The 226107-nt window shown below is 57.2% G+C and carries 222 protein-coding genes, 2 tRNA genes and 1 pseudogene (2 of these 225 cut by a window edge); 122 read left to right on the top strand and 103 right to left on the bottom strand.

All coding sequences use genetic code 11. From position 1 onward, the window contains the following. Together AC0V6M_RS11980 and radA are read right to left on the bottom strand one after the other, a co-directional pair. Positions 1 to 143, bottom strand: partial view of a CvpA family protein gene (locus tag AC0V6M_RS11980; protein ID WP_486139037.1) — the 5' portion only. The gene continues 397 nt to the left of window position 1, outside the view; only the first 143 of its 540 coding nucleotides appear in the window; the start codon lies at positions 141 to 143; its stop codon lies beyond the left edge, outside the window. A gap of 12 nt (positions 144 to 155) precedes the next feature. After that, positions 156 to 1523: a DNA repair protein RadA gene (gene radA / locus AC0V6M_RS11975; RefSeq protein WP_486139036.1), complete on the bottom strand. Its 1368-nt coding sequence runs from the start codon at positions 1521 to 1523 to the stop codon at positions 156 to 158. A gap of 71 nt (positions 1524 to 1594) precedes the next feature. Between radA and AC0V6M_RS11970 the strand changes: the two genes are divergently transcribed. After that, positions 1595 to 3913: a patatin-like protein gene (locus tag AC0V6M_RS11970; RefSeq protein WP_486139630.1), complete on the top strand. Its 2319-nt coding sequence runs from the start codon at positions 1595 to 1597 to the stop codon at positions 3911 to 3913. 14 nt (positions 3914 to 3927) lie between these two features. Here the strand turns inward: AC0V6M_RS11970 and AC0V6M_RS11965 are convergent, their stop codons facing one another. From AC0V6M_RS11965 to dnaK, 4 genes are all read right to left on the bottom strand, one after another. After that, positions 3928 to 4815, bottom strand: coding sequence for an MBL fold metallo-hydrolase (locus AC0V6M_RS11965; RefSeq protein ID WP_486139035.1), 888 nt, complete (start codon positions 4813 to 4815; stop codon positions 3928 to 3930). A 66-nt stretch (positions 4816 to 4881) separates the two neighbouring features. After that, positions 4882 to 6138, bottom strand: coding sequence for a putative 2OG-Fe(II) oxygenase (locus tag AC0V6M_RS11960; RefSeq protein WP_486139034.1), 1257 nt, complete (start codon positions 6136 to 6138; stop codon positions 4882 to 4884). A gap of 4 nt (positions 6139 to 6142) precedes the next feature. Then, positions 6143 to 7288 (bottom strand): molecular chaperone DnaJ, encoded by a 1146-nt coding sequence (dnaJ, locus tag AC0V6M_RS11955; protein WP_486139033.1) that lies wholly within the window; start codon positions 7286 to 7288, stop codon positions 6143 to 6145. 87 nt (positions 7289 to 7375) lie between these two features. Continuing rightward, positions 7376 to 9310: a molecular chaperone DnaK gene (gene dnaK / locus AC0V6M_RS11950; protein WP_486139032.1), complete on the bottom strand. Its 1935-nt coding sequence runs from the start codon at positions 9308 to 9310 to the stop codon at positions 7376 to 7378. Positions 9311 to 9480: 170 nt separating this feature from the next. Between dnaK and AC0V6M_RS11945 the strand changes: the two genes are divergently transcribed. Both AC0V6M_RS11945 and AC0V6M_RS11940 read left to right on the top strand, forming a co-directional pair. Continuing rightward, a complete protein-coding gene (locus tag AC0V6M_RS11945; protein WP_486139629.1) occupies positions 9481 to 9963 on the top strand; it encodes a copper chaperone PCu(A)C in 483 nt (160 codons plus the stop codon). Between the two features lie 71 nt (positions 9964 to 10034). Then, positions 10035 to 10490 (top strand): vgr related protein, encoded by a 456-nt coding sequence (locus AC0V6M_RS11940; RefSeq protein WP_486139031.1) that lies wholly within the window; start codon positions 10035 to 10037, stop codon positions 10488 to 10490. 88 nt (positions 10491 to 10578) lie between these two features. Here AC0V6M_RS11940 and grpE read toward each other — a convergent pair whose 3' ends face one another. Together grpE and hrcA are read right to left on the bottom strand one after the other, a co-directional pair. Beyond that, positions 10579 to 11169 carry a nucleotide exchange factor GrpE gene (gene grpE, locus AC0V6M_RS11935; RefSeq protein ID WP_486139030.1) on the bottom strand — a complete coding sequence of 197 codons (591 nt, stop codon included), beginning with the start codon at positions 11167 to 11169 and terminating at the stop codon, positions 10579 to 10581. A gap of 17 nt (positions 11170 to 11186) precedes the next feature. Beyond that, positions 11187 to 12230 carry a heat-inducible transcriptional repressor HrcA gene (gene hrcA / locus AC0V6M_RS11930; RefSeq protein ID WP_486139029.1) on the bottom strand — a complete coding sequence of 348 codons (1044 nt, stop codon included), beginning with the start codon at positions 12228 to 12230 and terminating at the stop codon, positions 11187 to 11189. Between the two features lie 110 nt (positions 12231 to 12340). Here hrcA and rph point away from each other — a divergent pair, with 110 nt between their 5' ends. From rph to rdgB, 3 genes are read left to right on the top strand one after another with little or no spacing between them, the layout of a single operon-like run. Beyond that, positions 12341 to 13057, top strand: coding sequence for a ribonuclease PH (rph, locus tag AC0V6M_RS11925; protein ID WP_486139028.1), 717 nt, complete (start codon positions 12341 to 12343; stop codon positions 13055 to 13057). Positions 13058 to 13061: 4 nt separating this feature from the next. Then, entirely contained in the window at positions 13062 to 13574 is a 513-nt protein-coding gene (locus AC0V6M_RS11920; protein WP_486139027.1) for a YcxB family protein, read from the top strand. After that, positions 13571 to 14197: an RdgB/HAM1 family non-canonical purine NTP pyrophosphatase gene (gene rdgB / locus AC0V6M_RS11915; protein ID WP_486139026.1), complete on the top strand. Its 627-nt coding sequence runs from the start codon at positions 13571 to 13573 to the stop codon at positions 14195 to 14197. Before AC0V6M_RS11920 ends, rdgB begins: the two co-directional genes overlap by 4 nt. Positions 14198 to 14206: 9 nt before the next feature. On the opposite strand, the gene AC0V6M_RS11910 is transcribed toward rdgB, so the two are convergent. The 3 genes from AC0V6M_RS11910 to AC0V6M_RS11900 all read right to left on the bottom strand — a co-directional run bounded on the left by AC0V6M_RS11910 (position 14207) and on the right by AC0V6M_RS11900 (position 15430). Then, positions 14207 to 14830 carry a CAP family protein gene (locus AC0V6M_RS11910; RefSeq protein WP_486139025.1) on the bottom strand — a complete coding sequence of 208 codons (624 nt, stop codon included), beginning with the start codon at positions 14828 to 14830 and terminating at the stop codon, positions 14207 to 14209. A 61-nt stretch (positions 14831 to 14891) separates the two neighbouring features. Further along, positions 14892 to 15194 carry a CAP domain-containing protein gene (locus AC0V6M_RS11905; RefSeq protein ID WP_486139024.1) on the bottom strand — a complete coding sequence of 101 codons (303 nt, stop codon included), beginning with the start codon at positions 15192 to 15194 and terminating at the stop codon, positions 14892 to 14894. Then, positions 15194 to 15430, bottom strand: a complete 237-nt coding sequence (locus AC0V6M_RS11900) for a CAP domain-containing protein (RefSeq protein WP_486139022.1) — start codon at positions 15428 to 15430, stop codon at positions 15194 to 15196. The genes AC0V6M_RS11905 and AC0V6M_RS11900 overlap by 1 nt, the downstream gene beginning before the upstream one ends. A 45-nt stretch (positions 15431 to 15475) precedes the next feature. Here AC0V6M_RS11900 and hemW point away from each other — a divergent pair, with 45 nt between their 5' ends. The 4 genes from hemW (at position 15476) to AC0V6M_RS11880 (ending at position 18937) form a co-directional block, all read left to right on the top strand. Next, positions 15476 to 16627: a radical SAM family heme chaperone HemW gene (gene hemW, locus AC0V6M_RS11895; RefSeq protein WP_486139021.1), complete on the top strand. Its 1152-nt coding sequence runs from the start codon at positions 15476 to 15478 to the stop codon at positions 16625 to 16627. Beyond that, positions 16624 to 17526, top strand: a complete 903-nt coding sequence (locus tag AC0V6M_RS11890) for a tyrosine recombinase XerC (RefSeq protein WP_486139020.1) — start codon at positions 16624 to 16626, stop codon at positions 17524 to 17526. Before hemW ends, AC0V6M_RS11890 begins: the two co-directional genes overlap by 4 nt. A 21-nt stretch (positions 17527 to 17547) precedes the next feature. Beyond that, the gene (locus AC0V6M_RS11885) at positions 17548 to 17958 is read left to right on the top strand and encodes a hypothetical protein (protein ID WP_486139019.1); all 411 of its coding nucleotides are present in this window, start codon (positions 17548 to 17550) and stop codon (positions 17956 to 17958) included. Between the two features lie 292 nt (positions 17959 to 18250). Then, entirely contained in the window at positions 18251 to 18937 is a 687-nt protein-coding gene (locus tag AC0V6M_RS11880) for a GNAT family N-acetyltransferase (RefSeq protein WP_486139018.1), read from the top strand. Between the two features lie 63 nt (positions 18938 to 19000). On the opposite strand, the gene gshB is transcribed toward AC0V6M_RS11880, so the two are convergent. The 3 genes from gshB to rsmI are packed head-to-tail and all read right to left on the bottom strand — an operon-like array spanning position 19001 to position 21190. Continuing rightward, entirely contained in the window at positions 19001 to 19957 is a 957-nt protein-coding gene (gshB, locus tag AC0V6M_RS11875) for a glutathione synthase (protein ID WP_486139017.1), read from the bottom strand. 28 nt (positions 19958 to 19985) lie between these two features. Continuing rightward, positions 19986 to 20336 (bottom strand): YraN family protein, encoded by a 351-nt coding sequence (locus AC0V6M_RS11870; protein WP_486139016.1) that lies wholly within the window; start codon positions 20334 to 20336, stop codon positions 19986 to 19988. After that, positions 20333 to 21190 (bottom strand): 16S rRNA (cytidine(1402)-2'-O)-methyltransferase, encoded by an 858-nt coding sequence (gene rsmI / locus AC0V6M_RS11865; protein WP_486139015.1) that lies wholly within the window; start codon positions 21188 to 21190, stop codon positions 20333 to 20335. The genes AC0V6M_RS11870 and rsmI overlap by 4 nt, the downstream gene beginning before the upstream one ends. A gap of 37 nt (positions 21191 to 21227) precedes the next feature. Here rsmI and AC0V6M_RS11860 point away from each other — a divergent pair, with 37 nt between their 5' ends. From AC0V6M_RS11860 to AC0V6M_RS11850, 3 genes are all read left to right on the top strand, one after another. After that, the gene (locus AC0V6M_RS11860; RefSeq protein ID WP_486139014.1) at positions 21228 to 22334 is read left to right on the top strand and encodes a penicillin-binding protein activator; all 1107 of its coding nucleotides are present in this window, start codon (positions 21228 to 21230) and stop codon (positions 22332 to 22334) included. 116 nt (positions 22335 to 22450) lie between these two features. Further along, positions 22451 to 24442 (top strand): DNA topoisomerase IV subunit B, encoded by a 1992-nt coding sequence (gene parE, locus AC0V6M_RS11855; RefSeq protein ID WP_486139013.1) that lies wholly within the window; start codon positions 22451 to 22453, stop codon positions 24440 to 24442. Next, the gene (locus AC0V6M_RS11850) at positions 24435 to 24830 is read left to right on the top strand and encodes a hypothetical protein (RefSeq protein ID WP_486139012.1); all 396 of its coding nucleotides are present in this window, start codon (positions 24435 to 24437) and stop codon (positions 24828 to 24830) included. Before parE ends, AC0V6M_RS11850 begins: the two co-directional genes overlap by 8 nt. Here AC0V6M_RS11850 and AC0V6M_RS11845 read toward each other — a convergent pair. Beyond that, positions 24827 to 26047, bottom strand: a complete 1221-nt coding sequence (locus tag AC0V6M_RS11845) for a bifunctional alpha/beta hydrolase/OsmC family protein (protein ID WP_486139011.1) — start codon at positions 26045 to 26047, stop codon at positions 24827 to 24829. The genes AC0V6M_RS11850 and AC0V6M_RS11845 overlap by 4 nt on opposite strands. Before the next feature lie 91 nt (positions 26048 to 26138). On the opposite strand from AC0V6M_RS11845, the gene AC0V6M_RS11840 reads away from it, so the two are divergent. Both AC0V6M_RS11840 and AC0V6M_RS11835 read left to right on the top strand, forming a co-directional pair. After that, positions 26139 to 27437 carry a serine hydrolase gene (locus AC0V6M_RS11840; RefSeq protein ID WP_486139010.1) on the top strand — a complete coding sequence of 433 codons (1299 nt, stop codon included), beginning with the start codon at positions 26139 to 26141 and terminating at the stop codon, positions 27435 to 27437. Between the two features lie 127 nt (positions 27438 to 27564). Beyond that, the gene (locus AC0V6M_RS11835; RefSeq protein ID WP_486139009.1) at positions 27565 to 28428 is read left to right on the top strand and encodes an AAA family ATPase; all 864 of its coding nucleotides are present in this window, start codon (positions 27565 to 27567) and stop codon (positions 28426 to 28428) included. On the opposite strand, the gene AC0V6M_RS11830 is transcribed toward AC0V6M_RS11835, so the two are convergent. Continuing rightward, the gene (locus tag AC0V6M_RS11830) at positions 28425 to 29825 is read right to left on the bottom strand and encodes a methyl-accepting chemotaxis protein (protein WP_486139008.1); all 1401 of its coding nucleotides are present in this window, start codon (positions 29823 to 29825) and stop codon (positions 28425 to 28427) included. The two genes, AC0V6M_RS11835 and AC0V6M_RS11830, sit on opposite strands and share 4 nt — an antisense overlap. A 159-nt stretch (positions 29826 to 29984) precedes the next feature. Here AC0V6M_RS11830 and AC0V6M_RS11825 point away from each other — a divergent pair, with 159 nt between their 5' ends. Then, complete coding sequence (locus tag AC0V6M_RS11825; RefSeq protein WP_486139007.1) at positions 29985 to 31169, top strand: vWA domain-containing protein; 1185 nt, start codon at positions 29985 to 29987, stop codon at positions 31167 to 31169. 485 nt (positions 31170 to 31654) lie between these two features. On the opposite strand, the gene AC0V6M_RS11820 is transcribed toward AC0V6M_RS11825, so the two are convergent. Next, positions 31655 to 32857 (bottom strand): exo-beta-N-acetylmuramidase NamZ family protein, encoded by a 1203-nt coding sequence (locus AC0V6M_RS11820; RefSeq protein ID WP_486139006.1) that lies wholly within the window; start codon positions 32855 to 32857, stop codon positions 31655 to 31657. Positions 32858 to 32951: 94 nt separating this feature from the next. Between AC0V6M_RS11820 and AC0V6M_RS11815 the strand changes: the two genes are divergently transcribed. After that, complete coding sequence (locus AC0V6M_RS11815; protein ID WP_486139005.1) at positions 32952 to 33446, top strand: TspO/MBR family protein; 495 nt, start codon at positions 32952 to 32954, stop codon at positions 33444 to 33446. On the opposite strand, the gene AC0V6M_RS11810 is transcribed toward AC0V6M_RS11815, so the two are convergent. Continuing rightward, positions 33443 to 34000 carry a DOMON domain-containing protein gene (locus AC0V6M_RS11810; protein WP_486139004.1) on the bottom strand — a complete coding sequence of 186 codons (558 nt, stop codon included), beginning with the start codon at positions 33998 to 34000 and terminating at the stop codon, positions 33443 to 33445. The two genes, AC0V6M_RS11815 and AC0V6M_RS11810, sit on opposite strands and share 4 nt — an antisense overlap. Before the next feature lie 45 nt (positions 34001 to 34045). Here AC0V6M_RS11810 and tyrS point away from each other — a divergent pair, with 45 nt between their 5' ends. The 5 genes from tyrS (at position 34046) to AC0V6M_RS11785 (ending at position 38320) form a co-directional block, all read left to right on the top strand. Then, positions 34046 to 35275, top strand: coding sequence for a tyrosine--tRNA ligase (gene tyrS / locus AC0V6M_RS11805; RefSeq protein WP_486139003.1), 1230 nt, complete (start codon positions 34046 to 34048; stop codon positions 35273 to 35275). Between the two features lie 114 nt (positions 35276 to 35389). Next, the gene (locus AC0V6M_RS11800) at positions 35390 to 35731 is read left to right on the top strand and encodes a PilZ domain-containing protein (protein ID WP_486139002.1); all 342 of its coding nucleotides are present in this window, start codon (positions 35390 to 35392) and stop codon (positions 35729 to 35731) included. A 91-nt stretch (positions 35732 to 35822) separates the two neighbouring features. Beyond that, entirely contained in the window at positions 35823 to 37136 is a 1314-nt protein-coding gene (locus AC0V6M_RS11795) for an MFS transporter (protein ID WP_486139001.1), read from the top strand. A gap of 1 nt (position 37137) precedes the next feature. Further along, positions 37138 to 38058, top strand: coding sequence for a cysteine synthase A (gene cysK / locus AC0V6M_RS11790; protein ID WP_486139000.1), 921 nt, complete (start codon positions 37138 to 37140; stop codon positions 38056 to 38058). Between the two features lie 76 nt (positions 38059 to 38134). Beyond that, positions 38135 to 38320 carry a hypothetical protein gene (locus AC0V6M_RS11785; protein ID WP_486138999.1) on the top strand — a complete coding sequence of 62 codons (186 nt, stop codon included), beginning with the start codon at positions 38135 to 38137 and terminating at the stop codon, positions 38318 to 38320. Positions 38321 to 38383: 63 nt separating this feature from the next. On the opposite strand, the pseudogene AC0V6M_RS11780 reads toward AC0V6M_RS11785, so the two are convergent. From AC0V6M_RS11780 to AC0V6M_RS11765, 4 genes and pseudogenes are all read right to left on the bottom strand, one after another. Next, positions 38384 to 40190: pseudogene (locus AC0V6M_RS11780) on the bottom strand (acyl-CoA dehydrogenase C-terminal domain-containing protein). Between the two features lie 46 nt (positions 40191 to 40236). Continuing rightward, complete coding sequence (locus AC0V6M_RS11775; RefSeq protein ID WP_486138998.1) at positions 40237 to 40707, bottom strand: MerR family transcriptional regulator; 471 nt, start codon at positions 40705 to 40707, stop codon at positions 40237 to 40239. 45 nt (positions 40708 to 40752) lie between these two features. Next, positions 40753 to 41151 carry a phosphoribosyl-AMP cyclohydrolase gene (hisI, locus tag AC0V6M_RS11770; protein ID WP_486138997.1) on the bottom strand — a complete coding sequence of 133 codons (399 nt, stop codon included), beginning with the start codon at positions 41149 to 41151 and terminating at the stop codon, positions 40753 to 40755. Positions 41152 to 41529: 378 nt separating this feature from the next. Further along, the gene (locus tag AC0V6M_RS11765; protein ID WP_486138996.1) at positions 41530 to 42321 is read right to left on the bottom strand and encodes a double zinc ribbon domain-containing protein; all 792 of its coding nucleotides are present in this window, start codon (positions 42319 to 42321) and stop codon (positions 41530 to 41532) included. A gap of 58 nt (positions 42322 to 42379) precedes the next feature. Between AC0V6M_RS11765 and AC0V6M_RS11760 the strand changes: the two genes are divergently transcribed. Then, complete coding sequence (locus AC0V6M_RS11760; RefSeq protein ID WP_486138995.1) at positions 42380 to 43129, top strand: class I SAM-dependent methyltransferase; 750 nt, start codon at positions 42380 to 42382, stop codon at positions 43127 to 43129. On the opposite strand, the gene ppdK is transcribed toward AC0V6M_RS11760, so the two are convergent. From ppdK to AC0V6M_RS11745, 3 genes are all read right to left on the bottom strand, one after another. Then, a complete protein-coding gene (ppdK, locus tag AC0V6M_RS11755) occupies positions 43126 to 45789 on the bottom strand; it encodes a pyruvate, phosphate dikinase (RefSeq protein ID WP_486138994.1) in 2664 nt (887 codons plus the stop codon). The genes AC0V6M_RS11760 and ppdK overlap by 4 nt on opposite strands. 61 nt (positions 45790 to 45850) lie before the next feature. Next, positions 45851 to 48148 (bottom strand): glycine--tRNA ligase subunit beta, encoded by a 2298-nt coding sequence (gene glyS / locus AC0V6M_RS11750; protein WP_486138993.1) that lies wholly within the window; start codon positions 48146 to 48148, stop codon positions 45851 to 45853. A gap of 141 nt (positions 48149 to 48289) precedes the next feature. Further along, positions 48290 to 49204 carry a glycine--tRNA ligase subunit alpha gene (locus AC0V6M_RS11745; RefSeq protein WP_486138992.1) on the bottom strand — a complete coding sequence of 305 codons (915 nt, stop codon included), beginning with the start codon at positions 49202 to 49204 and terminating at the stop codon, positions 48290 to 48292. A 180-nt stretch (positions 49205 to 49384) separates the two neighbouring features. Between AC0V6M_RS11745 and AC0V6M_RS11740 the strand changes: the two genes are divergently transcribed. The 15 genes from AC0V6M_RS11740 to AC0V6M_RS11670 all read left to right on the top strand — a co-directional run bounded on the left by AC0V6M_RS11740 (position 49385) and on the right by AC0V6M_RS11670 (position 59271). Then, positions 49385 to 49510 carry a hypothetical protein gene (locus AC0V6M_RS11740; protein ID WP_486138991.1) on the top strand — a complete coding sequence of 42 codons (126 nt, stop codon included), beginning with the start codon at positions 49385 to 49387 and terminating at the stop codon, positions 49508 to 49510. A gap of 47 nt (positions 49511 to 49557) precedes the next feature. Further along, complete coding sequence (locus tag AC0V6M_RS11735) at positions 49558 to 50007, top strand: hypothetical protein (protein WP_486138990.1); 450 nt, start codon at positions 49558 to 49560, stop codon at positions 50005 to 50007. Between the two features lie 96 nt (positions 50008 to 50103). After that, positions 50104 to 50478, top strand: a complete 375-nt coding sequence (locus AC0V6M_RS11730) for a hypothetical protein (protein ID WP_486138989.1) — start codon at positions 50104 to 50106, stop codon at positions 50476 to 50478. Then, positions 50478 to 50870 (top strand): hypothetical protein, encoded by a 393-nt coding sequence (locus AC0V6M_RS11725; protein ID WP_486138988.1) that lies wholly within the window; start codon positions 50478 to 50480, stop codon positions 50868 to 50870. The genes AC0V6M_RS11730 and AC0V6M_RS11725 overlap by 1 nt, the downstream gene beginning before the upstream one ends. A gap of 4 nt (positions 50871 to 50874) precedes the next feature. Beyond that, positions 50875 to 51069 (top strand): helix-turn-helix transcriptional regulator, encoded by a 195-nt coding sequence (locus tag AC0V6M_RS11720; protein ID WP_486138987.1) that lies wholly within the window; start codon positions 50875 to 50877, stop codon positions 51067 to 51069. Beyond that, positions 51056 to 51691, top strand: a complete 636-nt coding sequence (locus AC0V6M_RS11715; RefSeq protein WP_486138986.1) for a hypothetical protein — start codon at positions 51056 to 51058, stop codon at positions 51689 to 51691. The genes AC0V6M_RS11720 and AC0V6M_RS11715 overlap by 14 nt, the downstream gene beginning before the upstream one ends. A gap of 65 nt (positions 51692 to 51756) precedes the next feature. Then, positions 51757 to 52716 carry a TraB/GumN family protein gene (locus AC0V6M_RS11710; protein ID WP_486138985.1) on the top strand — a complete coding sequence of 320 codons (960 nt, stop codon included), beginning with the start codon at positions 51757 to 51759 and terminating at the stop codon, positions 52714 to 52716. Next, entirely contained in the window at positions 52716 to 53609 is an 894-nt protein-coding gene (locus AC0V6M_RS11705) for a TraB/GumN family protein (RefSeq protein ID WP_486138984.1), read from the top strand. Before AC0V6M_RS11710 ends, AC0V6M_RS11705 begins: the two co-directional genes overlap by 1 nt. Before the next feature lie 162 nt (positions 53610 to 53771). After that, a complete protein-coding gene (locus AC0V6M_RS11700; protein ID WP_486138983.1) occupies positions 53772 to 54422 on the top strand; it encodes a 50S ribosomal protein L25/general stress protein Ctc in 651 nt (216 codons plus the stop codon). A gap of 440 nt (positions 54423 to 54862) precedes the next feature. Beyond that, a complete protein-coding gene (pth, locus tag AC0V6M_RS11695) occupies positions 54863 to 55429 on the top strand; it encodes an aminoacyl-tRNA hydrolase (protein ID WP_486138982.1) in 567 nt (188 codons plus the stop codon). Beyond that, positions 55426 to 56076: a CPBP family intramembrane glutamic endopeptidase gene (locus AC0V6M_RS11690; protein WP_486138981.1), complete on the top strand. Its 651-nt coding sequence runs from the start codon at positions 55426 to 55428 to the stop codon at positions 56074 to 56076. Before pth ends, AC0V6M_RS11690 begins: the two co-directional genes overlap by 4 nt. A 90-nt stretch (positions 56077 to 56166) precedes the next feature. Beyond that, positions 56167 to 57162 carry an SDR family oxidoreductase gene (locus AC0V6M_RS11685; RefSeq protein ID WP_486138980.1) on the top strand — a complete coding sequence of 332 codons (996 nt, stop codon included), beginning with the start codon at positions 56167 to 56169 and terminating at the stop codon, positions 57160 to 57162. Positions 57163 to 57242: 80 nt separating this feature from the next. Further along, positions 57243 to 58343 (top strand): redox-regulated ATPase YchF, encoded by a 1101-nt coding sequence (gene ychF, locus AC0V6M_RS11680; protein ID WP_486138979.1) that lies wholly within the window; start codon positions 57243 to 57245, stop codon positions 58341 to 58343. A gap of 231 nt (positions 58344 to 58574) precedes the next feature. Continuing rightward, positions 58575 to 58949 (top strand): Panacea domain-containing protein, encoded by a 375-nt coding sequence (locus tag AC0V6M_RS11675; RefSeq protein WP_486138978.1) that lies wholly within the window; start codon positions 58575 to 58577, stop codon positions 58947 to 58949. After that, positions 58885 to 59271, top strand: coding sequence for a hypothetical protein (locus AC0V6M_RS11670; RefSeq protein WP_486138977.1), 387 nt, complete (start codon positions 58885 to 58887; stop codon positions 59269 to 59271). The genes AC0V6M_RS11675 and AC0V6M_RS11670 overlap by 65 nt, the downstream gene beginning before the upstream one ends. A gap of 41 nt (positions 59272 to 59312) precedes the next feature. Here AC0V6M_RS11670 and mutL read toward each other — a convergent pair whose 3' ends face one another. Beyond that, on the bottom strand, positions 59313 to 61187 hold the full coding sequence (gene mutL, locus AC0V6M_RS11665) for a DNA mismatch repair endonuclease MutL (protein ID WP_486138976.1): 1875 nt from the start codon (positions 61185 to 61187) through the stop codon (positions 59313 to 59315). A 188-nt stretch (positions 61188 to 61375) separates the two neighbouring features. Here mutL and AC0V6M_RS11660 point away from each other — a divergent pair, with 188 nt between their 5' ends. From AC0V6M_RS11660 to rodA, 5 genes are read left to right on the top strand one after another with little or no spacing between them, the layout of a single operon-like run. Beyond that, the gene (locus AC0V6M_RS11660; RefSeq protein ID WP_486138975.1) at positions 61376 to 62419 is read left to right on the top strand and encodes a rod shape-determining protein; all 1044 of its coding nucleotides are present in this window, start codon (positions 61376 to 61378) and stop codon (positions 62417 to 62419) included. 24 nt (positions 62420 to 62443) lie between these two features. Continuing rightward, a complete protein-coding gene (locus AC0V6M_RS11655) occupies positions 62444 to 63334 on the top strand; it encodes a rod shape-determining protein MreC (RefSeq protein ID WP_486138974.1) in 891 nt (296 codons plus the stop codon). Further along, positions 63334 to 63888: a rod shape-determining protein MreD gene (locus AC0V6M_RS11650; RefSeq protein WP_486138973.1), complete on the top strand. Its 555-nt coding sequence runs from the start codon at positions 63334 to 63336 to the stop codon at positions 63886 to 63888. Before AC0V6M_RS11655 ends, AC0V6M_RS11650 begins: the two co-directional genes overlap by 1 nt. Further along, complete coding sequence (gene mrdA / locus AC0V6M_RS11645; protein ID WP_486138972.1) at positions 63888 to 65996, top strand: penicillin-binding protein 2; 2109 nt, start codon at positions 63888 to 63890, stop codon at positions 65994 to 65996. Before AC0V6M_RS11650 ends, mrdA begins: the two co-directional genes overlap by 1 nt. Further along, entirely contained in the window at positions 65993 to 67120 is a 1128-nt protein-coding gene (gene rodA, locus AC0V6M_RS11640) for a rod shape-determining protein RodA (RefSeq protein WP_486138971.1), read from the top strand. The genes mrdA and rodA overlap by 4 nt, the downstream gene beginning before the upstream one ends. Before the next feature lie 7 nt (positions 67121 to 67127). Here the strand turns inward: rodA and AC0V6M_RS11635 are convergent, their stop codons facing one another. Continuing rightward, complete coding sequence (locus tag AC0V6M_RS11635; RefSeq protein WP_486139627.1) at positions 67128 to 67838, bottom strand: helix-turn-helix transcriptional regulator; 711 nt, start codon at positions 67836 to 67838, stop codon at positions 67128 to 67130. A gap of 232 nt (positions 67839 to 68070) precedes the next feature. Between AC0V6M_RS11635 and AC0V6M_RS11630 the strand changes: the two genes are divergently transcribed. From AC0V6M_RS11630 to AC0V6M_RS11615, 4 genes are all read left to right on the top strand, one after another. Continuing rightward, entirely contained in the window at positions 68071 to 68433 is a 363-nt protein-coding gene (locus AC0V6M_RS11630; protein WP_486138970.1) for a hypothetical protein, read from the top strand. 100 nt (positions 68434 to 68533) lie between these two features. Beyond that, a tRNA-Lys gene (locus AC0V6M_RS11625) sits at positions 68534 to 68609 on the top strand. A 97-nt stretch (positions 68610 to 68706) separates the two neighbouring features. Further along, on the top strand, positions 68707 to 68838 hold the full coding sequence (locus AC0V6M_RS11620; RefSeq protein ID WP_486138969.1) for a DUF6471 domain-containing protein: 132 nt from the start codon (positions 68707 to 68709) through the stop codon (positions 68836 to 68838). Next, on the top strand, positions 68793 to 69671 hold the full coding sequence (locus AC0V6M_RS11615; protein ID WP_486138968.1) for a hypothetical protein: 879 nt from the start codon (positions 68793 to 68795) through the stop codon (positions 69669 to 69671). Before AC0V6M_RS11620 ends, AC0V6M_RS11615 begins: the two co-directional genes overlap by 46 nt. A gap of 92 nt (positions 69672 to 69763) precedes the next feature. Here AC0V6M_RS11615 and AC0V6M_RS11610 read toward each other — a convergent pair whose 3' ends face one another. From AC0V6M_RS11610 to AC0V6M_RS11580, 7 genes are all read right to left on the bottom strand, one after another. Beyond that, complete coding sequence (locus AC0V6M_RS11610) at positions 69764 to 69901, bottom strand: hypothetical protein (RefSeq protein WP_486138967.1); 138 nt, start codon at positions 69899 to 69901, stop codon at positions 69764 to 69766. Next, entirely contained in the window at positions 69901 to 70101 is a 201-nt protein-coding gene (locus AC0V6M_RS11605; protein ID WP_486138966.1) for a hypothetical protein, read from the bottom strand. Before AC0V6M_RS11605 ends, AC0V6M_RS11610 begins: the two co-directional genes overlap by 1 nt. Before the next feature lie 150 nt (positions 70102 to 70251). Beyond that, positions 70252 to 70452, bottom strand: a complete 201-nt coding sequence (locus tag AC0V6M_RS11600) for a hypothetical protein (protein WP_486138965.1) — start codon at positions 70450 to 70452, stop codon at positions 70252 to 70254. A gap of 8 nt (positions 70453 to 70460) precedes the next feature. Further along, entirely contained in the window at positions 70461 to 70898 is a 438-nt protein-coding gene (locus tag AC0V6M_RS11595) for a hypothetical protein (RefSeq protein WP_486138964.1), read from the bottom strand. Further along, complete coding sequence (locus AC0V6M_RS11590) at positions 70898 to 75688, bottom strand: thermonuclease family protein (protein ID WP_486138963.1); 4791 nt, start codon at positions 75686 to 75688, stop codon at positions 70898 to 70900. The genes AC0V6M_RS11595 and AC0V6M_RS11590 overlap by 1 nt, the downstream gene beginning before the upstream one ends. Continuing rightward, entirely contained in the window at positions 75688 to 76617 is a 930-nt protein-coding gene (locus AC0V6M_RS11585) for a hypothetical protein (RefSeq protein WP_486138962.1), read from the bottom strand. Before AC0V6M_RS11585 ends, AC0V6M_RS11590 begins: the two co-directional genes overlap by 1 nt. A 39-nt stretch (positions 76618 to 76656) precedes the next feature. Then, positions 76657 to 77220, bottom strand: coding sequence for a plasmid mobilization protein (locus AC0V6M_RS11580; protein ID WP_486138961.1), 564 nt, complete (start codon positions 77218 to 77220; stop codon positions 76657 to 76659). Between the two features lie 119 nt (positions 77221 to 77339). On the opposite strand from AC0V6M_RS11580, the gene AC0V6M_RS11575 reads away from it, so the two are divergent. Next, positions 77340 to 77639 carry a hypothetical protein gene (locus tag AC0V6M_RS11575; RefSeq protein WP_486138960.1) on the top strand — a complete coding sequence of 100 codons (300 nt, stop codon included), beginning with the start codon at positions 77340 to 77342 and terminating at the stop codon, positions 77637 to 77639. 57 nt (positions 77640 to 77696) lie between these two features. After that, positions 77697 to 78341: a DUF2441 domain-containing protein gene (locus AC0V6M_RS11570; RefSeq protein ID WP_486138959.1), complete on the top strand. Its 645-nt coding sequence runs from the start codon at positions 77697 to 77699 to the stop codon at positions 78339 to 78341. 515 nt (positions 78342 to 78856) lie between these two features. Here the strand turns inward: AC0V6M_RS11570 and AC0V6M_RS11565 are convergent. Then, positions 78857 to 79780, bottom strand: coding sequence for an LAPAL motif-containing putative phage structural protein (locus AC0V6M_RS11565; protein WP_486138958.1), 924 nt, complete (start codon positions 79778 to 79780; stop codon positions 78857 to 78859). Positions 79781 to 80037: 257 nt separating this feature from the next. Here AC0V6M_RS11565 and AC0V6M_RS11560 point away from each other — a divergent pair, with 257 nt between their 5' ends. The 3 genes from AC0V6M_RS11560 to AC0V6M_RS11550 all read left to right on the top strand — a co-directional run bounded on the left by AC0V6M_RS11560 (position 80038) and on the right by AC0V6M_RS11550 (position 82156). After that, entirely contained in the window at positions 80038 to 80871 is an 834-nt protein-coding gene (locus AC0V6M_RS11560) for a hypothetical protein (protein ID WP_486138957.1), read from the top strand. A 9-nt stretch (positions 80872 to 80880) separates the two neighbouring features. Next, positions 80881 to 81420 (top strand): hypothetical protein, encoded by a 540-nt coding sequence (locus AC0V6M_RS11555; protein ID WP_486138956.1) that lies wholly within the window; start codon positions 80881 to 80883, stop codon positions 81418 to 81420. 133 nt (positions 81421 to 81553) lie between these two features. Next, positions 81554 to 82156 (top strand): SOS response-associated peptidase, encoded by a 603-nt coding sequence (locus tag AC0V6M_RS11550; protein WP_486138955.1) that lies wholly within the window; start codon positions 81554 to 81556, stop codon positions 82154 to 82156. 21 nt (positions 82157 to 82177) lie between these two features. On the opposite strand, the gene AC0V6M_RS11545 is transcribed toward AC0V6M_RS11550, so the two are convergent. From AC0V6M_RS11545 to AC0V6M_RS11535, 3 genes are all read right to left on the bottom strand, one after another. Continuing rightward, positions 82178 to 82372, bottom strand: a complete 195-nt coding sequence (locus AC0V6M_RS11545; protein ID WP_486138953.1) for a DUF6961 family protein — start codon at positions 82370 to 82372, stop codon at positions 82178 to 82180. Between the two features lie 5 nt (positions 82373 to 82377). Then, the gene (locus tag AC0V6M_RS11540; RefSeq protein WP_486138952.1) at positions 82378 to 82611 is read right to left on the bottom strand and encodes a hypothetical protein; all 234 of its coding nucleotides are present in this window, start codon (positions 82609 to 82611) and stop codon (positions 82378 to 82380) included. 307 nt (positions 82612 to 82918) lie between these two features. Beyond that, a complete protein-coding gene (locus AC0V6M_RS11535; protein ID WP_486138951.1) occupies positions 82919 to 83179 on the bottom strand; it encodes an XRE family transcriptional regulator in 261 nt (86 codons plus the stop codon). A gap of 150 nt (positions 83180 to 83329) precedes the next feature. On the opposite strand from AC0V6M_RS11535, the gene AC0V6M_RS11530 reads away from it, so the two are divergent. The 3 genes from AC0V6M_RS11530 to AC0V6M_RS11520 all read left to right on the top strand — a co-directional run bounded on the left by AC0V6M_RS11530 (position 83330) and on the right by AC0V6M_RS11520 (position 85892). After that, entirely contained in the window at positions 83330 to 84229 is a 900-nt protein-coding gene (locus AC0V6M_RS11530) for a hypothetical protein (RefSeq protein WP_486138950.1), read from the top strand. Positions 84230 to 84363: 134 nt separating this feature from the next. Then, positions 84364 to 84888, top strand: a complete 525-nt coding sequence (locus AC0V6M_RS11525; protein WP_486138949.1) for a hypothetical protein — start codon at positions 84364 to 84366, stop codon at positions 84886 to 84888. Between the two features lie 170 nt (positions 84889 to 85058). Then, positions 85059 to 85892, top strand: coding sequence for a hypothetical protein (locus AC0V6M_RS11520; RefSeq protein ID WP_486138948.1), 834 nt, complete (start codon positions 85059 to 85061; stop codon positions 85890 to 85892). 300 nt (positions 85893 to 86192) lie between these two features. Here the strand turns inward: AC0V6M_RS11520 and AC0V6M_RS11515 are convergent, their stop codons facing one another. The 11 genes from AC0V6M_RS11515 to AC0V6M_RS11465 form a co-directional block, all read right to left on the bottom strand. Beyond that, complete coding sequence (locus tag AC0V6M_RS11515) at positions 86193 to 86513, bottom strand: hypothetical protein (RefSeq protein ID WP_486138947.1); 321 nt, start codon at positions 86511 to 86513, stop codon at positions 86193 to 86195. Positions 86514 to 86677: 164 nt separating this feature from the next. Then, complete coding sequence (locus tag AC0V6M_RS11510; RefSeq protein WP_486138946.1) at positions 86678 to 88216, bottom strand: YfjI family protein; 1539 nt, start codon at positions 88214 to 88216, stop codon at positions 86678 to 86680. Continuing rightward, positions 88213 to 89151, bottom strand: a complete 939-nt coding sequence (locus AC0V6M_RS11505; protein WP_486138945.1) for a DUF7146 domain-containing protein — start codon at positions 89149 to 89151, stop codon at positions 88213 to 88215. The genes AC0V6M_RS11510 and AC0V6M_RS11505 overlap by 4 nt, the downstream gene beginning before the upstream one ends. Beyond that, the gene (locus tag AC0V6M_RS11500) at positions 89148 to 89543 is read right to left on the bottom strand and encodes a hypothetical protein (RefSeq protein ID WP_486138944.1); all 396 of its coding nucleotides are present in this window, start codon (positions 89541 to 89543) and stop codon (positions 89148 to 89150) included. Before AC0V6M_RS11500 ends, AC0V6M_RS11505 begins: the two co-directional genes overlap by 4 nt. Next, positions 89540 to 89821 carry a hypothetical protein gene (locus AC0V6M_RS11495; protein WP_486138943.1) on the bottom strand — a complete coding sequence of 94 codons (282 nt, stop codon included), beginning with the start codon at positions 89819 to 89821 and terminating at the stop codon, positions 89540 to 89542. Before AC0V6M_RS11495 ends, AC0V6M_RS11500 begins: the two co-directional genes overlap by 4 nt. Before the next feature lie 3 nt (positions 89822 to 89824). Next, positions 89825 to 90031, bottom strand: coding sequence for a helix-turn-helix transcriptional regulator (locus AC0V6M_RS11490; protein WP_486138942.1), 207 nt, complete (start codon positions 90029 to 90031; stop codon positions 89825 to 89827). A 546-nt stretch (positions 90032 to 90577) separates the two neighbouring features. After that, positions 90578 to 91843, bottom strand: coding sequence for a tyrosine-type recombinase/integrase (locus tag AC0V6M_RS11485; protein ID WP_486138941.1), 1266 nt, complete (start codon positions 91841 to 91843; stop codon positions 90578 to 90580). 587 nt (positions 91844 to 92430) lie between these two features. Further along, the gene (locus AC0V6M_RS11480) at positions 92431 to 92622 is read right to left on the bottom strand and encodes a hypothetical protein (protein ID WP_486138940.1); all 192 of its coding nucleotides are present in this window, start codon (positions 92620 to 92622) and stop codon (positions 92431 to 92433) included. A gap of 848 nt (positions 92623 to 93470) precedes the next feature. Then, the gene (locus AC0V6M_RS11475) at positions 93471 to 94265 is read right to left on the bottom strand and encodes an SDR family NAD(P)-dependent oxidoreductase (protein ID WP_486138939.1); all 795 of its coding nucleotides are present in this window, start codon (positions 94263 to 94265) and stop codon (positions 93471 to 93473) included. 33 nt (positions 94266 to 94298) lie between these two features. After that, positions 94299 to 95447, bottom strand: a complete 1149-nt coding sequence (locus tag AC0V6M_RS11470) for a CaiB/BaiF CoA transferase family protein (protein ID WP_486138937.1) — start codon at positions 95445 to 95447, stop codon at positions 94299 to 94301. Beyond that, entirely contained in the window at positions 95444 to 96580 is a 1137-nt protein-coding gene (locus tag AC0V6M_RS11465) for an acyl-CoA dehydrogenase family protein (protein ID WP_486138936.1), read from the bottom strand. Before AC0V6M_RS11465 ends, AC0V6M_RS11470 begins: the two co-directional genes overlap by 4 nt. Before the next feature lie 159 nt (positions 96581 to 96739). Here AC0V6M_RS11465 and AC0V6M_RS11460 point away from each other — a divergent pair, with 159 nt between their 5' ends. The 9 genes from AC0V6M_RS11460 to AC0V6M_RS11420 all read left to right on the top strand — a co-directional run bounded on the left by AC0V6M_RS11460 (position 96740) and on the right by AC0V6M_RS11420 (position 109180). After that, the gene (locus AC0V6M_RS11460) at positions 96740 to 98299 is read left to right on the top strand and encodes a class I adenylate-forming enzyme family protein (protein WP_486138935.1); all 1560 of its coding nucleotides are present in this window, start codon (positions 96740 to 96742) and stop codon (positions 98297 to 98299) included. 20 nt (positions 98300 to 98319) lie between these two features. Further along, the gene (locus AC0V6M_RS11455; protein ID WP_486138934.1) at positions 98320 to 100110 is read left to right on the top strand and encodes a carboxylesterase/lipase family protein; all 1791 of its coding nucleotides are present in this window, start codon (positions 98320 to 98322) and stop codon (positions 100108 to 100110) included. A 233-nt stretch (positions 100111 to 100343) separates the two neighbouring features. Next, entirely contained in the window at positions 100344 to 102722 is a 2379-nt protein-coding gene (locus AC0V6M_RS11450) for a TonB-dependent receptor (RefSeq protein WP_486138933.1), read from the top strand. Positions 102723 to 102901: 179 nt separating this feature from the next. Further along, positions 102902 to 104485 (top strand): class I adenylate-forming enzyme family protein, encoded by a 1584-nt coding sequence (locus AC0V6M_RS11445; RefSeq protein WP_486138932.1) that lies wholly within the window; start codon positions 102902 to 102904, stop codon positions 104483 to 104485. A gap of 31 nt (positions 104486 to 104516) precedes the next feature. Then, entirely contained in the window at positions 104517 to 105284 is a 768-nt protein-coding gene (locus AC0V6M_RS11440; RefSeq protein WP_486138931.1) for a crotonase/enoyl-CoA hydratase family protein, read from the top strand. After that, positions 105281 to 106570 carry a spinster family MFS transporter gene (locus AC0V6M_RS11435; protein ID WP_486138930.1) on the top strand — a complete coding sequence of 430 codons (1290 nt, stop codon included), beginning with the start codon at positions 105281 to 105283 and terminating at the stop codon, positions 106568 to 106570. The genes AC0V6M_RS11440 and AC0V6M_RS11435 overlap by 4 nt, the downstream gene beginning before the upstream one ends. 96 nt (positions 106571 to 106666) lie before the next feature. After that, positions 106667 to 107080: a Zn-ribbon domain-containing OB-fold protein gene (locus AC0V6M_RS11430; RefSeq protein ID WP_486138929.1), complete on the top strand. Its 414-nt coding sequence runs from the start codon at positions 106667 to 106669 to the stop codon at positions 107078 to 107080. A gap of 2 nt (positions 107081 to 107082) precedes the next feature. Further along, the gene (locus AC0V6M_RS11425) at positions 107083 to 108225 is read left to right on the top strand and encodes a thiolase family protein (RefSeq protein WP_486138928.1); all 1143 of its coding nucleotides are present in this window, start codon (positions 107083 to 107085) and stop codon (positions 108223 to 108225) included. Next, the gene (locus AC0V6M_RS11420; protein ID WP_486138927.1) at positions 108155 to 109180 is read left to right on the top strand and encodes an SDR family NAD(P)-dependent oxidoreductase; all 1026 of its coding nucleotides are present in this window, start codon (positions 108155 to 108157) and stop codon (positions 109178 to 109180) included. Before AC0V6M_RS11425 ends, AC0V6M_RS11420 begins: the two co-directional genes overlap by 71 nt. A gap of 30 nt (positions 109181 to 109210) precedes the next feature. Here AC0V6M_RS11420 and AC0V6M_RS11415 read toward each other — a convergent pair whose 3' ends face one another. Further along, the gene (locus AC0V6M_RS11415; protein WP_486138926.1) at positions 109211 to 109753 is read right to left on the bottom strand and encodes a TetR/AcrR family transcriptional regulator; all 543 of its coding nucleotides are present in this window, start codon (positions 109751 to 109753) and stop codon (positions 109211 to 109213) included. A 395-nt stretch (positions 109754 to 110148) separates the two neighbouring features. Here AC0V6M_RS11415 and AC0V6M_RS11410 point away from each other — a divergent pair, with 395 nt between their 5' ends. From AC0V6M_RS11410 to AC0V6M_RS11385, 6 genes are all read left to right on the top strand, one after another. Then, positions 110149 to 111303 (top strand): alpha/beta hydrolase, encoded by a 1155-nt coding sequence (locus AC0V6M_RS11410; protein ID WP_486138925.1) that lies wholly within the window; start codon positions 110149 to 110151, stop codon positions 111301 to 111303. Between the two features lie 61 nt (positions 111304 to 111364). Beyond that, the gene (locus AC0V6M_RS11405; RefSeq protein WP_486138924.1) at positions 111365 to 112303 is read left to right on the top strand and encodes a hydroxymethylglutaryl-CoA lyase; all 939 of its coding nucleotides are present in this window, start codon (positions 111365 to 111367) and stop codon (positions 112301 to 112303) included. A 90-nt stretch (positions 112304 to 112393) separates the two neighbouring features. Beyond that, a complete protein-coding gene (locus AC0V6M_RS11400) occupies positions 112394 to 113128 on the top strand; it encodes a VOC family protein (protein ID WP_486138923.1) in 735 nt (244 codons plus the stop codon). 28 nt (positions 113129 to 113156) lie between these two features. Continuing rightward, the gene (locus AC0V6M_RS11395) at positions 113157 to 113726 is read left to right on the top strand and encodes a cytochrome b (protein WP_486138922.1); all 570 of its coding nucleotides are present in this window, start codon (positions 113157 to 113159) and stop codon (positions 113724 to 113726) included. Next, complete coding sequence (locus AC0V6M_RS11390) at positions 113726 to 115561, top strand: arylsulfatase (protein WP_486138921.1); 1836 nt, start codon at positions 113726 to 113728, stop codon at positions 115559 to 115561. Before AC0V6M_RS11395 ends, AC0V6M_RS11390 begins: the two co-directional genes overlap by 1 nt. A 2-nt stretch (positions 115562 to 115563) precedes the next feature. Continuing rightward, complete coding sequence (locus tag AC0V6M_RS11385) at positions 115564 to 117099, top strand: FAD-dependent monooxygenase (RefSeq protein ID WP_486138920.1); 1536 nt, start codon at positions 115564 to 115566, stop codon at positions 117097 to 117099. 5 nt (positions 117100 to 117104) lie between these two features. Here AC0V6M_RS11385 and AC0V6M_RS11380 read toward each other — a convergent pair whose 3' ends face one another. Both AC0V6M_RS11380 and AC0V6M_RS11375 read right to left on the bottom strand, forming a co-directional pair. Next, a complete protein-coding gene (locus tag AC0V6M_RS11380) occupies positions 117105 to 117755 on the bottom strand; it encodes an FMN-dependent NADH-azoreductase (RefSeq protein WP_486138919.1) in 651 nt (216 codons plus the stop codon). Between the two features lie 48 nt (positions 117756 to 117803). Then, on the bottom strand, positions 117804 to 118568 hold the full coding sequence (locus AC0V6M_RS11375; RefSeq protein WP_486138918.1) for an SDR family NAD(P)-dependent oxidoreductase: 765 nt from the start codon (positions 118566 to 118568) through the stop codon (positions 117804 to 117806). 410 nt (positions 118569 to 118978) lie between these two features. Here AC0V6M_RS11375 and AC0V6M_RS11370 point away from each other — a divergent pair, with 410 nt between their 5' ends. Next, on the top strand, positions 118979 to 119764 hold the full coding sequence (locus tag AC0V6M_RS11370) for an enoyl-CoA hydratase (RefSeq protein ID WP_486138917.1): 786 nt from the start codon (positions 118979 to 118981) through the stop codon (positions 119762 to 119764). A gap of 280 nt (positions 119765 to 120044) precedes the next feature. Here the strand turns inward: AC0V6M_RS11370 and AC0V6M_RS11365 are convergent, their stop codons facing one another. Together AC0V6M_RS11365 and AC0V6M_RS11360 are read right to left on the bottom strand one after the other, a co-directional pair. Continuing rightward, positions 120045 to 120611 (bottom strand): hypothetical protein, encoded by a 567-nt coding sequence (locus AC0V6M_RS11365; RefSeq protein ID WP_486138916.1) that lies wholly within the window; start codon positions 120609 to 120611, stop codon positions 120045 to 120047. Positions 120612 to 120713: 102 nt separating this feature from the next. Beyond that, positions 120714 to 123404 (bottom strand): protein kinase domain-containing protein, encoded by a 2691-nt coding sequence (locus AC0V6M_RS11360; RefSeq protein WP_486138915.1) that lies wholly within the window; start codon positions 123402 to 123404, stop codon positions 120714 to 120716. A gap of 208 nt (positions 123405 to 123612) precedes the next feature. On the opposite strand from AC0V6M_RS11360, the gene AC0V6M_RS11355 reads away from it, so the two are divergent. Genes AC0V6M_RS11355 through AC0V6M_RS11345 form a run of 3 tightly spaced genes read left to right on the top strand, consistent with a single transcriptional unit; the run spans position 123613 to position 125570 of the window. Then, positions 123613 to 124209 (top strand): hypothetical protein, encoded by a 597-nt coding sequence (locus AC0V6M_RS11355; RefSeq protein ID WP_486138914.1) that lies wholly within the window; start codon positions 123613 to 123615, stop codon positions 124207 to 124209. Then, positions 124187 to 125050, top strand: a complete 864-nt coding sequence (locus AC0V6M_RS11350; protein WP_486138913.1) for a hypothetical protein — start codon at positions 124187 to 124189, stop codon at positions 125048 to 125050. Before AC0V6M_RS11355 ends, AC0V6M_RS11350 begins: the two co-directional genes overlap by 23 nt. A 4-nt stretch (positions 125051 to 125054) precedes the next feature. Further along, positions 125055 to 125570 (top strand): hypothetical protein, encoded by a 516-nt coding sequence (locus AC0V6M_RS11345; protein WP_486138912.1) that lies wholly within the window; start codon positions 125055 to 125057, stop codon positions 125568 to 125570. A gap of 600 nt (positions 125571 to 126170) precedes the next feature. Here AC0V6M_RS11345 and AC0V6M_RS11340 read toward each other — a convergent pair. The 4 genes from AC0V6M_RS11340 to AC0V6M_RS11325 all read right to left on the bottom strand — a co-directional run bounded on the left by AC0V6M_RS11340 (position 126171) and on the right by AC0V6M_RS11325 (position 131254). Beyond that, complete coding sequence (locus AC0V6M_RS11340) at positions 126171 to 127193, bottom strand: DUF6607 family protein (protein WP_486138911.1); 1023 nt, start codon at positions 127191 to 127193, stop codon at positions 126171 to 126173. 18 nt (positions 127194 to 127211) lie between these two features. Beyond that, complete coding sequence (locus AC0V6M_RS11335; RefSeq protein WP_486138910.1) at positions 127212 to 129470, bottom strand: TonB-dependent hemoglobin/transferrin/lactoferrin family receptor; 2259 nt, start codon at positions 129468 to 129470, stop codon at positions 127212 to 127214. A gap of 381 nt (positions 129471 to 129851) precedes the next feature. Beyond that, positions 129852 to 130139 (bottom strand): YciI family protein, encoded by a 288-nt coding sequence (locus tag AC0V6M_RS11330; RefSeq protein WP_486138909.1) that lies wholly within the window; start codon positions 130137 to 130139, stop codon positions 129852 to 129854. After that, positions 130139 to 131254 carry a CaiB/BaiF CoA transferase family protein gene (locus AC0V6M_RS11325; protein ID WP_486138907.1) on the bottom strand — a complete coding sequence of 372 codons (1116 nt, stop codon included), beginning with the start codon at positions 131252 to 131254 and terminating at the stop codon, positions 130139 to 130141. Before AC0V6M_RS11325 ends, AC0V6M_RS11330 begins: the two co-directional genes overlap by 1 nt. Before the next feature lie 360 nt (positions 131255 to 131614). Between AC0V6M_RS11325 and ribB the strand changes: the two genes are divergently transcribed. From ribB to AC0V6M_RS11310, 3 genes are all read left to right on the top strand, one after another. After that, positions 131615 to 132865: a 3,4-dihydroxy-2-butanone-4-phosphate synthase gene (ribB, locus tag AC0V6M_RS11320; RefSeq protein ID WP_486138906.1), complete on the top strand. Its 1251-nt coding sequence runs from the start codon at positions 131615 to 131617 to the stop codon at positions 132863 to 132865. A gap of 5 nt (positions 132866 to 132870) precedes the next feature. Further along, positions 132871 to 133293, top strand: a complete 423-nt coding sequence (gene ribH, locus AC0V6M_RS11315; RefSeq protein WP_486138905.1) for a 6,7-dimethyl-8-ribityllumazine synthase — start codon at positions 132871 to 132873, stop codon at positions 133291 to 133293. Between the two features lie 569 nt (positions 133294 to 133862). Further along, positions 133863 to 134540: a MarR family transcriptional regulator gene (locus AC0V6M_RS11310; protein WP_486138904.1), complete on the top strand. Its 678-nt coding sequence runs from the start codon at positions 133863 to 133865 to the stop codon at positions 134538 to 134540. A 37-nt stretch (positions 134541 to 134577) separates the two neighbouring features. On the opposite strand, the gene eno is transcribed toward AC0V6M_RS11310, so the two are convergent. Continuing rightward, positions 134578 to 135864, bottom strand: a complete 1287-nt coding sequence (gene eno, locus AC0V6M_RS11305) for a phosphopyruvate hydratase (RefSeq protein ID WP_486138903.1) — start codon at positions 135862 to 135864, stop codon at positions 134578 to 134580. A gap of 170 nt (positions 135865 to 136034) precedes the next feature. Between eno and AC0V6M_RS11300 the strand changes: the two genes are divergently transcribed. The 6 genes from AC0V6M_RS11300 to AC0V6M_RS11275 all read left to right on the top strand — a co-directional run bounded on the left by AC0V6M_RS11300 (position 136035) and on the right by AC0V6M_RS11275 (position 139047). Further along, positions 136035 to 136682, top strand: coding sequence for a hypothetical protein (locus tag AC0V6M_RS11300; RefSeq protein ID WP_486138902.1), 648 nt, complete (start codon positions 136035 to 136037; stop codon positions 136680 to 136682). A 23-nt stretch (positions 136683 to 136705) separates the two neighbouring features. Continuing rightward, positions 136706 to 137191, top strand: coding sequence for a phage holin family protein (locus AC0V6M_RS11295; RefSeq protein WP_486138901.1), 486 nt, complete (start codon positions 136706 to 136708; stop codon positions 137189 to 137191). After that, entirely contained in the window at positions 137188 to 137640 is a 453-nt protein-coding gene (locus tag AC0V6M_RS11290) for a hypothetical protein (protein WP_486138900.1), read from the top strand. The genes AC0V6M_RS11295 and AC0V6M_RS11290 overlap by 4 nt, the downstream gene beginning before the upstream one ends. Then, positions 137633 to 138196 carry a hypothetical protein gene (locus AC0V6M_RS11285; protein ID WP_486138899.1) on the top strand — a complete coding sequence of 188 codons (564 nt, stop codon included), beginning with the start codon at positions 137633 to 137635 and terminating at the stop codon, positions 138194 to 138196. The genes AC0V6M_RS11290 and AC0V6M_RS11285 overlap by 8 nt, the downstream gene beginning before the upstream one ends. A gap of 102 nt (positions 138197 to 138298) precedes the next feature. Then, on the top strand, positions 138299 to 138529 hold the full coding sequence (locus AC0V6M_RS11280) for a DUF4170 domain-containing protein (protein WP_486138898.1): 231 nt from the start codon (positions 138299 to 138301) through the stop codon (positions 138527 to 138529). Between the two features lie 29 nt (positions 138530 to 138558). Then, positions 138559 to 139047, top strand: a complete 489-nt coding sequence (locus tag AC0V6M_RS11275) for a GNAT family N-acetyltransferase (protein ID WP_486138897.1) — start codon at positions 138559 to 138561, stop codon at positions 139045 to 139047. Positions 139048 to 139067: 20 nt separating this feature from the next. On the opposite strand, the gene greA is transcribed toward AC0V6M_RS11275, so the two are convergent. The 5 genes from greA to carA all read right to left on the bottom strand — a co-directional run bounded on the left by greA (position 139068) and on the right by carA (position 145174). Beyond that, positions 139068 to 139544, bottom strand: a complete 477-nt coding sequence (gene greA, locus AC0V6M_RS11270; RefSeq protein WP_486138896.1) for a transcription elongation factor GreA — start codon at positions 139542 to 139544, stop codon at positions 139068 to 139070. Positions 139545 to 139657: 113 nt separating this feature from the next. Next, complete coding sequence (carB, locus tag AC0V6M_RS11265) at positions 139658 to 143011, bottom strand: carbamoyl-phosphate synthase large subunit (protein WP_486138895.1); 3354 nt, start codon at positions 143009 to 143011, stop codon at positions 139658 to 139660. Between the two features lie 56 nt (positions 143012 to 143067). Continuing rightward, complete coding sequence (locus tag AC0V6M_RS11260) at positions 143068 to 143475, bottom strand: hypothetical protein (protein WP_486138894.1); 408 nt, start codon at positions 143473 to 143475, stop codon at positions 143068 to 143070. Positions 143476 to 143477: 2 nt separating this feature from the next. Next, a complete protein-coding gene (locus AC0V6M_RS11255) occupies positions 143478 to 143996 on the bottom strand; it encodes a hypothetical protein (protein WP_486138893.1) in 519 nt (172 codons plus the stop codon). After that, on the bottom strand, positions 143993 to 145174 hold the full coding sequence (gene carA / locus AC0V6M_RS11250; protein ID WP_486138892.1) for a glutamine-hydrolyzing carbamoyl-phosphate synthase small subunit: 1182 nt from the start codon (positions 145172 to 145174) through the stop codon (positions 143993 to 143995). The genes AC0V6M_RS11255 and carA overlap by 4 nt, the downstream gene beginning before the upstream one ends. Before the next feature lie 157 nt (positions 145175 to 145331). Here carA and AC0V6M_RS11245 point away from each other — a divergent pair, with 157 nt between their 5' ends. The 4 genes from AC0V6M_RS11245 to AC0V6M_RS11230 all read left to right on the top strand — a co-directional run bounded on the left by AC0V6M_RS11245 (position 145332) and on the right by AC0V6M_RS11230 (position 150246). After that, positions 145332 to 145796 carry a GatB/YqeY domain-containing protein gene (locus AC0V6M_RS11245; protein ID WP_486138891.1) on the top strand — a complete coding sequence of 155 codons (465 nt, stop codon included), beginning with the start codon at positions 145332 to 145334 and terminating at the stop codon, positions 145794 to 145796. A gap of 71 nt (positions 145797 to 145867) precedes the next feature. Next, positions 145868 to 147793, top strand: a complete 1926-nt coding sequence (dnaG, locus tag AC0V6M_RS11240; protein ID WP_486138890.1) for a DNA primase — start codon at positions 145868 to 145870, stop codon at positions 147791 to 147793. Positions 147794 to 147802: 9 nt separating this feature from the next. Then, positions 147803 to 149824 carry an RNA polymerase sigma factor RpoD gene (gene rpoD / locus AC0V6M_RS11235; protein ID WP_486138889.1) on the top strand — a complete coding sequence of 674 codons (2022 nt, stop codon included), beginning with the start codon at positions 147803 to 147805 and terminating at the stop codon, positions 149822 to 149824. A 44-nt stretch (positions 149825 to 149868) separates the two neighbouring features. Next, the gene (locus tag AC0V6M_RS11230) at positions 149869 to 150246 is read left to right on the top strand and encodes a DUF4870 family protein (RefSeq protein ID WP_486138888.1); all 378 of its coding nucleotides are present in this window, start codon (positions 149869 to 149871) and stop codon (positions 150244 to 150246) included. 12 nt (positions 150247 to 150258) lie between these two features. On the opposite strand, the gene AC0V6M_RS11225 is transcribed toward AC0V6M_RS11230, so the two are convergent. Together AC0V6M_RS11225 and AC0V6M_RS11220 are read right to left on the bottom strand one after the other, a co-directional pair. Beyond that, complete coding sequence (locus AC0V6M_RS11225; RefSeq protein WP_486138887.1) at positions 150259 to 151938, bottom strand: M20/M25/M40 family metallo-hydrolase; 1680 nt, start codon at positions 151936 to 151938, stop codon at positions 150259 to 150261. Between the two features lie 151 nt (positions 151939 to 152089). Next, positions 152090 to 152998 (bottom strand): DUF1521 domain-containing protein, encoded by a 909-nt coding sequence (locus AC0V6M_RS11220; protein ID WP_486138886.1) that lies wholly within the window; start codon positions 152996 to 152998, stop codon positions 152090 to 152092. A 165-nt stretch (positions 152999 to 153163) separates the two neighbouring features. Between AC0V6M_RS11220 and rpiB the strand changes: the two genes are divergently transcribed. The 6 genes from rpiB to rpsD all read left to right on the top strand — a co-directional run bounded on the left by rpiB (position 153164) and on the right by rpsD (position 157228). After that, the gene (rpiB, locus tag AC0V6M_RS11215; protein ID WP_486138885.1) at positions 153164 to 153643 is read left to right on the top strand and encodes a ribose 5-phosphate isomerase B; all 480 of its coding nucleotides are present in this window, start codon (positions 153164 to 153166) and stop codon (positions 153641 to 153643) included. After that, positions 153640 to 154950: a serine hydroxymethyltransferase gene (gene glyA, locus AC0V6M_RS11210; RefSeq protein ID WP_486138884.1), complete on the top strand. Its 1311-nt coding sequence runs from the start codon at positions 153640 to 153642 to the stop codon at positions 154948 to 154950. The genes rpiB and glyA overlap by 4 nt, the downstream gene beginning before the upstream one ends. A 12-nt stretch (positions 154951 to 154962) precedes the next feature. After that, on the top strand, positions 154963 to 155181 hold the full coding sequence (locus tag AC0V6M_RS11205) for a hypothetical protein (protein WP_472645489.1): 219 nt from the start codon (positions 154963 to 154965) through the stop codon (positions 155179 to 155181). Positions 155182 to 155190: 9 nt separating this feature from the next. Continuing rightward, positions 155191 to 155667, top strand: coding sequence for a transcriptional regulator NrdR (gene nrdR, locus AC0V6M_RS11200; protein ID WP_486138882.1), 477 nt, complete (start codon positions 155191 to 155193; stop codon positions 155665 to 155667). A gap of 9 nt (positions 155668 to 155676) precedes the next feature. Then, a complete protein-coding gene (locus AC0V6M_RS11195; RefSeq protein WP_486138881.1) occupies positions 155677 to 156414 on the top strand; it encodes an RNA methyltransferase in 738 nt (245 codons plus the stop codon). A gap of 199 nt (positions 156415 to 156613) precedes the next feature. After that, a complete protein-coding gene (gene rpsD, locus AC0V6M_RS11190; RefSeq protein WP_486138880.1) occupies positions 156614 to 157228 on the top strand; it encodes a 30S ribosomal protein S4 in 615 nt (204 codons plus the stop codon). 185 nt (positions 157229 to 157413) lie between these two features. Here the strand turns inward: rpsD and AC0V6M_RS11185 are convergent, their stop codons facing one another. Next, on the bottom strand, positions 157414 to 158628 hold the full coding sequence (locus AC0V6M_RS11185) for a WD40 repeat domain-containing protein (protein ID WP_486138879.1): 1215 nt from the start codon (positions 158626 to 158628) through the stop codon (positions 157414 to 157416). Between the two features lie 200 nt (positions 158629 to 158828). On the opposite strand from AC0V6M_RS11185, the gene AC0V6M_RS11180 reads away from it, so the two are divergent. After that, entirely contained in the window at positions 158829 to 159266 is a 438-nt protein-coding gene (locus AC0V6M_RS11180; RefSeq protein ID WP_486138878.1) for an SRPBCC family protein, read from the top strand. A gap of 313 nt (positions 159267 to 159579) precedes the next feature. On the opposite strand, the gene AC0V6M_RS11175 is transcribed toward AC0V6M_RS11180, so the two are convergent. The 9 genes from AC0V6M_RS11175 to AC0V6M_RS11135 form a co-directional block, all read right to left on the bottom strand. After that, on the bottom strand, positions 159580 to 159897 hold the full coding sequence (locus tag AC0V6M_RS11175) for a chorismate mutase (protein ID WP_486138877.1): 318 nt from the start codon (positions 159895 to 159897) through the stop codon (positions 159580 to 159582). Next, on the bottom strand, positions 159897 to 161030 hold the full coding sequence (gene tgt, locus AC0V6M_RS11170; RefSeq protein WP_486138876.1) for a tRNA guanosine(34) transglycosylase Tgt: 1134 nt from the start codon (positions 161028 to 161030) through the stop codon (positions 159897 to 159899). The genes AC0V6M_RS11175 and tgt overlap by 1 nt, the downstream gene beginning before the upstream one ends. A gap of 22 nt (positions 161031 to 161052) precedes the next feature. Further along, positions 161053 to 161820, bottom strand: a complete 768-nt coding sequence (locus tag AC0V6M_RS11165; protein ID WP_486139625.1) for an ABC transporter permease — start codon at positions 161818 to 161820, stop codon at positions 161053 to 161055. After that, positions 161820 to 162764 (bottom strand): ABC transporter ATP-binding protein, encoded by a 945-nt coding sequence (locus AC0V6M_RS11160; RefSeq protein ID WP_486138875.1) that lies wholly within the window; start codon positions 162762 to 162764, stop codon positions 161820 to 161822. Before AC0V6M_RS11160 ends, AC0V6M_RS11165 begins: the two co-directional genes overlap by 1 nt. Before the next feature lie 9 nt (positions 162765 to 162773). After that, positions 162774 to 163808 carry a tRNA preQ1(34) S-adenosylmethionine ribosyltransferase-isomerase QueA gene (queA, locus tag AC0V6M_RS11155; RefSeq protein WP_486138874.1) on the bottom strand — a complete coding sequence of 345 codons (1035 nt, stop codon included), beginning with the start codon at positions 163806 to 163808 and terminating at the stop codon, positions 162774 to 162776. Positions 163809 to 163850: 42 nt separating this feature from the next. Then, entirely contained in the window at positions 163851 to 164558 is a 708-nt protein-coding gene (locus AC0V6M_RS11150) for a peptidylprolyl isomerase (RefSeq protein ID WP_486138873.1), read from the bottom strand. 123 nt (positions 164559 to 164681) lie between these two features. Next, a complete protein-coding gene (gene coaD / locus AC0V6M_RS11145) occupies positions 164682 to 165194 on the bottom strand; it encodes a pantetheine-phosphate adenylyltransferase (RefSeq protein ID WP_486138872.1) in 513 nt (170 codons plus the stop codon). Between the two features lie 2 nt (positions 165195 to 165196). Further along, positions 165197 to 166102 (bottom strand): polyprenyl synthetase family protein, encoded by a 906-nt coding sequence (locus tag AC0V6M_RS11140; RefSeq protein ID WP_486138871.1) that lies wholly within the window; start codon positions 166100 to 166102, stop codon positions 165197 to 165199. Between the two features lie 12 nt (positions 166103 to 166114). After that, complete coding sequence (locus tag AC0V6M_RS11135; protein WP_472645500.1) at positions 166115 to 166435, bottom strand: exodeoxyribonuclease VII small subunit; 321 nt, start codon at positions 166433 to 166435, stop codon at positions 166115 to 166117. Positions 166436 to 166486: 51 nt separating this feature from the next. On the opposite strand from AC0V6M_RS11135, the gene AC0V6M_RS11130 reads away from it, so the two are divergent. The 4 genes from AC0V6M_RS11130 (at position 166487) to AC0V6M_RS11115 (ending at position 170384) form a co-directional block, all read left to right on the top strand. Continuing rightward, on the top strand, positions 166487 to 166900 hold the full coding sequence (locus AC0V6M_RS11130; RefSeq protein WP_486138870.1) for a DUF2177 family protein: 414 nt from the start codon (positions 166487 to 166489) through the stop codon (positions 166898 to 166900). 20 nt (positions 166901 to 166920) lie between these two features. Then, positions 166921 to 167595, top strand: a complete 675-nt coding sequence (locus tag AC0V6M_RS11125; protein ID WP_486138869.1) for a metal-dependent hydrolase — start codon at positions 166921 to 166923, stop codon at positions 167593 to 167595. 15 nt (positions 167596 to 167610) lie between these two features. Next, positions 167611 to 169824: a phosphoribosylformylglycinamidine synthase subunit PurL gene (gene purL / locus AC0V6M_RS11120; protein ID WP_486138868.1), complete on the top strand. Its 2214-nt coding sequence runs from the start codon at positions 167611 to 167613 to the stop codon at positions 169822 to 169824. Positions 169825 to 170048: 224 nt separating this feature from the next. Continuing rightward, on the top strand, positions 170049 to 170384 hold the full coding sequence (locus AC0V6M_RS11115) for a DUF6122 family protein (protein ID WP_486138867.1): 336 nt from the start codon (positions 170049 to 170051) through the stop codon (positions 170382 to 170384). Here AC0V6M_RS11115 and AC0V6M_RS11110 read toward each other — a convergent pair. After that, the gene (locus AC0V6M_RS11110) at positions 170381 to 171178 is read right to left on the bottom strand and encodes a Coq4 family protein (RefSeq protein WP_486138866.1); all 798 of its coding nucleotides are present in this window, start codon (positions 171176 to 171178) and stop codon (positions 170381 to 170383) included. The genes AC0V6M_RS11115 and AC0V6M_RS11110 overlap by 4 nt on opposite strands. Before the next feature lie 132 nt (positions 171179 to 171310). Between AC0V6M_RS11110 and AC0V6M_RS11105 the strand changes: the two genes are divergently transcribed. Next, positions 171311 to 171997 carry a nitroreductase family protein gene (locus AC0V6M_RS11105; protein ID WP_486138865.1) on the top strand — a complete coding sequence of 229 codons (687 nt, stop codon included), beginning with the start codon at positions 171311 to 171313 and terminating at the stop codon, positions 171995 to 171997. An 80-nt stretch (positions 171998 to 172077) separates the two neighbouring features. Here AC0V6M_RS11105 and AC0V6M_RS11100 read toward each other — a convergent pair whose 3' ends face one another. Together AC0V6M_RS11100 and serB are read right to left on the bottom strand one after the other, a co-directional pair. Beyond that, complete coding sequence (locus AC0V6M_RS11100) at positions 172078 to 172899, bottom strand: Coq4 family protein (RefSeq protein WP_486138864.1); 822 nt, start codon at positions 172897 to 172899, stop codon at positions 172078 to 172080. A gap of 161 nt (positions 172900 to 173060) precedes the next feature. Beyond that, complete coding sequence (gene serB / locus AC0V6M_RS11095; protein ID WP_486138863.1) at positions 173061 to 173939, bottom strand: phosphoserine phosphatase SerB; 879 nt, start codon at positions 173937 to 173939, stop codon at positions 173061 to 173063. Here serB and miaA point away from each other — a divergent pair. The 4 genes from miaA to ilvC all read left to right on the top strand — a co-directional run bounded on the left by miaA (position 173932) and on the right by ilvC (position 178446). After that, positions 173932 to 174879 carry a tRNA (adenosine(37)-N6)-dimethylallyltransferase MiaA gene (gene miaA, locus AC0V6M_RS11090; protein WP_486138862.1) on the top strand — a complete coding sequence of 316 codons (948 nt, stop codon included), beginning with the start codon at positions 173932 to 173934 and terminating at the stop codon, positions 174877 to 174879. The two genes, serB and miaA, sit on opposite strands and share 8 nt — an antisense overlap. 131 nt (positions 174880 to 175010) lie before the next feature. Continuing rightward, positions 175011 to 176843 (top strand): biosynthetic-type acetolactate synthase large subunit, encoded by a 1833-nt coding sequence (gene ilvB, locus AC0V6M_RS11085; RefSeq protein ID WP_486138861.1) that lies wholly within the window; start codon positions 175011 to 175013, stop codon positions 176841 to 176843. 24 nt (positions 176844 to 176867) lie between these two features. Beyond that, positions 176868 to 177383, top strand: a complete 516-nt coding sequence (gene ilvN, locus AC0V6M_RS11080) for an acetolactate synthase small subunit (RefSeq protein ID WP_486138860.1) — start codon at positions 176868 to 176870, stop codon at positions 177381 to 177383. A 28-nt stretch (positions 177384 to 177411) separates the two neighbouring features. Next, positions 177412 to 178446, top strand: a complete 1035-nt coding sequence (gene ilvC / locus AC0V6M_RS11075) for a ketol-acid reductoisomerase (protein WP_486138858.1) — start codon at positions 177412 to 177414, stop codon at positions 178444 to 178446. 42 nt (positions 178447 to 178488) lie between these two features. Here the strand turns inward: ilvC and AC0V6M_RS11070 are convergent, their stop codons facing one another. Next, a complete protein-coding gene (locus tag AC0V6M_RS11070; RefSeq protein ID WP_486138857.1) occupies positions 178489 to 179151 on the bottom strand; it encodes a DUF6969 family protein in 663 nt (220 codons plus the stop codon). A gap of 550 nt (positions 179152 to 179701) precedes the next feature. Further along, positions 179702 to 180178: a YHS domain-containing (seleno)protein gene (locus AC0V6M_RS11065; RefSeq protein WP_486138856.1), complete on the bottom strand. Its 477-nt coding sequence runs from the start codon at positions 180176 to 180178 to the stop codon at positions 179702 to 179704. A gap of 298 nt (positions 180179 to 180476) precedes the next feature. Between AC0V6M_RS11065 and AC0V6M_RS11060 the strand changes: the two genes are divergently transcribed. From AC0V6M_RS11060 to AC0V6M_RS11050, 3 genes are all read left to right on the top strand, one after another. Then, a complete protein-coding gene (locus tag AC0V6M_RS11060; RefSeq protein WP_486138855.1) occupies positions 180477 to 181076 on the top strand; it encodes a DUF4329 domain-containing protein in 600 nt (199 codons plus the stop codon). Then, entirely contained in the window at positions 181076 to 182224 is a 1149-nt protein-coding gene (locus AC0V6M_RS11055; protein WP_486138854.1) for an alpha-hydroxy acid oxidase, read from the top strand. The genes AC0V6M_RS11060 and AC0V6M_RS11055 overlap by 1 nt, the downstream gene beginning before the upstream one ends. 96 nt (positions 182225 to 182320) lie before the next feature. Beyond that, positions 182321 to 182833, top strand: a complete 513-nt coding sequence (locus AC0V6M_RS11050; RefSeq protein ID WP_486138853.1) for a hypothetical protein — start codon at positions 182321 to 182323, stop codon at positions 182831 to 182833. Between the two features lie 201 nt (positions 182834 to 183034). On the opposite strand, the gene AC0V6M_RS11045 is transcribed toward AC0V6M_RS11050, so the two are convergent. Further along, positions 183035 to 183406, bottom strand: coding sequence for a YHS domain-containing (seleno)protein (locus AC0V6M_RS11045; protein ID WP_486139623.1), 372 nt, complete (start codon positions 183404 to 183406; stop codon positions 183035 to 183037). Between the two features lie 478 nt (positions 183407 to 183884). Here AC0V6M_RS11045 and leuA point away from each other — a divergent pair, with 478 nt between their 5' ends. Continuing rightward, entirely contained in the window at positions 183885 to 185558 is a 1674-nt protein-coding gene (leuA, locus tag AC0V6M_RS11040) for a 2-isopropylmalate synthase (RefSeq protein ID WP_486138851.1), read from the top strand. 28 nt (positions 185559 to 185586) lie between these two features. Next, complete coding sequence (locus tag AC0V6M_RS11035) at positions 185587 to 186765, top strand: serine hydrolase domain-containing protein (RefSeq protein ID WP_486138850.1); 1179 nt, start codon at positions 185587 to 185589, stop codon at positions 186763 to 186765. Here AC0V6M_RS11035 and AC0V6M_RS11030 read toward each other — a convergent pair. Next, positions 186751 to 188151 (bottom strand): methyl-accepting chemotaxis protein, encoded by a 1401-nt coding sequence (locus AC0V6M_RS11030; RefSeq protein ID WP_486138849.1) that lies wholly within the window; start codon positions 188149 to 188151, stop codon positions 186751 to 186753. The genes AC0V6M_RS11035 and AC0V6M_RS11030 overlap by 15 nt on opposite strands. A gap of 298 nt (positions 188152 to 188449) precedes the next feature. Between AC0V6M_RS11030 and AC0V6M_RS11025 the strand changes: the two genes are divergently transcribed. Continuing rightward, complete coding sequence (locus AC0V6M_RS11025) at positions 188450 to 189508, top strand: amidohydrolase family protein (RefSeq protein WP_486138848.1); 1059 nt, start codon at positions 188450 to 188452, stop codon at positions 189506 to 189508. 145 nt (positions 189509 to 189653) lie between these two features. Beyond that, positions 189654 to 190640 (top strand): NAD(P)H-dependent flavin oxidoreductase, encoded by a 987-nt coding sequence (locus tag AC0V6M_RS11020; RefSeq protein ID WP_486138847.1) that lies wholly within the window; start codon positions 189654 to 189656, stop codon positions 190638 to 190640. A 12-nt stretch (positions 190641 to 190652) separates the two neighbouring features. On the opposite strand, the gene AC0V6M_RS11015 is transcribed toward AC0V6M_RS11020, so the two are convergent. The 3 genes from AC0V6M_RS11015 to AC0V6M_RS11005 all read right to left on the bottom strand — a co-directional run bounded on the left by AC0V6M_RS11015 (position 190653) and on the right by AC0V6M_RS11005 (position 192647). After that, positions 190653 to 191192, bottom strand: coding sequence for an AHH domain-containing protein (locus AC0V6M_RS11015; protein ID WP_486138845.1), 540 nt, complete (start codon positions 191190 to 191192; stop codon positions 190653 to 190655). Between the two features lie 21 nt (positions 191193 to 191213). Beyond that, entirely contained in the window at positions 191214 to 191957 is a 744-nt protein-coding gene (locus AC0V6M_RS11010) for a hypothetical protein (RefSeq protein WP_486138843.1), read from the bottom strand. Between the two features lie 201 nt (positions 191958 to 192158). Continuing rightward, a complete protein-coding gene (locus AC0V6M_RS11005; protein WP_486138841.1) occupies positions 192159 to 192647 on the bottom strand; it encodes an NAD(P)H-dependent oxidoreductase in 489 nt (162 codons plus the stop codon). Positions 192648 to 192729: 82 nt separating this feature from the next. On the opposite strand from AC0V6M_RS11005, the gene recJ reads away from it, so the two are divergent. From recJ to AC0V6M_RS10990, 3 genes are all read left to right on the top strand, one after another. Beyond that, the gene (gene recJ / locus AC0V6M_RS11000; protein WP_486138839.1) at positions 192730 to 194517 is read left to right on the top strand and encodes a single-stranded-DNA-specific exonuclease RecJ; all 1788 of its coding nucleotides are present in this window, start codon (positions 192730 to 192732) and stop codon (positions 194515 to 194517) included. Between the two features lie 95 nt (positions 194518 to 194612). After that, a tRNA-Glu gene (locus AC0V6M_RS10995) sits at positions 194613 to 194687 on the top strand. Between the two features lie 87 nt (positions 194688 to 194774). Then, positions 194775 to 195620 carry a hypothetical protein gene (locus AC0V6M_RS10990; RefSeq protein ID WP_486138837.1) on the top strand — a complete coding sequence of 282 codons (846 nt, stop codon included), beginning with the start codon at positions 194775 to 194777 and terminating at the stop codon, positions 195618 to 195620. 482 nt (positions 195621 to 196102) lie between these two features. Here the strand turns inward: AC0V6M_RS10990 and AC0V6M_RS10985 are convergent, their stop codons facing one another. Beyond that, on the bottom strand, positions 196103 to 197722 hold the full coding sequence (locus tag AC0V6M_RS10985; protein ID WP_486138835.1) for a DUF1963 domain-containing protein: 1620 nt from the start codon (positions 197720 to 197722) through the stop codon (positions 196103 to 196105). Between the two features lie 539 nt (positions 197723 to 198261). On the opposite strand from AC0V6M_RS10985, the gene AC0V6M_RS10980 reads away from it, so the two are divergent. Continuing rightward, positions 198262 to 198813, top strand: a complete 552-nt coding sequence (locus tag AC0V6M_RS10980) for a recombinase family protein (protein ID WP_486138833.1) — start codon at positions 198262 to 198264, stop codon at positions 198811 to 198813. A gap of 60 nt (positions 198814 to 198873) precedes the next feature. Here the strand turns inward: AC0V6M_RS10980 and AC0V6M_RS10975 are convergent, their stop codons facing one another. The 5 genes from AC0V6M_RS10975 to AC0V6M_RS10955 all read right to left on the bottom strand — a co-directional run bounded on the left by AC0V6M_RS10975 (position 198874) and on the right by AC0V6M_RS10955 (position 204982). Continuing rightward, a complete protein-coding gene (locus tag AC0V6M_RS10975; RefSeq protein WP_486138831.1) occupies positions 198874 to 199407 on the bottom strand; it encodes a hypothetical protein in 534 nt (177 codons plus the stop codon). A gap of 235 nt (positions 199408 to 199642) precedes the next feature. Then, on the bottom strand, positions 199643 to 200593 hold the full coding sequence (locus AC0V6M_RS10970; RefSeq protein WP_486138830.1) for an O-methyltransferase: 951 nt from the start codon (positions 200591 to 200593) through the stop codon (positions 199643 to 199645). A gap of 5 nt (positions 200594 to 200598) precedes the next feature. Further along, positions 200599 to 201951, bottom strand: coding sequence for an ATP-binding protein (locus AC0V6M_RS10965; RefSeq protein ID WP_486138829.1), 1353 nt, complete (start codon positions 201949 to 201951; stop codon positions 200599 to 200601). A gap of 10 nt (positions 201952 to 201961) precedes the next feature. Further along, a complete protein-coding gene (locus AC0V6M_RS10960; RefSeq protein ID WP_486139621.1) occupies positions 201962 to 203017 on the bottom strand; it encodes a DNA cytosine methyltransferase in 1056 nt (351 codons plus the stop codon). A 234-nt stretch (positions 203018 to 203251) separates the two neighbouring features. Next, complete coding sequence (locus AC0V6M_RS10955; RefSeq protein ID WP_486138828.1) at positions 203252 to 204982, bottom strand: DUF6538 domain-containing protein; 1731 nt, start codon at positions 204980 to 204982, stop codon at positions 203252 to 203254. A gap of 220 nt (positions 204983 to 205202) precedes the next feature. Here AC0V6M_RS10955 and AC0V6M_RS10950 point away from each other — a divergent pair, with 220 nt between their 5' ends. From AC0V6M_RS10950 to phoB, 6 genes are all read left to right on the top strand, one after another. Then, on the top strand, positions 205203 to 206462 hold the full coding sequence (locus AC0V6M_RS10950) for an ATP-binding protein (protein ID WP_486138827.1): 1260 nt from the start codon (positions 205203 to 205205) through the stop codon (positions 206460 to 206462). A 98-nt stretch (positions 206463 to 206560) separates the two neighbouring features. Continuing rightward, a complete protein-coding gene (gene pstC, locus AC0V6M_RS10945; protein ID WP_486138826.1) occupies positions 206561 to 207946 on the top strand; it encodes a phosphate ABC transporter permease subunit PstC in 1386 nt (461 codons plus the stop codon). Then, positions 207939 to 209204: a phosphate ABC transporter permease PstA gene (pstA, locus tag AC0V6M_RS10940; protein ID WP_486138825.1), complete on the top strand. Its 1266-nt coding sequence runs from the start codon at positions 207939 to 207941 to the stop codon at positions 209202 to 209204. Before pstC ends, pstA begins: the two co-directional genes overlap by 8 nt. A 38-nt stretch (positions 209205 to 209242) precedes the next feature. Continuing rightward, complete coding sequence (gene pstB, locus AC0V6M_RS10935; protein ID WP_486139619.1) at positions 209243 to 209989, top strand: phosphate ABC transporter ATP-binding protein PstB; 747 nt, start codon at positions 209243 to 209245, stop codon at positions 209987 to 209989. Continuing rightward, positions 209990 to 210658, top strand: a complete 669-nt coding sequence (gene phoU / locus AC0V6M_RS10930; protein ID WP_486138824.1) for a phosphate signaling complex protein PhoU — start codon at positions 209990 to 209992, stop codon at positions 210656 to 210658. A 99-nt stretch (positions 210659 to 210757) separates the two neighbouring features. Further along, entirely contained in the window at positions 210758 to 211447 is a 690-nt protein-coding gene (gene phoB, locus AC0V6M_RS10925; RefSeq protein WP_486138823.1) for a phosphate regulon transcriptional regulator PhoB, read from the top strand. Here the strand turns inward: phoB and AC0V6M_RS10920 are convergent. The 4 genes from AC0V6M_RS10920 to AC0V6M_RS10905 form a co-directional block, all read right to left on the bottom strand. Beyond that, positions 211444 to 211821 (bottom strand): extensin-like domain-containing protein, encoded by a 378-nt coding sequence (locus AC0V6M_RS10920; protein WP_486138822.1) that lies wholly within the window; start codon positions 211819 to 211821, stop codon positions 211444 to 211446. The genes phoB and AC0V6M_RS10920 overlap by 4 nt on opposite strands. A gap of 44 nt (positions 211822 to 211865) precedes the next feature. Then, entirely contained in the window at positions 211866 to 212183 is a 318-nt protein-coding gene (locus AC0V6M_RS10915; RefSeq protein ID WP_486138821.1) for a hypothetical protein, read from the bottom strand. Positions 212184 to 212271: 88 nt separating this feature from the next. Beyond that, the gene (locus tag AC0V6M_RS10910) at positions 212272 to 213693 is read right to left on the bottom strand and encodes a UdgX family uracil-DNA binding protein (protein WP_486138820.1); all 1422 of its coding nucleotides are present in this window, start codon (positions 213691 to 213693) and stop codon (positions 212272 to 212274) included. Between the two features lie 32 nt (positions 213694 to 213725). Then, positions 213726 to 214970, bottom strand: coding sequence for a putative DNA modification/repair radical SAM protein (locus tag AC0V6M_RS10905; protein WP_486138819.1), 1245 nt, complete (start codon positions 214968 to 214970; stop codon positions 213726 to 213728). Between the two features lie 293 nt (positions 214971 to 215263). Here AC0V6M_RS10905 and AC0V6M_RS10900 point away from each other — a divergent pair, with 293 nt between their 5' ends. Further along, positions 215264 to 215833 carry a phosphoribosyl-AMP cyclohydrolase gene (locus AC0V6M_RS10900; protein WP_486138818.1) on the top strand — a complete coding sequence of 190 codons (570 nt, stop codon included), beginning with the start codon at positions 215264 to 215266 and terminating at the stop codon, positions 215831 to 215833. A gap of 89 nt (positions 215834 to 215922) precedes the next feature. On the opposite strand, the gene AC0V6M_RS10895 is transcribed toward AC0V6M_RS10900, so the two are convergent. Both AC0V6M_RS10895 and AC0V6M_RS10890 read right to left on the bottom strand, forming a co-directional pair. After that, complete coding sequence (locus AC0V6M_RS10895) at positions 215923 to 216246, bottom strand: PilZ domain-containing protein (protein WP_486138817.1); 324 nt, start codon at positions 216244 to 216246, stop codon at positions 215923 to 215925. A 100-nt stretch (positions 216247 to 216346) separates the two neighbouring features. Then, positions 216347 to 217753 carry a sodium-dependent transporter gene (locus tag AC0V6M_RS10890; protein ID WP_486138816.1) on the bottom strand — a complete coding sequence of 469 codons (1407 nt, stop codon included), beginning with the start codon at positions 217751 to 217753 and terminating at the stop codon, positions 216347 to 216349. 145 nt (positions 217754 to 217898) lie between these two features. Here AC0V6M_RS10890 and panB point away from each other — a divergent pair, with 145 nt between their 5' ends. Then, a complete protein-coding gene (panB, locus tag AC0V6M_RS10885) occupies positions 217899 to 218771 on the top strand; it encodes a 3-methyl-2-oxobutanoate hydroxymethyltransferase (RefSeq protein ID WP_486138815.1) in 873 nt (290 codons plus the stop codon). Here panB and AC0V6M_RS10880 read toward each other — a convergent pair. The 5 genes in view from AC0V6M_RS10880 to AC0V6M_RS10860 are tightly spaced (at most 49 nt apart) and all read right to left on the bottom strand, a layout consistent with a single transcriptional unit that may run on beyond the window. Further along, positions 218768 to 219742, bottom strand: a complete 975-nt coding sequence (locus AC0V6M_RS10880; RefSeq protein ID WP_486138814.1) for a bile acid:sodium symporter family protein — start codon at positions 219740 to 219742, stop codon at positions 218768 to 218770. The two genes, panB and AC0V6M_RS10880, sit on opposite strands and share 4 nt — an antisense overlap. A 49-nt stretch (positions 219743 to 219791) precedes the next feature. Beyond that, the gene (locus AC0V6M_RS10875; RefSeq protein WP_486138813.1) at positions 219792 to 221321 is read right to left on the bottom strand and encodes a tetratricopeptide repeat protein; all 1530 of its coding nucleotides are present in this window, start codon (positions 221319 to 221321) and stop codon (positions 219792 to 219794) included. Continuing rightward, positions 221305 to 222669 (bottom strand): PEP-CTERM-box response regulator transcription factor, encoded by a 1365-nt coding sequence (gene prsR, locus AC0V6M_RS10870; RefSeq protein WP_486138812.1) that lies wholly within the window; start codon positions 222667 to 222669, stop codon positions 221305 to 221307. The genes AC0V6M_RS10875 and prsR overlap by 17 nt, the downstream gene beginning before the upstream one ends. Next, the gene (prsK, locus tag AC0V6M_RS10865) at positions 222669 to 224801 is read right to left on the bottom strand and encodes an XrtA/PEP-CTERM system histidine kinase PrsK (protein ID WP_486138811.1); all 2133 of its coding nucleotides are present in this window, start codon (positions 224799 to 224801) and stop codon (positions 222669 to 222671) included. The genes prsR and prsK overlap by 1 nt, the downstream gene beginning before the upstream one ends. Further along, positions 224801 to 226107: the 3' portion of a TIGR03013 family XrtA/PEP-CTERM system glycosyltransferase gene (locus tag AC0V6M_RS10860; protein ID WP_486138810.1), read on the bottom strand. It continues 79 nt past the right edge of the window; 1307 of the gene's 1386 nt are visible here — the last part of the coding sequence; its start codon lies beyond the right edge, outside the window — the gene reads right to left on this strand; its stop codon occupies positions 224801 to 224803. The genes prsK and AC0V6M_RS10860 overlap by 1 nt, the downstream gene beginning before the upstream one ends.

The following is a 226107-nucleotide window of genomic DNA, read 5'->3' as shown; positions in this document are numbered from 1 at the left end:
AGCGGCGCATGCAAATAATAGATCGCAAAGGCTGATAGCATCCACGCCGCCAGCGAGAGGACCTCTTGCACAAGGCCCCGCATGAAACCACCAATCGCGGCAACCCCCACGATTATGAGCACGATTATGTCAAATATAGCCATTACTGACTTGGGTTATTCCGTCCCAACCACTTGGTCAACGAGGTTAGAAAGTTGTCCCAAACCGTGATAATTGAGCTTGGATGAGCCGAGCTTTTTGTCAGATGGGCCATAGCCCCTGGCAAAGCCCAACTTCACCGCCTCTCTAAGGCGCAGATCCCCATGAGAAACCGGGCGAATTTCCCCGGCGAGCGACACCTCGCCAAACCACACAGCCTTATCTGGCAGCGGCTTATCAGCGAGCGCAGACATCAAAGCCGCCGCAACCGCCAGATCAGCGGCGGGATCAGCCAATCGGTATCCGCCTGCGATATTAAGATAGACTTCTGCTGAGGAAAAATTGAGGCCGCAGCGCGATTCGAGCACGGCTAGAAGCATCGCCAGTCTACCGCTGTCCCAGCCAACCACTGCGCGCCGCGGCGTGGCGCCCGATTGCAACCTAACGATCAAAGCCTGTATCTCGACTAAAACGGGCCTTGTCCCTTCGAGAGCAGGAAAGACTGCGCTGCCTGCGAGCGGCTGGTCTCGCCCGGACAGGAATAGCATGGAAGGGTTCGTAACCTCTTCCAGTCCTTCGTTTGCCATTGCGAACACGCCGATCTCATCGACCGCGCCGAAGCGGTTCTTCAGCGCGCGCAGGATCCGATATTGGTGGCTGCGTTCGCCTTCAAAGCTCATCACCACATCGACCATGTGCTCCAGCACGCGCGGGCCAGCGATATTGCCATCTTTGGTGACGTGCCCGACCAGCACCAACGCGGTCCCGTTTTCCTTTGCATAACGGATCAGTTCGAGCGCACAGCCGCGCACTTGGCTGACGGTTCCGGGGGCACCTTCAATCGTGTCGGAGTGCATCGTTTGAATCGAATCGATCACCAGCAGAGCGGGCGGATCGCCAGCCCCCAAGGTGGTCAGAATATCGCGCACCGAAGTTTCTGATGCGAGCCTGATCGGCGCGTCGGCAATTCCCAAGCGTGCAGCGCGAAGACGCACTTGCCCAGCGGCTTCTTCCCCGCTGACATACACCACATCACCATTTGAGCGCGCGATTGTCGCCGCCGTTTGGATCAGCAAAGTCGATTTTCCGATCCCCGGATCACCGCTCATCAACACAGCCGATCCCGGGACCAGGCCGCCGCCAAGCGCGCGGTCAAACTCTGCAAGACCAGTCGGCCGCCGCTGAGGCAATTGCGCGGGGCCATCCAGCGGCACAAACTCCAGCGCCCGCCCTCCGCGCGAAAGATCATGCTTCTGAGAGAACACCGTCGCCGGTGCATCCTCTGTCATCGTGTTCCATTCAGAACAGTCAGGACATTGCCCCTGCCAGCGGTGCGAAACAGAGCCGCATGAACCGCATACATATCGCCGTTTGGTCTTTGCCATTCCAATTTCGTAGACGGAACATTTGCGGAACGCAATTGCCATTCCTGACTTTCCACGTCATCACGATTCTTATGCGGCAAAAAGAACTTCGTCTCGCTCTGGTTTGCTACGGCGGTGTCAGCCTTGCGGTGTATATGCACGGGGTAACCAAAGAGATTTGGCATCTGGCCCGCGCGAGCCGGGCGTTTCATGCAAATCACGAAGCACCGTGCAGCGGGGTGGCAAAAGTCTATTGCGACTTGCTGCGCGAAATTGAGCGCGATTACTCGCTTCGCCTGCGCGTTATGCCGGACATTCTCACCGGGGCGAGCGCCGGCGGCATCAACGCGGTGTTCCTCGCGCAGGCCATCCATTCAGGCCATTCGCTCGAACCGCTGACCGACCTATGGCTGGAAACCGCTGACGTCGAAGAGCTGACCGATCCCAAAGCGCAGCCGATGTGGCGCTATGCCAAGATCTGGGCTCAGCCGATTGCTGAATGGGTGCTCAGCCGTCCCGGCAACGCCGTTAGCGAAAGCGTGTCGCCAGAGACACGATCCGAGGTGCGGCAAAAAGTCTCCCGCCTCGTGCGTGGCCGCTGGTTCAGCCCGCCGTTTTCTGGCGACAAGTTCTCCAGCCTACTGTTTGAAGCGCTCGAAGGAATGCGCGTGGGCGAGCGCGGAGACCCTTTGCTACCGCCCGGCCATCCCATCGATCTGTTTGTCACCACTACTGACTTTCGCGGCCATGTGGAAATGCTGCGCCTCAACAGTCCGCCCATTGTTGAAGAAACCGAGCATCGCACCCCGATCAGCCTACGCGCCAGCACTCCTGTGCAAAGCAGCGAAGGACTGACCCATCCGCTGGAGCTGGTGCTAGCGGCGCGGGCAACGGCCAGTTTCCCGGGAGCCTTCCCGCCGCTGCAACTGGCGGAAATTGATCGCTTAGCGGAGCGCAAGGGAGTGGATTGGACATCGCGCGCGAGTTTTCTCAACCGGATCATGCCTGTCCATATGCGCGACGGGACGGAGGACGGCGTGTCGCTGATTGACGGTTCTGTTCTGGTCAATGCGCCATTTGGCGGAGCGATCAAGGCGCTGCATGGTCGCCCCGCTCAGCGCGAAGTGGACCGCCGGTTTGTCTACATCGATCCGCGCCCTGACCGCGCGGGTTCAGTGAACGAAAATCACGATTCACCCATCGGCTTCTTCGGCGCGATCTTCGGCTCTTTGTCGACCATCCCGCGCGAGCAACCCATCCGCGACAATCTGGAACGGATTGAGCAGCAATCTCGCGATGCCGAGCGGCTGAGCCGGATCGTCCTGGGCCTGAGGCCAGAGATAGACCGCGCGGTTGAGAAACTGTTCGGCATGACGTTCTTCCTCGATAGTCCCAGCCCAAAGCGTTTGCACAATTGGCGGGCCAAGGCACAGCAGGCGGCCGCTGAGAGAGCGGGCTATGCCTTCCAAGCCTATGCGCAGACCAAGTTCAGCGGCATCATCGACCGCCTCGCAGAGCTTGCTCTGGAAGCAGCGCCAGAGCTGTCGTTAGCAGACAGCATGCCGATTGCCACCGCGATTCGCCGCGAATTGGAGCGCCGGGGGCTGAGCGATTTATCCGACGGAAGCGGAGGCGCGAGCGAAGGAGCGATCCAATTCTTCAGGGCTCACGACATCGGCTTTCGCATTCGGCGCTTGCGCCTGCTCGCGCGCAGGCTGGCGCGGGATTGGGAAACCGATCCGGAGATACCAGACGATGCGCTCGATATCGCGAGGGAGAAAATTTACGACATTCTCGCGCTCTATTTCTCAGCCGATGATATCTCTGGACTGAGCGACGAATTCGCGGGCCATGCGCGGAATGCGCTAAAGGATCCAGGCGCCTTGCTCGATTATCTCGCCGAGCAGCGCCTGCTGCCGGAGACCGATCTGGAGGCAGAACGGATATTCGCAGAGGCGCTGGCGCAAATGCCCAAGAACCTGAAGCGGCGAATGCTGCTGACCTATCTTGGCTTCCCGTTTTACGATGTCGCCACCCTGCCCCTGCTGCAGAACGAAGGACTGACCGAGTACAATCCGGTCAAGGTTGACCGCATCTCTCCCGATGATGCGCGTTCCATCCGCGAAGGCGGTACACGCGCGACGTTGCGCGGTATTGAGTTCTACAATTTCGGAGCGTTCTTCAGCCGATTTTACCGCGAAAACGACTATGTCTGGGGCCGCCTGCACGGAGCGGAGCGGATGATCGATCTGATTGCATCGACGGTCGATGCCGGGATGAAACCCGAATCCATCCGATCCGCCAAACGCTCCGCATTCCTCGCCATTATTGACGAGGAATTGGAGGTTGGCCGGTGCCGCGAGCAATTGCTGCGCGGACTAAGAGACGAGATCCTCGCGCGTTTTGCGTAAGACCAAGCGCTCGCTTAGCCTTCGATGCTGGTCCAGATAGCGGTCACGAATGCGTCATCGCTGATGAAGCCCTCGCCGCGATCAAAGTCGGCCAGCGGTTTGGCTGCAACTGCCTCTTCCAGCGTCTTGCCAGCTTCATTAAGCGCTTCCACGCGGGACACTGCCTCGCCGATCATCGCGCGATAGGCCACCATTTCGGCCTTGTTCGACATACCGCCATGGCCCGGAATAACCTTGGTCTCATCATTGATCATCGTAATCACGAGATCGAGCGTGGACATCAGGTTGTAGACACTGCCGCCAGAGCGGGTGTCGACAAAGGGATAACCCGGGATGTTGAAATAGAGGTCTCCCATATGAACGACATTGGCTTTGTCCCACATCACCACGCTGTCGCCATCGGTATGGCCACCGCCCAAAAAGGCTAGGTTGATAGTGTCGTCGTTGAGATGGAAGCGAAGGCCCTGGCCATAGGTCACAACGGGCAGAGCAACATCTGGCGCTGGATCTCCGTCGCGGCCAGACAGAGACGGATCAGCCATGCGCACACGGACATTATCGTGTGCAAAGATTGTCGCGCCGGTCTTGCCGAAATTCTCGTTCCCGCCGGTGTGGTCACCATGCCAGTGCGTGTTGACGACATATTTCACCGGAGTTGCGCCAAGGCCTGCAACAGCAGCTTCAATCTTTTCAGACAGCGGCGCGAACTGATCATCAATCATGACCGTTGCATCATCACCGTAGCTGACACCTATATTGCCGCCCGCGCCGAACAGAACCGCTACGCCAGGTGCGATTTCCTCGACCGTAATTTCCACATCATCGAAGTTGCGCTGAGCGAAACTTGGCACAGCCAGAAATGGGGTTGCAGCAGCCAGGGCGAAAACGGCAAAACGGTTCATAATTCTTCTCCAGTCGCCTGCGAAGTAACCATAAGCCGCGTGGTTGTCGAGTTGGCTAGGCGTGCCCTAGGCGGCGTCAAATGCGACGGTGAGTCGCTCGCCTTCACCGAAACGCGAGGTGCCGTGGTAGAGAAAGCTCGGGAATAAGATCAGGTGACCGGGTTTGGGCGCGAAGATTGCAACAGGGGCGAGGTCTATTGGAATGTCTTCAGGGGGCCGGCCAAGCTCGAGCTCCCCCTCGCCTTTACCAAAGGTATCCGGCACCGCGAGGTGAACAGCCGAACTGATCAAACCGCTGTCATGCATATGCGGGAAGTGGCGACCACCAGCGGACAGGCGGATGGACCAACTCGCAGTTATTTCGGCTTGCCTTCGCCCCAACGTCGCAAGCGGGTGTTCGGCCGGCAGCGACGCCATACTAGCCGTGTATTCAGCCAGCACCCCATGGATGCGATCAAACAGAGCCAAAAGGCAAGGGTCGCTGCGGTGCCGCAAATCATTGAGTGTCTGCGTGCCGCCTTCGACGCTTTGGCCCAAGGGCGCCGCGTTCATATCGTGTAATCCGCGCAGCGGCTGGACCGTCTCGGTCAGTTCATCGGCGCTAAGTCCGAGGTCGAATTGTTCTGCGGCAATCGTCTCAGGATACAGCCATTGATGGCGCGGATCGCTTTCGATGCGCCAGCACAGCTCGGCCAGCGCCCAGACGCCAATATCGGCTTTCCCCAAGGCAAGCGCGCGATCAATTGCCGCGCTGGCGTCTCCAAACACCCCTAGCCGAAGGGAATTGCGTGCCTTCTCATATTCCAATTCCGGCAGGTCTTCAGGCAAATTTCGCAGTAATTCGGCCGCATCTTCGCAGCGCCCGGCAAAGCCTGCAAAGCGTGCCTCGATCAGTTTCAGGCCTGGAATATCACCGATCCGGCGGCGCAATTCTGACGCCTTTTGCGCGGCATCCTCATAGCGCCCGGCACCGCCCAAGAGTGCGAGAAAGGCGAGCGCCAATTTCGGGTCGTCAGGCCGTGCCTCCAGCGCGGATTCTATGGCGCTAAAGGGGGCAGGATCGCCTAGTATGGCCTTCAATTGAGCCAAAGCCCTATGGCCAGAGACCCACTCAGGCGCCCGCGCAAGCACCGCTTCCAAGCGGTCCAAAGGCAGCATGTCACCGCGAGAGGCACGGATCGAAGCCTCTGCAATCAGCAATTCGCCATCATACGGCTCGTCCTTGAGCGCAGCGGAGAGCAGCTCGCCCGCATTGGCCGAACCTTGCCGATAAGCGTTGAGCGCTATCTGTTTGGCGCTGCCAGCAGGGTCAGTGCCAGACAACGCATCAACCGCCGAAGGCGTCCTTCAACTTGGAGAAAAAGCTGCGGCTTTCAGGGCACTCGTCTCCGGTTTCGGTCTCGCGAAACTCTTCGAGAATGTCCTTTTGCTTGCGGCTGAGCTTTGTCGGTGTTTCAACCGCAATCTCTACCACCAGATCACCTCGCCCGCGCCCTTGCAGCACTGGCATACCGGCACCGCGCACGCGCAATTGCTTGCCCGATTGGATGCCGGTTGGGATGTCGACCGAATTAGTCGAACCATCGAGATCCGGGATATCGACACTGCCCCCCAGAGCCGCTGTCGTAAAGCTGACAGGAACGCGCGTGGCCAGAGTGGTGCCTTCGCGCTGGAATAGCTCGTGCGGGGTTACGTGCACGAATATGTAGAGATCCCCAGGAGGGGCTCCGCGAGCGCCCGCTTCACCTTTACCGGTCAGCCTAATGCGCGTGCCGGTATCAACGCCGGGCGGGATGTCCACTGACAGAGCCTGAGCGCGGTCAACGCGCCCTTCCCCGCGGCATGAACCGCATGGTTCCTCCAATACGGCGCCGCGGCCGCTGCATGTTGGGCAAGGCCGTTCAACCACGAACAGCCCTTGCTTTGCGCGCACAGAGCCATGCCCGTGGCACAAATTGCACTGTCGTTCGCTGGTGCCGGGCGCTGCGCCGGACCCATCACAGGTGTCGCAGGCTTGCGAGACTTCAATTTCGATCTCGGTAGACTTGCCATGGAACGCCTCTTCGAGGGTAACCTGCATGTCATAGCGCAGATCAGCACCGCGCCGGGTCTGCTGCCGGCCACTTGCGGCCCCGCCAAAGGCGCTGCCAAAGATCGTTTCAAAAATATCGCCAATATCGCCGAAGTCCGCCTGGCCGCGTCCGCCGCCAAAGCCGCCTCCACCGCCGCCGTTCATTCCCTGCTGGAATGCCTCGTGACCATAGCGATCATAGGCCGCGCGCTTTTGCGGATCTTTGAGGACTTCATAGGCCTCATTACAGGCTTTGAATTTCGCTTCTGCTTCCGCATCGCCCGGATTGCGATCGGGGTGAAACTTCATCGCCAGCTTGCGATAAGCGCTCTTCAGCGCCGCCGCATCAGCGTCGCGGCCCACCTCGAGCAATTGGTAATAATCTAATTGGGTAGCAGCCATGGTGACCTTGGTCCCTAAAACCTAGCTGCCGTCAGCGTAGACCTTTGGCGGGCCACGCTGACGGCAAGATAGTTTTTCATGAGGACATCAGTCCTTGTTGTCTTCGTCCACTTCGGAGAATTCAGCATCGACAACGTCTTCGTCGTCTGACGCATCCGAAGAGGCATCGCCGTCACCGCTGTCACCAGCAGCAGCGCTTTCAGCTTGCTCTTTCTCGTAGATTTGCTGACCCATTTTCATGGCCGCTTCAGTGAGAGCCTGAGACTTGGCGTTGATTTCATCAACATCGTCGCCTTCCAGCGCGGTTTTCGCTTCGCCAAGCGCGGTTTCCACCGCAGACTTGGTATCGGCATCAACCTTATCACCGTGCTCTTCGAGCTGCTTTTCGGTCGCGTGCACGAGACTGTCGGCTTGGTTGCGAGCTTCCGCAGAGGCCCGGCGCTTCTTGTCTTCTTCAGCGAATTTCTCAGCGTCTTGAACCATTTGATCAATGTCATTGTCGGACAGTCCGCCCGATGCCTGGATCTTGATCGTCTGTTCTTTGCCGGTTCCCTTATCCTTGGCAGAGACGTTCACGATGCCGTTCGCGTCAATGTCAAAGGTCACCTCAACCTGCGGAACGCCTCGCGGTGCAGGCGGAATGCCGACCAGATCGAACTGACCCAGCATCTTGTTATCCGCCGCCATTTCGCGCTCACCTTGGAACACGCGAATGGTCACCGCATTCTGATTGTCTTCAGCGGTTGAGTAGGTCTGCGTCTTCTTCGTCGGGATCGTCGTGTTGCGATCAATCATCCGAGTAAAGACACCGCCCAGGGTCTCAATGCCGAGCGACAATGGCGTCACGTCGAGCAGCAGAACGTCTTTAACATCTCCTTGCAGAACGCCAGCCTGAATGGCCGCGCCCATGGCAACCACCTCGTCTGGATTCACGCCAGTGTGCGGCTTTGCCTCAAAGAAACCTTCAACGACTTCGCGAACCTTCGGCATGCGGGTCATACCGCCGACCAGGATCACTTCGTCGATGTCGTCTTTCGACACGCCCGCATCTGCGAGGGCTTTCTTACATGGATCAAGCGTGCGCTTGATCAGATCGCCGACCAGTTTTTCAAGGTCGGAACGGCTGAGCGTTTCAACCAAGTGCAACGGCGTGCTTGATCCGCCATCCATGCGCGCTGTGATAAACGGCAGGTTGATTTCGGTCGTGGCCGAGCTTGAAAGCTCGATCTTAGCCTTCTCAGCCGCTTCCTTGAGACGCTGGAGCGCAAGCTTGTCCTTGCGCAGGTCCATGTTCTCTTTCTTTTCGAACTCAGCCGCAAGCCATTCGACAATCGCGCTGTCGAAGTCTTCGCCGCCAAGGAACGTATCGCCATTGGTCGACTTCACTTCGAACACGCCGTCGCCAATTTCGAGCACGGAAACGTCAAACGTACCGCCGCCAAGGTCATAGACAGCGATCGTCTTACCGTCGTTCTTGTCCATGCCATAGGCGAGCGCCGCAGCGGTCGGCTCGTTGATGATCCGCAGCACTTCAAGGCCAGCGATCTGACCCGCGTCTTTGGTCGCCTGACGCTGAGCATCGTTAAAGTACGCAGGAACCGTGATGACGGCTTGGTCGACAGTCTCACCGAGATAGCTCTCGGCGGTTTCTTTCATCTTCTGCAAAATGAAAGCTGAAATCTGGCTCGGCGAATAGTCTTCGCCGCCGGCTTTAACCCATGCGTCACCGTTCTTGCCTTTGACGATGTCATACGGAACGAGGCCCATATCTTTCTTCGTCAGCGGATCGTCGAAGCGGCGGCCAATCAGGCGCTTAATCGCGAACAGAGTGTTGTCTGGATTGGTAACTGCCTGACGCTTGGCCGGTTGGCCGATCAGGCGCTCGCTGTCCTTGGTAAAGGCAACGATAGAAGGCGTGGTGCGCGCGCCTTCAGAATTTTCAATAACTTTAGGCTTGCCCCCGTCCATTACAGCCACACACGAGTTGGTGGTGCCGAGGTCGATGCCGATTACTTTACCCATTATTTCCCCATCCATTACAGGTTGTTGGACGCTGCCTGTGGTGCTCCCCAGAATTGGCGGAACCGTTTGGCAACTCGTTTGTAGGCGGGATATAGGTGCGGTTTTGCTTGGCACAAGGGATGGACGCGCCTACTTTTCGCACCATCCAACAAGGGGACTACAACGTGAAAATGACACAAACATCGCCTGGCTTTCTGCGCGGCATTGCTTTAGCCGCCTGTCTGGGCGTGGCGGCCTGCGGCGAAGAGGCACCTGCCCCGGAACCAGTCGATACGATTGAAGGCATCACGATTACAGATGCACGCCTGGTGCTTCCCCCGGTGTCGGGCAACCCCGCGGCGGTCTATTTCAACCTCAGCTATGATGGCGATCGCGGCATTGCGGTCAGCGGCGCTGAGGTGGCGGGCGCAAAGAGCGCAACCGTTCACGACATGATGGAATATGATTTCAAGATGACCATGGCTGAGGCTGGCCCTGTTCCGCTCACCAATGGCACCGAGGTTGCGTTCGAACCCGGCGCAAAGCACGTCATGGCATTCGAACTCGACGACAGTGTTCAGGCCGGCGGCACCGCCGAGGTAACGCTCAAGATTTCAGGCGGTAAGCGGCATAAGTTCGAAGCCGAAGTGCGCGCAGCGGGCGAAGAGCGCTGAGCGACACGCCCTCACCTGCGGCTCAAAGCCACGCGCTCGTCCCGGCCTGCCCGGTCGGCGGCGAGCGCACTTTGACGCCTGGTGAAATTTGCATTGCCAAGACCGTTTTTGGCACCGCGATTGACTATGAGGCGGTGCGCATCCGGCGCCGCAAATGGTTTCCGTTTCAGCCGCGCAAAGTCACCATGGCCCCGCGCGGCCACGTGCATTTCCACCCCGATGGCGCGGCCTATTGCGATGATTTTTCGGGTGAAGGGCTGATCCGTCAAGGCCTGCTGATCCATGAGCTCACCCATGTCTGGCAAACCCAAACGCGCGGCGATTGGTATTTGCTGCTGCACCGCCATCCCTTCTGCCGTTATGGATACACGCTCAAACCGGGCCAGCCCTTTGCCGCCTATGGCATTGAGCAGCAGGCGGAGATCGTAAAGCACGCTTTCTGGATGCGGCAAGGCGTGCGCGTTACCGGAGTGGCCGATAAATCGGTTTATGATGGCTTGGTGCGCTTTCCGGGTGCAACGGGATAAAACACAAAAAGGGCCGCAAGAAAACTTGCGACCCTTTCCTTAAACTCAGTTGCGCAATTTCGTTTGCGCAGGGTGTCAGTGTTGCACTTCAATCCGGCTTCTTAGCAACGCCAACCATAGCAGGACGCAGCAAGCGATCTTTGATCATCCAGCCAGACTGCATTTCCTGCACAATCGTACCCGGTTCATGCTCATCGCTTGGAATTTCGATCATCGCCTGGTGCTGGTTCGGATCGAGGGGCAGGCCAACCGCCGCCACACGCTCAATGCCGTGGCTCTTGAAGACCTTCTCCAGCTCGCGCTGGGTCGCCTCAATGCCGGTCACCAGGCCCTTCATCTTCTCGTCTTCGCGCAGGCTCTCCGGGATGGCTTCGATCGCGCGGGAGAGATTGTCCGCCACGCTCAGCACATCACGCGCAAATCCGGTCGCCGCATAGGCGCGCGCATCGCCGACGTCTTTTTCCATCCGGCGGCGCACATTCTGAGTCTCCGCCTTGGCATACAGCGTCTCTTGCTTGGATTCTTCCAAATCTCGGCGCAGCGATTCCAGCGCCTCGCTCAGATCATCCTCTTCGCCGTCTTCACCGTCTGGCGCATCTGCGTCTTCCAGAAACTCCTCTGGCACGCCCTTCAATTCTGCTTCTGCCGCTTCGTCGTGCGGCTTATCGTTGTCGATCATCGTCGTCTTGTGTCCAATTATGCAATGAGTTTGCCCAAAGAACGGGCTGTTAAATCCACCATGGGGACCACGCGCGCGTAATTCAACCGCGTCGGCCCGATCACACCCAGAACTCCTACCACCCGTCCCTCGCGATCGCGATAGGGCGAAGCGATGACGGAAGAGCCAGAAAGTCCGAACAATCGGTTTTCGCTGCCGATGAAAATGCGCGTTGCCTCCGCCTCGCGCGCATTGTCGAGCAGAGCGGCAACCGATTGCTTATTCTCGAGGTCATCGAGCAGCGAGCGAACCCGGTCGATGTCCTCCATCGCCGCCTCGTCCAGCAGGTTGGAGGCGCCGCGAACGATCAGGACGGGGCGTTCCTCTGTGTCCTCGCTCCACACGGCCAGCCCGCGCTCAACCAAGTCCTTGCTCGCATCATCAAGCTGAGACTGGCCCGTCTTGATTTCTTGCCGCATCGCCGCGGCTGCATCGCTTAACGTCCTGCCAGAAAGCCGCGCGGTGATGTAATTGGTCGCCGCCTCCAGCGCGCTCGGTGAAACCGCGCCGCCCAGCCGCAAAACACGGTTTTCCACCCCGCCATCCTCGCCAACCAGAACGGCAAGCGCCCTGCCTTGACCCAGATCGACGAGATTGAACTGCGCCAATTGCTGTTCGCGCGTCGGCACCATAACCATGCCCGCAGCACCGGAGAGATCGGAGAGAACAGAGCTCGCCTGCTCCAGCGCCTGCTCCACTGGCCCCGGCTCTCCGAGCCGCTGCTCAATCTGCGCGCGTTCTTCTGGTGTGGGTTCAGCGACCTGCATCATACCGTCGACAAACAGTCTGAGGCCTATTTCCGTCGGTAAGCGTCCTGCGCTGGTGTGAGGCGCGGCAAGCAGGCCGAGTCCCTCCAGATCCGCAAGCACAGAACGGATGGACGCAGGCGAGAGGTTCAGGCCGCTGTCGCCTGACAGCGTTTTTGAACCAACGGGCTGGCCATTATCCATGTAGCCTTCCACCACGCGGCGGAAAATCTCGCGCGCTCGGTCCGTCATTTCTGAAATTGGTGGTGAGGCCATGCGTGCTATTTAGCGTGAAACTATCCCGAGCCAAGCCCGGCCGTGCCCTTGCCGCGACTCTTTTGTCCCGCCAAACCGTGCGCCAAGCGAATCGAACATAGGAAAACATCATGCGACCATCTGGCCGCGCGCCTGACGAAATGCGCGCAATCACAATCGAAACCGGCTTCACAAAACACGCAGAGGGCTCTTGCCTGATCAGCTTTGGTGACACCCGCGTGCTGTGCACGGCCAGCGTCGAAGAACGCATCCCGCCATGGCTGCGCGGCAAAGGCGAAGGCTGGGTCACCGGTGAATATTCGATGCTCCCGCGCGCAACGCACACTCGCGGTTCTCGCGAGGCAGCTCGCGGCAAGCAATCAGGGCGCACTCAAGAAATTCAGCGTCTTATCGGGCGCTCTTTGCGCGCAGTAGTCGATCTTAAGAAGCTGGGTGAGCGCCAAATCACCTTGGATTGCGACGTGATTCAGGCCGATGGCGGCACGCGCACGGCCTCAATCTCGGGCGCATGGGTTGCCCTGCGCCTCGCGGTCAACGGCTTGATCGCTGCGGGCGATATCAAGGAAGACCCAATCACCGCTCAGGTGGCAGCAATTTCCTGCGGTATCTACAAAGGTACACCAGTACTCGACCTCGATTACCCTGAGGACAGCGACGCGGATGCGGATGCGAACTTCGTGTTGATCTCCGGCGGTCAAATCGCAGAAGTACAGGCAACTGCAGAAGGCGCGACCTATGACGAGGAAGGCCTGCTGCGCCTGCTCCGTCTCGCCAATATCGGCTGCGATGGCATTTTTGCAGAGCAGTTGAAAGCGGCCGGCGCCTAAGCCAATGGGTCCGGTTCGTTATTCAATCTCGGAAGAATTGCATCTCGCATTTTGGAAGCTGCAATTTGCCAGCAGTCTGTTTCGCGGGCTTGCAATTCTCACCGGGTTGATAGCGATCTTGGGAGCAATCGCGTTCCTCGTCGATGGCGTGATCGCAGCACTCAGCATTGCTATCGGCGGTGTGATAGGTGCGACGCTGGTCATCGCGATTTCGCGCTTTGTCTTGCTGCCATGGCAAGCGAAGAAAGCTTGGGCGGACTATGCGCTCATCAAAGAGCATGTTGATCTGACGTTGGATGACGAAGGCTTTTCGCTCGTGCAACCGTCCGCGCATGTGAACGGCAAGTGGCCGCAAATCGTCTCATGGGACGAGAGCGAAGAACTGTTCGCAATGTATCTGAACAGCCAACTCGCATATATTTTGCCAAAAGATCAAGTGGATGGGTCGATCATTGACTTCGCACGCGAGCGATTGGTCGCGGCAGGCCTCGTGACAAAAGGAAAGCGCCGAAAATGAGCAAACTTGGCTCTGGATCGCTCGTGATTGCGACGCATAACGCAGGCAAGCTTAAAGAGATTTCGGCCCTGCTTGATCCGTACGGAATGAAGTGCATCTCCGCTGGATCGCTCGGTCTGCCAGAGCCGCCAGAGACCGGCAAAACCTTCGCTGACAATGCTCTGATAAAGGCACGCGCAGCGGCTGAAGCCTCAGGGATCGCGGCCCTCGCCGATGATAGCGGCCTGTCCGTGGATGCGCTGGATGGGCGGCCCGGCATCTACACCGCCGATTGGGCGGAAAGACAGTGGTTTGAAGGTGATCCGGGCCGCGATTGGTACATGGCGATGGGCAAGGTCGAAGGACTGCTCGCTCAGCACGGCGCCGATGCCGACCGCAGCGCGGCATTTCACTGCGTGCTTGCCGTTGCGTGGCCCGATGGCCAGCAGGTCGTCTATGAGGGTACATGCTCGGGTCGCCTAACCTGGCCGCCACGCGGCGAGATGGGTTTTGGCTATGACCCTGTGTTTGTGCCGAATGGCCGTGATCAGACTTTTGCCGAAATCGATCCAGCGGAAAAGCACAGCATCAGCCACCGCGCCGATGCCTTTACCAAGCTGGTCGCGGATCAATTCGGCGGTTGATCAAAGGGATCAGTAGGCGAATTGCCCCGAAACATTGCCCGGTGGCGAGTACCGACAGACGAGGTAATCACGGCCTGACCCCGTCGCTATCCCGCATCCAAGCTCTGTCGAGTTTGCCCAAATGATCTGGGTGTAGTGGCCGACATCGGTCCAATCACCCGTATTGCTCACGTAAGGAAAACGGTCATGGACGTAGTATTGCTTCTCGCTGATCCAACCGTTCGCCATCACCTCGTAAGTGAATGCTCCTTCGGTACCTGCCCAAAGGTTTTCACCTTGGTTGGGACGTGAGGCGCTGGTGCTGTGCTCGAACCGGCCCGTGCTGGCGAGTTCCTCAGCGTAAGCAAGTGCTTGGCGGCTCAAATCATCATCTAGGGTCATTGGCGCAACGCCAACTTCCTGACGCGCTTCATTGTGTTCTTCCAACATCACCCGGAGCATATCGTCCTGACCGGTCGAGGTTGTTGTACCCGTTGCAGGTGGTGGTGGCGGCGGTGGTGGAGGCGGTGGAGGAGCAGGCGGCGGGGACGATGACGTTCCTCCGGTCGCAGCCGTGCTGGTGCTCGATGAAGAGCTGCTTTCGCCGCCTCCGCAACCAGACGCGACGAGGATGATCGCGACTGGCGCGACCATTTTACTGCATTTTTTCGAGATTTTTGACATCAATCGACCTTCCCCAAAACGCTCGCGGCGCTCAACCCACCTTGCGGCCATATGTGTTTCCGGCGGGCCAATATCGGCACACCAGGAATTCATTGCCTCTACCTTGAGCAATTGCGCAGCCGACTTCGCGTGTCTCGGCCCAGACCATTTGGGTGTAATGACCGACGTCCGCCCAATTCCCGGTGCGTGAGACATTCGGGAAAGTGCCGGACCTAAAGTGCCGCTTTTCCTCGGCAAAGAAGTTGATCATCGCGCTCAGGCTAAAATATCCCGCAGTCCCCATCCAGAGGTTTTCACCGCGCCCTCGGCGCTCATCCAGCGAGGCGTGCTGCATTACCCCCTGCGCGCGAGCTGATTGGCCCAATCCTGAGCCTCATTGGCGAGCTGCGGCGACCAAGAAAGAGCCTGAACACCGAATTCGGTGCGCTCTACGTTGTGCGCGTGTAGCAATTCGCTGGCGAAGCGGTCTGCCTGCGAGGCGGAATTCTGGCGTTCTTGAGCGATCGCGCTGGGCGCGCTCAGGCTCGCGAGAAGGGCCAGACACCCAAAAATTTTCGCATGGATTCGCATGCCCACACCTTGACTTAGAGCCTTTAACAAAGGCTGAAAGAAGCGATGGCGCGTGCTCTTTACATCCACTGGCCCTTCTGCGCGAAGAAATGCCCCTATTGCGATTTCAACTCGCATGTCCGCGCCAACGTGGACGTTCCGCTGTGGCAGAATGCGTTGCTCGCCGATATGCGATTTGAGGCGAAATTGGCGGGCGGAGAACCGCTGACATCGATCTTTTTCGGTGGAGGCACGCCTTCGCTCATGCCACCAGAATTGGTTGCAGCGCTGCTGGCCGAGGCGGAGCAATTGTGGGGCTTTTCCCCAAATATCGAAATCACTTTAGAGGCCAATCCTTCCTCTGTTGAAGCCAGCAATTTTGCCGCGCTAGCCAATGCCGGGATCAACCGTGTTTCGCTGGGTGTTCAATCGCTTGACGACGACAGCTTGCAATGGCTCGGGCGTTTGCATGGGGCGGATGAAGCCCTCGGCGCGCTGACCACTGCGCAGCAACACTTTGAGCGGGTCAGTTTCGATCTGATCTACGCCCTGCCTACTCACACCCCGGAATTGTGGGACGCGCAACTTGCCCGCGCGCTATCGCTCGGCACAACGCATCTGTCGCTTTACCAGCTCACAATAGAGCCCGGTACGCGCTTTGCCAGCGATGTGCGGCGCGGGATCTTTACGCCGCTAGACAACGATGCCGCGGCGGAGCTCTTCACGATCACGCAAGAACTGACCGGCAAAGCTGGACTGCCTGCCTATGAAATCAGCAATCACGCACGGCTGGGCGAGGAAAGCTGCCACAATCTCACCTATTGGCGCTATCAGGATTATTGCGGGATTGGCCCCGGCGCGCATGGTAGGCGCGGCGGAATGGCGACAACAAGGCACAAAAAGCCAGAAAACTTCCTTCGCGCGGTCAGTGAGCAAGGGCACGGCATTGCGGAGAAACAGGCGCTTCGCCCGAGAGATCAAGCCGCAGAAGCGCTTCTGATGGGTCTGCGCCTGATCGAGGGGATCGATCTTGGCGCAATGTCGGCACGCTTCGAGCTGGACGAGGCGCAATTGATCGATCCGCGCGGATTGAGGCGCAACTGCGATCTTGGCCTGATCTGGCGGCGCGATGACGCTATCGGCGTGACGCCGGCGGGCCTGCCATTGCTCGACGCGCTGCTGGGCGAAGTGGTGGCCGACAGCCTGGTGGACGCGTGAGCCTGCACGATCTTCTGTCCGAATGGCGCGATCATCTGGCCGAAGGACGGCGGCGGAGCCCGCACACAGTGCGCGCCTACTGCTCGGCGGCGGAGCGGCTGCTCAAGGCACGCGATCTGGCGGACTGGAACAGTGTTGCCGGGTTGGAGGCGCACGACCTGCGCGCGCATCTCGCCACGCGCCGCAATGATGGCCTCTCCAACGCCAGCACTGCGCGCGAGCTATCCGCGCTCAAGGCATTCATCACCTTTGCCCGGGCGCAGACCGGCGATCCCGATCCATCCGCACCGCGCCTGCGTGGACCGCGCACCAAGAAGGGCCTGCCCCGCCCTGTCACCCCCGATGAAGCGGTCAATATCGCCGACCTCGTCGCGGGCATGCCGGATGAAGATTGGATCGGTGCGCGTGATCGTGCGGTTCTGCTGCTGATGTATGGATCGGGCCTGCGCATCGCAGAGGCCTTGTCGCTCAAATGGTCCGATGCGGAGCTGGGCGAGACACTTCACGTCACCGGCAAGGGCGGAAAACAGCGGATTGTGCCGATCTTGCCGATCACTCGGAGGGCCGTGGCACGCTATGCGGAGCTTTGCCCGTGGAAAGCTGAACCAAGCGAAGCGCTGTTCCGAGGGGCAAAGGGCGGCCCGCTGTCCCCCGGCATGGTGCAAAGGGCGATGGCCAATGCTCGCCGCGCTTTGGGTCTGCCAGACACAGCGACCCCGCATGCGCTGCGGCACAGTTTTGCAACGCATTTGTTGGGTGCGGGAGCCGATTTAAGGTCTTTGCAAGAGTTATTGGGGCATACATCACTCGGCTCAACCCAGATTTACACCCAAGTAGATGCGGCGCGAATGCTAGAAAATTACCGTGCTGCGCATCCGCGCGCCGGGAAAAAGAGATAAACGATATAGGAGGGAGAGGTCATGAGATTGGACCTGGTAGCCATATTCGTGGTTGTTTCGGGCGGAGTGGCATTCGCGTATTACAGCGGGGCATTTGGCGGCTCTCACACAAGCGAAGGTTATGAACGCGGCAAATATTACGCAAAGTGCGACACTGACTATTTGCAAAGCGCGCCCTATCTGAGTTTCAGCGCCTCATCCAATCAATGCGAGTGTTTTGACGACAAACTTCAAAAGCTAACACCGTCGCAGCAAGCCGCAGCATACAAGTCTCTCGAAGACCGCCTGACCCTCGCATTCATGGGCAAGGCAGGCGCTAAGGTTGAGGGTTCAAATGTGACCTATAACGACAGCGCACTTGGCGAAGTCAGTGCAAATGTCAAAATTGAGACCAGCGGCAATGCCATCATGGCTCAATGCAACATGTTCTAGCTCACCCGCCCCTCAATCGCGTCCCAGAACAGGTGGTTTTCTGGGCGCGGAGGCGGGTTTCAGAAGCCTGCAGTAACTGTTTGGCCTGCTACACAAGGCTCAATGCAGATTGAGGCTAATGTTGATCCTGAAACGATGCTAGAAAATTATCGCTCAGCGCATCCCAGAGAGCGAAAATCCGCGAAAAAGAACTGACTGAATTTGGGGGTGGAAGCGGACCGCCGGGTCCTAGAGAAATCCCGCAGTTCAGGCATTGGTTGATGATGAGTACGCGTTCTGACAAAACGCGTCTATGACAAGTTCCGACCCTACACTGCCCCTTGGCGCAGCTGTCGTTGACGCGACCAGAAGGTTGCCAGCACTGGAACCGCATTTAGGCCGATCAGTTTTGCTCGAACCCCTGAAGGTGTCACATGTCGCAGGGCTTTGGGAGGCTGCCAAGTCTGCGGACTCCTCCTGGACATATTTACGCTACGGACCATTCCGGTCTGAAGACGAGTTACGCGATCATATTGTTCGCATAGCGAATCTTCCGGACCAGCCTTTCTTCGCGATAACTCCTTCTTCAAGTGGATGTCCGGAAGGATGGGCTTCGTTCTGCGACATTTCTCCAGAAAATGCGTCCATTGAGATTGGAAGCATCTGGTTCTCGCCTCGACTGCAACGAACACGTGCCGGTACCGAGGCAATGTCAATCATGCTGGAACACGCTTTCGAGCTTGGTTACCTTCGCGTAGTGTGGCGGTGCAACGCGCTGAATGCTGCATCCATGCGTGCTGCGGCGCGATTGGGATTCACATTTGAAGGCATTTGGCGAGAGGCAGAGATTGCGAAAGGTCGCCGACGAGATACTGCTTGGTTTTCAATATTGGAAGGTGAGTGGCCAGCACAGCGAGCACGCTTCGAGGCATGGCTTGACGACAACAACTTCGATCAATTGGGCAACGCCAAAAGCTCGTTGATGTGCGCGGCTGAATGATTGGCAGATTTTAGGATTGTTTCGACAACCGACCAACGTTCAAAACTGGGTCGATAGCGGGCATCAAAGCCCCGCGTGACGCCCCTCAATAGCGTCCCAGATCATGCCAGCCGTGTCGGTGCCGTTAAACGCATCGATCGCGACAATCCCCGTCGGTGAGGTGACATTTATCTCGGTCAACCATTTGCCGCCGATCACATCGATACCGACAAATGTCAGGCCCAGCCGCTTAAGCTCTGGCCCCATCGCATCGCAGATCTCTTCCTCGCGCTCGGTCAGGCCGGTTTTCTCCGCGCTACCGCCCATGGCGAGGTTAGAACGAAACTCGCCCTCGCCCGGTATCCGGTTGATTGCCCCCGCAACTTCGCCATCAACCAGCACGATACGCTTGTCGCCCTCTGCCACTTCGGGAAGGAAGGGTTGGACCATATGCGGCTCTGGCCAGGTCTGATTGAACACCTCAAACAGAGCGGTGAGATTGTCGCCATCGGCTGGCACGCGGAAGATCGCTTTGCCGCCATTGCCGTGGATCGGCTTCACCACCACAGCGCCATGCTCTGCCATAAAGCGCTTCACCTCGTCCGGGGAGCGCGTGATGAGGGTCGGCGGCATAAACTGCCGGTAGTCGAGCACCATCACCTTCTCCGGTGAATTGCGGACATTGGCCGGATCGTTGACCACGAGGGTCTCTTGGCCAATCCGCTCGAGCAGGTGGGTGGCGGTGATATAGCCCATGTGAAACGGGGGATCCTGCCGCATCAGGATCACGTCGATGTCCTTGCCCAGATCCAACCGCTTAGATGGGCCTTTGGTAAAGTGATCGCCCTCAACCCGCTGCACCGTGATCGGTGCGCAGTCGGCAAACAGACGGTCGTTCGCATCCAGCGTCAGGCTCTCAACATGATACTCATAGATCGAGTGCCCGCGTTCTTGCGCGGCCAGCATCAGCGCAAAGCTGGAATCGCCCTTAATGTTGATGCTTTCAATAGGGTCCATCTGAACCGCGATGCGAAGACTCATCAATAATCCTTTCAAGGCAGGTGCCAGTCTAAGGCATCCAAGCGTTGGTGATGTGGCGAGGCATGCTGCCCGGTGCAAGGAGGATAACGTCAATTCGCATATCATCGCCCTCGCGCAGGTATTCGTGGGCAACGCATTCGGCCGCGGCGGCAACGCGGGTTAGGCGTCTTTCATCAATCGCGTAGTCAAGATCAGCCTTCTTCTTGCGCCATTTTACCTCCGTGAAGGCCACAAGCGCACCCTTGCGAGCGATGAGGTCGATCTCTCCGCGCGGCGTCTTCACCCTTTGAGCAAGGACCTGCCACCCCTTCAGGCGCAGCCACATGGCCGCCCGTAATTCGCCATCGCGGCCGCTCTTTTCCGCGATCTGCCGCTTCATAGCGCTTTGAACTCTACTGCGCGGGCATAGAGCGTCTTGCGGTCCAATCCGCTCGCCTTGGCCACTTGTCCCGCCGCCTTGCTGGGGCTCATGGTTTCTAGCGCCTCTCTCAGCAGCTCATCAGGATCGCCGACCGGCGCATCACCCGATGGGGGGCCAATCAGAAGCACAATCTCACCTTTCGGCGGATGATCGGTGTAGTGGGCCGCCAGCTCGCTTGCCGTCCCCACCCTGCATTCCTCATGCAACTTGGTCAGCTCCCGTGCGACGGCGACCTGCCGATCCGGCATGTCTGCGGCGATAGCATCAAGGCTTTTAACCAGCCGCGGCCCGGTTTCATAGAAAATCAGCGTTGTGCTCACCGCGCCGAGCTCTTGCAGAACTTCCCCTCGCGCCTTTTGCTTCACGGGTAGGAAGCCTGCGAACAAGAAGCGATCATTGGGTAAGCCCGCGAGTGTCAGGCCCGCAATAGCTGCGCACGCACCGGGCAGCGTAGTGACCGCTACATCAGCCTCCCTCGCATCGCGCACCAGCCGAAAACCGGGGTCAGAAATCAGCGGCGTTCCTGCATCGCTTACCAGCGCCACTGAGCCAGCTCGCGCCACATCAATAAGCTCTCGCCTCGCCCCCTCCTCGCTGTGATCATCATAGCGCCGCATCCGTTTCGAAATGCCGAGATGCGACAACAGCTTGCCCGTGACCCGTGTATCCTCGCAGGCGATCACATCACAGCGTTGCAAAATGTCGACAGCACGGAGCGTTATATCGCCGAGATTGCCAATCGGAGTTGCTACAATGTAGAGGCCCTGCTCAAGTGATTTGGATACAGGCGATGAAGAGTGCGGGTCAGTCACCAAAGCTCTTTGGAACAGCCAACAGGGGTCGGCAAGTATGAAGCGTAATTGGTTTAATCGGCGCACTCTGGTGATTGCGGGCGCTGCCGCTGTGCTCGGCGGGTGTCAGGTGATCCCAAAGACGGGTCCAACCACCACCACGGTCCCTGGCCCATCGACGGAACCTAGCGCGACCGCTCTGCCTACTGACGCAACCCGTCACCGGATTGCTCTCCTCGTCCCGATGTCGGGTAGCACAGGCGCGGTTGGCCAATCGCTGGCGAATGCCACAACCATGGCTTTACTCGATACCAATGCGAACAATTTGCGCATTACGACCTATGACACCTCACAGGGCGCGGGCGCAGCCGCTCGCAGAGCCATCGCCGATGGCAACCGCCTGATCCTCGGCCCATTGCTGTCCGAAAATGTGTCGGCGGTTCAGGCACAGGCCCGCCCAGCAGGCGTGACGACAATCTCATTCTCGAACGACACCAGCGTTGCGAGCCCTGATGTGTTCGTGATGGGACACATCCCAGAGCAATCGATCCGCCGCAGCGTCCGCTATGCCCGCAACCAAGGCGCAACGCGCTTTGCCGCTCTGCTTCCCAATGGTGACTATGGCGAGCGATCAATGAGCGCGCTTAGCAATGCTCTGCGTGATTTTGGCGGATCGCTGACCACAACCCAGCGCTACTCTCGCGGAAACACCTCTATTGTCAGCGCTGCTCAGCGTCTGCGCGATGCCGGCGGCTATGACACGGTGCTGCTTGGCGAAGGCGCGCGGCTATCAGTTCAGGCTGCTGGCGAGCTTAAGAAAGAAAACGGCGTAAACTCCCGCATCCTCGGCACGGAGCTGTGGAGCGGCGAAACCGCCCTCACCCGTTCCAGCGCAATGCGCGGGGCATTGTTCTCTGCAGTGTCTGATGGCCGATATAAGCGCTTTACCGACAGCTATGAGACCCGCTTCGGCTCCAAGCCCTATCGGATTTCAACCTTGGGCTATGACGCTGTCCTGCTAACTCTCAGAGTCGCGCGAGATTGGCGCGTTGGCAGTCAGTTCCCAGAACGGCAGCTGCGCGGATCGCGGCGGTTTCCTTGGGTTGGACGGTCCATTCCGCTTCCAACGAAACGGTGTTGTGGAACGCGCAATGGAAGTACGTGAGGTGCGCGGCAACAGCGTCGTAGTCGTCGACCAGGCACCTCAACGCTTCGAGGACTGAGCAAAACGTAGAGTTACCTGCTTGTTAGCGGCTCTCTGCCGGGCCTATAGCCTTACGCATGTCTGATGATCTGTTTGAAGGTACTCCGTCATCGAGCGGTGATTACGATTCCTCATCGATTGAGGTGCTCGAAGGGCTGGAGCCGGTGCGGCGCCGGCCTGGGATGTACATTGGCGGCACGGATGACCGCGCGCTGCATCACCTTGCCGCCGAAGTGCTCGACAACTCAATGGACGAGGCCGTTGCGGGCCATGCCAACCGGATCGAAGTGCGCCTGGAGGAAGGCAACCGCCTGACCATTGGCGATAATGGCCGGGGCATTCCGGTCGATGAGCACCCAAAATTTCCGGGCAAATCCACGCTTGAGGTGATCCTTTCCACACTTCACTCAGGCGGCAAGTTCTCTGGCAAGGCCTATGCCACCAGCGGCGGTCTCCACGGGGTGGGTGTGAGCGTCGTCAACGCTCTGTCATCACACACCCGCGTTGAGGTAGCGCGGGACAAGCAATTGTTTGCACAGGAATTCTCCAAAGGGCAAACGCTCGGCAAGATCGAAAACCTTGGCGCAACGCCCAATCGGCGCGGCACGCAGGTCAGCTTCACGCCCGATGAAGAGATATTTGGCGACCGCAAGTTTAAGCCGCACCGGCTGTTCAAGCTCGCCCGCTCCAAAGCCTATCTATTTGCTGGTGTTGAAATCCGCTGGAAATGCGCGCCGAGCCTCGCGTCTGAAGACGTGCCTGAAGAGGCGACGTTCAAATTTCCTGGCGGCCTCGCTGATCACTTGGCAGAACAAGTCGGAGCGCGCGAATGCGTCACCGCGCAGGCCTTCACCGGCAATCAGGACTTTCCCGAGGATGACAGCGGCACCTCGCAAGGCCGGGTAGAGTGGGCCATCGCATGGCCGCTCTATTCCGACGGATCGACCAGCCGGTATTGTAACACGGTTCCAACCCCCGATGGCGGCACTCACGAGCAAGGTCTAAGGGCTGCTCTGACCAAGGGCCTGCGCGCCTTCGGTGAGCTTACCGGCACGAAAAAGGCCAAAGACATCAGCGCCGATGACGTGATGACCGGCGGCGAGGTGATGCTCAGCGTCTTTATCCGCGACCCGTCGTTTCAGTCGCAAACAAAGGACCGTCTGACCTCGCCAGAGGCGGCCCGCTTTGTTGAGAACGCGGTGCGTGATCACTTCGACCATTTCCTCACCGACAATATGGACCGGGGCAAGGCCCTGCTCGGCGAGGTTATGGAGCGCATGGATGAACGCCTGCGCCGCAAGCAAGAGCGCGAGATCAAGCGCAAGACGGCGACCAATGCCAAGAAACTCCGCCTACCCGGTAAACTCACCGACTGTTCCGGCGAAGGCGACAAAGAAACCGAGCTGTTTATCGTTGAGGGCGATTCGGCTGGTGGTAGCGCAAAGCAAGCACGCAACCGTAAGACGCAGGCGATCCTACCCATTCGCGGTAAGATTCTGAATGTGGCCTCGGCCACCGCCGACAAAATCCGCGCCAATCAGGAAATCGCCGATCTCTCACTCGCGCTGGGATGCGGCACCCGCAAAGACTGCGACGCTGAAAACCTCCGCTATGACCGCGTGATCATAATGACCGATGCGGACGTCGATGGCGCGCACATCGCAACCCTGCTGATGACGTTCTTCTTCCAAGAGATGTCGGACATCGTGAAAAAGGGTCACTTGTTCCTGGCCAAGCCGCCGCTTTATAAGCTGACCGCTGGCAAAGAGAGCCGCTATGCAAATGATGATACGCACCGCGCGCAGCCGGAAGAGACTGTTTTCAAAGGCAAGAAGGTCGAGGTTGGCCGGTTTAAGGGCCTTGGCGAGATGAACCCGCAGCAGCTTCGTGAAACCACTATGGATCCAGACTCCCGCAGCCTGATCCGCATCACTCTGCCCCAAGAGTTTGAGGACCGCGCGGCGGTGAAGGAGGTCGTCGATCAGCTCATGGGCCGCAATCCAGAGCACCGTTTCAACTTCATCCAAAACCGCGCCGGAGAGGTGGACCGCGAGGCGATTGATGCCTGACGATCAGGACCAGCCTGACGACGCGCCAAGAAAATACCCCAACCCGCGCGAGGAAGACATTATGGCGGGGGACCGCCGTATCTCGCGCCCAGATAGCGCCCTGCCAGATTGGCACATTCCCGATGCCGCCTACCGCCCGATCCCCATCGCCTGGTTTGCGGCCGCGTTTCTGCTGCAATCGATCGTCATGTTCGCAATCTTCATGCTGTTGATCAGCAAGAGCGGATATTTCACCATTGCTGGCGCGGCCATTGCCACCGGAGCAATTGGCGCATGGACTTGGGACCGGGGGATGAAAGATGCCGCGACTGGTTGGAAAGTCGCTACCATCGTACTGCTTATTGTGCAGTTTGCACTGGTCGCGCTGACGGCATCTGCCCGCCTCTAATCCGCCGTTTCAGTATGAATGTGCAGATGCCCCTCTAACGTGCGGTGCACCGGGCATTTGTCCGCGATCGCGATAATCCGCGCGCGCTGATCATCGGTCAGGTCATCGCCCAGAACCGTGATCGAGCGATTGAGCGCCTGAATTTGAACGCCCTCACCCTCCTCCTCGCAATGATCGCAGTCGCTCGCATGATCCCGCTCGTGGGTCACATGCACCTGATAGCTGTCGACCGGCCAGCCCTTGCGGTCTGCATACATCTTCATAGTCATGACAGTGCAAGTGCCCAGCGCGGCGTTGAGCAGATCATAAGGGGTCGGCCCGCTGTCATCACCGCCATAGCTGCGCGGTTCATCAGCGACGAAACGGTGGCTGGTGGTGAACACCTCGGTTCCAAATTTGCCATGGCCAGATTTCACTAAGACGCCCGCTTCCGGCACTTCGGTCTCACCGCAGCTCTTGAGGTATCTTCTTGCCCATGAAGCGATCGCTACAGCAGCATATTCGGCATCTTCTGCCTTGGTCAAAAGGTGATCGGCATCGTCCAGACTGATGAAACTTTTCGGATGAAAAGCGGCCTGAAACAGAGCCGCCGCGTGCTCTACACCGACGATTGTATCGGTTGGCGAGTGCAGCGCGAGATACGGTAGCCTCAGCTCCTTGACCAGATCGAGCAATTTGACCGATTCCGTTCTTTCCAGAAACTCCCGGCTCACCGAAAAACTCTGGCCGCCAATTGTCACCGGCCCCTCGCCCTCGGCGCGGATTGCCTCGTGATCGCCTTTGATGATGTGCAGCACATGCGGAACGTCCGAAGGTGCGCCAATGGTCGCGACAGCCGCAACATTCTCGGCGCCCAGCTCATGCGCCGCGGCCAGCACCGCCGCCCCGCCAAGGCTATGCCCAACCAACAGCAGCGGCGCATCAAAGCGCGCTCGCAAAGCGCCAGCGACAGCGACCAGATCGGCAATGTCTGTGGCAAAGCCAGCGCGGCCAAACTCACCTTCGCTTCCGCCAAGCCCGGTAAAATCGAACCTTAGCGTCGCAATGCCCTGAGCTGCCAGTGCGCGGGCAACGCTTATCGCAGCGCGGCTCTGTTTGGTGCAAGTGAAGCAATGCGCAAAGACCGCAGCACCTCTGACCAGACCTGTGGGCATTTCAAGCGCTCCATCCAGGCTGTGTCCGGCAGTCGTCGTGATCGAAAAAGTCTCTGTCGGCATTGCGGGCCCTCCAATGGGTGATGCTTGTAGAGCTATTAGCGCGCTCAGGCCATTTGGTTACGCCTTGCAGCAGACCGCCACGCAATGCACTATGCATGCCATGCTCAGGAACCTTGCACTCGCTCTCTCGCTTCTACTCGTCCCTAGCTCCATCTTGGCTCAAGACTCGCCCACTAGCGAGACAGTGGCTTCTGAGCCGCTGAACGCACGTGCGCAGGATGTGGTCGCTCTGATGAATGGAGAAAAAGCGCCAGAAGATGTGTTCGGGCCGCAATTTCTCGCGTCAGTGCCGCCAGCACAATTCAACATCGTCACACAGCAGCCGACCTCGCAATTTGGCGCCGCAATCGGAGTGGAGAGCATTGAGCCAACCGGAGAGTTCACCGCGAACATCGCGATCCGATTTGAAAAAGCCATTGGACAGGGCACGCTGGCGCTGAGTTCAACCGAGCCGCACAAAATCGAAGGCCTGTTGCTGCGCCAATTTGATGCGATCGATGACAGTCTTGCTAAGATCGAAGCAGATCTCGCTGCTTTGCCAGGCGAAGTTGGCGCGTATTATGGCCCCATTAGCGGCAATGCCCCCGTCCTCTCTGTCAATCCTGATGAGCAATTCGCCATTGGCTCAGCGTTCAAACTTTATGTGCTCGCAGCTCTCGCAGAAGATGTCCGGGCCGGCGAGCGAAGCTGGGACGAGGTCGTCACGCTCACCGAAAAGAGCTTTCCTAGCGGCATGATGCAAGACTGGAGGAAAACCGCGCCAGTAACGCTGCACACGCTGGCTAGCCTGATGATCTCGATCAGTGACAACACAGCCACCGATCAGTTGATCAAAGAATTGCGAAGAGATCGAGTTTTGCGCGCGCTGGTCGAGAGCGGCCATAGCGATCCATCGAAGAACGATCCCTTTCTCACGACTAGAGAGATGTTCGCTCTGAAAGGTGGCCCTAAGCAAGCACTCGAAGCCTATCAGGCGGAGAGCAATCGCGATCGCCGGCTCGAAATGCTAGAGCAGCTTGAAGCAACCTCCATCACCGCTGATGAGATCAATTCAGCCTTTGCAACCGGTCCGGTCGCGCTGGATGTTGAATGGTTCGCGAGCGCCAATGATCTGCGAAAATTGCTTCAGCGTATTTATGCCGAATCCCATAATGGCGCATTGTCGATCATGGCTATCAATCCCAGCATGCCAGACAATCTGCGCAATCAATGGCGATATGTGGGCTATAAAGGCGGATCAGAGCCCGGCGTCCTCAACCTTACATGGTTTCTGACCAACGAATCCGGCAACAGCCATGTCCTCGTTCTCAGCTGGAACAATCCCGACGCTGCGCTCGATAACACGGCGTTGGAGCTGATCGCGCAGCGCATCCTCGCGCTGCCCCGCTAGAGCGGTGTTCGAGAACAGGCCTCCAGTTTGAGCGCGAGCTTACGTAGCGTCACCCTTGCCACCTGAACGGATCGACCTTAACCCTCGCGCTAAGTGCACTTTCCAATTGAGATTTACAGGAAAACCCATGACCGACACGACGCAGCAGCGCTTTGAAGGCACCAATGATTACATCGCCACCGATGATTTGAAAGTCGCGGTGGATGCTGCGGTAACCCTGCGCCGCCCGCTGCTGGTCAAAGGCGAACCTGGCACCGGCAAAACAGTGTTGGCTCACGAAATCGCAAAAGCCATCGGCGCGCCGCTGATTGAGTGGAACGTGAAATCGACCACAAAGGCGCAGCAGGGCCTTTATGAATATGATGCGGTTGCGCGCCTGCGCGATGGTCAGCTGGGCGAGGAACGCGTCCACGACATCCGCAATTACATCAAAAAGGGTAAGCTATGGGAAGCCTTCACCTCTGAGCAGCCGCCCGTTCTGCTGATCGACGAGATTGATAAGGCCGACATCGAATTCCCCAACGATCTCTTGCAAGAGCTCGATCGGATGAGCTTTGATGTCTACGAAACGCAAGAGCGCGTGGCGGCGAAAGAGCGCCCAATTGTGGTCATCACCTCGAACAATGAGAAGGAATTGCCAGACGCATTCCTGCGCCGCTGTTTCTTCCACTACATCAAGTTTCCAGACCGCGACACGATGCAGTCGATCATCGACGTGCACTATCCTGGCATCCAAAAGACGCTGGTCAAAAAGGCGATGGATATCTTCTACGAGCTGCGCGAAGTGCCTGGCCTTAAGAAAAAGCCATCAACCAGCGAGCTGCTCGACTGGCTCAAGCTGCTGATGAACGAAGATATGCCGCTGGAAACGCTGCAGGATGCCAATCCGAACAGCGCCATTCCACCGCTTCACGGCGCACTGCTCAAGAATGAGCAGGACGTGATGATGTTTGAACGGCTGGCCTTTATGGCGCGGCGCAATCCGACTTAGTTGAACGAGTAAGCAAGCTCCAGATCGCCCCAACGGCGGCCTTTAAAGAACAGCGGCATGTAGACGTTGCGAACGACTATGTACTGCTCGCCGTTACCCTCTTGGCGATAGACCGCCATCATATATGGGGCGTTACTCGATTTTGCCTTCTTGTCGATTGGGTCGAGGATTATGCGGCCGTGGCGACAATACGTCGTGTCATGAACGACATCGCCAATCGGCTCCTTGGAGCGCTCACTAAGGTGCGTCGGCAGAAAGCCGTTAATGTCGGTGCAAGCAGCAGCAACGATCGCTGAATCGAGATCCTTCGCTCTGTCCAAAAACGGCCGCCAGTTTTGATGGGCCCAATCGGTCAGTTTGTTGCGGAAACGCTCTGGATTGCTGTTAGGAATCGGCTGATAATTATGGTCAAACAGTTCCGCTTCGCTGATCTCACCATTTTCTAGTGCAGCCTCTGTATGGACCACCAGCTCCTGCATGAATTCCTGCGCCCGCGAGACCATTGCCTCATCTTCTGGGCACAGGCCAGCTTGGACAATTTTATCAAACATCTCGCTAGCAGTAAGCTCTAGCTCCATCATGCGCAGGTGCGCATTTTGCAGATCTTCCTCGTTCTCACGAGCGGAAATATCATAGCGCGCAATAACTTCTTGGACCGATCCAACATGGCCGCTGATCGTTCCGGTGGACCGAGCAATCACATCGTTTTGCTTATCGACCTCTTCCACCAGTTCGCCAACGCTGCTGATCGTCGTTTCAATCCGCGCAACGGAAGCCTTCGCATCGTCACTCGCAATCGATCCTTGCTCGATCTGGCCAATAACGCTGCTGGCTTCTTCACCCAGGCGGTCGATAGTGAGAGCGATTTCCTCTGTCGCTTTGCGCGTGTCATTGGCCAGACTTTTGACCTCTCCAGCCACCACCGCAAAGGTGCGGCCAGCGTCCCCAGCCCTCATCGCTTCGATAGTCGCGTTCAGCGCCAAGATATTGGTCGTTTCTGCAATTTGATCAATGTCATGAGCACTACGCTTCACTTGTTCCATTGCAGCGGAAAAGCCTGTCACATGTTGGCCGAGGGTATCGACCAAGTTGAGGACAGCATTGATCTGGTCCAATGATGACTGGATAAGCGAGGTGCCTTCGCCCAAGCGCTCAATTGCGCGCTCAGACAGAAGCCGTGCTTCATCGCTCGCTTCAGAAACCTTTGTCTGATCCGCTTCCAGTTCTGAAACGGTATCACGCAGCGCTTTATGCTCTTCGCGCAGGGCCTGAGAGGATTCAATAACTCCGGCGACGATACCGGCTACATCAGTACAGCCTAAAGTGACCGAGCTGCAACTCTCTGGAATTGCCTTGAGGGCGCTGGCACCCTCACGGTCGATCTCAAATGCTTTCATCGGTACCTATTCCTAAAATCTGTGTATGATCACTAGTAACCAGTGATGGTTAGCGAAGGCTTAAAGATATCGAGAAAACGGCCACTTTGCGGCCCCCCGCACCGATTATGCCTTTTTCAGGGCTAGCGCCGGGGCACCGCTGCAGTTAGACCTTCACGCATGTTTTTCAATTTCGTCGACGAACTTCGTGAAGCCGGAATTTCGGCTAGTTTCAAAGAGCACCTCACCTTGCTGGAGGCGCTCGACAAAGATGTGATCGAGCAAACGCCTGAGGCCTTTTACTACCTCAGCCGTGCGACCTTCGTAAAAGACGAGGGGCTAATCGACCGCTTTGATCAGGTGTTCAACAAGGTCTTCAAAGGCATTCTGTCCGATTACGGCCAAAACCCTGTCGATATTCCAGAGGATTGGCTGAAGGCCGTTGCCGAGAAATTCCTGAGCGAAGAGGAAATGGAAAAGATCAAATCCCTCGGTGATTGGGACGAGATCATGGACACGCTGAAAAAGCGCCTCGAGGAACAGGAAAAACGCCACGAAGGCGGCAATAAGTGGATCGGAACCGGCGGAACGTCTCCATTTGGGCATGGCGGCTATAACCCGGAAGGTGTGCGGATCGGCGGCGAGAGCAAGCACAAGCGCGCAATCAAGGTCTGGGAAAAGCGCGAGTTTCAAAACCTCGACAACACCAAAGAGCTGGGCACGCGCAACATCAAAATGGCGCTGCGCCGCCTGCGCCGCTTTGCCCGCGAAGGTGTAGCCGATGAGCTCGATCTGGATGCCACCATCGATGGCACAGCAAAGCAAGGCTGGCTCGACATTCACATGCGCCCTGAGCGACACAATGCGGTAAAATTGCTGCTGTTCCTTGATGTTGGCGGGTCGATGGATCCCTTCATCAAGCTGTGTGAGGAGCTGTTCAGCGCAGCCTCCTCAGAATTCAAAAACCTCGAATTCTTCTACTTTCACAACTGCTTGTACGAAGGCGTGTGGAAAGACAATTCGCGGCGCTGGCAAGAACGCACCAAAACATGGGATGTGCTCCACAAATTCGGTCACGATTACAAAGTGATCTTCGTTGGCGATGCGGCGATGAGCCCCTATGAAATCACCCATGCAGGCGGCAGCGTTGAGCATATGAACGAGGAAGCCGGCGCAATTTGGATGAACCGGGTGATCAACACCTATCCCGCGACTGTTTGGCTGAACCCTGTGCCTGAAAAGCAATGGAGCTATTCACAATCGACCAAGATGCTGAAGCAGCCGGTCAATGACCGGATGTATCCGCTGACATTGGACGGCTTGGACGATGCAACTCGGGAGCTGAGCCGGAAGGTGGGGCATTAAAGTTTATTGAAGGCGGGGCTTCAGGGGATCTCGATAGGTATCAGAAACGTGGAGGCTTTTTTGCGTAAGATTGCGCTTCTTCTATGCTCAACCGCTTTGATTGCGGCGAATGAGCCTGGCGAAACCGAGCCGTCCGAAACTGTCCCTGTAAAACAACCGGACGCGCCGCCACTAGCGCTGCTTTTGCCCTCTTATGATGTCTCAACAAGTCAATCGCGCTTGATCGCTGAGGCGCAAACCAAAGCGGCCGCTCCAATACCATCCGACGAAGAATGCCGTGACCGCGTGGTGGAAATTCGCAAAAAACGCGGTTTGCCGACTTTGGAAGAACTACCAGAATTGCCCGAAGACCCAATGAGCATCTACGCCGTAGACTTTATGCAAGATGGATGTGCAATGTTGGTGATGAAGGGCAATCGCCCCGACATCCGACCACTTCCTGAACATCGGAATGGTCCGCTGCAATTCATTCTGATCGACAGAGATCAGTACAGCAAATGCTCCCGCACCGCCTGCACCCAGGCGGCTTCGTCGTTTGACGCCAGCGCATCGAGATCGCTTGGCCGCGCGGCTGCATCATCAACCCATTCCCGCAGAGACGGACCGCCATTGATCACATCGATGGCCAGCACATCATTGGTGTATTCATATTTGAAGTCTGTCCCGCGCCACAATTCATAGTCGGGATAGAGGCTCCGGATCGCCTTGAAGGCAAGCGCCTGAAGACGCCACGGCTTAAACATATCATGATCGTAATGGGGACCTTCTGCATGGATCATCAAAGCGTTACACAGCTTTCCTGTATGCTTGTGGAAGGTCGGCTCGAACCAACAATCCCTCAAAGCGCAGCCCTGAAGCCAATCAGGCTGGAGGCCGTGCATCTCTGCCAGCACTGCCTTTGCATCAATGTCTGGCGCGCCGAACAAGACCTCCAGTGGCCGCGTGGTACCGCGGCCCTCTGACACGGTGGCACCTTCGATCATCACCGTACCCGCATAGGCGCGGGCCATGTTCACATTGGCAGCATTGGGCGAAGGGTTGATCCAGATCCGCGACGTGGGCCAGCCATAGCCCTCGCCGCTCGGTTCCCAGCCCTCCATCGCAACCACGCGGTAATCCACGTCGAGCCCAAAGTGCGCAATGAACCAGTGCCCCATCTCGCCAAGCGTCAGGCCGTGGCGCATGGGCATGGGCGCGGCTCCCACGAAGCTCTCGTGGCCCGGCACAAGCAAGGTGCCCTCCACTGGCCGACCAGCGGGATTGGGGCGATCCAGCACCCAAACCTCTTTGCCGCCCTTGCCCGCTTCTTCCAGTAGGTAGAGCAGCGTGGTCACGAAGGTGTAAATGCGGCATCCAAGATCCTGAAGATCAAACAAAAAGACATCGGCGCTCGCCATCATATCAGGCGTCGGACGGCGCACTTCGCCATACAGCGAAAACACCGGAATGCCGTATTGCGGATCGATCTCGTCCGCCGTTTCCACCATATTGTCCTGCTTATCGCCTTTCAGCCCATGCTGCGGGCCAAACGCGCTGGTGACATTCACTCCGGCGGCGATCAGCGTGTCGAGCGAATGGGTGAGGTCAGCGGTGACACTGGCCGGGTGCGCGACCAATGCGACGCGTTTACCTTCCAGAGCGCTGAGCAATTGCTTGTCTGCCAACAGGCGATCAATTCCAAACTTCATGGGCACGGATTTGCGGCAGGCGCGCAGCAAAGGCAACTCGCTTTTGCACATAGATTTTGTGCGCTTTGATCAATTATGGTTATAGCAGCGGGTTATGGACTGGACCCTCGCTATTATCGCGGCCCTTTGGGCGATCATTCTCGGCGGAGCGGGCGGCCTGCTGACCGAGATTGGCGAGTGGTATCGCGAGCTTACCAAGCCCAGTTGGCAGCCACCGGATTGGTTGTTCGGTCCTGCATGGACGATCATCTTAGGTCTGTCGGGCTGGAGCCTGTATCTCGCATGGGCAAACGCGCCCTCGCCCGCTGATCAGCGGATTATCGCCGGGCTGTTTGGCATGAACTTCGCGCTGCACCTTGCTTGGTCGCCGCTGTTTTTCAAGGCGAAACGGCCCGATTGGGCGCTGTTTGAAAACGTTTTTCTGTGGCTTTCGGTGCTTTCGCTCGTGCTGGTTTTACCGAACTACTCCGCGCTGGCAGGCTGGCTGAATGCGCCATATCTTGCGTGGGTGACCTTCGCGGCGTTCCTCAATTGGAAGATCGTGCAGCTCAACCGCCCCTTCGGCAGCGGCGCCGCGCAGGAAAGCTAGCGCTCAATCACCAATTGCCGGCAGGCTTCGCTGTGAAACTCCGGCTTGCCCGGTGGAAATGCCAGCGCCCAATATTGGATCGCTCCGTCACCATGCTCAACGATGGCGTTGAGGGCGACCTGCGCAGGACCGGGCAATTCGGCGGCAATGCTGGCCTTTAGCACCAGCTCATTATCGCTGTACGAGCAGGATACAGCAATCGCATCCACCGGAGCATCGCGCGCGCCCTCGCGAAAGTCGTCAAAATCATAGGCCGCCCAGCGCGAAGACGGCGAGAGATTGAACTCGCGGTAGTGTGAGCCGCCGATCGGCTGCCAGAAAATTTCAAAGCAGGTCGTCTTCCACAGGAAGTCTTTGCGCTCTGGCCCGGCGTGCTGAGGCACTTTGATCCCGCCAATTGCCCCGTCGAAGCGAAATTCCGCATCGCAGCCAACCGCCGTGGGCGTAATCTGCGCCGTAACCGCGTTGATGGGCCCGAGATCACATGTCCGATGAAGCATAAGTGGTTGCATGGGATGGCTATCGCTGAGCAGCGCGCGCCAGACAATGGCCATTCATGACTTTCCCGCCGCTTCGCACACTGTTAAGCGCTCGCCATCATGAAAGCATACGAATCTGATCTGCTCCAGCTGCTCGATGAACGCGGCTACATCCACCAAGTCACTGACAGCGGCGCGCTCGATCAGCTCGCGGCTAAGCAGGTTGTGCCGGGATATATCGGCTTTGATGCGACCGCGCCCAGCCTGCACGTGGGCAGCCTAGTCCAGATCATGATGCTGCGCCGCCTGCAACAGACCGGTCACAAGCCGATTGTTGTGATGGGCGGTGGCACGACAAAGGTCGGCGACCCTTCCGGCAAGGATGAGAGCCGCAAGCTGCTGACCGGAGATGCGATCCAAGGCAATATCGCTTCGATCCGCACGGTGTTTGAGCGTTTGCTGACATTCGGCGACGGACCAAGCGATGCGGTGATGGTCGACAATGACGAGTGGCTGTCAAAGCTGGGCTATGTCGAATTGCTGCGCGATGTTGGGCCGCACTTCACCGTCAACCGGATGCTGACCTTCGATTCGGTCCGCCTGCGCCTTGACCGGGAGCAGCCGCTTACCTTCCTCGAATTCAATTACATGATCCTTCAGGCCTATGACTTCCTGGAGCTCGCACGCCGATATGAGTGCCGTCTGCAAATGGGCGGCAGTGATCAATGGGGCAATATCGTCAACGGCATGGAATTGTCGCGCCGGATGGAGAGCCGCGAGCTTTATGGTCTGACAACGCCATTGCTGACCACAGCAGATGGCGCAAAGATGGGTAAGACCGCATCGGGCGCCGTTTGGCTCAACGATGATCAATTGCCCGCCTATGATTTCTGGCAATATTGGCGCAATTGCGATGACCGCGACGTGGGCCGCTTCCTGAAATTGTTCACGGACCTGCCGCTGGACGAGATCGCCAAACTTGAGGCGCTTGAGGGCGCAGAGATCAACGATGCTAAGGTCGTGCTCGCAAACGAAGTGACCAAGCTGGTGCGCGGCGATGAGGCTGCCAAAGCCGCCGAAGCAACTGCGAAGGAAACCTTTGCTGGCGGCGGCGCAGGCGAAGACCTGCCTTCATTGGCGGTGGGCGCAGACGGCATGCGGATTGGCGCGGTGCTAACCGAAATCGGCTTCACCGCCTCCAATGGCGAGGCGAAACGCAAGATCGCCGAGGGCGCGGTAAAGATCGATGACACGGCCGTCACAGAGCCCGGTTTTCTTGTGGCACCGGCGGATGGCGACACCCTGAAACTGAGCCTTGGCAAGAAGAAGCATGGGCTGATTACCCGCTAAATCCCGCCTTTGTGACAGTTCTAAACACCGGCTCTATTTCGCCAGCTTTACCAATTGTCAGCCTTTTCGATCCATTAGAGCTGTCACTCGGACAATAATGGAGGGTCGAGAACTGTGTCAGCCGGAGCGAATCTGAGCGTCACTGATATGCGTCGAGCTGCACGTCACCCGGTCGATTTCCCGGTGATTGTGGAGCACTTTGCGCACGGCGACCTCGAATTACATGTATCAAACTTGTCCGCGCACGGCTTTATGGTCGACGATGCGAGCGGCAATCTCAATCGCGGTGATCGCGTGATCATCCGCTTGCCGATTGTTGGCCGGATCGAAGCCTATTTGATCTGGATTCACGAAGAACGGGCAGGCTTTCAGTTTGAGCGGATCATTCGGATTGACGACTTTATCGAAATTATTGACGCGCTTCAGCCTAATCCGCGCCTGCGCCGCAAGCGCTAAACCTTTGCCGCCGGTCCGTTTGACCGGGCAGCGATACAACAAATAGTTCTCGCACCTTGGCAGGCCATGTTGCGCCTGCCATTGCCAATGCGTGAGCGACACTGATCAAATCCCAAGCCACCCGTTCCGGGTCCCCAATTTCCGCGCCTATTGGGTCAGCCGCTTTGCGATGACGCTGGCGCAATACGCCATGCTGCTAATCATTGGCTGGCAGACTTATAATATCGCGCGCGATGCTGGAATGAGCATTGCCGAGGCCTCCGGCCAGCTTGCGCTTATCGGCTTGTTTCAGTTCCTGCCCCTGTTCGTGCTGACACCGTTTACGGGTCTCGCAGCGGACCGATTTGACAGGCGGCGCCTCGCGCAATTGACCGTATTTTTGCAATTTGCCTGCGCCGCCGCCCTCGCCTGGTTCACGTGGAGCGGAGCGATCACACTCCCGGTTCTGTTCTCGATAGCCGTCCTGCTGGGCATTGCGCGGGGATTTGCAGGACCGGCACTGTCAGCGCTGGCTCCCAATCTTGTGCCAAAGGCGCTGCTGCCGACAGCAATCGCTTTGTCATCCATCGCTTGGCAGGTTGGCATGATCATCGGACCAGCAATTGGTGGCGTTTTGTACCGCGCGGGGCCTGCCCTTCCCTATTTCGCGGCCTGCGCCTTGTTCGCAGTCTCGCTGATCGCACTGTCCATCATTGGCAAAGTGCCGCAGCCAGCGACCCGTAAAGACCAACGGCCCATCGGCGCGATCATCGATGGCGTGTCTTACGTAGTGCGCAACAAGATGGTCCTTGGCGCGATCACGCTTGATCTGTTCGCGGTGTTTCTTGCGGGAGCGACAGCGCTCTTCCCGGTCTACGCACGCGATATCCTGAACGCTGGAGAAGTCGGACTAGGCTTCCTCGCCGCGGCACCTGCGGTCGGCGCAGCGGTTACGGCCCTGTGGTTCTCATTCCGGCCGCTCAAGACCAATGTTGGCCCAAAAATGCTGTGGGCCGTCGCAGTATTCGGCCTTGCGACGATTGTCTTTGGCCTGTCCACGTCGATGCCACTGAGCCTTGCGATGCTGGTGATTGTGGGCGCAGCGGACATGTTTAGCGTCTATATCCGGCAATCCTTGATCCAGTTGCACACGCCCGATGACAAGCGCGGCAGGGTGTCTTCCGCTTCGCTGCTCACGATCAGTGCCTCGAATGAAGGTGGGGACGCGTTTTCCGGTTTTCTCGCCAGCGCCGTTGGCCCGGTTGCCGCCGTTGTGGCCGGCGGAATTGGCGCGATTGTAACCGTTGGGCTGTGGAGCCGAATATTCCCTGTGTTGCGGATGACTAAGAGCTTCGATCCGCCGGAAGACATGCTAGACACACCATCAGACACAATATCCGCCAAGGAAAAACATCAGGAGGCCTGAGATGAAAGCTGCAAACATTCTCGAGACGATTGGCAACACCCCGCACATTCGCCTGTCACGACTGTTCCCCAATCATGAAGTGTGGTTGAAATCAGAGCGCGGCAATCCCGGCGGCTCGATCAAGGATCGCATCGCCCTCGCCATGGTCGAAGACGCTGAGCAAGCAGGCAAGCTCGCACCGGGCGGCACAATCGTTGAGCCGACCAGTGGGAACACGGGTATTGGCCTCGCCATGGTCGCGGCGGTTAAGGGCTATAAGTTGGTGCTTGTTATGCCCGAAAGCATGTCAATTGAACGCCGCCGCCTGATGCTGGCCTATGGTGCGAGCTTCGACCTTACCCCGAAAGAAAAAGGCATGAAGGGCGCGATTGAGCGCGCAACCCAAATCGTCGAAAGCACCGAAGGTGCTTGGATGCCTTCCCAGTTTGAGAACCCAGCCAATGTCGCGGTCCACGCGCGCACCACAGCGAAAGAAATCCTCGCCGATTTCGCCGACACACCGATTGACGTGATGATCACCGGCGTCGGAACGGGCGGCCATCTGACCGGCTGCGCAGAGGAAATCAAAAAGAGCTGGAGCGGGTTCAAGGCGTATGGCGTTGAGCCAGAGCTGTCCCCTGTCATCAACGGCGGCCAGCCCGGCCCGCACCCGATCCAAGGTATTGGCGCAGGCTTTATTCCGGGCAACCTCCACACTGACGCCATCGATGGTGCAATCCCGGTGGACGCAGAGGATGCCCGAGAAATGGCGCGCCGCGCGGCCGCTGAGGAAGGGATGCTGATCGGTATCTCCAGCGGCGCAACACTGGCTGCGATTGCCAAGAAGCTGCCAGATCTGGATGCGGGTACACGCGTGCTTGGCTTTAACTACGATACGGGCGAGCGCTATCTGTCGGTACCCGACTTCCTGCCGGTGGAATAACCCCCGATCCAAGCCGCGAGTTTAATCTGATCTTGACCTTATCGCTTCATCAAAGGCGAGGTCTGGAGATACTGATATGAAATTCATCCTACTTGAATCGCGCGGCGGAAATTACATGGTGGTGGCAGACAACATCGCCTGGCTCCGCACCGGCGAGAATGGCCAAACCAATGTCGGGATGGTCGGGGGCAGTCCGCTGCTCGTCACTGGTTCGATTGAGGAAGTGGCCGAGAAAATTATAGCCGGAGCAAGTTCCGCCTAAAACACGACAAAGGCCCGAGAGTTTGCGCTCTCGGGCCTTTTTACGTGACGATGATATTTGGCGTTATGCCGCTGTGGCAAACGCGTCTGCCGATAGTTTCATCATATTTTCAGAGCCAGCCTCCAGCTTGCGACGCAGCGCGCCCGCATCTGGCAGGAAGCGTTCGGCGTAGTACGCCGCTGCGGTCAGCTTAGCTTCGTAGAACGCGCGGTCTTCTGTGTCCGTTGCCGGCTGCTGGAGCGCGGTCTTACCCATTTTCAGCCACATAAAGCCGAGCGACACAATGCCCATGATATGCATGTAGTGATGCGCGCCGGCACCAAGGTGGTTCGGGTTTGCCATCGCGTTTTGCATGAACCACATGGTCGCGGCTTTCTGCTCGCCCAGCGCCTTTTCAAGCTTGGTCGCAACGTCAGCCAGTTCGGGCGAGATCCTTCGCAGAGGCAATCTCTTCGTCGATCATTGCGAAGAAGGCCTGAACCGCGCGGCCACCCTTTGATGCGAGCTTACGGCCGCAAAGATCCATCGCTTGCACGCCGTTGGTGCCTTCGTAGATCATCGCGATCCGGCTATCACGGACAAATTGCTCCATGCCCCACTCGGTCACATAACCGTGACCGCCGTAAACCTGCTGCATGTTGTTGGCGATGTCATAGCCTTTGTCGGTGCCATAGCCTTTAATGACCGGGGTCATCAGACCGATGAGATCATCCGCGAGCTGGCGCTCTTTTTCGGTTTGCGCCTTGTGCGTGAGGTCCACCTGCAATGCGCCCCAAAGGCACAGTGCGCGCATGCTTTCGTTGAACACTTTCGCGTCCATCAACATCCGGCGAACGTCAGGGTGGACAAAGATCGGATCAGCTTGAGCGTCGGTGTCTGCTGGACCGGTCAGAGCCCGGCCCTGACGGCGATCAAGCGCATAGGTTACAGCGTTTTGGTAGGCGACTTCTGCTTGTGCGAGGCCTTGCATACCAACGCCGAGGCGCGCTGCGTTCATCATCACGAACATTGCAGCGAGACCTCGGTTCTCTTCGCCCAGCATCCAACCGGTCGCGCCGTCATAATTGAGGACGCAGGTCGCATTGCCGTGAATGCCCATCTTCTTCTCGATGGAGCCACAAGAGACACCATTGCGCTCACCCGGTTCGCCGTTCTCGTCAACGATGAATTTTGGAACCACGAACAGCGAAATGCCCTTGGAACTGTCTGGAGCGCCAGGTGTCTTCGCCAGAACCAGGTGAATTATGTTGCTGGTGAGATCGTGCTCGCCGGCGGAGATGAAAATCTTGGTGCCAGTGATCGCGTAAGAGCCATCGCCCTTCGGTTCAGCCTTGGTGCGGATCATGCCAAGATCAGTGCCGCAATGCGGCTCTGTCAGGTTCATGGTACCCGACCATTCGCCGGAGATCATCTTAGGCGCGTACATTTCTTTCTGCTCTTGCGTGCCCGCGGCCAACAAAGCAGCGGTCGCACCGCCGGTCAGGCCAGGATACATCGCAAACGCCTGGTTCGCGGTGCCGATATATTCTTCAAACGCAAAGCCAAGAACATGCGGCAGATCCTGACCGCCAAATTCCTCTGGCCCGGTCAGTGTTGTCCAACCGCTTTCAACCAATGCTTCATACGCTTCTTTGAAGCCATCAGGCGTGGTCACAGAGCCATCTTCATTACGGGTGCAGCCTTGCTCGTCGCCAATCTGGTTGAGCGGGGCGAGAACTTCTGAGCAGAATTTGCCAGCTTCATTCACAACCGTATCGATCATGTCAGGCGTCGCATTCTCAAAGCCCGGCAGATTGCCATAGCTCGCCAGATCGAGCATTTCACTGATGATGAAGCGGGTTTCGCGGGTTGGAGCGGTGTATGTTGGCATCACTAGATCCCTTAGTGGAGTGTCGAGTATTCAGGGGGTTAGGCGGTCAAAGATCGAGCTTTTCAATCTCGGCCACAAAATCGGTAAGTTCCTTGATCGAGGAGTCGATATCGGCCCTCTGGCTTTTCAGCTTGGCGATGTGCGTGCGGCACTTCTCGATCGTGACACGGCGTTGTTCCACGCGGCCATCGTCGAGATCGTAGAGGTCGATCATCTCGCGAATCTCGGTCAGGCTAAAGCCGACGTTCTTTGCCCGCATAATCCAGGCAAGCCTCGCCCGGTCACGCTTTGAATAGACTCGGGTCAGTCCGACGCGAGCGGGAGAGATAAGCCCCTCGTCCTCGTAAAAGCGCAGCGCACGTGCGGTGCACTCAAATTCGCTTGTCAGGTCAGAGATGGAAAACTGTTCACGCTCGTGCTTGTCAGGGCGATCAAGATGCGCGCCATTGCGGCGCCGGCCTGTTTCACCGGAAACATCGGCTTTGCGAGAAGATGATTGTGCGTGTGCTGTAGCCATGCACAATCATCTACCTTACCTTTACGTGAGCGTCAAGTATTGACCTTAACGAGAGGCATCGACCAATTGGCCACCTTCTATCCGGCGGTAGAAGCGGCTGCGCGCGCCGGTGTGACAGGTCGGCCCTGATGGCTGAACCTTCAGCACAATCGCATCTTGATCGCAGTCCACCAACATCTCTTGCACCTCAAGCACATTGCCAGAGCTTTCGCCCTTCATCCAAAGGCTTTGGCGCGAGCGCGACCAAAAATGCGCGCGGCTCGTTTCAATCGTCTTTTGCAAAGCCTCAGCATTCATGAATGCGACCATCAAGACCTCGCCGGTGCCCGAATCGGTAACCACTGCGCTTAACAAACCGCGATCATCAAACTTAGGCAGCAGCTCGCCACCTTGCTCGCGGTTCCGCTTTTCCGCAGCGTCACCGCCGCCCAAATCGTTGCTCAATTGTGAATCCTTCGGTGAATGGGGCTGTTAATGCGATGGCTTGTTGCACGATAACCACAGAGCCTACGCAAAATCCACCAGTCATCGGTTTCGACCTTTGCGAATTAAGACTCCAGTGAGACAAAGCGTCTCAGCAGGCCTTTGCGGGTCTGTCCACCGGATACCGGCGTCTTAAGAATGCCAGGTTCAGGGGGTGACTGTTTCTTCGCCGGCCGCGGGGTGTTGGCGATAGACAGTTCGAACGATGAGGGATTGGATCCTGGTAGCCAAGTTAGGGGGTGGCTGCCTGAGCTCTTTAAGAGCGGGTCCGCATTTTTTCGTCACGTGGCGCCCGGGGTCGTAATGGCCTCGGGCGTTGTGTTTTCTGGCTTCTTTTTCTTAAATTTCAGCCGAGCTCATGCGGTGGAGCGACGCGTCAAACTCGCTGTCGACGACGCGCGCGAAGCATGCGATCGTGACAGAGCAAGCGCCTGCTCTCAGCAACACGCCGACGCAGGCATCGCTGGTTGCTCCGCTGGTGAGAACATCATCGACGAGAATCACATCGCGGCCCTTAATCGCCGCCTTGCGCGACTCTCGGATCGCAATCGCGCCAGACAAGGTCTTGCGCCGCTCCTTCGCGCCAAGGCCGCCCAGACTTGGCGTGCGCTTACGCCGAACCAAGCCATCGACAAGCACTTCGCCCTTACCCCGCTTCGCAAGTTCGTTGGCCAGTAGGCCGGATTGATTAAAGCCGCGCTGCCACAGCCGCCAGCGATGCAATGGCACAGGGATCAGCAATGGCGGCGAATCGCCCTCCTCCGGATCAGGAAGCCGCGCGGCCAGCAATCGACCGAGCAAACCCGCGAGCGAGATCTTGCCGCCATGCTTGAAGGTCAGAATCAGCTTTCGCGAGGCATCGTTATAGACCGTGGCCGCGACAATGCCGGAATGCTTGGGCGGGTCAGCCATGCACGGCGCGCACAGCGCCTCTTCTTCCATTTGATCGGAGCCAAATGGCCTGCCGCAGGTTTTGCACGATGGCTCCCCCGGAATGACCAGATCGCCCCAGCATGCACTGCATACGCCGCCCTGATCGGCAGTCGCATCGCCGCATAGCGGGCAGCGCGGCGGATAGACCAAGTCCACCACAGGCTTCAGCCCCTCAGCGATATGCGCACCCAAACCCATGCCGGAACCCTCGCATGGCTTGCACTGCGGTGGCAAGCACGGCAGGGCAGCGCCGATTATGCAAACACGCCAAGTTCCAACGATCTTTTCCAAAGCACGGCGCGAGGCGAGAGCTTCGCGCGCTTCCCGATTGGCGCAGGCCGATGGGGCTGCGCGTTGGCTGGCGGAGGAGCTGGAGCAGGATTGCATCGAGCGCATCGGTTTTATGCGGCTTGAGCCATCGCGCGCGTTGATTATCGGCGAGGTCACAGGCGATCTTTCCGCCGATTTACGCCGTTTGGGTTCCGACCTCACTACCCTGCACTCCCATGATGAGGAGCAACCAAGCGGCCTATCCGAGCTTGATCTTATTATCAGCCTTAATCGGCTCGACACGGTCAACGATCTGCCCGGCGCGCTGCTGCATTATCGCAATGACTTGGCCGACGGCGGTATCATGTTTGCGCAGATGATCGGTGCAGGAAGCCTTCCCGCGCTGCGCCAAATCATGATGACCGCAGACGCAGACCGTCCGGCTGCGCGCATCCACCCTCAGATCGATAGCCGTGCGGCAACCGGCTTGCTCGAACGGGCGGGTTTCAAGCGTCAGGTGGTCGATAGCCATACGGTAGAGGTCAGCTATCGCAGTCTGGACCGCCTGATCGCTGACCTGCGCGAACAGGCCCTCACCAACGTGCTGGCCGATGCACCGCCGCCATTGACGCGCAGCGAACTCGCCCGCGCGCATGACGCATTCGAAGCGATGAAAGACAGCGAAGGCCGCGTCACCGAGACCTTCGAACTGCTAACCCTTACCGGCTGGCGTTAGTCCCGCAGCGCCGATTGCGCCGCTGCCAACCGCGCGATTGGCACACGGTATGGCGATGCGGAGACGTAATCGAGACCGACCTCTTCGCAAAACGCGATACTGGCGGGATCGCCGCCATGTTCGCCGCAAATCCCGAGCTTGATGTCGGCGCGTGTTGCCCTGCCCCGCTCTGCGGCTAGCTCAACCAGCCGACCAACGCCGTCAACGTCGAGGCTGACGAATGGGTCACGAGCAAAAATGCCCTTATCGACATAAGGCGCCAGGAAACGCGCCGAATCGTCACGCGACACGCCCAAGGTTGTTTGGGTCAGATCGTTCGTGCCGAAGCTGAAGAATGCGCCTTCATGCGCAATTTCGCCCGCCATCAAAGCAGCACGCGGTAACTCGATCATCGTGCCGACCAGATACTCAACTCGCGCGCCCTTTTCGGCGAACACTTCTTCAGCGGTCCGATCAATCAGCTCGCGCAAAATCGCTAGCTCCTTGCGGGTCGCCACCAATGGCACCATGATTTCAGGCAGCGGCGCTTCACCGCTTGAGGCCTGAACGTCGCAAACCGCCTCGAAGATCGCGCGCGCCTGCATTTCATAGATCTCAGGATAGGTGATCCCTAGGCGACACCCACGGTGGCCCAGCATCGGGTTGAACTCGTGCAGTTCGCCCGCCCGGCGTTTGAGGTGATCAACGCCCAATCCCGTAGCATCCGCCAGATCGGCAAACTCCGCATCACCATGCGGCAGGAACTCATGCAGCGGCGGATCAAGCAGACGGATCGTGCATGGCAGGCCCGTCATCACCTCGAAAATCGCTGTGAAATCCGCACGCTGTTCTGGCAGCAGCTTCTCCAGCGCCCCGCGCCGTCCAGCCTCGTCCTCGGCCAGGATCATCTGCCGAACCGCACTGATCCGGCCTGCGTCGAAGAACATATGCTCCGTGCGGCACAGGCCGATGCCCTCAGCGCCGAATTGCCGCGCCATTTTGCAGTCCGTCGGCGTTTCCGCATTGGTGCGCACCCGCATCCGGCGGTGGCTGTCCGCCCATTCCATCAGAGTGCCAAAGTCACCGACCAGCTCTGGCTCAATCGTTGGCACAATGCCCAGCATCACCTGTCCATTGGCGCCGTCGAGAGTGATCTCATCGCCCTCTTTCAGCTCCTGATTGCCAATCCGCAAACTGCGCGAGGCAAGGTCAATCGAAACACCGTTTGCGCCCGAGACGCAAGGACGGCCCATGCCGCGCGCAACCACCGCCGCGTGGCTTGTCATCCCTCCGCGAGCGGTCAGAATGCCCTGCGCCGCGTGCATGCCGTGAATGTCCTCTGGGCTAGTTTCGACCCGCACCAGAATGACTTTATCGCCCCGGCCAGACCATTGTTCTGCCGTGTCGGCATCGAGCACAATTTTGCCCGCTGCCGCGCCCGGAGAGGCTGGCAGACCGGTCGTCATCACATTGCGCGGCGCATCTGGATCGAGCGTCGGGTGCAGCAGCTGGTCAAGCGCCATCGGGTCAACCCGCAGGATTGCGGTCTTCTGATCGATCAGGCCCTCACCCACCATCTCAACCGCCATTTTGAGCGCCGCCTTGGCGGTCCGCTTGCCGCTGCGCGTTTGCAGCATCCACAGCTTGCCGCGCTCCACGGTAAACTCGATGTCCTGCATATCGCGGTAATGGCCTTCGAGCAGGTCAAACACGCGCGCCAGCTCGCCATAGGCGTCCGGCATGGCCTCTTCCATCGACAGCGGCTTTGCGCCCGCCGCATCGCGGGCAGCCTTAGTAAGATATTGCGGCGTGCGAATGCCCGCGACCACGTCCTCACCCTGAGCGTTGATCAGATATTCGCCATAATACGCTCGCTCACCCGTTGCCGGATCGCGCGTGAACGCCACGCCGGTCGCGCTGGTTTCGCCCATATTGCCGAACACCATCGCCTGAACATTGACGGCGGTGCCCCAATCGCTGGGGATGTCGTTGAGGCGGCGATAAACCTTCGCTCGGTCCGCGTCCCAGCTGTCAAAAACAGCGGCGATTGCGCCCCACAGCTGCTCTGCGACATCTTGCGGGAATGGCTTGCCGTGCTCGCTTTCAACGATGCCCTTATACTCGCTCACCAAAGCGCGCCAATCATCCGCGCTCAGTTCAGTGTCGGCGTAAAAGCCATTGTCTTCTTTACAGATTTCCAGCGCTTCTTCGAACAGGCCATGATCCACGCCCAGCACCACGTCGGAATACATCTGCACAAACCGGCGATAGCTGTCCCAAGCAAACCGCTCGTCGCCAGACGTTTTCGCCAACCCCTCAACCGTTTCGTCATTGAGGCCGAGGTTGAGCACCGTGTCCATCATGCCCGGCATGCTCACCCGCGCGCCGGATCGCACCGAGACAAGCAAGGGATCGCTTGCATCGCCAAAGCTCTTACCCACCGCGCTTTCAATATGCGCCAGCGCCTTCGCTACATTCGCGCGGAGATCATCTGAAAAATCCGCGCCTTCTTGCAGATAGCGAACGCATTCTTCGGTGGTGATCGTGAACCCGGGAGGAACCGGCAGGCCAATCGCCGCCATCTCCGCCAGGTTTGCGCCCTTGCCGCCGGTGACGGTCTTGTCTTTTTGGCGGGCATCATCGTGAGCGGCGTTTCCGCCAAATGGATAAACCGTGTTCACGTTACTTGTACCTTTTTGGTAGCGAAATTGGACACTTGCGGGTTCGTCCTGGGGAGAGACATTATCCTTCGATCCGGCTGAAATCGGCGACCTTGTGCACCGCATCGCGGAACCGGGCGAGCAGATCGAGCCGGGCGCTGCGAATATCCGCATCTTGAGCATTGACGATCACGTCTTCGAAAAATTGGTCGATTGGCGAACGCAAAGTGGCGAGAGCGGACATGGCCGCTGCAAAGTCTTCGCTTTCGATAGAGCTGGCCGCTTTGGGCGCTGCGAGATCGAGGGCGTCGATCAGAGCTTTCTCTGCGGGTTCAGGAGACGGGTTGGAGGCTCCGCTGTCCCATTCCTCTTTCTTCAAGATATTGGCCGCGCGTTTGTAGCCAGCGAGCAGGTTTGTGCCGTCTTCGGTTTCGACAAAGGCTTGGAGCGCTTTGACGCGGGCGAGAAGGCGGACGAGATCGTCTTCCCCGCCAAGCGCAAACACCGCGTCGATCAGGTCGTGTCGGACGCCTGCTTCGCGCTGTTGGACTTTGAGTCGATCAAAAAGGAACAGATAAACTTCGGCAGCGAGGTAGCGTGATCTCTTGAGTTGCTCTTCGCTAACTGGCTCGTGCGACTTCCAAACTTCACGCGCGGCAACGAACATGACGTCTGCCATATTTTCACGCGAAAGTTCAGCACCTTTCGCACTTTCGAGCATCCTGCCCAATTTTGAAGTGTGACTTTGGTCAAGTCTGCGAATGAATAACGAGGCTATCTCAGTGAAGACATAGCGAGCGTCAAAACGCAGACCGTTCTCGATCATGAGCGCCGTGATCGCAAGACCAGCTCGACGCAATGCGAAGGGGTCCTTTGAGCCGGTGGGCTTCTCATCGATTGCAAAGAAGCCAAACATCGTATCCAACTTATCCGCCAAACTCACCGCAACCGTCACCGGAGCAGTTGGCACTTCATCGCCCTGCCCCACCGGCTTATAGTGATCGCGGATCGCGTCTGACACTTCAACTGGCAGGCCTTCTTTCGCGGCGTAATAACCGCCCATCAGGCCCTGCAATTCGGGAAACTCTCCGACCATCTCGGTGACCAGATCAGCTTTGCACAAACGCGCGGCTTGCTCGGCGAGGTCGGCTAGTTCCTCAGCCGTTTGTGCTGAGCTTGTCGAAGCACTGCTCTTTTCTTCCGAAGTAAAGGATAGCCCTTCGACAGGCTCAGGGCGAACGGGAGATGGTTTAACGATCCCCTCTTCGCACAGCCAGCGCGCCAGCTTCGCCACGCGGTCCACCTTATCGGCGACCGTCCCCAGCTTCTCGTGAAATGTAATCCGCTCCAGCCCCTTGGCGTGTTCGGCCAGCGTCTTCTTCTGATCCAATTCCCAAAAGAAGCGCGCATCAGCCAGCCGCGCAGCGAGCACTTTGCAATTGCCATCGACCACAACGGCGGGGTCTTCCGCCTCAATATTGGCGGTGCAGATAAAGGCGTTCGCCAGCTTGCCTGCGCTGTCCTCACACACAAAATACTTCTGGTTCACCCGCGCGGTCAGCTGGATCGTCTCTGGCGGCACGTCGAGGAAATCATCCTCAAACCGCCCGAGCAGCGGCACTGGCCATTCGGTGAGGCCCGCGTTTTCAACGACCAGCCCTTCGTCCTCGACGAGTTTCAGGCCAGCCGCCTCTGCCACTGCCTTCGCGCCTTCGCGCACCATCGCTTCACGCTCAACATGATCGACAACCACGCTCGCCTCACGAAGATCGCCAGCATAGTGGTCTGCGTTCGCGATCTCGATATTGCCGTCGGAATGGAACCGATGCCCCTTGGTGACGCGGCCACTCACAATCCCATCCACTTCGCACGGCACCACTTCGCCATCGAGCAGCGCGACAATGCCAGACAGAGGACGAACCCATTTCAGGCTCTCGGTCGAGATCGACGCCGCGCCCCAACGCTGAGACTTGGGCCAGGAGAAATCGCGAATGATCGCCGGAATGGCCTGAGCGAGCAAATCTGCCGTTGCCTGCCCCGGTTTCTCGATGACCGCAAAGTAGGTATTGCGGCCTTTTACATCGCGCACCTCAAGCTGGTCACGCGTCACGCAGTTCTTACGGCAAAATCCGTCCACTGCCTGATCCGGCGCGCCCTCGGGAGGGCCTTTGGCCTCCTCGCGCACAGCCTCTGTCGCTTGCGGGAGATCGCGCGCAATCAGCGCCAACCGTCGCGGGGTCGACCAAACGGTCAGCTCGCCAACGGAAACGCCAGCCGCACCCATCTGTGCGCGGAACAGCTTTTCCAGCTCAGCGCGCGCGCCCTTTTGCATGCGCGCCGGGATCTCTTCGCTGCGCAGTTCTAGGAGAAAATCAGCCATCACAATTCCCGTCTGTGCTGAGCTTGTCGAAGCACTGCATTTTCTTGATTTGGAGTAGCAGAAGTGAAGAGCAGCCCTTCGGAGTCGAAGACGGCGCGGTGCGCCACCGGCTCAGGGCTGACGGATTTGCGAAACAGCCACTCATTTCGACCACTCCGGATATTTCTCAACCCAGCCGGCGGCTTCTTTCTCCATATGCGCCTCGCATGATCCGCGCGCGAGGTCGCGGACGCGGGCCATATAACTTGCGCGTTCCTGCACGCTGATCACGCCGCGCGCTTGGAGCAGGTTGAAGATATGGCTCGCCTCGACCGCCTGCTCGTAAGCAGCGATCGGCACTTGGGCCGCCAGAGCATTTTGGCATTCCGCCTCAGCCTTGTTGAACAGATCAAACAGCGCGTCTGTATCGGCAACCTCAAAATTCCATTTCGACATCTGCTTCTCATTCTCGAGAAACACATCGCCGTAGGAAACGCCATTCTGGTTGAAAGCCAGATCGTAAACACTGTCGACGCCCTGGATATACATGGCGAGGCGTTCGAGGCCGTAGGTCAGCTCTCCCGCCACAGGCTTGCAATCAAATCCGCCCATCTGCTGGAAATAGGTGAACTGGGTGACTTCCATCCCGTCGCACCACACTTCCCAACCAAGGCCCCATGCGCCGAGCGTGGGCGATTCCCAGTCATCTTCGACAAAGCGAATATCGTGCTTCAGCGGGTCAATCCCAATCTGACGCAAGCTCTCAAGATAGAGCTCCTGAATGTCCGACGGGCTCGGCTTCAGGATCACTTGATACTGATAGTAATGCTGGAGGCGATTGGGATTCTCGCCATAGCGGCCATCGGTCGGACGGCGGCATGGCTGAACAAACGCCGCATTCCATGACTCAGGCCCAAGAGCGCGCAAAGTAGTCGCGGTGTGAAACGTGCCCGCGCCCATCCGCATATCGTACGGCTGCAGGATAACGCAGCCATTCGCGCTCCAGAAATCATGCAGCGTCAGGATCATGTCCTGAAATGAACGCTTGGGGTCGCGCTGAGGAAGCTGGGTAGTCATGGCGGCAGGCTTTGGCGGATGCCCTAACCAGCGTCAATGCCGCGGCGCAGCATTGGCACAGAATGGCGCAGATGAAGCGCGGTCATGGTCAGCTATGTGTGACTTTAAGTCAGGTAGTCTTGACATAGTCAGCGAATCACGACATATAGTCATGCATACCTGACATATAGGAATGATCACATGACAGACAAAGAAATAGACTTCGAGCAACTGATCAAGCGGATTTTCCAGCCCGAAACGAGTGCTGACCAAGAATTGATGTGGACCGCCATCGGCTTCTTTGTGTTCGGTGCAATCGTGTTCTGAGCGATAAGCACAGAGCAAAATCAATTGTTTACCTGAGTGGAGTTACCATGTCTGACAAACCCAACATCCAGCTGGATCAAGGAATGGTCGATCAATCGTTCTTGCGAATTTGGATCGGCCTCGGTCTAAGTAGCCTTGCCCTAGTGCTGTACATCGCTGCCGCGGGCTCAGTTCTGAAATTTCCAGCCTTTGCCTTGATCGGCGCCTTTCTGCTTGCGGTGATGCCTTTCACCTCTCGGGATGATTACATCAGCGCAATCCACGGCAAGGCAACCAATGCCGCACTCGGCCTACTCGCGTTATATCTTATTATCACAGGCATCATGCAGGTCATCGATCCGGTCTACGCCGTAACCTTCGAGCAAGGCACAAGCCGCCCCGATCGCATATTCTCCGGCTGGGCCGCCTATTGGTTTGATGGTCTGATTGTCGCGATTGCTGTGTCCTGGACATACTTCGCCGCATTCCTGTTCCACCATTACCGGCCAGGATCGTGACAATGCCTTACTCAATCAAACCAACGTTCGATGATGATTACGCCACAGTGTTCATCGCACTGCTGATCGTACTCATCTGTGCAGGATAAGACCGGCATGACCAAAGCAACCACATTTGAATGGGCCGGATGGACAGGCCTAACGACAACTGGCGTCGCGCTTGTCGGCACGGTTTTGCCGATCGCCGAAGACATTGGCGTGGTTGGAGGGGTTATTGCCTTTCTGTGCTGCTGGGTACTGCTGTCGACCCGCAATGCCGATGAATTCACGCAAGCGCTGTGGACTTCGGCGGCGAGTCTAGCATTCACCTCACTGCTCCTGATGATGATTGTCTGGCCGTTTCTTGAAGGCATGGTCGCTGGATTGCGCGGCATCGACGATGCCGAACCCTCCTTCGCGGGCATTATCGGCTGCGCGATTGTCGCTTTTTACATCGGCCTGTTTTGGAAGCGCGTAAGAGGAGGTTCCTGATGCCCTATGATCCCAAAGCTATGGCGGACGACCAGCGGACTTGGTCCTACAAGTTACTTTGGTTGGGACTGCCTTGCTCGATCATACTCCTGATCGGATTGCTGATCGGTGACGACTCAATCCTGATTACTCTTTCCGCCGGTTGGGTTGTAGGATTCTTCATCGGGATGGTCTTTGTGTTCCGGCAAGACGAGTTCGTGCAAAAGCAAATTGCCTTTGCCGCGAACATGGCGCTTTCCTTCGCCGGAATCGCTCTTTTCCTGCAACTGCCAAAGATGACTCCTGTGCTTGGGTCGGCATCAGTTTTCCTCACTGACCCGGCACTGATCCTCGCTTCGACCGCGGTCGTGTTCCACGTATCCTTGGCGTTTCGGCGCCTAAGCGGGCGGTAGTCTGATGAAAAACCGCCTCAAAGTGCTGCGCGCCGAGCGCGACTGGAGCCAGGCCGACCTTGGCGTTCACCTCGACGTATCGCGCCAAGCCGTGAACGCGATCGAGACCGGAAAGCATGATCCTTCCCTCCCACTAGCGTTCAAGATTGCGCGCCTGTTTGACATGCCAATTGAAGAGATTTTCGATGACGAATTCTGATACAGATCAAAGACTGAGCCCGTCCGTCAAACGCGCGATCACTGTCGGCGCCGGAGGCACTGCATTCGTCTTTTTGCTTGGCGTAATGACCGGATTCGTATCTGGTGCGCTCGAACGTGGTGGCATGACGGGGAGTGATACCCTAATCGCAGCGGGCATCGCTGCGGCGATGGCTGCAATCGCTTATTTCGTTTGGCGCTATTGGCCCAACAGCAATGATGAACCCGTGCCTGCCAGCGAGCGCAAATCCCGCAATATCTTCTATGCGTCGATGATCTTGGGAGTGGTGCTTGGCATCTTCATGGTCGTGACTGGCGGAACGCAAAGCGAATCGGTGTTCTCAAATGGTCCGATCTCATCGACGGCGGCCATTGGAGCGATACTCGTCTGGGCCATCATCGCCCCGATCGGCACTCTGTGGTGGCTACGCACAACCGACGAGCACGACATCGCGGCCTATCTCGACGGCGGAAACATCGCCTTTCACATCTATGTCTTTCTTGTTCCGAGCTGGTGGATGGCCACCCGCGCAGGTTGGCTGCCAGAGCAAGATCCAATGATCATCTGGATCGGCGTCGCAGTCATCTGGTGCCTCGGTTGGCTCTACCGCAAATATTTCTAACCCAATCCCATTTTCGAGTTTTCGTTCAACACCTTGTAATGTAACACCCTTAGGAGACTAAACCGATGAAACTGACCAAACCTTTTACCGCCGCCTTTACCGGCATTGCCTTGCTCACCAGCACTGCAGCCTGCGCGCAAACGCAGACCCTGCCAAAGCCGATTGAGACCACCAAAGCACCTGCCGAAACAGTCGAAATGACTGCTGAGCAAACCGCTTCTAACGGCCCTGCTTTGTGGAAGGTGACTGACGAAGACACCACCATCTACATGTTCGGCACGGTCCACGCGCTGCCCGACAATGTTGACTGGTACAAAGGTGAGATCAAAACCGCTCTCGATGAAAGCTCGGTTCTTTTGACCGAAATCAATATGACTGAAGAGACCACTGCCCAAATGCAGCAATTGGTCGGTCAAATGGCTATCCTGCCACCGGGCACTACGCTGCGCAGTCTGTTCACAGAAGAGCAGACCGCAACTTACGAAGCGGCGTTGGCATCGCTCGGTGCCCCTGCCGCTGCGCTAGACCCGCTGGAGCCTTGGATGGCCGCCATCGCGATGTCGCAAATCGCTTTCCAAAAGGCTGGAATTACTGGCGAGAATGGAACTGAAACCGTGCTTGAAGGCATCGTTGGCGACAGCAAGGAACGCGAAGCGCTCGAAACGGTCGAATTCCAGCTCGGCATTTTCGATAGCCTCCCACAAGACGCTCAGATCAAATATTTGATCGAAACTGCTGAGGAAATCGACAACCTTGCACCCGAATTGCAGAATATCATTGATGGCTGGGCTGTCGGAGATGTTGAAAAGGTCGCCAACCTCTTGAATGAAGCCCTGGAAGAGGACCCGGCGCTAGTCGAAGCACTGCTTTACGAGCGCAACAGCAATTGGGCCGAGTGGATCGAGGCCCGCATGGCTGAGCCGGGGACGATCTTTATGGCAGTGGGCGCGGGTCATCTCGTTGGTGAGAAAAGCGTTCAGGACTATCTCGAAGAGCGCGGCATCGTCTCCGCTCGCATCCAATAATGCACCGTTTGGCGAGCGTCCGCTTTGCTGCCCCACTAGCAGCTTTGCTGGCGCTCGCCGGCTGCGGCTCTGACCCAGTCACCTCTGTTGCTGATGAAGCCTCTCCGCCTTTGTTCGAGATCACCAATGCGCAGGGTGAAACCGAGGGGTGGATGCTGGGCACGATCCACGCCCTTCCCGATGGTACGAACTGGCGCACGCCTGAGATAAGGGCGGCTATTGATACAGCCGACTTGGTCGTTGTTGAGGTCGCCAATCTGGAAGACAACGAAACAATCGCCGCGGTCTTTGCTCAGCTTGCCTACACGCCGAGCCTGCCGGACCTCGCCATGCGGGTGAGTGAGGATAAGCGCCCTGCCCTATTTGACCTGATATCCAAATCAAACTTCTCCGCGGCGCAGTTCGGATCGACCGAAACATGGGCCGCCGCGCTGCAATTGGCGCAAGTTGGCGCACAAGGTGATCCGGCGAACGGCGTTGACCGCGCAGTAGTGCGCGATTTCGAAGGCCGCCCCGTGCGAGAGTTCGAGGGCGCAATCGCTCGGCTGCGCATCTTTGACAGCCTGCCCGAACAAGATCAGCGCGATCTTCTCTCCGGCATTATTACCGAGGCAAAGCAGCTTCAGGCCGATCCAGCGCGGCTGCGCAATGCCTGGCTAACCGGTGATACGGCCACTTTGATCGACGCGACCGAAACGGGGATCATGGCCGACCCGGAACTGCGTGAGGCGTTGCTGGTTGGGCGCAATCGGGATTGGGCGAAACAGCTTGAGACCATGCTTGCAGGTGATGAACGGCCGCTTGTCGCCGTGGGTGCCGCTCATCTGGTCGGCCCAGACGGCTTGCCAGCCATGCTATCGGCCAGCGGCTATACAGTAACACCGCTGCACTAACACTCGCCGCCTTGGCCAGAGACACCACACACCCGGCCAAAACGCTTGCCAAGCCCGCACGCACGCCCTAAGGCGCGCCCTCTTCCCCCGTCATGGTCATCCCTGGAGGCGTGGCGCGAGAAGATTTTGAAACTTTATTCCGCATTTGAAAGGTAGACGATTATGAGCGACGCTCTGACACTGCCGGCCGAGGCACGCGAACGGGCAGGCAAGGGAGCCTCCCGTGCATTACGCCGCGAAGGCCGCATCCCCGCCGTTATTTACGGCGGCAAAGAAGAACCAACCACGATCCACATCGAAGAAAAAGAACTGGTCCGTCAGCTGATGACCGGCCAATTCATGAACTCGATCGTGAACATCGATGTTGATGGTAAGAGTGTCCGCACCCTGCCGAAGGACGTTGCCCTGCATCCGGTCACTGACCGTCCGACGCATGTCGACTTCCTGCGCCTTTCCAAGGATGCGAAAATCGAAGTCGCCATTCCGGTTATCTTCACCAATGAAGAAGAATCACCTGGCCTCAAGAAGGGCGGCGTTCTCAACGTGGTCCGTCACGAACTCGATCTGGTTTGCGAATCTGACAAGATCCCAAGCGAGATTGAAATCGATGTGACCGGCAAGGAAGTTGGCGATTCGATCCACATCAGCGAAGTGAAGCTGCCAACTGGTAGCGAGAGCGCGATCACCGATCGTGACTACACCATCGCAACGCTCGTCGCTCCATCCGCTCTCAAGAAATCAGAAAGCGCCGACGGCGAAGAAGCTGAGGGCGAAGAGACTGAAGCAACCGAAGGCGGCGAAGAAGCAGTCTGAAGGTGGCGAGGACAGCGGCGAGTAAATCGCACCGGTCCTTTACAGATGCAATCACCAAGGCGGCGGGCTGGGAAACCAGTCCGCCGTTTTGCGTTTTTGGTTTCCGCACATCATCCGATGTGCGATTTCCTCGCTCGTGCGACCTGAAGGTAGCGTCGCTGCGGGCGGGCGTGCGCCCTTGCGGTCGCTTGCGCGACCAAGCCGGAAAAAAAGCGTCAAGACGCTTGCTCCTACACAGATGGTTTGGAATGGTTCGATGCCTAAGGCCTCGCAAGGCCGACCGGCCGCCCCAGCTTATGCGATGAAAGCCAAGGCGGACGGATGTCCGCCGCCCGGCGCTTGAGGGCAAAAAAATCGAGGACATCGCACATCGGATGATGTGCGGAAAACTAAAACTCCTCGCCGCTTGAGGGGCAGGCGAAGCCTGCTAAAGGAAAACAATGCAGCTTTGGGTTGGACTTGGAAATCCCGGACCGAAATACACCATGCACCGGCACAATGTCGGCTTCATGGCATGCGATGTGCTGGCCGAAATGCATAGCTTTGGCCCCGTTCAAAAGAAGTTTCAGGGTTGGGTTCAAGAAGGGCGGATCGGATCGCAGCGCATTCTGCTGCTGAAGCCCGCTACCTTTATGAATGAGAGCGGCCGGAGCGTTGGCGAGGCCATGCGGTTCTACAAGCTGGAGCTCGACGCCCTCACTGTCTTTCATGACGAGCTCGACCTTGCGCCCTTTAAGGTGAAGGTGAAGCAAGGCGGCGGTACGGCTGGCCACAATGGCCTGCGCTCTATCGACAAGCATCTTGGCTCGGATTTCCGCCGCGTACGCTTGGGCATTGGTCATCCGGGCCACAAAGACCGCGTCTCCGGCTATGTGCTCGGCAACTACGCCAAGGCTGAACAAGACGACCTCGTCACGATGCTGGGCGCTGTCGGAGGCGAGGCGGAATGGCTCGCCAATGGTGATGAACCGCGTTTCATGAGCGAGATTGCGATGCGCCAGCAATGAGCAACCCTTACGAAGAGATGCGCAAAATGTCGGTTGCCGACATTTGCAAATCCGTCGGCGCTCAGGCCACGCTTTTTGTCGGCATCGGTTTGCTGCTGTGGTGGATATCAGATCGCCCGCTCACCGATTTTGTGACGGTCGATTTTCGGCAAATCGCTCTGGGAATTGGCTTAGGCTTGGCAATGATCGCCGTGGCTGTGGCCACCTTCCAAGGCTTGCCGCAGCTCGCCGAGAAGCTCACCCGGCTTCAGGCAAAGAACTTCGCGTTCCTCGAAAAGCGGCTTTCGATGCCGGTAATCATCTTCTTCTCGATCTGCGCGGGCGTGGGTGAGGAGGCGCTGTTTCGCGGCGGTTTGCAAACCCTGATGGGCGAATATGTGGCGCTCCCTCTCGCCGTCATATTCTCCAGTTTGATCTTCGCACTCATCCACTTTGCAAAGCCGCTGATCGCGGTCATAATTTTTGCAATTGGGGCGCTGTTCGGTGTCTTTTACATCTGGAGCGGCAGCCTGCTAGCCGTGATGATCGGCCACGCCCTTTATGACGTCTACGCCATCTGGTTCCTGCAAAAAGAAATGCACCGATTGAACCTGTTTGAGAAACCAGAAGACAAGGATTTGGCCGACCAAGAGCGCGCCGCTGACTAGGGTTCGAACCGCACAAATAATGCACAAAACGAATTCATTCAGGAACCCTGCCGCGCTGGCGCGTTGGTTAGATGAATTGGAGACCATATAATGACCCACGTTACTCGCCGATCATTGCTCGCCGGCGCCGCTGCAACCACCGCGCTCACCGCGACGGCCACACTCGCTCAAGACGACATGCTGACGGCCAAGCCCGATATGTCTGGCAAGAGCATCCTGATCACCGGCTGCTCAAGCGGTTTTGGTCGGTTGATGGCGGAGGATTTTGCGCGCCAAGGTGCGAAAATCTTTGCAACCATGCGCAACCTCCCTCGCACCGAGGCGGACGAGCTGCGTCAATTGGCCAAAGACGAAGAACTCGATCTGCATGTGATCGAAATTGACGTGACAGATGATGCCCAAGTCGCAGCTGGTGTTTCCGAAGCAGAGCGGATTGCTGGCGGCGCGCTCGACATTCTCGTCAACAACGCTGGAATTGGATACGCTGGCCCGATCGAACTGCAAGACATGCAGGCCACAAAGCTGATCTTTGACACCAATGTTTACGGCCCGCACCGCCTCGCCCGTGCGGCCCTGCCTGCCATGCGCAAGGCGAAGAGCGGAATCGTGTTCAACATCTCCTCGCAATTGGGACGCGTTATCGTGCCATCAGCGGGCCATTACTCCCCCACCAAGTTTGCGCTTGAGGCGATGAGTGAGGCCATGGCCTACGAACTGGTTCCGCACGGCGTTGAAGTCTGTGTGATTGAGCCAGGCGGGTATCCAACGAAGGTCTGGGTAAACCGCAATCAGCTCGCTGCGGAATTGAAGGACCGCCTCACCGACGATCAACGCGCAGCATATCCGCAATTGGTCGGACGCATGGGCGAAGAGGACGGTTCACGGCGCAGCGCCGATCCCATGGACGTACCAAACGCGATTGCAGAGATTATCGCTATGCCCGCTGGCACGCGCCCCTTGCGCAAAGAAGTGCATCCCGGTTCTAAGCCGCAAATCGCGATCAACAATGTCGCGGCAGAGGTTCAGGTCGGCTGGCTTGGCGGATCACCCTTTGGCCCATGGATCAAGGCGGTTCACAACGTTTGACCGCCATGCTCGCTGGGCTGGCAATAGGCGCGCCTGCCCGCTAAGGGAGCGCAAATTCCTTGACCTAAGCGAGAATTACAATGGGTTTCCAATGCGGGATCGTGGGGCTGCCGAATGTCGGCAAGTCGACCCTCTTCAACGCTCTTACTGAGACGCAGGCTGCGCAGGCGGCGAACTATCCGTTCTGCACGATTGAGCCCAATGTCGGCCAAGTCGCTGTGCCGGATGACCGTTTGGACAAGATCGCGGCAATCGCGAAGAGCGCCAAGGTCATCCCGACCCAGCTCGCCTTTGTCGACATTGCAGGCCTGGTGAAAGGCGCGAGCCAAGGCGAAGGATTGGGCAACCAATTCCTCGGCAATATTCGCGAAGTGGATGCGATTGTGCATGTGCTGCGCTGTTTTGAGGACGACGATATTCAGCACGTCGCCAACAAGGTTGACCCGATTGCGGACGCCGAAGTGGTTGAGACCGAGCTGATGCTGGCAGATCTTGAGAGCCTGGAAAAGCGGGTTGAGAACGCGAAACGCCGCGCAACCAGCGGAGACAAGGACGCAAAGGCGCTCGCCAGCGTTCTGGGCCAAGCGCTTGATCTGCTAAAAGATGGCAAGCCCGCGCGCCTGACCGAACCGAAGGATGACGAGGAAGCCGCGCTGTTTGAGCAAGCACAATTGCTCACCGCAAAGCCCGTGCTGTATGTTTGCAATGTCGCCGAAGACGAAGCGTCCAGCGGCAATGACCTGTCCGCCGCTGTTTTCGCCAAGGCCGAGGCTGAAGGCGCGCAAGCTGTCGTCGTCTCCGCCGCGATCGAGGCAGAACTCGTCGCAATGCCGATAGAAGACCGCAGCGAATATCTCACCGAGCTGGGCCTGGAAGAAAGCGGCCTCGCCCGCGTCATTCGCGCTGGCTACACGCTGCTTGGCCTGCAAACCTTCTTTACCGCCGGGCCAAAAGAGTCGCGCGCATGGACCTTCCCATCCGGCGCAAAAGCCCCGCAGGCCGCCGGTGAAATCCACACAGATTTTGAGAAGGGCTTCATCCGCGCGGAAACCATCGCCTACGACGACTACATCGCCCTAAACGGCGAAGCAGGCGCGAAAGAAGCGGGCAAAATGCGCCAAGAAGGCAAGGATTACGACGTGCAGGATGGCGACATCATGCTGTTTAAGTTTAACGTTTGAGTGAGCGCCTTACTTCATTCAATACGGTGATAGTTTTGGCGATTCAATTCTGGGCAGTTAAATTTTGGCCAGATTGCACATCAAATCTATTTACGTCATACGTACGGATATATTGACAATGCGCTTGAGTTCTCTATATGTTCTCATAGGAGATTGTGAATGGCTTCCTCAATAATGCAGGTTGCTCGCACCTTGGGCCAGCTAAGCGGTTGGTCTTTAAGCAACCTAGAAATGCAAAAGATGGGGTACATAGCCGAGATGCTTAATCTCGGTCGAAGCGGCATGCCTCTTATCCTAGAAGATTGGCAAGCTTGGGATTACGGACCGGTGCAACCAGAACTGTATCACCGAGCTAAAGCGTATGGGAACGGCCCGGTTCGCGACATTTTTGCGGCTCCAGCCTTGGCTCCTGAATCACAAGGCTTCAAATCCGTCCAAGACGCTTACGCTCTAATGCGTGGTATGCGTCCCGGACAAATGGTCAACGTAACGCATCGCGAAGGCGGTGCTTGGGCAAGTAATTATAAGACGGGGCATAAAGGTGTCATCATCCCAAAACAACAAATCCAAGAAGAGTACGGCACACTCATCAACGACGCCTGCTAAAACTGAACCATCTTTTAGAAACGGCGGCGAAGAAGCTCCTGAAGATCAGGCCTTGGCAAATTTGCAAGCGGAAGTTCAGCAGTTGCGTGATGATCGCAACGAAGATCGTTTCATATATGCCATTGTCATAATTATTCTTATGAATGTGTTGTTTTTCTCGATCGTCGACAACTGGGCTGGAATTTTGGTGATCGGGATTATAGAACTTGTTGGGATCGCCGTACTTGCTCGAAGGCTTGGCATTGAGGAAGTTCGAGAAATCATATCAAAGTTCCTCGATCGTACAGCAGATCACATCGTTCCAGAGAACCGAAAAGGCTAGTAAATCAACACGAGAATAACCGCCGATCCCAAATTGCACCCTCAATGCCGCCCAAACAGCTTCTCGACATCTTCCATATCGAGCTTCACCCAAGTTGGGCGGCCGTGGTTGCATTGGCCTGAGCGCGGGGTGGCCTCCATCTCGCGCAGCAGGGCATTCATCTCTGGCACGGATAGCACCCGCCCTGCCCGCACTGATCCGTGGCAGGCCATGGTCGCCAGCACATATTCGAGCCTTTCGGACAGCAGCAGCGCGCCTGCGTCCTTATCAACGCCGTGTTTCGCAATATCATCGGCCAGATCGCGCAGCAGCTTGTCTGAGTTTGCGCCGCCCAGCGCATGTGGGATTGAGCGGACCAACATCGCCGACGGGCCAAAGCGCTCAATCGCTAGGCCGAAGCGCGCGAAGCCTTCCGCCGCGGCTTCCAGCCGGTCGCAATCCACCTCGTCGAGCTCGACCACATCGGGCACCAGCAAAGCCTGCGCGCGGGCGGTTGCCTCCCCTGCCCCGGCGGCCCTCAGCCGCTCGAGAACCAGCCGCTCATGCGCGGCGTGTTGATCGACCAGCACCAGCCCATCTTTGCTCTCCGCCACGATGTAAGTGTTGGCGACTTGCCCGCGCGCGATGCCGAGCGGATATTCACGCTCTTCCTCGTCAATCGGCGCGGCCTCATGCGCGCGGCCGGTCGGTAGCGCTTCTGCACCGCTTTCAAGAACCTGTGCCTGCCAATCGGGTAGGCGCGGTTCCGACACGCGGTGCTGCGACCTGGAGCTGGAGGGCGTCCAATCGCGACCTTCGAAAATCGAACGAAGGGCCGGTTTCGGCTCTGGCGCAATCGGTTCCGCCTGCCAGCGCTCCATCGCCGCTCGGTCTGGCCCTTGCGCGCTGCGCCGGTCACCTGTTGCCAAAGCCTGACGGAGGCCGGAGACGATAAATCCGCGCACCGCCGACGCGTCGCGGAATCGAACCTCAGTCTTCGCCGGGTGGACGTTCACATCCACTTCCTCTGGCGGCAGGTCCAGGAACAGCGCCAGCACAGCGTGGCGATCACGCGCCAGCATATCAGAATAGGCACCGCGCACCGCGCCGACCAGCAGGCGGTCCTTCACCGGGCGGCCATTCACAAACAGATATTGATGATCGGCGACACCGCGGTTGTAGGTCGGCAATCCCGCAAGCCCGGTCAGGCGCATCATGCCGCCCGGCGTCTCGCGCGTAAGATCAATCGCAACCGCATTGTCCTTAAGCTCGCGCGCGACAATCTGCGCAACACGGTCGGCCAGCGGCTCATCCGTTTGGGTCGCCAGCACGCGGCGGTCCTTGCCATTGGCGCTTTGCTCCAGGGTAAAGGCGATGTCAGGCCGCGCCATGGCGAGGCGGCGCACCACATCTAGGCAAGCGATATACTCGCTGCGCGCGGTGCGCAGGAATTTGCGCCGCGCCGGAACCCTGGCAAACAGCCGCTCCACGCGAACTCGCGTACCCGGCGGCAAAGCAGCAGGCGCATCTTCGATCAACTCACCATGATCGACCACGCGCCGCCAGCCGCTATCCGCATCATGCGGTCGGCTTTCCAAAGTTAGCTTTGCAACACTGGCAATCGAGGGCAGCGCCTCCCCGCGAAAGCCTAGGGTTGCGACCTGTTCAATCGCGTCATCCGGCAGTTTAGAGGTCGCGTGGCGTTCGAGCGCCAACTCCATGCCTTCTGGATCCATGCCGCATCCATCATCGGTGACCTCAAACCGGGTCAGCCCGCCATCCGTTAACCTGATAGCGATTCGCGACGAACCGGCATCCATCGCGTTCTCAACCAGCTCTTTTAACGCCGCCGCAGGCCGTTCCACCACTTCACCAGCAGCGATGCGGTTAACAAGATCGCTAGGAAGGCGACGGATACGGGGCTTATTTTGGGGCATTTGTCGCATCTTAGCCGCCACACGCCGCAATTTCGAGAGCTCCGGGGAAAATGTGCCCCGCTGTCGACAAATATTTTGGCGTTTTTGCGAGGGATTCGCTAGGCGGTTGAGGTGTTGTCATTATTGGGTGCAAATGGTCGCAGGGGGTCTGCGGGATTTGCCTCCAAATCCACGGAAAAACGATAAAAATGAGCTTTCTTTCCAACCTGTTCAAATTCGGCTCCCAAAACATGGCGATTGACTTGGGCACCGCGAACACCCTGGTCTATGTTCAAGACCAGGGCATCGTCCTCAACGAACCGTCAGTGGTTGCCATTGAGACGATCAACGGGATCAAGCGCGTCAAGGCCGTGGGCGATGATGCGAAGATGATGATGGGCAAGACGCCTGACAGCATTGAGGCCATCCGCCCTCTGCGCGACGGCGTGATCGCCGACATCGAAATCGCCGAGGAAATGATCAAGCACTTCATTCGCAAAGTGCATGGGAAGCGCAATCTGTTCCGCTATCCCGAGATTGTGATTTGTGTGCCATCGGGCTCGACATCGGTAGAACGCCGCGCGATCCGCGATGCGGCCTCCAACGCTGGCGCATCTGAGGTGCATCTGATTCTGGAGCCGATGGCGGCGGCAATTGGTGCAGACATGCCAGTGACCGAACCTGTTGGCAGCATGGTGGTCGATATCGGCGGCGGCACCACAGAGGTTGCCGTGCTTTCACTGCGCGGCCTGGCCTACACCACCTCGGTTCGCACCGGCGGCGATAAGATGGACGAAGCCATCGTCTCTTACGTTCGCCGGCACCACAACCTGCTGATCGGTGATGCGACGGCAGAGCGGATCAAGAAGGATTACGGCATCGCAGTCACACCCGACGATGGCGTTGGCGAGAGCATCGTGATCAAGGGCCGTGACCTTGTGAACGGCGTGCCGAAAGAAATCACCATCAACCAAGCACATGTAGCAGAGGCATTGTCTGAGCCGATTGGTGCGATTGTCGAAGGCGTGCGGATTGCGCTGGAAAACACCGCACCAGAATTGGCCGCAGACATTGTCGATCAAGGCATCGTGCTTACCGGCGGCGGTGCGCTTATCCGCCGCTTGGACGAGCATCTTCGCGAAGAAACGGGCCTGCCTGTCTCTATCGCAGAAGACCCGCTGACTTGCGTCGCCGTTGGTACAGGTCGGGCGATGGAAGATCCGATCTATCGCGGCGTGCTGATGACCGCCTAATCAGGCAGAAGGGGAGAAACAGGCATGGCGCCGAATTCATCCCGGCGCTCGGGCCATTCGCGCAGGGCACAATATTCGGTCTTTACCGGCTATCTCCTCGCAGGGATTGGCGCGCTGATTGGCGCGGGCCTGCTCGTCATCTCCTATTGGCAACCCAGCGCCTTTTCTGACCTGCGCGGCGCGGCGACCGACGTTGCGGCCCCGGCCGGCGAAGGCGCGGCTATGGTGCGCAGCGGCAGCGACAGTTTCTGGGACAGGATCACCGCATATTATCAGGCAGGGCAGCAAAACGCGGCCCTACGCGAAGAAGTAGAGATCGCGCGCATCCGCTTGGCGGAAGCCGACGCCGTCGAGCAAGAGAACATCCGCCTTAAGGGATTGCTCGGCCTGTCAGTGACGGAAACCAAACCCGTCGCCGTCGCGCGGCTTGTCGGATCAAGCTCCACCAGCAGCCGCCGCTTCGCTTATCTTGGCGCCGGCCGCAATGATGGCGTCGAGATTGGGATGTCCGTGCGCAGCGCCAGAGGCGTCGTCGGGCGCGTACTGGAAGTCTCGCGCAGCAGCTCGCGCATATTGCTGCTGACCGACAGCGAGAGTGTTTTGCCCGTGCGGCGGGCCACCGATGAAACGGTTGCGTTTGCGGAAGGGCGCGGAGACGGACTGCTTCGGATCCGTCTGATCAATCTGGGCGTCAATCCATTGGAGGTTGGCGATATCTTCCTGACTAGCGGCGCAGGGGGATATTACCGCCCCGGCGTTGCGGTCGCGATCCTGAGCGAGAAAACCAATGACGGTGGCATTGCCCGTCTGATCGCAGACCCATCCGCCACCGACTTCGTATCGGTCGAACCGCTGTGGCAGCCCGAAGCGGTGGAAAGTGCGGACACTCCGATAGAGCTGGAGCTAGCGGAGTAATGGAACGCTACAGCCCGGCGGCGAGATCAGACAGATATGGTAGCCGGATCAACCGCACGCAGTCGCCCCTGCGCGCCAGCATTGTACCCTATGCCTCAATCCTGATCGGCTCGCTGGTGCCATTCGTCCTGCTGGCCGATGTGATGCCGCTCGCCCCGCCAATCGGCTTTATCGTGCTGATTGCTTGGCGGATCATGCGCCCCGGACTTCTGCCGCTCTGGGTCGGCGTGCCGCTGGGCGCATTCGATGATCTGTTCAGCGGACAGCCGTTCGGCAGCGCCGTGTTGCTATGGTCGCTCGCCATGATTGCGCTCGAAATGATCGAAACCCGTTTCCCATGGCGCGGGTTTTGGCAGGACTGGTTCAGCGCGGGTTTAGCCATCATTCTGTATATCTTTGCGGCGATGGCAGTGTCCGGCGCTGCCCCTACGATCCACCAACTTATTGCTGCGGTGCCGCAAGTCTTGCTGTCTGTCCTGCTCTATCCGATAATATCCCGAATGGTTGCTTGGCTCGATAGATACCGGCTCTCGCGTTCGCGGAGGATTGGCTGATGGCGAAGCGTCGCCGCAACCAACCGATTGTCAGCGCCTCCACCCTTAAGAACACGTTCGACCGGCGCAGTATGGTGGTGGGCTCGATCCAGGGCGGGATCGGCGTCCTGCTGGCTGCGCGCATGGGCTATCTCGCGATTGCCGAGAATGAAAAGTACCGGCTTGAGTCAGAAAGCAACCGCGTCAACCTCACCCTGATCCCGCCGCGCCGCGGGTGGATCCTGGATCGGAATGGCGCGCCGCTTGCTTCTAACCGAGCAGACTTTCGGGTCGATTTGATCCCAGACAGGCTGGTCGATGCCGATGCGACAATTGATGAAATTGGCGCCCTGCTCTCGCTCTCCCCAGCGCGGATCGCAGACGTTAAGCAGAAAGTCGCAGCGGTCAGCGGGTTTCAGCCGGTCGAGGTCGCCAGCGGTCTCGACTACGAGCAATTCGCCGCGCTCAGCGTCCGCCTGCCAGATATGCAGGGCGTGGTGCCCCAACGCGGTTTCTCTCGGTTCTACCCGACCGGGCCAAGCGTCGGGCATTTGATCGGCTATGTTGGCCCCGCCAATGCCGAGGAATATGACGAGGAAGAGCGCAATCCGCTGCTGATCACGCCGGGCTATAAAATCGGCAAAGACGGGCTGGAAAAACGGTTCGAGCAGGAATTGCGCGGAGAACCTGGCGCTCGCCGGGTTGAAGTGACCGCATCCGGCCGGATTATCCGCGACCTCGATACGCGGGAGGACGTTCAAGGTCAGCCGGTGCGTCTTACCATTGATGGCCCGCTACAAGATTATGCCGCGCGCCGCATTGGTCTGGAATCTGGTTCTGTCGTGGTGATGGATTGTGCAACCGGTGATCTACTCTGCATGGCCAGCATGCCCAGCTTTGACCCGAACAGCTTTTCTGACGGCATTGGCAGCGTTGAATATGCGATGCTGCGCGAGGATGCGCGCATTCCTCTGCGCAACAAGGTTCTAAAGGGACTCTACCCACCTGGCTCCACGGTAAAACCGATGCACTGCATGGCTTTCCTGAAGGCGGGTATCAGTCCCGATGAAGCGATCACTTGCGCAGGTGGTCGGCGAATCGGCAATCGCTTTTTCAATTGCTGGAGCAATCACGGCCGGGTCGATATGGCCAAGGCGATCTATCAAAGCTGCGACAGCTATTTCTATCATTTCGCGCAGCTGATCGGCTTCGATAAAGTGGCAGAGATGGCCAAGCTCACCGGTATGGGAGAGGAATTCCCCCTCCCCGTCACCAGCCAATTTTACGGCACTGTCCCCAATGCGGAGTGGAAGCGGAACAAGTTTGATCGCGCTTGGGAGCCGTTCGACACGGTCAACGCCTCCATTGGTCAGGGCTATTATCTCGCCAGCCCACTGCAACTCGCGGTCAGTTCCGCCCGGCTCGCAACCGGCCGTCATGTGATGCCGCGCCTCACGATGGATGCGGCGCCCAAAGGCTTTGACCAAGTCGACTTTCCCGACGAGCACGTCCGCTATGTGCGTCAGGCGATGAGCGATGTTGTGAACGGCCCTGGGACCGCTGGACGCGGGCGTTTGCCGTTTCAAGATATCAAAATGGCGGGCAAAACCGGGACCGCGCAGGTGGTCTCGCTTAGCGTATCTGATGGCCGGTCCGGCCCATGGAAGTACCGCGATCACGGCCTGTTCACCTTCTTCGCACCGTTCGACAATCCGCGCTATGCTGGCGCAGTGGTGATTGAGCATGGCGGCGGCTCAGGCGCAGCCTACCCAATTGCGCGCGACGTTATGACCTTCATGTTCGACCCGGCTAAGGGCTTGGAAAAGCTCAACGCTCTGGAGAGGCAATGGGGCGGCACCGCGCAGCAGCGGCTCAATAACAAATACGCCCGCTACGCCGCAGAGCGCGGTGAAGCCGTCGTGGCGGCCCCGCGCCGCGATGAAGACATCTTTGATCAGGTAGAGGCCGAGGCCCGCGTCGCTGCGCAGCAATCTGAAGAGATCGCTGAAGATTTCGTGGCACCGCGTGAGGAGGCCACTCCGCGCGGCGCGCCAACGCCTACTCCGAACCAGACCCTAAGTCCAACGGCTCCCAATGCCCCACGCTCCACGCCGGCAGGTACACCATGAGCCGCGCCGGTAGCATCGTTCCAGAGCCCATCGCGCGTCAGCCGTGGGCGATGCTGATCCCTCTATTTCTACTCGTCTTGTTCGGCGCAGCTGTGCTGTATTCTGCCGCTGGCGGCTCGATGCAGCCATTCGCAAGCTCGCACCTGATCCGCTTTTCAGTCTTCCTCGTGATGGCGTCGATCATCGCCTCTTTGCCGCGCGAATTCGTGAAGTTCATGACCTATCCCGCCTACATCGGGGTCTTGCTGCTGCTGATCGCGGTTGAGGTGATTGGCCAAGTCGGGGGCGGCAGCCAGCGCTGGATCGACTTTGGATTTATGGTGCTTCAACCATCCGAGCTGATGAAACCGGTCATCGTTCTGGTGCTTGCTCGCTTCTACGCATCCTTGCCTGTGGGCCTGATTACGGATTGGCGAGCGATCCTGATCCCCGGCGCTTTGATCGCTGTGCCGATGGCTTTCGTGCTGCTCCAACCAGACCTGGGCACTTCGCTGGCGATCGCCTTTGGAGGCGCGGTTGTCATGTTGCTCGCTGGCCTCCCCTTACGGTGGTTCATTGGTGGCGGCATCCTGGCCGCAATCGCAGCCCCGCTCGCATTCTTCTTTGGCTTGCAAGACTATCAGCAGCGCCGCGTCATGACCCTGTTCGATCCGGAAAGCGATCCGTTGGGCGCGGGCTATCACATCGCTCAGTCCAAGATCGCCATCGGTTCGGGGGGCATTGTTGGCAAAGGCTTCAACAATGGCTCGCAAAGCCATCTGCAATATCTGCCGGAGCCACACACCGACTTTGTCTTTGCAACAATGGCGGAGGAATGGGGCCTTATCGGCGGCATCTTCGTGATCGGGATCTTCGCGATCATCCTGCGCTGGGGCACGCGCGTCGCGCTGACTTCGCGAGACCGTTTCTCTAGCTTAGTGGCCGCCGGAATGGTTGCGACCATCTTCTTCTACATCGCTGTCAATCTGATGATGGTGATGGGCATGGCGCCGGTGGTGGGCATCCCCTTACCCTTCATGAGCCATGGCGGATCATCGATGATGACAAACATGATCTGTATCGGTGCACTGATGATGGTCAACCGCTGGAACAGAAACGCCCCGCGCGGCGGCCTAGAGAACTGAGCCTAAGCTAGATCTTGATCAGGCCGAGTTTCAACGCCTTCACGGTCGCTCCGACCCGGTCAGACACGCCCAGTTTTTCATATGTCCGCTTTGAATAGGTCTTCACCGTTTCTGGCGACAGATTGAGTATGGTCGCAATCACGCCAATGGACTTCCCGCGCGCGACCCATCCCAGTACCTCTTTTTCGCGATCAGACAGCTCTGGAGCGGCATGGGTATTGTCGATCAGCACGCACACTCTTTGGTGCGCGGCTTGGGCAACGCTACGAACTGTGCCCAAGACTGCATCATCCACTTCGGAGACCGGGCGACCAAAGTCGTAACAAGCATAGGAATTGCGGCCTCGCGGACCGAACAAGGGAATGCCAAAGCCATGCACCAACCCCTCCTTCTTTAGCTCTTCAAAGTACTGCAGATTAGCAGGAGTGTTCTCACCGATCTCCATTGCCTCAGCCCATGTCAGCATCGCACCGTGCTCCAGCGTTCTGCTCGGAATAGGGTCCGACAGTCTGAATTCTGACTGGTCATAACGCTCTAACCATTCGCGGCTAAATCCATGCGAATACACGATCGTGCCAATGGAATTGGGTTCTTCGAAAATGGGAGAAAAGTGATAACTCTGCCGTATCACGCCGTGGTTAGATTGAATTTGCCGACCGAAATGCAAGAGCTCACTGAGATCTTCAAATTGCTCTATTTTTGCAAAGTATCGCTGCATATCTTGGTACAGTGTAACACATGTCCCCCAATCAGGCGACTTATGCCTTGCGGTCATTAACCCTAAAGCAAAACTGTAAGCATCTGCGCTTCGGCCCTCGGGTCGCACCAAGCCGAACCTCCCACGCAGATAGGTTTGCATCCAAAGCCCTCCTGATTGGCCTGCGTGCGGCGCGGGCCAATCATGGGGCATAGTGGTTTTTTGATCTAAGGAGTTCGCTATGCGAGTGCGCATGCGCGATCGCTTTGTCCGCGCGCTCCCATTTCGGAGCCGCTCAGGCGACGCGGCATCAAATATCGGTCTCGCCGACGCGCATAGCGCGTTAGAGGTTGCCGCTGTCGCTGCCCTATTGGGCGGTGTCTACAGCCGTGAGTGTGCCGGACAATCAACCAGCCTGCGTCAGGTTCACCGCGTCGCAGGACTAACCCAAAGCGCAGCCCTAAACCTTGTCGCGCGTCTTCAGGATGATGGCATGATCACGATCATCTCGGCGCTTCACGATGAGTTTGAATCCAGAATTGAGCTCACGGAAAAAGCAAAGCGCAAGTTATCGCAATTGACCGAGGCACCCAAAACACCTTCCAATCGCCGATAAGCGCGCTATACGCAGCGCCTTCGCCGAATCGGCATGGCCCAACTGGGGCCTTCGAGCCTCGGCAGACCGGCAGCATCGATAATGATCGAAGCGGCCAGATGGACGCATAGCTCAGTTGGTAGAGCAGCTGACTCTTAATCAGCGGGTCCTAGGTTCGAACCCTAGTGCGTCCACCATTTCTAAAACAATAACTTACGCACTGGTTTGGCTGCAACCTCAGCCTTCATAATTCGAGCCAGTAAGCACATAGTAAGCACGAAGCGTCACACCTAAGTGCTACATAATGTAAATGTGGACTCTGAGACGAATATCAGGAACAAGATCAGCCGGGGTAAATTTACAGCGGTGTTTCTTGTTCAATGTCTGACAGCAATAGGGTGCGAAACTATACGCTTGGATTTCTAGTAGGCGCGATACTCGCTGGAGTTGTTGGCTTTTCGCTCTGGTCTGACGCAACAACTTCAGAGCAACAAATTCGCCTCCAAGCACAAGAACATGCTGAGCAATATGCAGATACCGCCCGCATAAGCGTTGAATGCGAAACCGCCGGTGTCGTTACGGCTAGCGAGAACAATTGCATAACCACTGAACAAGAGGCCGCAAACGAAGCCGAACGCGGTGCATATGATCTCGAAGCTCAGCAAATCATGGCCAACTGGACGCGGGTTATGGGGAAGGCCGCGATAGTTGGGATGGGTGTTGGAATCCTCGGCCTGTTTCTGATTTTCGTGACCTTTTGGGAAACTCGGAAGACCGCCTCTTATGCGAGAGCCCAGCTTGATGCTTTTCACAAAGCGGAAGGTGGAAAAGTTGCTGTTGAGCCAGAGTTTGCCGAAGGTGCTGTTGGAATAGTGCTGAAGGGAATAGGTAAAAGCCCTTGCGTAGTGGTCTACGCAGACTTCAAGATTGAAGAGCTGACAAAACAGAATCTGGATTCGCAAGAGCCTATTGCAATCAATCTGTCCGATCACCCGTTTCGGGGCCCCACTGCCGTTGGAGAGAGCAATCAGTTCCGCCTGCCCAAACAAAAGATTGGACTTTTCGAAATTGGCCTGCGGGTTGTCGGAGGCGTTATTTACACCGACATCTTTGGTGAGGTGCACGCCGGAGCCATTGGCTATGATCTGGTCTACGGAGAGCCCCCTTTCGTATCCAGTCAAAGAGACATGAGCCTTTGGAATGAACTCAGAGATCGCATTGCCCGAGGTGAAAAAGTGGCACCAAAAGCAAAACAATAATTTCAGTAACATCGAAGCGCACTCCTGTTAGGAGCGGCGTCGTGTGCAGTGCACCCTTCGACCTAGTGCTATTCAGCTAGGCTACGTGCGCGCTAACTCGACCAGCCGTCGTCGTGGATGTGAACCGGGATATCGTGCAATCCTACTTCATCCCACTCGCTATCGAGCACGCGATTATCATCCAAAGCCCCCGGAACGATTGGCACAACTGGCACAATAGGATTGCTCATCAGTAGGCCACCTCAGGTCGAACATACGGAACCAGCTCGATGAAGAACGGCTCGCCCTCCACTTCACCATGTTGAGCAACATGACGAGCCAGCGCAGCATCGTCGTCTTCGCCCGCCTCAACTAAGATCGCAGCGCCAAAAGCCATATCAGGAGTTTCAGCCTCTAACGCCGTCACCCTTGCCTCCATCCTACGCAGCATACTGCTTTCCTCCCCTGAACTGCTCCAGGTCATCAAACGAGTAGCACTTCAGCCCATGCGGCTGGCCTGCGCTTTTATCCGTTCCTGAAGGTTTCCGTTGTTGTGCGGAGCCAAGCTCACAGACACGTCTGATCAAATCACCCATTACCCCTACCCCAGTGCTTCCTCGGTCTTCAGCGATGGCTTGATTATGCGAACAATCAACGAGTGGTCCTTTGCGATAGGGCCGTTTGCAGCCTCATAGTCTTCGACGGCTTCGGCCTCCGTCTGCCCCAAGTGCTGAATGATCCGGTGCCACTTTGCGGTTGCGGCATCGGTTTGGCATTCTAGCGCTTCGACCCGCTTGCTCATTCTTGCATTCATTGTTTGGCCTCCAGTGCTGATATCCGTGTTTCGAGATCGCAGGCTTCAACAAGCTGCTTGTGCGCAGTCAGAAGCGCTAAGACCCGGCCTGCCTCATCAGGCGTTACCTCACCATCAGCGACAGCCGACAACACCGAGGACGACGCTGAAACAGTGTCTTCAGCGGTCCTAATCTTGGGAAGCTGGAACTTGACCGGCGAATCCTTGCGAGGCGGTGCAATGCGGTCCAAACAAAGGCGCATCGCGGTCATATCCCCTTCGAGTGCCTTCTCGATGCACGCACGCGTCAGGCCTTCGTGCTCGCCTTCGAGCAGCGCCTCGACCGCCAAGGTTGTCTTGTGCCGCGAACCCTTCTTGCTGCCTCCAAGCTTATTGCCCTTGGCAAACCTGCCGTCCGAACCTTGCCCGTCTTTGATCGGCTTCTTCTCTGCCATCAGCGGCCCCCTGCCGGGTTGGAAAGCCCAGCCGAAACCGCACCGCCCAGAACCGGCGCGCCATACCAATCAGGGAAGACAACATGCAGGTGATCGCCTTCAGGCAGCATGTAGGCCTCAGGCTCAACCCGCTGCACCTCAGTCATAAGCTGCTGCATCGACATTCCCGCTGGTGGAACCAAGTCTAGCGCCGAGCCGTCCAGATGAGCGCTGTTTGCGGCTGGCGAATAGCCACGCCTGCGCATGTCCTCTTGATACTCAGGCGTTCTAAACCCTGACGTCACCCGCACACCGGGGATTGCTTGCTCCAAGCTGCCCACAACGTCACGTTGAGGCGCATCTTCGAATGCGTCCCACTCATCAGGCGCGCTGCCTCCACTGCCGTCTGCATCCGGGAATGCATCCCAGCTATCGCCGGTCGCCCCGCCTGCGGGCAATTCACCTCTAGCAGGCAGAGGATAATCGAGATCATCAAGAACCGAACGAGCGTCTTTGCGGGCCTTCGCGATCGCTTTCTTCGCAAGCCTGCGCTTGCCTGTATCGCTTTGCCCCTCATACTCCTCAGAGCCGATCAGACCCAGCAGACCATTGTAGGTTAGGCGACCAGCAATCTCATGGTAGCGGTCATATTCTTCAGGGGTGTAATCAATACGCTCCCCATCCTCGGTAAAGCTCTTACCCGGTGCAGACACGCCTTGTTCTAGTCTCAGCATCTCAGCAACGACCAGATCGTTCTTGCTCTTGGACTGCCAAAACGGTGAGATGAAATCAGGGCCAAGGCTGTCCATCACGACCGGCTCACCAAACACATCTCGGCGAGGCAGTAGATCATCTGACATTCCGGGCATGCGTGCCTGTATGGCCTCACCCACTCCGTCGCGGGTGCGAGCAATAGGGTCAATCTGGCGAGCCACACCTGCAACGCCAGCAGGCACAGCGAATGAACTTGCCGTGCGCTCAATCCAATTGCCTGCATGTCTGGCGGGATCGCTAAGGCCTTCGACAAATGATGACACACCAGACAGCCACGTCTTGCTTGCGAGGTTGCCCATTACCGAGGCAACAAGCATCGTGCCTTGGTCTTCCTTTTGCCGGTCGCTCATTCCCTCAGGCAGCGTGGCCATGTCAGCGGCAACGCCAATGGTGGTCGAAAGAGGATCTAGCCGGGAATAGCTGATATAGCGGTCGCCAACCTTGATTGAGTAAGGCTGCCAGCCGTCAGCATAGAGCAGCTTGGCCTTCTTTGGATCAGAAGGAACTGCGCCAGTGATTAGACCCTGCTGTGCGAACTGATACATCAGCGTAGCAATGCCGGTTCCGATAGTGGCTTTTGCCAGCGCCAAGTCGCGGCGTTCGCCGCCAGCCTTAAAATCATCACGCCATTCCTTGATGAGCGGAGCGGCTGGGCTTCGTTCCGCAGCGTATTTCATCAAGTTGACCGGAGTGCGAACGAATGGGGCGACCACCTTAGCTAGAAGGCTGTTAGAGGTGATCTGTGACACGCCTTGCCCGACCGGGCCAAGCTGGCGTTGGAAGGTCAGATAGCGGCCATAATCCATCGCCCGCTCAAGCATGTCATCGGTGGGGTTCGCTGATAACTCAGCGACACGCTGTTCAAGCGCTTCCCCCTTGAGGCCTTCGCGGTGGGCATTGCGAACAGCAAGGCCGTTCAATTCCATGCGGCGCGCCATGCCTTTGAATATCTGGTCTTCGGCGGTGAGGAACCGAGTGGGTAGCCGGATTGCTTCGCCCTTCAGGCCGGAGATGGACTTGAATTCGTCGCCCTCTACCTTCGACACAAAGTCATCAGCTTCGCCAGTGCGCAGGGCCTTGGCAAAGAGCTGCAATCCCTCCTTTGTCCCCTGCACTAGACCAAAGGTGCGCGCACCAACTTCACTTGCAAGAATGCGGTCTTTAGCCGCCTTGCCAAGCAACGCTTTACGGCCAGCGCCGACCCCAGCCGCAAGGGCATATTCGGGAATTTGAGCCATCGCCGTGATGGTGTTTGAAACCATGTTGACGACGTGTGTCGGCGGATTGCTCAGCAGAGCGTTGATATAAAGCTCGCTCACCTTATCGCGGAACTTTGGCTTAGCCGCCTGTTCGGCCAGCGCGTTGAACTTGCCTGGTCCCATCTCAACCGCTTCAATCAGCGCATCAGCAGCGTTCTTTAGATCGCCCTCGCCGCCGCCGCCGCGAACGAATGCACCAAGCACATCACCCCGAACGGCCCGGCTGGATGCAGACATTTTGAATTGCTGCAACACCCGGCCAGCCTCAGCAGTTGCCCCAGAGACTTGTTCTTGGATGGCAACATGGCGCACCCATTTTTGCCTAAACTCGGCAAGCAATTCATCACCTGGGCTATCCAGCTTTTGGAGCTTACGCGCTGCGTTCACCAGTTCATTACTCGACTTGGCTAGAATCTGCCTAGCGGCCAGTGCTTCCTCTGCATTGAATGCCTGACCCTTGCGCCGCGACAAGAGTTGGTCCGGCGTCATGTTTAATTCGCCAGCCAGCCGCTCTGTCTCAGCCTGCGTTATGCGCCCCCGGGTGGCAGCATCAAACCCGCCCACCGCACCATGCGACTGTTTAAGCGCACGGCTAATATCCTGCGGGCTGTCGAGCTTGGTAACATCGACATTGCCGACGCGAGTAATCGCATCGGAAGGCCATTCCTCATAGGCCTGCACAGGCGGGAACGGCGCATCGTCAACCGCAACGCTGGATCGATCCTGATAGATTGGGCCATCAGCCTCAAACTGCTGTTGCTCCAGATCGAAGCGCTCAGCCCGCATTGCATCAAACGCTTCAACTTGCGGCTGATCATCGGCAAGAAAACGACGCCCCGGACCGCCCTCATATGTTTCCCGCAATGCACCCAGAAAGGTGTTTACATCAGGACGTTCGACCGACTCTGGAAAATAGCCAGCCTCCCATGCTGCTTCCGCTGCTTCATCAAGGGTCAAGCCGCCCTCATTGTCCACGAGAGGGCCGAACCGGGTTTCTTGCCCAACGTGGTCTAGACCGCGACGTGCAGCGTTCGTTAGCCCCATCGTCGAAAGCTCAGTGCCTTGATCTTTCAGGCCCCCACGAGTGCGAAGGAAACCAACCATGTCTAGCGGCCCAACCTTAGGCACCGCTTCACCCCGCGCGTTGGTTACGGACTGGCGCTGGAGCGCGGTTGCCTCATTCTCGGGTCGAGCCTCCACAAACCGGCCTGCATCAATCGCATCATCAACATCAGGGAGATTGCCCGGCAGCGGCAACATATCGCGCGGCTGGACACGGGAAGATGATGCCAAAAGCTCAGCGCGTGTGCTTGGCTGGGTAAGCGGCCTTGCAAGCTCCATCACTTGCGCCGGTTCATCCTGTGCAGCCATCGCCAAGTTTTGCGGCGCGCCATCGTCAGGGAATACGGCCCATTCATCAACCGGAGGAGCGCTGACTTGAGGCTGCGCACTTTGAGCAGAATTCCGCCGTAGCGCCTGAGCCGCACGCTGTACGGCTGGAACGGCGTGTTGAAGCGCCTTACCACCTACGACGCTCAGACCCGCACCCAAGGGCGCTGTTTGCGCGCCGCCTACGAAGCGCTGACTTACATTACCGCCCGTGCCCAAGAAGCCCTCAGCAAAGCCAGCGCCCGCCCCAACTTTGGCCAATTGCGGCACAGTGCGAGCGCCCGCTCCGTAAGGAATCACCAGACCAGACGTAATTGCACCGCCAAACTTACCGCCAGTCGTGGCGTAAGGGTGAGCGTCAGAATCATAGCGAAGGATCGCATCGTTCTGTTGCTGGTTGTTGAGCCAGATATCCGGCAAGCGCCGATCCGAATTCCAGATATTCTCGCGCCCGGGCGTTGCCCCTAGCGTGTCAACAACAGCGCCCAGTTCGTCCAAGCCTTCAAACAGGAAGCCCGAACCGAAGCCGCGCACGCCCGCACCTGTTGCTCCATCTCCCCGGTCAATCTGATAGGCTGGAGCCTTCACATAATTTAGGCCCCCTGCCTTGCCATGCTCTAAGTAGTAATCGCGTGAACGTTTAATCTCCGCAGCATTGACAATGCCCCCCTTATCTCGGGCAAAAGCCACCGCCTTCATGATGGGAACATTGGGGTCATAGGCCATCGCGAGGAACGCCTTCGCATCCTCTTCGCGAAAGCCAGCCCAAGGCGTTGGCATGTGGGGTGAATGCCCTTTGGTTTCCAATTCAGGCGGACGGTAACCCGGAGCGCGAACTTCAGAGGGCAAGTCTGTTGGCTGCGCGTGAACACCCAGCCGATTGAGCCGGGCCTGATTTTCTGTGTGCTGATACTGAAAACGCCGCTCAGGATCGCTTTCGAGATAGTCTGGAGCAGCGAATGCCTGACCATAACGAAGCGACTGCAATCCGAGGTCATCGCCATCAACCGTTACCGGGGCGACCAGCCGCCCATAACTCTTAGACTGCACCTCGCCAATCTCGGGAAGGTCCGCCGCTGAAAGCGTATCATCCAAGAACCTCTTGGACGCCTCGCCGATCATTACCGTAGAACCGTCACGCGCAAAGCTCTGTTGCGTCAATTCAGGCGCATCAACACCCCAAAGCCTAACCCGTGTATCGCCATCGCGGATCGTATCCCCGTCAGTAGCGATAGGTTTTTGCAAAACCGGCTGGACTGGTTGCATTTGCCGACGCGGTTTCTTGACTTTTGGCTTTGCCCTTGGCTGCTCAACGCTTGGGAATGCGGCCCACGGGTCAGCGCCCTGCGGTTCAGCAGGGGCGTCTGGAAAGGCGTCCCAATCATTCATCAGGGCCGCACCTTCACGCGGCCATCTGGCGTCCTAAATCGAGTACCTGAGGGAAGTGCTTGAGCCTCGGCTGGTGAAGCAACAGTTGGGAGGTCTGTGTTAGGACGACCGCCCTTTGCTGACGCTCTGCCCCTGCCTCTAGTTCGAGCAACCTGCATCCGATTGCCCTGGCGCAAGCGTTCCATGCTTTCGCGATTGCCGTGGCGGGTTGATTCCATCCGCAAATCATTGCCAGTGCGATGATCGTCCAACGCTGTGTCACGATTAAAAGCGGATGGGCCAGATGACCGAAGAACATAGTCCTCCACCGCGTTGTAATACTCATCGGTGCCCGGTTCGAGGCCTAGGCGCTCAGCGTACAGCTCAAAGTCCTCTGCGCCGTCATAAAGTACATCAGACTGTCCGGTTCCGGGATTGTATTGAACCCGGTCGCGCCCAACCGTGAAAGGAGCGCTGGCCCTTAGATCAGCCTCATTCTGGCGTTCAAAATCCTTATAGCGCCACTGCGCTAGCATCTTGGCGTGATCCGCGAGCGAAGACTGCCGCGCATGGTCCGCTTGTGCCCTTTGCGCGTGGTACTGACCAACCGCTACTCCGCCATCGCCGCTAGCCAAACCACCTAGCGCATAGAGCTTGCCGCCCAGATTCGGATCATTGAGGAACCCGCCCTTTTTTGGCTGCTTCATCGGTCCAGCTAGAGCATTAGCGACGCCTTCATAGTCGAAGGGCGAACGCATGGAATTGCCTAGAATACCCGACCGCACGGCTGGCCGAATACTAGGAGCGCCGGAAGGCTGGCCAACAGCATCTTGAGCCATGACAGCATCAGCGCCCTCGGTGGCTGGATTGCCCTCGAGGCCGTTCTTTCGCGCCTCGTTGAGCATCAGGATTCTTGCCGCGTCGCGCGTGCCGTAACGCGAGGGTGGCAAACTGCGCGCGCTTTTTCGACCGCCTCCGAACAGCATATTCTAACCCTCCACCATCAACGCTTGGATTTCCTTGGCCCTCACCATCGCGGCAGGCCCGACCCACTCAGAAACCATGTTCAGCTCATCAGCGGCTAAATCGTCCCCCCTGTCAGCGAGGACGGCGGCGACAGCGACACACTCGGCGGCAAGCCCCACTAAGTCATCGCTTGCACAAAGCCCGATTGCGGTGGCCAAGCACTTCATGAGGCGCCCGCCATCTTCAGTGGTTGTTGAATGAGCAAAGGCCAAACGACCGAAGGCCAAGGCTTCAACAGAAGCTGTCACGTCGTCATCGCGGACCGCGATAGACAGTGCCGCTTGGGAAAGGGTTCGAAGTGATTGAAGTTCGCCATGAGCAGCCGGTGCCAACTTGGCGTATGGATTTAATCCACCCAGGTTCGCTGAGACCTCTTGGCTCCCGCCTTGCGCACCATCGCCAAGCACTCGCGCCCGGACAACCTCTCTGAGGTATTCGGACACGCTGCACCCAGACCTCTCGGCCTCTTCTGCAATCTTTGAATGAATCTCCGAGCTGGCCCGGAACGTGATCTTAACGTCTTGCATTGTCAGTCCTTCTGTCTCTCGACGATGGAACATCAGAATAGGGTGCTGATAGCACGGTTTTTTTTGTCGGTCAAGCGTCGGACAAATAGGCTTTCCTATAAGCTATCCGTCTGCCATCCGTGGCGAATGACCAGACGCACCACCCTAGCCGCAAGCGTGACGACGACGCCTTTCCGATCCGCATTAAGTTGGCTGTGCCGCCTAATGGCTTAGTTAGGCTGGCGGATGATATTCACGCCTGGTTGCGTGGCAACTTAGCCAATGGAGCCTTCGCTGCTCACAGTGCTCGATCTATTGGTGGGAGCGCGATGGCAGTCTATTTCGTGACGATTGAGGATGCCGTCGCTTTTGCAAGCGCATTTCCCGATGTAAAGCTGGCAGGTAAAGCGAGCTTTGTGTGTTTGCGATTTGAACTTTGACCTACTCACTGCCGCTTGCGGTTTTAGTGAATGTCCAACAAGTGAAAGCGAAAAATCATGCAACAAAGACTGTTTCATATTCAACGCGTGACAGTTGATCATGAAGGCGATTCTGAGGGGGGAATAATCGATACGACTAATTGGCAAACGAACGAATTCACCAAGGGGATAGAGAGAGGCTTCAACCGTAGTCGTGCATCGTTTCTCGAAATCGCTGAAGCTGATGATCCACGGCTGGTGCTAGATCAAGGCAACCTGACGCAAACCTACAAAGACAAAGACGACGCCTTCAAGTTAGCGAAGGCCACCAAATTCAGGGATATTGCATGGCACCTTTGGGCGTACAAAAGCCAAGCTTTAAAAGTGGCGAGAGAAGCTATTTTCGAACAAGTAAGAGCAACTTCCTTCGCAAACCTCCCAAGCCGCCGGCGTTCGATTTGGCTCGCCGAAGAAGAACAAATTTCAAAATGGATGACGGCCTTTCAAAGTTATGCGCAAACGACCAACATCAGAGTCTTCGAAGTTGAGGTAATGGCCGAAGCGCGCATACACGTCTGTGACCCCAACTCGATCAGAGACGTTGTTGAATTATCGGAGTTTGCGAGCCTGGCCGAAGACTACTGGCAGGGAAAAATCTCAATTCCCACCGATCGCGAGTATATGATGGAGGGCAAAGTCAGATTGCTAAAAAGAGTGAGTTAATTGAAAAGACAGTAACTGAACTGGGCATATCCCCTCCTAAATACGTAACTGGGCCCTGCCATATAGTGGGTATGATGAAGTCGATCACTACCGCTCAATTCTTCCGCAAATACCCTGAGACGCTTTTTCGAATTTGGTTTCGATTCTCCGGCCTTCGACGCAAGCGTAGCGACGAAGGCGTCAGCATCACCTTTTTGCGTCTTGTGGAGTGCGACAAACTCCTCCAGACGACCTTCTGATTGAGCCTTCGCTAGCGTCAGCGCTTTTTTGCCTGACGTTCCAGTTCCTCCTTTTGAATCAAGTGCTTGATATGATTCATGTTTTGCCTTTTGCGCGTTTTGTGATACTATCACGATATGCGCGTGATAGCCAAAATGGGTGCTAAGGCCCTCCCTTACATCGGGCTGGGGCTTGCCACAATTCTAGCTCTAATGACTATACGATACGTTGACGCAACAGCCTCATACGCCGTGGGTGCGGCGATCCTCATTGCGGTTGCATGGCGACTTTGGGCCTTAAATCGTTGAATCCAAGAAGTCTGTTTGGCTCGGTGGCTCCTTGAGGCTTCGGACCCGAACAACATGGTGCTCTTCGACTTTCCAAGTTTCGTCCTCCTGCAACTCTTCAATAGTCTCCAAATCAACGTCCATCTGAATGCCAATGAGCATTTTCGGGGCGCTGTTTGAGCCTGGCATAATACGAGCGCGAAAATCGTCATCGTCCATAAAGGCCCAAAGTGTTCGGTCGCCTAGGCGGAAACGCCATTTGCTGTCATCGTCTGCGAGAGCGGGGGCTATCAAGGTTAGCGTAACGCGGCTTGGGACAACCCTCGTCGTCCGCGTTTCTGTTACTACTTCAACACTGTCTGCACGAACACTGAACTCGCTCCTTGGAACGATCACACTTGGGCGCTCCCCTGCGCGAAAGGATATGCCGACGCCGGTGACGCTGTTGTCGCGCTGCAATTCTGAGTAAACTCTTCGCGCCTTGTCCTGTGTCGTCCGCGACTGAGCGATTGAAGCAACAACCTCCTCCACTTCAATTCGGTCGTCTTGTGTGAGGTTTTCAATCAACTCGGGAACCTCGGTTGACACCCAATCCCAGAGCGCATCCAAGCTTTTGTTTACGGCCCAACTGCCCGCTTCTAGCGCAAAGAAAATTCCCACTGCTAGCGCAATGGTTTTCAGTTTTTTCGGGTTATCAATGACTCCACTTACAGCGTGAATTACCGAATTGAGATTAATACTACCTTCTGTGCCGCTGATTAGCTCAACACGAACCTCCATAAATGGATCAGCTTGAGCAGCCGCCTCTTGGATCATGCGTGACCACTCAATTGCGGCACGACTGACGACTTCAAGGTCAGCGCGCTCTCCCTCTTTTAGAGCGATATAAAGACTGAGCGGCGTCTCGTTGACAGGCATTGCGACAGTAGCCATTTAACCCCCTGAAAATAGATCAACTGAATTTATTCCCGAATACTTAATAGAATCAATTTCCAATACCAATGGGATTAATCTCTAAAATACCGACACCTCCAACAATCCATCGCGAGATTTCCTGATCCGCGCCGTCTCGTCCATGTAAGTCATCGTGATCTTACAGTTAGAATAAAATGGACTTCTGCAGCAATGTAAGCGAACCTCCTGCCCAAAATCAGAATAGAGCTGGCCTAACTAGTGTTTGGAGATTGAAATTGATGCGGCCCTTTTATCTGCTTCTCGGTTGGTCTCTCTTTCTTTCCATCCCAACAAGAATGGTGGGTGCAGAAACGCGTGAACTCGCCAACCTCTCAGAGTATCTGGCCGCAAAGGCGGCGGTGGAGGATATGTATAGTACTGGCGCAGTGAACACCGATTGCTCGCCAATTCTCTTCTCCATAGAGGATTCAGGCGAGCTTGACCTTAGGCTGCTAGCCCAAAAAAACTACGAGCTAGAACGCAGGCTCGTCAACGCCGGTATTCCTGAGGAATTGTGGCGTTCAGAGTTTCGGAAATTGGAAGAGAAAGCTGTCGCTCTAGAAACAGCCTACACGGCAATAGACAAGCAATTCGGCTTTGTGCGGTCAAGCGGCCCAAACTCCACGATGACTGACCTCATTCAAGCGTCAAAGATTGAAGAGAACTTGCAGCTTCACTTCAATATTCCCGACCCAGAAAACGAGGATTCCAATGAATTTAACCTGGACCTCGATGACGAGGTTTTGCAAAGGATTGGGGAGTACTATGAAGTTCTGAACGAGCCGCCCTGTAACGTAGGTAGTCTCACTGCAGAGCTGCGAACTATCCCGCCGGGCGCAAAGGTATTTCTATCGACGCAAACCGATTTGAAGATTTGCGAAATACGCGGAATCGACCCCTACGATACTGAAAATTGCTTTTGGCGAGAGGAAACCGGCAGCCAGTTTGTGATCGTAGCGGGCAAAACGCCGTATAAGGCGATCTGGTCTGACGGCACTGTTTCGACTGGGCAGCGTAGCTTCGACCAAGAGGTCCAAGGGGAAAAATCCGTGTTTGTTATCAAGAAATGAGCAGAGCTAGTGGTCACCTTCGAATCATTCTTTAAGGAATATCTGACTCTGATCGGCGCTGGCGTCGCCGCGACCGCATTGGTTATGGTGTCCGCCCTTGCTAAGCTGACTCCACCATGGCCTCCCGGCGTTGCCCAACTGACAGCAATAGCCCAGTTGGTGGTCTTAATCCTGGTATACCTTCATTATCGCGGTGCACCGGAAGTTAGGATTTTGCGCACAGTTAGATGGGGGGCATTTTTTAGCGGCCTTTTCGCGTTGCTGTACCTCGTCTTATTTTCGCTACTTATCTTTGAAATGCCTAATGGCGACAACGGTTTGCGCGGCCTCGAATGCAAAGAAGTTATCTACGAAATTTATGAGGGGTCATGCCCGTTCCTGACGCGGGCTGAAATCTCTGAGGGGGGCTATACAGCGGAGAAATTCTGGACCATGCGGAGCATCTTGATCGCACGCATACTCATGCTGATTTCATGGCTGGGTATGTTCTTGTCACTTGTCTGGACTTTCGCTTCTTTCGCCGTTCGGAAGAAAGTTGACCTGACATGATCGACCTTGTGTTTGAGCTGAATGTGATTGGTCAGTAATCTATCCTTCCTCGGTGATCTGAGACTTGCGGTCGACACTCTAAGCAGTTGACTCGTCACCCCCCGATGCCAAACAGCGTTCGGGGCGATCAATAATGTGCAATCTCTATCGCACGACAAAGACCGTAGACGAGGTCGCCAAGTGGTTCGCTGCCATTGAAGCGCTTGGCGGTGCGAACTTCACTTCAGAGGTCTACCCTGGCTACCCTGGTCTAGTCATCGCTGATGGCAAAGTTCAGCAGATGAACTGGGGCTTCCCGCTTACACTAAGGAGCAAGAAGACGGGCGAGCCGCTCAAGCCCAGGCCAGTAAACAACACGCGTTCAGATAAGCTCGATAGCTACATGTGGCGACACTCGTTTGAGGAGCGCCGCTGCCTCATACCGTTGTGCGCTTGGGCTGAGGCCGAGGGGCCGAAGGGAGCTAAGACCCGTACTTGGCTATCACTGCCCGACACGGAGCTATTTGCCTGCGCCGGTATCTGGCGGCGCTCAGATGAATGGGGTGATTGCTACTCAATGGTGATGACCGATAGTGCCGGAGAAGTTGCATCTGTGCACAATCGAATGCCTGTGATCTTGAGGCCCGACAAATACGCCCAGTGGACTGGAAGCGATACAGCCACGGCCAAAAGCCTTTGTCGTTCCTACAACGGTCAAATCAAGATCAACCGCACTCAAGATAGGTGGGCTAGCTAGGCCGATCCGACCGCCACTGAGCTATTGAACAGTTCCGATATCACCGGAGAGAAGTTGCGCAAATCGGTGGCCAATTTCGCCCCATAAATTGACGCCGTCTAAATCGCCGTCAGCCAACAGCTCATTTTGCCTTTGCGTAATGTACGCCCACCCCTCGCCTTCGTGGTTTCTTTCAACCCAAAGGGCTGCGGCCCAAAGTTCGTGTTCCCGGATCACATCCGTTAACCGAGCAGGCCAAAAGCGCGCAAAAGATAGCCACCACTGGCCAAGGCTAGCGCTATCGCGGACAGAAGTGCAGCAGTTGCCAAATGCCTTTTGTCTGGCCCGGTGACCACCTCACCAGACGTATCGACCGAACGCCAGACCCGCCACCATGCGCCAGCCGCAAACAATCCGCACAGTGCGCCTAACCCAATCAACACAGTGACGGGTTCAAGAAGGTGTCCGCTATCCATGAGATTGCACTAAGAGCGAAGCCAGAGTTTGTCTAACCTATTGGCTTGCGCAGAGAACACTTGCGATTGCGCCAAGTCCCCCAGATCGCAGAGCAACGTGGCCAATTCCTGTAGCACCGTCACTGTGTTGCGCTTGGATCGCTGACAACCCGCCGCAGCCGATAGCCGAGAGAACGTTAGAGCCTCAGCCAGACAAACAACCCCGGTCAGATCGCGCCGCCCTTCTGCGGCCTCATGTGAGCGGCTGGCCATCTCTCGCAGTGATCGAACATCACCGCCCGCAGCCTTTTCCACCAATTCCACCAATTCAATCCTTCTGCTGTTTGCCCAACCGGACACCTTCACCACCAGCGCGGCTCACTTCCTCATTGCCGATAAACACGACGCCCGCCTTTTCGAGAGTCTGACGGATCGCAAGCACCCTATCGGGGTTCACTTTGTCACCGCGCTCGAGGCGCACAATCGTCATCCGCCCCACTGGATCACCACCAGCAGCAGCTTTTTCCCTTAACTTGTCGATTGACCAACCCAGCAAAGCGCGGGCAGCGCGGCATTGTCTCGAAATCATGTGAGACTAAATGCACCACTTAAGCCTTGCAGTCTAGGGCAACTGGTGGTAATAATTGTATCAGCACTATAAACAGTGCGGCCAGCCGGGAAGGTAGTAGCTCCCCAAACTGGCCTGATCTCAACAGCCTAGATGGAAGGCAATTGGACTATGAACACCGTTATCGAAACAAGCGTGAATGACAAGCAGGCCACCGGATTAGAAACTGTAGGTGGCGAGGCAGCAACGCAGAACCTCACCGATAAAATCAACGCACACCGCAGCAAAGACCGCTTCGCAGAGAAGTTGGATGCATGGAAGAATCGCCGCGCGGGTTACAATTACAAAACCGCCGAAAACCTTACACAAGAACAGGAGGACGACCGCTATAATCTCTTGCTGATCGCAGAGCGTGAATTACTCAATACTCCAGCCAAGACGGTTGGGGACGTTCGCGCAATCGCTGAGATTATCTGGCAGGACCCCAACAGCCTACCCTTACCTGAGACACTTGCAGCGCTTTTCTGTGGCCTAGTTGCGCTCGACAGAGGAGGTTCAAGCCGGACTTTCGACCCGGCAGAATGGCTGCACTATTACGAACTTAATGGCGGCGGCTGGATCGAGAATGAGGAAGGCATCACACTCATGCAGCCCGCAGAAATGTCTGAAGGGTTAGCGGACCTAATGTGGACCTTAGAAACCCGTGATGGACTAGAGGCGGTCAAAGCAGAAATCCACTGCCAGGGCGAAGCAGAGCAAAAACCACAGGCGACATGGGGTAAGCTGCTCTCTGACTTTGAGACCGCCGACGCGCGGTTGAAGCAGCATTGCGAAATCCGAGACGAGTCCAAGTGCGGCTCACCAGAGAATAAGGCTCATGAGGCGAAAACAGCGGACCTGGCTGATGCGCAATGGGATTTGCTTGAAGCCTTGTTTCGCCACCCATCACCAGACGCAGCGGGCTTTCGACTGAAGGCAAAGCTATACGCTGAAAACTCGGTCTATTCATCTTATCAGAGCCAAGAATTCGCGCTTGTGATCGCACAAGAAGCTAAGCGCTTCACTGACTAACCCGAGCCATCCAGAGAGGCGGGACAACCGCCCGGAGCAAACGCAGCCCCGTTGTCCAAACAGACTGCGATCCCTGAGGCCTCAGCGCTACAGCGTTGGGGTTTCTTTTTGGGAAGCCCGCTTATGCTCGAACCATGGATGACAAGACCTCAGACACCCCCTTCGATTGGGGCCAATTTGTTTGCGAGTTCAGAATAAAGAATGTTCGAATAGTCGCGACGTTTGGCTCAGATGGCGGAGCAATCTCAGAGGCACTTGCCGAGCTTCACTGCACGGAAGGGCGTCTTCAAACCTATGAACAACGCGACGATGGCCCGCTCGACCAGCTAGAGTATCACTTTGGCTTCTCCGCCATTGATGAAGCCGACCCACTCGCCAGTTCATCTTCAATGGGGCGGATTGTCATGATCGGACGCCACCAAAATGGGCTGCGCCTCGAGATCAGAGGCAACGGCTGGATTGGGTACGATGAAAAGGGCAACATTGAAGGACGCTTTGACAAGCCCCCCATCATCATCACCGAGGATGGCGACACGCCACCCGAGTCTATTGAAATGCCGAGCGACGAAGAGTTGATGCGAGGTGCAGACTTTCCTCTCCCGCCAGACTTCAACCGGGCAACCCGCCGAGTTCCAGGCCATGAACAGCTAGATTGGTAACCAACCCAATATGGCTTCAATTGGCTCGTAAAAAGCTGCACAAAACGCCTAAATCGAGCACCTCAACTGACATAATGCGAGAGTAAATCATCCCAAGTAAGCTCGATCAGAATGTTGCCGCGTTCTTTTGCATCGCCGCAGTTGCTGGCCTTTTGGCGATCACGTTTTCAATGGGTCGAATATCTGACGGTTGGGATGCTAGAATCGAGTTTGAGAATCGCGCAATCTTTCAGGCCTCTCTTGATAAAGAGCTTTTGGATTGTGGCGACGAACCAACGGTTGACTGTGCTGAACGCGCGAACGCCAAAGCGATTGACAGCTCCGTGGAAGGGCAAGACCTCCGTGCACAACAAGCCATGGCAAAGTGGGCAGGTTGGTTACTCATTGTCACGGCTATAACAGCCGTCATTTCCGGAGTTGGTTTGTTCGCTCTGTTGCGAACTCTCAGCCTAGCCGAAAAAGCCAACAATATTGCGAAAGAAGCGGTTAGCTCGCAGATACGGCCGTGGGTGGAGATCAGTATCGACTACGACTTTGGAACCACCCTGTGGGTCGCACACAATGAGGTGGAACTCAAAACTCGCATCGTTCTGAAAAACCATGGCGCGTCACCCGCAATTGACGTCAATTACTTCCCTCTTTTGTTTGATGGAAGGCCGACTTCTGGTGATGTAAAACGTGAACTGACAGACGACCTGCAAGCTGGCGACCTTGTGGGCGGACGAACTGCTATTTTTCCGGGCAAGGAACGCCGGCGAACATTCAAGTCTTCAATCACTGGGAAATGGACAGAACCAACGCATTTCACGTTTGCAATTGGATTGATATATCGAACCCAAGGCAATGAGAGCTGGCACACGTCCATCAAAGTCTTCCCGCTTAGAGTCAGGAACGGTCCACACGCGACGCAGGTTGAAAAAATCAAACTTCCCAAGGAACACCAAAACGATCGATATAGCTGCATTCTGAATGAAACCACAGAAGACGCAGGTTACTACGATTGAGTGCAGGGCAAACTGTCCTAGCGGATAACCCAGCCTCTTCGGCCATCGCGGTAACTAACCACTTGTCGTCGTCCATTCCCCAGAGACTTGGACAATTTGCGGGGAAGCAGAAGTCGTTATTGTCAAATCCCGAAAAACTCACTGGAAAACAGCGCCATTTGGCGCAAATACTCATAGATGCTAAACCACCGCACTCGCTGGACGAATATCCAGATGAAATGTCGCTAAACTCGTCCTGCCCGCTTGATCTGCTTAGCAGCGTTCACCTTAATTAGGAGAGGTCGGTGTCTGGGTGGAGTATCAGGGCACCTCCCAAAAAGCTGGAAGCTCAGGATAGGCACCAGCATTGAACCGCCAGCTAACCCCGCCCAGAACACGCCAGCGCGCACGCTTGCCATCCATCACCAGAGCGCGGCTGGAACCCAACCGATCAATCAAGCCGCCAAGCTTTGGGTGTCCGGGACGAATGCCGAACACATCAGCAGTTTGCCAGCCGTCTAGTGCCGCTTGCCGACTGAAGCCCTCAAGCCACCAGTAGGAAGCGCTGACCATTTCAAACCAACGGTCCGCATCAAAGCCGGGATTGGGCTTGCGGGGATCGAGCGTAGGAACAAGGCCCAACCAATTCTCTAGCTGTTGCCTTTGGGAGAAAGCCCCCATCGGGGAACCGACAGAACTGACAGAACCCACCTCTTCTATCGAGCTGGTGGGTTTTGTCGGTTTTGTCGGTGGGTCTGAGGGGCTTTTCTCCGCTACGAAATTCCGCAGCTCGTCTATGTAACCCATCAGGCTAGTCCCTTTGGATTGACCTGGTAGGTTGGCAACGGTGGGCGGCCGCCGCTGGGACCAGGCATATTGCTGGGCTCCACCCGAAGCCAACCGTATTCAACCAGAATAGAAAGACCCGCGTCGATGCGCTCGCTGTTTGCTTGAAGACCAGACCATCCCCGGCGTTCAATATCGCGACGATTGAAGCCACTATCGAGAGCGCCAGCCCTTAGGCGACGCAGGATAACCCGCGCCGATTGAGCCGCATCATTGGTTGCCGATCCGAAAATTCTCATGGCGTGAGTTTCGAGAAATTCACCCCAAGCCATAGCCGACAGAACCGACAATTCCCCAACTGGACCTTTACCGTCGCTCATTAGGTGGTGCAGCAGCGCAAGTGACGGGATTAGCGAACGATACTTCGCAAAGTGGCTTTCTAGCGCAGGGTGGTGTTCTTCGGAACGCAAGCGCGTCATCTGGTCGGTCAACCAAACCTTGAACCTTTCCCCGGCAGCCTCGTCGAAGCGGAGAAACGGAAAGTTCGGGTCGTTCTGATCCACGTGCGCGTCAACACCGTCAGGAGTGAAGCCGTCAAGATACTCGAAGAGGCGGAACACCCGGTCGCGATACTTGCCGTTCGGCACACGATCCACATATTCCCATGACTTTGGCATATCCGGCCAAACAGCCATGGCGAAACGTTGCAACAATCCATCATCAGTGCGGCCTGAAACCGCCCCATCGACATAGCTTTGTATCTTTGCTGGCTGTGTGCCGCCGAGGACGGAGATCGTTACAGACGGAATGCGCAGGTTTTGCCCGCGACCAATCCGGTCAGTTGTATATTCTCCGTCGCCATTCCACCCCTGTAAGTAGAATGCCCGAGCCTCGCTGTTCTCTTCGCGCTCCAAAGGCTTGAGCAGTCCCATGATTTCATCTTTTGAAACTAGCAGTCCGTTGGGGTTGGCGCGCAACAATTCACCGAGCGCCTGATACGACGAATCATTAGTTGAATATCGGCGCAATACTGGGGCGGACTCGTCTTCGATGCGCAAGCCGGAGATGTCTGCGCTGACATCCTTGGCAAGTGCCTTTTTCATCGCCGACTTCGCAGCATCTTTGCGCATGTCGCGTTCTAAGGAGCCAGCGTCATACTCGGCCTGAGCGTCAGCGTGCTGCTCGCTTGCCTTTGCAGATAAGCGACCCAATGGCTTCAGCGCGTGGCTTATTGCTGGCGATTTCATCATACCCGGACGACCGATCAAGCAGCCCCAAAGGTTAGGAACCTCGCGCCAGTCATCATGTTGTTTAGGACGGATGCAGACCTTTCGGCCCACAACCGACGCAGCGCTAACCATTGCCGGAACAGCGACACACTCAGGCGGCGTTTGCATGCGGTCGGAGATGTCGAACACCCAATCGCGCATAACCTCTGGAAGCATGGAGCCATCGAAATCAGCGACGGGGTAGAGGCCACCGGGAAGCTCGCAGGGCTCAGGCCAGATGTCGATTGGCTTGGCACGTTCGAGCGCATCTTTGATTGCAGGCGCGTTCATTGTGCCGCCTCCATTTGAATAAGCTGATTGAAGTCTTTGGCCCCGGTGGGAAAGAACGCCCGCGCCTCTAATCCGCGCTGCGCGTATGCCCACACCGCCTTGTTGGCAGCCTCGCGGCCTGGCCCATCATTGTCGCCGCCAATGGCAACTGAGCGAACCGTGGGAGTGAATTGCACTTTACCCAGATTGCTAGTGCCACAAGCGGCCCAGACTGAACGTTCAAGCTGTTGTTGAAGCGAGAGCGCATCCTCAAGACCTTCAGCAAGGATCATCTCAGACGTCATAGGTGCGAGGCGGATCGCACCGCCAGACACCTTACCCAGCGAGAGCTTCGCTTTAGGCACCTCGGCCTTGCCCTTGCCGTCATATGCCAAGAACGTGCGCTGAATGCCCTGTAGTGGTCCCTCAGGCGACGATATGCAGGCAATCAGGGTAGGATATACCCGCCCGCCCTTACCGTAAGGCAATTCAGCATAGCGAAGCGCCATTGGCAGCTCACACGTAATTGCCCGAGAACGAAGGTAAGTTTCTGCGAGCGTGCCTTCAGCGGGCACAGCAGCAGTCCAGATCGCCTTAGCTTCAGCAATCGTCTCAGACTTTTCCTTCGCCGCTGGCATCGGCGGCAGCTTGACCTTGGGCAACGTGTCCGCGCCCAGCATATCTGCTGCCTCGCGAAAGCCGACGCCGTGCAATTGCTGGATAAAGTCCAGCACATCACCATGCGCCCCGCAGCCAAAACAATGGAAGCGCTGACCACCATCGAAGATTGTGAAGCTAGGCGTGCGTTCAGAATGAAACGGGCAACACGCCTTCCACTCACTGCCGGACGCCTTAAGATCAACGCCAGCACCGGCGACCACATCAGGCAGGTGATTGTCGCAGCGGATTGCATCAAGATCGAGCAACTGGAATGTTTGGGTTTCCATGAAACTCATCGATCAATCCTCCCCATCTTACAGGGGGCGTACTGACCCAGCTTTTTCATAGCATACAGGATTGCCGCATCTCGGTCGTTGGGGCCGAAGTGTGCCAGGCTAGCGCCGCTATCTTCACTTGAGCTGAGCTGAAACACCTCGAAGCCGCCATTGTGTCGCCAGACGTTCATCGTTGAGAAGTCGTCAGGCAACTCCAAGACCGCGCTCGGATGGGCCTTTGTGTATCGCATCGCTTGGTGGACAGCATCGTCATACGTGCCATCGCTCAAGAGTGGCGCTGGCCCTTCATTCTCTGACCAGATCATTGCACGCCAAGTTCCAGCGTCAGTCTGCCCAACAGACACATGAGTAAGGCCGATGCGGGCGGCGACGGGTAGATGTTCAGCACTCATAGCGCACCGCCTTTCTCGGCAAGCGCGCGCTTCAAGGCCTTATCGGCATCCGAGCGTGAAAGCCTTCCTGCAGAGAAAAGGCCTCGCTTCCGACGCTGGATATCCCAGCTCGAACGCTCAACAGTCCAAACCTTGCAAAAACGGCGTAATTCAGTAAGATCGGTGTCGAGATCAAGCCCGGCTAAAAGGCTCTCAACGTGAGGCTCACGAATGGACAATGTCCGGGCGTGGGCCTTTCGCTTTTTCAGGGTAGCGTTCCCCGGTTCTTCGCGGTGCATAACTCACGCTGCTTCCGCTTCGCTGGTGGACTGGAACCGGTTCGCTGCTTTCCATGCTTCAATGTCGGCTGGGTCATAGAGAACGCGACCTCGCTTGCCACTTGTCTTGATAAATTTCGGGCCGACACCTCGTGTGCGCCAATTTTCAAGTGTCCCAGGCGATACTCCTACGCGGGGAGCCGCAGCCTTGGTGTCGAGCAAATCATTCATTTTTTGCACCTCGTGTGTTGGCGGGGACAGTGCCCCGCTTGGGATGGGTGCAAGTGAATTATCAGGGTCGGGCTCTCCTCAATTCCGAACCCGGTTAGAAATCAATCGCGGTCGTTCAAGACTTCTCTTCGATACTCTTTCCAGCACCGGTCCACGAATGAATGAGATAGCTCAACACCGAGTGCGGAGGACTTTTCACTTCGGACTGCGGCGATGACAGCATTGCGATTCGCATACCTTCCATTGATCGGCTTTTGTTTTGCAAGGAACGACTGCAATTCGGTGCGAGCGCTATTGAGAATTTCAAAGTGTTCTCTGGCTTCTCCACTCTTCAGCCACGATTTACGCCGCCCTACCGGGATTGCGTTCGTGTAGTCCCAAAGTTCTCGAAGCTCAGTAACCTCATGGATACCTTCGTAGAATTTCGCCGTCCGCGACTTTTCAGCTAATTCCCTCTGGAGATTTTCACATTGAGCTCCAATCAAAATGCGATCCCAGGCATCGAGGGCAATTCGGGGGCGACCAGCTCCTTGCCTTTTACCTCCCCTAGGCACGCTGTTCGCCAATAAGCGTGATCACATTCGACTTCTTCGCGCCCGTTACCAGCCGCTCAATATGATCCGACCATGCTTGAAGGGCGGCACGCTTTTCCGGCCCCCAATCGTGGCGTTGGTAGACACCAGCAACACCAGACTTCGATTGCCCAACATGGTTCAGAATTGCCTCAGTAACTTCAAAGCGGACGCCTAGCCTTTGCATTCCCGTTGCCAGCGTGCGGCGCAAATCGTGCAGCGTCCAGCGTTCAAGTACCTCGCCATCATTGGCCTTGGCCACCTGCGCATCGAGCCGTCGCTTGGCCTTTGAGTATCCGCTTACCGGCGTCGATCCCGTGGTGGTGAACAGAAGCCCCTTACGCGGCCAGCTATTGTCCCTATCGTCCCAAATGTCCTCAAGGCTTTCAATCTCGGCCAGCGCGCCGGACGATAGCGCCATGTCGGTCGCATTACCGTTCTTGGCTCGCTCGGCGGGAAGCGACCAAAGCGCCCTGCCCTGATCCAACTCGCTCCAAGGCAGGCCCGCTACCTCTTCGCGGCGTGCCCCCGTGAGAATGAGCAAACGAAACAGCGGGCAGAATGGATAGCGAAGCGATCCGCAGGCTTCCCAGACTAGTTTCAACTCCCAATCCTCTAGGAACCTATCGCGAGCCTTCGCACCTTCAGGTCCTTCCATCTCTAGCATGGGCGACACAGACAGATCGCCGTTGTTCACCGCCCAACGAAACAGCCGTCGTAAGATCGCAAATACCTTCTTTTCCGTTGCGGGCATCTTGCGGAGTGGCCGAAGCACGGCGGTAACATCGCGCCGCTGGATTTGTGGCAGTGACTTGGACTTGAGAACCGGCAGCGCATAACGGCGCAGTGTTCGTTCGGCATCTTCCCACGACGCAGGCCAATCGACCTTCAGGCATTCATCAACGAAGCGCGTTACGTAACCGTCAAAGGCAAGCTCGACAGTTTCCCGATGACGTTCTGCCTTTTCACTCTGGGGATCTGTCCCCTGCGACACCAGCAGTGACAGGCGATTAGCTTCAGACCGCGCTTGATCGGCTGCTATCGCGCCATGACGGCCTATTGTATAGCGCCGGACTTTAGAGCCTCGCCCACCCATCCTGAATTGAAATATGTAAACTTTACGACCGGCTGGTGTGACTTTGACACCAAAACCGGACAAGCGATCATCCCACAAAAATACATCGCGCGCCTCAGGGGTTAGACCATCAACGGCGGATTTGGATATTCGAGCGGTGGCCATGTGATTGCTAACTCACTTTCTAGCAATCACGCTAGCATGGGTCAGCGTGAACAACAATGGAACAGAGTGACTATCCCCCTGGATAATCAGAGAGCAGTGCAGGATGTCCACAGAGTGGGCCACATAACTCTTAATCAGCGGGTCCTAGGTTCGAACCCTAGTGCGTCCACCAAATACTCTCATAATTTCAGAATATTACATTCCTTCTTAACTGCCCAATTGGTTGTGGAGCCCAATCTCTCGAATTAGGCTCCCTATAGGCTCCGCTTCTCTGCCTGTGCATAAGCGTCCATCACCGCTCGATTCTAGCCTGTCTGACAACTCTTGCCGAAACTGGCTCTGAAGAACACGAGTCGCTTCACTGCATTGAGCATGGAGCTTTAGCTGCTTCCATCGATCGATTAGCAGCGGACAATCTCCAGACGTTGTATCCAAATTCAAGATCCGGTCCTACCGTCGCGGCTCGGTTGGCCGCTAGGCCGCACCTCAGCCAAATCATCGGATGCCAAACTTGCGCCGAAAGAAACTGCGCTAGAAGGAAGCTGAGAACTCCCGCGCCGTTCTTCATAGTTTCGTCGGATAATCCATTATAGGAACAGCTTTGTGAAGATCACCGACGCCGCAACAAGAGCAACACCGGATATCAAGCCCCACGCATAGAACTTCCAAGGCTCCTCATTTTCCTCGGTCCATCGATGGTTGATTCCAGCCATATCACGCCGAATACTTGCCATCTGCTTTTCTAGCGTCATTTCTTCTGGATCGATTTTTGCGGGCATATCAGAATCCAAGTTAGTCAAATAGTCCTCACTGACAAGACGAGAAAGGGGCCGATTGAAGAAGTCGGGATATGCTGCTTAAGCACACTTGTGCCTTCACAAGGCCTTCAGAGCCCTATTCAACCTGGTTTGCTTGATGCGCTCGGAGAGTCATCTTTGTGGGTTGCTTGGAAAGGTCCAGCCAATCAGATGACTGACTCACGCAAGAGCATCTCTATGAGATGGCCTTGCGTAATCCCCTCCTCGCTGCTTCCTCGACGATAGCTTCACCTACTTCAGGAACCAGCTACGGGTAAATCTGGTACGTGCGCGGGCTCGGCTTTCGACCCGGCTTTTTCCTCAAAGACCGATCTAGACGCGCGTTTTCTTCTTTCGTTGCGTGAACCTGGCGAAGAGCTTCGGTAGATGGCCTTTCAAGCGCATAAGTAATGCGTGTAAAAACCGGCGTCTCGTTCATTAACAACCTCCACAAAGGATCGGAGGCGGCCCGAAGCCGGGTGTTGGAAACCCTGCGTCACCACAAGGCGCCGCCACTTTTAGGCGGAACCTTGGACATACGCGACGGGCACCCGGCCAGCACACTTGCTGAACGGCGGTGACGATCTGAGTTTTCCGCACCTCACCTACCGGGACAGACCAGCACGCGGTGTTTCCATGTCCGATTACAATTGGATGGGCAAGTGACAATCAGAGAACTCAGACGAGTATGGTGTTCCTCTCTGGCTAGAAATCAAGAATCGCCTAGCCGGTTCAAAAAAGCAGACTTCTTGAATCTGGGCATCACCCCGCCCTACCCTCAACGCCCTATCCGTCAATTAGGTGCATTTGCTCTGACAGTGCCGGTCAGCTCAAAGCGCGAGCGTAAATCCGCCATTTACTGGATAGGTCTGCCCGCTGATCCACGCGCTCGCATCGGAGGCAAGGAAGAGAGCCATGTTTGCGATATCATCGGGTTCGCCGGGGCGGCGTACAATGTAGCGGGAGAACATCTTTTTCACCCGATCAGTATCGGCCAATTGCGCCTCGATCGCTGGGGTGCGAGTGGCAGAGATTGCTATGCAATTCGCGTTGACCTGAAACCGTGCGGCGGTGCGCGCAACGCTGCGCATAAATCCTGCGGCTCCTGCCTTCGCGCCGGCATACATTTCCAGTCCCGCATCGCCATTTCGCGCCGCATCGGAGATGATGGTGATAATCCGGCCCGGAGCGTTTCGCTCGATCAAACCCGGCATGACGGCAGCGGTGCAGTTCATCACGCCGTAGAGGTTGACGCCGATTGACTGGTTCCAAACCTCCGGCCCGGTTTCCCAGAACGGCTTCATCACATCTGCGGTCGGGTTTGCGCCCATGTTGCCAGCGTTGTTGATCAGCGTCCCAACCGGTCCCAAGTCGGCTTTGACTTTCGCAACCATGTCTTTGGCCGCATCAAGATCAGTCACGTCGCACTGGACCGCAATCGCCTTGCCCCCTTCTGCGCGGATTTCTTCGGCAACGGCCTCCGCCCTGTCGAGATGGTAGTCATTCACGGCAACGCCGCCGCTGTTGTGGTCGGACAGATGAAGAGCGATCTGCCTCCCCACCCCTTGGCCAGCGCCTGTGACCAGTGAAACGCGGCCTGATTGATCGAGCATATCTTTGTCCATTTGGTGAAATCCTCTCCTAGGCGTCTTAGTGATCTACGACGCTGACACTGTTCCATTTTCAATAAGGTGTTCGATCGCATTGGCGCTGTACCCGGCATCGCTGAGGATGGCTTTCCAGTCATTGCCTCTTGGCGCAACCGCCTGCGGAGCGGCACTGGGGTCGCGTGAAAATTCAGGCGCTGGCTTGGTCTGCAACACATCGTCCACGCGGTGATAGACTTGCCGGTGCGACATATGAGGGTGCTGCGCTGCTGCGTCAGGGGCAAGGACAGGGGCAAAGCAGCCGTCCGTGCCTTCGAGAAGCGATTGCCAATGCGCGCGCGGCTGGCTTGCAAAAAGCTGTGTGAGTTCGGCGCGCAACTCGGGCCAAAGGGCCGGATTGAACTGCCCTTTTTTGAAGCGCTCATCTGTTCCAAGTCCAAGTCGCTCTATGAGTTCGGCGTAGAATTGCGGCTCTAGCGGCGCAATATTGATCCAGCCACCATCGGCACAGCGATAGCTTTGGGCCGCCCAGTGCGAGCTATCGAACCCCTGTGCATCTCTGGCAAAATCGCCGCCGGTGGAGGCAACTATTGATAGCAGCAGATTGAGCAGATTTGCCGACCCGTCGACAATCGCGGCATCGACAACTTGGCCCTGTCCGCCCGACCTGACGCGCAATACGCCAGAGAGGATCCCGAGCGCCAGATAGAGCGCTCCCCCTGCTATATCGCCGAGCACTGTGGAGGGAGCTTGCGGCGCGCTGCCGGAAGCCCCGGCATACCAAAGCGCCCCAGACAGGGCTGTGTAATTGCTATCGTGACCGGCCGATTGGGCGAGCGGTCCCGTCTGTCCCCAGCCGGTCATTCGTCCATAGACCAGCGCGGGATTGCGCTCCAAACACACGTCCGGAGCTAAACCCAGCCGCTCCATCACGCCGGGCCGCATCCCTTCGATGAGCGCGTCTGCATCAGAGATCAGCTTGAGCACAACCTCGCTTGCTTCAGGTGCTTTGAGATCGAGTGCAATCGAGCTTTTGCCGCGATGGTAGATCTGGTTAGGTCGCGCCTTGCCCAGATCTGCCGCCGGTCGCTCTATTGCGATGACTTCCGCCCCCAAGTCGGCAAGCAACATGCCGCAAAATGGCCCCGGACCAATGCCCGAGATTTCGATAACTTTTACCCCGGCAAGGACACCCGTCATTTTAGCAATTGCCGCGCCATCACCCGGTATTTGTGCACTTCGGTCGGCCCTTCATAAATACGGGCCAGCCTTTGGCCATCGTACCAATGGGCAAGTGGGCTCTCGTATGTTCCGCCCGCGCCCCCGTGAATTTGGATCGCGCGGTCGATCACCTTGCCCACCATTTCAGTGCAGACCATTTTGATCATGCTTGCCTCAACCCGCGTGTCGTGACCTTGATCGGCCTTTTCAGCGCAGGCATACATCAACAGGCGGTTTTGTTGGATCTCAATCCAGCTATCAACAATCATCGATTGAATTGCCTGTTTTTCGCTCAATGCGCTGCCAAAAGCGTGGCGCGTTTTGGCGTAGTCGACCATCATTTCATAACAGCGTTGAGCGATGCCCAGGGCGCGTGCACCAACCTCGAAACGAGCTGCGGACAGTGCCTTTTGTGCCCCCTTGAAACCCGCTCCTTCGCCGCCGATCAGGGAAAGCTCATCCACTTTGCAATCGTCGAAAATCAACTGATGTGTTTTGAACTGACCCAACATCGGAATTTCACGAGCGGTGATACCTGGATTGTCGGTCTCGACGCCAAACATGGAAATCCCGGCGGCACCCTTACCCTTCTCGGTGCGAGCAACCACGAAAACATAATCAGCGTAGGCAAAGTTACTGATCCAAATCTTGTCGCCATTGATAACCCAGCCGCCACCATCGGGGGCCCGAGTTGCCCTGGTGTTGACGGACATGGCGGGGTCGGCGCCGCCACTCGGCTCGGTCTGAGCAAAACAATGCCGCTTTTCGCCAGCGAGAAGCGGGTCAAGGTACCGCTTCTTCTGCTCCCCTTCCAAACCGTAGAGATTGGTTAGGCTGCTGCTTCCACCAAATTGAAGCTCCGCCAGGCACTTACATTTCTCTTCAAATATGGCGAGGTAGGTGACAATCGGCAGTTCAATTCCGCCAAGCGATTCGGGCGCTGTCAGACCCCAAAGGCCAGCCGCTTTTGCAGCTTCGCGTCCGGGACCAAAGTCGTCAGGGACAAGCGTTTCGCCCGCCAATATTCGCCTCTCAAGCGGCATCTGATGATCTTTGACCAATCGCCGGACCAGATCAACAATCGCGGTTGTTTCTTCCGAGAGCTGGTACATGTTCGGATTTCCTCACCCAATGGGACATTGTTCTTGACTCATCATCAAGCATGATACTTGTTGACCGTCAAATATATTGCGGGCTGGGAAAGAGCCGCTCATTATAGAGGATGCGGCGCAGGATTGCACAGAGGTCATCGGCGCATTTGGGAGAGAGCAATGCACCTTGGGATACACTTTGACCGCGCCGTTTCTGCCTTTGCACACAAGGAAGCCATTATCGATGGTGCTGATCGGATAAGCTACGATCAGCTTGGCGAAAGCGCGACCCGGTTGGCCAATGCAATGTTGGCGGCTGGCTTAAAGCAGGGAGACCGCGCGGCCATCTTGATGCCCAATTGTTATCAGGCGATTGCTGTCGACGGTGCGATAATGAAAAGCGGGTTTGTGAAAGTGCCGCTCAATACGCGTGTTTCGGCAGGCGAGCTTAAGGGAATGCTTGAGGACAGCGGAGCCTCAATCCTGTTTACTCACGCTGGCTTGGGGGACCTTGCCAAGGCAAGCCTTGAGGGCATCGACGCAGTTCGCAAGGTTGTGGTGGTGGGCGAGGTTGATCCCGACCTTGGTTGGATTGACTTCGACGCTTTCAAGGATGGGGGAAGCACTGATCCTGTCACCGCAAAGCTGGACAAGGATAGTCTGTACAAACTCGCCTACACGTCCGGGACATCAGGAGTGCTAAAAGCCGCGATGCTCACTCATGGCAACTGGATTTGCCTCACCCGGGCCTACCTCATGGCGCAGGGCCTGGATGCATCCGCGCCGAGGCTTTCGGCTTATGTGGCGCCGATCACACATGCCGCTGGCGGGCAGATATTGGCCAACATGCTGTCTGGTCGAAGCAATTTGCTACTGACCAAATTTGAGCCTGCTCATTTTCTGCGGGTCGTCGAGGAATACAAGGTCACCGACGTGCTATTGGTCCCGACGATGATCAATATGCTGCTCGAATGCCCTGATATCAAAACCCGCGATCTCTCCTCGCTTACGAAGATCGTTTACGGCACAGCGCCAATGGCACCTGAACGCATCAAGCAGGCACTTGCCGCATTCGGTCCGGTCTTGTCGCAAGGGTATGGGCAAACGGAATCGACCGGGGTGATTTCAATCCTCGGACTGGAGGATCATCTCGCGGTGAACGATCCACCCCTAGTCCACCGTCTTACATCGGCTGGGAAACCATCTTTTGACGTCGATGTTCGCATAGCCGATGAAGACGGCAATGATGTGCCCGCCGGCAACATTGGCGAGATCATTGTGCGCGGCGATATGGTGATGAAGGGCTATTGGAACGCACCTGAACTTACTGCCGATACCATCAAGGATGGCTGGCTCTACACCCGCGACATGGGCCGGATTGACGAGGATGGGTACCTGTACCTCGTCGACCGCAAATCCGACATGATCATTTCGGGCGGCTTCAACGTCTATCCAGCCGAAGTCGAAAACGCGCTGATGGAACATCCATCCGTTTTTGAAGCCGCCGCCGTCGGTGTTCCGGACGATAAATGGGGCGAAGCGGTCAAAGCGGTTGTCGTGACCAAAGCTGACACAAGCGAAGAAGAATTGGTCGCACATTGTTCTGAACGGCTTGCCCGCTTCAAGGCGCCGCGCAGTGTCGATTTTGTCGACGCCTTACCCAAGAGCGCGGTTGGCAAGACCCTGAGGCGCGTCGTGAAGGAGCGGTATTGGGAAGGCCAAGAGCGCCGCGTGCATTAAGCAGTTAGGGGATCAACGTAATGGCATCTGAACGCCCTTGTTTCCGCATGGCAAGCTGGGCGGTCATGTCCGCAGCCTGTTTCTGGCTTTTTGGCACCGCGGCCTTGGCGCAAAGCCTGCCTAGTGTGGACACCAAGTCTGGGGGTGTGATTGGGCAAGCCAATGACGGGATTGAATCCTTTTTAGGTATCCCCTTTGCACCCTCAACCGGAGGAGCGGCGCGGTTCATGCCGCCCGGTTCGCCGCCCGTGTGGGATGAGCCATTGGACGCCACAAGTTTCGGCCCAGCGTGTCCTAGCATTGACCCCTCGCGCGGCAACGTAAGGATCGAAAGCTCGAGCGAAAATTGTCTCTCTTTGAACATCTGGAGACCGGAAGGCGACACGAGTGATCTTCCGGTGATGGTCTGGATCCACGGCGGCGGATACCAATTCGGCTCTGCGCGAACCGAGGTCATCAATGGCGCTCGCCTTGCCAAACGCGGCAATATGATTGTGGTGACAATCCAGTATCGGCTTGGGATCTTAGGGTGGATGGATCTCACCCATCTGGGCGGAGACGCGTATCGCACCAGCGGCAACAATGGCGTGCTCGATCAAGTTGCTGCGCTCCGCTGGATCAACAACAATATTGCGGCCTTTGGCGGCAATCCGCAAAACGTCACGATCTTTGGCGAATCCGCGGGGGCCGTGTCGGTCGGCACCTTGCTCAACACGAAGCTCGCCCGCGGTCTGTTCGCAAGGGGGATAATCCAATCGGGTCATCCGTTCATCCTGACAACAACGGAAGAGTCTGCCTTTGTAACGCGCAGCATCATGGGCGAAGGTGGGCTCAAAACGGTCGCGGATCTGAAGACTTTGAGCGCTGAGGAGATTTTAGACCTTCAGACATCGTATCTTTCGGGGGTTGGACAAAGGTACACTTTGGGCTCGTTTTTGCCGAGCCTAGACGGAGAGGTTTTGACCGAATTCTATGGGGAGAATTTGGCCGACCCTGACTTCACTCCAGTACCTGTCATGATCGGCAGCAATCGTGATGAGTTCCGCAATTGGGCGCATTTGAATGGGATCGCCAGACTGCCCTTCGACTTCTATCAACCTTGGCTTGACGCGATGACCGATGGGCGAAGCGCCGCCGTATACGATGCGTATAAATCCGAGCGTCCAAGTTTAACCGACGGCGAGTTTGGAATGGCGGTGATGGGAGATGCTCTCTTCAGAATGCCGAGCATCCGTCTTGCCGAAAAGATGAGCGCGAATGGACATCCGGTTTGGATGTACCTGTTCGAGTTTGAAACGAATGTGCCTGGCAGCAAGGTTGGCAGCCCTCATGCAATGGATATACCTATAGTCTTCGGAAATCTGGATGCCCCGCAAACGAGGCAGCATCACATTTTGGTGACTGACGAGAACAGGCAATCCTTACAACAATTCTCCGACCGGGTTCAGGATGCGTGGATAGCGTTTGCACGTAGCGGCGATCCGAGCACGGCGGCTCTGGGTAAATGGCCAGCATATGACGAACAAGCACGCGCAACCATGGTGTTGGATCTGGAAAGCACGCTCGTGAACGATCCCATAAGTGCAGAGCGTAAGATCTGGGACGGCGTAGCGTTTGATGGCATCAATCCGTCCGCGCATCACTCTCAACCCACATCTCACCCCGACACCAAGCTCACGCTTGGTACAATCATAGCGGTGATGGGGCCGATGCAACTTGCAATAGGGATGATAGGTCTCTTGGCGATCATATTGTTTGGCGTTTGGGGGCTAAGACGGTTCTTCCATAGACCTAAGGAAGTGGGCAACTAACGTCCGGAGGTGTTCGGCGACAGAGACCTCAAACAACCAAGTGTGTTCAGACTTATGCAGCCTCAAGGCAACGACATGCAAAAAGCTTCGAGCTCCTTGGGTTTGTTAACGGGGCTCTCTTTCCTCAGACATATTGTCTCGCAAGCAAATACATATTGCTTGGCCAACAAATATCTATAGGCTCCTACGAGCTGGACATTGAATGAACATCAAAAGATGTCTTATGCCGGCTGTTGGGAGAAGAGTTTATGCGTGGAATTATCCTTTCATCCGTGGCACTTGCTGCCTTAGCGCTACCAATGGCGGCACATGCACAAAGCAATGATGAAGAATCGCCAGAAAGTGCCGATGATCGCGTCATTGTGGTCACCGCCCAGCGCCGTGACCAGAATTTGCAAGAGGTGCCACTCTCGGTAACCGCATTTAGCGGTGAGGCGATCGATCAAGCACGTATCACCGACGTCATTGATCTGCAGACGGCAACGCCTGGTTTTCAGGCATCGACTGCGAACCGCCCGGCGACATCAAGCTCCTTCTTTCTACGCGGATTTGGTACGGCAGGCAGCGATCCGGGCATCGAGGCCGCAGTAGGTCTGGTGATTGATGATGTTTATCGGGCGCGGTCCGGTAACGGCCTGGGCGACTTGATCGACATTTCCAGCCTCGAAGTTTTGCGTGGTCCGCAAGGCACATTGTTTGGTAAAAACACAACCGCCGGCGTTATCAAGGTCGCAACCCGGCGTCCTAACCTGAGCGATTTTGAGGGCTTTGGTGAGTTGACGGGCGGTAATCATAACCTTGTCCGTTTCCGCGGCGCTGCCAATGTGCCGATTGCTCAAGACAAAGCCGCTTTGCGCTTCAGTTTCGGTTATCAGAGCCGCGACGGCTTCGTCGATGATCCGTTGCGCGATACGTCATACAATGATCGCAATCGTTTCACTTTTTCAGGCAAGCTCCTTTGGGAGATTGCTCCGGGATTTGAGGCATATATTATCGGCGACTATTCAGAGATAGATGAGTCGTGCTGCCAGTCTGTACGATTTAGCAATCCCGATAATCCATTGCCCGGCATCCTTGCTGGGCTCGCAGATGCGAGGGGTGCGAGTTATCCAAACCCGCCAACACCGACCGAGTTTACAACTTCGGTCAATCGTCCGGTCGTTAACACGAACCGGGATCGCGGTATTCAGCTCCAGCTGAATATCGATTTAGGCGGTGCTGAACTTTCATCGGTAACTGCGTATCGTAATTTTGATGACTTTACAGTCAACGACGTGGATTTCTCCGGTGCGGATTTACTCGGCCAAGAAATCAACTTTGGCATTGAGACTTTCACTCAAGAAATTCGACTACAAGGCGATGCGTTTGATGGGCGTCTCGACTGGTTGGTCGGCGGATTCTATTCGGATGAAAGGATTGATACTTCAGGCAACATCTCGATTGGCGGCGATCTGAACACCTGGGGGCAAATCCTTGGTCTTCCTGCGATTTACCCAGCGCAAGAAGCTGCTTACGGTAATGTTGCGAGTCAGGAAGCCACCAGTTTCTCGATCTTCACGCACAATATCTTTGAAATCGCGGATGGGTTGAACCTTACCGCAGGCCTGCGTTGGACGAATGAAGAGAAAGATGCGGTTCAAACTCCCTTCTTTGATAACTTTGCGTCCAACCTGCCGTTCACTGGTTTTGCGCCAATCGGATTCTCGTCATTTGCTTACGACGTATCGCGTAGTGAGAGTGACTTTTCTGGCACCGCGTCGCTGAGCTATCAGATCACGCCAGATATCATGACATACGCGAGCTATTCGCGTGGTTTCAAAGCCGGTGGTATCGCGCTTGGCCGAGACTCCGCGGGTCGGCAGTTTTCTGTCGATCCAGCATGTTCGGCCACCAATGCGGTCGCACTAGCGGTTCCAGGACTAACAGTGTTTCAGTGTGATCCGCTTGACCCAACCTTCGAGGATGAGACCGTTGATTCCTACGAATTGGGACTTCGGTCGCAGTTTTGGGATCGGCGGATCACGTTTAACCTCACAGCATTTCGAGCCGATATCTCAGGCCTACAGCAAAACACCTTTACCGGGACGGGTTTCTTCGTCTCGAACGCTGGTAGTGCCAGAAGCCAGGGACTTGAAATCGAAGCGGCGGCAAGGATTTCATCAAACCTAAGCTTCGGTGCGAATCTCAGCTATCTCGACACTGAGTTTGGTGCCGAGGTGCCGAGCGTTGCTGATGGAGAGCCCCCTCTGGGTGGGCAGGACCTAGGCGCAGCCCCAGAATGGAGTGGGGCCGTATTTGCAAGCCTTGAGCTGCCATTGTCCGACACGCTCGAAGTTTTCGCGCGGCCAGAATATTACTTTCAATCCTCGACCTTCACCGGCACCCGCGTTGCCAGTGACGGCAGTGAACTGAAGATCGACGGCTATGGTTTGCTGAATGTTTCAGCCGGCCTCAATATCGGTGAGCAGTTCCAGGTTTCGGCATTTTGCCGCAACTGCACGGACGAGGTCTATAACAGCCTGATATTCTCGTCAGTGTTCCAACCGGGAAGCAAGGACGGGTTCCTTGGCAACCCGGCCGAATATGGCGTTTCGCTAAGGTTCGAATGGTAAAAGATGGCCACCCCGCTGTTCAAAACCGCATCACTTCTGACTAGCTCTCCACTGTGGTCCGGTTCCCGCTTTCCGGAACCGGGCCATTTACTTGAGAAGAGCTGCAGACAAAAATTTGGCGAGCGCACACCCAAATGATTCAGACCGCTAGCCACAATATTTGATTTAGGAGAGTCGCCATGAGCGATGTAAAAACAGCCAATGTTAATGAGGGAACAGCAGGAGCGCCCACACCGCGTACAGTCGAATATTGGGCTTCGGAGAAATCGGACGCATTGGCCCTAGTTGAGGACGAGAAAGCGCTGACTTACGGCGATTGGAATGCGCAGGCTGACAAGGTCGCCGAAGGTTTTGCGCGACTGGGAGTTGAAGCGGGCGACATTATCGTTACGCGTCTGCAAATCCGGTTGGAGTGGGCCATCATCGCTTCAGCCGCAGCAAAGCTTGGCTGTTCGATCCTTGGCCTGAACTGGCGCCTTACCCCTAGCGAAGTGAATTACGTTCTTACCAACAGTGATGCCAGGGTGCTCATCTGCGACGATGCCGATCCCGCTGCATTGCTGCCTGCATTCGAAGGTGTCCCGCTCAAACTCAAGGTCTCGCTCGACGTTCCAGCCGATGAGTTTGTCTCGTACGAAGAACTGTTCGCTGAAGATGCCCCGGCGCGTTTCTCGAAGGGTGAGGCGCCGCTGATCATTTACACGTCAGGCACGACCGGCCTGCCCAAGGGCGTAGATATGAGCCCGGGTGAAGGTGCGGACATGCAAAAGCTCATGGAATATGGCCAATCGGTTGCCGCTGCCCGGCCGCAATTTCCTGGTGATGTGGTTCTAATCTCGATGCCGATGCATCATGGCGCTGGCCCCGGGTTTGTCCGCGCAACCTTGGCCAATGGCAACACAGGGATCTTGCAGCGGCGGTTTGATCCCGAAGGCACTCTGCAATTGATGCAGGATCATAAGGTCACATTCTGGACCGGCGTGCCGACAATGTTCAAACGGATCAATGGCCTGCCAGAAGAAATTCTGAGCAAATACGATGTGTCTTCGGTCCGCTCGCTTGGCGTTGGTGCGGCCCCTGTCCCAGCTTCGCTCAAGGAGTGGATCCGCTCATTTTTCGGTGAAGTTTTGCACGAAAGCTATGGCGCGACCGAAGTGGGTATGATCAGCAATTTGGCTCCTGAGGAGCAAAAGCTAAAGCCTGGATCATCGGGGAAGCCACATAAACACGTGCTGATCGAAATCCGCGATGAGGATGGCAATGTGCTTCCCGCAGGAGAATCTGGCGAAATTTGGATCAATACGCCCGTCACCATCCGCAACTATGTGAACGCTGATTTGCTCGGAAGTGATACGCTGGATGATCGCGGCTATTTCCGTGTTGGGGACGCGGCGATGCTGGATGAGGACGGCTACATATACATAACCGACCGGGTCAAAGACATGATCATATCGGGCGGCGTGAACATCTATCCTGCCGAGATCGAGGCAGCCTTGATCCAGCATTCTGATATTCAGGACGTTGCAGTGATCGGCGTGCCCGACGAAGAATTTGGCGAGAAGGTCATGGCTTTTGTCGAACTCAAGCCGGGCAGAAGTTTGGCCGAAGATCGGCTGCGCGACTTCGCGGCGGAACATCTTGCGTCTTACAAAAGGCCGCGCGTCATCGAATTTCGTGACGAATTGCCCCGCAACACCATGGGCAAGCTGCTGAAGAAAGACCTGCGGGCCCCCTTCTGGGAAGGCCGCGAGCGCGCGGTATGACACTGGGCAAAGCAATCGGAGAGGCCGCAAGATGACGTATATTACGACCAAAACGCATGACCACATTCTGACCATAACGCTCGACCGCCAGGAATCGCGCAATGCCTTTAATCGGGCCATGGCCGAAGAGATGGAGCAGATCATCGACGATTACGAAGCTGATACCGAGCTTCGATGCGCGATCATTTGTGCCAAGGGTCCGACCTTTTCTGCGGGGCAAGACCTGAAAGGGGCGCTGAAGGGCGATCTGGCGGTTGCCCCAAAGCGCGGCGGTTTTGGCATTATGAGCATGCCTCCTGAAAAGCCGCTGATCGCAGCGGTTGACGGACAAGCATTGGCCGGCGGGATGGAGCTGACCTTGTGCTGCGATATCATTGTCGCATCTGAAACCTCCGTTTTCGGACTTGCCGAGGCAAAGCGCGGGCTGGTTGCAGTAGGCGGCGGATGCTTCCGCCTGCCCCACCGGATCCCGCATAACATCGCGATGGAAATGGTGATCACTGCTGAGCCGAGATCAGCGCAAGACATGCATCACTTTGGCTACGTCAACAGCGTGGTAAAATCGGAAGAGGTGGTGGATGAGGCAATGCGCTTTGCCAAACTGGTGGCGCGCAATGGCCCGATTGCGGTCAAGGCATCAAAGGCGTTGGCTTACCGTTCTGCAACTGAGCAATGGACCGACAAGCAGGCTTGGGAAGAACAGGGACCAATCGTCGAACCGATGATGAATTCAGCGGACCGTTTTGAAGGTCTCAAGGCATTTGCAGAAAAACGGGACCCAGTCTGGACCGGCAAATGAACCCCACTGCGCAAGGCACTCAGGAAACGCCCATCACAGCGCGGCCATGGCTTACCGTGGCGATGCTTTGTGCGGTGTATGCCTGTAGCCAGCTTGACCGCCAGATCATGGGTATCTTGCTCGAGCCGATCAAACAGGATCTGGGCGCAACAGATACGCAGATGGGCTTCCTCGTTGGGCTGGCCTTTGCGGTATTCTACACCTTTCTCGCCATCCCGATCGCAGTGGTTGCCGACAAGGGTTATCGCCGCAACATCATTGCCGCCTCTGTCATCGTCTGGAGCGCAATGACGGCGGTGTGCGGCATCGTGAACACCTATGCCCAGATGGCGTTCGCGCGAATGGGCGTGGCAGTCGGAGAAGCCGGATCCACACCGGCGTCGATTTCGATTATCTCTTCGCTCTTCGATGAGAAGCGCCGTGCAACCGCCATGAGTGTTTTTGCAATGGGCGCCAGTCTGGGCGTTTTGCTGGCCTTCCTAGGGGGCGGCTTTCTCCTTGATACGGTTGGCTGGCGGCAGACATTTATTATTGTCGCCATACCCGGTATTCTCCTGGGTGTCCTCGTGCTGTTTGTCGTGCGAGAACCGCCAGTGCTGCCGCAAAGCTCTCCCGAAGATAGGGCATCGGTTGGGCCGACTGTCCGGCACATGTTCAAGAACAAGGCGATACGCCACATCTTAATCGGCAAGTCGCTGGGTGGTTTCGTCGGTTATGGAATGATTGTTTGGACGCCTGCATTTCTGGTTCGCACCCATGATTTGAGCGGGACTGAAATCGGGCTAACCCTCGCGCTTTCAGCAGGAATTGGCGGAGCCATCGGTACGCTGATGTCAGGCCGGGTGACCGACTATCTCGGCCAATTTGATGAGCGTTGGCGTGCCTGGGCGATGGCTGTTGCCATGGTGATCGTGGTTCCCTTTTCAATTCTGTGGTTCACGATTGATAACTACTGGTTGGCACTCTGCTTTTACGCAGTGCCTGCATTGCTCGGCGGCTTCTATCTTGCGCCTTCAACCGCTCTCATTCAAAATCTGGTTCAACCTCGGATGCGCGCAGTGGCATCGGCCATTTCCATGTTTCTGCTCAACATCGTTGGCATGGGGCTTGGCCCGCAAGGGGTCGGAATTGTGAGTGATCTGCTCAAGCCCGCATATGGCTCGGATTCGCTGCGCTATACATTATGTATCTTTTTGGCTGTGAACATTTGGTCCGCTGTGCATTTCTGGATTGCCGGAAATCATCTCGGCGCTCCGGGTGACAAGGCAGAGCCAGCAGCAGCGTAATGAAACCAACACCAACATATTTGCTAATGAACAAATAAATGACTTGAAGGCAGCCAGAGCCAATGCAAAGAGTTGCCGCGAAACAAGGAGACAATCATGGATAGCGCAAACGACGCGTTGTTTTCCGCAGAGGGCACTGATGCTGCTGCAAATGTTCCATCGCTCTTGGGCGGAAAGTGCAACGCTTGCGGAAACGTGTTTTTTCCGATGCAACATTATGGCTGCGAAGCTTGCGGATCAAAGGATCTCGCTCCTCAAAAGCTAACCGGTCGCGGTACGCTGATTTGCAGTGCCCCGGTATTCATGTCGATGAACCCCGCCCTCCCCGCGCCCTTTACCATCGGCTCAATTGAGCTGGAAGACGGTCCCAAAGTGCGCACCATGCTGGCGGTGGAGCCTGGGGCGCAACTCACCCCGGGCGATGCGATGGAGGCGACACTGGTGCCGCAACCACGCGAAGGCAAAGGCGAGCATGATCTGCGATTTGCTCCAGCCGGAAAAGGGAACTGATCATGGCTAAACTGATTTCTGATCTTGCGCCCGTTTATGTCGTTGGCGTTGGCTTTCACCGCTACCAGCATGCCTCTGCCACTCCCTACGTCGAGCTTGGACTAGAAGCCGTCCGCGGTGCGCTTTTGGATGCAGGTATTGAATGGGAAGGCGTTGAGAGCTCGTATGTAGCCCATGCACTGCTCGGCATGGCAGTGGGACGCCCAATGCTTAGCCACCTTGGCGCATTGGGTAAGCCAATTGTGCACGTTGAAAATGCCTCGGCCTCTGGTTCGACCGCGTTTCGTCACGCCTGTATCGAGGTGGCCAGCGGGATCAGCGATGTCGCACTTGCGGTTGGCGTAGACAAACCGCCAAAGAAGGGCGTGTTCCGCTCAAAAACTGGCATTGACAATCTGGCGGATGACGCGATCGCTCCGTTCACGCATTTTGCTTTGTTGACCGACGAATATAGCCATCGTCATGGGATCGCTCCCGAAGACATCGCCCGGATCGCGGTCAAAAACCACGCCAACGGAGCGAAAAACCCCAATGCCCAGCGGCAGAAGGTTCGCAGTTTGGATGATGTGGTTGGGGCGCCGCCAATTTCCGGCACGCTAACCGCCTTGCAATGCTGCCCTATTGGCGAAGGCGCAGCAGCCGTGATTGTAGCCTCGGAAGAGGGGATCAAGCGACTGGGAATTGATCCATCTCGCGCAATCCGCGTGGCATCATCGGCAGCGGGCAGTGAGAAGGCCAATCAAGGGCTCAATCCTGACACCGCGCTCAGCAATGAAATCATGATGCGCGCGATCGCCGAGGCACAGATAACACCGGGTGATCTCGACGTGATCGAACTGCACGATGCCTTCGCCACCGAGGAACTGCTCTACGCCGAAGCAACAGGCATCTGCAATCCCGGTGAATTCATCCCGATGCTGAAAGATGGCCATTGGGATATTGGCGGGCAATGCGCGATCAGCCCCTCTGGCGGCCTTATCGCGATGGGCCATCCGGTCGGGCCAACCGGTGTCGGACAAATTGGTGAGCTAACCATGCGGCTGCGCGGGGAAGCGGGAGAGCGTCAACAGCCGAATGCCAAGCATGGCCTTGCGCACATGGTTGGTGTCGGGGCGGTTTGTTACGTCCACGTCCTGTCGAACTAAGCAGTTAGCGACCAGATTAAGGAAAATTCTCGTGCTTATTGAACCACGCCTCAAGAGCGATCTACTGAAAGACAAAGTGGCCATTGTAACCGGTGGTAGCCGCGGTATTGGCGGCGCGACTTCGGAGATGCTGGCCGCCAATGGTGCCCATGTCGTTATTGCAGATGTTGATGCGGAAGCGGCTCAGAAAGCCGTCGATGATATCAATGGTGCTTTTGGTTCCGACAGCGCCAGCGCATTTGTCGGCGACTTGCTTGCAGAAGGAGCTTGTGACGAGCTTGTCCATGGGACCGCAAAGAAGCGCGATCGGCTTGATATCGTCGTCAACAACGCTGGCTATGCCTGGGATGGCGGTATCCACTCCATGACGGATGAGCAATTTCAGGCAATGCTCGACATCCATCTCATCGTACCGTTCCGGATTTCGCGCGCATGTGCTCCCATATTCAAGGCCGCGGCTGAGAAAGAAGATGCAACCGGGGCGGCCGATTATCGCAAGATGATCATGGTTTCTTCCATGGCCGGGCAATGGGGCCTGATGGGCGCCGGTAATTACGCCTCTGCAAAAGCTGGGATGCTTGGCTTGATGCGCACCTTGGCTCAGGAATGGGGCCGCTATCGCGTTAACTCGAACGCCGCAGCGTTCGGGGTAATCCAAACACGTTTTGGTCAACCGCAATCCGAAGATGAAGTCATCGAAGTGGACGGCCGGAAAATCCATGTCGGCATGACGGCCAAGCAAGCTGCGCGAATGGGGGTAAAAGTCGATCCAGACTACAAGCCCACCCAAGAAGAAATCTACGCGACCAAGCCAAATCCGATGATTACGCTCGGTCGCTCCGGCTCGATCCGCGAGGCAGCGGAATCGATTTTTTGGTTGGCTTCACCGCTATCGGACTATGTGACCGGTCAGGTCCTAACGGTCAGCGGCGGCGCGCGCGGAGGAATGAGTTGATCGCTCGTCCGTCGTTTTCGGTTGGTTGTCTTACGGGGCCAACCGGGCGCACATGGTGGCAATAAACTCTTCGCCCGCAGCATTCTGATCGAAGGATTTGTCCAGCGCCGCAAAAGCCATCTGCCCGCGCAGGAACGAGTAGATCACAGGAGCGTGCGCGGCTGGATCGATGTCTGCGCGGATATTGCCCAGTTCGATCCCCGTCCTGATTTCCGCTTCGATCCCCTTCTTTCCCTCGGCGTTGAGCTTAGCGATGGTTTTACTCAATCTGGGGCTTGCAAGAGCTTGCGCGATCAAAATCTGAAGGGTTCTAATTTCCACGCCATGACCTGTTACATAGCTACGCACGAGCGCGATCAGTGTCGGCAGACCGCGCTCGTGCGACGAAATATCTGCAGTGCCTTTGTTGTAAGTGCCAACCACATGCTCTGCGACGCGAGCCAGAAGATCTTCCTTGCTACCAAAATAGTGAGCTGGAAGGCCTCTGCTATAGCCAGCGCTTTCAGCGACGTCAGCGAGGGTGAAACCATCATAGCCAAGTTTGCCAACCAGCTTCACCGCCTGATCAAGCATTTGGGTCTCTGCTTTTTCGCGTCGCTCAGCTTGCGTTCGGCGTTTTACCTCAGCCATCAATCGGTCTCATATTGTTTGCGATTTCGCCAACTAATTAGATCAGAAGTCTGGCGTTCGAATAGGGACTTCTGAAGGCAGGTGTCAACGCGGTCCATATCGGGAGATTGGAGCAAGAGCACCTAGCTCTGAAACTTCTGCGGCTACAGGGCCCGAGCCACGTTCCTCATGTCACGCTCGAGCGGGGATGCCTTCGTCACTAGCATACTGACAGCATCATCAGTTTATTGATCGACTGACAAATAAGTGTTACCGATTGACCGGTCTGCGGTCGAACTGGCAGGTGCCCGCGCTCGGGCTGCTGTTCCGCTCGTCCATTGCAACAAGGGAGAGTCATAATGTCAGTCCAAGAAATCACCCGAACGCCCTTTCCGCTAGTCTCGATGGAGCGGGCGAAATTCAAGGAAACCTATGGCGGTTCCGAGGGTGTTGTTTCGGTGTTTTGCACGATCATCCGTTCTGAGGTGCCGTCCGACACCTGCTTAGTGACGATGCACCCTATCGGCGGTACGGGTTGGCTGCCGATCATGAACGATTTCGTGAAACAGGGCGTACATGTCCTTGCCTGTGACGGGCGATATCGTGGCGCGGACTATGCGCTCAATATGGAGAAATGCGCGGTCGATCTTGGTTCTGCTGTCAAGCATGCCAAAGAGATTCTGGGTTATAAGAAGGTGATCCTACTGGGCTGGAGCGGCGGTGGATCACTCTCGGCTTATTATCAATCTCAGGCAGAGAACCCAACGGTTACATCGAGTCCTTGTGGCGGCGGGGTTGACCTGACCGAGGCTGGTCTCATTCCGGCTGATGGGGTGATCCAGATGGCCGCGCACGTCTCACGCCATCACACGCTCACTCAATGGATAGACGCCTCCATCATCGATGAGGCGGACCCAGACAAGCGTGATCCGTCGCTTGACCTCTATGGCGAGGAAGTGAAGCCGCCCTACTCGGCTGAGTTTCTCGAACGTTACCGCGCGGCGCAGATCGCTCGCAATCGCAAGATCACCGCTTGGGTGAAGCACAAGCTTCAAGAATTGGCCGACAAGGGTCGTGAAAATGAAGAATTTGCGTTCACAACGCATGGCACGATGGCTGACCCGAGGTGGCTCGACCCGGCGGTCGATCCCAATGATCGCAAGCCCGGATGGTGCTATCTCGGCGATCCAAAAGTCGTGAATAACGGGCCCGTTGGATTGGCACGCTTCAGCACCCTTCGCAGTTGGCTATCGCAATGGAGCTATGACGATGCGAATGCTCATGGCCCGGCGAGCCTCGGCCATGTGACAAAGCCCGTTCTGGTAGTCGGCAACACGGCCGATGATGCCTGCACACCTAGCCACACTCAGGCGATCTTTGACGGTGTAGGCCACGACAATAAGGAACTGCACCAGATCAAGGGGGCAACCCATTACTACGCCATGCAACCGGACAAAGCGAAAGAGGCGGCAACCCTTGTGATGAACTGGTTGGAACGCCAGGACCTACGCTGAACGCATTGCGCCTGGGGAGAGGCTCCATGACCGGAAAAGAAAAAGTGTCGAAGGCATGCCGATGACGCGAACGGTCGAAATGGTTGAGGTCGGGCCACGCGACGGTCTGCAAAACGAGCAGACGCTTGTCTCCACTGCAAACAAGGTTGCCCTTATCGAACGCACAATCGAGGCCGGTAGTCGCAGGATCGAGGTGGCAAGTTTCGTGCATCCAAAGCGAGTTCCTCAGATGGCGGATGCGGAAGATGTCATTGCACGTCTGCCTGATCGCAAGGATGTGACCTATATCGGTCTGTGCCTTAACAAGCGCAGTGTTTTGCGCGCACTTTCAACGCGTGAGGGCGGCAGGCGCGGTGTCGATGAGGCCGGCTGCGTGGCAGTCGCAAGTGACGCTTTCGGACTAAAGAACCAGGGGCAAGCGATCGATCAATGCATCCGTGAAAATCGTGAGATGATCCGCTTTGCCAAAGCCGAAGGGCTGAATGCACAAGTCACCATCGCAACCGCTTTCGGTTGTCCGTTTGAAGGTCCAGTCCAGCCCGATACCGTGCTGCGTATCGCCAGCGAACTTGCCGAGGAAGAACCCTTGGAAATAGCACTCGCTGACACAATCGGGGTTGGCGTACCGGGGCAGGTTGAGGAATTGTTCGCCCGCTTACGTGATTTGCTGCCGGAGACAATCGCAATGCGCGCGCATTTCCATGACACCCGCAACACTGGCATTGCCAATATCTGGGCAGCGCTTGGCGCAGGCGTCGATGCAATCGATGCTTCGCTTGGCGGTTTGGGCGGATGCCCGTTCGCTCCGGGAGCCGCAGGCAACGTCGCAACCGAGGATGCCGGCTATATGCTGTCGCGGTCCGGCATAGAAACCGGACTTGATCTCGATAAGCTAATCACTGCGTCGCAATGGCTGGAGGGCGTGATGGGCAAACCCCTGCCTTCCAAACTCGCCAAAGTTGGAGATTTCGTGGCGCTAGGAGCTACGAATGACCCATGAAAGCAAAGGTGACGTGAGAATTCATCGCCGACCTACGGGTGCAATCGACACGTTGGCGCTCAATCAGATCTGATCAAAGGAAACTGACCCATGACGAAGAACATCAAGGCCAACGGCATCAACCATCTTGCAATTTCAACGAACAACATGAAAGAGCAGATCGAGTTCTACACCGAGGTGTTGGGCTTCCGGCTTGTGGCGCTTTACTGGATGCACGGGGTTGAGGGATGCTGGCACGGCTTCCTAGAAATGAATGAAAGCAGCCAAGTTGCCTTCGTTTTCAATCCTGCAAACAAAGATGCCAAAGTCGAATATGGCGTGACCAATCCGGGCCACACAGGCGGGCCTTCCGCGCCGGGCACAATGCAGCACCTCTCTTTCAACGTCGACACGCTTGATGACCTCCTAAACATGCGCGACCGCATCCGTTCGCGTGGGTACAATGTCATGGGGCCGATGGACCACGGCATGTGTCACAGCATCTACTTTCAAGGCCCCGAAGACACCTGCCTCGAAGTCGCGACATCCGGCAATGCTGATTATCCGATTGGGCCGAAGGATTGGATCGATCCTGAAGTGCAGGAACTCGCCGGAATCAGCGACGAGGAATTGGCCAAGTTTACGAACCCCATCGAGTTTGAAGGCCAAGGCGGAAAAATCCCGAATCCCGGTTACAATCCTGAAAGCTATAATCCGGACCGGCCCGTTCAACTCCTCCAAGGCATGTTCGCCATGCCCGATGAGCAGTTCGCCATGATACCAATGGAAAAGCGGCCCCCTTCCATGATGACCGATGAAGACCGCGCAGCGAAACACGCCAACTAGAGACGTTTCAAAAATTGGGGCAAACATCATGAACACAAAAACACCAGTCCACTATACTGGCGTAGCTAAATTCCTGCATTGGGCGATCGCGCTGCTCATCATCATGATGCTGGTATTTGGACAGGGCTTTGATGACATCACTAACCCAGATGACATGGCGTTCTCTCTGAGGGGGCATTCGACGCTGGGCTTTACCGTGATAACTCTGCTGGTCTTGCGCATATTGTGGCGGCTTGGAAACCCGCCACCTGCGCTGCCAACGACGGTTGCGCCAATACAACGCACCTTATCAAAGCTCTCGCACCTGCTGCTTTACGCTCTGATGATCTATGTGCCAGCGACAGGCATCTACACAGCAGCGGCGCATGAATATGCTGTCTTGCCTTATGGAGCGTTCGACGTGCGGGAGGTCTTTGGCTTTCTAGGAGCCAGTGAATTTGACGGGCGGCGTTTCCTGCACGAACTTGGCACTTGGCTGTTGATTGCTCTCTTGGCTGTCCACATCACCGCCGCATTCTTGCATCAATTTGTCCAGAAAGACGGCGTGCTGCGCCGCATGTGGTTTGGACGCGGCAAAAAGACGCACGATCTAACCTGATGATTAGGCATCTGATCAATCTGTGCGCCACCCTGTTAGCATTTGCCGCATTTCCAGTCACGGCACAAGATACGCAGAAGCCCAATTTCCTGATCGTAGTGGCCGATGATATGGGCTGGTCCGATCCCGGATTTCTAGGCAGCCGGATCAGAACACCGACGCTAGATGGCCTAGCGCAGCGCGGCATTTTCATGTCGCATTTCTATGTGGCGCCAACCTGTTCTCCAACCCGGGCCATGCTGATGACGGGGGTGAGCAATCATGCGGCTGGCGTCGGCACTATGCATAATCTCCAGGCCGAAAATCAGATGGGCCATCTCGCCTATGGTGCTCAGCTTCATGATGGTGTCGTAACCGTCGCAGAGATGCTGAGTTCCCATGGCTACAGCACTATGATGAGCGGCAAGTGGCATCTTGCCATTGATGAAGAACAAAGACCGCATCGTCGTGGATTTGCACGCAGTTTTGGCCTTGTTGAAGGCGGTGCAAGCCATTTCGCCGATGCGAAAATGATAACGCCATCGGAGAACGTCACCTACCTTGAGAATGGGCAGTCAACGCAGCTGGCGAACGATTTCTATTCCACCATCGGCTACACCGACAAGATCATCGAATACATAAATGAGGCCGGTGACGAGCCGTTTTTTGCCTATCTGACCTACACAGCGCCGCATGATCCTTTGCAGGTGCCCGATGATTGGATTGACCGCTATAAAGGCGTGTTTGACGATGGCCCCGAAGTATCGCGCGAAGAACGACGCCAGCGTCTCATTGCACTAGGTCACATTCGCGCCGACGCTGAAATGGCAGAAGCGCTCAACTTCCCGTCATGGCTCGATTCCCACCAAGCACCTTGGGCTGAGAGAAGCGATGAGGAACGCCGCACTCATGCCAAACGCATGGAGATCTATGCCGCAATGGTCGAACTGCTCGATCAGGAACTGGGCCGAGTGATCGCTCAGCTTGAAGCCAATGATCAGCTTTCCAACACCTACATCATGTTCATGTCAGACAATGGCGCAGCGGTCACAACGCCCCTCGCCTATCGCGGCAACACGCGCGAATGGCTGCATGAGAATTTCGACCTCAGCCGCGAAGAAATGGGGCAAATGGGGTCCTTCACTTCCATGGGCCGCGACTGGGCGCATGCAAGCAACACACCGTTTAGCCGGTTCAAGGGGTCCGTGGCCGAAGGCGGGGTGCGCTCTCCTTTGATTGTCGCAGGGCCGGGTTTGGAAAACGGCGTCACGCGCACCATGCCCGCGCATGTCACCGATCTGGTGCCAACAGTCTATGAGCTCGCCGGCATCAATCCCGCTAACGACCCGCTCTATGAGGGGAGGCTGCAACCGCAAGGAACCTCGATCGCTCCAGTCTTTGAAGAAGCCAGCTTCGATGACGCGCGCGTCCTATTCAACGAGCTTTTCGGCAATTCCATGGTGCGCAAGGGGCGCTGGAAGGCAGTTTGGCTAAGTCCCCCTCTAGGAAGCGGTGAATGGGAACTGTTCGATATCGTGGCCGATCCCAGCGCCACCAACAATCTTGCCAAAGCTCACCCAGAAGTGATCTCTGAGTTGGTTGCTGCTTATGATGAGTTTGCGCAAGAGAACGGCGTTATTCCGCCGCATCCGCGCCGCAGCCTGCAATCGAACATCTGGTACGAAGGTGAGTGCAATTGGTGGTGCGGCGCGAAGTTCAGTTTTGTTAACACGTTGGCCAATCCCACGGGTCGCGTAATCCTGCTCGTCGGTTTTCTGGGAGTTGTCGGCGTTATCCTATTTCTCGCGATCCGATGGCTGCGGCGTCGCCGCAAGGTGGCACGTTACGGAGCTTAGGAATGCCTACCAAGCAATATGATGTCTTGATCGTCGGCTGCGGTCCGGTCGGTGCGACCCTCGCAAACTTGCTGCGGGAAAGCGGGCATTCGGTTGCGATTTTCGATCGGGACAAGGCAGTGTTTCACTGCCCGCGTGCGATGATGTTCGACCCTGAAAGCTGCCGGATCTACCAACGGATGGGCATTATGGACCGGATGTTCCCGGATGATGCCAAGCCGTTCCAGACCTTTCGTATGGTCAATCACAAGCGCAAAACCCTGGTGGAAATGGACTACAGCAAGGTCCCGCCAAGCCTTGGTCACTCAGGTGTTGGAACCATGTTCCACCAGCCCACCTTGGAGCGCCACTTACGCGAAGACTTCGAGCTGGGCGTGAAAGTCGACAGCTTCCTTGGCTATGAAGTTCTCAGCGTTTCATCGGGCTCTGAGCATGCGACCCTGACCGCGAAGAACACTGACACGGGCGAAGAGACGCAGTTCACCGGAGGATACATTGTTGGCTCCGATGGCGGGGCAAGCCTATGCCGACGCTCGATTGGCGCAAAGCGAATAGACTTCAACTATCGCCGCAAATGGATCGTCATCGACGTGGTCGTTCATGATCGCGCCTATTGGGACGGGTTGGAAGACTTCTCCGAATTCATGTGCCGTCCGAACGGGGCAACGGTGTTCGTCAAAGGGTGCCATGGTCATCTGCGCTTCGATTTTGAGATCGACGAAGACCTGGCTGATCAGTTCACCCATGACGATGCGATCGCGCACATCTCCAATTACATCGACACATCATCCATCGAGATACAGCGATGCGCCCCATACAATTTCTATGCAGGAATGCCCGATATCTGGCGCAAGGACCGGATTTTGCTGGCTGGCGATGCGGCACACCAAACCTCACCCTTTGCCGGACAAGGCCTCAACATGGGCCTTCGAGATGCCGCTCATCTCAGTTTTCTGTTCGATCTGATCTTTGACGGCAAAGCCGACGACCGCATTCTCGATACCTATCACGAGGAACGCTGGCCGCATTGTGAGAAGGTCATCAATAGAGCCTCGCGCACTGGGCTTCAGTTAAGCACGACCAACAAATGGGAACAGCTTAAGCGCAACTTTGGTTTCTGGCTTGTCAGGATGTTCCCAAAATTTGGCGGAGTCGCCAATTCTGATGATCGCTATCCGGCTTATAGGGGCGGCTTGATCGGGACAGGACACCGCCTGTGCGGGAGACGATTGTGCCAACCCGAAATTGTCGATGCCTCAGGTCAGCGCACGTTGCTTGATGAAGTGATCGGGCACGGGTTTGTGCTCTTGGTGTCTGATCGAGCTGAAGGCGAAAGCATCTCTTGGTTCAAAGTGGAGTTTGGCGCCTCGGTTTTCGTGATCGGCAAAGACTTTCAGGATATCGATGGTAGGCTGGCCGACTTCACTGGCGGCAAAGCCGTGCTAGTGCGCCCCGATCGCTATATCTTCGGCGCAAACGAAAATGCGGACGAGCTTTGCACGGCATTTCGCTCCAGGCTCGCCCGATTTCAAACCTAACCTGATCAGAATTCCTTCGCCGCAGCTTTCGCTGCTTTTTTCGCCTTGGCCAGTGCTTCATCAAGAGCTGGCCCCGGCATACCCGTGGGCTGAACCCGGATCAGGTTGATGTCGGTAAAGCCGAGGAAGCGGAAAATGTGATCGATATAGGTGCTGGCAAAGTCAGTCTTGGGCGCGTCCGATGCCAGCGGGAAACGGTCCTCATACGGGCTGCCGCTTGCCATGATCACTTGCAAAGGCCGGTCTGTGATTTGGCCCACATATTCAAACTTATTGTTGACCATCACCGTCACGCCAACTTGGGTCACAAGGTCGATCCAGTGCTTAAGGCGGTAAGGAATTGAGAAGTTCCACATCGCCGTCGACAACACCACTTTGTCCGCTGACTTCAGCCGCTCAATCTCTTGCATCACGCCAGCCCATTCGCCCTGCGCCTCAATCCCTGAACCGGTGGTCATCAGCTTCATGAGGTTTTCCATTTTCTGGTTCGCACCTTGCATTCCAAGCGGGGCCAGTTCGGTCTCAAACAAAGGTAAATGCTCAATCTCATCATCAGGATTGGCCGCTTTGTAGCTTTCCAGAAAATCATTTGCGACTTGGCTGGAATACGAGCTCTCTTTGCGCGGGCTGGCTTCGATAAAAAGTACTTTCGCCATGGGATGCATCCTCTGTTTCTTGGATTTGGGTTGGGATGATCTAAGCCATCAAAGCGATTGGCCATCATCCACGGTAAACGTGCCTCCGGTGACGTGGCGAGAGGCGTCTGAGCACAGGTACATCGTCAGATCATCCAGTGCGTCGATATCCATCAGGCGCTTGCGATGCCAACCAGCGATCTGTCGCGCACCTCCCTCAGTATCAAACCAGTCGCCCACGATCTCAGTGCGAATATAGCCGGGTTGGATGGTGTTGACGTTGATGCCCTTTCGAACCCATTCACGGGCAAATAGTCGGCCAAGATGGGCAACGCCCGCCTTGCTAGCAGCGTAGGCAGCATCACCCGGCGCATTCATTTGTGCGGTAATCGACCCGATCAGCACAATGCGCCCTTGGCTCGCATCGGGAGAATTTGCGGCAATCATCCGCTTTGCGCCCTCGCGGGCAAGCAAGTACACGCCAAGAAAATTGGTGTCGAGAACCGTTCGGAGGCCTTCAATAGGCACGTCGGTTGAACGTCCATTTGCAGCCGTTCCCGCATTTGCGATGACCGTGTCGACGGTGCCGAACGCGGCCTCCGCTTTGTCGTAAGCCGCAACAACAGACGCCTCATCAGTCACATCGAGAGCCACCGCCAAGGACCTTCCCCCAGCGTCCTCGATTTCACCCGCGAGCGCTTTGGTTCTCTCAGTCCTACGCGCACCGAGAATGACGTTTGCCCCCGCATTGGCAAGGACGCGTGCGAGATGCGCACCAATGCCGGATGAAGCTCCGCTCAACATCACAGTACGATTTTTTAGGTCTGAGATCATCGCTTGTCTCTTCGGTCGTCCTGCTTGGATTGCGGAGCAAAAGCTGTCCTTCGCAAGGATTTTCACTTCCAAACTGCTCATTGGAGCTTTAGGTTTTAATTGCTAAGCAATCAACAAATATTATTGATGCGCGAGGGTGCCTTTTGGTGTTTCAATGCCCAGGTACGTTCTGGATTTACAACCTGGCACTGCGTCTTGGCTCGGGTGTAAGCGGCTAGTCAGCTTGGCGGCTAGGTCAACTTATTCGAGGCAGTCCACTGCCGACCCAACTGCTGTCATTGCCGAATTCTGTGCCCCTGACTCAACTTCAAAGATCCCAGGCGAGGGAAGAAACGGGTTTTGAAATTTAGAAGCTAAAGTCTGTCAAAGGCATAGGCACTTACACACGACGTTCAATATTGAGGGAAATCATGAATAGCGAATTGGTAAATCTGGACGTGAGCGACGGTATAGCCACCGTCACGCTCAACCGACCTGAGGCAATGAACGCACTTTCTATAGCGTTGCGGGCGCAGCTCTATGATGTGATCCGCGCTGTTGATGAAGATAGCGCTGTCCGCGCGGTGATCCTGACCGGAGCGGGTGATCGCGCTTTTACTGCTGGTATTGATTTGAAGGAATTGGGCTCCATAGCGGGTGCCTTGGGGAGCGCGGGAAGCGATACTGTTAAGAAGAACGACCCTGCTCAGGCGATAGAGCAATGCCGCAAACCGGTCATCGGCGCGATCAACGGGGTGGCCATTACCGGTGGCTTTGAACTTGCACTGGCTTGCGATGTTTTGATCGCTAGCACCAACGCTCGCTTTGCCGATACCCATGCCCGCGTAGGTGTAATTCCAGGATGGGGTTTATCACAAAAGCTCAGTCGGGTTTTGGGGATCAGCCGCGCGAAGGAATTGAGCTTTACCGGAAACTTCATTGACGCGCAGCAAGCGCTGGATTGGGGGTTGGTAAACCATGTTGTCGCACCAGACGAGTTGCTGCCGCTCGCACGCAAACTCGCTAGCGAGATGGCCACTGTCGACCCCAAATTTCTCACAACCTACAAAAAGCTAATCGATGACGGCTATGCCACCAATTTTGGTGATGCAATCGAGATGGAATATAAATTGGCGTCTGCCGCCAATGCGGAAATCTCTCCCGAGGGTGTTGAGGCGCGCCGCAAGGGCATTTTGGAGCGGGGACGAAAACAGTAAGTCAATCAAGCAAGGTTGGGTCTTGTTTGGGCGTGATACAATCGCCGCCTACACCCCCAATGCCGGTCATCGGCCGCCGCCTTGATCCGGGCCAGTGTCAGTCGTAGAATATTGGCTTGAACTGTGCCGCAAGCCGAAAGTCCGCTGTCCGTGGCTATCAGCTAGATCGGACAGTCCACTCTCGGCCGAAATTTTCACCTGCAGTATGGCCAGGCCGTCCTGCCATTTCTGTATCGGATGATAGGACTGCGCAGCATTGCCTTGGCGAGAGGGGTGTTAGTTACTTGCAATTCGTGGTTGCCTTCTTCTTTTGGACCACCTTCATCAAGCGACGTCCAATAGGCTCGATCCGGGATAAATCGCGAAGGTCCATCGTGACAGAGCCGAAGAATCTATCAGGCTCTAGCACTGAGCTTTCTGTAATTCTGATCTCTACGCGCTTGGCGGATTTCATTCTGGCAAGTTCATCATTTGTGAGAAGGCCGATCGCCCTAGCATTGCCATTGGATACTTCATTGTGTCCTGCAGCGTGAACAAGCACCCCATCAGCATAGACATAATGGTTCAGAGAATAACTGGGAATGTGGGCCGATCCAAGCGAGAGCCGATAGCGGATATTGCCGTTATCTGAGTACCGGACATAAAAGGACGGCTTTCGCCATTTGCCAGAACCCGTGATTTTCAGCGGGGTAATCTGGTAATAATTGTGGTGGCCGTAAACCCGCCAGTCTTCGCTCTCAATGAGCTCGCCACACAAATTCAAGCGAGGCACAAATTGCACCGGCGTTATCGTTTCTTGAGGGGGAGAAAGCAAGGAAGCCGAAGCCGCTATTATTGCTGCATACATGACTGGGTCCTTTCATCTAATCGGAGATGTATTTTGGCCATGTCTATGAGAGCCCGAGGGCTCCCTAGATTGCGCCCTTGCTGAAGCTCTTTAGGAATCCACTCACACCCCTGCTCTCATGCTGGTGAGCCAGTCTATGGTGGACTTATCCAACTGCTGGGCGCTCGGGCCGCGGGTTGCTTTATCAATTATCGAAGGATTGTCGGGATTGCTTGAAATCTCTTTCATGACGGAAAGAACCGCAGACCATTTGCCCGTCGGGGACGCCGCTTCGAGCTCTTCAGGCGTGATAGACTGAAACCGCGATGACGCCTCAGACCAGTCACCACGTCCCATAGCTATCAATCCCCGTAGGAATATGATCTGAGCAAGTCCGGTCGGGAAATCATCTTCAAAAACACTTTCTACAATGTCGAGGTCTTGAGATGCTTCGTCGTATCGGCCTTGCTTGACCGAAATTGACGCCAAGTTGACGCGCGGGCCTTCACAATAAAGTGCAGTCGGCACACGCTCACAAAAAATCGATTTCGAGATTTTTTGGTTTGATGCAGCTTCTTCAAGCCGCCCGATGCTTTCAAGGTAGATGCCATAATAATTGCGCGCTGATGCCTCGGGCAGGCTACCTTCGTCGTAGATCGATTTTATCGATGAGAGCAGCTGATCGAACCTGTCGCTAGTGTCTGCGCGACCTAAGGCGCTGCTGACGAAGGCTTGCATGGATTTCCGATTGACCCGGATATACGGCGCGATTTCGTCGGTTTCCTTTGAACGTAGCCATTCGAGGGTTTCGAAAGCGGTCTTGGGATCGCCAGTCCTGAGCTGCGCTTGAGCCACCAGCACAATGGCGTTGTACTTTCTTCGGTCCAAGGGAACATCGTTTTCACGCACGATCGCTAACCAAGGCCGCAGGCCGCTTAGCGCATCTTCAAAATCACCACCCTGTGATCTTATCATGCCGTCGGCGTAGGCGCGCGCTGCCCGAAGATCCGCGGATGGTTTGGCAATTTTGTCATAGTCGGCGTTTGCCAGAGCGACTTGAGAAAGAGCCTCGCGTTGATTGTCTGTCGCAGAGCGGCTGCCAGCAATCAGAAGGCTGTTGGCCATTGCGTATCGCGTTGTGGCCAGTCTTTCGAGTTCACCCAGTTTCGCAAGAGGGGGAACTGCTGCCTTGAGATGCTTCAATTCTGCTTTGACATCGCCGCGCCCGCGATACGCTTCGGCAAGGATCAGGTGAAGCGTTGAAAGTTCTGTTGGATCGGTCGTTGCATTGGAAGCATTCTGGCTGGCGCGCTCAAGAAGCTGTTCTACTGATTCTCCAGAACTTCCGGTTGTGCTGCGAGGATCGGCGGACAGTAGGATTGAACGCAGAGCATCTCTGGCCATTGCGGCTTCATTAGCCTCTGCCAGAATGCGTTCGTTCGCAGCCTTCTGCGAAATCGAAAGAATGCCAAATGATGCAGCAAGAACGGCAAGGATCGCCAACGCGCTCAACAGAACAGGCCGGCGCTTTTTGGCTCTCTCAGCCTTTGCGATCAGTTCGCTCTGTTTCTCTTTGGCCTCTACTCGGCTCTGATAGCGATCAAGCCGAACGAATAGTTCAGAGGCGTCTGACAAACGCTTAGAAGGGCTACGTGCGGTACAGGCCGCGATGTCCTTGCGTAAGACCGGACAAGCTATTTCGTCTTGCCAGTTCGCTTCGAAAGGGAGCGCCGATGAACCTGCAAAAATCTTATAGAGGATGATCCCAATCGCATATACATCGCTTTGAACCGTGATTGGGCTCTGATCGAAAAGTTCCGGCGCGCAATAGGCCAACGAGCCTGATCGGCGAATTCGCCAGCTCCGAGCTTGAGTGCCCCAACCATTCGATGACCCATCCGCCTCCGGCTCAACATAAGCGTGAGCGAAACCGCCTATACGGACTTCTTTGATGCCATCCCTACCTTTGCCTCCGTTCGCAAAGACATAGATGTTGGCGAGTTTCAGGTCACCGTGAATGACGCCAGCTTCGTTGAGTTTCGCGATCATCGAAACGATCTGCTTGGCAAGGCCAAGCCTTTCCTTCGCACTCAACTCGTCCAACAAGCCATGTGTATTGTCTAGATATTTGAGAGAATGCGGCGGGAGGTCCCAAGTGAGCGATTGATGGACAGGCATCTTCAGATTTGAACGCGGTTGAACAAATGAGTTCTTCGTCAGCTCGCTTTCATCCAGATAATCATAAACTCGTTTTTCATGTTGCAGCCTGCGTGCGCCATCGCTGGTGGTTGCAATTCGTATTCGGCAAGACTGCTCGACATCGTCCGAACGATGACCAATCCATTCTTCTATCCCTGAATTTATTCCGATCCGGTCGACTAGGATCGACCGAGCAGTTGCCACATGATCACCCGCCGACAAACGCTCGTGTGACGGAGCCGCCGCTGCTTGTGCTTCGGCTGTGACATCGGCATCGAAGAAGTATCCGCCGCGGCCTGTCTTCACCAGCGCAGCGGCTTCTGAGCTGATTTCGGCCGTGAGGCGCTTTCGGAGGTAGGAGACCGTGTTGTTCAGCACTTGCCCACCAGATGTATGGCCGCGTGCTTCATCTCGTGACAGGAGTTCCAAAAGATCATCACGCGCAATCAGCTCGCCCGCTCTTGCCATCAAAGCGCTCAAAAGTTTCAAGGCAAGAGGTTCGAGATGGATAGCTCGGCCACAAAATCGAAGTTCAGACTTGGTGTTGTCGAGGACGAGCGGTGACTTCTCTCCAAGAGCAAAGGAAGTGAACCGAAAGATGGAGTGGTGATGCATTTCGCCCCTTTCTCAGCCGCCTCTGACAGGCTCTAAATAGACCGGCAGAGTCGAGTGCTTTGTCCAATCTGTCGAGGGCAATTATCAGAAAATTGGCGCTTCGTTATCGGTTCGTGATTGCTTATCGCTGTCCGGTTCTTGCTTATTGAAATCCGAAAAAACCAAATGCAACCAGAACAGCAACGTGGATTTAAGCCGGAGGGTAAGTATGCGATTAAAGGTCTTGATTGGCGCGCTAGCGTGTACACTCAGCGCAACCTCACTGGCGTCATCTCAGGCAGGCGGAGCACCGCCGTCGTCTATTATTGGTAAGTACCTCGTCTACAAGTCAGGTGCCGTCACGAGCTTCTACAAGCGCAACTTGATCTTCGGTTTTACTCAGACCGTCGAACGCTATGAATATTCGAAAGAAGGCAAGCAAGGCGCGGCGGGGCTAGCCACTTACAATGCGCGGGCTGGAACCATTGAGATAAAGGAGATACTTCCCGCCGAGGACAAAGCCGAGCTGATAAGAAAGAACAGCATTTACCGGCGCTGTTCTGGAGACATCTTTAGCGCGCCGGTTCGCTTCCGGATCGAGCCGGCAATCAACCGGACCACAAGAGCCCCGTTGGCTGGTGTGTGGAATGTTCGACAGGACACCTACACCTGTGAAATCATCAATGTTCGGCACCGCTCGGGCAACAATAGCTGCACCACCACTTGCGTCCGCTACTTCAAAGAGTCTAGCCCGAGGCTAAGGAATATGAAGCTCTACTCTGACCGAGGTCGGGCGATCGCCCTTGGCAAAGGTCGAACGAGCTAACTCCATGCGCATCTTGAGACGTCCTGTTGCGTTACTAATTGCCTGTTTCGCATTGGCTGGCTGCTGGGAGAGTAAGCAGAAAATCTACGACAGCTCCGATTTCTACCATCGCAAGAGTGATGAGATCATCACGATTAGCGATCAATACGGCCCGCTCGGCCTTCATTTTGCAGGCGCTTCAAAGTGGCACTTGCCGATCTATACCGATGCAGAGCCGAACACGACCGAGTTCTTGTTCCGAAAATTTCGGATTGGAATGGTTCCGATCGACCGGGCACTCGCTAACGAGCAATCCGCCAACTGGATCTCGGAGCGCAAACATTCCAGCACACTTCTGAAAGGCGGGAAGGCTAACCTTTTCATAATTGTGCTGGAGGCTGACGAGGTCCAGGGTCAAGGATTTGCTTTCGGATATTTTGAAGGAAACAAGCTGAGCATCTGTCCCGAGGTGCTGCAAAATGGATCGGCTTTCCACGATCGCTTCAAGACCTTCGTTCGGGCTGATGGAACGCCGGCAAACAAGAAACGCGGCGTTGCCAATCTGATCTGGTACAGCGCTGGAGCTGCGCAGCAGCAAGGTAATTTGGATTGCTCCCACTACACGGTTGCGGCGCGTTCTGAGGAAGAATTTGAGGGAATCCTTCAGGCTATTGATCGCGGCGACGCTCTTCGGGCCCAAGGGGGTAGGACATTTCCAAGCCCGTTGCCTGCACCAAAACCTGAATCTCAAACGCAGCATGATCCATCCGCAAAGGGAGAATGCGCTTCCACTGAGATCATCTGCCAGAATCTGCGCGATTACGCCGAAGGACTCGAGAAGATTTTAGAAGATCGGAATTGAGCGAATGTTTAGGAAAATTAATTATTTACACATCGCTATTGGATTCGTGTTCACTTCCGTTCATGCAGCGTCAGCTCAAGCGCAAACGCCGACGAAGTACGGATACCTCGGCTGGATCCACTGCAGTGAAGGATACGGGGGCGCAGTGTCTTGGAAGGGCTACCCGCTCGATAATGCGGAGCAGGCCGCAAAATACCCACGCAGCAGTCTTCACAACGTGCACGTACATGTCCTCAAAGCGAAAGCCGACGTCGAACGAGATGGAAAACAGGCTCATGATCGAGCGGTAAAACTGTGTGCAGCCAAGATCGCTATGTTCAGTCGTCCTAAAAAGAAGGATCTGGTCTCGACGCTGGATATGAGTGAATATCTTCGGAAGAGCCTATATCCGACCGACACTGGGCGCATTATAGTGTTCGACGATGAAGATCGCATCATCGGCGTGTCCGACGTATTGGATATGCGCCAAGTCGGTGGCTTGTACGCTCAGCACCTCATGAGGCAGCGGCCAGAGAAGTAAGGGCCACGCCGCGCTAACAGATGGTCGTCCTTTGCGACTAGCCAGCCCCGACTATGATTGTCGAGGAAGGACACAAGGCTTCTGGCAGTGCCAACCGAGTGCATTTCGAGAGTTCAATTTTATATTTGGCTAGCGAAGCGTCTGCTTATTGCGAGTTGTCGCACCCAACCGGACATTCCGCACTCGGCCCACAAGCGGAACGTCGGCTTTCACGGCCTTGTCACTTGTAAGCGGGCAGTCCACTTGTGTCCGAGAATCTGCCACCGCTCATTGCATTGGACTGGTTGGGAACCGGTAAATTGGCTAATTCCCACAAGTGGTCGTGAGCAGACCGATAGCGTTGAGGGAAACAACCCAACAAGCGGATGTACAATTCATGGGTTTGACCAACAGGTCGATTGCGATCCGTCCCCAAAGAGTCGGCGCGTACATTCGGCAACTTGGCCGAACACCTAAACTCGATCAGACTATTGCCAAAGCCGCACCAGAACCATCATTTCCAATACGTAATGTTTCTGGTGCAGCAGCCTGTAGGGTTCAGAGAGAATGCGTGTCTGACGAGCCGAAGTGGTGATGTTCGGCACGCATTGCATTGGTCTCTCAGTATCCAGCATCCTTTGCATCGTTAGTGGCTCTTGCCGTAGCGGGTGCAGCCGCAGCGGTGCGGATTAAAGTTTGAGCCTCGGCAATCGCAGCCGACTGCTCCATTTCGCCCATGTGGACTTGCGTGCCGATCTCAAGCAAGCGGCCACTGATGACAGTGCCAGTGTTGGCCTCTTCCTCGACAGTTACGCCGTTGCCGCTTGCGATCGCTTTATCCCATTCTGCGCGCACGACGGCCCAATAATCCTCGGTCGCTTTCCAGTATGCATCAGCGGCTCCAGTGGGATAACCGTCAAATGCGACATAGGTGTTGAGCACGCTCTCCTGGACATAGGGCACAGTTTCACCGTCGACCCACTTCATCTTCGTGTTGTCTTGCCAATGAATCCAGCCGCCCGGAAAGGGCTGATGACGGTTGATCGAGCGGTAGTGATCATAATCCGGATTTCGCGTCGCATCGCGGCGGGCGAGCGGGCGCACGGTCCAATTTGATCGCCAGCGGCGCACACCATTGGTGGTTTCCCATTGCCCCCACCCGGCATAGCGCGGGCTGTCATCCACCTGGTAGACTGTTTGCGACCAACGACCAGCTCGCATTGGTTCCGGCACATCTTCCAGCACCCATTTGCCCGTGCTGTTGTAAGTCAAGATTTGCTCAGGCTCATATTCCCAATCCTGCCGCCAGTGCTTGATGACAAACGGGTTCGCTTCCGGTCCAACCACCAGCAGGTGCTGCAGCACAATCTTGCGGCCCGTATCCTCGATCACCCGCACGCTTTCATGCCCGCCTGAGATTTTGGCATCGATCGGCTCATAGCCTTCGCGCCAAGGGGTCGTTTCTTTCATATCGAAGGTAACTTTGAAGTCGCCTGCCATTGCCAGAATGTCGGCGCGGTCCGCCTCGAACGATGCGCTTTCCTGAGCGCTTGTGCGTTCACCGACAGGGGCGTCAGCGAGTGCTGGGCTGGTTGCAAGAGCAAGGGCGCAAACGGCGCCGCCAAATAAGTTTGCAAGTTTCACGGGTTCATTCTCCTGAGATCAAAAAGCGGCGCTGAGCGAGACGCTGAAATTGCGGCCGGGTTGAGTGAAGGCTTCGGTGATGGTGGACGCATCAGTCAGGCCGCGAACATCGCTCCAATAGGAATAGGCCCTATCCGTGATGTTGAAGAGGCCGGCGCGCAGCGTGAATGTGTCGTTGAAGCGGTAGAAGGCCGTTGCATCAAAGATCGCGAACTCTTCTGGACGGAAACAAGTGCCATTGCACACGCCGACCGTTTCATTCGCTTCCTTGCGCGCATTGTAAGTGACGATCAACTCGCCGCCGAAGCGCCGATCCGGGTCGCGATAGCCAATGCCGAACACCGCATTGAGCGGGTCGATGGTCGAAAGAGCAGCAACAGGCGCGCCGGGTGATTGCACCTCGCCATCGGCATAGGCGATGGCGAACCGGGTGCGGAAACCGTTCTGCGCCTGGTAGCTGGCTCTTGCCTCGACGCCGTTGACCTTGACGCTGTCGAGATTGACGAATTGGAAAACACTGGGATCAAATGGCGTGCCGGTGCCGCTAACAACCTCTTGGCTTATGAAGTTGTCATAGTCGGCGACAAAGCCAGTGAGCGACAGATCAATCTCATCCGTGCCGTAGCGCACACCGCCCTCAAATGTTTCGCTGGTTTCTGGCTCGAGATCCGGGTTGGGCGCAGAGGTGTAGCCGAATGCCAGGTTTTCAAAGAAGTTGTTGACCTGGCTTGGCGTTGGCGCGCGGAAACCTTGCGCGTAGTTTGCGAACAGGCGGACATCGCCATTGCCCAGCTTAAGAACCGCGCCGACTTTCGGTGAGAGGCGGGAGCCATCTTGTCCCGATGCTGAAAAGGTCGGCAAAAGCGGATCATCGGTCGGGTCCAGATCATAAAAGTCGAACCGTACTGCTGGGTAAAGCGTGAATGCGCCGTCAGCAATCTCCACCGCGTTACCCACAAATATGCCGCCGAGCGTGAAGTCGGTGACTGGGAAGGCGCGCGTGGGGAAGACCTCGCCAAATGGCGGCACCACTCCATCACGCAGGCCTTCTTGCCGGGTGAAGCTCACATCACCGCCATAGGAGAGCGTGTGCGAGACGCCGCCAGTGTCAAAGCTCGAACGGAAGTCTGCGACGCCGCCATAGACGCGGTTCTCAAACGTGTTGAGCCGTTCGCGATCAGGACGCGGTGTTACCCCGGTTGGTGAGCGATCTTCATCTGCAAATTGACGATCTTCGCCATCCTGCCAATAGGCAGCAAGATGGGCGTAATCGATAAAGCCAGTGCCAGCTTCATCAGCGGTCCATGTCCAATCGGCTGAAACGCGGGTGCGCTCTGTCGTGTCGAGCGCCGTTAGATTGTCGACAATCCAGCTGGGCGTTGGGCCGAATAGGAAGACAGGCCCGCGCCCGGTCAGCACATCGGAGAACACCTCGCGCTCAAGATACTCGCCGGTCAGACGAATGCGGTGGCCGCCATCGCTCCAGACCAATTTGCCGAGCAGTGCGTTGGATTCGCCGTCTTGGGGATTGGGCAAGGTGCGCGTGGGGCCTTCGCCGCCAACGTTTGCCTGGTTGTCGAGCTCTTCAAAATCGCGGCGCGAGTAGGCGAGCAGCGCCGAGAAATTTCCGACACTGCCCGCGATGGCAGACGTGCCAGCGAACTCATTGTCGGCAGAGCCATATTGCGCACGCATAAAGCCGCCGATGCGGTTCCCATCATCAATGAAATCTTCGGGGTCCGACGTTGTGAAGCTGATCGCGCCGGCCAGCCCGTCACTGCCGTAAAATGCTGACGCAGGCCCGCGCAGGATCTCGACCGACTTGATCAGGCCAAGGTCACTGGCGCTGTCTCGGCCAACGCTTTGCGCGCCAAATGCAAACCCTTGCGGCGCGCGAATACCATCCACCTGGATCAGCACACGGTTGCCGCCGATCCCGCGAATATTGAAATCCTCATTGCCAGCGCGCCCAGTCGTGCCGAGCGCAGCGCCAAAGCGGGCTGGAGCGCGGCGGACAGTAACACCTGGCTCAAAGCGCACGAGGTCGCGAATGTCGGTGACTAGCTCATCCGCAATCTGCTCAGCATCGATAACCGTCACCGTTGCGGGGGCGTCGGCAATCGTCACGGGCGCGCGCGTCGCAGTGACGGTGATAGTGTTTTGGTTGGTTTGTTGATCCTCTGCGGCTTCTTCCGAAGCGTTTGCCGCGCAAGCGGACATAATAGCGATGGCAGAACATGCTGCTCGGGCAGCATGACTGAGACGGGTAATTGACAAGTGAAATTCCTCCATAGTGATTCGCAAATGCGAGTCACTTGCATTAGCATCTAGTGGTGCCAGGATTTTGTCAATGCTGTTGACATCGCTTATCGACTTGCCATCGCCTGTCTTGAGAGCGATCTTGCGCCTCTCCACCCGCTCAACTTGGGGGAGTTATCCGTTCTTTGGTCACTACTTTCGTCTTTAGTAGTGGAGCGGACGCAGTCTTTTTGCTCGAAGGTAATCACCGCATCGTCCTGGAATTTGCGCAGTCGGTGCGACGGATCGAATTCGCGCAGCCTACAGCTACACATATTGAACTCAACTTTGCCGTCCTTCACGTCAGTTGCCTCTCTACGCTCGCCACGCCGAACGCCTTGGCTGGAAACGATCAGAAAGTCAGCCTGCCCATTCACCGGTTATCGCACGAAATTCCGATGCGCGGATCGATTGCCATACGCCAGCGCTGAAATAGGGGTCAGCTTCGAATTTGGCCCGGGCTTCCTTTTCATCGGTCGCCTTGATCACCAATAGAGAGCCGGATGGTTCTCCATCCTGCATCAGCGGACCAGCGACCGCGTAGTCACCAAGATGCGCATCGACATGCGCCATATGCTGGGCCCGGAACCTCTCGCGCAATGCGGGGCCGTTCTCGCCATCACGGCAGTAGAAAGCATATAGCGGCATTAGGAACCTTCATTCTGTTTGAGGCCTGAGCCAATTTGCGGCACAGCACCAGCTTGCCAATCATCGCCTGAAAACCGGATGGCGGGCGCAATGTGATTGGCACCGCCATCCGCCTCGATCAACAATCCGCGTTCGGCAATATGCGGCTGGTCGAGTGCCTCGCGAAAGTTCAGAACAGGCGCGAATGCAACATCTTTGTCTGCAAACCACGCCTCCCACTGATCGCGCGATTTCGTCCTGAAGGTGTCACGCAGGAATTGGATCAGTTCGCCCTGCTCTCCTGCCTCGCGCTCAGCATGAGCGATCAGGTCTTCGCGTCCCAATGCGGTGAGCAGGTTTTTCGCAAACTTGATCTCTCGCCCGCCAAGCGCGACGTGGCGCTCGTCTTTGGTGCGATATATCTGATAGAAGCCCGCCCCGCCCAATGATCGCTGGCGCGATGAAACCGGGCTTTGCCCGCCCGCTATCGCGCTGCTGGCGGTGTGCGCACTCCATGGCAGCAGGCTGTCGAACATCGCGCAATCAATATAGGCGCCCTCGCCGCTGCTAGAGCGACCGACGAGCGCCATCAAAACGGCGGAAAGGGCCGTTAACCCCGCTGCCAAATCCGCGCTGGCCACACCGGGGACCACGGGCGTTCCGTCGGCGCCATCATTGACGGACAAAAACCCAGCGAGCGCTTGCACCGCCATATCATGCGCCGGATGATGCGCGATTTCGCCAGTTTGGCCGAAGGCCGAGATTGAGCAGTAAATGATATCGGGCTTGATCGCTTTCACGCTATCAAAATCGAAACCCAACCGTTTCATCACGCCGGGCCGGAACCCTTCGACAAAAACGTCAGCAGTGCGGCAAAGCTCAGCCAAAGTGGTTTGGCCAGCCTCGCTCTTAAGGTCCAGAACCACGCTTTCCTTGCCGCGATTGAGGTTCGCAAACCACACAGAATGATCCGCGCCGTCATAGCGGGCACGCGGCTGCATATCGCGAGCGGGATCGCCTGCTTGTGGCTCAATCTTGATAACGCGCGCGCCTTGATCTGCCATCATCACGGTCATCATTGGACCGGGCAGAAACTGCGTTAGGTCAAGGACTGTAATCCCGGAGAGTTTGCCCATAATCGTTCAGAACCACGCTACTATTTGCTTCGAGAAAAAGCTCCGCGATTGCAGGCGGGCCTTGCATCACGTGTAAGCAGACTTGTGCGAAGGTCAAAGCCGGGATGGCCGCAATTTTTCCTACTGAGTGCAATTTTGCTAGCCCGGCCATGGCTCTTTTCCATTGTGGATGTCGATTGATGCGGCGGTGCGCGAGGATTGCGCACATCTCAAAAGTCACAACGTCACGCTGTATTTGAGGTGTAAGTAACTAAAAAAGAGCGCTTTCGCCTAAAAGTCACAGTTTCGAGAATCGCAAATGTGTTCCACAGAGCGCATCTCGCCCCTTGAAGTCACATTGAAATGTGATAACTCGCAAATATGAGCACATCAACAATCACACGCGTTCGCACACTCGTCGAAAGCGGCGAGATGACCAAAGCCGGCCTCGCCCGCGCCGCTGGCCTTCACGCCAACACTCTGCGCGATTGCGCGGATGAGGACTGGAACCCCACGACAGAGACGCTGACCAAGCTGGAGGCGTTCCTGGACGCCAATGACGAGCGCCCCGTTCTGGTCGGGATCGAAGAGATCATCGACGAAGCGCGCAATGGCAAGATGTACATTCTGGTCGATGATGAAGACCGCGAAAACGAGGGCGACCTGATCATCCCGGGGCAAATGGCAACGCCGGCCGCGATCAACTTCATGGCGACCTACGGGCGCGGCCTGATCTGTCTATCCCTAGATAAGGCACGGGTCGATCAGCTGGGCCTAGAGCCGATGAGCCGCAACAATAAGGAAAGCATGCAAACGGCTTTCACGATCTCGATCGAGGCGAAAGAGGGCGTGACCACCGGCATCTCTGCGGCGGACCGGGCGCGCACCGTCTCGGTGGCGATTGATGCAACCAAGGGCCCGGACGACATTGTTACGCCAGGCCATGTCTTCCCGCTGACAGCGCGTGATGGCGGCGTGCTGGTGCGCGCAGGCCATACCGAGGCGGCGGTCGATATCTCGCGCCTCGCAGGCCTCAACCCCAGCGGCGTGATTTGCGAGATCATGAACGATGATGGCTCAATGGCGAGGCTCGATGATCTGGTCGCCTTCGCCCGCAAGCATGATCTCAAGATCGGGACAATCCGCGATCTCATCGCTTACCGGATGCGCAACGACCATCTGGTTGAGCGGCTGGGAGAGCGCGCGTTCGATTCCGATTATGGCGGCCAGTGGCGGATGATCACCTATCGCAACACGGTGTCCGACAACGAGGCCTACGTTTTGCAAAAGGGCCACATTCAGCCCGGAGAGGCCACCCTCGCGCGCGTTCACCCAATCTCGGTGTTTGACGATGTGCTGGGCCAGCCCGGTCCGCGCAAACGCACTTTGCAACGCGCAATGCAGGCGATTGGTGAGCACGGCTCTGGGATCATCGTGATCCTGACCGGCCGGGTCGGCTCGAGCGGCGAATACACCGCCGATGAAGCCAATCGCAATGTCGGCATCGGCTCACAAATCCTCGCCGATCTGGGCGTCGATGATATGATCCTGTTGTCCAATTCACAGCCCAATGTCGTGGCGATCGAAGGCTACGGCCTGAACATCGTCGGGCACCACCCCATTTCGGAGTAAACACTATGGCCCGCATTCTGATCGTCGAAGCGCGTTTCTATGCGCATCTTAATGACATGCTGATCGCTGGCGCGAAGGCCGCGATTGAGGCTGCGGGGCATGAGGCAGAAGTGCTCACCGTGCCTGGAGCTCTAGAAATCCCGGGCGCAATTGCGCTGGCCGCGGAAGGCGGAGGCTATGACGCCTTCGTCGCAATCGGCGTGGTGATCCGCGGCGAAACCTATCACTTTGAGATCGTGGCTGGGGAAAGCGCGCGGGCGATCATGGCGCTGACCATGGATGGTATTCCAATCGGCAATGGCATCATCACCACTGAAAACGAGGCGCAAGCGCTGGAACGCGCCAATCCCGCAGCCAAGGATAAAGGCGGTGAAGCGGCGAAAGCGGCTCTGGCTTTGCTGGAGCTGACTGAGAGGTTCCCCCGCTAATCCCACCCTATAGGAAGCTGTCCCAACCTCGAATTATCGGACGAAAACTACGTAGTTTCCCTCTGTAGATTTTATGAAGGCATTAGGTTGAATTAGCAGCCATCAACTCGGCGCGCGTTGCAGTGCGCGGGACGCCGAAAATGACCTTCGAATTGGGATCCATTTATTTTGACCGCTCAAGAGAACGCAATCCAAGCTGAGATTGCGCCGATAATCATGACCCTAGAGGCCCAGCTATCGCATCTCGATAGGATCGGCGCCTTTATTGCCGCAGCACATGTGGATGCCGCGATCACAAAACTGCGCATGGATTTCATGTCAGGAATAGAGGGACCAAAACCGCCCAAACGGCCACATGCGTAATCACACGTAAAGCCAAATGTCTTCGACTCCATTACGGAGAGACATCAGGGCGAAACAGGGTGACCGGGGGCAAACCGTTCAACCAATCTTCAAGCCCATATGTGCAAGGAGGATTGCTTGGTTCGCCCGAGTTTCACATCTCTTACTAAGATCGCACCGAGCTAACCATGGATGGGGCTCGCAGATCACCTTTGTCAGACCGCGACATGTCAGATCGCGATATGTCGGACGGCGACATGTCCGAACAGCGTGTGACAGACAGCGCCCTGACAGGTCATGGTGCAGCGGGTGAGCATGCGCCTTTCGAAAGCAAGAACGGGCCTCGGGCAAGCGCCCCCCAATCCATTGGCGACCTTACACCCGTTGCGGACCAATTGATCGCCATCGCAGAGCAATTGCGCTCCGGCGATCAGGCCGCCGCTTTTGCCTCACTTGCCCACGCCACAGGAAGGGCTAGCGCGAACGCTTGGAATGGAGGCGCCGCTAGCCCAAACCCAGACGCGCCAAAGAGCGCGCCAGCAGACCTGTCAGCCCGGCGGCGCAGCTATGCACTGATGGCGCGCAAGGCCTATGATGTGCGCCGCACACGCGGCACCTTCTTCGGTGATCCTGACCTGTTTGGAGAGCCGGCTTGGGACATCCTGCTCGACCTGTACGTCGCGCATGTCGACGATAAGTCTGTTTCCGTCTCCAGCGCCTGCATCGGCTCTGCCGCGCCGCCCACCACCGGGCTGCGTTGGCTCGGCGTATTGGCGGAGCAAGGCCTCATCCTGCGCGAGCAAGACCCCGAGGATCAGCGCCGCGTTTTGGTGCGCCTGAGCGACACCGGCCTGGCATCGATGGACCGCTACTTCGAAGAGGCGGTGAAGCGCGGCGCGGCTTAGCTACCGCGCCGACGCATCAAACCCGCTGCTGTGAGGTCTACGCGTTCAGCGAACCGAAGCAGCCCATCCCAGCATAGGCAGCGCTCGCTCCCAGCTCTTCCTCAATTCGGATCAACTGGTTGTACTTCGCGAGACGGTCAGAGCGGGCAAGCGAGCCCGTTTTGATCTGCCCGCAATTGGTCGCAACAGCCAGGTCCGCGATGGTGGAATCTTCGGTTTCACCCGAACGGTGGCTCATCACCGAGGTGTAGCTCGCGCGGTGCGCCATATCGACCGCAGCCAGCGTTTCGGTAAGCGTGCCGATCTGGTTGACCTTCACCAGCAGCGAGTTTGCCAGCCCCTTCGCAATGCCCATTTCCAAGCGCGCCGGATTGGTCACGAAGAGATCATCGCCGACCAGTTGAACTTTGTCGCCGACCGCCTGCGTCAGAGCCGCCCAACCGTCAAAGTCATCTTCATCCATACCGTCTTCGATGGAGCGGATCGGATAGTCTGCGCACAGTTTCGCCAGATAGTCGGCCATGCCCGGACCGTCCAGCGAAACGCCCTCGCCCGAGATTTCGTATTTACCGTCGCGGTAAAACTCGGTCGCGGCGCAATCGAGTGCGAGGACCACGTCTTTGCCGGGGGTAAAGCCAGCTTGCTCAACCGAGGCCATGATGAAATCGAGCGCAGCACGCGTGCTCGCAAGATCAGGGGCAAAGCCGCCTTCATCGCCGACGGATGTCGCGAGCCCCTTGTCGGACAGCCCTTTCTTAAGCGTATGAAAAATCTCAGAGCCCCAGCGCACCGCCTCGGCCAAAGTTGGCGCGCCAACTGGCATCACCATGAATTCTTGAATATCGATCGGGTTGTCCGCGTGCTCGCCGCCATTAATGATGTTCATCATCGGCACGGGCAGGCGGTGGGCCGAAACCCCGCCGAGGTATGAGAACAGCGGCAGGCCGCGCGCATTCGCAGCCGCTTTCGCCACAGCCAGGCTGACACCCAGGATCGCGTTCGCGCCAAGGCGGCCCTTGTTCTCTGTTCCATCCAAAGCGATCATCGCCATGTCGATATCGCGCTGATCCTCGGCGTGCAGGCCGTCCAGCATCTCTGCGATCTCACCGTTCACCGCATCAACCGCTTTCAGCACGCCCTTGCCCTTGTAACGCGCCGCATCGCCATCTCTCAGTTCAACCGCTTCATAGGCGCCCGTCGATGCCCCTGAAGGCACCGCAGCCCGGCCAAAGCTGCCGTCATCCAGCAACACATCCACTTCAACGGTTGGGTTGCCCCGGCTGTCCAGAATTTCGCGGCCGTGCAGATCGATAATCGCAGTCATGTTTTGCTCCGGAGAGAATGTGTTGTATATTACTAAGACACCCCCATATAATGGGAGCAGGTGCGCTCTATGCTTCGGATCAATTCCGCGCAAGGCGCGTTGAACTATTGAAGCGAATGTGCCCCTACACATCCGCTGTGAATACGTATCTGGAGGATCAAAACAGACCTATGGCTGACGCAAAGAAGACCAAACCCGCTGCAAAGAGCAGCAAGACCACGGCCAAGAAGGCTCCAGCGAAGAAGGCATCGACTGCCAAGAAGGCTGCACCGAAGAAAACCGGCGCAACCGCGAAATCGGCTGAGAAAATGCCTGCCGTGCCGGTTGAAACTGGCAGCGAGCACCGTACTGAGGCGAAAAGCCGTTTTAACGCAGCGCTAGAAGAGGCCAAAGCAGGCGCAGCCGCACTGCGCGCTGAGGCTGGGACACGCGCTGGATCTTACCGGGAGAATGCAATGAATAAGAGTGACGATTTGGTGGCAGACGCCAAAGCCTATGGCGATCAAGCCAAAACCAAGGCGAGCGAACTGGCCACGGACGGCAAGGCCGCAACCAGCGACGCAATCGCATCAGTTGGCCGCGTTGTTGGCGATACGGCCGCTCAAATCGATGAGCGTTTTGGCGAGCAATATGGCGATTACGCCCGCAAGGCCTCGCGCACTTTGGTCGAAGCATCGGCAAAGCTCGATGCGAAGAGCGTGGATGAGCTGGGCGAAGATGCCCGCGAAATGGTCCGCAAGAGCCCCGGCGTTGCCGTTGGTCTGGCTGCCGTCGCAGGCTTCCTGATCGCGCGCATGTTCCGCGGCTCTAACGATTAATCTGCGCTTGCAAGGGGCTGTGCATGCGCGATGACAAACAGCCAGAACGTCTGGGAGAGGATGAAAATCCTCACCCAGATGCTGCGCCAGCGGGCCTAAGCCCGGTGGGAAGCGAGACTGTGCCTGATGACGTTGACGCCCCCTTGCCCGACAACACAGATGACGATGAATTCAGCGAATCTCTAACCGAAGAGATCGCTGCGCTGATCGATGATGGGCGCACCTATGCCGAGGCAGAGCTCGCGTTTCAGAAACGGCGCGCAGGGCTGGCCGGTCGCAAGGTCGGCGGCGCGATCGCCTTTGCGATCCTGGCGCTTATCCTGCTGCATTTGATGTTCATCGCCTTGGCTGTCGGCATGGTGATTGCACTCGAGCCGTTGGTCACGATCTGGGGCGCGATTGGTATCGTCGTCGGCGTTCTGCTGCTCGGTGTGATCGGACTACTGCTGCTGGTCCGCAGCAATGCTCTGGGCCTCGTCGCGTTGTTCAAAGGCGATTACGAGGCATGAGCAAGCTGGATGAGCAATTCCTTGAAGACCGCGCGCTGCGCGACGCGGCCCTCGCCGCGCTCAAGGATGACATCACCCACCTCAAAACCGGCCTGTCCGGCAAGGGGCTGGCAGAGCGCACCGTCCGCCGCATTGGCACGGGCGCGAAAGACGCGCTGGGCGATGCTGGCGAAGCTGCGAGCGACAATCGCGGCATTATCGCGGCGTTGTTTGGCGCAATCGCTCTGTGGTTTGCGCGCGGCCCCATCCTAGAAGGGCTCGGCCTGGAGCTGATCGGAGCCGGCGAAGACGGTGACGAGATCGAGGATAGCCTTGAGGCAGAAGCCTCAGAAGATGGCGCATTGGATGATGGCGAAGAAATCGCCGAGATTGAGATAGCCGCAGAGGACCCAGCCCCTTCCCCTGAGGATGCGCTCAGCGAGACAATACCCGGAGACGACAATGACTGACACAGCCGACAAGCGCGACGAGCTGCGCGCCAAAATCGAAGCCAGCGAGCGCCGCAATGCGAAGCGCACCATCGGCGATGATGCAGCAGAGGCGGCGAGCGCGGCAGGCGAGTTCATCAAGAAAAACCCCGCTGTGGCGATTGGTGGCGCGGTCGCAGCGGGCCTGGCGATTGGCATGATGACGAAGCCGGGCCGCCAAGCGGCTGGTAAGGCCGCCAAGGGTGCAGTCAACGGCGCGAAGAAAGGCGCGGAGAGCATCAAAACCGCCTCTCTCAATGGTGCCAAGAAACGCAGCAACGAGGTGCTCTCGCTGATCGGCGACGCGGTGATTGCTTACGGAATTAATGCGATCGATAGCGCGATGGACGCCGCGCAAAGCGAGCAGGATGCAATCGAAGACTTGAGTGATGCTGGCACCGCCAAAGCCCGCGAGTTGAAACGCGATGCTAGCCATGTAGTGGGCAGCGCCAGCGATACGACGCGCGCGATCTCTCGCCGGGCGACGCGCAAGGCAGAGCGCGCGGTGCGCGACATCAAGGGCCGCGTCACCCGCTGAGCGCCACGTCGCTCCATGTGTTAATGCGCAGGACTTGCGCGCAGCCACGCTTGCTTTAAGGCGCGCGGAGACATTCTTGCTCCCCAAGGAAAGGCGCCAAACATGGAAGAAACCACTCCAACCCAGAAGCTCCACCTCGTCATGGGTGGCCGCGTGACGGACCCTCGCGGGATCGAGTTCGCCGATCCAGAAAGCATCCACGTTGTCGGCGTTTTCAGCAGCTATGATGCCGCGGAAGAGGCCTGGCGCGCCCAGGCTCAGCGCACCGTCGATGATGCTGAGATGAAATATGTGGTGGTGCACATCCACCACCTACTCACGCCTGACGCCTAAGCGACTTCTCAAGAGTGGGTCCAAGCGCGATGGAATACACCATCCGTCCATACGGCGATGCCGATGCGGATCGGCTCGCCGAAATCATGCAGGCCGCGATCCTTGCAATCGGCTCCCGCGCCTATTCGCCAGAGCAAATTGATGCTTGGGCTGGCCGCGTGCCGGGCGGCGAACGGTTTCGCGAGCGTGTGGCGGCGGGCGCGGCAATCTTCATCGCTGCTGACACAGATGATGTGGCTCAGGCCTATTCGCTGCTGGAGATTTCAGCGGAGGACGGCGGCCACCTCGATCACCTCTATTGCAACCCGGACCACACGCGGCGCGGCCTAGCCGAAGCCGTTCTGAGCGCTGCGGAAAGACACGCACGCGAGCAAGGCATCTTCCGGCTCTTCACCGAGGCAAGCGAACTCGCCCGCGCCGCGTTTGAGCGTGCAGGTTACGTGGTTCAGCATCGCCGTGACTTTAAATTAGACGGCGTGCCAATCCACAACTTCGCCATGGAAAAGCCGCTCACCTAGAGCAGCTTCGCCTGCAGAATTTAGATGAACTCGATCTTGTCGACGAGGTAGAACTTGTCACCAGACGGCACAGTTACTTCGATCTCGTCTTCGACCTGCTTGCCAATCATCGCGCGCGCCAATGGCGAACTGAACGAAATGCGACCGGCGGCGGCATCAGCTTCGGTCTCACCGACGATCTGATACTTGATTGGCTTATCATCATCGTCGAGCAAGGTGACGGTCGCGCCGAATACGATTTTGTCACCGGTAAGCGTCGACGGGTCGATAATCTGAGCGCGGCTGACCTTGCTCTCGATATCGCCAATCATGGCTTCAACTTGGCCCTGACGCTCTTTTGCAGCGTGATATTCCGCGTTCTCCGACAGATCGCCATGCGCACGAGCTTCTTCGATCGCATCAACAATTTTCGGGCGTTCATCACGCAAAGCCTTCAGATCGGTGGTTAGCCGCTCATAGCCCTCAGCCAGCATTGGAACTTTTTCCATCGTCGCCATTCCGTCTCTTTCTATTGACGTAAGTACCCGAAAATATGGGTCATTTCATGCATCACCGCTTCTGCTGAGGCGGCGAGATTGCATCGAAATGTCGGGAAACTTCGCTGTATTACTTAGCTATAATAGTCCTGCAATGCGCGGACTTCAAGCTGGCTTGGCTTTACAGCGCCAATTGCCGCCGCCGCAGCCTTCGATGCGGTGGCCGTCGTGTAGTACGGAACCTTCTTTTCCAAAGCGGTGGCACGGATCGATTTGGAGTCCCGCAGCGATTGCCAACCCTCGGTGGTGTTGAAGATCAGCGCGATCTCGCCATCGATGATCTTATCGACAATATGCGGCTGGCCCTCTGCGACCTTGTTGACCTTCTCAACCGCAAGCCCCTGCTCGGCCAGATAGGTCTGAGTGCCGCCAGTCGCGACCACTTTGAAGCCCTTGTCGATCATGCCGCGCACAGCGGGAACGATCACGCTCTTGTCGCTGTTCTTGACCGAGACAAACACAGTGCCTTCGCGTGGAAGGGTCATGCCCGCGCCCAGCTGCGACTTGAGGAAGGCTGCCTCGAAATTGGTGTCGATGCCCATCACTTCGCCGGTTGATTTCATTTCCGGGGTCAGGATCGGGTCAGCGCCTGGGAAGCGAGCGAATGGGAACACCGCCTCCTTAATCGCCATATAGGGTAGATCGCGGCGGAAGGCTGGGAAGTCCGCCAGTTTCTCGCCCGCCATTATACGCGCAGCGATCTTAGCGACCGGCTGCCCAATGGCTTTGGCCACGAACGGCACCGTGCGGCTGGCGCGCGGGTTCACCTCGATCAAATAGACAACCTGCTTGTCGCCCTCTTCCTTTACCGCGAATTGAATGTTCATCAGGCCGCGCACGCCCAGCGCAAATGCCAGCGCTTCTGCCTGACGCTCCATTTCAGCGATGGTTTCTGGCGGCAGCGAATAGGGCGGCAGTGTGCAGGCGCTATCGCCGGAATGCACGCCCGCCTCTTCGATATGCTGCATGACGGCGGCGACACGCACTTCATCGCCATCGCACAAAGCATCGACATCGCATTCGATCGCATCGCGCAGATATTGGTCGATCAGCACAGGGCTCTCGCCCGAAACGTTGACGGCGGTGTTGATGTAATCATCAAGCTGCGCCTCGGAATCGACGATTTCCATCGCCCGTCCGCCCAGCACATAGGATGGCCTCAGCAGCACCGGATAGCCGATATGCGCTGCGACAGCCGCGGCTTCATCGCGGCTGCGAGCAATGCCATTGGCTGGCTGCTTCAGGTTTAGCTTGTTCACCAGCTTGGCAAAGCGCTCACGGTCTTCGGCCAGATCAATCGCATCGGGCGATGTGCCTAGGATCGGGATGCCCGCATCTTCCAGCGCTTGCGCAAGCTTCAGCGGGGTTTGCCCGCCAAACTGCACGATCACACCCACCAACTCGCCGGTGGATTGTTCAACCCGCAAAATCTCGAGCACATCTTCCGCTGTCAGCGGCTCAAAATAGAGCCGGTCCGATGTGTCGTAGTCGGTCGAAACGGTCTCTGGATTGCAATTGACCATGATGGTCTCAAACCCAACCTCTTCCAGCGCGAAGCAGGCGTGCACGCAGCAATAATCGAACTCGATCCCTTGCCCGATGCGGTTGGGACCGCCGCCGAGAATGACGATCTTCTTGCGATCCGATGGGTCCGCCTCGCACTCCGGCTCTCCAAATGTCGGCGCCTCATAGGTTGAGTACATATAGGCCGTGATCGCCTCAAACTCGGCGGCGCGGCTGTCGATCCGCTTAAACACCGGGCGCACGCCCAGCCGTTCGCGCAGCGCGCGCACTTCGTCTTCGCTCGTCGCCCCGGCCATCGCGTGCAGCGCATCATGCAGCAGCCCGCTGCGTTTCGCCTGCGTCTCTGCCATGCCGCCCGCAACGCCGACGGAACGCACCGCCAAAGTCGCCAGCCGCTTGTCGGAAAAGCCCATCGCTTTGAGCGCGCGCAGCCCGTCCGCATCTTGCGGCAAGCCATTTTGAGCAATGTCATTCTCTGCCGCGACGATCGCCTCAATCTGGCGCAGGAACCACATGTCATATCCGGTGATCGGCTGAATATCTTCGGGCGTCATGCCCTCGCGCATCGCCTGAGCAACGTTCAGCAGGCGGTCCGGTGTGCGCTGACTGAGCGCGGCGGTGACGACATCGCGGCTCACTCCTTCCAGCTCGCGGACGCGGTTGAACCCGTCAAGCCCGGTTTCCAGACCGCGCAATGCCTTTTGCATCGATTCCTGAAAGTTGCGGCCAATCGCCATCACTTCGCCGACCGACTTCATCGCGGTGGAAAGCTTCGCCTCTGACCCTTTGAATTTCTCAAAGGCAAAGCGCGGGATTTTCGTGACGACATAGTCAATCGTCGGTTCAAAGCTGGCCGGGGTCGCGCCGGTGATCTCATTGGTGATCTCGTCCAGCGTGTATCCCACCGCCAATTTCGCCGCGACGCGGGCAATCGGGAAGCCGGTGGCTTTGGAAGCCAGCGCGGATGAGCGCGACACGCGCGGGTTCATCTCGATCACGATCAGGCGGCCATCCTTGGGATTGACCGCAAACTGCACGTTCGACCCACCGGTTTCCACGCCAATCTCGCGCAACACATTGAGGCTGGCCGTGCGCATGATCTGATATTCTTTGTCGGTCAGCGTCAGCGCCGGGGCGACCGTGATGCTGTCTCCAGTGTGCACGCCCATCGCATCGACATTTTCAATCGAGCAGATGATGATGCAATTGTCCTTGCGGTCGCGCACGACCTCCATCTCATATTCTTTCCAACCGAGCAGCGATTCCTCGATCAGAACCTCGGTGGTGGGCGATGCGTCGAGCCCTTCGGAGACGATCTTGTCGAACTCCGCCTTGTTATAGGCGATGCCGCCGCCTGTGCCGCCAAGCGTGAAGCTGGGCCGGATGATCGATGGCAGACCAGTGCGCTCCAGAATTTCGCGCGCTTCCTCCAGCGTATTGGCGACGCCGCTACGCGCGCTTTCTAGGCCGATGGCATCCATCGCATCGCGGAAGCGCTGGCGGTTCTCCGCCTTGTCGATCGCATCTGCCTTCGCGCCGATCATCTCAACGCCAAATTTCTCCAGCGTGCCATCCGCATCCAGCGCGAGCGCACAGTTAAGCGCCGTTTGCCCGCCCATCGTCGGCAGCAAGGCCATTTTCTCATCGGGATGCGCCGCGCGCTCTTTCTCGATGATCTTGGTGACGATCTCTGGCGTGATCGGCTCCACATAGGTGCGGTCGGCAAATTCCGGATCGGTCATGATCGTGGCCGGATTGGAATTGACCAGAATGACCCGGTACCCTTCCTCTTTCAGCGCCTTAATCGCCTGAGTGCCCGAGTAATCGAACTCGCACGCCTGACCGATGATGATCGGCCCGGCACCAATGACGAGAATGGAGGATATGTCGCTGCGTTTGGGCATCTAGGCGTGACCCTTAAAAGGATGGTTGTGGTAGGTGAGAGGCATGGCGGCGGTGATCATCCGTCATTGCCCCAATCTCTAAGGCGTAGACCGACATCTTCGGCTGAGCGGATACAGGCGACCTTCTCTTCAGACAGTTTCGGGTCCACTATCGTGAGCAATGAAACGCCATCGGTCGCCTGCGAATAAATCGTCCGGCCAAGCTGGCACTGATCAACAATCGCCTGGAGCACATTCTTCGGCTCGCGGTAATATTGGTCCGCACCCGCTGTTCCAGGAATGCCCCCGCCAGAGTGAATTTCGATCTGGTAACGCGCGGTGGCCGGGATAGCATCATCATGCATGGCCGCGTCATAGTCTTCGACCAGATATTGCTCTTGCTTCGCCGGCGCGGCGCAGGCTGAACCGCTGACGAACAATGCCGCGCATATGCAGGAGAGCAGGAGCTTTGTGCAATTTAGCATGGTTAGCCCTCTGCCTCTGCCGCTTCGGCGTCGCCACCGCTTGAATTCTGAAGCTTGAAACTGATCAGGCGCATTCCCGGCTTTTGCATGGCGCAACCGGTGGACAGCACCTGATTACCCGGCATGGCCTCGCCGCGCACGCGGTAAAGCGAGGGATCGTCGCCAAAATAAAACGCGCCGTCTTCGGTCACGCTCAGCTCCATAAAAGCGGCGACAGGCGGCGCAGTCGCGCCAAAGGCAGACGTCCGCAGCGAGCCGCGCGAGTCCCCGGAGGCCGGAACAATCATCTCATTGATCGCCATCAGCTCCATCTTGGTGATGTCGAACGCATAGGTCGGTACGACCTGCCCCTCTGCCGCCTCCAGCAATTGCTTCACTTCAACTTTGCCAGACAAACGCGCCGCGCATTCCTCAGCGGTCTCCTCAACCTCACGCCAATCTTTGTTTGCGAAGGGGTTATCGCAGGCGGAAAGGAGCAAAAGGCTGACCAAGAGTGCAAAGCGAGGGTCCGTGGAGTTCACCCCAAGTCCCCAACGAATTTCTCAAACAGGTAGAAGCTGTCTTGTGGGCCCGGCGAGGCCTCTGGGTGGTATTGCACGCCGAATGCACGCTTGCCCTTAACCGCGATACCGCAATTGGAGCCATCGAACAGCGATACGTGTGTCTGCTCAAGCGTGTCCGGCAGACTATCTGCATCCACCGCAAAACCGTGGTTCATGCTGGTGATCTCGACCAGCTCGAGTGTCTCGCCCCAGCCTTCGCCCACGCGTTGAACCGGGTGGTTCGCGCCGCGGTGGCCCTGGTGCATTTTCACCGTCTTTGCGCCTGCGGCCAGCGCCAGCATCTGGTGGCCCAAGCAAATGCCGAACAGCGGCATATCACGCTCCAGCAGAGCCTTGATCACCGGCACCGCGAACTCGCCCGTTGCCGCCGGATCGCCCGGCCCGTTGGACAGGAATACGCCGTCCGGTGATAGCGCGAGAATATCCTCCAGTGAGGTCTGCGCGGGCACCACGGTCACTTTCGCGCCGGCCCGCACCAGATTGCGGAAGATGTTGTCCTTCGCTCCGTAATCAATCGCAACCACATGCGGGGTCGCGTCAAACGCCGCGCGGCCATAACCGTGGCCCAGGCGCCAATATCCGCCTTCCCAGTTCTCTTGCGCCTCGCGAGAGACGCGGCTGGCGAGGTCCATGCCCTCTAGCCCAGCCCAATCCTGCGCGCGCTTGATCAATGCTGGAATGTCGAACGTGCCACTGGGCGAATGCGAGATCACGGCGTTGGGCGCGCCGGACAGGCGGATGCGGCGGGTCAGCGCGCGGGTATCAACCCCTGCCAGACCGATCTTGCCATTGGCCGTCATCCATTCGGTAAAGCGTTCGGCGGAACGGAAGTTTGATGGCTCTGTCACATCCTCGCGCACCACGCAGCCAACCGCGCCCTCAACCTGGCTTTCGATGTCTTCGCCATTGGTGCCGACATTGCCGATATGCGGGAAAGTGAACGTCACGATCTGCGCCGCATAGCTGGGATCAGTCATCACCTCTTGATAGCCGGTCATCGACGTGTTGAAGCAGACCTCGCCGACGTTTTCACCGGCGGCGCCAAAGCCGCGTCCCCAGATCACCGAACCATCGGCCAAAACAAGGACTCCCGTCGCGCCGGTGGGTTGCGCGCGAGAAGATGCGGTGTCGGCCATAGGGCGCTCCGAGTCAGTGGTTTCCAGCAATGTCGCTAAGACCCAGCAGCTAGGGCGCAGTGGCCGCCACGTCAACCTAGTCGAGCGGGCTGAAACACGTTAGAGCGCGGCCAAACACTCAATCATCCACAGCTTAGACGAAAAGAAGACCCAGACGATGCCTGAAGGTACCATGCGCGACACAATTAAGGCGGCCACGATTACTGCAATGAAAGCGGGCGAAAAGGAACGCACAGCGACCCTGCGCCAGATCTCGGCCAAGATTAAGGATCGCGACATTGAAATGCGCACATCGGGCAAAGAGACACCGGATGATGAGCTGGTGACCTCAGTCCTGCAGAAAATGGCGAAGCAACGGCGCGAATCGATCACCATGTATGAGGACGGCGGACGCGCGGAACTGGCCGCGAAGGAACAGGCAGAGCTGAGCATCATCGAAGAATTCCTGCCGACGATGATGAGCGAGGAAAAAACCGCCGCCGCCATCGCCGCGATCAAGGCAGAGCTTGGCGCGGACAGCATGAAAGATATGGGCCGGGTCATGGGCGAGCTGAAAAAGCGCCACGGCGCGCTGCTCGATGGCGGAATGGCGAGCGGGCTGGTTAAGGCGGCGCTTTCTTAGGGCGCGATCACGCACAGATTGTTCCACAAGCCGCGCTTGATTGCGGCGGCGACTAGGCGCATTTTCCTCTTATGGCACTTTCCCCGCAATGGCTGGACGAACTGCGCGCGCGGGTGACGCTGTCGACGGTCATCATGCGCACCGACAAGCTGCAAAAGGCCGGGCGCGAATGGAAGGCCTGCTGCCCGTTTCACGACGAGAAATCGCCCAGCTTTACGGTCAATGATCAAAAGGGCTTCTACCACTGCTTTGGCTGCGGTGCGCATGGCGATGTGATCCGGTGGATGACTGACCAGCGCGGCATGGGCTTTATGGATGCGGTGAAGGAACTGGCGGCCGAGGCCGGGATGGAAGTTCCCGCGCCAGACCCCGTGGCGGCAAAGAAGGCGGAAAAGCGCGCCAGCCTGATCGATGTGACTACCGACGCGCAGCAATGGTTTATGGACAATCTGCGCAGCGGATCGAGCGGAGAGGTGCGCGAGGCTCAGGAATATCTGAAAGGCCGCGGTCTCACCCGCCAAGTGCTGGATGAATTCGGCTTCGGCTATGCGCCTGAAAACAAACAGGCACTCGCTGGTGCGCTATCCAAGTTTGACGAGACGATGCTGGTCGAGACCGGCATGCGGATCGCCACCGATGACGGCACCAAATACGATCGGTTCCGGGGCCGCATCATGCTGCCGATTCAGGACGCACGCGGGCGGGTGATCGCCTTTGGCGGGCGCATTCTGGGCAAGCGTGATGGCATTGCGAAATACCTCAATTCGCCGGACACCCCGCTGTTCGATAAAGGCCGTACTCTCTACAATCTGCACCGCGCCTCCCCCGCCTCTCGGCAAACGGACCGGGTGATCGTGGTCGAAGGCTATATGGACGTGGTCGCCCTGGCGCAGGCCGGATTTGAGGACGCCGTCGCCCCACTCGGCACGGCGCTGACCGAGATGCGGCTGGAAATGCTGTGGCGCATGGTCGAAGTGCCGACCCTGTGCTTTGATGGCGACAATGCGGGACAAAAGGCGGCGATGCGCGCAATTGGCCGCGCTTTACCGATGCTTGCGCCGGGGCGTTCGCTCAACATTGTGCGCCTGCCCAGCGGCATGGACCCAGATGATCTGATCGCCAAAAGCGGCCCGCAGGCGATGGAGAAATTGCTGAGCGAACCCGCCAGCCTGCTAGAAACTTTGTGGCAATTTGAGCGCGATGCGCAGCCTCTCGATAGTCCCGAAGCCAAGGCGGGTCTTAAGAAACGCCTGCTCGATCATGTCGACACCATCGGGCACGGCGACATTGCGGCCCTTTACCGCCGCGAATTGCTAGACCGTTATTCCGCCTTTGCCTTCCCGCCAAGGGAACAGCGCGGCGGATCGGGCTCGAACTGGCGCAGCGGAAGAGGAAGTGGCGGCCGCCAAGGCTTTGGCAAACCGCGCAATCCAACTTTATCGGCGGAGGCGCGCGGCCAGTTGCAACGCGCCATGTCTGGCGGGATGCGGGACGCTCTATCGCGCGCCGTAATCGCTGGCCTTGTCCGTCATCCAAACGAGATTTCGCGCCACTCAGAGGCGCTCACACGGCTCGCTCAGCTCGACCCGAAAACAAATGATCTGGTGGAATCCTTGTTCGAACTTGCAGAAACGCTTGATTCGGGTGGCACAAACGCCATATCAGAGGCGCAAGGCCTTCCCGCCCCACCGGACGATAGTCGTTATGCTTTCCTCAGAGAAGGCACCACACCGAGTGATGCGAGCGAGGAATTGGCTGAAGCTGTGTCGTTACTGGTCGAAAGACCTGCGCTGGATGCTGCGCTATTGGCAACCATCGCTAGGTTTGACGAAGACCCTGAGGGATCGATGGCTGAGCAAGCCCGGTTACGACAAAGCCAGACATTATTGAATGATCGATTGAAGGCCTTCGGGCGCCGCAAGGCCGCACAAGCGGCGACAACAGATTTAACCTCGACGCCAGATGACGATCCGGCGAGCGACTTTAGAACGGACTAATTGGGATCCATGGCTTCAAAAGCTAAAGCGCAAGATAAAGAAGATGCTCCACTGATCGACCTCAACGAGGCGTCAGTTAAGAAGCTCATGACCAAGGCGAAGAAAAAGGGCTACATCACCTATGATGAGCTCAATGAAGCTTTGCCATCTGGTGAAATGAGCCCGGATCAGATTGAGGACATCCAAACCGCTTTGTCGGAAATGGGCGTTCAAATCGTCGAGAACGATGAAGAGGCCGAGGCCGAGGCTGAGCAAGAAGCCGAAGTTGCAGAGATGCAGGTCGGCGACGAGAAGAAAGACTCCAAGAAAGCGCCTGCCGCAGCGGTCAAGAAGACCGGCACGGGCGAACGCACCGATGACCCGGTTCGCATGTACCTGCGCGAAATGGGCGCGGTGGAATTGCTCAGCCGCGAAGGCGAGATCGCGATTGCCAAGCGGATTGAAGCGGGCCGCGACATGATGATCATCGGCCTGTGCGAAAGCCCGATCACGTTCCACGCGATCATCCATTGGTCCGAAGCGCTCAACAACGAAGAAATGCGGCTGCGCGAGATCCTTGATCTGGACGCGATGCTTTCGAAAGAACCGCCTGCCGATAAGATGGCAGAGGGCGCCGAGGACGATGACGACGGCGAAATCTCTGAAGAGACCGCCGGCCCAACCATCCGCGACGATGATGACGACGACAGCGACGAAGCATCCGACGAGGATGAAGAGGGCGAAGAAGGCAGCTCCAAGCGCGAAGAAGAAGAGGAAGAGGATAACACTCTCTCGCTCGCGCAGATGGAAGCCACGCTTAAACCAGACGCGATTGAACGCTTTGCCCGCATCACCAAGCTGTTCAAAACCTTTGAGAAACTCCAGGCTGAGCGGGTCGACACTCTGGCGGCTGGCAACGAGTTTCCAAAGGCCAAAGAGAACAAGTACGAGAAACTGGGCGAAGAGCTGACGGCGGAAGTCGAAAGCATGCAGTTCCACGCGACCAAGATCGAATTCCTGGTCGACAATCTCTATGCCTTCAACCGCCGGCTGACCGCGCTGGGCGGCCAGATGCTGCGTCTGGCAGAGCGTCACAAGATCAAACGGATCGACTTCCTCAAAAGCTATGTCGGCAATGAGCTCGACGACAGCCGGATCAAGGCGAACGCGAAGAAAGACAAGAAATGGGCCGCTTTCATTGAGAAAGAAGGCGCAGCGGTTGAGCGTATTCGCACCGAAATCACCGATATTGCCGCCAACACTGGTATGGCTCTGCCGGAATTCCGCCGCATCGTGAACATGGTGCAAAAGGGCGAGCGCGAGGCGCGTATCGCCAAGAAGGAAATGGTGGAAGCCAACCTTCGCCTGGTGATCTCTATCGCCAAGAAATACACCAATCGCGGCCTGCAATTCCTTGATCTCATTCAGGAAGGCAACATCGGCCTGATGAAGGCGGTTGATAAATTTGAATATCGCCGCGGCTACAAATTCAGCACCTATGCGACCTGGTGGATCCGTCAGGCGATCACCCGTTCCATCGCTGACCAAGCGCGCACGATCCGTATCCCGGTCCACATGATCGAGACGATCAACAAGCTGGTGCGAACATCGCGTCAATTCCTGCACGAGGAAGGCCGCGAGCCGACTCCAGAGGAAATGGCAGCGCGCCTGTCCATGCCGCTAGAAAAAGTGCGCAAGGTGATGAAAATTGCCAAGGAACCGATCAGCCTCGAAACGCCAATCGGCGATGAGGAAGATTCGCACCTGGGTGATTTCATCGAGGATAAGAACGCGATCATCCCTGTGGATGCCGCAATCCAAGCGAACCTCAAGGAAACCGTCACCCGCGTGCTCGCATCGCTGACCCCGCGTGAAGAGCGCGTGCTGCGGATGCGCTTTGGCATCGGCATGAACACCGACCACACTTTGGAAGAAGTGGGTCAGCAGTTCAGCGTGACGCGCGAACGCATCCGTCAGATCGAGGCGAAGGCGCTGCGCAAGCTCAAGCACCCAAGCCGGTCGCGCAAGATGCGGTCATTCTTGGATCAGTGATGCTGCTCGTTGTAGAGGCTTTTTACATCTGAATTGGAATAGCTTTGTCCGAGGAAAATTCCGCCGGATCGTTATTGGCAAATAGGCCGCTCATCGTGGCTGTCCTGTATCTAGGGACATTCTTCACCGGTGTGAGCGGTCTAGTCGGGATAGTCTTAGCCTACGTCTTTCGCAGCGGTCTCAATGAAGACTGGGAACGCACTCATTTCGCGTACCTTATCAAGACGTTTTGGATGTTTGCTACCGCGTTTGTACTGGCATTCATTGCGGTTGTTTTCGTTGTAGCTGAAGCGCCTACAGGCGGTCTTTTGGCGCTTCCTGCTGCTGCATTAGGAATTTTGGCAGGAGTACGCTCTGTACTTGCGATGATCAACGCAGCTCAGCAAAAGCCAATGCTCAGGCCAAGTTCCTGGCTTCTGTAGGCTCCAACGCCCCTACCCCTTCATTGAATCGTAAAGCGGCACCGTATCGGCGACGGGGTCAAACCGCACCCAGGTCGCAATCGCGAGCGCGCCGACTAGGCAAGCCCCTGCGATCATAAAGCAGCGTTTTGCATTCACCGCCGGGATCATTGGGCCAAGCACCGGCAGCATCAAAGCCGCGAGCAGCGCCGCCACCATCGGCACATCCGGCCCAACGCCTTGCATAACTTGATGCCCAAACTGCAGCATCAATCCCAGCACCACGCCGCCGCAAAGCACCGAAGCGACCCGCGCAATTGCTCCATCAGCTTTGCCCGTTGCCACTCCTAGAATTCCAGCCAGCAACAGCGGCCAAACCACCAGAAACGCAGTGGTGGGGGCGAATATCTGCATGGCAAGAGCGATCAGAATACCCACAATGCTGCCGCGCCGCCCCGCCCACAATGGCGCGCTGACCGCGAGCGAAGCGATACAGATCAGCAGCGCCTGCGCCTCCAGCATCGGGATCGCGGCCAACCGGTCGTAATAGATATTCTCGCCCGCGCCCTCCCCTGAAATCGCATTGACCGTGTAAAGCGTCAGGCCGCCGCCCAGGATCACCACCGCCGATGCGGCCAAGCTCTTCCACCAGCCACCCGGCGCATTCTTCCGCAAGCAAATTACATGGAGCACCGCGGTCAGCGCGAACAACGCCCAGCCCACGACCGTGCCGTAATGCAGCAGGAAGATGCCGAACACATCGAAGAACGTGCGATCCTCCGCCGCCTCTGGCAGGGCATCCGTATTGGCGAGCGCCAGTGTCAGCTCCAACGTCTGATCGCCCATATCCTGCAACGCACCTTGGTCCAGATTCTCCGGCGTGGCCTTGGGCGAATGATACAGGCCCGGCCTGCCAATAAACGACAGATTGTAGGCTACATATGGCCGCTTGAGCGCGGGAGTCAGATCGGTGTTGTTGGGCAGCACCTCATAAACGAAGCTTGCGAGCGACGACCCGCCCGGCCGCGCAACCGCATCGGCATAGAGCTCAATTGCTGCGCCATTGTCTTTGGAGGTTTGGAACAGGGTTGTGCGCCCGCCCGCACCGCGCGCCTCCAGATTGATAATTGCACCAATCCGGTCCGCCAGCGGGTTCTCATCGATAAATTGCTGTGCGCCCAGCAGGCCCAGCTCCTCACCATCGGTCAGCAGCACGATGATATCGCGATCGGGCTGCCCTTGGCTGGTGATTGCGCGCACTGCCTCCAATATGCTGGCAACGCCCGCGGTGTCGTCAGAGGCTCCGGGTGATCCCCACACCGTATCGTGATGCGCCATCAGAGCGACGGCAGGCTTTGAACGGTCTTGGCCGGGGATTACGCCGATCACATTGGTCAGGGTCAGCGCATCAGGCGTCTCGCCACTCCAGCGGCCAAATCGGGCCAAACTGCGCTCTGGCACCGGCCCTTCGACCAGTGATACCTCTGCGTCCAATTCTTCGAGCTCAGCCGCCAGATAATCCCGCACTTTGGCGTTCGCTTCCGAACCGGTCGGATGCGGCTCTGCGGCGATAATGCGCACATGCTCCATCGCCCGCTCGGCTGAAAAACTCGCCTCATCGCTGTTAATGCTGGCCGGCAATTGCGGCGTGGTGCCCAAAATCGCCAGCGCCAGGCCAACCAGAGCAGTCACAGCCAATGTCAGCCAGCGCATTCAATCCCCCTGCCTCTTCCAAGCGATGCGCCGGGTTGTTCAGCATCTTGCGAGAAAAGCCAATAGCGACGCGTCACGCGCGCATCATGCGAGAGTTAAGAAAGCGCCCGTTCTCCAAAGGAGGCTGAGAATTCACAATGCAGAAAACGGCCTAGCAATGATGTCGCGGTTTGCGCTCTGGTTCATAACCGGGTTCATCGCCAAATTCAGTCACATGATTCATCAATCCTCCATACAGAAGGATTTGGCTGAAGAGCGGTAGTATGTTGTCCCACGAAGGCAGCATACTGCCGGGACCAAACCTGTAGCCAATGCGGGTTGCATCGAGGTCTTCTTGGTTTGCGATCATGCCAGTATACTCCGATCGCCAGCCAACTCCGAACCTGTTTTCGCTAAGTGTAAAGCCGTCCCGATTGAGAATATCGAGAACATACCCCTGTTCAGAAACAACAACTTCGAGGTCGCCGAGCTGGTTCTGACTGATCCCGTCAACGACCACCGCATTGCGGCCTTTCGTGATTACGACTTTGCTGGCGACATAGGCATTGGGATTGCCGTCCCATTGCTCAGTTTCGATCGTAATCTTCGTACCGTTTTCGAGCTTAAATGTGGTCGTGCCCCAAAAATCGAATGCCCGTACCCCATCAACGCCAATGTGCGGATCGCCCCAGATTCTCGTGTATTCATTGGTGTTTGCGTTGAAGACTTCAATCTCGCTGGATCGCTCTTCAAAATTGAGGGTGTAGCCATCCCCCAACTGTAGCTCCGCGCGCCCTTCCCCCGTGGTCTTTGCAACCCATTCTTGGACAGGCTCGGGGCTCGCGCTGGGGAGGCTTGACGTTACCAGCGATGGAGAATGGAAATCTGCTTCCGGGTCCAAATCCGTGTAAGAACGCGCAACCATCAATTCCGGCGTTGTGGCAGAAGCAAACCGACCCGCGTCCAGCGGGTCTTGGAATTGTCCCAAGACATCGGAGGAAATTTGCACCACGCCTCCTGACAGAAGCGGGTTCACCAAGTGCGTTATGACGGATAGACCACCGCCAATCGAGCTGATCATTGCAATTCCCCTAAATTACATCTGCCCTATCCAGCATTGCTAAGGACGTTGCACTCTGCGTTTCGCGTAGATTAGCTCTACAAAACGCATAGATTTGGGGAAGCCGCCGGAAAAGCCGTGCGGTGGGCCTAGTCATCGGGCGCGCGAGCCCCTAAATCACCGCACATGCGTATAGCAATTGCATCAGATCACGCCGCGACCGAAATGAAAGCGGAAATCGCCGAATGGCTCATCGAAGAAGGCCATGAGGTGGCTGACCTTGGCCCAGCAGCGGGCGAGAGTGTCGATTACCCGGACTATGGCTATAAATTGGCCGAAGTGGTCGCGGAGGGAACTGTCGAACGCGGCATCGCTCTATGCGGATCGGGCATTGGCATTTCAATCAGCGTAAACCGCCATCCTGGCGTGCGCTGCGCGCTCGTGTCAGAGCCGCTGTCCGCCGCTCTTGCTCGCGAGCACAACAATGCCAATGCTATCGCACTGGGTGCGCGGCTGACCGGCATCGAAATGGCCAAGAGCTGCATCGCGACCTTCCTAGACACAGATTTCGCCGACGCTGATGATCCCGCTGGCCGGCATCAGCGCCGCGTTGCCAAACTCGGCACCCCGCCCATCCAGACGACACGAATCGAGACCCACCAATGAGCACTGCCCCTTCTGACGTTCTGCCCGTGATGGACGGCTTCTGGAACGATGACCTCGCCGCCGCTGACCCGGAAATCGCGGCCGCTATCACCAGCGAACTGGCCCGCCAACGCGACAAGATCGAGCTGATCGCGAGTGAAAACATCGCGAGCCGCGCGGTGCTGGAAGCCACCGGTAGTGTCTTCACCAACAAATATGCCGAAGGCTATCCGGGCAAGCGCTATTACGGCGGCTGCGACTATGCCGATCAGGTCGAAACATTGGCCATTGAGCGCGCCAAGCAATTGTTTGGCTGCAATTTTGCCAATGTTCAGCCGAACAGCGGCAGCCAGATGAACCAGGCCGTCTTCCTCGCTCTGCTAGAGCCGGGCGACACCTTCATGGGCCTCGATCTCAATTCCGGCGGGCACCTGACCCACGGTTCGCCTGTCAATATGAGCGGCAAGTGGTTCAACCCGGTCAGCTACGGCGTGACCGAAGGCGATGAGCTGATCGATATGGACGCGGTTGCGGCCACCGCGCGTGAGCACAAGCCAAAGCTGATCATCTGCGGCGGCACAGCCTATTCGCGCACTTGGGATTTTGGCGCATTCCGCGAAATCGCGGATGAAGTGGGTGCCTATCTGCTGTGCGATATGAGCCACATCTCAGGCCTCGTTGCTGGCGGCGCCCACCCATCGCCCTTCCCGCACTGCGACATCGTCACCTCAACAACGCATAAGAGCCTGCGCGGTCCGCGTTCGGGCATCATCCTGTGGAACGATGAAAAGCTGACCAAGCCGCTGAACATGGCGGTGTTCCCCGGACTGCAAGGCGGTCCGCTGATGCATGTTGTTGCTGGTAAAGCCGTGGCTTTCCGCGAGGCTCTGCAGCCTGAGTTCAAAACCTACGCGCACCGGATCGTTGAAAACGCCCGTGCGCTCGCCGCTAGCCTGGAAGAAAACGGCCTGCGGATCGTCTCTGGCGGTACGGACAACCATTCCATGCTGGTCGATCTGACGGCGAAAGACGTGACCGGCAAAGCCGCCGAGGCAGGCCTCGACCGCGCTTGGCTCACCTGCAACAAGAACGGCATCCCGTTCGACACCCGTTCGCCATTCGTGACCAGCGGCATTCGTCTGGGCACACCAGCGGGCACGACGCGCGGCTTTGGCCCGCTTGAATTCCGCACGGTGGGCAAGCTGATCGCGGAGGTCGTCGATGGCCTCTCGAAAAACGGCCCAGAGGGCGACGCGCAGGTCGAAGAAAGCGTGCGCTCCCGCGTCAACGAGCTTTGCTCTGCCTTCCCTGTCTACCCGGGCATGTGAAGGACCAAATCCATGAGCACCCCGCAAGATGACGGTCCTGACTGGATTGACGATACTAAGGCTGAGCTCTCCGGCATGGCCAAGGAAGGGATGAAGCACCCTTCGACCAAGCCTGTGCTGACCGGCGCAGCGATTGGTGCGGTTGCCGGTGCAATCCTGCCCGTGATCAGCCTACCGCTCGGCCTTGCCGCGGGCGCTGGCATCGCCTTTTACAACCGTATCAAGAAGTAGCCCCAAACCATGCGCTGCCCCTTTTGCGCGAACGACGACAGCCAGGTTAAGGACAGCCGCCCGACCGAGGACGCAACTGCGACCCGGCGCCGGCGCCAATGCTCCGGCTGCGGCGCGCGCTTTACCACCTTTGAACGCGTGCAATTGCGCGAAATCGTTATCGTCAAAGCGGGCGATGACGGTCAGGAAGAACGCCGTGAGCCGTTTGACCGGGACAAGCTGGAACGCTCCGTTTCGCTCGCCTGCCGCAAACGCGGCGTGACACAGGATCGGATTGACCGGTTGGTGTCCGGTATTCAGCGCCAGGTGGAAACCGCCGGTGATGCCGAGGTGCCCTCTGCCAAGATCGGTGAAATGGTGATGGAGGGGCTGAAGCAGATCGACAGCGTCGCTTATATCCGTTTCGCCTCGGTCTATCGCGATTTCAGCGAAGCGCGTGATTTTGAGGAATTTGCCAGCACCGTGCAGGAAGCGGCGCAGGACTGATCCGCGCGGATGGCCAGCAGCAACCAGCCCATTATCGTCCTGGTCCGCCCGCAAATGGGCGAGAACATCGGACACGCGGCGCGCGCCATGCTCAATTTTGGGCTGACCGAGATGCGCCTGGTCGATCCGCGCGATGGCTGGCCCAATCCCGCCGCTGGCCCCACGGCAGCCGGCGCGGATATCGTGCTGGAGCAAGCAAAGGTCTTCTCCTCCACCGAAGAGGCGGTGGCCGATTGCGCGAACATCTACGCCACGACCGTGCGCAAACGCGGCGTGTCAAAGCCGGTGGTGACGCCCGATGAGGCCGCTCGCGAGATCAAAGCTCAGCCCGGACGCAGTGCGATCCTGTTCGGGCGCGAGGCATCCGGCTTGGCGACCGAGGACGTCGGCCTAGCGCGCAGCATTTTGACCGTGCCGATCAATCCGGAATTTGGCTCGCTCAATCTCGCACAAGCAGTGATCCTGTGCGCTTACGAATGGTCAAAAGTGGCGCGCAGCGAGGCTGGCCTTGCCCAGCCACCGCAAGAGGATCTGCTGCCCCCTGCCCCGCAAGAAGAGCTCGACGGATTGGTCGCGCACTTTGAGAAATTGCTGGAGCCAAAGGGCTATTTCCTGCCCGAGCCACGGCGCGAGGCCACCGCGCAAACCTTGCGCAATGTGCTGACCAAGCCGGGGTGGAACCACTTGGAAATCCGCACCTTGCGCGGGGTCTTGTCCTCGCTCGGGCGGACGCGGCGCGATCCCTAACCCAAACGCGCGGCAAATACGGGGCGGCGCAGCGGCGACAAAGGCTTGACGCGTCCTGCAATCCTGCTATTCGCGCGCCTTCGCAAATTGGCTCCGCACCCCGGTGAAGCGGTAGCCGCGCTTGAGACATCTCAAGCGGAGCGATGCCGGGTTAAACGGTCGCCACTGGGGCGGCTCATGCAATTTGAAAGATATATCTATGACGAAGCGTACCAGCTCGAAGCATAAACTTGACCGCCGGATGGGTGAAAACATCTGGGGTCGTCCAAACTCTCCAGTGAACAAGCGTTCTTACGGTCCTGGCCAACACGGTCAGCGTCGCAAGAGCAAGATGAGCGATTTCGGCCTTCAGCTGCGCGCGAAGCAAAAGCTCAAAGGCTATTACGGCGATGTCACTGAGAAGCAGTTCCGCAGCACCTACAAGGATGCGACCCGGATCAAAGGCGACACCGGTCAGAACCTGATCGGTCTGCTTGAGCGCCGTCTCGACATGATCGTTTACCGCGCGAAATTCGCACCAACGATCTTTGCAGCCCGTCAAATCGTCAGCCACGGTCACATCCTCGTGAACGGCGTAAAGTGCAACATCGCCAGCCGCCGCTGCGATGTGGGCGACGTGATCAGCCTCGGCGCGAAAGCCAAGGAAATGGCGCTGGTTATCGAGGCGCAAAGCCTGCCAGAGCGTGAAATTCCTGACTATGTCGCGCCTGATGGCACCGACAAGGTGACTTTCACCCGCGTACCAAAGCTCGACGAAGTGCCTTACCCGGTAACGATGGAACCAAATCTCGTGGTCGAGTTCTACTCGCGCTAATCCGCGGGCATCTGACACGAAGCAGGGCGGCCTTCACGGGCCGCCCTTTTCGTTTGTTTGTGGTGCAGCTTTCGTTGTCCTGTAGCGACGGCGCTCGGTGGCAGGTCGTCTTCTGTACCGCAAAAAGTGGAACTTCCGCTCTCGACCTAATAGCTGACACTGGAGACTGCAGTTTGCTGTATGCCTCAGTCCGATTGGCAATTAGATCGACCTGAGGTTTCCGAAACATCCCAAATCTCTGCCACCCCATCGAGTGTCCCTACCACTACTAAGCAGCCATCTTCACTAAATCGAGCGCTCTCATATGGCCGGCGTTCCGGGCTAGACAAAGTTGCTAAGTTTCGGCCCGTTTTCACATCCCACACATGGGTAGTGCCGTCATAACTTGCCGTGAGGATTGTGGTGCCGTCGCGACTAAAACTCAGGTCAACGATCCAGTGCTCATGTTCGGAATATGTGAACAGATGCTCGCCCGTTGTTGCGTCCCAAATGCGCGCGGTTCCATCCGTCGCGGCGGTCGCAATCAGAGATCCATTCGGGCTGAAATCGGCATCCAAAACTGTCGATAAGTGGCCCGAAAGTTTCATCAATAGATCGCCCGAATTGGCATCCCATACACGTGCAACAGCATCGCCGCCCGAAGTCACGACTCGAGTGCCATCGGCATTGAAGCTACCGAAGCTTTTGTACCCAACACCCTCATCATGCACTTTGAGTGTTTTCCGGAGCTGGCCGGAGGACGCATCCCAGATACGCGCTTTGTTATCGCTCCCGATCGTCAGGATACGGACGCCATTGGTATCAAAAGACGCGGCAGATACTCCATATTTATGGCCGGTCAATTCGGCGATCTGTTCACCGGTGGAAACTGTCCATAGGCGCGCTGTGCCATCTAGACTCGCCGTCACAATTCGCATGCCATCCGAACTGAAGGAGGCCGAATACACCCAGCCAGAGTGGCCAGATAGAGTCGCTGATCGAGTACCGGTCTGCACATCCCAAATTCGCGCGGTCCCATCGAAGCTTGTGGTAACAATCAGAGAACTATCAGGACTGAACTGTATTGAGGTAATCGTATCGAAGGCACCATCCGAATGGCCGACCAAGGTTCTGATATGTCCTCCGGACAAAGCATCCCAGAGCCGAACTCTTCCGTCACCATCCGCCGTGGCAAGGGTTAGACCATCTCCACTGAGGCTCGCATAAGTTACCGGATGGTCATTGCTGCGAATGACGATAACGTTAGGGTTTTTGGATTGCGGTTTTAGTGCAGCGTCTTCGCTATTCAAGCCTGCGCCCATTGCGAATGCCTGAGGGGCATTCGCGCCCGAGATCGAGATCAAAGGCGCGCCAAATATAAGTAGAGAAAACAGAATACTGATCGTCAGTTTGCGATACATTTTCTCAGTTTCCCTGCTTCGATCAGCTCATTAAGATACGACTGTGATACAGGCAGACGAAAGAGACAAGTCGACAAAACTTCGTGGATTGAACTGATCCTGGGTAACAGGGACTTGCGTCGGTTAGAGACAAGTTGCAGTTAGCCTGATAGCACCCGCGTTTGAGAATTGGCCCGAACGCACCCACAAGGAATGCGTCGATGAGCATGATCTATATCGCCGAGGAAATTGTAATTGAGCGCTCCTCAAAGGATGTGTTTGCATATGTGTCGAACCTGACACTTGATCCCACATGGCGCTCCGAGGTGGTTCGTATGGACGTCGACGGCCCCATGGCGGTCGGGATGAAAATGATGGAAAAATCGCTCTTTTTCAAAATGAAGAGGCTGGACACACCGGGCGTAATCACGGTGCATGAACCGGATATGTGCTTTGAATTCGTATCGAGCGAAGGGGCTGATCTACCTTTGACGGGGCGGCGCGAGGTCGTGAAAGTTGCAGAGCGCCAAACGCTTCTGAAGTACAGGCTGGACACTGAATACGATGGGTCGCGCCTAGCGACATTCCTTACGAAACAGCTCTATTCACACTGGGTCAGAGGCTATTTGAAGCGCCTCAAGACAATCCTGGAAATCTAGTGCCAGAAGAACATCGACGATCACGCTCTCATTCGGACTGACTTTCGCCCGCCTACTAACGGCCTTGTCAGACTGACGAGGCATTTCTGATCGGACGTGCCACCGATAGGTTAGGAACCGCAAGTCGAGAGCTAAACCACCAAGTCCATTCAAGCGCTTCAACTCATCGCCTAAGCTCATCGTCATCGGACTTGTGGTGATGATGTATTTGCTCTTTCCGCTGAGTTTACGTCTGCTTTACGCCCAGAAACAGACCTAAGCGCTAGTTTGCCTCAACTCCAGCAACGGACGTTTCCAACGCAATAGGCGACGCCTAATCCCGCGTGCGGTCCCATTCCTCAAATTCGTATGCGATTGAGCCTTCGACCAATCGCTCCCAAATGTCGCTGATGACATCGCCCGGCAGGCCGCGCGCTTCCGCCTCGGCAACAGCGGCGGCGATCACGCTTCCCTTGCGCGCTTCATCGCGCACCACATCGCGGCTGGGCTTAATCCGCGCCGCCGCCCGCATATAGCCAAAGCGTCGCTCCAGCAGGGCCACCAACTCCCGGTCGGTCGCATCCACGCCTTCGCGCACTTCGGTCATGCTCGCGCATTCCTCAGGGGCTTTGGCGTCGAGAGCTTTGGGCATCACTTAGGATCTTTCAGATAATCGCGCCGAAAATCAGCGGCGAAAGCAGAGAATGTTCCGGCCGCAATGGCACCGCGCATCGCCTTCATCAAGCTTTGGTAGAAGGCAAGATTGTGCTCAGTCACGAGCATCGCGCCCAGGATCTCTCCTGATTTTTGCAAATGGTGCAAATATGCCAGCGAATAGGTGCTGCAGGTGGGGCATTCGCAGCGCTCATCCAGCGGTCCGGTGTCCTCTGCAAAGCGGGCATTGCGCAGGTTAATCGCGCCGTTCCAGGTGAACGCCTGGCCATTGCGGCCCGAACGCGTGGGCAGCACGCAGTCGAACATATCAATCCCGCGCTCCACCGCGCCGACCAGATCGTCTGGCTTGCCAACGCCCATCAGATAGCGCGGCTTATCCTCAGGCAGTTGTCCCGGTGCATAATCAAGCACACCGAACATCGCCTCTTGCCCCTCGCCCACGGCCAGGCCGCCGACCGCATAGCCATCAAAGCCAATGTCAGTGAGCTTCTCAGCGCTGATCTTGCGCAGTTCTTCGTCGAGAGCGCCCTGCTGAATTCCGAATAAGGCTGAGCGCGCCGCATGCTCGCCGCCGCTGTCAAACCCGCCCCGGCTGCGCTTGGCCCAGCGCATGGAGAGCTCCATACTCGCAGCGATTTCCTCACGCGGACGGTCGGCGCGCGGGCATTCATCAAACGCCATCACGATATCGCTGCCCAGCAGGCGCTGAATTTCCATTGAGCGTTCTGGGGTGAGCATGTGTTTGGAGCCATCGATGTGACTGCGAAACTCCACGCCCTCCTCGGTCAGCTTGCGCAGGTCCGACAGGCTCATCACCTGATAACCGCCGCTGTCGGTCAGGATCGGGCGATCCCAATTCATGAAATTGTGGAGGCCGCCCAATTTCGCGACCCGTTCCGCACCCGGACGCAGCATCAGGTGATAGGTGTTGCCAAGGATAATGTCCGCGCCCAGCGCGCGCACGCTTTCGGGCTTCATCGCCTTTACGGTGGCCGCCGTGCCAACCGGCATGAATGCGGGCGTGGCGATGGTGCCGCGCTGCATTGCAATGCTGCCGGTGCGCGCCTTGCCATCGGTGGCAGCGATGCTGAATTTGAAACGCTCGGTCATAAGTCGCGCAGCGCCTAGCGCGTCACTCTCGCAAGCGCCAGCCAGTCTTGAAGATGAATGCGATAATTGCCGTGCAAACCGCAAGGAAACCCAGCGTCAGGCCGAGCGACAAAGCAATCGGCACATCCGATGTGCCATAAAAGGTCCAGCGCAGCCCGCTCACCAGAAAGGCAATTGGATTGGCCAAGGCGACCGAATTCCACGGCTCTGGCAGATCATCGATCGAGTAAAATGTACCGCCCAGAAACGTCAGCGGCGTGAGGATCAAGAGCGGAATAATCCCAAGCTTTTCAAAACTGTCCGCCCAAATTCCGAGAATAAACCCGAACAGCGAGAAACTGGCCGCCACCAGCATGATGTAGAACGCGGCGAACAGCGGGTATTTGATCTCGTAATCGACAAAGAATGTCGCCGTGACGAGAATAATCCCAGCCAGCAGCAGCCCCTTGGTCGCTGCCGCCCCTACAAACCCGATCAGCGTTTCAGCCACGCCAACGGGTGCGGAGAGCAGCTCGTAAATGGTGCCAGTGAAGCGCGGCATATAGATACCAAAACTGGAATTGCTGGTGGTCTCGCCCAACAATGTGAGCATCAACAGGCCGGGAATGATAAAGGCGCCGTAAGCGACCCCGTCAACCGGCTCCATCCGCGCGCCAATCACCGTGCCGAACACGATGAAGTAGAGCGAGGTCGTGAGCACAGGCGAGAGGATCGACTGGAATGCGGTGCGGAATGCGCGCATCAGCTCGCGAGTGTAAATCGACCATGCGCCGCGAAGGTTAAAGCCCATCATGCTGGCTCCTTCTCTTGTGAGAGGAGCGAGACAAAGATGTCCTCCAGCGAGCTTTCACGAATGTCTATACCAGTGAAATCAATCCCCGCCGCGATCAGCGCTTTGGTTAGGTCGGCGACCTGCTGGCGCCCCTTACCCGTCCCATCACCGCCGCGAAAGCACAGCTCGCGCCCGTCTGCGCTGAGCTCCAGAGGAAACGCGGCAATGCTGGGTGGTAGCTCAGACAGCGGCTCGGCCAGTTGGAGCACAGCCTCGGTCCGGCCAAGCCGCTTCATCATCGCGGCCTTATCATCCACCATCAGGATCTTACCGCCGCGAATGATCCCGACGCGGTCGGCCATTTCCTCTGCCTCTTCAATGTAGTGAGTGGTGAGGATGATCGTCGTCCCGCGCTCGCGCAGCGCGCTGATCTGCTCCCACATATCCTTGCGCAGCTCGACATCGACCCCGGCGGTGGGTTCATCAAGGAACAACAGCTCCGGCTCATGCGCCAACGCTTTGGCGATCAACACGCGGCGCTTCATCCCGCCGGATAGCTCGCGAATTTGCGCGCTGCGCTTTTCATAGAGGCTAAGCGAGCGCAGGATTTCGTGGATACGCGCCTTGTCAGGGGCATGGCCAAATAGGCCGCGTGAATAGCTGACCGCACGCTCAACCGTTTCGAACATGTCGGTGCTAAGCTCTTGCGGAACCAGACCAATTCGCGCCCGCGCGCTGCGCCAGCCACTCTTCAAATCATGACCGAATGCGGTGATCACACCGCCGCTTGGCCGCACCAGCCCGCACACCGCGCCGATCAGCGTGGTCTTGCCCGCCCCGTTCGGCCCCAGCAGAGCGAAAATCTCTCCCTTGCGGATCTCCAAATCAACATCATCGAGCGCCTTTACGCCCCCAGAATACACCTTGCTCAGGCCTGCGATGGAGAGAATGGGTTCTTGCATGCCCCTCGGTTACGGCAGCAGCAGGGACGAGTCACCATATGAGTAGAAGCGGTATTTGTTTTCAATTGCATGGGCATAGACCGCCATCATCCGGTCCCGCCCCATTAGCGCGCTGACCAGCATCATGAGCGTTGATTTTGGCAAGTGAAAATTGGTCATCAGCCCGTTGACCGCGCGAAACTTGTAACCCGGCGTGATGAAGATGTCGGTGTCGCCAGCAAAGGCCTCAATCTGGCCATCTGGCCCCGCCGCGCTTTCGAGCAGACGCAGAGAGGTCGTGCCGACCGCGATCACCCGCCCGCCGGCCGCGCGCGCTGCGTTGAGGCGCTCGGCAACATCGGCCTCTATCCGGCCGAATTCGCTGTGCATTTGGTGATCATCAGTGTCGTCAGCCTTCACCGGCAGGAACGTGCCCGCGCCAACATGCAGGGTCAGCGTCTCTCGACCGATCCCCGCCGCATCAATCGCGTTGACCAGTTCTGGGGTAAAATGCAGCGAAGCCGTGGGCGCAGCAACCGCGCCATCTTCCGCGGCAAACATGGTTTGATAGTCTTTGAGGTCTTGCTCATCGACCCCGCGCTTGCCCGCAATATAGGGCGGCAAAGGCATGCGCCCCGCCCGCTCCAGCAGCACCTCGACCGGCTCTTCGCCTTCGAACATCAAGGTTAGGCTGCCATCGGGATGGCGCGCCTCGGCAATGGCGGTCACTCCGCCGCCAAACACCAGCTGATCGCCCTCTTTCAAGCGCTTTGCATTGCGGATGAAGGCCTGCCACCGGCGCAGATCGATCCGCTTGTGCAGGGTCGCGCCGATCTTGGCCTCTCCGCCTGCGCGCCTCCCCTCCAGCCGAGCCGGGATCACGCGGGTATCGTTGAAGACCAGCACGTCGCCCGCGTTCAGCAGGTTTGGCAGATCGCGGACGCTCTTGTCGGCAGAGGGCTCATCCCCCCGCGCCACCAGCATGCGTGCAGCATCGCGCGGGCGCACTGGGCGCAGCGCAATCAGATCTTGCGGAAGGTCGAAATCGAATAAATCAACACGCATTGGCGGGGCCTTAGCCGCGAGCGCGCCATGCGGAAAGAAAAACTAGCTGATTGGCGCGCTTAGAGCGTCTGCAGTAATCTCTTCTTCTACGGCTGGTGCCGTTGGCATTACCTGCGGCTTGTTGTCACTGGCCAGCGAAGCCTGAAGAATGCGGGTTGGCTCGGTAGGCGGTTCGCCGCGATTGATCGCATCGACACCGGCCATATTGCTGATCACGCGGCCGAGATTGGTGTAGCGCTTGTCCAGGCTGAAACGCGGGTAGAACACGATGAAGAACTGGCTGTTCGCGCTGTCTTCCGAGGTAGCGCGCGCCATCGCCAGGCTGCCGCGAACATGCGGCATCGGGTTAAATTCTGCCTTGAGATCCGGCAATTCAGAACCGCCCTGGCCTGTTCCAGTAGGATCGCCGCCCTGAGCCATAAAGCCTTCAATCACGCGGTGAAAAATGATCCCGTCATAAAACCCTTGGCGGGTGAGAGTTTTGATCCGCTCGACGTGGTTCGGTGCCCAATCTGGCTTCAACCGGATCGCCACACGCTCGCCATTCGAGAGGTCGAGCACCCAGATGTTGCCGGGATCCTCGTTCATATCGAAATTCACCGGCGTGTAGACCGGGCGTTCTGCAGCCGGTGCTTCGGCCTCTGCCGCTGGCGTTTCACCTTCTGGCTCGGCGTCCTGTGCAAAGACGGCCTGAGGCGCGGCAAGCAGGGCAAGAGAAGCGGAGACGCAGAGTAGTTTACGAAAGATCATGAAGGTCGTTTTTCCGGGCAATTTGTGTGTCGTCGGCGCTGTTTAACCACGCGCGCCTGACACTTCAATGAATGAGTAACGTCCATCGACAGCTAAGCTTGGGCACGGGGCAGTGTGATTGGCCTAATAGTCGCCCTTCAGGCCGATTTCCTTGACGCGCGCATTCACTTCCTCGCGAACCTCGCCACTGACAAAAGGCGTTATATCTCCGCCATATAGAGCAATCTCTTTCACCAGTTTCGATGCAATCGGTTGGAGCGAGACATCCGCCATCAGGAACACCGTCTCGATATTCTCATCAAGCTGCTGGTTCATCCCCGCCATTTGATATTCGTATTCAAAATCCGCCACCGCGCGCAGTCCGCGGATGATTACTCGCGCGCCCTGCTTTTGCGCGAATTTGACGAGCAGCGCGTTAAAACCCACCACCTCGACATTGCTCACGCCCATATTCGCAACCTCACGCTCCACCATGGCGAAGCGTTCTTCGGTTGAGAACATAGGGTTTTTGGACGGATTAGTGGTTACCCCGATAATGAGCTTATCAACCAGCTTTGCCCCGCGCCGGATGATATCGGCATGGCCCAAAGTGATCGGGTCAAAGGTCCCGGGATAAATTCCGATGCGTTCGCTCATTTCTACCGATCCCTCTCAACCACAAAGCGCGCAAGCGCTCTTAGCGTCTCTGCCTCTTCGCCATAGCTCGCGAGGTGACCAATCGCCTGATCCACTAGCGCGCTGGCCTGTTCGCGTGCCTTTTCCGCGCCCATCAGGGTCACGAAGGTCTGCTTGCCTTGGCTCTCGTCCTTGCGCAGCGCCTTGCCCGCTTTCGCTTCGTCCCCGCTCACATCAAGCAGATCGTCGGCAATCTGAAACGCCAGGCCAATATCGCGAGAATACGCCCGCAAATGCGCGCGCCCTTCAGGGGCGACTTTGCCCATTATTGCGCCCATCTCCACCGATGCGGCCAGCAAAGCGCCGGTCTTCAGCTGCTGAAGCCGCGTTATGGAGTGAAGATCGTATTCGATCCCCTCATCATCCGCGACCATATCCATCATCTGGCCGCCCGCCATGCCTTTCATCCCGCTGGCCGTGCCCAGCGTCATCATCAGCTCGCTGCGGGTAAAGGGATCGGCGCTGGTGCCCTGATCGGCCAAAATTTCAAACGCCAGCGCATGCAGAGCATCGCCTGCGAGCACAGCGGTCGCCTCGTCAAACACCTTGTGCACGGTCGACTTGCCGTGGCGCAAATCGTCATCATCCATACAGGGCAAATCGTCATGGATCAGCGAATAGACGTGGATCGCCTCCACCGCGCAGGCGGCGCGCAGGGCCGCTGTGCGGTCGACGCCGAACAATTCCGCCGTACTCACCAGCAAGAGCGGGCGCACCCTTTTACCGCCGCCGATCGCCGCGTAACGCATCGCCTCGACCAGCCGGGCCCGCGTGTCCTGCGGAACAGGCAAAAAGGCATCGAACACGGAATCGATCTCGCCCTGAACCCGCTTTAACTGATCGGCCAGCAAGTTTGCTTTATCCCCCACGCACTGCCGCTCCTATTGCTGCGCGTCGAGCGGCTCAGTGCCAGCGGCGGCGCCATCGCGGTTGGTCACGATCTTCTCGATCCGCGCGCTCGCCGTATCGAGCCGCTTTTGGCACGCCTCGCGCAGCTTCTCGCCGCGCTCATACAAAGCAATGGATTCGTCGAGCGGCACATCGCCGCGCTCCAATTGCTGGACGATAGTTTCCAGCGCGCTGAGCGCCTGTTCAAAGCTCATTTCGGAAAGTTCGGGCGCGTTTTCGATGATCTGTCCCTCGTAAGACCACAAATTGATTAGAAAGCGGGTTTTGACCCCGGCTCGCGGAGCACGGAGCATTGACCCGCGCGGCGCGCCCGGTCAAGGCTGCGCATGAAACGGGGAAATCAAATGAAGTGGTTCATTGCCTACATCACGGCGGCGCTCGCATTTGGCGTGCTGGATGCGATGTGGCTGAATTGGGCGGAAGCAAACCTCTATCAACCCAACATCGGCGAGCTGATGGCCGACACCATCAATGTCGGCGCGGCGGCCACGTTCTACTTCCTGTATGTCGCCGGTATGGTGTGGTTCGGCGTAAAGCCAGCACTCGTCAGCGGCAGAGTAGCAAGTGCTACACTCAACGGCGCGCTGCTGGGCGCGCTATGTTATGCAACGTTTGATCTAACCAGCCAGGCGGTGTTCAAGGTGTGGGCGACGCATGTTACAGTGCTGGATATCATCTGGGGCGCGTTTGCAACCGGCACGGCGAGCTCTATAGCGGCATTCGTCACGTTGAAATTCACGCAGAAATCCGCGCGGTAATATCGGGATAAGGGGCACCCATGTTTATCGGTCACTTCGCGCCGGCGTTTGCCGCCGCAGCCATCTCACCGCGATCACCGCGGCTGGGCACTTTGTTTGTCGCGGCGCAATTGGTCGATTGGGGCTTTTTCGCGCTGGCCATGGTGGGCGTGGAGAAAATGCGGGTGGATCCGGATGCGACCGTGATGGTCCCGTTTGATCTTTATCATATGCCCTTCACCCATTCCTTATTGGGCACAGCGATATGGGCGGCCGTCTTCGCGATTATCGTGATGATCTTTCAGCGCAATTTCTTTGGCGGGGTGCTTGCCGCCATTGTCGTCCTGTCGCACTGGCTGCTCGATTGGCTGACCCATGCGCCGGATTTGACCATTGCTGGCGGGCCAAAGGCTTACGGTCTGGGCCTGTGGAATTACCCTCAGATCGCGATGCCGCTGGAGCTGCTGATCACCATTGGTGCGTTCATGATCTATATAAAGCGCACGCGCGGCCCGGTTGGCCCGCCGCTGATCTTGCTCGGCGTGCTGCTGCTGCTGCAGATGGTCAATTGGTTCGGCCCCGCCCCAACAGAGGCGAATATGGCCCTCTATGCGCAGGCCCTGATCGCCTTTGCCGTTACAACTGTGCTGGCGTGGTGGGTCGGGCATAACCGCTGGCACATTCGGCGTGGAGGCTTGGCGGCCCCAAGCGAGTGAATTAAAGCGCCGTGCATGAGCGATTCATCACCCAGCAGCGCACCGGAAATCACACCCGAAATTGTCGAGCAGCACGGCTTCTCGCCTGAGGAATACCAGCAGGTCCTGAAAAGCCTGGGCCGCGTGCCCAATATGGTAGAGCTGGGCATCTTTTCCGTAATGTGGTCGGAGCATTGCTCTTACAAATCATCGCGCTTCCATTTGAAGAAGCTGCCCACAGAAGCGCCTTGGGTGATTTGCGGACCGGGCGAAAACGCTGGCGTGATCGATATTGGTGATGGCCAGGCGGCGATCTTCAAGATGGAGAGCCACAACCACCCATCTTATATTGAGCCATACCAAGGCGCGGCGACCGGCGTTGGCGGTATCCTGCGCGATGTCTTCACCATGGGCGCGCGCCCGGTGGCGAATGCCAATGCGCTGCGCTTTGGACGGCCAGAGCATCCCAAGATGCAGCATCTGGTAAAGGGCGTGGTCGCAGGGATCGGCGGATACGGCAATTGCGTCGGCGTGCCGACCGTATGCGGCGAGACCAATTTCCACCCGGCCTATGACGGCAATATCCTGGTCAACGCAATGACTGTCGGCGTCGCGGATACGGATAAGATTTTCTATTCCGCCGCGACCGGCGTCGGCAATCCGATCGTCTATGTTGGCTCAAAGACCGGGCGCGACGGCATCCACGGTGCGACCATGGCCAGCGCCGATTTTGAAGAAGACGCCGAGGCGAAGCGGCCCACCGTGCAGGTCGGCGATCCGTTCACGGAAAAGCTGCTGATCGAGGCGTGCCTAGAGCTGATGGCGACCGACGCCATCGTCGCGATCCAGGATATGGGCGCCGCGGGCCTCACCTCTTCCAGCGTGGAGATGGCGACCAATGGCAAGGCGGGCATCCGCCTCAACATGGACATGGTCCCGTGCCGCGAAGAGGGCATGACACCCTACGAAATGATGCTGAGCGAGAGCCAAGAGCGGATGCTCATGGTGCTGAAGCCCGGCAAGGAAGAGATGGCGGCTGAAATCTTCAAGAAATGGGAGCTCGATTTTGCCGTGATCGGCGAAGTGACCGACACCCGCCATATGGTGCTGGAATGGGGCGGCGAGGTTGTCTGCGACATTCCGCTGGGCCCGCTGGCTGCCGATGCGCCAGAATATGAACGGCCCTATCTGTCCAAAGAAGAATACAAAGTCTGGATCGATAGTCAGGGTGATAGCGGCCTGAGCGATATGCCAACCAGCGAAGATTTGGCGCAGGATACACGCAAGCTACTGGCCAGCCCCGCGCTTGCCAGCCGCCGCTGGATTTCGGAGCAATATGACAGCCAGGTGATGGGCGACACGCTGCAAACGGGCGGCGATGCGGGCGTTGTACGCGTGCATGGCACGAAAAAGGCGCTGGCGCTGACCACCGATTGCACCCCGCGCTATGTCTATGCCGACCCGTATGAAGGCGGCAAACAGGCGATTGCCGAGGCGTACCGGAACCTATGCGCCGTCGGCGCGCGGCCACTCGCCGTGACCAATTGCCTGAACTTCGCAAACCCGCAGCGGCCCGAGATTATGGCGCAATTCGTCCACGCTCTGGAAGGCATGGGCGACGCCTGCCGCGCATTGGACTTCCCAATCGTGTCTGGAAACGTCTCGCTCTACAACGAGAGCAAAGCGACCGGCGGCGGCAGCGCGATCCTACCTACCCCAGCCATCGGCGGCGTCGGCATTATCGACAATTATTCGAAGATGATGACGATGGGGTTTAAGAATGAGGGTGACGACATCCTTATCATTGGAGACTTGCGCGGCCACATTTCGCAAACATTGTGGATGCGCGAATTGCATGGCAGGGAAGACGGCCCAGCACCCAAAACAGACCTTGCAGTTGAACGTGCTCATGGCGAGTTTGTCAGGGAGTTGATTGCCCAGGGCAAAGTGAACGCCGTCCACGATGTGTCCGATGGTGGCTGCTTGATAGCTATTGCCGAAATGGCGCTAAAGAGCGGGATAGGCGCATCTGTAGATGCTTTTGGCGATGCATTGACCGCCTTTGGTGAACAGCAAGGACATTACATTGTTACTACTAATTGCGCCGACGAAATCGAAAGCAATTGTATCCCTGTCACGCATGTTGGCAAAACCGGCGGTATCTCGTTGGGCATCTCAGGCAAGACCGTGACCATCGCCGACCTACGCGAAGCCCACGCCAGCTTCTTCCGCGACTGGATGGAAGGGTGAACGAACCCCGTCCCCCATCATGCTGAACTTGGTTCAGCATCCATCGCCAGCACAGGGTTTGCAAACTTGGCGATGGGGATGGACCCCGGATCAAGTCCGGGGTGACGCCGAGGAAGTTGGCTCGAAAGGTACAATTCAGTTCGTCACCCCAGCGGAAGCTGAGGTCTCAGGCGTCAGAGCGCTCCGCCCTAGATACCAGCTTTCGCTGGCATGACGCTTAGGCATTGACCGACCTCCTCCAACCCATACTCCATTATGGAGGGCATTGGCTCGTCCCGTTCGCAATGGGATGGCTTATCTGGCGTGAGAATTGGCTGCGCGCAGGACTCGTGATCGCAAGTGCCAACCTGATCGACCTCGACCATCTGCTGGCCGATCCGATCTTTGATCCGAACCGCTGCTCAATCGGTTTTCATTATCTACACGGCTGGGTCGGCGCGGGGCTTTACGCCGCAATGATCGCTTTACCCAAAGCCCCGTGGTGGGTTCGCGCGCTCGGCATTGGCGCCTTGTGGCATCTCGCGGTCGACTATGGCGATTGCGTGATGATGACGACCTAGGCCGCCTGCACCTCTGACAGGCCGAGGTTTTGCTCTGCGAAACCTTCCGCATCCAGTTGGGCCAGGCATTGGCGATAGATCACCGGTTCACCGATACTCAGCATTTTGCGGACCACATCGATGTCTTCGCGCATCACCGCCTCAACATCCATATGCGCCAGTGTGGCCGCGGCCCTGCCCAGTGCGCGTCCCTCGCGGATCGCATCATAGAGCGGTGCCTTGGTGCTCGTCACTTTCTTGATCTGACGGGTGGCGGCATAGGCGATGAACTTCACGCCAAGATTGTGGTTCTGCTCATAGCTGAAGCCGAGTAGCGCCGCCTCGCCCAAGGCATCGCGGCCATAGCTGGTGAGGACATGAAACAGATCATGCGTATCGCGCAGGCGGGTGACATACCATTCAACCTGATCCTCTGGGCGTTCTTCGCGCGGACGCCAGGCATAGCTTTCCTCGACCAGACCATTCGCGGTCAGGCCCTCGCGCTTCATAAAGCGGATGTAATGCTGCGCGACCGTGTTTGGGCCGCAATCGTCCCAGCGGCTGTGGTCATCCAGCATATCAGCGACCGGCAGAATGCTCTCGCGCTGCATCAGATCACGAGCTGTGGGCGATTTGAGGAATTCCTCTGCCTGCGCTTGGATCTTACGGCCTTTCAGCGCGTCAATGATATGGAAAACCTGCTTCGTGTCTTCCTTATCCGCCACCAGCTTGCGAAAATGGCTGAGCGCCTTGAACGGGCGAAACCCGGTAATATCCCGGTCCGGGTGCAGCAGTGGAAGGTCGAGCCAGTTCATGAGTTTGCTCCGCTTTTTTCGAGTCGCACACAGCTTATGACAAATAGGTTCATCAAATGCAACCTACATTGGTGTTAGTAGTATCTGCACCCGCCTCTTTCCTTTGCCGCGCCAACGCGCAATAGGTTCATTATGAAAGACCACGATACCGTTCCCTATCACTTGCCCGCCCTGCCCGCAGAAAAGGCGATTGCCCGCGCACGGAGCCTTCGCGACCGATTGAAAGAGCGCCGATCCTGCCGCTATTTTTCCGATGAGCCGGTGCCGCGCGAAGTGATCGAGGCCGCGATTGAGGCCGCTGGCACCGCGCCCAATGGCGCCAATCATCAGCCGTGGCATTTCGCGGTGGTGACCTCGCCAGAGAAGAAGCACGCCATTCGCCTAGCGGCGGAGGAAGAGGAAAAGCGGTTTTACGGCGAAGATGGCGATAAGCCCAAGGCGAGCGACGAATGGCTCGATGCGCTGAGCGACCTTGGCACCGATGCCGACAAGCCGTTTCTGGAGACTGCGCCGTATCTGATCGTCGTCTTTGCCCAACGTAAAGGCGGGATCGAAGAGGACGGCAAGACGCAGAATTACTACGTCAATGAAAGCGTGGGGATTGCCTGCGGCATGCTAATCGCGGCGCTGCACGAGGGCGGGTGTTCGACCCTAACCCATACGCCATCACCGATGGGCTTCCTGCGCCAGGCATGTGAGCGCCCCGAATGGGAAAAGCCGCTGATGATTGTGGTGGTCGGCCGGCCCAGCGCGGATGCGACCGTGCCCGCTCATGCGCTAAAGAAAAAGCCGCTCAGCCAGATCGCCAGCTGGCTCTGAGCTGATTGTGAACTCCCGCGCAGGCGGGAGACTCGTTCGGCTCAAGAGAGGACCCCGCCTTCGCGGGGAATCACCTAGAACTATGCCGCAACCGCTTCCGGCGTGTTTTCGCTGGCCAGCATGTCGTACGGGTCGATGCCCTCTTCGCGCCAGATGCGGTGACATTCGCGGTACACGCTCGGCTCTGGAATTTTGAGCATTGCGCGCGCCTCATGCAGATCCATCGCCAACAATTCGCGGATCGATTGCTCTATCAATTTGGGAGCGCCTGTACCGGTGCGGCGCGCCTGATTGACCGCACCGATGACCGGTGCCTTGCTGCCCCACACCTGCTTTTTGATGTTCATCGCCCCGGCATAGCCGATCAGCAGATGGCCGTGGCTCGGGCTCTGTCCGTGGGTGAATAGTAGGACGCATTGCTCGCCCAAAGCATCCCGGCCGTAGCCAGTCAGGATGTGAAACAGATCATGCGTGTCGCGCGAACGCGACAGATACCAATGCGTGAGGTCGTCATATTTGGGCCGCCCAATCTTGTCGAATTCAGCAACCAGTCCAGCGGCTGACAGACCCTCACGCTCCATAAAGTCGCAATAAGCATGCCCTAGGGTACCCTTGAGCGTTTTGCGGATCGCAGCATGATCATCGAGAATTTCTGGCAGGCTCGGCTCGCTCGCCCGCAATTCTTCACCGCGCTTGGTCAACGCAAAATTCCGTACGCGTTCAATGTAGTCTTTGGGCGGCAGCGCCTCGAAAATCTTGAAGACCTCGCTTGTGTCTTCCTTGTCCCGCATCAAATTACGGAAATGTCCTATGGCCTTAGGCAATGAATATTTCGGCTGCGGGCGGTCAGGGTGGCGCAGGACAGTGCCGTCGGCGGCATATTCAAGAGCGGTGCTGGTCATCAGTGCGGGCCTTGTTGGATTGCGGTATGGCGGTGATACCGTGACTTACTTACATTAATGTAAATAGCCCGGTTTAAGTCCCAAAACAAGACCTAGATTTGTAAAGAGGTGCTATTCGCCCTGTATTGGCCTCACCCTATCGCGCCCACACCAGCCAGCTCTCAGCCTTCGGCCCATTCGTCTTGCGGGATGCCGAGCAGGGTCAAAATGGCCGTCAGATCACCACCATCGATCCGGCCGTTCGCGGCGGCGCGCGCCTTTGGCTTCGCTCTGTAGGCAAAGCCATAGGTGGCTGCCTGGATCATCGGAATGTCATTCGCCCCGTCGCCCGTGGCGAGGCTGAGCGCGCCCTGCCCCGCCTTGGCGACCTCTTCGCGCAGCACCCGCGCCTTTGTCTCCGCATCGGTGACCGGCCCCGCCAGACGCCCGGTGAGCTTGCCGCCACCCACTTCCAGCACATTGCCGACCACGCGCTCAAAACCCAATTGCTCCGCCACCGCATCGGCGAAATGGTGAAACCCTCCGGTGACCAGCACAGTGCGGCAATCCTGCTCCAGCAGGGTCGCAACCAATGTTGCCGCGCCCGGTGTGGGCCTGATCCGCTCCGCCAGGCACCGCGCAATTGCGCCTTCGTCCAGCCCAGCGAGCAGTTTCACCCGCTCTCTCAGCGCGTCTTCAAAATCGAGCTCGCCCTGCATCGCGCGCTCTGTAATCGCGGCGATTTGCGGCTTGATCCCGGCATAATCCGCCAGCTCATCAATGCATTCTTGCCCGATCATGGTCGAATCCATGTCCGAGACAAACACATCCGGTAGGTCAAAACCCTGGTCGCTGATCAGCGCAGCCTTAGGCTTTAGCACTTCGTCCAGCACACGCGGCAGCAGCGAGGGATCATTCTCCGATCCCCACTCCAATTCGTGCAGGTCATCATCCGGCTGAGTGAACGAAAATTCCGCGTCCGCCGCAGCGAGCCATTCCGGCCCTTCCACAAGACGTGTTTCAAGCTGCGCGTTGTCTGCTATCAGCCGAGCGATGAGCAAAAGTGATACTCCTGATTTGAATCCAGTCGCGCTCATTGCAGGGCCGACCGCCAGCGGCAAGAGCGGGGTTGCAATTGCCCTTGCAAAGGCGCTGGCCGAGGCGGGCAAGACCGGGATTGTGATCAATGCCGACAGCGCGCAGGTCTATGCCGATCTCCAAGTGCTGTCCGCGCGCCCGAGCGACGAGGAAATGGAAGGCATAGAGCACCGTCTGTTTGGCACATGGGACGGGGCGCAGGCCTGCTCTGCGGCCGATTGGGCCAGCAAAGCGCGCACAGAAATCGCGGACTGCCATGCGAACGGCGCGGTGCCGATCCTGGTCGGCGGCACCGGCATGTATATGAATATCCTGCTTGATGGCATTGCCCCGATCCCAGAGATCGACCCCGAAATCCGCCGCCACGTGCGCGCCCTGCCCACCCAAGGCGCCTACAGCGCGTTGAAGATCGAAGACCCGGAGCGGGCACTGATGCTGGCGCCGGGCGACAGCCAGCGCATCGCCCGCGCGCTGGAGGTGGTGCGATCCACAGGCACGTCCTTAAGCGATTGGCACAATGCCAAGACCGGCGGCATTGCTGAGGACATCACCCTGCATCCGTTGGTGATGCTGCCGCCGCGCGAATGGCTCTATGACCGCTGCGATCGCCGTTTTGGCCTGATGCTAGAACACGGCGCAATTGAAGAAGTTGAGGCTCTGCTCAAGCGTAAGCTCGATCTGGGATTGCCGGTGATGCGCGCGATTGGCGTGCCAGAGATTTCTGATTACCTCCACGGCCACATCATGATCCCTGACGTGATCGCCGCAGGCGCTCAAGCAACCCGCAATTACGCAAAGCGGCAATATACGTGGTTCCGCAACCAGGCGCCGCAAGATTGGGCACGTTCTGAATCTAAAAGTGTTGATGTGAGCGATATATTTGCATCATTATTACGTTCTTAATCGTTGACACGATAGATTATAACTCATAGCAGGCTCTCATCAGGCCCGACGCATTATCGCTGCGCCGGGCCTCGTTTATTGATACAAGTGTGTGCCTAAACAAGCAGAGTGAAATCAGCCGCCGGACAGGCATGCAAACCGCGCCTGAGCCAAGCAAGACCGAGAAGGAAGAACACGTGTCGGACCATCCCCACCCCGACCATCTCAAAACCGATCAGCAATCAGGCGCTGCGATCCTAACGCAATGCCTGGTGGATCAAGGCGTTGAGTTCGTATTCGGCTATCCCGGCGGCGCTGTTCTGCCGATTTATGATGAGCTGTTTGGCGATGAGCGGCTGCGCCATATCCTTGTCCGGCACGAGGCCGGGGCTGCGCATGCAGCAGAAGGCTATGCCCGAGCCACAGGCAAGCCGGGCGTGGTTCTGGTCACCTCTGGCCCCGGTGCGACCAATGCTGTCACCGGGATTGCCGATGCTTACATGGATTCGATCCCCATGGTCGTCATCACGGGTCAGGTTCCAACCGCCCTGATCGGCACCGACGCCTTTCAAGAGGCGGACACCGTCGGCATCACCCGCCACTGCACAAAGCACAATTATCTGGTCAAAGACCCGGCGGAGCTTCAGTCCGTTTTGGAAGAGGCGTTTCGCATCGCAACCACCGGGCGTCCCGGCCCGGTTGTGGTCGACATTCCCAAGGACGTTCAGATCGCCGTGCCTTCGCGCAGGGTCGCGGCAACGCTCACCGCATCGCACCGCTATGCGCCGCAAATGGCGGCCCCTGCCGAGCAGGTAATCGAAGCGGTTGAGATGATTGCGGCGGCTGAGCGCCCGATTTTCTACACCGGCGGCGGGGTAATCAATTCCGGGCCAGAGGCGACCCGCCTGCTGCGCCAATTGCAGGACATCACCGGCGCGCCGGTCACCTCCACTCTGATGGGGCTCGGCGCGTTTCCTTCCGAACATCCCGATTGGCTCGGCATGCTGGGAATGCACGGCACGTATGAAGCCAATCTGGCGATGAACAAGGCCGATGTTATGGTCTGCATCGGCGCGCGTTTTGACGACCGCGTCACTGGCAGGCTCGATGCATTCTCGCCCGATTCCAAGAAGATACACATCGATATTGATCGCAGTTCGATCAATAAAACCGTTCCGGTTGAGCTGGGCATTGTGGGCGATTGCTCCACTGTGCTGGGTCAAATGATCGAGAGCTGGGGCGCACGAAAACCTCAGGATCTGGGCGAATGGAAAGCCCGCATCGCCGGATGGCGCGCGCGCGAATGCCTGGCCTATCCAGCAAAATCAGCCAAAGACCCAAGCGCGATCATGCCGCAAAAGGCGGTCGAACGGCTGCACGCCCTCACCCACAAGCGCGATCCGATTATCACCACCGAGGTTGGCCAGCACCAGATGTGGGCGGCGCAATATTTCGGATTTGAACAGCCGAACAAATGGCTCACCAGCGGCGGACTCGGCACCATGGGCTATGGCATGCCAGCGGCCATCGGCGCGCAGCTTGGCTGCCCCGATGCGCTAGTGATTGATATTGCCGGTGAGGCAAGCATTCAGATGAATATTCAAGAGCTTGGGACGGCGAGCCAATACCGCCTGCCGGTCAAGATCTTCATCCTCAACAATGAATATATGGGCATGGTTCGCCAGTGGCAGGAACTGACCTATGAAAGCCGTTATTCCAACAGCTATTCCGACAGCCTGCCAGACTTTGTGAAGCTGGCCGAGGCCTATGGCTGGACCGGCATTCGCATCACCGAGGAAAGCGAACTGGACGCAGGCATCGAGGCGATGCTGGCCGCAGATGGTCCGGTGATTGTCGATTGCATGGTCGCGAAAGACGCCAACTGTTTGCCGATGATCCCATCGGGCGCAGCGCACACCGAAATGCTGCTGTATGGCGATGCGCACGAAGGCACCATGGACGACGAAGCGAAGGCGTTGGTCTAAGCGGGCCGCAAAGGAAACAGCCACATGAAAATTGCGCACGACAATGCCGAGCGGCACGTCCTCACTGTTACGGTCGATAATGAGCCGGGTATTCTGGCCAAGATCACCGGCTTGTTCACCGCGCGCGGCTATAACATCGACAGCCTGACCGTGGCCGATATCTCGGACGATCACGCGATCAGCCGGATCACGATCGTCACCAATGGCCCGCCGCAAGTGATCGATCAGATCGAGGCGCAACTAGAGCGGCTGGTGCCAGTCCATGGCGTCGTCGACCTTACCACCGCCGGGGCGCATGTTGAGCGCGAACTGGCGTTGATCAAGGTCACTGGCACGGGCGAGGCGCGGGTTGAGGCCTTGCGCGTGGCCGATATCTTCCGCGCCAGCGTGGTCGACACCACAACGGAAAGCTTCGTATTTGAGCTGACCGGTGCGCCAGACAAAATTGACAGTTTCATCGCCCTGATGCGCGAACTCGGCCTGGTAGAGGTCGGCCGCTCAGGGATTGTGGGAATGCTACGCGGAGCCGAAGGCTCTTAAACATAGAATTGAAGACAAAGGGAAATCCATGAAAGTCTATTACGACGCCGACGCTGATCTTGATCTGATCCAGAACAAGAAGGTCGCGATCCTCGGCTATGGCAGCCAAGGCCATGCCCATGCGCAAAACCTGCGCGACAGCGGCGTGAAAGAAGTCGCCGTGGCGCTGCGCGAAGGCTCCGCCACCCGGGCCAAGGCAGAGGCCGCTGGCTTTAAGGTGATGAACAACACCGAGGCGGCTCAGTGGGCTGACCTGGTTATGGTTCTAGCCCCCGACGAGCATCAGGCCGCGATCTGGGCCGACGATATGGCCGGGCACATGAAGCCGGGCAGCGCGCTCGCCTTTGCGCACGGTCTCAACATTCACTTTGGCCTAATCGAGCCGCCAGCGGACATCGACGTGATCATGATCGCGCCAAAGGGCCCGGGCCACACCGTGCGCAGCGAATATGAGCGCGGCGGCGGCGTCCCCTGCCTGATCGCGGTGCATCAGGAAGGCACCAGCAGCGGCGGCAATGGCTATGCGAAATCGCTCGCCCTGTCCTATGCCAGCGCGATGGGCGGCGGCCGCAGCGGCGTGATCGAAACCAATTTCAAGGAAGAGTGCGAGACCGATCTGTTCGGTGAGCAAGCCGTTCTGTGCGGCGGGATCACCCACCTGATCCAGGCCGGCTTTGAAACCCTGACCGAGGCTGGATACGCCCCGGAAATGGCCTATTTTGAGTGCCTGCACGAAACCAAGCTGATCGTCGATTTGCTGTATGAAGGCGGCATCGCCAACATGCGCTATTCGATCAGCAACACTGCCGAATATGGCGACATCAAAACCGGTCCGCGCATCATCACTGATGAGACCAAGGCTGAAATGAAGCGCGTGCTCGCGGACATTCAGTCAGGCCGTTTTGTGAAAGACTTCGTGCTGGATAACCGCGCGGGCCAGCCAGAGCTGAAGGCCAGCCGCAAGGCCGCAGAAGCGCATCCGATCGAGAAGACAGGAGCCGAACTGCGCGCGATGATGCCATGGATCAGCGCGAACAAGCTGGTCGACAAGTCTAAGAACTAAGCACAGCTTGGGGCTGCGCGGGAACGCGCGGCCCAGGCAACCTCAGGCAGTTTCGAGCAAACGCTCTAGCGAAATCGGGGCCGCGCTGGTTATCTCAACCGCGCGGTCTTCGCCGTGGACTTGCCCGTGCATATCCGCCTTACGCAGCACATCGTCGCGGGTGTGCAATATCTCTGCAATCTGTTCGCGGGCCACGCCGACCATCGCGGTCAGCCATTCATTGACCAGCGGGTCGCCACTGGGGCCGCGCAGGTCAAACTGATCCAGCATCGCGATCACCGCATAGGCGGGATAGAGCCACTCATCAGTGACCCAGCGATTGGTGCCAAACCATTGCATCGGCAGCCCTTGGTCAGAAATTGCCAAAGCGGCGATATGCACCACATCGGCGCGCGGTTGGTCGCGCGGTGCCAGGGGCGCAGCGATCAGCGGAACGGTGCCGCCGGGCATTGCTGATCGGTCAAAAAACAGATGGAAATGGCCATGCTCACCTTCGGCGCGTTCGCCGGGTGGGTGGCAATGGTAGAAATAACGGCTGCCAGCCGGGCCATTGACAACATCGCCCTCTGGGTAATGTTCCCACAGCTCAGCGGTGCCATCCTCGGGCAAAATTCGGCTCATGAGCGGTTTGCCGCCAGCAAACATCGCCTCTGTGCTGGCAAGCAGCATATCAGCGTATTGATCGCGAGTAAGACGGTCCGTCATGAGTGTTATCCAATTGGTGAGATGCCGCCCCCGCAGTGGGACGGCATCTCTCAAAACTAAATGTGACCGGGTGCGCTAGGAGGTCGCGTCCCCGGCCACACTATATGCACGCCTTAGGCTTTGGGCGCGCAAGGGTTGGCTGCGCAGGGGTTTGCTGCACAAGGATTAGCGGCGCAGGGGTTCGCTGCGCATGGATTGGCCGCGCATGGGTTGGCCGCACAGGGGTTAGCCGCGCATGGATTTGCGGCGCATGGGTTCGCTGCACACGGATTGGCAGCACACGATGTAGACGCCTTGGTCTTGCGAGCCTTCTTCGACTTCTTTGTGGCGCGGCATGGGTTGTAATTACTGAAGTTTGAAGAGCTGCTGGCGCGCGGGCCACATGGAGCATCAGCAAGAGCTGGCGCACCGGTCGATGCAACGGCGAGGCCGCCTGCAACCATCAACATACGGGCGAGGTTCTTAGAATTAGACATGGTAGAATATTCCTTTCGTGGGGTATTTAGGGAGTAGTGATAATGCGGGTGGGAGATTGCGTGTCCCGGCCGGATCAATCGCCGAAGCGTTTGCCCTCGGGAATGTTGGCCCAAGCCGGATCGGACTTGGCAATGAAACCAGTGATGTCGCTCAGCCATGTTTGCTGAACATCGTGGTTGAAATTGAGGTAGAGCTTGCCGCCTTCAATTTTGTAGAGCGTAGGGTCACCCGGTGCGAGCGAACCGCGGCTCATAGCCCAGGCGCAGTGGCCGCCATATTGAGGAGCGAACGCGTCAGGGTTTGCTTTGAACGCGTCGGCATTGGCTTGGCTGGAAAAGTGCCATTCTGCGCCGTCATGCTTCACCATGAAGCGCGCATCGCCCTTCACGGGAACGCCATTGCCTTGGAAATAGCTGACCGTGTCATAGCCGCTAACGGCGACGCTTTGGCCTTCGACACCAACAAATATGCCGCCGTCGGCTTGGGCTGGAATAGCGATGGCTAGGGGAGCGGCGAATGCTGCTGCGATGGCTAGAAATTTAAACTTCATCGGGGTTCTCCAAAACTGTTTATGCCGCGGCCACCGGGCTCAGAGCCAGGGACAGGTAGGGTCAAAAATTGAACCGTAGGGGGGACCGGTTCGTTTTCTGGCGTCTGATGTTTGGCCCAGTGGCCGCGCACATAATGGAGTTCGCAAGGCCTGCACGTTTGGTTTCACTGACTGCAAAAAAAATTGAAATTTTTTGAAATCCGCCCGTGCGGCGACCGAATATTGTTGCGCGCTGCACGCGGCAAAGCCCTGCTAGACAAAGAAAAGTTGAGCCTTCACTGAGGGGCTAACAATGCGCATGCCAAAACCCCTTCACCTCGCCTATGCGGCATGCGGCATCGCCTGGGTCGTCGTTGTCTTCGGCACAGCAGCCGACACATTCCGGGGGCCATACGCCGTTCGCGAGCCCACCGCATCGCAGGAACAACTGGACTCGCTGGCCAAATCCACCCTCGCCAAACTGCAGCGCCGATCGTTTGAAGAAAAGCGAGAGCTGTGCGGGCTGATGCTAGAAGATGAAGACGGGCGGCTGAGCGTGTCAGACATCTTCGAAGGCGATGCCGCAACCTGCAGCTTTCAATGGGTATCCAATCCAGAGAAATTCGCGGTCGCATCGTTTCATACGCATGGCAGCTATAATGATGAGTATGATAGCGAGGTGCCCTCCATCATTGATCTGGAAGGCGACATTGCCGACCGCATTGATGGCTATGTTTCAACCCCGGGCGGCCGGTTTTGGCATATTGACTGGCAGGAGGAAGCCGCCGAGATGATTTGCGGCGAAAGCTGCCTGCCCGCTGACCCGAACTATGTGCGCTGTGACGCGGCTCAACCGGATGAACGCTATACCGTGTGGGAGCTCAATCGGCGGCAAACGTATGAGAGTTTTGATTGCTGATGCGGCTGTCTGATTGCCACAATATCGAGGACTTTCGCAGGCTGGCGAAGGCACGTCTGCCCTTCCCCGTGTTCGATTACATTGATGGCGCCGCCGATGATGAATTGACCAAAGCGCGCAACACCAGCGCCTATGATGCGTGCGATTTGGTGCCAGATGTGCTCGCCGGGGTAGAGGCGATCGACACCAGCTGCACTCTGCTAGGTCGCAAGTCGGCGCTGCCGCTGATGCTCTCCCCCACTGCAGTGCAGCGCGCCTTTCATTGGCAGGGCGAGACGGCGGTCGCAAAAGCGGCGGAGAAATATGGCCTTTGGTTTGGCATCTCTAGTCTTGCAACGCGCAGCATTGAAGAAATCGCCGCGCTGACCAGTGGGCCAAAGCTGTTCCAGCTCTATGTCCATAAGGATAAGGGCCTCAACGCCAGCATGATCCAGCGCTGTCAGGCCTCCGGCTTTGATGCGCTGGCACTGACGGTGGACACAATCGTATCGGGCAAGCGCGAACGGTGCCTGCGCAGCGGCTTCACCACCCCGCCCCGCTTCACCCCGGCCAGCATCTGGAGCTATGCAACGCGCCCACGCTGGACGCTGGATTATCTGCTGCGCGAAAAGTTTGCGCTGCCCAATCTCGATACGCATGTGAGCGAGGGATCGAGCAAGGCGGTAAGTATCGCAGAATACTTCAACACCATGCTCGACACATCGATGGATTGGGACACGGCGGCCAGCATCCGCAGCGAGTGGGGCGGCAAATTCGTGCTGAAAGGCGTGATGAGTGTGAACGATGCTCGGCGCGCGGTCGACATCGGGGCTGATGCGATCATGATCTCCAACCACGGCGGGCGGCAATTGGACGGCAGCCGCGCCCCCTTCGATCAATTGCGCGAGATCGTGGACGCGGTCGGCGGTGAGATAGAGATCATTTGCGATGGCGGCGTGCGGCGCGGAACCCATGCGCTGAAGGCCGTTTGCGCGGGCGCGAGTGCGGCATCCGGCGGGCGGCTGTATCTCTATGCGCTGGCGGCAGCCGGGCAAGACGGGGCCGAGCGCGCGATCGGCATTCTTAAGGAAGAGGTTGAGCGCGGCATGCGCCTGATGGGTGTGACCAGTGTGGATCAGTTGACACAGGATCGCCTGCGCTGGAGATAGCGGCGCATTGACCGGCGGATTGCAGCCTGTCACGAAACCGAAACGTCAAAAGCGCCTGAGAGCGGGCGAGAGTGTTTAAGATCAATAAGGCCGATCATGACAAAGCTAAGGTTTGCAATTCTGACGGCATCCACGCTGGTGATTGCGGCGTGCGGTTCGGCTGAGCCAGACCAAGGCGCGAGCCAAGCCGACGAGTTTGCCGCGCGGATTAAAGGTCCGCCTGCCCCTGCCCCGGCGAGTGACGAAGCGGCCGGTGATCCCGAAGCCAGCACCGCGGCCGATGGCGCCAATGGCGCGGCACCTGCAAAGGCGTCAATCCAGCCAAGCATTACCTATTCTGAGCCTGTGAGCGGAACGAGCGGTCCATTTGTGCCTGGCACCGCCAGCGATCCCAATGCCTCCATCTGCGGAGCGCCAGCGGTCGCGCCGTTTCTTGGAAGAAATGCTGACGAAGCAACGCGGGCTGAAATCGTCGCGGCAGTTGGCTCTCAAAACGAAGTGCGCTTTGTAATTCCCGGTTCGACCTTCATCAATCCTGACCCCACCTCATCGCGCCTCAATGTGATGATCGACAACACCGGGGTGATCCGCGATGCACGCTGCGGATAGCTTTTTTGTGCCGCACGCCCATCCGGGCATGCGATATCCTCGCGGCCAGCGGACAAGTCCGCGCCGCTGCGGGCGGCCGGTCGGCCTTGCGGTCCGTCAGCAGACGGACCGAACCAGCGCTCTGATTTTCAACACACACACACACTCAAAACCCCGCCGGATCGCTCTGACGGGGCTTTGAAATGTTCGAGACTAACTCGCTTAGTCGGTGAAGTGCTCATCCGCTGAGTGAGTTGGATAGTTCGTATCGCCAGCTTCGATGAAGCCAGGGATATCTTTTTGCCAATTCTCTTGAACGCTCTCGTTGAAGTTCAAGTAGAGCTTGCCATCAACGATTTCATAGACGTTGGGGTCACCCGGTGCGAGCGCATCGTTCGCGCCAATCGCCCAGGCGCAATATCCGCCATAGGCCGGCGCATATTTGGCTGGCTCTGCCTTAAACTTCTCAGCGTTTTCTGCGCTGGCAAACCGGTAGTCAAAGCCTTCATAACGCACGGTAAATTCTTCTGAGCCTTCAACGGGAACGCCGTCGCCTTCAAAATAGCTGACCGTGTCATAGCCGCTGACAGCCAGGGTATCCCCCTTGGCCGCGGTGTGAACTGGGCCCGATGCTTCACCGCCAAGATCAGCGAACAGGCCAGCGCTCTCAGTTGCTTCTGCAACGTCAGGGGTTTGAGCTTCTTGACTGGCGCGCCGCAGGCTGCGACAGTGGCCATTAAGGCGATTGCAAATAGTGATTTACGCATTGGGGGGTTCTCCTATTATATGCCTATGTGGCACGATGCTCTTGAGTTCGCACGTATGCAACTTTCGGTTACATTCGACCGAAAATTCCTAGATACTTGCCTTGCGCGCCATTCTGCGCGATGCAGTTAATCATGACGCGAACACGCACGCAGCTACTCCTACGACTTACGCGCCCTTGGGCGTGACCTGACGTATGCTCCCGGCCGGGCATGCGCAGCGCCCAAGGGAAGCCAAGCAAACCCGCCAACAGTCGTAAAATTCAGTTGCCCAACGGCACTCACAAGCACACGAAAGCCGCGCCATCATGCCCATGCTCAACCAGCCTTCGCGAAAATACCGCCCCTTCCCGCAAATTAACTTGCCCGACCGGCAATGGCCCGCGCAGCAGATCACCTCGCCGCCGCGCTGGCTTTCCACCGATCTGCGCGATGGCAATCAGTCGATCATCGATCCGATGGATGCGGTGAAGAAAAACCGCTTTTTCGATCTGCTGATTGAGGTCGGCGTGAAAGAGATTGAGGTCGGCTTTCCCAGCGCGGGCGCGACCGAGTTCGACTTTATCTCTGGCCTGGTAAAGTCAGACCGCGTTCCCGAAGACGTGCTGGTCCAGGTGCTGACGCAAAGCCGCGAGGATTTGATCCGCACCTCGTTTGAAAGCCTCGCCGGAGCGCGCGCGGCAATCGTCCACCTCTACAACGCGGTCTCGCCAGCATGGCGCGATATTGTGTTCCGCATGTCAAAAGATGAAGTGCGCGAAATCGCCATCGCCGGGGCCAAGGTGATGCGCGACGAGGCGGGTGCGCGGCCCGATACCGACTGGCATTTCCAATATTCGCCGGAGACATTCTCTACCGCTGAATTGGATTTCAGCATTGAGGTGTGTGAGGCGGTTATGGGTGTGCTGGCGCCAACACCGGACAAGCCGATCATCCTCAATCTGCCGGCCACGGTCGAGGCGGCAACGCCCAATATTTACGCCGACCAGATCGAATATTTCTGCCGCAATCTGCCGAACCGCGAGAGCGCGGTGATCAGCCTGCACACGCACAATGACCGCGGCACCGGCGTGGCCGCGGCGGAGCTGGGATTGATGGCGGGCGCCGACCGGGTCGAAGGCTGCCTATTCGGCAATGGCGAGCGCACCGGCAATTGCTGCCTCGTGACTGTTGCGCTCAATATGTACACGCAGGGAATCGATCCCGGCCTCGACTTCTCCGACATCGACCGCGTGATCGAGACGGTGGAATATTGCAACGATCTGCCCGTGCACGAACGCCACCCCTATGGCGGGGAGCTGGTCTTCACCGCCTTTTCCGGCAGCCATCAGGACGCGATCAAAAAAGGCTTCGAGGCGCGTGGCACCCAGAACGATGAGGGCTGGCGCGTTCCCTATCTGCCGATTGATCCCGCTGATCTGGGGCGCAATTACGAGGCTGTCATCCGCGTCAATTCGCAAAGCGGCAAAGGCGGGTTCGCCTGGGTTCTGGAGCAAGACCAAGGCCTCAAACTGCCCAAGAAGATGCAAGCCGATTTCAGCCGTCACGTGCAAAACATGGCCGACGAGCTGGGCCGCGAACTCAATGCAGCCGACATCTGGCAGGCGTTTAAGGCCGCCTATCACGTGCAGACCGCTAACAAGCATTTCCAGCTGGTCCGCTATGAAGAAAGCCGCACCGGCGATGGCACGCGGGTCTTCGCCGGAACGATCACCGTTGCCGGACAAGAGCAAAGCGTCAGCGGGCGCGGCAATGGCCTCATCTCCAGCGTTCTGACCACGTTGGAGGAGAACTTTGGCCTGGACCTCAAAGTGCTCGACTACACCGAACACGCGCTGGGTTCTGGCCGCGATGCCCGCGCCGCTGCCTACCTTCAATGCGAGAGCGGCGGCCGCACCATTTGGGGTGTTGGCATCGACGAAGACGTCTCCACCGCCAGCGTACGCGCCGTGCTAAGCGCGGCGAATTCGGCGGTCAAATAGGGTAAGAGGCGCGCGCAGGAGGAACGCAATGTCGAAATGGAAGATCGTGATTGCGCTAGCGCTCGCAGTGATCCTCCTACCCGTAGCGGGCCTAGGCATCGCGAGTCTTTTCGAGCCTTCGCTCGATCCAGAGTTTGAACAGAAACTTGCCGAGGCGAAGCCGGACGGCATTCAAGAGCTCATCGCATCCGAGGCGGACAATCTAAGGATCACCGCGCTTAGCGTAACTGTGCTCGAAGCTGGCGCGGAACCGCAAAACCTCTATTTCGGGCGGGCCAAAAAAGGCGGACTGATGCAGGTCGCCAGCCTTTCCAAAGCGGTTTCTGCCGCCGTCATTCTGATCCTCGCTGAACAACAAGGCGTCGGCCTAAACGATGACATACGCGGCCAGATCACCTCAGTGGACATTGCCGACCTTGAGGGCGGCGACAAACCCGTTACCCTAAGACAGCTCCTCTCACACACAACCGGCGCATCGCAATCGGGTTATCCCGGCTATCCGCGTGACAGCGCTCTGCTCAGCACTGCTGATGTCATTGACGCGCCTCCACGAATTTTCGAGTCTCAACTGGCGTTTGACGGCGCTCCGGGCGAATTTCGCTATTCAGGCGGCGGCTACACTATCTCGCAATTGTGGGCGGAAGATACCGCTGGCAAGAGCTTTGAGGCAATTGCTGATGAGCTGTTACTCGGTCCGCTCGGCATGGCAAAAAGCACATTTGCTCAGCCCCTGGACGAAGCAGCCATTGCGCCGCTGACAATTGTGGGAGCGGATTCCGGATTTGCGCCCACGCAAGGGGTTTTCCGAGCGATCGAAAACAGCCGGCATGTCTATCCAGAGAAAGCCGCCGCAGGCCTATGGTCCACTTCAGAGGATTATGCTCGCTTCGTCTCCGCATTGCTTGATGCCGCCGCCGGAGAAGAAAGCCCAATTCCAACCGGGATTGCGACGGCAATGCTCACTCCAGAGGCCGAAACCGATTTCATGCCGGGTACGCACTATGGTTTCGGCATCATGCTCACTCCTGATAGCGATGGAGGTATCGCGGATGTCTGGCACACGGGCGCCAATGCGGGATATCGCACGCTTTTTATGGCACGTCCGGCTTCCCCTGAAACGCCGCGCCGCGTTGTCGTTTCGCTCGGTAACACTGCCAGCGCAGCCGACCTGAACCGCGCAATTGGCAAGATCTTACTCGGCCGCTGATCGGCGCGCGGAATTGGGATGGCGCCGGCTTTCCTGCAGAGCAGTTTGAACAGAATTGAACGATAGACTTTTTAGGAATTCGTCAGCGCCCGTTTGCAGGCTCGCGATATGCGCATTGAGATTGCTGGTCAGACTGGTTGCTGCAGTCATTTCTTTGGCGATCCCATCGACCAGCTCACGAATGCGCTGAACCGCCTCGCTTGATGACTTTGCACTGAGCGAAGTCTCGTCAACGCTCGCAGCAATCTTTGTAACGGTCGTCCCTTGCAGAGTTACCTCATCGCACACGGCCTGAGTGAGATCCCGGACTGTGCCAAATGTCTCGTGCATCGTGCGATTGGCATTGAGTGCACGGTCGCTCGCTTTTTCAATCCCGCCCAAGCGCGAAACGATATCATCAGTCGCTTTGGCAGTTTGCTCAGACAGGCCTTTTATCTCGCTCGCCACCACTGCAAACCCGCGCCCTGCTTCGCCAGCCCTCGCCGCTTCAATCCGTGCATTCAGCGCCAAAATACTGGTTTGTGATGTGATCGATTGGATCATCTGCGCAATCGATTGAATCGAGGCATTCTGCGAGGTTAGATCATAAACCGTATCTTGGGATTCCTCCGCAATCTGCGTGGCGGCGCCCAAAGACTGCGATGCGCGACTTAGCTCGTAAGTCATTTCGTCCAACGTCATGCGCAGGCTACCTGCAGTGCTCGCAGCATCGCCCATCGCCGCGGCCGATTCGCTTGAGGCGATCGTCACCTCGTCGGCCAAGGCACGCAAATCGCGGATCAACTTGTTGGCTTGGTCCGCCTTGTGATTGCTCTGCGCGCTTTGCTGGGCAGCACGGCTTACCGCGTCGCTAACAGCCGCCCGAAACATTTCAGTTTGCTCACCAACCCATTTGGAATGTTCTTTTTCACGGCATTGCTGAATCTTCGTCAGCATGATTTCGGCATCCAGAGTGTACATTCGGCTGAGTTCGGTCACCAGCGACATGCCCTCTTCCAAGCTATCCGCCGCCTCGAATACCGTTCGCAATTCAAATTGCTGAGAGACGCTGATCGCGCCCAAATGTGCCGCCGGATCTGTACGAGAGGTATAGACCAACTCTGCAATATTTTCGCAGCGCTCGATCCACTCCTCGTCAAACGGAGGTCGGTATTTGACGAGCAGATGCTTCGTAACCTCTTCGACAAAATTCTGGCGCGGATCGCCCTTGATTATGATGCCGACGATCTTCGCATATTGATCAACATAGATCTCCGCCGTTTGTGATGCGACCGCACTCAGAATTTCGTTGAGCCTGTGGTACACGGGCTTATTCGGGTCGTTGATCTCATAGGTCTGTAGCCGCGCCAGCCGCACGTTCTCTGGGTCAATTCTGGCATGATACATTGCGTTTTCCCTGGCTCGATTGCGTTGCAGCCAGTCCATCGCAAGGTATGATTAAGGACGATCTTGGCCGCTTATACGCGCAATGACTTAGCGCAGCGTTTCCTACCTTTGCATGGGCCGCTATGCCTCACTGATGAGCTATTTTCGGGCACAGCGGAATAATCGGAGAAACCGATCAAACGGCGGCGCTGTGATCGATTGGTTTTTCGGCCTAAGACTGTGTTCCAGTCTGCTCCAAACGTGCTTTGCACGCGGTGAACGGAGTGGCTATGCCATGGGCCAAGGGAGAGACAATACCATGAGTGAAGCGATACTTGAGCCTGAGCTGCCGATCATCGATCCGCATCACCACCTGTGGGACCTGCGGTCGATGCTGCCCATGTTCCCAGAACCACGGCATCGCTTCATCGAGACGCTGGTGGACGCAGCGTATTACACCTTCGACCAACTGCATTCAGACCTGCAAACGGGCCACAACGTCATCGCCACCGTCTTCATGGAATGCGGCGCGTTCTACAATGCGGTGCTGGGCGAAGACCTGAAACCGGTCGGCGAGGTTGAGTTTGTGAACGGTATTGCGGCGCAATCGGCGAGCGGGCTCTACGGTCCCTTGCGCGCCTGCGCTGGGATCATCGGCCATGCCAACATGCTGCTGGGCGAAGGCGCTGGCCCGGTGCTGGATGCGCTGATCGAGGCAGGCGGGACGCGGGAAAACAGCCGCTTCAAGGGCATTCGCCATCAGGGCGCTTGGGATGCGGATCCGGACGTGCTTGGCCCTCCGTTCCACGCGCCGCCAGAGCTGTACCGTGATGCCAGCTTCCGCGCAGGGTTCGCCGAGCTTGGGAAACGTGGTCTCACCTTCGATGCCTGGATCCTGGAGCCGCAATTGCCCGATGTGATCGACCTTGCGCGCGCCTTCCCCGACCAACCAATCTGTCTCGACCATTGCGGCACGCCGCTTGGTTCCGCGAGTTACGCCGGCAAGCTCGAAGAGCGCTTTAACATCTGGCGCAGCAACATCATCGAGCTTGGCAAATGCCCCAATGTGATGGTGAAGCTGGGCGGACTGGCGATGCACAATTGCGCGATGCCTGAGGACGGCCCCGCCGCTGGCATCGGATCGACAGAGCTCGCCGCCATGTGGAAGCCCTATATCGAGACCTGCATCGAGGCCTTTGGGCCGCAGCGCGCCATGTTCGAAAGCAACTATCCGGTTGATCGCTGGGGGGCGACCTATCCGGTGCTGTGGAACGCGTTCAAGCGGATCACGGCGGGCGCAAGCGCGGATGAGAAAACCGCGCTCTATGCCGGGAATGCAGCGCGCTTCTATGGCATTGAAGAAGTTCTTTGCCCTTGATGGCATCGCATTCCGCTACGGCAACGAGGGCTGGCCGCGACCCGCCTGCTCTTGGCGCTCGACAAGGCGGGAACTGGCGCTATGCACTGAGCGTAGAAACGCAGAGTAACTGCCTGAAACCACGACCGCATTGACGGAGAAATTGATGTCTCTTCCCACTCCCTTTGATCGCCTGCGCCTACCTCTAATCGGCTCGCCCCTATTCATCGTCTCCGGCCCGGAACTGGTGATCGCTCAATGCAAGGCTGGAATCATCGGCAGTTTCCCAGCGCTCAATGCGCGCCCGCAGACGCTGCTCGATGAATGGCTGCATCAGATCACCGAAGAGCTTGCCAAGTACAACCGCGAGAACCCGGACCGGCCAGCCGCGCCGTTTGCGGTCAACCAGATCGTGCACAAGTCGAACGACCGCGTGATGGCCGACTTGGCAACCTGCGAGAAATGGCAAGTGCCGCTGGTCATCACCTCACTCGGCGCGCGCACTGAGATCTTCGATGCCGTGCGCAATTGGGGCGGCATCACCATGCATGATGTGATCAACAATCGCTTTGCAAATAAGGCCATTGAAAAGGGCGCAGATGGCCTGATCCCGGTCGCCGCTGGCGCTGGTGGCCACGCTGGCACTCTCTCGCCCTTCGCCTTGATGCAGGAAATCCGCGAGTGGTTTGACGGGCTGGTCGCACTGTCGGGCTCGATCGCAAACGGCGCCTCGATCCTATCGGCTCAAGCGATGGGCGCAGACTTTGGCTATGCTGGCAGCGCCTTCATCGCAACCAAAGAGGCAAACGCCGACCAAGCCTATAAGGAAGGCATCGTTGAGGGATCAGCGGACGGGATCGTCTACTCCAACCTGTTCACTGGGGTGCACGGCAACTACCTACGCAGCTCAATCGAAAAGGCCGGGCTCGACCCGGACAACCTGCCAGAAAGCGATCCGTCCAAGATGAACTTCGGCAGCGGTGGCAACACCAAAGCGAAGGCGTGGAAAGACATCTGGGGCTCGGGACAAGGGGTTGGCGCAATCAAATCGGTCGACACAGTTGAGGACATGGTCAGCAAGTTCGAGGCTGAGTATCACGCGGCTAAGGCAGCGCTCCTAAACAAGTCAGACTACACTCGCTGGGCTGACTGACGGGACACTTGGCTAAGTTGCATTCCACAGCTGTTCGGCCATCATGTCGAGTTCGGTGAAGTCATAACCGCTGCCAAGCGGGTCCTTGCGGTTGAGCAGCAGCTTGCGCTTTTGGCTGAGCAGGTAAGTGCGCAGCGCGCTTTGTAGCAATTGCAGGCGCATGAGCGCCTCGATGAAAGCGGCATCGGGATCGTGGATGCGGGTTTCAGCCCAGCTTTGCTCAATCCGGCCAACGCGCTCCATCACCATCTCGTTATAGCGGCGGTGCGGGCCGCGATGCAGCGGCATTCCTGTGCGGACCGTCGCGTCTTCGTTGGATGGGAGCAGCAGGCCATTCGCGCGAAAATCGTCGAAGCCAATCGCCGTGCGGCTTACATCGGCAAACAGATGGCCAAAACAGTCACGCCGTAGCAATTGCCTGGGCAGCAAATGGTGTCGCTGCAGGCCCGCATCATACCCAGGCTCTCTGCGGCGATTGACCGATCTGAACGGGATGGCCGCGCGTCGCTTTGCCAGCGCAGGCGCATGCGCTGGCCCGATATTGCCGTGCATGTTGCCCCCTCTAACCGCGTCCTATTCGCGCCAAACCCTCACAAATTTGCCATTCTTCGACGGGCGCATGATCAAACGGCTCCCGTTTGGTGCGACAATCCGCTCGATCTCTTTTAAGCCTTGAATCAAGATCAATTGATTGACCAACCGCACTCCCAATCTGGTGGCGGTAACTTTCCCATCGGCTAAAGGCGGTTCGATCCGCAATTCCTGCCCAATCCAATAGTCGAGACCCACTGTTTGCAGTGCCCCATCGATCGTCTCGCGAAAAGCCGTCAGGCCCAATGCCGGGAAAGACCCACCCTCAATCCAAGCGGTCGAAACAGATTCGAAGTATTGACGCCCAATAGCGCTCTTTGATGGAGACCAGACAACGGCCTCTACATCGTCAAAATGGTGTGTCAGGTCGCGCGCAAGCCCCACCATGCCGCGCATGATCGGCAGCGAACGCTCACCGCCCGACAGATGCTGTCCCACCACGATACGCATTGCCTCGAAGCGGAATCCGTTCGGCGCTTGCTCCAGATCGAAGCGATGTTCAATTTCAGGAAATTCAGATGCGGGGCCTGGAGCAATACCTTCCAGATCAAAAGTCAGTCCTTCGCGTAGCAGCTCCATCCAGGCGTGATCTTGCGCCTCAGGATTGGCAAAGCTGGCGGACTTGTCCGACTGCACATGATCCGCATCCACCAATTGCAGCGGTGTCGCATCGCAAGGATCATGCGACAGCAGCACAGTGTTCTGCTCCGCGAAGAATTCCTTCATAGCGGCGCGATCCGGCCGCTTGCCCGTCGCAAACAGCAGGTACAGGCCTGGAGAGCCAGCTTGTCGGTCTTGATCGATTATCCCGGCCCCCTTCCTCATCCCGCCGCGAAATTTCAGATCGTTTGCAATACGATAGTGACCTGTTTCTTGTTCATCGTCGAGTCCCGTTTTGGATTTGCTCGGGGAAACCCATGCAAGCGATCAAAAAACTCCCAACCGCAAACCTTCGGAAATTGCCTGGCCCAAAGCGCGTGATTGCTCCAGCGCTTCCGTTGGCACTTGTTTCACTGTAGCAATTTTCTGCGGGGTCTGCGCGGAGAAGTTGACGATCATGGAATCAGCTACTCTTTTAAGGCGCCAGCCAGTGGCGATCCGGTCCAATTGTCTCTGCGCCCCTTCCCCATCTGATCCAGCGGCAATGATGCTGGCATATGGCCTACCCTCAATATGTCCGAGCACGTCATAGTAATTTGCGTCGAACATTTCTTTCATCGCCCCGCTCATCGTCGCGAGATTTTCCGGACAGGCAAAGATGTAGCCACCTGCTGAAAGCAAGTCCGCGCTTGTCACATCCTGCGCCTTTAAAAGCGTGCGCACCTTGCCTGCTCCATCGGCCGCCGCCTTTGCCATAGCCTCGCTGGCCCCTGTGCGGCTGTGCCAGATAATGAGAAGCGGAGCATTGTTTTCCATTAAGACATCACAAGCGAGCGGGCTGTCGATTGTCAATCCGCGGCGCTGTCACACGGCGAAACAATAGGCTAAGCTTTGCAATATGGCATCTCCCACAATCTCTCACGTCTTAGGCGTCGCGTCTTCTCTGTCAGAGCGCGCCTGGCAATGGCGCGGCGGCAATATGGAGTTGGGGGCTGAGGCCAATACGCTGACGAATGATATCCTCACCCAATTGTTGCTGACCCGGGGTGTCGCGCGCGAGGATGTGGCCCGCCACGCCAAACCCACCATGCGCGATTTTCTGCCAGATCCATCCGAGTTTAACGACATGGAGAGCGCAGCCTCGCGGATCGCCAAAGCCGTACTCAGCGGAGAGCAGATCACAATTTACGGCGATTATGACGTCGATGGCGCGACCAGTTCTGCCTTGCTCGTACAACTGCTGCGCGATTTGGATGTGGAGGCCGGATATTACATCCCAGACCGTTTGCTGGAGGGTTACGGCCCCAGCGGCGAAGCCTTAGTCAAGCTCGCGCGTTCGGGATCAAGCCTGATCGTTACCGTCGATTGCGGCGCGATGGCGTACGAAGCGCTGGGCATGGCCCGCGATGAAGGCGTGGATGTGATCGTCGTCGATCATCACAAATGCGGCGCCGAATTGCCGCCAACCACCGCCCTGGTAAACCCAAACAGGCTAGATGAGAACGACCTTGCCGCCGCGCATGGTCATTTGGCCGCTGTCGGGGTCGCATTCCTGCTCGCGATTGCACTGGTTAGAAACCTGCGCAGCGAAGGGTATTTCAAGAACCGCAAAGAACCCGACCTGATGGCGCTGCTTGATCTGGTCGCGCTGGGCACTGTGGCCGATGTCGCCGCGCTGCACGGCCTCAACCGCGCTTTCGTTGCGCAGGGGCTGAAAATTCTCGCGCGCCGCGAGCGGATTGGCATGGCGGCGCTCATGGACGCGAGCCGTCTCAAACGCGCGCCGCAAGCAAGCGACCTCGGCTTTGCCCTTGGCCCGCGGATCAATGCGGGCGGGCGGATTGGCGAATCGACTCTGGGCGTGAAGCTGCTGACGACGCGTGATCCAGAAGAAGCGCGCGCCATAGCGGAACAGCTAAGCCAATTGAATGAAGAGCGCCGCGCCATTGAGGCCGAAGTCCAGGAAGAGGCCGAGCGGCAGCTTGAAGGGCAGCACAACCATGCGGTTCACGTGCTTTCTGGTGATGGCTGGCATCCGGGCGTGATTGGCATCGTTGCAGGGCGCATAAAGGAAAAGACCGGCCGCCCCGCCATCGTCATCGCGCGCGATGAAACCGAGGGCCAAGGCAAAGGCTCTGGCCGCTCCATCAGCGGCGTTGATCTTGGCGCGGCGATCATTGCCGCACGGGAGGAAGGCCTGCTGGTCGCAGGCGGCGGACATGCCATGGCGGCGGGTCTCACAATCGAGAATGACAAACTCGCCGCTTTCGCAGAATTCCTCGACACTCGCCTCGCCAAGGATATTGAGCGCGCACGCCTCGGCCAGCGCATGCAGCTCGATCTGTCGGTTGCGCCCGGCGGATTGACGCCAGAGCTGGTAGAGACGCTAGAGGCGGCGGGTCCCTACGGGGTCGGCTGGCCTGCCCCGCGCTTGGCTGTCGGGCCAGTGCGCATCATAAAGGCCGATATTGTTGGCAAGGATCACTTGCGCCTGATTGCGGCAGGTGAAGATGGTAAGTCGTTTAAAGCCATTGCCTTTCGCGCGGCGGAAACGGAAATGGCGCAGACCCTAATTCACCGATCCAAGGGGCGCCGTTTTCATCTCGCGGGGCGCGCAAAGATCGACGATTGGGGGCCGCGCCCTGCGGCAGAATTGCACCTCGAAGACGCTGCCTTTGCTGATTGATTGCGAGAAACCGCCAAGAAACGCCAAAGTTCTTCGATTACAGGCTTGACCGCCAACCACTACCCCACTAGATGCGCGGCCTCGCACACAAGTGTGGCCCCTTCGTCTAGCGGTTAGGACGCGGCCCTTTCACGGCTGAAACACGGGTTCGATTCCCGTAGGGGTCACCACCTTTCGATTTTGCTTAAAAAGCAATATCTTACGGCGGCGATTTTTCTCTTTGTATCACACAGTTGTTACACAGAAGGAAAAAACGCATGCAAAACACCCTATATCGAAATTTCGGAACGAAGAAATCGCGCGGTCGAGAGAATCGACGCATCGAGCGCGACAAGAAAATCGACCGTCAGATTCGACAACTCAAATCTTGCTCAATCTTGAAGCATCGGTTTGGGTCGATACCTTTAGAGCCGTTTTCCCCCTTTATGGGAGTGGATGCTCCGCTTGGTGGTAACAGACGAACTGCCTTTCCACTTAGCCGACAAGTCAACGGAAGACCCCTCCCACAGTACAAAGACCTATCTCGATGGTTCAAATTCGATCTTCTCGCCATGAGCATGCATGAGTATGGTTTTGTAAAGTTCGACATCAGCGTCCACCCGAAACTCGAGAGCCAATGGCTGAATGAAGGACGTGACCCACGTTCGGAATTAGCAGAGCGTACCGCGAAAGAACTCCGCAAGTTACCCAACTGCCCTAACGGTGGCTGGGAATACGGATTTGTTGTGGAAGGGTCAGGGAAACAAAGTCGGCTGAGCAAAGACTGGTCAAACCCCAAACGAGTGGGGCTGCATCTGCATGGGCTTGCTGCTCTCTATGATGCTACAGATATGGCTGCGATCAAGGAAGCGATTGAGCGGGCTTGCGGGCATGGACTTCGTGGGTACCCAAAGGCCAACAACAAGAAATCGCATATCAAGATGTTCGAACGCGAAAGTCGAACGTACCCTAATTACCTGTTCAAATATGCACGCCGCAAAGACGACCGTTTGGGTTACCGCCGAGACTTCATCTCCAATGCGGGAACGGCTTTAGCGGAGGACTTTTGGAACCTCGTCTCTGGACGCGACAAAGACTTCTGGGATGCAGTTTCAATCCACTAACTGTTGGCGCAATGTTTACAGATTGATCATCAAAAATGCTCTTTCGTGTTTCGGTTATACACCTGCAACAGTGCCCTCGCGCCAGCCCGCCTTGAGTTGAAGCCCAATGCAGAGGATTTAGGTTTGTTTACGCGTCAACGTCGAAGTCTTAGCCGGCACGGACTCCATCATTACGGTGCCTCCTATCTGGCGGCTGGTACGGCGCTTTAGCCATTCAGAGCCAAGGCTATGTCGAATTGGTAAGTCAGCATCACGAGGATGCGTTCTGGAGCATACCAAATGGGTCGCTGCAATTCAGCGCAGTAACGGCGTAAGCGCTCTTAGGAACGCTCCCTGAGCTTCTGACAATGTAGTCGCCAATCGGTACGGAATGACACGAGCGGATGAACAGAGCAGACATTCCGGTAACGACCCAATTTGAGACGTCGTTACACCGAGGTCTCCTTCGGTAAGAGGCGATTTGGTAAGGTAGCATTTTCTTTTTAGTGCCCCTCAATCCGCGCATTGACATGCCCAAATTGCGTTCGACCTAAGTCGTCCTCTGAGATGGTGACGTAGAGAGCACCGAGATCGCCCCACATCCATCCCATCGCCAAGTCGCTAGCGATCTGGAAAAGAAGCTGTTCGCAATCGTCAACGGCGTCACCTTGGATCAGGTCAGGCCGCCCTCCCATTCGATGTGCCAAGCCCGGCTCGATGTGCTTTGCAGATTCTTTAGTTGGGAGGACATCCCGCATAAGCGTCTCTGAGGCGCTATTGTCTCGGGTATAAAGGTCAAAGATGTCTTCGCGAATTGCCATCCTGACATGGCGTTTCATATTAATATTACGTCGGCTTTTTTCTAGGACACCGTCACCTTTGGCCCAATATTCTGGGGAAACCTCGGAAAATACACGCGTCAACTGATTCCATGACGAAGCACTGATAAGGGTTTGCGGATCATTGGCTGCTAGTTCCTTCATCGCAGCCTTGACCCCTTCCGCCATTCGAACACCCCACGCTAGGTATTCGCGGCCAAGATGCTCTATCTCTTCTGTCAAAGCCATTTCAGGATCAGGGCCAGGATACATCGCCAGCGTTTCGTCGAGGGCTTTGCGATATCCTGCAAAGCGTTCGATGTTCCATAGCACCCCTTTCAATGGCAGAATTACATCGCCAATTTGTGCCACTGCATCTGTCCGTCCTTCTGCGTGCGCTTGCTCAAGCTCGTCCTTCTTGCTTGCAAATTTGGCGATTTCAGCATCGAAGTAAGCGTAAGCTCTTTTAGCCCATCCGGTGCGGCGTTCAGCGCGCACTACGTTTTCAACACGCGTAAAAAGTTCACTGTACCGGCCAAACTTATGGACTGGCCCGCCTTGATAGTCTGGGCTTTGCATGACGCGCTGGCTGATTTCTTTGCGCAACCCGTCGTGGTCGAATTCTGGCGCGCTAAGCAGTCCGAAGGCTCCGACAAAACTGCGTTCAAAGTCGTCAGGTTGCAAATCTCTTTGAAGACCTTCGATGACATAACGAGCGCCACGCCATGTCAGTGGCCGATCTAATGGCTGAGAGTTTTTGTTGACCCGATTTTGCGCCAATAGTGCTTCGTAAAGGTCTTCGCCCTGATTCCCAGTGGGACCCGACTCTTCAGACCCGATTTCAGCCGGGTCATATTCTTGTACGACGATGTCGATAGGCCATTTACGCCAGAGCTTCGGGACACCTGGCCTGATCTTGGGGGATGTGTAGTCGATGTAATCGGACATCGAGTGGCGGACAGTAGGCGCATCCTTCGGTGGTTGGCGCTCGGAGCCTAAGCGAGAGTTGTGTAACACCTGCACGGTTTTGTTCTCGGCATAGTCTTCAAGCTTCAAGGTCTCTACAAAGAGCAAAAGCCAACCTTTGCGCGGCCCCAAACCATTCCAGAGCGACTCTGGTAAATCATCGCAGCATATCTGAGCAATGAAGTGCAATGGAGCACCTTCGCCGTCACGTGGCCACTTCGTGAACCTAGGCATCATTGGAAGTCCACCCAGCCAAGATCTAGGCGCTTCATCGAAGCGGATGGGCGCTTGGCGTTTGAGAGTAACCGAAGTTTGTTTCAAAGGATCGGCCTTTGTCAAAAAGTTTCCCGCTTTGGAGTCCTATAAACAGTTGGACTTGATATGGAAAACACTTCAGCCAGATGACTGATGGAGTGTTCTCCGGTGGCTTGCATGGGACAGAGTTCATGCTGCTGTTTCTCTGACCGCTTGAGCTGATTACCAAGCCTTTACTGGTCCGGATGCGGAGCGGATCGGTTTCGAAATCGGCGAAAGTGGTAAGGATGTTGGACAACATCTTTCCCATCGGGCCAGTGAGTTCATGGAAAGCCCAACCTTGTGTCCCGAACAGGACAGAAGAAATAGCTAACTCCTTGGTCACGAGGACTGGATCAAAGATTATTTCCCCACGCATCGGCACGCGAACCAGACAGTCCGCTTCCACCCCCAGAATCCGACACTAACTGAACAACTGTCTTGAACCGGAAGCAGACTCTCATTTTGGTATACTCATCCGAGGCGTCTCGCGGCTTCCACGGAACGTCTCATATGACTTAGCCTCCCAGTTCGAGGCGGTATTTTCACCTGGCTCTAAAGTTAAATGAGACAGGAGAAGCAGAATGACCCTTGTTGGATATGCCCGTGTCAGCAGCACCTCACAGAGCCTTGAGCTGCAAACCCAGCAGCTAGCCGATAGCGGCTGCGAGAAGCTCTTCTCAGAGAAGATGAGCGGAACGACAGCGAAAGGTCGCGAAGCGCTTCAGGAGTGCTTAGATTGGCTGAGAGAGGGGGATACGTTGGTAGTAACGCGTCTGGACCGCTTGGCTCGATCTGGCAAAGACCTGCACACCATCATCGACCAACTTCAAGTAAAGCAAGTCGGCTTCCGCTGCTTGCAACAAGGCGCAGTCGATACGACGACCAGTATGGGTAAGCTCGTACTTGGCATTCTAGGCGCTGTAGCCGAATTTGAAACCGACATCAGAAAGGAGCGACAGCGCGAGGGTATTGAGAAGGCAAAGAAGCGAGGCGTCTATAAAGGTAGGCCAGCGAGCATTGATGCGAACAAGGTACGCGAGCTCAAATCGGCTGGTATGGGTGGGGTTGCGATAGCTAGAGAGATGGGCATCGGACGAGCTAGCGTTTATCGAATTCTGGCTTGCTCCGAATGAGCTTATCTCCAAACGGCTTGCCCTGAAACGGTAATATGGTTCAGGGCAAGCTTGAACAATTCAGAGGCCTAAGCTCGCATCTTCGTATTGCTGCCGAACAAAACTAGCTTCGTCGCAGTTCGTGCCGTAGCGGCTGCAAGATAGCTCCAATGCCTCAGCGGTGCTTTTCAAATCTCTCAGCATTTGAGAGCTGAAATCGCTACGTGGCCTAGTGCTGCGAGCTTCGCGACGAGTTTGTGCCATCAATCGTTCGACCGCTCGTTTGCTTTCTTCAGCACATGCAACATCAAACGCATCAATGTTTGCGTTCTCGTACGCGCTCCCAAGCTCATGTAAGTTTAGGGTGCCAACACTCAGAATCTGCTCGCAAGCCTTATGTAGCTCGGTGCATTCAAGCTCATCGCCGCTGGTACAAGACTGATGCATCTGACCTAGATTAATGCGCTGTGCGTTGGGTTCGGCCATATCTGCAACCTCTGTTGGGCTCACTCTAGGTAGAGGTGACTCATGGGTGGTCGACAATACGACACCGAGTAGAAAGCCGACGACCAGGCAAGAGCCGCCAATAATAGCAAGTGTTTGAGTTTGGTTCATATAAGCCTCACATTCTGGATGAGGCCTCCCGGTCAAAGCCGGGTGTTTAGAACTCAGCACAGACGTCCGAGCGCCGCTACCTTTAAGCGGATGCTCTGGACATACGTAACGGCCACCCGGCCAACAATAGTTGACCGGCGTCTGTGATTTGAGGTTCTAAAGCCTCACACCGAGGACTGACCCGATGCAAGGGAGAGACTAGTCACTGGCCAAACTGGAAGCAAGCAAGTGTCTATCAGGTTGGCTCGATTACGCCGAAACTGGGTAGGTACCGATGGGCCTCGAAAAACGCATCCTTCTCACGCGTTGGTATCCACTTCAGATGATTGGCCGCTGGCTTGTTCGGAATGAACTTTTCCAACGCCCTAACCTCGTGTGGAGTGATCTTTGGCACTTTGATGGTAAACGGAACTTCGGACTCAGATGTGAATTCCAAGCTTTCGAAGTCACATTCATCAAAGAGAGCAAGTTCTTTCTCAGCGACAACCATCCATCCAAGCGTCGTCATCGACGCGTTGTCCCGATAACGGATATAGCAAACTTGCTTGAGAGTGCGACGTTCTGGCGCTGCTTTACTCGCATCGGCCTTGCCCAAGACATCTAGAAGCTTTTCCGTGATTACCGTACGCGCAAATTCAGCAATCTTTCCGCCGGAGAAGTCTGCGATCTTTGCATCTTCCTCTACATAGTCAGGAAATTGATCCTTCAATTGCTGAATCTTCTCAGAGACTTCCGGCTCTTCGAATGGGACCTGATTTGAAAAGGTCAATCCAATAAACGAACCGCTCGCAAGATCGCTGGCCACTGTTCTCAGGTCAGAAACCATGTCTCCGCAGAATTGATCATCATAATCGAGCCAAACGAGCGAGCGTCTCTTGAAATCAATCTGAGGTAGCGCTTTAGCCGAGTTTCCAAAGACCATCTTGACACACCGAAAGGGCTTATTCTGTTTAAAGCGCTCTTTGATCTTCAATGTTCTAGCGTCTTCAATGCTGAACATTCTTTTCAGCCCCAAGGCTCGATGCACTATGCGGAAATCTACGAAAGCTACTGAGCCAAATCCGATGTACTGATAATCATCTGGCTTGCAGAACTTCATCCGTCGAAAAAGCTCGCAAAGCATACCCCTTTCCGCGTGCTTTGCAGGGCGAAGGCGATAGTCAATTTTGGAGAAACTACCCGTCATTGCGATCAATCTTCAACCAAGTTGTTGAAGGCAAAATCGAATGACTTTTCGCCGACTACCTTGTTTGACGTTGCACCCAAAAACTCTTTCAGTGTCTCCACCTCATCCTGCCGGCGCTTGTATGTGATAGTGGTAAGCGGCGGCCCCTTTTTCTTGGGCGCCTTGTAGGAAAAGACGGCACGTTCCGTGAGCGTGTCGATTGGTGTCAGCTGAGCCTTCGCAACCGAAGTTGTCAGTTCACGATCCCCTTCTTCATAGTCATTCTCAGCATCGAGGTCGTTCAAGAAATCAATAACCGGCCTCATCGAGGTGATCATGCGCTCAAGGAGCTTGAAATAAGCGGCGTGTTCATAGTCCAAGTCTGTTTTAGTCGTATTCCATGGCAGAACGCTCGCGTCCTTGCAGTCCAAGAAAACGTAACCCCTGAACCTAGAAAATTGCCCGTGGTACTTTGGCGCTTTCGTGCCATCCGCAGTGGTCTCACTCCAGCCCGTCCGAGAGCCTTGATCGGCATTCAAGATGCAGCGGCCATTGCAGAACACGTACCAGCCCGCGTCAGCTTTCTTTGAACCACCTATTCCAGCATATAATCTTGTTTTGAGCGGGTGGCTCCCGCCGATGCTGTCAGAGAACTCCTGATAGAATGGCTCGATCCCTTCACCAGACTTAAGTTGCCATTCACTCGTTATGAGCGCCTCACCCTTGACCGAAATGACCAATCCGTTTCTCATGAAGTGCTGTTGGGTTGTTGCAAGTTCAGATTTTAAGCGCCGAAAGAACAGATCACTATCGAAACTGGTTTTCACACCATCGTGTAGCCGCCGAACCGAAATTGAGGTACCCGTTTCTGACACCGGTATTTCTTTGACCTCAAGGTTTGAGACTCTGAAATCCCAATCCTTAGCCTTGATCCATTTGTCGACATTCACCTCAATATCGAATTTCTCAGATGGTGATGAGGATGCGACCTCAAACTCTCTTCCCATTTTGAAGAGCGCTCGCTTCATGCCGACACCGAATTGTCCAACGGAGAAGTCGGTCTCTTCAAAACCCTCCGCACGGCCGAATTTAAAGGCATACTTCCTAGCAGTTTCTAAGGGTATCCCGCCACAATTGTCGGAAATCTGAAAGCCTTCGCTTGAAAGATCGATATCTACTGAAAGACCATGATAGTCCCCATCCGGCCGTAGTCGTTTCGCACCATCTATTGAGTTATCAACCAAGTCCAAAATTGCTTTGTCCAGTTGAATATCTTTGACAATGATCTGAACAAAAAATGACTTGGTCGGTGAAGCATCAACCGAAAGTGGATCGTCCTGCGCTGGCTCTATCGTAGTCAAAGAAACCCCCTCATCCAAATTCGTGTGCTTAGGCGTAATCTTTTATTTGGCGATACACAACTGATAGAATTTCTTTTGAAATAATTGGACTTACACTGTTACCGATCTGTCTAAAGCTATGCCATTTGGTGGGATGGAATAGATGACGATCTGGGAACCCTTGTAGTCTTGCCGCCTCTCTTACCGTAATTACTCGATCTTCAACTGGGTGTATGGGACGAACCGACTGAAACGAGCCCTTGTCGGAGCCAGTGCCAGCCCTCAAGGTTGGGCAGAGTCCATCTAGTCTCAAACGGTGGTGCTTCCCAATGGGATCAGACTTCCCCGGCCTTACCTCGGAGAAACGTTTGACGACCTTGGATGTATGCTTGGTTGGATGATTACCAGTAAAAGTAAGGTCTGGAGACGCTAGCTTGCGAGCGTAGGCCGAAAGCTCTTCACTAGAAGTCATTTGATTTTGGTCGAAAACACCTTCCTTTGAAGCCAAAGGTCTTGAAGAACTCAGACCGGAAAGCGCATCGCCGACGGTCACTGCCATTTGTCCATTGGGCTGGAACATCTCGGTTGTGATCTTGGCGCATCGATCTGGCAAAAAACCGATAACAAACGCACGGCGTCTCTTTGTAGGCGCACCAAAGTCGGCTGCATTCAGCACCATCGGTTCTAAGACCGTGTAGCCAGCACTCTTCGCGCAACGCTGCGCTTTACTGAGAACAGTGCGTGCTTGACCAAGAAGCAGACCCTCCACGTTCTCCATGACAAAGGCTTTCGGGCGAATTTCCGTAACCAGTCTGAAGAAGTGACCCAATAGGTCGCGGCGAGGATCAGATTCTGATCTGTGGCCGATCATGCTAAAGCCCTGACAAGGTGGCCCTCCAAAAATCAGATCAATTTCTTCGCCAAACTCATCAATGACCTCCCGACCTTTGAGATCGGCGACATCCCACAAAACCAATTTGGTGTCAGGGAAATTAGCTCGATGCGAAAATGTCAGATGCTCGTCGACGTCGTATGCACCCACGACGTTAAAGCCCGCATTTGCAGCGCCAAGCGAGAAGCCGCCCGTACCACAAAAGAAGTCTATAGCCTTGAGTTTGATGTGCAGCTCCTTTCGTACCGCACTAACAAAGTCGGGCCGGTGTGTCGATCGCTATATTTCCTCGGCGTGATAGCTAGCATACTGACGAGGATAAAGCGCAGAATTTGCTACGAACGATGCTACAGAGTATGAAGTAAATACTTATATTTATCAGGTATTTAAAGAATGATTCTGCTTACGTGAAGCGGCACAGATGCCGTAAGCATTGATGCGAACCGGTCATAAACGCGGTTTTCGTGAAGTAATCTTAACCTTCTCATAGCGAAGTGCACGAAACTCTCGATGAAGCTCTTCAATCTCAATCGAACCGACGTAGCGTGCGTCTAGGTCTTCGAGCTGGTGGCCAAGAACAATATCTGCGTAAAATTTGTTGCCCGTGGTGAGTAGGAGTTTCTTGAAAGCACCCCGGAAAGAATAGAACCGGAGCTGACTCCGGCTCTCGCCTTGCCTTTTGGGGAATAGCTTGTCCCGTACATTCCGGTGAAATTCCTTGATGAAAGCACTGTTGCTCCATCTCAAGTCATCGGATGACGCGGTGTATGCTTTCCAGTCAGGAAATACACGAGTTTCCCCTCTCGATTTCAATCGAGCACAATACTCCCTGAATCCCAAATCCAACAGGATATCGAGGATGGGCACTTGCCTTGCGTTGTCTTGACCCGGCTTACCCTTGATTTTGCGATGTTCGTTATCTCTCAAATGCAAATGCGGAACTGGCTCGAAACTAACATCTGAAAGCCGAAGTCCGCCAAGCTCAGCGTCGCGAGCCCCCGTGTAGAGCGCCACGACAGGAACCCAAAACCTCGAGTCTTGCAACAAGTATGAGCCCTGCTCATTGATTCGGCTGGTAGACACGCACCCTGCGAACCGCGGTAACTTGAAAAGCGCAACCAACTCACCCTCAAAGAACCGTCGGTAATTCACGACGGTCTCTGCAGAATTCACTTTTGTGTATGCATCAAGATCAATGCCATCAGCAGGGTTTGGACCAACCCTCCAATCACGGTCGATACCAAAACCAATTACGGACGATACTGCGCTCTTGTAGCTCTGAAGCGTTTGCTTGGAGATTGGACGATCAAGTCCCCCCACTTTTCTGCTCCCCACGTGCTCGACAAAATCTCTAACATGGCTTCGTTCAATTGCCTCAATGGGTATGTCTCCGACAAGCGAAAGAAACTCGTCATGTGCCTTCTTGCGCTTCTGCAAGGTCTTAGGCGGGAAAAATTTGTGGTTGTTCTGAGCCATTGCCACCTCAGAGAATAGCTTGCTCGCTTTTCCATCGATCTTTTTGCTCAGGCTTTCGGCAATCAGCGGTGAGGCAGACGGCGTTGGCTTGGTCCTTCCTTCTAACATCTCGCTGACAGCCCTTTTGCCCTCTAGCCGCCCTTCCCTTACTGCTGACAATACCGCGCCATGCACCGCAGAACCAACCGTCACATCAAGCCCAAAGCGTTCAATGTACTGTTTGGCTATCTCGATTTCCCTCTCAGTCGCACGCTGCGACCCGGCATCCTTTAGCTTCTGCAGCTTTGCATTCTCATCGGCCTCATTTTCGAAACGCCATTCCAGATATTCGTTCGCATCATCGCTATTCTTTGCAGTCAGGATAATGCGGCCGAATTCTCCGACCATGTCTTCCCGGATTGAGTGGGCAATCTGACCGAGATCATAAGAAGTAGGAACACGAAGAGCAGCACTTGAACTCTCGGTGATCGCCGTACGACAAAGTGCAACAGAGACTAGCTGTTCAAAACGTCGGTTCAGCACCGATGCAGCAGCAAAAGCTTCAGTCTGATCTTTGGTTCTTAGCGAGCGTCTAAATGAGTCCACTCCATCAAAGAAGCGATTGAAGGCAACAGCGTCCCGCTTCACCGCAGCAGGTACTCGCCTGACATACCAATACACGCCATTGCGCATCGACACATACGGTATGCCATTCTTGCTCATTCACCATCCTTGTATCACATAACTGTATCACAGTTGAATTTAATTAAGATATTGTCTATAAGTATTTTTCAAGGATACAAGAGTGTAACTTGCGTTTGGTAACCCCTCCCGTAGGGGTCACCACCTCCTTACAGAACCAGAGTTTTAAACGCCGATTTTCGGCGCAAACCGTACTGTGCCCTTCCCACGCTAGTCGCTTGGGGTTACAGGCGAAATCGCGATGGGCAGCCAACACTCTATCCCTCCAGTGAGCGCGCTTTTGGCGCTGGTCACGTTTGTAGCTTTGTTGCTGCTGGGCGTGGACCTGATCGTTGCCTGCGCGGCTTTGCTTTTGTGGCTCGGGTCTTTGGTGCTCGCCACCTCAAGCGCGCCCGATCCGCCGAACACGAAGACCGAGGCGCCGATTACCCAGGATGCGATGCGCAATCTGATCGAGAACTCGTCAACGCCGCTGCTTGTTACAGAAGACAACACAATCGCCATCGCCAATCGCACCGCGCGCAAAATGCTGGGCCAGCATATTGTCGGGCAGGACGCGCGCATGGCCTTTCGCCAGCCAAAGGCGATCTCGCTGCTGTCAAAGGGGCGCAATGGACGCGCGGTCGTGCGCGGACTCGTGCAGCGGCGCGACATCTGGCAGATCAACCGTCAGGCGATCGACGAAAAACTTGCAGTGATCGAGCTCATCAACAAAACCGCCGAGGCGGACATTAGCCGGGCGCACACCGACTTTGTCGCCAATGCCAGTCACGAACTGCGTACGCCGCTGGCAGGCATCATTGGCTATGCCGAAACGCTCAGCGACGGCAAAGAGACGCTCGATTCGCCGATCCCACAAAAGTTTCTCGGCACTATCCAGCGCGAGGCCAATCGCATGCAAGCGCTGGTGTCCGACTTGATGTCGCTATCGCGGATTGAGGCCGAAAAGCACGATAAGCCTAGCGAACTGATGGAGCTTGCGCCGATAGTAGCCCGCGCGGCGCGCGACGCGGCAGGCGCTGAACGTCTCGAGCGGCTACAACTCGGCAAATTTGAGACCGTGCATATTCGCGGTGATATGCAGCAATTGGAGCAATTGGTGCGCAACCTCGTTGATAATGCGATGAAATATGGCGCAGAGGATGGACCAGTTGCCGTCGACCTTATTCGTTCTAAGGACATGCAGCAGGCCCGGCTGACCGTCACCAACACAGGTGAAGGCATTCCGCCCGAACATTTGCCGCACCTAACCCGCCGCTTTTACCGCACCGATCCAGGACGCAGCCGAGCCTCCGGCGGAACCGGATTGGGCCTCGCGATTGTAAAACATATTGTGGAGCGTCATCGCGGCAGGCTCGAAATTGAGAGCGAATTGGGTCAAGGCACTCAGGTGATCGTGCGAATCCCGCTCGAAACACAAGAAAATGATCAACCGCAGCAGGGCACAAAAGACAGCGATATCAAAGGGGGCGCAGCAGACCAGTCCAGCCCCCTCAATTAGTTGTCATGAATTTGTCTTATTTCTTCAACATCGCGGGCGCAGGCACTCAAATTGGTGCTGATCCTGTAGCGATTCTCAGGGGTAAACAGGGCTAACACATGTCGCCGATTACGCTTATCCTGATTGCTATTGGTCTTGGCCTTGCCGGATGGCTGGCGGGCCGTGCGAAGGCATGGAGCTTCCAAAAGTCTGACGCCAATGTGCGCCTGGTTGCGCGCCCAACCTATCACGCTTGGTATGTTGCCGTTTGGGTTGTCCTGCCTGTGCTGGCATTTGTCGCGCTGTGGTCGTTCCTAGCCCCGCAATTGGTAATGCAAACCGTGCTGGCATCGCCTGGTGCGGAAGGCCTCCCTTCCTTCGGTTTCCAACGCGATTCGATCCTGTCAGAGGCCCGCGCCGTTGCTACGGGCAGCGCGCAAGGCGTGTTCAATTCTGATGCGGAGGCCCTGATCGAGCCATTCCGCGAGGCGATCTCGCATTACAATCTGATCGGGCTGGTCGTGACAGTGATGATCGCCTTTGCTGGCGGCGCTTTTGCATTCCTGCGGGTGAAACCAGATTTCCGCGCCCGGACCCGGGTTGAGCGCACGGTGATGATCGTGCTGCTGCTCGCCTCGCTGGTCGCGATCCTGACCACATTCGGCATTTTTGCGAGCCTCGTGTTCGAGACGGTGCGTTTCTTCGGCATGGTCTCGCCCATCGACTTCCTATTCGGCTCGTTCTGGGGCCCAGACCCGATGAGCAATCCTGAGGCCGCTGATGGTACGCGCTACGGTGCGATACCGCTGTTCTGGGGCACGATCTTTATAGGCGCGATCATCGCGATGATTGTCGCGATCCCGCTGGGCCTGATGAGCGCGATTTACCTGACCCAATATGCCAACCCGAAACTGCGCGCTTGGGTAAAGCCAGCGCTTGAAATTCTCGCCGGCGTCCCGACGGTCGTCTATGGCTATTTCGCCGCGCTTACAGTCGCCCCGGCGATCCGCGACATGGCGGTCGCGGTCGGCATTTCCGGCGCTTCAACTGAAAGCGCGCTGGCCGCCGGCGTCGTGATGGGCGTGATGATCATCCCGTTCGTTTCGTCCATGGCCGATGATTCCATAGCCGCCGTGCCCAGCGCCATGCGCGATGGCAGCCTCGCAATGGGTGCAACCCAATCAGAGACCATCCGCCGGGTTCTGTTTCCCGCCGCCCTACCCGGCATTGTCGCGGGCGTGATGCTGGCCGTCAGCCGCGCGATTGGTGAGACAATGATTGTGGTGATGGCCGCCTCAACCGCAGCCAACTTGACGGTCAATCCGCTCGAGCGAATGACCACCGTTACCGTTCAGATCGTCAAGATGCTGACCGGCGAAGGCAGCTTTGATCACCCGGCCACCCTCAGTGCCTTCGCGCTAGGCTTTGTCCTCTTCATGGTCACACTGGCGCTCAACTTTATCGCTCTTCGCGTCGTCAAACGCTTCCGAGAGGCCTATGACTGACACCGCCAATCCAGAACTGGTGCATCCAACGCGCACGCCGGAATTCGCCAAGCGGATCGAGCAGCGATATCGCTCCGAGCGGCGTTTCCGCGCGCTCGGGCTCAGCGCAATCGTCTTCTCCGTCGCCGTGCTGATCTTCCTACTCGGCAATATGCTGATGAACGGGATCGGCGGGTTTCAACGCGCAGAGCTGGCCGTGCCGATTGATTTCGCCGAGGCAGGTCTGACGGGCGATGCGCAATCGCTCAGCTCTCCGGGTGCACTTCAATCGCTCGAAACGCAGGGCCTGCGCGCGGTGGTCGAGTTCTATGCTGAGCGCGAGCTTGGCGAGGCTGGCGCAGCAGAAGTTAGCGATGAGGCCTGGCGCGATGTTGCCAGCGATCTGATCAGTAACCCTTCACTGATCCGCGGTTCTCACACTTTCGACCTACCCGCCTCCTCTGACCTTGCCTCTGGCCTGTCGGGTGAAGGCTCTGCTGAAATGCAGGCGCTCGCCCAGCAGCCGGTCAGCGATGGCAAGCTGTCCAAGAATTGGGACGCCGGGTTCATGACCCGCAGCGACGCGACCAGCCCGCAGCAGGTGGGCATTTGGGGCGCGCTAAAGGGCTCGATCCTGACGATGACGATCACGCTGCTGCTGGCGTTTCCCATCGGTGTGCTCGCCGCTCTATACCTAGAGGAATATGCACCGAAGAACCGTTGGACGGACATTATCGAGGTTTCAATCAACAACCTCGCGGCCGTGCCCTCAATCATCTTCGGCTTGCTCGGGCTTGCAGTGTTCCTCACCTTATTCCCGAACCTGCGATCCGCGCCGCTAATAGGCGGCATGACCTTGGCGCTGATGACCATGCCAGTGATCGTTATTTCGGGCCGCAATGCAATTAAGGCGGTCCCGCCGTCGATCCGTGACGGTGCGCTCGCTGTCGGTGCCTCCCCTGTCCAGGTGGTGTTCCATCACGTGCTGCCTCTGGCCCTGCCGGGCATGCTAACCGGTACGATCATCGGCATGGCACGCGCTTTGGGTGAAACAGCGCCGCTGCTGATGATTGGCATGCGCGCCTTTGTGGCGACGCCGCCCGATGGCTTCACCTCTCCAGCAACCGTCTTGCCGGTGCAAATCTTCCTCTGGTCCGATGAAATCGACCGCGGCTTTGTCGAACGGACAAGTGCGGCTATCATTGTGCTTCTGCTGTTCCTCCTGTTGATGAACGGCCTCGCCATTTACCTCCGCAACAAATTCGAGAAGACCTGGTGACTGTCATTCACGAGAAATTGGTAGACACGAACGCAAAGATGCGCGCGCGTGATGTGTCGGTCTATTATGGCGACAAGAAAGCCATTGATGAGGTGTCGATCGACATTTCACCCGACTATGTCACGGCCTTCATCGGGCCGTCTGGTTGCGGCAAATCGACCTTTCTGCGCTGCTTCAACCGCATGAATGATACCATTCCGGTTGCGCGCGTTACCGGCACAATTGAGCTGGAAGACGAAGACATTCATGGCAATGCGATGGACGTGGTTCGGCTGCGCGCGCGCGTCGGCATGGTGTTCCAGAAACCAAATCCGTTTCCAAAGTCGATTTACGAAAACATCGCGTATGGCCCGAAGATTCACGGGTTGGCGGAAAAGAAGCCCGACATTGACGAGGTCGTCGAAAAGTCCCTCACCCGCGCTGGCTTGTGGGACGAGGTAAAGGACCGCCTCGACGAATCGGGCACCGCGCTTTCCGGCGGTCAGCAGCAGCGCCTGTGCATCGCGCGCGCTATTGCGGTTGATCCAGAGGTCATCCTGATGGACGAGCCGTGCTCTGCTCTGGACCCGATCGCGACCGCCAAAATCGAAGAATTGATCGACGAACTATCCGGTCGCTATGCGATCGTGATCGTCACTCACTCCATGCAACAGGCCGCGCGCGTTTCTCAGCGCACCGCCTTTTTCCACCTGGGCAAAATGGTCGAATACGGGCCGACTTCCGATATTTTCACCAACCCGATAGAAAAGCGCACTCAAGACTACATCACGGGACGGTACGGTTAAATGGCAGAACATACAGTCAAAGCCTTTGACGAGGACATCACCCGGCTTCGCGGTCTGATCGCCGAGATGGGCGGTCTTGCGGAAGTTGCCATTCAGGGCGCGCTCGATGCTCTGGTGCGCGGCGACCAAGAGCTCGCCAAGAAAGTCGTCAAGAACGACAAGAAGATCGATGCGCTCGAAGCCGAAGTCGACAAGCTCTCAGTGCGGATCATTGCCCTGCGCGCGCCGATGGCGGATGATTTGCGCGAAGTGATTGCCGCACTGAAAATTGCAGGCGTAGTTGAACGCATTGGCGACTATTCGAAAAACATTGCCAAGCGCGTGGGCGAGATTGACGGCAAAGACCAGTTTGAACCGCTTACCCTGCTGCCCGCCATGGGTGAAGTGGCGAGCGAAATGGTGCACGATGTGCTGACGGCTTACGCTGCGCGCGACCCAGATCTGGCCCGCGAAGTGATCGCTACTGACGCTAAGGTCGATGCCTTTTACAATAGCATTTTCCGCAATCTTGTGAGTCACATGGTGGAGAACCCTGCGACCATTTCCAGCGCCGCCCAGCTGCTCTTTGTCGCCCGCAATCTGGAGCGGATCGGGGATCACGCGACCAATGTTGCTGAGATGGTGCATTACGCCGCGACTGGCGAGTATCCGCCGGACGACGACCAGTAGGCTCAAGCTGACATTACTTTCACAAATGACGCGAAGTTGTAGTGAAAGTGACAGATAAAACGCTCTTTAGCATCCTTGGGAACGGGAGGGTTCTCAGACATGTCCGCTACTAAACTGCTATTGGTCGAAGACGATCCGGCTCTGTCGGAGCTGCTCGAATATCGTTTTCAGAACGAAGGCTATGACGTCCGCTCAACCAGCGATGGCGACGAGGCATTAATGCTGGCGAGCGAGGATGTTCCTGATCTCGTGATCCTCGACTGGATGATCGAAGGCACCAGTGGGATTGAGGTTTGCCGCAGGCTGCGCCGCGACAAGCAGACCGCGCATGTCCCAATCATCATGCTGACCGCCCGAGAGGCGGAGGACGACCGCGTTCGCGGCCTCGATACCGGCGCAGACGATTATTTGACCAAGCCGTTCAGCCCGCGCGAATTGCTCGCCCGGGTCGCTGCGGTGATGCGCCGCATCCGCCCTGCCTTGGCCGGCGAGACTGTCGAGGTCGGCGATATTTTGCTCGATCCGGTGGCGCATAAGGTGATGCGTGGCGGCAAGTCGCTGCAACTTGGCCCAACCGAATACCGCTTGCTAAAGTTCTTTATGGAAAGCCCAGGCCGGGTGTTCAGCCGCGGCCAATTGCTCGACGGCGTTTGGGGCACGGGTTCAGACATTGAGCTGCGCACGGTTGATGTGCACATTCGCCGATTGCGCAAAGCCATCGAGGTTGAAGGCGCGAAAGATCCGATTCGCACGGTCCGCTCCGCCGGCTATGCGATGGAAGCGGTCTAGCGGCACACGCCCGACCAACGCGAGGCCTGGTCAAAGTGGAAATGGTCTGCATGGGCAGCGTTGTAATCTGGCGATAGAACGGTCGCGAAGACTCCGCATGCGCCATCGCGGACCACGCGCAGGAAACGTCCTTCATCGCTGTCTTCTGGCCAATCGCGAAGGACGCTGATTGTTCGGCCATCCGTCAGAGTAAATCCCGCAATATCAATCGCATTGGCGGTTGCATGTTCGCTCCAGGCGTTTGAACTACCGCCGCGCATCCGCCGGCAATTGAATGCTCCCAAATGCTCGATTGCGGCAATCTCGCTGCCTAAAATCTCGAGCGCAGCAGGCTCTACACTGCGCGCGCGCCACATCTCCAAGCCGGTGGCCACGGGGCAAGTGACTGCCGGCGTATCGGGAGCAAGCGGAAAAGCGCTCAGCTGTGTGCGATCAGGCCTTGCACAAGCCCCTCACCCGTCGCCGCCAGCGCATCAAAGACGACCGCGCTCCGCTCCAGCACAGCGCGGCATTGCGGCACATCGTCTTTCAGCGCCGCCAACTTACCCGCCGTTGCCCAGCCAATCGGATGGCCCAGATCAAGCGGCGCGGTGGGATCATGCTCTGGATGCGCTTTCAGCCAACTCCAACCAGCGAACAATACGGTCGCGATGATCGCGAACAAAATGAAACGCCGTTCCTTGCGGAATTGTCCGATCCGGCGACTGATTTTGGTGAGTTTGCGCTTGCGAGGCATATCAAGGCCTTAGTGGAAGCCGCGTGACTTCGGCAATATCCGATGGCCTCGCAGATGGCCCGTAACGTTTGGAGTTTGCTCAAGCGGCCTAAGAACGCACATTCAAGCGAGCTTGGACCTTCGCCAAGTCAGCGGCAAACAATGCCGCCTGCTCTGCGTGCGCTTCGCCATCCAAGCGCAGCAAATAGGCCGGATGCGCGGTGACCCACAGCTCCGCCTTATCCTCGAGCATGATAGGAGCCCCGCGCGCGGCTTTCAGGCTCACCGTCTTGCCCAGCAATCCGCGTGCCGCCGATGCGCCCAAGGCCAGTATGATGCGCGGTTTTACGATTGCCCGTTCGCTCTCCAGCCACCAGCGGCAGGTGTCGATTTCTTTGGCTGTCGGGGTCTGGTGAATGCGCCGCTTGCCTCGCTGGATGAACTTGAAATGCTTCACGGCATTGGTAACGTAGGCTGCGCTGCGATCAATCCCGGCCTTCGCCAAAGCTGCATCCAGCAATTGGCCCGCTGGCCCCACAAACGGTCTGCCCGCCAGATCCTCCTGATCGCCCGGCTGCTCGCCAACGATCATCAGCGGCGCGCGATGTGCGCCCTCGCCCATAACCGCGCGCGTTCCGCAATCGGCGATCGGGCAATCGCGGCAATTGCGGGCCGCCTCAGCCAGCTCAGCCAGGCTATCCGGGCGTTCGCGCGCCTCGCGCGTTCCGGCCGCCACCATGTTAGCCTCGCGCGCCTGCGCCCCAGCGATCAGATCGGGAATGAGCGCGGCCTCCGGCATGTTCTTCCAGTATTTCTTGGGCATTTCAGACAGCATCGCGCCGACTTTCAGCCGCGCCGGATTGAAGATCGATGCGTAATACGACTTCCACAGCTCCTCCACCGGATCGCCATCCGGCGCATCGCTGCGCTGCGCGGGGCCGCTTTCCCGCATGCTCTTACCATCCCAGTGGAGGCACCCGCGCGGGGTCAGGATCGACCAATTCATGTTGGCAAAGCGCCGCATGAAAAAGCCCGCATTTGCGCGCACAATATGATGATCAGGCTCAAACCAGGCGACATAATGCTCGTCACCCGCGGCATCCTCAACCTGTCGAAACCGGACGAAGGCGTGCATTTTATGACTGTCACGCCGCACCGACTTATCGAGCTCTTCCACCCGGCGCACATCGAGGTCGGTTTTGTCCTCCATCATGCGCGGATTGCTCTGAAGCCGCCACAGCAACCGGTAAAGCAGCGCGAAGCGTTCTGGATCGGAATGCAGCGCCGCATTGCTCGCTAGGCTGAGGAATCGCTTGCTAGCCCGTGCAGGCCGGGAATCTCGATCTGGCACGGGCAGACGCTTAGCCAGTCCGGACGCGCCGCTTCCCGCAAACAGATCGCCCGTCCCGCCCGGCTCGATCCAAGACACTCTGTCTGGCGGCACTTCGCATTGGACCAGTGCGCGCGCCTGATCCCGCCAAAACGCAAAATCATCCGGCGCTGGCAATTGCACGGCGTAATGCGCGATCATGGACGGCGCCCATGTTGAGAGAGCCTGCCCGCTCATGATGCAAACAGCTCCAGCTGTTCCTGCTTAGGCGCGAGCAGACTGCGCAAATCCGCGCGGTCGGTCAGTGTCGTTGGGCGCCAATCAAGCGCGGTGATAAAGGGGCGCACCTTGGCGATCGACTGAGTCAGCCGCGCCACATCATCAAGCCTCAGGGTCCGGTGCCGCCGCGCAGCAATGATGCGCCGCACCGCTGTCGGCCCCAGGCCTGGGACGCGCAGCAGCATTTCCTTGCCCGCGCGGTTCACATCCACCGGGAATGTCCCGCGAAATTTGAGTGCCCAGGCAAGCTTAGGATCAATATCGAGCGGCAGATTGCCATCCGCATCCGTCGCCTCACACACCTCGCCCGGCGCATAACCATAGAACCGCATCAGCCAATCAGATTGATACAGCCGATGCTCGCGCAGCAAGGGCGGGCGTTGCAGCGGCAAAACCGCACTAGCATCCGGAATAGGCGAAAAGGCGCTGTAATAGACCCGGCGCAGACCAAAGGAATCGTAAAGCCGGCTCGCCTTGCCAACGATATCCGCATCAGACGCCCGGTCCGCACCGACGATCATCTGGGTCGATTGGCCCGCCGGGGCAAAGCGCGGTGCGTGGCGAAAGCGTTTGCGCGCATCCTTCGCCTCGATGATGTCGTCCTTCGTCTTCGCAATCGCGCCTTCGATCTGCCCTTCGTCTTTGTCGGGTGCGAGGCGGGTTAGGCCACTGGTCGTTGGCAATTCGACATTGATGGAGACCCGGTCAGCATACAGACCTGCCTGGCGCACCAGCTCCGGATCCGCCTCGGGAATGGTCTTTAGGTGAATGTAGCCGCGAAAATCATATTCCTCGCGCAGAATGCGGGCGGCCTCAACCATCTGCTCCATCGTGAAATTGGAGCTTTTGATGATGCCCGATGAGAGGAACAGCCCCTCGATATAATTGCGCCGGTAAAAATTGAGCGTCAGGTCCGCAACCTCTTGCGGGGTGAAGCGCGCACGCCGAACATTTGAGCTCTTACGATTGATGCAGTAGTGGCAATCGAAAATGCAGTGATTGGTCAGCAATATTTTGAGCAATGAAATGCACCGGCCATCTGGCGCATAGGCGTGGCAAATACCCATCCCCTCGGTCGATCCGATCCCTTTGCCGCCCAGCGAGTTCTTTTTCGCCGTCCCTGAAGACGCGCAAGAGGCATCATATTTCGCCGCATCAGCGAGAATCTCGAGTTTTTCTAAGAGCGATTTTTGAGCCATCGGAACACCCCTTTTGTTCCTTATATGTTCTATTTCAACTCAGTAATAGTGCGCAATTTGCAACCGAAATTTGAACACGTAGCGATCCCTCGCCGAGGGTCGATATCCGCCGCTCAAAAAAGAAATCAGACAAAAACGCTCTGATACGGGAACCACCTCTTTCGTAGTGAGTATTTTGCACAAGTCCGGGCCCCTCTGGCGAGCAATCGTGCTCGTGATGTCGGACGGTAACAGGCGGCCATGACCGCACATCTATGACGGGGGTGCCACGCTCCCCCGCAAGGGAGTATGAAATGAAGAAGTTTGTTTGTGTTTCTGTACTCGGAGCGAGCGCTCTGACACTGGCAGCTTGCGGCGAGACTGCGACTGCTTCGGCCGAGGATTCGAACAGCAATCCAATCACTGCAGCAGAAGTAGAAGCCGCTCAGCAAGCATGGGGCGAAGGCATCGTCGCCATCGGCGCGACCTTCACCGAAGAAGGCGATTTCCGCGCACGCGCTGAAGAGCACATCAACACCCACTATGCTTACGGCGATGACGCAACGATCCTGTTCAAGCCGACTTTGGCCGCTGAAGATCAGTTCCGCGAGAGCTTTGATGAAGCGCTCAGCTATTTCGTAGGTACCGAAGGCACGGAAGATGGCGGTTTCGCAATCGCTCCCTACACCGCAGTGCGCTGGGAAAATAACGGCACCGTAATCGACGAAGATGGCGACATGGCGGTTGCCATGGGCAATTACTTCTTCACCGGCACCGATGGAAACGAGACCAAGGTTGAGTATTCATTCGCCTATGAGAAAGACGAAAATGGCGAGCTGAAGATCGTTCTTCACCACAGCTCACTGCCTTTCAATCCGAGCTAATTACTCAAAATTGACACGCTTAATGGGGTCGGTGCCTGACGGCATCGGCCCTTTTTGCGTTCAGCGGTGGTGAAATTGGAAGCGCGCGCTTACTTTTTGCTTGGATCGAAATCGCTCAGGCTTACGCCGTTCTGCTTGCACAGGTGATCAATAATTGCTGCGTGCATCTGGCCTTCAAAGGCAACACCCGCGAACTCGCCCTCAACCCAGGCGATTGTTCCCATTGGCGCGTTGATACCATCAACTTTCATCACCACTCGGTCGCCAACGCTAGCAAAGCCAGACTTAGCTTTGATCTTGCAGCCACCTTCGGAGATATCGATCAAATCAACAAATACCACGCGCGAACGAACGCGGCTTTTGACCATCAGGCTAAGCGGCTTTCTGTCGGCCGTACGAGGGATGCTGTGCATGTTCATGCTGCCGACATAGCTAAAAACGGTAAACGAATAATAACCGTGCCATTGCAGAAGAGCAGCCGATCAGGCCGCCCTCCCCTGAAATCACCAACGTCTAACCAAACAGGCCGAACGCCAAAATGATAGTCAGCACAATCGGGCACACAAAGCGCACGAGAAGGCGCCAGATCTGGTGGAGCAACCCGTCCAGCCCGTTCTCATCATCGATCAGCCGCGCATCCGCGATCCAGCCAACAAAGATACAGGTCAGGATTGCGCCGATTGGCATGAACAGCTTCGCCGTGACCCCGTCCAGCGCATCAAAGAAATTCGCATCAGCGAAGATCGGGATGAACGCCAATGGCCGGAAATCCGCCATCTCATTGAACGACAATGCCGATAGGATACCCAGAACCGCTGCGCCCACACCCACAATTGCGGTCGCAACCAGACGCGGCAATTTGAATTTCTCAAGCGTGTAAGCGGTCGGCGCCTCTAGCAGCGACACCGAGCTGGTGAGCGCCGCAAAGAAGATCATGATGAAGAACAATAGGCCGATCAGTGAACCAAATGGCATCTGCTGAAACGCAACCGGCAGTGATGCGAACATCAGGCCCGGCCCGGCGCTGGCGGAAAGGCCGGCAGCGAACACAATCGGGAAGATCGCCAGACCAGCGAGCAAAGCAACCGCCGTATCTGCGCCCGCGATAATCCCTGAGGTTTTGCCAAGGTTCGTCTCGCGGCTGGCATAGGCGCCGTAAGTCATCATCCCGGCCACACCGAGCGACAATGAGAAGAACGCCTGACCCACCGCCGCCAGCATAACTTCTCCGGTCAATTTGGAGAAATCGAAAGTAAACAGGTAGCTCACCGCTTGGCTAAACTCGCCAGTGAATGCGCCGTAGATCGTGATCGCCAGGAACAGCACGAAGAACAGCGGCATCAGGTACACCGCCACCCACTCGATTCCGCTGGAAATACCGCGCGCCACGAAAAACAAGGTCAGCGCCAGAAAGCCAAGGTTGAGACCAACCATCAGGCCGCCATTGCCGAACAATCCGGGCAGCAGCCCTTCGATATCGCTCGCAGCGCGCCCTTCAAAAGCGCCCCCAGCAAGGCCGGTTTGCACCAGATCGCTCGCAAAGACGCCGATATAATACAGCACCCATCCGCCCACGACGCAGTAGAAACTGAGGATAAGGAAGGCGGCAAAAACGCCCATCGAGCCAATAATGCCCCAGCCTTTTGAAGCGCCGGAATCCGCCGCAACACGGCGCACGCTTTCCGGCGCAGAAGCCTGACCATGACGGCCAACCAGCACTTCAGACAGCAAAACAGGTAGACCAATCAGCAACACACAGAAAATGTAGAACAGAACAAAGGCTCCGCCGCCATTCTCGCCCGCCTCAGCGGGGAAGCGCCACATGTTTCCGAGGCCAACGGCCGACCCCACTGCGGCCAGAATAAAGGCTGTGCGCGAAGACCAACCCTCACGCGCGCTCGAACCGGAAGAAGCAACCATTTATGTATTACCCTCTCACGCGCCGATCCGGCGCAAATTGTTAGGCGCAAGTCATGCAAGAAAATTGCGGCGGCGTAAACGCCTCTTACAAACGCTCCACGGCGGGCTTTGCCAAGCCTGCATCGCGCGGCTAGAGACTAGCGCCATGTCGACTACATTTCAGCTTGATACGAGCACGAGCCGCGCCACTCCCACACCTAAGCCGAGGAAACGCCTCACTGTGCCGCGCATTCGCGACCACAAGAAGGACGGCACAACCAAAGAACCGCTGGTGATGCTCACCGCATACACCGCGCGTCAGGCGCAATTGCTGGATGCGCATTGCGATCTGCTGCTGGTCGGAGATTCGCTGGGTCAAGTGATCTACGGGCTCGATTCCACCCTGCCTGTGACACCAGAGATGATGATCGCTCACGGCGCAGCGGTCGTGCGCGGCAGCTATCACAGCGTTGTTGTGGTCGATATGCCGTTTGGCTCTTACGAGGGATCAAAAGAGCAAGCCTTTGACACAGCCAGCCGGATCATGGCCGAAACAGGATGCGCCGCTGTGAAGCTTGAAGGCGGCGAAGCGATGGCGGAGACGGTCGCCTTCCTTTCCAACCGCGGGATCCCGGTGATGGGCCATGTGGGCCTAACCCCGCAGGCAGTGAATGTGCTGGGCGGATATGCTGCGCGCGGGCGCAGTCAGCACGAGCATGAGAAGATCATCGCCGATGGCAAGGCTCTGGAGGAGGCTGGCGCCTTCTCCATCGTGGTTGAGGGCGTGATTGAGCCGATCGCCATTTCGCTCACTCAATCGCTCGAGATACCGGTGATCGGCATCGGAGCCTCGGCACAGTGCGACGGTCAAGTGCTGGTCACCGAAGACATGCTGGGCATGTTTGAACGCGTGCCGCGCTTCGTAAAACGCTATGAGAACATTGCAGAAGTGATCGACAAGACGGTTGCGACCTATGCCGAGGAAGTGCGCGCGCGCAGTTTCCCAACCGCTGAGCAAACGTACCAGCCGAAGAGCTAGGCTGTTCCCTCCTGACGGCTCGCAAGCATGCTAGCCAAGGGTGCCGCCCACACCAGTTGCAGCAAATGATAGAGCAGCAGCGGCGCGATTACGAAGCCAGCGGCATTGGGCGGGAATAGGATCGCGGCGAGCGGCGCGCCGATGGCGACACTCTTTTGCGCTCCGGCGAACAGAAACGCGATCCGGTCTGCTCGTGGGTAGCGGAATAACCCGCCGGTGAGCCATGCTCCGGCCATTCCTACCATCAGAAATGCAATGACCAGGCCGAGCAATGCGGCCCATTCAGCAAAGCCGAACATAGTCGCCAACCCTTGCTCGACCGCGTCGGAAAAGGCGACATAGACGGCAATGCCGATCACCATCCGGTCGAGCCAGGCGACTTGGGCCTTGCGTTCTTTTAGCCAGCCAATCGTCCAACCTTGTAGCGCCTGACCAATCATAAATGGCAGGATCAGGATCAGGCCGATGCGGACAATCGTCTCGCTGCCAATATCCGCTGCGTTTCCGCCTCCCAGCGCCGCGAATAATGGCGCGGTGAGGAAGACGCCGGCAATATTGATCAACGCTGCGCCGACCACCGACAGGGCGACATTGCCGCCTGCAAGGCTGGTGTAAGAGGTCGCGGATTGGATGGTGGATGGCAAAGTGCCAAGATAAAGGAATCCCAGCGCGACCAGTGGCGGCAAGGCCAATTGCGCCAGCAACGAAAATCCAAGGCCCGAAAGCGCCATCGCCCCAAACACCCATAGGAACAGCGGGCCGAAGAAGCGCCAATTGGCCAGCCCTCGCGCGATCTCGCCGCGCGCGATCCGCATGCCATTGACCAGGAACAGCACGAAAATACCCGCGTTCGACACCGTCTGGGCGGTTTCGCGCAGCGCTCCAGCCGCTGGAAGCACCAAGGCGAGAACTGTCGCCAAGATCAGCACGGCAATCATCGGATCAGCCAATTGGGATAGTTGCGATTTCATCGCGCGCGCTCTGCCCGGCCCTTTGGCCTTTGTCGAGAGGAGTGCGCTCTTACTCTGCCGGCGGCGCAAACGCGCCCGGACGCAGGCTCTCCGCGGCATTCGCGAAGCCCTGCTTCTCGCTGTCGCGCTCCAACCCGCGCGCAGCCGCTGCCCTTAGGACCAGCAAATGTGGGTCATTGCCCGCACCCAGATCAATCGCATAATCGAGCAGCACCGCCACCCTAAGCCAGTCCTCTGCTGCTGCGCTGCGCTCTGCCAGCATCAGCACGGCCTCCGCATTGTTCGGCTCGCCAGCAAGATGACGCACGAGCAACGTGTCAGCAGCAATATCATCACCGGTCATTCGGTAAGCTGCAATGATCCGCTGGGTCAGCGGCCATGGTCGCCGGATTTGCGCGGCCACTTGGTAAAGTTCCAGCGCTTGCTCTGGATCATTCACCGCAAGGCCAACGTCCCCAATAAGAGAATGCACATCAGCTGATCCTGGAAACTGGCGGCGCAGCGAATTGGCAAGCCGTGCGGCCCCCGCCAAGTCATTCTGAGCAATCATATCGCGTAGCTGCCGCGTTGGCGCGGGCAAGACCGCTCTGCCATCAGCCGTGCTGCCGAGCACCACAAGCCCCCGAACGCGCCCTTCCGCCGCCCGCTCCAGTAGAGGCGCCGCCGCTTCGCGGTCGCCCAGCCGCTCATATGCGCGTCCAACTATGCTGAGCAGGTAAGGCGACGCATCCAGCGAGGCCGTGCGCGGAGCAAAGCGCTCAACCAATTCAGCCTCACGCTCTCCGCGTAGCAGCGCCAGAGCGGTCAGCTCCAACAGTCGGACATTGCCCGGTTGCCGCTCTGCCAAGGCGCTGAGCTTCAAGGCCGCGCTGTCATAGGCATTTTCATTGAGATCAATCAGTCCATCAAGCAGCAGGGCCGCTGGGACATTGCGGCTCACCATGCCGCTGCGTTCCAACAAAGAGCGCGCGAGGATCGGTTTGTCAGCCCGCGCAGCCAGCAAGGCCTGAAGATAGTGCACCTTAGGATGCTTGGGGTCCACTTTGGCAAGCTTGCGAACGATCGCCAGCATGTCGCAATTGCGGCCCAGATCGCCCAAGGTCGCAGCCAAATCGGCGAGGATTTCCGCGTCATCAGGAGCCGCTTCATGAGCGGCCTCAAACCATGGCAACGCGTCCGATAGACCATGCGCATCGCGCACCATCTGAGCGCGTAAATGCAACGCTAAGGATGATTGTGGGCCTAGCTCTAACGCACGTTCTGCGGCCTTTAACGCGGGCAAGTGCTCGCCCCCGCGAAACCGCAAACGTGCAATCGCAACCCACAGCGCGGGGTTTTCCGCGTCGATCGCGAATGCCTGATCGAGCAGTCCGCCCGCCCTCGGCAGATCGCCATCACGCATCGCTGCGCGCGCATCTTTGATTAAAGCGACAAATTCATCGCTGCCTTCAATCGCGGCCTCAGCGGGCGCGCGGGCCTCTTCGCTGGTTAGCGAGCAGCCAGCCAGCGCCAGTGCGCACCCGGCCAGCAGCCAGCCCAGCGCAAAGTTTCTAAGGCCAGATTTAGGCCTGCAAATCATATTGCTTAAGCAGGTCGTACAAAGTCGGCCGGCTGATCCCGAGCAGTTTGGCCGTGCTTGAGATATTGCCCTCGCTGCGCGCCAAGGCATGTCGGATAACCCGGCGGTCCGATTGCTCACGCGCCGCCTTGAGGTTCAGCACTTCGGCATCCTCTTCTTCGCCGCTGTCAAAATCGAGATCTTCTGCGTTTACCAGCTTACCATCGGCCATGATGACCGCGCGCTTCACACGGTTTTCCAGCTCGCGGACATTGCCGGGCCAATCATGCGCATCGATTGAGGCCAATGCGTCAGGACCAAAACCCGTGACCGCTGGGTTCATCTCAGCAGAGAAGCGCTTGAGGAAAGCCTTCGCTAGCAAGATTGCATCCCCGTGCCTCTCGGCCAGGTTCGGGATGCGCACAACGATCTCGGCCAGACGGTAGAACAAATCCTCGCGGAAAGTGCCCGCACCGATCATGTTCTCAAGGTCTTGGTGGGTGGCGCAGACGATCCGGGTGTTCACCTCGATCTGTTTGCGTCCGCCAATCCGTTCAATCGTTCGCTCCTGCAAAAACCGCAGCAATTTGACCTGCAAGGGCAGCGGGATATCGCCAACCTCGTCGAGGAACAGCGTGCCGCCGTCCGCGCTTTCGATCTTACCTTCGGTGGTTTTGACCGCGCCCGTGAACGCGCCCTTTTCGTGGCCGAACAGCTCACTCTCGAGCAGGTTCTCTGGTATAGCAGCGCAATTGATGGCCACAAACGGACCGTGCGCGCGGTCGCTCGCATCATGCAGCCCTTGCGCGAGCAGTTCCTTGCCGGTTCCGCTCGCGCCCAGCAGCATGACAGAGACGCTGGTGCTCGCCACACGCTCAATCGTACGCGCCACTTTCACCATTTCAGGCGCGCCTGTGATCAGGCGGCCAAGGACCGTCTTTTCCTCGCCAGCGCTGGCGACCAGTCGGCGGTTCTCCTGTTCGATCAAATGCAAGTTGTAAGCACGGCGAACGATCAGGCCGAGCGCTTCGATATCAACTGGCTTCTGATAAAAGTCATAAGCGCCGCGTTCGATCGCCTGCAGCGCGCTTTCCCGCGCGCCATGGCCGCTGGCCACGATCACCTTGGTATCGGGCTTCAGCTCCATGATCGCATCAAGCACGGCAAATCCTTCGCTCGTGCCGTCGGGATCAGGCGGCAAGCCGAGGTCGAGCGTCACAACGGCGGGCATTTCGCTGCGCAGCGCCGTGATGGCGGCCTCACGATTGCCCGCAATCACGACTTCAAAATCGTCATAGGCCCATTTGAGCTGAGCCTGCAGGCCCTCATCATCCTCGACGATCAATAGGGTGGGTTTCTTGTCGGCCATTATGCGACCTCGCCTGATTTGGGTTGTTCTTCCTTCGCGAGAATTTCAGCCGCCTCGCGAAGCGGCAATATGATGCTGAACCGTGTGCCCAGCCCTTCACGCGATTCCACATTCACGCGTCCGCCCATCGCTTTCACGATCTCGCGCGCTTCGAATGCGCCGATGCCAAAACCGCCGTCCTTTGAAGAAACGAAGGGTTTGAAGAGACCATTGCGGATGAAACCGGGCGACATGCCAGATCCGGTGTCGATGATATCAAACTGACCATTGAGGCCGTCGCTCGACACGTCGAGATAGATCGGGGTTTCTGGATCGCTTGCATCAATCGCGTTTTGGATCAGATGCATGATCGCCTGCTCCAGGCCTTCATTATCGGCCAGCACGACCGCCGGATCAGCTCGCGTCAATTGCAGCGGATGCGTCACCTCAAAGCGTTTTGCCAGACCCTTTGCCATGGCAGCGAGATCGACCGACCGGCGCTCCTGCGACTGTCCAGAGCCATAGCGGCCCAGACGAGCGAGCAGATGGGTTAGCTTATCGGAAGAATTGCGCAAAGTGACGAGCATATCGGCCCGAAATTCTGGGTTGTCCGCGTGCTTTTCTGCATTGCGGGCGAGCAGGGACAATTGGCTCGCCAGGTTTTTGATATCGTGCATCACAAAGGCGATCCGGCGATTGAACTCGTCAAACCGGCTCGCCTCCATCAGCGCCTGCTGGCCCGACTGCTCAGCCAGATAGCTGGCAAGCTGCTGTCCCACGACTTTGAGCAGATCGTAATCTTCCCAATCGAGACGGCGCTCGATCCGCGGGCGCGCTAGCACAATGGTGCCAACCAGCCGGTCAAAGTGGACAAGCGGAACGAGTGCCCAAACGTCTTCGGCCTCGGTAAGCCATTGAGGCACAAGAGCGACCTCGCCAAAATGATCATTGCCCGCCCGCACATCATCGAGATCAAGGATGTGGTTGTGCTGCTCCAGCAGGCTCGAAAGCTCATAGTCTGCCGCGATCGCTGGCACGGCGATGGTCGGCCAGTTGGAGCGCGCTACCAGCTCCAATTGCGCCTCTTCATTGGGCGCGAGCAGCAGTCCGGCGGGACTATCCGTGATATCGGCAATCGCTTTAATTGCGCGCTCTTGGAAGCTCGGCATGCCGGATGCGCCTGCGGTTACAGAGGCACTGCCAACTGTCTGAGTAAAGCGCAGCCATTCCTCACGGTAATCATAGCGATGCTGAAACAAGTGCTTCGTCGCCATTACCCTCAGCCAGGCGCGTGCGCGCTCAGAAGGCAGCCAAAGAACCGCAGCCATGCCTGCTAAGGCAAGGAAAATCACTTGCGTCGCGCGGCCCAAATCGCCTCCCAGCATAGCGAGCGACTTGGTCACAAAGATCATCAAGACGAGATAGGAACCAATGACCAAAAGCGACAAAGTCTGGAATGTTACCGCGCGCGAAGGGCGGAACTCTAGGTCTGCGCTGCGGGCATTGGCCCCAAGCGCAAGAACGCCAAACATCGCGCCGGATAATACCCCGCGAAGCGCAAGTAGCAGGCCAGGCTCTTCGCCGCTGAGATAGGCGATTGTGTACAGATTGAGATCATAGCTCCACAAGCAAGCGAGCGCGACGCCGCTCCAGCGCAAGACGCGGCGCGCCGCCATAGATGCGCCCACATAAAGGTTGTGGAGCAGCACCAGAGCGCCGATCGCAACCAGCATATTGAGCGCAGAGCTGACTTCGAACGCCATGTTCAGCGCCGCCGGGTCGGAGGCCACTCGTGCCTCAATCAGCAGCAACACGGGCTGCAACAATTGGACCAAAGCCAACGTAATGATCACCGGCCGGGTGGGCTTAAGGCTCTCATCGCGCCCATCATTGGCAAACAGACGGAAGATCAGGAATATCCAGGCGCAATTGCGCGCTGTCTCAGCCAGCCGAACAAGCGGTTCCATTGGCCCCTGCGCCGCGGCCAATGCACACCAGATCCCGGTTAATGCGATGGCACTGAGCGCAGCCGCCCGGTCAGAGCGCGAACGATCTCCATTGCGCGCTGCCCAAAGGGCTGCCACCGCGCAGCAAACCGCACCGGCAATATAGCCTGCAAAGCTGATCAGTGTGAGAAGCTCGCTCTCAGCCATCAGCGAGCGCCCTCTGGCCAGAGGACCACGCGCACGGTTTGCAGCAGGATCACCAAATCAAGGAACGGCGTGTAATTCTTCGCATAATAGAGATCATATTCGAGTTTCTTGCGGCTGTCTTCGGTCGATGCGCCGTAAGGGTAATTGATCTGAGCCCAGCCGGTAATGCCGGGCTTGACCATATGCCGTTCGCCGTAAAAAGGTATCTCTTCTTGCAGATCATCGACAAATTTTGGCACTTCAGGACGTGGCCCGACAAAGCTCATATTGCCTTTCAGAACGCTCCAGGTCTGCGGCAGCTCATCAATGCGAACCTTGCGGATAAAGCGCCCGAGACGAGTGATCCGAGGGTCGTTTTCTTCTGCCCATTTCGCGCCGTCTTTTTCCGCGTCTGTGCGCATTGAACGCAGCTTGATGAGGTAGAATGGCTCGCCATAAAGGCCCACACGCTTCTGCTTAAAGAAGGCTGGTCCTTTGCTGTCGAGCTTTACCAGCAGAGCGAAGATTGCAATGATTGGGAAAGTCAGCAGCAGCAGAACCAAACTGGCAACAATGTCAAATATACGTTTGAATGCGCTAGAAATAACGCGACCAGACGAAAATCCATCAGAGAAGATCAGCCAGCTGGGATTGACCGTATCGAGATCAACTCGGCCCGTCTCACGTTCAAGAAAGCTGGAGAAATCATTGACGTGCACGCCCTTGGTTTTGATCCGCAAGAGATCTGGCAGTGGCAGTGCGTTGCGCCGTTCCTGCAAGGCAAGCACCACTTCACTCACACCGAGGTTTTCGACAAACCGGCCAAGGTCATGGATCGCCTCACGCGCAATCGCCTCTTCGACCACGCGCTCCGGCTCGTTCATCGCGATGTAGGATACGATCGCAAAGCCGGTTTCTGGCTTGTCGCCAAGCTCGCGCAATCGCTGCGCCCTGTCCCCTGCGCCAAGCACCATTACTCGGCGGCGAAAGGCTGAGGAGCCTAGGAAACTGTTGAGGAACATCCGGTCCACCACCAGCAAGCCGATGGCGAAACACATGGTGTAAAACAGGGTGGAGCGCCAGAACGTGTCGGCGGCCAACACAAAGTCGATCACCGCCAGAGCAATGATCCCAAGACTGATCGCGACGAGTAGCCTCGCGCCTGCAAACCGCAGGCTTCGCAGCGCATAAGGCCCGTAAACGCCGACGGAGACCATTGCGACCCACACCACGGCAGCCGAGCCAGTTAGTGGCAGCCAGCGCTCCGCAACTGGGCCCGGATCCATCCCGATCTGCGAGGCCCGCAGCTGCCAGGCAAGTTCACTAG

Source organism: Erythrobacter sp. JB3-1 (genome assembly GCF_057364995.1).
This window is presented reverse-complemented; position numbering and strand designations above follow the sequence as displayed.

What these genes read in the sequence shown, in the direction of transcription:
- AC0V6M_RS11850 (WP_486139012.1), top strand. Translation starts at nt 24,435, where the DNA reads ATGCCTGACGATCAGGACCAGCCTGACGACGCGCCAAGAAAATACCCC.
- AC0V6M_RS11180 (WP_486138878.1), top strand. Translation starts at nt 158,829, where the DNA reads ATGAGCATGATCTATATCGCCGAGGAAATTGTAATTGAGCGCTCCTCA.
- leuA (WP_486138851.1), top strand. Translation starts at nt 183,885, where the DNA reads ATGCCCATGCTCAACCAGCCTTCGCGAAAATACCGCCCCTTCCCGCAA.
- AC0V6M_RS11275 (WP_486138897.1), top strand. Translation starts at nt 138,559, where the DNA reads ATGGAATACACCATCCGTCCATACGGCGATGCCGATGCGGATCGGCTC.
- prsR (WP_486138812.1), bottom strand. Translation starts at nt 222,669, where the DNA reads ATGGCCGACAAGAAACCCACCCTATTGATCGTCGAGGATGATGAGGGC.
- parE (WP_486139013.1), top strand. Translation starts at nt 22,451, where the DNA reads ATGTCTGATGATCTGTTTGAAGGTACTCCGTCATCGAGCGGTGATTAC.
- AC0V6M_RS11055 (WP_486138854.1), top strand. Translation starts at nt 181,076, where the DNA reads ATGCGGCTGTCTGATTGCCACAATATCGAGGACTTTCGCAGGCTGGCG.
- AC0V6M_RS11130 (WP_486138870.1), top strand. Translation starts at nt 166,487, where the DNA reads ATGAAGTGGTTCATTGCCTACATCACGGCGGCGCTCGCATTTGGCGTG.
- AC0V6M_RS11465 (WP_486138936.1), bottom strand. Translation starts at nt 96,580, where the DNA reads ATGTACCAGCTCTCGGAAGAAACAACCGCGATTGTTGATCTGGTCCGG.
- AC0V6M_RS11220 (WP_486138886.1), bottom strand. Translation starts at nt 152,998, where the DNA reads ATGATCAGCTCGATTGGCGGTGGTCTATCCGTCATAACGCACTTGGTG.
- AC0V6M_RS11615 (WP_486138968.1), top strand. Translation starts at nt 68,793, where the DNA reads ATGTCTGACAGCAATAGGGTGCGAAACTATACGCTTGGATTTCTAGTA.
- AC0V6M_RS11310 (WP_486138904.1), top strand. Translation starts at nt 133,863, where the DNA reads ATGTCAGATCGCGATATGTCGGACGGCGACATGTCCGAACAGCGTGTG.
- AC0V6M_RS11705 (WP_486138984.1), top strand. Translation starts at nt 52,716, where the DNA reads ATGCACCGTTTGGCGAGCGTCCGCTTTGCTGCCCCACTAGCAGCTTTG.
- ilvC (WP_486138858.1), top strand. Translation starts at nt 177,412, where the DNA reads ATGAAAGTCTATTACGACGCCGACGCTGATCTTGATCTGATCCAGAAC.
- AC0V6M_RS11580 (WP_486138961.1), bottom strand. Translation starts at nt 77,220, where the DNA reads ATGCAAGACGTTAAGATCACGTTCCGGGCCAGCTCGGAGATTCATTCA.
- AC0V6M_RS11425 (WP_486138928.1), top strand. Translation starts at nt 107,083, where the DNA reads ATGGCTAAACTGATTTCTGATCTTGCGCCCGTTTATGTCGTTGGCGTT.
- AC0V6M_RS11820 (WP_486139006.1), bottom strand. Translation starts at nt 32,857, where the DNA reads ATGAAGTTTGGAATTGATCGCCTGTTGGCAGACAAGCAATTGCTCAGC.
- rodA (WP_486138971.1), top strand. Translation starts at nt 65,993, where the DNA reads ATGAGCCGCGCCGGTAGCATCGTTCCAGAGCCCATCGCGCGTCAGCCG.
- AC0V6M_RS10950 (WP_486138827.1), top strand. Translation starts at nt 205,203, where the DNA reads ATGGGCAGCCAACACTCTATCCCTCCAGTGAGCGCGCTTTTGGCGCTG.
- AC0V6M_RS11550 (WP_486138955.1), top strand. Translation starts at nt 81,554, where the DNA reads ATGTGCAATCTCTATCGCACGACAAAGACCGTAGACGAGGTCGCCAAG.
- AC0V6M_RS11660 (WP_486138975.1), top strand. Translation starts at nt 61,376, where the DNA reads ATGAGCTTTCTTTCCAACCTGTTCAAATTCGGCTCCCAAAACATGGCG.
- dnaG (WP_486138890.1), top strand. Translation starts at nt 145,868, where the DNA reads ATGGCACTTTCCCCGCAATGGCTGGACGAACTGCGCGCGCGGGTGACG.
- AC0V6M_RS11110 (WP_486138866.1), bottom strand. Translation starts at nt 171,178, where the DNA reads ATGAACTGGCTCGACCTTCCACTGCTGCACCCGGACCGGGATATTACC.
- AC0V6M_RS11945 (WP_486139629.1), top strand. Translation starts at nt 9,481, where the DNA reads ATGACACAAACATCGCCTGGCTTTCTGCGCGGCATTGCTTTAGCCGCC.
- AC0V6M_RS11490 (WP_486138942.1), bottom strand. Translation starts at nt 90,031, where the DNA reads ATGAATGATTTGCTCGACACCAAGGCTGCGGCTCCCCGCGTAGGAGTA.
- AC0V6M_RS11135 (WP_472645500.1), bottom strand. Translation starts at nt 166,435, where the DNA reads ATGCTCCGTGCTCCGCGAGCCGGGGTCAAAACCCGCTTTCTAATCAAT.
- queA (WP_486138874.1), bottom strand. Translation starts at nt 163,808, where the DNA reads ATGCGTGTTGATTTATTCGATTTCGACCTTCCGCAAGATCTGATTGCG.
- rpsD (WP_486138880.1), top strand. Translation starts at nt 156,614, where the DNA reads ATGACGAAGCGTACCAGCTCGAAGCATAAACTTGACCGCCGGATGGGT.
- AC0V6M_RS11300 (WP_486138902.1), top strand. Translation starts at nt 136,035, where the DNA reads ATGGCTGACGCAAAGAAGACCAAACCCGCTGCAAAGAGCAGCAAGACC.
- AC0V6M_RS11815 (WP_486139005.1), top strand. Translation starts at nt 32,952, where the DNA reads ATGGACTGGACCCTCGCTATTATCGCGGCCCTTTGGGCGATCATTCTC.
- AC0V6M_RS11535 (WP_486138951.1), bottom strand. Translation starts at nt 83,179, where the DNA reads ATGATTTCGAGACAATGCCGCGCTGCCCGCGCTTTGCTGGGTTGGTCA.
- AC0V6M_RS11035 (WP_486138850.1), top strand. Translation starts at nt 185,587, where the DNA reads ATGTCGAAATGGAAGATCGTGATTGCGCTAGCGCTCGCAGTGATCCTC.
- AC0V6M_RS11440 (WP_486138931.1), top strand. Translation starts at nt 104,517, where the DNA reads ATGACGTATATTACGACCAAAACGCATGACCACATTCTGACCATAACG.
- cysK (WP_486139000.1), top strand. Translation starts at nt 37,138, where the DNA reads ATGAAAGCTGCAAACATTCTCGAGACGATTGGCAACACCCCGCACATT.
- AC0V6M_RS11830 (WP_486139008.1), bottom strand. Translation starts at nt 29,825, where the DNA reads ATGAAAGCATTTGAGATCGACCGTGAGGGTGCCAGCGCCCTCAAGGCA.
- AC0V6M_RS11460 (WP_486138935.1), top strand. Translation starts at nt 96,740, where the DNA reads ATGCACCTTGGGATACACTTTGACCGCGCCGTTTCTGCCTTTGCACAC.
- phoU (WP_486138824.1), top strand. Translation starts at nt 209,990, where the DNA reads ATGGCAGAACATACAGTCAAAGCCTTTGACGAGGACATCACCCGGCTT.
- glyS (WP_486138993.1), bottom strand. Translation starts at nt 48,148, where the DNA reads ATGGCTGATTTTCTCCTAGAACTGCGCAGCGAAGAGATCCCGGCGCGC.
- AC0V6M_RS11165 (WP_486139625.1), bottom strand. Translation starts at nt 161,820, where the DNA reads ATGGGCTTTAACCTTCGCGGCGCATGGTCGATTTACACTCGCGAGCTG.
- tyrS (WP_486139003.1), top strand. Translation starts at nt 34,046, where the DNA reads ATGAAAGCATACGAATCTGATCTGCTCCAGCTGCTCGATGAACGCGGC.
- rdgB (WP_486139026.1), top strand. Translation starts at nt 13,571, where the DNA reads ATGAGCAAACTTGGCTCTGGATCGCTCGTGATTGCGACGCATAACGCA.
- AC0V6M_RS11835 (WP_486139009.1), top strand. Translation starts at nt 27,565, where the DNA reads ATGACCGACACGACGCAGCAGCGCTTTGAAGGCACCAATGATTACATC.
- AC0V6M_RS11910 (WP_486139025.1), bottom strand. Translation starts at nt 14,830, where the DNA reads ATGGTCGCGCCAGTCGCGATCATCCTCGTCGCGTCTGGTTGCGGAGGC.
- AC0V6M_RS11010 (WP_486138843.1), bottom strand. Translation starts at nt 191,957, where the DNA reads ATGAAGGAATTCTTCGCGGAGCAGAACACTGTGCTGCTGTCGCATGAT.
- AC0V6M_RS11295 (WP_486138901.1), top strand. Translation starts at nt 136,706, where the DNA reads ATGCGCGATGACAAACAGCCAGAACGTCTGGGAGAGGATGAAAATCCT.
- grpE (WP_486139030.1), bottom strand. Translation starts at nt 11,169, where the DNA reads ATGATCGACAACGATAAGCCGCACGACGAAGCGGCAGAAGCAGAATTG.
- AC0V6M_RS10900 (WP_486138818.1), top strand. Translation starts at nt 215,264, where the DNA reads ATGAAGAAGTTTGTTTGTGTTTCTGTACTCGGAGCGAGCGCTCTGACA.
- AC0V6M_RS11025 (WP_486138848.1), top strand. Translation starts at nt 188,450, where the DNA reads ATGAGTGAAGCGATACTTGAGCCTGAGCTGCCGATCATCGATCCGCAT.
- AC0V6M_RS11725 (WP_486138988.1), top strand. Translation starts at nt 50,478, where the DNA reads ATGCCCTATGATCCCAAAGCTATGGCGGACGACCAGCGGACTTGGTCC.
- AC0V6M_RS10980 (WP_486138833.1), top strand. Translation starts at nt 198,262, where the DNA reads ATGACCCTTGTTGGATATGCCCGTGTCAGCAGCACCTCACAGAGCCTT.
- pstC (WP_486138826.1), top strand. Translation starts at nt 206,561, where the DNA reads ATGTCGCCGATTACGCTTATCCTGATTGCTATTGGTCTTGGCCTTGCC.
- AC0V6M_RS11775 (WP_486138998.1), bottom strand. Translation starts at nt 40,707, where the DNA reads ATGGCTACAGCACACGCACAATCATCTTCTCGCAAAGCCGATGTTTCC.
- AC0V6M_RS11870 (WP_486139016.1), bottom strand. Translation starts at nt 20,336, where the DNA reads ATGAAGCGGCAGATCGCGGAAAAGAGCGGCCGCGATGGCGAATTACGG.
- AC0V6M_RS10990 (WP_486138837.1), top strand. Translation starts at nt 194,775, where the DNA reads ATGCAAAACACCCTATATCGAAATTTCGGAACGAAGAAATCGCGCGGT.
- AC0V6M_RS11070 (WP_486138857.1), bottom strand. Translation starts at nt 179,151, where the DNA reads ATGACGGACCGTCTTACTCGCGATCAATACGCTGATATGCTGCTTGCC.
- hemW (WP_486139021.1), top strand. Translation starts at nt 15,476, where the DNA reads ATGGCGCGTGCTCTTTACATCCACTGGCCCTTCTGCGCGAAGAAATGC.
- AC0V6M_RS11370 (WP_486138917.1), top strand. Translation starts at nt 118,979, where the DNA reads ATGAATAGCGAATTGGTAAATCTGGACGTGAGCGACGGTATAGCCACC.
- AC0V6M_RS10975 (WP_486138831.1), bottom strand. Translation starts at nt 199,407, where the DNA reads ATGAACCAAACTCAAACACTTGCTATTATTGGCGGCTCTTGCCTGGTC.
- AC0V6M_RS11885 (WP_486139019.1), top strand. Translation starts at nt 17,548, where the DNA reads ATGAGATTGGACCTGGTAGCCATATTCGTGGTTGTTTCGGGCGGAGTG.
- AC0V6M_RS11565 (WP_486138958.1), bottom strand. Translation starts at nt 79,780, where the DNA reads ATGGCTACTGTCGCAATGCCTGTCAACGAGACGCCGCTCAGTCTTTAT.
- AC0V6M_RS11395 (WP_486138922.1), top strand. Translation starts at nt 113,157, where the DNA reads ATGAACACAAAAACACCAGTCCACTATACTGGCGTAGCTAAATTCCTG.
- AC0V6M_RS11745 (WP_486138992.1), bottom strand. Translation starts at nt 49,204, where the DNA reads ATGACTACCCAGCTTCCTCAGCGCGACCCCAAGCGTTCATTTCAGGAC.
- AC0V6M_RS11905 (WP_486139024.1), bottom strand. Translation starts at nt 15,194, where the DNA reads ATGCAGCACGCCTCGCTGGATGAGCGCCGAGGGCGCGGTGAAAACCTC.
- pstA (WP_486138825.1), top strand. Translation starts at nt 207,939, where the DNA reads ATGACTGACACCGCCAATCCAGAACTGGTGCATCCAACGCGCACGCCG.
- AC0V6M_RS11360 (WP_486138915.1), bottom strand. Translation starts at nt 123,404, where the DNA reads ATGCATCACCACTCCATCTTTCGGTTCACTTCCTTTGCTCTTGGAGAG.
- AC0V6M_RS11825 (WP_486139007.1), top strand. Translation starts at nt 29,985, where the DNA reads ATGTTTTTCAATTTCGTCGACGAACTTCGTGAAGCCGGAATTTCGGCT.
- ribH (WP_486138905.1), top strand. Translation starts at nt 132,871, where the DNA reads ATGGCCCGCATTCTGATCGTCGAAGCGCGTTTCTATGCGCATCTTAAT.
- AC0V6M_RS11415 (WP_486138926.1), bottom strand. Translation starts at nt 109,753, where the DNA reads ATGCTTGATCAGGCGGTGAAGCTGGTTGGCAAACTTGGCTATGATGGT.
- ribB (WP_486138906.1), top strand. Translation starts at nt 131,615, where the DNA reads ATGAGCACATCAACAATCACACGCGTTCGCACACTCGTCGAAAGCGGC.
- AC0V6M_RS11840 (WP_486139010.1), top strand. Translation starts at nt 26,139, where the DNA reads ATGCATGCCATGCTCAGGAACCTTGCACTCGCTCTCTCGCTTCTACTC.
- AC0V6M_RS11655 (WP_486138974.1), top strand. Translation starts at nt 62,444, where the DNA reads ATGGCGCCGAATTCATCCCGGCGCTCGGGCCATTCGCGCAGGGCACAA.
- AC0V6M_RS11015 (WP_486138845.1), bottom strand. Translation starts at nt 191,192, where the DNA reads ATGCACGGCAATATCGGGCCAGCGCATGCGCCTGCGCTGGCAAAGCGA.
- AC0V6M_RS11485 (WP_486138941.1), bottom strand. Translation starts at nt 91,843, where the DNA reads ATGGCCACCGCTCGAATATCCAAATCCGCCGTTGATGGTCTAACCCCT.
- AC0V6M_RS11765 (WP_486138996.1), bottom strand. Translation starts at nt 42,321, where the DNA reads ATGGGTTTGGGTGCGCATATCGCTGAGGGGCTGAAGCCTGTGGTGGAC.
- miaA (WP_486138862.1), top strand. Translation starts at nt 173,932, where the DNA reads ATGAGCAAAAGTGATACTCCTGATTTGAATCCAGTCGCGCTCATTGCA.
- AC0V6M_RS11685 (WP_486138980.1), top strand. Translation starts at nt 56,167, where the DNA reads ATGACCCACGTTACTCGCCGATCATTGCTCGCCGGCGCCGCTGCAACC.
- AC0V6M_RS11390 (WP_486138921.1), top strand. Translation starts at nt 113,726, where the DNA reads ATGATTAGGCATCTGATCAATCTGTGCGCCACCCTGTTAGCATTTGCC.
- AC0V6M_RS11365 (WP_486138916.1), bottom strand. Translation starts at nt 120,611, where the DNA reads ATGTATGCAGCAATAATAGCGGCTTCGGCTTCCTTGCTTTCTCCCCCT.
- pstB (WP_486139619.1), top strand. Translation starts at nt 209,243, where the DNA reads ATGCGCGCGCGTGATGTGTCGGTCTATTATGGCGACAAGAAAGCCATT.
- dnaK (WP_486139032.1), bottom strand. Translation starts at nt 9,310, where the DNA reads ATGGGTAAAGTAATCGGCATCGACCTCGGCACCACCAACTCGTGTGTG.
- AC0V6M_RS11385 (WP_486138920.1), top strand. Translation starts at nt 115,564, where the DNA reads ATGCCTACCAAGCAATATGATGTCTTGATCGTCGGCTGCGGTCCGGTC.
- AC0V6M_RS10895 (WP_486138817.1), bottom strand. Translation starts at nt 216,246, where the DNA reads ATGCACAGCATCCCTCGTACGGCCGACAGAAAGCCGCTTAGCCTGATG.
- gshB (WP_486139017.1), bottom strand. Translation starts at nt 19,957, where the DNA reads ATGAGTCTTCGCATCGCGGTTCAGATGGACCCTATTGAAAGCATCAAC.
- rpoD (WP_486138889.1), top strand. Translation starts at nt 147,803, where the DNA reads ATGGCTTCAAAAGCTAAAGCGCAAGATAAAGAAGATGCTCCACTGATC.
- AC0V6M_RS11195 (WP_486138881.1), top strand. Translation starts at nt 155,677, where the DNA reads ATGGCCAGCAGCAACCAGCCCATTATCGTCCTGGTCCGCCCGCAAATG.
- AC0V6M_RS11225 (WP_486138887.1), bottom strand. Translation starts at nt 151,938, where the DNA reads ATGCGCTGGCTGACATTGGCTGTGACTGCTCTGGTTGGCCTGGCGCTG.
- mrdA (WP_486138972.1), top strand. Translation starts at nt 63,888, where the DNA reads ATGGCGAAGCGTCGCCGCAACCAACCGATTGTCAGCGCCTCCACCCTT.
- AC0V6M_RS11715 (WP_486138986.1), top strand. Translation starts at nt 51,056, where the DNA reads ATGACGAATTCTGATACAGATCAAAGACTGAGCCCGTCCGTCAAACGC.
- AC0V6M_RS10890 (WP_486138816.1), bottom strand. Translation starts at nt 217,753, where the DNA reads ATGGTTGCTTCTTCCGGTTCGAGCGCGCGTGAGGGTTGGTCTTCGCGC.
- rph (WP_486139028.1), top strand. Translation starts at nt 12,341, where the DNA reads ATGCGACCATCTGGCCGCGCGCCTGACGAAATGCGCGCAATCACAATC.
- AC0V6M_RS11605 (WP_486138966.1), bottom strand. Translation starts at nt 70,101, where the DNA reads ATGCTGCGTAGGATGGAGGCAAGGGTGACGGCGTTAGAGGCTGAAACT.
- AC0V6M_RS11760 (WP_486138995.1), top strand. Translation starts at nt 42,380, where the DNA reads ATGCAAACACGCCAAGTTCCAACGATCTTTTCCAAAGCACGGCGCGAG.
- ilvB (WP_486138861.1), top strand. Translation starts at nt 175,011, where the DNA reads ATGCAAACCGCGCCTGAGCCAAGCAAGACCGAGAAGGAAGAACACGTG.
- AC0V6M_RS11285 (WP_486138899.1), top strand. Translation starts at nt 137,633, where the DNA reads ATGACTGACACAGCCGACAAGCGCGACGAGCTGCGCGCCAAAATCGAA.
- AC0V6M_RS11470 (WP_486138937.1), bottom strand. Translation starts at nt 95,447, where the DNA reads ATGACGGGTGTCCTTGCCGGGGTAAAAGTTATCGAAATCTCGGGCATT.
- AC0V6M_RS11280 (WP_486138898.1), top strand. Translation starts at nt 138,299, where the DNA reads ATGGAAGAAACCACTCCAACCCAGAAGCTCCACCTCGTCATGGGTGGC.
- AC0V6M_RS10905 (WP_486138819.1), bottom strand. Translation starts at nt 214,970, where the DNA reads ATGGCTCAAAAATCGCTCTTAGAAAAACTCGAGATTCTCGCTGATGCG.
- AC0V6M_RS11595 (WP_486138964.1), bottom strand. Translation starts at nt 70,898, where the DNA reads ATGGCAGAGAAGAAGCCGATCAAAGACGGGCAAGGTTCGGACGGCAGG.
- AC0V6M_RS11260 (WP_486138894.1), bottom strand. Translation starts at nt 143,475, where the DNA reads ATGCTAAATTGCACAAAGCTCCTGCTCTCCTGCATATGCGCGGCATTG.
- AC0V6M_RS11355 (WP_486138914.1), top strand. Translation starts at nt 123,613, where the DNA reads ATGCGATTAAAGGTCTTGATTGGCGCGCTAGCGTGTACACTCAGCGCA.
- AC0V6M_RS11520 (WP_486138948.1), top strand. Translation starts at nt 85,059, where the DNA reads ATGGGTCGAATATCTGACGGTTGGGATGCTAGAATCGAGTTTGAGAAT.
- AC0V6M_RS11730 (WP_486138989.1), top strand. Translation starts at nt 50,104, where the DNA reads ATGACCAAAGCAACCACATTTGAATGGGCCGGATGGACAGGCCTAACG.
- AC0V6M_RS11860 (WP_486139014.1), top strand. Translation starts at nt 21,228, where the DNA reads ATGAAGCGTAATTGGTTTAATCGGCGCACTCTGGTGATTGCGGGCGCT.
- AC0V6M_RS11900 (WP_486139022.1), bottom strand. Translation starts at nt 15,430, where the DNA reads ATGCGAATCCATGCGAAAATTTTTGGGTGTCTGGCCCTTCTCGCGAGC.
- AC0V6M_RS11570 (WP_486138959.1), top strand. Translation starts at nt 77,697, where the DNA reads ATGCAACAAAGACTGTTTCATATTCAACGCGTGACAGTTGATCATGAA.
- AC0V6M_RS11030 (WP_486138849.1), bottom strand. Translation starts at nt 188,151, where the DNA reads ATGTATCATGCCAGAATTGACCCAGAGAACGTGCGGCTGGCGCGGCTA.
- AC0V6M_RS11690 (WP_486138981.1), top strand. Translation starts at nt 55,426, where the DNA reads ATGAGCAACCCTTACGAAGAGATGCGCAAAATGTCGGTTGCCGACATT.
- ychF (WP_486138979.1), top strand. Translation starts at nt 57,243, where the DNA reads ATGGGTTTCCAATGCGGGATCGTGGGGCTGCCGAATGTCGGCAAGTCG.
- AC0V6M_RS11455 (WP_486138934.1), top strand. Translation starts at nt 98,320, where the DNA reads ATGGCATCTGAACGCCCTTGTTTCCGCATGGCAAGCTGGGCGGTCATG.
- AC0V6M_RS11600 (WP_486138965.1), bottom strand. Translation starts at nt 70,452, where the DNA reads ATGAGCAAGCGGGTCGAAGCGCTAGAATGCCAAACCGATGCCGCAACC.
- AC0V6M_RS11475 (WP_486138939.1), bottom strand. Translation starts at nt 94,265, where the DNA reads ATGGACAAAGATATGCTCGATCAATCAGGCCGCGTTTCACTGGTCACA.
- AC0V6M_RS11740 (WP_486138991.1), top strand. Translation starts at nt 49,385, where the DNA reads ATGACAGACAAAGAAATAGACTTCGAGCAACTGATCAAGCGGATTTTC.
- AC0V6M_RS11420 (WP_486138927.1), top strand. Translation starts at nt 108,155, where the DNA reads ATGCCAAGCATGGCCTTGCGCACATGGTTGGTGTCGGGGCGGTTTGTT.
- dnaJ (WP_486139033.1), bottom strand. Translation starts at nt 7,288, where the DNA reads ATGGCTGCTACCCAATTAGATTATTACCAATTGCTCGAGGTGGGCCGC.
- mutL (WP_486138976.1), bottom strand. Translation starts at nt 61,187, where the DNA reads ATGCCCCAAAATAAGCCCCGTATCCGTCGCCTTCCTAGCGATCTTGTT.
- AC0V6M_RS11065 (WP_486138856.1), bottom strand. Translation starts at nt 180,178, where the DNA reads ATGAAGTTTAAATTTCTAGCCATCGCAGCAGCATTCGCCGCTCCCCTA.
- AC0V6M_RS11500 (WP_486138944.1), bottom strand. Translation starts at nt 89,543, where the DNA reads ATGAGTGCTGAACATCTACCCGTCGCCGCCCGCATCGGCCTTACTCAT.
- AC0V6M_RS10955 (WP_486138828.1), bottom strand. Translation starts at nt 204,982, where the DNA reads ATGAGCAAGAATGGCATACCGTATGTGTCGATGCGCAATGGCGTGTAT.
- carB (WP_486138895.1), bottom strand. Translation starts at nt 143,011, where the DNA reads ATGCCCAAACGCAGCGACATATCCTCCATTCTCGTCATTGGTGCCGGG.
- AC0V6M_RS11100 (WP_486138864.1), bottom strand. Translation starts at nt 172,899, where the DNA reads ATGACCAGCACCGCTCTTGAATATGCCGCCGACGGCACTGTCCTGCGC.
- AC0V6M_RS11185 (WP_486138879.1), bottom strand. Translation starts at nt 158,628, where the DNA reads ATGTATCGCAAACTGACGATCAGTATTCTGTTTTCTCTACTTATATTT.
- AC0V6M_RS11965 (WP_486139035.1), bottom strand. Translation starts at nt 4,815, where the DNA reads ATGAACCGTTTTGCCGTTTTCGCCCTGGCTGCTGCAACCCCATTTCTG.
- AC0V6M_RS11245 (WP_486138891.1), top strand. Translation starts at nt 145,332, where the DNA reads ATGCCTGAAGGTACCATGCGCGACACAATTAAGGCGGCCACGATTACT.
- AC0V6M_RS11970 (WP_486139630.1), top strand. Translation starts at nt 1,595, where the DNA reads ATGCGGCAAAAAGAACTTCGTCTCGCTCTGGTTTGCTACGGCGGTGTC.
- AC0V6M_RS10910 (WP_486138820.1), bottom strand. Translation starts at nt 213,693, where the DNA reads ATGATCGCGCATTACGCCGTGCAATTGCCAGCGCCGGATGATTTTGCG.
- radA (WP_486139036.1), bottom strand. Translation starts at nt 1,523, where the DNA reads ATGGCAAAGACCAAACGGCGATATGTATGCGGTTCATGCGGCTCTGTT.
- AC0V6M_RS11175 (WP_486138877.1), bottom strand. Translation starts at nt 159,897, where the DNA reads ATGCCCAAAGCTCTCGACGCCAAAGCCCCTGAGGAATGCGCGAGCATG.
- tgt (WP_486138876.1), bottom strand. Translation starts at nt 161,030, where the DNA reads ATGACCGAGCGTTTCAAATTCAGCATCGCTGCCACCGATGGCAAGGCG.
- purL (WP_486138868.1), top strand. Translation starts at nt 167,611, where the DNA reads ATGAGCGATTCATCACCCAGCAGCGCACCGGAAATCACACCCGAAATT.
- AC0V6M_RS11505 (WP_486138945.1), bottom strand. Translation starts at nt 89,151, where the DNA reads ATGAGTTTCATGGAAACCCAAACATTCCAGTTGCTCGATCTTGATGCA.
- AC0V6M_RS11480 (WP_486138940.1), bottom strand. Translation starts at nt 92,622, where the DNA reads ATGCCCGCAAAAATCGATCCAGAAGAAATGACGCTAGAAAAGCAGATG.
- AC0V6M_RS11610 (WP_486138967.1), bottom strand. Translation starts at nt 69,901, where the DNA reads ATGAGCAATCCTATTGTGCCAGTTGTGCCAATCGTTCCGGGGGCTTTG.
- AC0V6M_RS11445 (WP_486138932.1), top strand. Translation starts at nt 102,902, where the DNA reads ATGAGCGATGTAAAAACAGCCAATGTTAATGAGGGAACAGCAGGAGCG.
- AC0V6M_RS11530 (WP_486138950.1), top strand. Translation starts at nt 83,330, where the DNA reads ATGAACACCGTTATCGAAACAAGCGTGAATGACAAGCAGGCCACCGGA.
- AC0V6M_RS11920 (WP_486139027.1), top strand. Translation starts at nt 13,062, where the DNA reads ATGGGTCCGGTTCGTTATTCAATCTCGGAAGAATTGCATCTCGCATTT.
- AC0V6M_RS11785 (WP_486138999.1), top strand. Translation starts at nt 38,135, where the DNA reads ATGAAATTCATCCTACTTGAATCGCGCGGCGGAAATTACATGGTGGTG.
- AC0V6M_RS11630 (WP_486138970.1), top strand. Translation starts at nt 68,071, where the DNA reads ATGCGCGATCGCTTTGTCCGCGCGCTCCCATTTCGGAGCCGCTCAGGC.
- AC0V6M_RS11525 (WP_486138949.1), top strand. Translation starts at nt 84,364, where the DNA reads ATGGATGACAAGACCTCAGACACCCCCTTCGATTGGGGCCAATTTGTT.
- greA (WP_486138896.1), bottom strand. Translation starts at nt 139,544, where the DNA reads ATGGCGACGATGGAAAAAGTTCCAATGCTGGCTGAGGGCTATGAGCGG.
- recJ (WP_486138839.1), top strand. Translation starts at nt 192,730, where the DNA reads ATGGCATCTCCCACAATCTCTCACGTCTTAGGCGTCGCGTCTTCTCTG.
- AC0V6M_RS11060 (WP_486138855.1), top strand. Translation starts at nt 180,477, where the DNA reads ATGCCAAAACCCCTTCACCTCGCCTATGCGGCATGCGGCATCGCCTGG.
- eno (WP_486138903.1), bottom strand. Translation starts at nt 135,864, where the DNA reads ATGACTGCGATTATCGATCTGCACGGCCGCGAAATTCTGGACAGCCGG.
- AC0V6M_RS11400 (WP_486138923.1), top strand. Translation starts at nt 112,394, where the DNA reads ATGACGAAGAACATCAAGGCCAACGGCATCAACCATCTTGCAATTTCA.
- ilvN (WP_486138860.1), top strand. Translation starts at nt 176,868, where the DNA reads ATGAAAATTGCGCACGACAATGCCGAGCGGCACGTCCTCACTGTTACG.
- AC0V6M_RS11710 (WP_486138985.1), top strand. Translation starts at nt 51,757, where the DNA reads ATGAAACTGACCAAACCTTTTACCGCCGCCTTTACCGGCATTGCCTTG.
- AC0V6M_RS10915 (WP_486138821.1), bottom strand. Translation starts at nt 212,183, where the DNA reads ATGCCTCGCAAGCGCAAACTCACCAAAATCAGTCGCCGGATCGGACAA.
- AC0V6M_RS11635 (WP_486139627.1), bottom strand. Translation starts at nt 67,838, where the DNA reads ATGCAGCGATACTTTGCAAAAATAGAGCAATTTGAAGATCTCAGTGAG.
- AC0V6M_RS11410 (WP_486138925.1), top strand. Translation starts at nt 110,149, where the DNA reads ATGTCAGTCCAAGAAATCACCCGAACGCCCTTTCCGCTAGTCTCGATG.
- AC0V6M_RS11105 (WP_486138865.1), top strand. Translation starts at nt 171,311, where the DNA reads ATGAAAGACCACGATACCGTTCCCTATCACTTGCCCGCCCTGCCCGCA.
- AC0V6M_RS11720 (WP_486138987.1), top strand. Translation starts at nt 50,875, where the DNA reads ATGAAAAACCGCCTCAAAGTGCTGCGCGCCGAGCGCGACTGGAGCCAG.
- AC0V6M_RS11005 (WP_486138841.1), bottom strand. Translation starts at nt 192,647, where the DNA reads ATGGAAAACAATGCTCCGCTTCTCATTATCTGGCACAGCCGCACAGGG.
- AC0V6M_RS11845 (WP_486139011.1), bottom strand. Translation starts at nt 26,047, where the DNA reads ATGCCGACAGAGACTTTTTCGATCACGACGACTGCCGGACACAGCCTG.
- AC0V6M_RS11700 (WP_486138983.1), top strand. Translation starts at nt 53,772, where the DNA reads ATGAGCGACGCTCTGACACTGCCGGCCGAGGCACGCGAACGGGCAGGC.
- AC0V6M_RS11435 (WP_486138930.1), top strand. Translation starts at nt 105,281, where the DNA reads ATGAACCCCACTGCGCAAGGCACTCAGGAAACGCCCATCACAGCGCGG.
- AC0V6M_RS11160 (WP_486138875.1), bottom strand. Translation starts at nt 162,764, where the DNA reads ATGCAAGAACCCATTCTCTCCATCGCAGGCCTGAGCAAGGTGTATTCT.
- AC0V6M_RS11810 (WP_486139004.1), bottom strand. Translation starts at nt 34,000, where the DNA reads ATGGCCATTGTCTGGCGCGCGCTGCTCAGCGATAGCCATCCCATGCAA.
- AC0V6M_RS11540 (WP_486138952.1), bottom strand. Translation starts at nt 82,611, where the DNA reads ATGGATAGCGGACACCTTCTTGAACCCGTCACTGTGTTGATTGGGTTA.
- AC0V6M_RS11880 (WP_486139018.1), top strand. Translation starts at nt 18,251, where the DNA reads ATGACAAGTTCCGACCCTACACTGCCCCTTGGCGCAGCTGTCGTTGAC.
- AC0V6M_RS11735 (WP_486138990.1), top strand. Translation starts at nt 49,558, where the DNA reads ATGTCTGACAAACCCAACATCCAGCTGGATCAAGGAATGGTCGATCAA.
- AC0V6M_RS11150 (WP_486138873.1), bottom strand. Translation starts at nt 164,558, where the DNA reads ATGATCTTTCGTAAACTACTCTGCGTCTCCGCTTCTCTTGCCCTGCTT.
- AC0V6M_RS11125 (WP_486138869.1), top strand. Translation starts at nt 166,921, where the DNA reads ATGTTTATCGGTCACTTCGCGCCGGCGTTTGCCGCCGCAGCCATCTCA.
- coaD (WP_486138872.1), bottom strand. Translation starts at nt 165,194, where the DNA reads ATGAGCGAACGCATCGGAATTTATCCCGGGACCTTTGACCCGATCACT.
- AC0V6M_RS10970 (WP_486138830.1), bottom strand. Translation starts at nt 200,593, where the DNA reads ATGACGGGTAGTTTCTCCAAAATTGACTATCGCCTTCGCCCTGCAAAG.
- AC0V6M_RS11205 (WP_472645489.1), top strand. Translation starts at nt 154,963, where the DNA reads ATGAGCACCCCGCAAGATGACGGTCCTGACTGGATTGACGATACTAAG.
- hrcA (WP_486139029.1), bottom strand. Translation starts at nt 12,230, where the DNA reads ATGGCCTCACCACCAATTTCAGAAATGACGGACCGAGCGCGCGAGATT.
- nrdR (WP_486138882.1), top strand. Translation starts at nt 155,191, where the DNA reads ATGCGCTGCCCCTTTTGCGCGAACGACGACAGCCAGGTTAAGGACAGC.
- AC0V6M_RS11430 (WP_486138929.1), top strand. Translation starts at nt 106,667, where the DNA reads ATGGATAGCGCAAACGACGCGTTGTTTTCCGCAGAGGGCACTGATGCT.
- AC0V6M_RS11325 (WP_486138907.1), bottom strand. Translation starts at nt 131,254, where the DNA reads ATGGGCAAACTCTCCGGGATTACAGTCCTTGACCTAACGCAGTTTCTG.
- AC0V6M_RS10875 (WP_486138813.1), bottom strand. Translation starts at nt 221,321, where the DNA reads ATGATTTGCAGGCCTAAATCTGGCCTTAGAAACTTTGCGCTGGGCTGG.
- AC0V6M_RS11290 (WP_486138900.1), top strand. Translation starts at nt 137,188, where the DNA reads ATGAGCAAGCTGGATGAGCAATTCCTTGAAGACCGCGCGCTGCGCGAC.
- AC0V6M_RS11675 (WP_486138978.1), top strand. Translation starts at nt 58,575, where the DNA reads ATGCAAAAGATGGGGTACATAGCCGAGATGCTTAATCTCGGTCGAAGC.
- AC0V6M_RS11495 (WP_486138943.1), bottom strand. Translation starts at nt 89,821, where the DNA reads ATGCACCGCGAAGAACCGGGGAACGCTACCCTGAAAAAGCGAAAGGCC.
- rpiB (WP_486138885.1), top strand. Translation starts at nt 153,164, where the DNA reads ATGCGTATAGCAATTGCATCAGATCACGCCGCGACCGAAATGAAAGCG.
- AC0V6M_RS11510 (WP_486138946.1), bottom strand. Translation starts at nt 88,216, where the DNA reads ATGAACGCGCCTGCAATCAAAGATGCGCTCGAACGTGCCAAGCCAATC.
- prsK (WP_486138811.1), bottom strand. Translation starts at nt 224,801, where the DNA reads ATGGCTGAGAGCGAGCTTCTCACACTGATCAGCTTTGCAGGCTATATT.
- AC0V6M_RS11330 (WP_486138909.1), bottom strand. Translation starts at nt 130,139, where the DNA reads ATGCCGCTATATGCTTTCTACTGCCGTGATGGCGAGAACGGCCCCGCA.
- AC0V6M_RS11590 (WP_486138963.1), bottom strand. Translation starts at nt 75,688, where the DNA reads ATGAATGATTGGGACGCCTTTCCAGACGCCCCTGCTGAACCGCAGGGC.
- carA (WP_486138892.1), bottom strand. Translation starts at nt 145,174, where the DNA reads ATGGCCGACACCGCATCTTCTCGCGCGCAACCCACCGGCGCGACGGGA.
- AC0V6M_RS11375 (WP_486138918.1), bottom strand. Translation starts at nt 118,568, where the DNA reads ATGATCTCAGACCTAAAAAATCGTACTGTGATGTTGAGCGGAGCTTCA.
- phoB (WP_486138823.1), top strand. Translation starts at nt 210,758, where the DNA reads ATGTCCGCTACTAAACTGCTATTGGTCGAAGACGATCCGGCTCTGTCG.
- pth (WP_486138982.1), top strand. Translation starts at nt 54,863, where the DNA reads ATGCAGCTTTGGGTTGGACTTGGAAATCCCGGACCGAAATACACCATG.
- AC0V6M_RS11380 (WP_486138919.1), bottom strand. Translation starts at nt 117,755, where the DNA reads ATGGCGAAAGTACTTTTTATCGAAGCCAGCCCGCGCAAAGAGAGCTCG.
- AC0V6M_RS11405 (WP_486138924.1), top strand. Translation starts at nt 111,365, where the DNA reads ATGACGCGAACGGTCGAAATGGTTGAGGTCGGGCCACGCGACGGTCTG.
- AC0V6M_RS11345 (WP_486138912.1), top strand. Translation starts at nt 125,055, where the DNA reads ATGTTTAGGAAAATTAATTATTTACACATCGCTATTGGATTCGTGTTC.
- AC0V6M_RS11020 (WP_486138847.1), top strand. Translation starts at nt 189,654, where the DNA reads ATGTCTCTTCCCACTCCCTTTGATCGCCTGCGCCTACCTCTAATCGGC.
- AC0V6M_RS11650 (WP_486138973.1), top strand. Translation starts at nt 63,334, where the DNA reads ATGGAACGCTACAGCCCGGCGGCGAGATCAGACAGATATGGTAGCCGG.
- AC0V6M_RS10880 (WP_486138814.1), bottom strand. Translation starts at nt 219,742, where the DNA reads ATGAAATCGCAACTATCCCAATTGGCTGATCCGATGATTGCCGTGCTG.
- panB (WP_486138815.1), top strand. Translation starts at nt 217,899, where the DNA reads ATGTCGACTACATTTCAGCTTGATACGAGCACGAGCCGCGCCACTCCC.
- glyA (WP_486138884.1), top strand. Translation starts at nt 153,640, where the DNA reads ATGAGCACTGCCCCTTCTGACGTTCTGCCCGTGATGGACGGCTTCTGG.
- AC0V6M_RS11050 (WP_486138853.1), top strand. Translation starts at nt 182,321, where the DNA reads ATGACAAAGCTAAGGTTTGCAATTCTGACGGCATCCACGCTGGTGATT.